The organism is Rhodococcus sp. NPDC004095, from assembly GCF_053604015.1.
Map to the genome: position 1 here is coordinate 57193 of NZ_JBSGGS010000009.1, position 230098 is coordinate 287290.

Sequence of the window (230098 nt, forward strand, 5' to 3'; positions counted from 1 at the left end):
CACGCAGCCGGTGACCGCGATCAGCACGGCGACCAGGACACCGAAAGACCGGGCGCGCCGGGGGAATCGACGCACCGACGTCGTCACACCCGCCGGCGAGGACCGCACCCTTCGCAGCGTACTGGCAGGCCGGTCACCGCCGCAGTATTCGCGCGCCCACGGTTTCGGTGAATTCGGCCGTCGACGCCAGGCCGCCGAGGTCGGCGGTCGCGACGCCGGCGGCGAGGGTGTCGCTGACGGCGCGCCGGATGCGCCCGGCCGCCCGCGCCAGCCCGCCGGTGTCGCCGCCGAGCCGGCCGGTGCCGCCGCCGGTGTCACCGGACTCGCCGGTTTCGCGATGGGCGGACAGCCAGTCGAGCAGCATCGCCGCCGACAGCATCAGCGCGGTCGGGTTGGCGCGGTTGCGGCCGGCGATGTCGGGGGCGGCGCCGTGTGCCGCCTGTGCCATCGCCTGCGTCCGAGAGGCGTTCAGGGACGGCGCGGTGCCGAGCGACCCCGACAACTCCCCCGCCAGGTCGGACAGGATGTCACCGAACATGTTCTCCGTCACCACGACGTCGAAGTCGGCGCCACGCCGGACCAGGTGCGCGGCCATCGCGTCGACATGTTCGGTGTCCACGTGCACGCCCGGGTACCGGTCGGCGACCTCGACGCACACGTCCCGGAACAGTCCGGTGGTCAGCGCCAGCACGTTGGTCTTGTGCACCACCGTCAGCCGTCCGCGACGACTGGCGGCGAGTTCGCAGGCCGTGTGGGCGATCCGCTCGCAGGCCCTGCGGGTGAACACGGCGACGGCGAGTGCGACATCGGGCGTCGGCATGAATTCGCCGCTGCCCGTGTGCATGTTGCGGTCCGCGTAGAAGCCCTCGGTGTTCTCGCGGACGATGACCAGGTCCATGTCCGGCACGGTGGCCCGGATCCCGGCGAAGGCGTGGGCGGGGCGGATGTTGGCGAACAGGTCGAACCGTTTGCGGATGGTGCCGCCCGGCGTCAGGGTCCCGCGGAACCGCTCGGGGTAGGCGGCGCTGTCGTGTGGGCCGAGCACCCAGCCGTCCAGCCCTTCGAGTGCGTCGAGGGTCTCGTCGGGGATCGGTGTGCCGTGGGACGAGATCGCGCCCTGGCCGATCGGCAGCTCGACCCACTCGATCGGGGGCTCGCCGGCGGCGGCGACGGCGGTGTCGACGATCCGCCGGGTGGCGGGCACGATCTCGTGGCCGATGCCGTCGCCGGCGAGCAGACCCAGGCGCGTCGGCTCGCGTGTGATTGCGCTCGAGGGGTTCACCCGACCATCATTGCTCAGCATGGTGCAGTCCGTGGAACTGCTGCTCGACGCCGACCTCGACACGGCGATTCGCCGGGAGTGGAGGCGACTGTCCGATGCCGCGCTACCGAGCCAGGACGTCGTCCGCAAGTCGACGAACCGGCCACACATCACCCTCGCGGTGGCCCAGCACATCGAGCCGGAAACCGATCTGCTGCTGCAACAGCAGCTGGCCGCCCCGGACCTGCGGCTGTCACTCGGCGGCGTGGTGATCTTCGGAGGGCACCGAAAGACCCTGTCGTATCTGGTGATTCCCACGGCCGGACTGCTGGCGTTGCAGCGGAGCATTTTTCGGGTACTGCACGCGAGTCCGGGCATCCCCGCGCACATCCACCCCGGCGACTGGACCCCGCACATCACCCTCGCCCGGCGGGTGTTCCCGGACGAGATAGGGCCGGCGGTGAACCTGTTGACGCCTGCGCACAGCTCCGGCAAGGCGGACGGGATCCGCCGATGGGACGGCGACGCGAAACGGGAATGGCGCATCGCCTGACCGGTGGCGACGGCGGCCTTGGGTCGCGGCAACCGGGAGTTCCGGAAGCGGTCGGGAAGAATGGGCGACGGTCGTGCGTTGAACCGCTCGACGGCAGCGCAGGCTGCACCCACCCGGCCCCGGCGCCGGCGGAGAGAGGATTTCCCTTGGCTACCCAGACCCTGACCCAGCAGAACTTCGACGAGATCGTCACCGGCAGCGACGTGGTGCTGGTCGACTTCTGGGCGTCGTGGTGCGGCCCGTGCCGCCAGTTCGCCCCCACCTTCGAGGCATCTTCGGAGGCACACCCGGACGTGGTGCACGGCAAGGTGGACACCGAGGCCGAACAGGGCCTGGCCGCGGCCGCGAACATCCGCTCGATCCCGACGATCATGGCGTTCCGTGAGGGCATCCTGGTGTTCTCGCAGCCCGGCGCGTTGCCGCAGGCAGCGCTGGAGGACCTGGTCACCCAGGTCAAGGCCCTCGACATGGACGAGGTACGCAAGCAGATCGCCGCGCAGCAGGAGGCGTAGTCCACCAGTACATCGGCCCCGTGACGTTCGCCGTCACGGGGCCGATGTCGTCTGCCGAGCCCCGGTCACGGGGCACGCGTCACAGGGCGAGCGCAGTCTCCGTGTAGCCGCCGGGCATGCCACGACGGCGGAACCACTCGAGACCGAAGGCGGAGCGCAACTGCTCCACGGGCATCGCGAGGAACGGTCCGAAATCGCCGACCTGGGTGGCGTGCGCGAGCATCGCCGCCCGCTTGGAGTCGATCTGGCCGGAGACGTCCACGACCGTGGTGATCTGGTCCTCGGGCAGGCCGAAGGTGTCGACGTCCGGCGGCTGCGCCTCCTCCGACCAGGCCGGGTTCGCGGCGATCATCCGCTTCATGTGGTCGCGGTTGACCGCCGCCTCGTAGACGCGGGCCACACCGGCCAGTTCGGTGGCGCGGACGCCGACCCGGTGGACCTGGATGTGGTCGGGGTGCCCGTAGCCGCCGTTCGGGTCGTAGATCGTGACCACGTCCGCGGACTCCTCGGCCAGCACCTCGGCCAGTCGTCCCGCCGCGACCTCGACGTCGACGTTGCAGAACGCGTCGGGGTGCGTGTTGTCGTCGGTGCCCGCCATCCCGGAGTCGCGGTAGTGCAGCGGGACGACGCGGTGCACTCCGAGCGCGGCAGCGGACCGGTCCAGCTCGGCGCGGCGGCGCTGCGCGAGGGTCTCCCCCGGGGTCAGGATCCCGTCGGGCACCTCACCGAGCGCCCCGTCGGTGGCGGTGACCAGCACGACGCGGTGACCGGCGTCGGAGGCCTGCCGGATGACCCCGCCGGTGATGAACACCTCGTCGTCGGGGTGGGCGTGGAAGCAGACGAGCACCGCCATCGTCAGAGTTCTCCCGTCATCAGTGCGCCGCCGCGTCCCAGCTGCGGCCGTCCCCGACCGAGACGTCCAGCGGCACGGACAGTTCGATCGCGCCGGCCATCTTCTCCCGAACCAGCGCCTCGACCGCCTCCCGCTCGCCGGCGGCGACCTCGAGCACCAGCTCGTCGTGCACCTGCAGCAGCATCCGGGACCGCAGGCCCGACTCGCGCAGCGCAGCCTGCACGTCGATCATCGCGACCTTGATGATGTCGGCGGCAGTGCCCTGGATGGGGGCATTGAGGGCGGCACGTTCGGCGACCTCGCGGCGCTGCCGGTTGTCGGAGTTCAGGTCCGGCAGGTAGCGGCGGCGACCGAACAGCGTCGAGGTGTAGCCGTCCTTGCGGGCCTGCTCGACCACCTCGTGCAGGTAGTCGCGCACCCCACCGAACCGGGCGAAGTAAGCGTCCATCTGCGACTTCGCCTCCTCGGTGGAGATCTTGAGCTGCTGCGCCAGCCCGTAGGCACTCAGGCCGTAGGCCAGGCCGTACGACATCGCCTTGACGCGGCGCCGCAGCTCGGCGGTGACCTCCTCGATCGGCACCCCGAACGCGCGTGAACCGACGAAGCTGTGCAGGTCCTCACCGGTGTTGAACGCCTCGATCAGACCCTCGTCCTTCGACAGGTGCGCCATGATGCGCATCTCGATCTGGCTGTAGTCGGCGGTCATCAGCGACTCGTAGCCTGCGCCGACGACGAAGCCGTAGCGGATCTGCCGGCCCGCATCCGTGCGGACCGGGATGTTCTGCAGGTTCGGCTCGGTCGAGGACAGGCGTCCGGTCGCGGCGACCGTCTGGTTGAACGTGGTGTGGATGCGGCCGTCGTCCGCGACGGACTTGAGCAGGCCGTCGACGGTGACCTTGAGCCGGGTCGCGTCCCGATGTGCGAGCAGGTGCTCGAGGAACGGGTGCTGGGTCTTCTCGAAGAGCGACTCGAGCGCCGCCGCGTCCGTGGTGTACCCGGTCTTGGTCTTCTTCGTCTTCGGCATCTCGAGCTTCTCGAACAGCACCACCTGGAGCTGCTTCGGCGACCCGAGATTGATCTGTTCGCCGATCACCTCGTAGGCGGCGTTCGCGGCCGCCGCGACCCGGTCCGCGAACGTGGACTGCAGATCATGCAGGTGGTCGGTGTCGACGGCGATGCCGGTGCCTTCGACGTCGGCGAGGACCTCGAGCAGCGGCAATTCCAGATCGGTGAGCAGTCGCGCCGACTCGATCGCGGCGAGTTCGGTGTCGAACGCGGCGGCCAGGTCGAGAACCGCACGGGCGCGCAGGATCTCGGTTTCCGCGGCCTTCGCCTCGGCGTTGTCCTCGTCGTCGAGCAACGAGAGCTGCGCCTCGCCGCCGTCCTCGACCCGCAGTTCCCGCTTGAGGTAGCGCAACGAGAGGTCGTCCAGGTTGAAGCTACGCTGGCCGGGCCGCACCAGATACGCGGCGAGCGCGGTGTCGCTGGTCAGCCCGCCGAGACCCCAGCCGCGGCCGTGCAGGGCGTGGATCGCGGCCTTGGCCTCGTGCAGGGCCTTCGGAGCTTCGACGTCCCCCAGCCATTGGGCCAGCGCCTCCTCGTCCTCCTCGGTGACGGTGGACGCCACGATGTAGCCACCCTCGCCGTCGGCCGCGGCGATCGCGAGCGCGGTCACGTCACCGCCGTAGGGGGCACCACTGCCGACCACGGACAGCGCGGCGCGGGCCCCGTCGCTGACGTGCTCGGCCAGCCACGCCGCGACCTCGCCGGGGGCCAGCACGCCGCCACGCACCTCGAAGCCCTCCTCGGCCTCGGGTTCGGCGGACGCGAGGGTGTCGAACAGGCGGTCCCGCAGCACGCGGAACTCGAGGTCGTCGAACAGCGCGTGGATCTTGTCCCGGTCCCAGGGCGCGAGCGCCAGCTGCTCCGGGGTGTAGGGCAGCGGGACGTCGCGCACCATCTCGGTGAGCTGCCTGTTCATCACCACCGACGACAGGTTCGCGCGCAGCGAATCGCCGACCTTGCCGCGCACCTCGTCGACCCGGTCCACCAGTTCGGTCAGGGAGCCGTACTCCCGGATCCACTTGGCCGCGGTCTTCTCCCCCACGCCCGGGATACCCGGCAGGTTGTCGGACGGGTCCCCGCGCAACGCCGCGTAATCCGGGTACTGCCGCGGGGTGAGGCCGTACTTCTCCTCAACGGCCGCCGGGGTGAAGCGGGTCAGGTCCGAGACGCCCTTGCGCGGGTACAGGACCGTCACGTCGTCCGTGACGAGCTGCAGCGAGTCCCGGTCGCCGGTGCACACCAGCACCCGGAAGCCCTGCTCCGTTGCCTGTGTGGTCAGGGTGGCGATGATGTCGTCGGCCTCGAAGCCGGCCTCGGCCATCACCGGGATGCCCATCGCGCCGAGCACCTCCTTGGTGATCTCGACCTGCCCCTTGAACTCGTCCGGGGTCTTCGCGCGGTTCGCCTTGTACTCGGGGAACGCCTCCGCACGGAACGTCTGCCGGGACACGTCGAAAGCGGCCGCGACGTGCGTCGGCTGCTCGTCACGCAGCAGGTTGATCAGCATCGAGGTGAACCCGTACACCGCGTTGGTGGTCTGCCCGCTGTGTGTCTTGAAGTTCTCCGCAGGCAGGGCGAAGAACGCTCGGTAGGCCAGCGAGTGTCCGTCGAGGAGCAGCAGCGTCGGCTTGTCGCCGGAATCGGTGACGGAGGGGTCGAGGTGGGATGCGGGGGACGTTGTCGGGCTCACCGCAGTGAGTCTAGGGAGCGACCCCGACAGGATGGCAACGGACACCGGGCACACATCACCCGACACCGAGGTAGGCGTGCTTGACCGCCGGGTCGGCGAGCAGTTCGGCACCGGTGCCGGTCTTGGTGATCTCCCCGGTCTCGAGGATGTACGCGCGGTCGGTGCGGCGCAGCGCCTGCTGCGCGTTCTGTTCGACGAGCAGGATCGTGGTGCCCTGTGCGTTGATCTCGGCGATGATCCGGAAGATCTGGGCGATCACCATCGGCGCCAGCCCCATCGACGGTTCGTCGAGCATCAGCAGCCGCGGCCGGGCCATCAGCGCCCGCCCGATCGCGAGCATCTGCTGCTCGCCGCCGGACATCGTGCCACCGACCTGCGCACGTCGCTCCCCGAGTCGTGGGAACAGTTCGAACACCCAGTCCAGCCGCTGCGCGTACTCCGCCTTGCTGTCGAATGTGCGTGCATAGCAACCCATGTCGAGGTTCTCCTGCACGGTCATCCCGGGGAACACTCCGCGCCCCTCCGGCACCTGCACGACGCCGAGCCCGACCCGCTCGTGCGCCTTGACGTGGGTGATGTCCCGGCCGTCGAACACGATCCGGCCGCCGCCCAGCGGCAACAGCCCCGACAGCGCCCGCATGGTGGTGGACTTGCCCGCCCCGTTGGCGCCGAGGAGGGTGACCAGTTCGCCCCGGCGCACCTGCAGCGAGATGCCGTGCAGCGCGCGGATCCGGCCGTAGCTCACGACCATGTCGGCGACCTCGAGCAGCGGCGCGGCCTCCACGACGGGATTCGGATCAGGCTGGTTCATCATCGGGAACCCCCAGGTAGGCGGCGACCACGGCCGGGTTCTCCCGGATCGCGGCGGGCCGGTCGTCGGCGATCTTGCGGCCGAACTCGAGCACCACGATCCGGTCGGTCACCCCCATCACCAGCCGCATGTCGTGTTCGATCAGCAACACGGTGAAGCCGTCGTCGCGGATCTTGCGGATCAGGTCCATCAACGCGGCCTTCTCGCTCGGGTTGAACCCGGCGGCGGGCTCGTCCAGGCACAGCAGTTTCGGTTCGGTGGCGAGCGCCCGGGCGATCTCCAGCCGGCGCTGGTCGCCGTAGGAGAGGTTGCGGGCCTTCTCCACCGCCCGCGGCGCGATGCCGACGAACTCGAGCAGCGCCATGCCGCGCTCGACGGCGTCGTGTTCCTCGCGCCGGTGCCGGGCGGTGCGGAAGATCGCACCGGGCACCGAGGTCCGGTGCCGCGCATCGGTGCCGACGACGACGTTCTCGAGCGCCGTCATCTCCCCGAACAGCCGGATGTTCTGGAAGGTGCGGGCGATCCCGAGCCGGGTGATCTCGTTGCGCTTGGTCGCCCTGGGGCGAGCGAAGCGACGGGGGGATGACGCGGTGAGGGGCCTGCCGTCGAAGGTCACCGAGCCTGCGGACGGCTTGTAGACGCCGGTGATGGCGTTGAAGCAGGTGGTCTTGCCTGCGCCGTTCGGACCGATCAGTCCGAGGATCTCGCCGCGGCGGATCTCGAAGCTCACGTCGTCGAGGGCGACGAGGCCACCGAACTTCACGGTCAACCCGTCGGTGCGCAGCAGGGCCGAACCCTCTTCGACCCGGATGTCTCGCTGCGGGGCAACGACTTCCGCGACTGCGTCGGGATCGACCAGGGCGGGGTCGAGTGCGGCGACGTCCACCACCCCGGCTGTCGGGACGTCCGTCTCGGGCGCCATCTGCGCCGCCATGTCCTCGTTGTCGAACATCGCGTCGCCGGCGCCCGGTCCCGCGGTCACCGCGCACCTCCGTCGGTCGCCGGTTCCGTCCGGGTGGCCGGTCTGCGCACCGCCTGGTAGACCTGCCTGCCGTAGGCGAGCAGTTTCTGACGCGCCGGGAACAGGCCCTGGGGCCGGAAGATCATCAGCATCACCAACGCGAGTCCGAAGAACAGGTACTTGTAGTCGCCGAGCGATTGGTCGCCGACGTGGATCGACATCGCGCGGTTCGGCAGATACACGATGACGAACGCACCGACGATGACGCCGAGCTTGTTGCCCTGGCCGCCGATGACGACCGCGCACAGGAACAGCATCGAGTTGATGACGTTGAAGCCGGTCGGGTTGATGAACTGCACCTGCCCGGCGTACAGCGCTCCCGACAGCCCACCGATCGAGGCGCCGATCGTGAACGCCCAGAGCTTGAACTTGAAGGTGGGCACCCCCATCATCTCGGCGGCGTCCTCGTCCTCCCGGATCGCCACCCAGGCCCGGCCGACGCGACTGCGTTCGAGGTTGCCGACGATCAGCAGCACCACGATCACCATCGCCATGCCGACCCAGAACCACCACACGCCGGAGTTCACGTTGCCGCCGGTGTTGCCGGCGGAGAACACCCCGTACGGATTCGCCTCCGACTCGCCGACGTGCGGGTAGGCGATCTGGGACAGGCCCTGACCGCCGTTGGTGACGTCGGTGAGGTTGTCGGCGAGCAACCGGACGATCTCGCCGAACCCGAGTGTGACGATCGCCAGGTAGTCGCCGCGTAGTCGCAGGGTCGGGGTGCCGAGTATCAGGCCGGTGATCGCGGTGATCGCGACCGCGAGCGGAAGACACGACAGCCACGCCCAGTCGGTGGAGAAGAAGGCGCTGGTGCCCATCTTGTTCCACGGACTGTTCGGGCTGGTCAGCAGCCCCACGGTGTAGGCGCCGACGGCGTAGAAGCCGACGTAGCCGAGGTCGAGCAGCCCCGCCTGGCCGACCACCACGTTCAACCCGATCGCGATGAGCGCGACCATCGCAAATTGGGCCATCACACCACCGAAGTCGGTGCCCGGGGTGTCCAACAGCGGCGGCCGCCACACCGGCAGGATCGCGATCAGCGCGATCAGGGGAACACCGACCAACCACTGCATCGGCCGGGCGAGCCCGTTCCACCACTCCCGGATCGCGTCACCGACACCGCGGCCTCGGGCGGTACCGCCGCTGTTCCGCCCGGGCGCCTGGGCGGTCGCCTCGTCGACGCTCATACCCGCACCCTCCCGAGGCTCTCGCCGAGGATCCCGGTCGGCCGGAACATCAGCACCGCGATCAGCAGCACGAACGCGACGACGTCCCGCCATTCCGTACCGAAGACGACCTGCCCGTAGTTCTCCATCAGCCCGAGCAGGAGTCCACCGATCAGGGCGCCGCGCAGGTTGCCGATGCCGCCGAGGACGGCTGCGGAGAACGCCTTGATACCGAGGATGAATCCGCCGTTGTAGATGATCCCGGAGGGGATCTTCAGCGCGTAGAGCATTGCGGCGGCGCCGGCGAGGAGTCCGCCGATCAGGAAGGTGAGCATGATGACCCGTTCCCGGGAGATGCCCATCAGCGTGGCGGTGTCGGGGTCCTGGGCGACGGCTCGGATACCGCGGCCGAACTTGCTGCGGTTGATCAGCATGTCCGTTGCGGCGGTCAGCACCAGCGCGGCGACGATGATCACCAACGTGACGTTCGTGACCGATGCCCCGCCGATCGAGAACACCTCGACCGGCTGTACCAGCTTGATCGGCTGCTGCGCGTTGGTGCCGCCCAGGCCGGGCCAGATCTTCGGCAGCACGTAGTGCACGAATTCCTGGATCACGAACGACATTCCGATCGCCGTGATGAGGAAGACGAGGGGTTTGGCGCCGCGTCGGCGCAGCGGGCGGTAGGCGACCCGTTCGAGGCCGACTGCGGCGGTGCCGGAGACCGCCATGCCGAAGATCATGGCAAGGCCGAGGAACACGACGGTCATCACGACGCCCTCGTTGTACACGTTGCCGCTGGGGGCGAACCCGAGCAGTTGCAGCGCCACGTACTGGCCGAACAGCCCGAGCATGAAGATCTCGGAGTGCGCGAAGTTGATCAGGCGCAGCACACCGTAGACGAGGGTGTATCCGATGGCGACGAGCGCGTAGATGGCGCCGTAGCTCAGGCCGTCGACGGTCAACTGCCAGAAGCTCTTCGTCAGTCCTTCGATGTTGAAGTCGATGTTGCCGGCGAGGAGGTCGACGCTGCCCGCGTACAGGGCGGTCGAGTCGGCGAGTGCGGTCGCGATCATCGCGGTCTCTCGTTCACTGGTGTGGAAGAAGGTCGGCTACGACGGCCGACCGGGCACCGCGAACATGCCCGGTCGGCCGACGGTCACTTGACCTCGTAGATCTGGATGAGCGCGTTCGCGAGCTCACCCTGAGCATTCCACTGGTAGCGCTTGCCGACACCCTGGCCGTTGTAGTTGCGGACGAAGTCGAGCATGCCTGCGCGGTCCTTCACACCGGAGTCGATCGCGGCGAGCATGATCGTGGTCAGGTCGTAGCCCTCGACGGAGTAGACGCCGGGCGCCTGCCCGTTGAGCGCCTCGTACTGCTCGGCGAGGGCGTCGGGAGCGGGGATGCACGGGCAGGTCAGGATCGCCTCCTTGGAGGACTCGCCGGCCTGCTTGACGAACTCGGGATCGTTAGTGCCGTCACCGGAGCTGAACAGCGCGGTGACACCCCCCTCCCGCAACTGGGTCACGAACGGTGCGGCCTCCGCGTAGTACCCGGAGAACCAGACCGCGTCCGGGTCCTCGCCCTTGATCTGCGCGACGGTCGCCGAGAAGTCCTTCTGACCGGTCTTCACGCTCGCCGAGCAGGCCGGGTCGGCGGCGGGCCCGAGGCTCTCGGTGACCACCCGCGCGAGGCCGACGCCGTAGTCGGAGTCGTCCTGGATCACGCAGACCTGCTGCTTGCCGAGGGTGCCGGTCAGATACTTCGCGACGACCGAGCCCTGACTGTTGTCGTTGCCGAGACCGCGGAAGAAGGTGGTCCAGCCGTTCTCGGTGAGCGTCGGGTTCGTTGCGGACGCGGTGAGGAACGGCAACCCGGCCTGGTTGAACACCGCGCCGGTGGCCTTCGTCTCGCCGGAGAATGCCGGACCGAGCAGTCCGATGACGGACTGGTCGCTGACGATGTTCGGTGCGACCTGTGTGGCCTTCTGTGGGTCGCCCTCGGTGTCGAACTGCTTGATCTCGACCTGGCAGTTCGGGTTGTTCTTGTTGTGCTTGTCGAGCGCCAGTTTCGCGCCGTAGAGGATGTTCTGACCGAGGGCCGCGTTGGCGCCGGTCAGCGCGCCGGCCATCGCGATGGACACCCCCTGGCAGGTGGCGTTGCCGCTGCCGGCCGGGTCGGCGGCGTCGGTGACGTCCGTGGACGAGACCTCGGCGCCTGCCGCGTCGAGAAGTACCTGCGGCTGAATGCTCAACCCGCTGCCGGCCGCACCGGTGCCGGTCCCGGACGATCCACTGTCGGTCGACTTGCTGCTACACCCCGCCACGGCGAGGGTTGCGGCGACTCCCAGAACCAACGCGCCTCGCGCTGCACGACGATGCACGGTCCACCTCCCGTTCTCTGCGCTCTCCGACGGGTCGTCAGGTGCCGACCACGCCAGCTTCGGAGAGAACATAGCGTCGCCGCTATCTCCTTGCACCGCAATGAATCGACGTGGCGGGATTCGTGTTTCGAGCGTTACCGACCGGCAAACGCACCCGGCGCGCGAGGGCGGAGAGGATCGACAGGCCCCGAACAGGCCGAACGCACCCACGCCCGGCGAACCGCGCGGTCAGCGGGAGCGGCGGCGGAAACACGCCGGTAGCGCAGTGTTCACCGTCCGCCGAGGGTTTCGAGGATCACTTCCGCGACGACCTTCATGGTGGTGCGCCGGTCCATCGCGGCGCGCTGGATCCACTTGAACGCCTCCGGTTCGGTGAGCGACTGGGACGTCATCAGCACACTCTTGGCCCGCTCGATGAGCTTGCGGGTCTCGAAACGCTCGGTGAGGCTGGCGACCTCGGCCTCGAGGGCGGAGATCTCCGAGAACCTGCTGGCGGCCAGTTCGACGGCGGGCACCAGATCCGCCTTGGAGAACGGCTTGACCAGGTACGCCATGGCGCCGGCGTCCCGGGCCCGTTCGACGAGTTCACGCTGACTGAAGGCCGTCAGGATCACCACCGGCGCAATGCGTTTCGCCGCGATCTCGGACGCCGCGTCGATCCCGTCGCGGCGGGGCATCTTGACGTCCATGATCACCAGGTCGGGGCGTAACTCCTCGGCGAGTTCGACGGCACGCTGCCCGTCGCCGGCCTCGCCGACCACGTCGTAGCCCTCCTCGCGGAGCATCTCGACGAGGTCCATCCGGATCAGCACCTCGTCCTCGGCCACCACAACACGGCGTGACGCCGGACGGCGCTCCTGCCCGACCGGATCGTTCATCGTCGGCCTCTCCCTTCGTTCGGCAGCCAACTGCCGACACGATCGTTCCAGCCGTCGGACAGCCCCTTGCAGGGTACCGGTGCTTGACGTGACGAACGGATCATCTACAGTCGGTATCCGCACCAGCCCTCGTATCCCAATTGGCAGAGGAAACGGATTCAAAACCCGTGCAGTGTGAGTTCGAGTCTCACCGAGGGCACCACGAAACGCCAGGTCAAAGCTCTTTTTGACCTTCTGAAGTTGCCCTTTTGCCCCACACATGGGGCCGGATGGGGCAAGAGCTTGTCCACACCTGGGGCATTGCGTCCGTTCACCCCCACCAATAGGTGACCCCCGCCAGCGTTGGAGCGCTACGGGGGTCGGGACACGAACGGATGCACCCGCCATGCCCAGATCAACGCTAGCGCGCACCACCGACAGGTTCGAGTCGACCCGCGTCTACGCACTTACCGCCGCCCTCATGGCCACCTTCTATGCCGCCATGCTTGGCGCCGCGCATCTCATCATCACGTTGGGCTGGTACGCGACGTAGCGGCCTGCCCCGTTCTCCACGGCCCGCCCGTGGGGTTCGGAGTGGATCGCTCCGCTCGTCGTCCACAGGACTGCCCGACGCAAACCAGCAATCCCCGGTGCTCCACATGCCCTCAACCGGGAGGGACGCCCGACCTGAGGGGTGCACACCACAGGTACGGGTCCGACACCCAAGCTCGCCCACAAGCCGTGGACGGGCTATCGGTGTTGGCCTGACGCGATACGGGGATGTGGTTCGTGGGTTGTTCCGGGGTGGGGTTACGGCTTCTGCCACCGCCAGGTGTCCGCCCCGCTCTAGACCCCACCACCTGCACACCGTGCAGCACAAACCAACTCAACGAGAACAGGAGTCAGCTTTGAACATCACCACCACCAACGGAACCAGCATCGTCGCCACCCGCGATGGGGACTTGATCACCATCATCAGCGGCGACCAGGAACTAGACCTCACCGCCGCAGACCTCCAGGAACTCATCGCCGCCGGCCACCTCAACCAGGTTCTCGCAGACGCGGAAGCCGACCCCCTCCGCGCAGACGAGAAGGAGCAGATCAGCGCTCTGACGCAGGCTTACGAGACGGGTTCGCCGCACCTCCGCGCTGCATTGACGGCAGTCACCAGCTAGGCCCCAGACACGACGAAAGAGCCCCGCTCATCCATCACGGACGGGCGGGGCTCTCGCTGTTCGCTAAACATGTCGGTGGAATCTGCAATGCTCTTCGACGGCAACGAATCAGCAGGGGGAAATCGTGGAGCAAGTAGAGCAACTGCGTCAGGCACTCACCCACCTCATGGGCCTCGGGCCAACGATGGCGCGGATCAGACAAAGGGCGGACCGCAGCGAAGCACTCCACAAGTGGGCAGTACGACCCCAACCACCACAGCCGGGCAGCCCCTTAACTCTCGCCGACTCTCGGTTCCCTGAGGCGTTCGGCGGGCAACTAGTCACAGAGGCCGCACTGTTTCCCGCCATGAACGCAGCAGAGAACATAGCTACCGTCGCCCACATCGTCGCCGGGTGGGACACCAGTGGAAAGCGTCGATTCACGTCGATCGCGACCCTTTGCCGAGCCGCATACGAGTCCGCAGCCCGGACCATTTGGATGCTCAGCCCCACCGATCCCGATGAACGCTATCGGCGGTGCATCACCCTCACAGCCAACGAACTTCGGGAACAGGCGAACTATCACAAACTAGTCAACGAGGCCCACGACAGTGGTGCGCAGATGATCCCAGCCGAGCGCTATGGGAGCTTCGAAACGCATTCCAGCAACGTGCTGGAACGGCAAGCACTCATACGGTCACTCAAGCCGCAGAAGTGGGAAGGCTTCACCAAGCTCGTGCACGATGCGTCCGACTGGGTTGCCGACAACCCGCCGATCCACGTTGAGAGCGAGACTCAGCTAGTCGACATGCGCGCCCAAGGCCGTAGCTTCTACTCGATCGCTTCCAGCCTCGTTCACGGCCTCAAATGGGCGTTGGAGTACATGCACGAGTTCAACGAGCCGCACTATTTTGCAGCAGACAGCCTGGCAAGTGCGGTGAACATGACGGAGTGCGCAGTGGCCCTGTTTGAAGCTCAGGCGATCAACTTGGAGAACCCTTCGCCTCGTGAGGTGCACTATCCGCCATATCTGGAGCCAACGATTCAGCAGTGGGCGAAGCTGTACCAGTAAAGACCTGCTACGTTGGCGTCCCGTGTCATTCAAACGAATGGCGATCCGGCGTGCCTACCAACACCGACCACCACCATCACGGGATGCTTCACAGATGGCAACCCGCGTCGCTGGACAGACACCCACGCAGGCACCCGAACGTGTCACAGCCTCGAACGATCTCGACTTCGAACATCCCGCCCGAACGAACGCCTGCGCAATCATCGCCCTCCTGTGCGCACTTCTCGTCCTCGCACTGCCCGCCTTCGTCTTCGGCATCATCGGCATGAGGCAGACAGCCCGACGCGACGAAGAGGGCTGGGGAATGGCATTCGCGGGTGTCATTATCGGCGGCCTCGAACTGATTGTGGGTGCCGGTCTGTTGGGGATCTTCGGCGCCAGCATCAGTGAAGGTGTCGCCCTTCAGTGGTGAACGGCTTCCCATACCGATGGCTCATGTCTGTGCCCCGAAGGGGCTCCGCTTCTCACGGAGCCCCCGCCTGACTCACCCCCGGCTACGCGACCGGCACCGGAACTCCGTCGCTGATGTATCCCCGAATGGTCGAACGGATCTGGTCCGCAACCTTGTAAATGTCCACGACAGACTGAATGTCGTGGCGAACCCCAGTCTTGTCCGCATCCTCGAACGTCGTCACGAACTTGACGCTCTTACCGTTCAGGTGAAGCCGAATGATCGGCTTACGGTTGTTGTCGTCCAGCAGGACCGCGAAGTAGGTCTTCGCATCCCGGAACACGACCCGCTCGGGCGCGACCTCAGCGACCGCGATAGCCCGAACGATGTTGAACCCTTCGAGCTCCTCGTCTGTCGTGACAATGTCCGCGTCCGGTGCCTGCACCTGCTCCGCTGCCTTTGCTGCTGGCTGCTCGGTCGGAGCTGGCACCGCTGCGGTTTCAACCTGCACCGCTTCGCCACCAAGAGCACTCTTGAGCCGGTCGTTCACCTGATCGCTGATGTACTGGGCCGTCGCCTTTGAGACCAGGCCCCGGAACTGGTCCACAACCTTCTGCGTCGCCTTGCCCTCGTAGGCGCGGGCGACGAAGTACCGGACCCAATCGTCGGTCGGTTCCTTGATCTCATTGGCAATGATCCGCTTAATCATGCCGATGTACTTGAGTTCCTCGGCAGCACTGACCACCGAGTCAATGTCGAACGACTCCTTCGACAGCTTCTGAATCTCCGGGACCAAGGTCCGGTCAATGTCGAGAAGGTCGAACACCAAGAACGGCTTCTCGTCCATCTTGTTCGGTGCATCACCATCGGTGTAGACCTGGTAGACCTGCCCGTTCGTCAGAATGGCGATCCTGGCGGAGGTCACATGGAAGTACCGGAACAACTGCGACGCATGGTTCAGGTTGAGCGGCTCCCCGACCTTCTTGCATTCGATGAGAATCTGAACTTCGCCATCCTTCATGATGGCGTAGTCGATCTTCTCGCCCTTCTTCACTCCAACGTCCGCCACGAGCTCCGGGACAACCTCGCTCGGGTCGAACACGTCGTAACCGAGGACCGACGAGATGAACGGCATGATGAAGGCGTTCTTGGTCGCCTCTTCCGTCTCGATGCTGGCCTTCTTGTCGCGAATCTTCGCGGCAAGTACGTTCAAGCCCTCGGTAAAAGTCATTCGGAAACTCCCTGCTAGACGGCTAATTTTCCGAATGTTATCCCACGGAAACGACCGAGAGCGTAACGACGCAAACCGCAATCATTCAATGAGATGAATCAGGACCGTTCGCCTTCAACGATCGCCGCCCATCCCCGTGCCCGCCGGCCACCAACCGCAGGTCTATGTCATTCGATTGCATGGCCCTTCGGCGCGCCTGCATACGCCGACAACACCGACTGCCGACGCTTCACCAATGACGAACACCACCGCGCGTCTGCTCGCAACCGCACCGATCGCACTCATCATCCTCACGGCATGTTCCAACAACTCCTACAGCACACCCGAAGGACCGTCAGCCGTAGCCGCCAACGCGACAACAACCGCGCGGAGAACAAGCACGCAAGCAACCACCAAGCCACCCGCAGCACCCAAACCCACACCGGCCACCAAGCCAAGCACTCTGCCGCTACCCGATCCGGCGAAGCTCGACGGAATCAACTACGCCGACCCGGAACTCGACCCCGACAAGGTTCTCGACGACTTCCTACGCATCGACGGACCGCTCCCCGACCAACTCCGCGCCAAAGGGCTCTCAGACGACGACGTACTCGCGGTGACCGTCTACCAATCGATGGCATGCGAAGCGATCCAGGCAAGCCCTGACCTCAAGTCCGCGTTCGATCCCGCCACGGTCCGCGCAGACATGACCTCCAACTACAACATCACGATCGACCTTCAGACAGCACAGAGCATCATCGCCGCTTGCTGAACGATGGAATCCCCCACCGGCCAGGCCACACCGGACACGCTCGACCACCAGAACCCGAGAGGGGTGGGGGGTAGCCCCGCCAGCACACGCGGTCTTTTACGACCACCCAGCGACCCATATCTATAGGCCGGATTTCGGGGGGTAAATTAGTTGCAACCTTCAACCATCCCTGCTGGTCGGACACCAAAAGGCTTTGTGAAAAAAGCTCTCTGGTGGTCGTCAGGCGACTATCGGAAGCGCAAGCTGTTCGAAATTTCTCGACCGTGTGAGAAAAGGTCGCTGGTAGGTGGAAACGACCGCTTGATCGGGAAGGGGTACCACCCCCACCCCAACCCCGGTGGGCACCCATAGAGGTAGCCCACCGGGTCGATGGTCACCAGAAACCGCCGGCATTCCCGTTCGGGTTGTGGTTGAGGATGCGCTCCCCGGCATTGCTGCCGTTGGTCCCTGCCGAGGGGTTGACGTGGGTTCGTCCACCTTGGATCGACAGTGGCCGTTCTGCGTCGGTGATGGGGTCAACGCTTCGGGGCGGGACGATTGGTGTCCTGTCCGGTGTCGGTGTCCGTTCGGCGATGACTTCGGCGATGGCCTGGTCACGTTCGCTCTGTGCCTGCGCTTCCTGCCATTCGGTGTGTGCGCGTTCGTCGGCTTCCCGTTGAGCCTGTCGGGCTTCTACTGCGGTAATAGCGCGTCTAACAGCGTCTTCGGGTGTTCCTGGGAGTGGCTGGTGGACGCCGGCCTGTGCGGCTGCGAGTGCTGCGGAGAGGATTTCGTGGTCGAAGATCACCGGGCGGCCAACTCAGCCTCATGAGCGCGGCGGGTGGCTTCGGCCTCTTCAGCGCTCGCGGGGACATACGGAAGAGCCAGGACCATCTTGAAGAACATGTCACGGCCATCATCGGTTTTGTTGTACTGACCCCAGTAGTACGTATCGCGAGGCTTCCGGTACTCCCACCATTCGAGGGCGGCGGCAGGTGGCTCGGGAATCGCCCCGGCGGCGCGCAGCCGATTCCGAATGTCGAGCACATCCCGATACCTCGCATCCAGTGCAGCCGCAACCCGCCACTCTTCTACCGCGCCCCGGCCGATGGCGGTTCCGGGGTCGTGAACATCTCGTAGTGTCGGCTCAATCTTCAACGCCGCGTCAGTGATGGCGGCGAGTTCGTCGTTCATAGCCTTTGCCGCCTTTGCGGCCCCGCCGACTGCGGCTCGCACGCTCTCGTAGGCTTCGAGTACCGTCGCCGAGTAGACCGCTTCAGCCGCTTCAACGATTAGCTCATGCTGTGGAACCGACGTCGCTGCCGATGGCAGATCATCCAGTGACAGCTCCCCGCTCACGATCCGGTTTGCGAGGGTGGCTGCCGCATTATTGGATCGGTTGCCGGTGATTTCGGCCTGTTCGGCCCGGTCAAGCAGCGCGGTGATCTGGTCGGCACCCTTGCGGTTCAAGAGTCCGAGGAACTGGAGGTCGTCAACGAGTGTGCGAGTCCGGTCGGCAAGCTGGGTGTGGTAGCTGGGTGGGTTGAAAGTCCTAGTGCTCAATAGAATTCCTCAATCTAGGGTCGGCGTTGTGCCGAGTATGTGGAGTAGATGGGCGTCGGTTTCGGCGCCTGTACGGGACGTGTGGGCACGTGTTTCGGCGCCTGTGAGGGTTTGGGCGCGGCATTGCGTTCAGCGGCTGCGAGAAGCTGTTCAGCGACCGCGCGTAGGAGTTCGGGCGGAACCTTGATGTGTCCCGTGCCTGCAATGAGGCGGACTGCCCCGGTTTTGGTCCGGCTGACCCTGAGTGTGTGGTCGCCGGCCTGGAGCTTCACGAGTCACCAGCCTTGCGCTTCGCACGCGTCAACGATCAGGTCGGCAACGTCGCGGGCGATATCTTTCGGTATCTGCAAGTACCTGTGTCCACGATCCAATTGGATGTAGTCGCGTTCGGCGCGCACGTCGATGCCGGTGCGGGTGATGTTGGATCGCCTAGTTCTGGGCACTGTCGTTCCCCTTCAGTCGTGCTCGGACGATGTGTTCGCAGCGGTCTGCGTAGTCGAGTAGTTCGCCGGCCAGTTCCCGCAACTGAAGTACCCGCACATCGACGTAAGACCGTCCACGAACGATGCGGGCGCTGTCCCACCTGTGAGGAGTTCGTTCGAGGTGAGCTGTCTCGTAGTCGCTCATCGTGTTGCCGCCCACTTGGCGGGTGTGGTGTGCCTGTACATCTGCCCGAGCGCGGGTGCGGGGGCCAACGTGCGGATGGTGTCCGCGATGGCGACCACTTCATCGAGAGGCAGCGTGATTGTGTTGACGCCATCAGTGATGGTCACCGTGTCGTCTGCAAGTTCAAAGTTCACCAGTTGGTTCCTTGGGCTACCAGATGTTTCGCCACGGCCGGTTCGGGTGCTTTCGGATGCGAACCCAGCGGTAGAGGCGCGCGAGGTGGTCAGTGGCATACAGCGTGTTGCAGTTTGTTCGTGGTGGTGCACCGCACATAGGGCACGTCACTTCCCAGCACGAATGAGGCAGTGGTGGGCGTTTGACCATCTAGACCCGCTTGGTCAGCGCGTCAACATCGGCTTCTTCCACGACGAGGATCTTCGGTCCGCGTCGGGATGCGGGGAGTCGCCCGGCTTTGATGTATCGGCGCAGTGTGTCGACGGAGAGCCCGGTTCGGTCGGATACTTCCCGTAGGGTGATGAGTGCCATTGTGGGCACCTCCTGGGTGTTGGTTGGGAGTGGTTGCCACACAAGGGCTTACCCACGAATGCTTAGATTCTCCCAGGTAGTCCTAGTGCGATCTTTCGTCAAACCCGTTCAGCCAAAACACTTCTGACGGCTTTCTTTTGATAGTCCCCGAGGTAGTCCCGGCGGTGTCCCCACGGGACAGATCAGCATCACGCCAGGTCACAGCGTTTTCGCCGCGTCTGGTCGGGTCGAGGTAGATGGAGTCCCACCGTGACTACCGCCGTGAGTCACGTCAGTGTCACACTGTGACACATCGGCATCCGTGCTGGTAGCAGACTTTCACGAGTGGCGCCGAGGGCTCGTGGGATCTCCACGAGTGTCCGTCGACTCGACTCAGTGTCGACCGTCGACAACTCGGCATCAGAGCAGGTCAAAGTGTTTTCGACAGAAGCGGCGAGCGTTAGCCGTTTCGCTCTGGGCCATCTACATCGCCATTGGCCCTAGTTCTCTAACTGTCCATCACCGTGCGCATCTTTTCAGCGCGCGGTGATAGGTGCGTCAGCACCGGTCATCTCTTTCTTGGGGTGCGCCGCTCTCGACTCACTCCCCTGCCCTCACCGGCGGGGGGCCTCGATCATCGCCTGCGGCGCTGAACGATAGCGAGAAGAGGTGGGATCGTCTCTTGTTGGGGCCACCGCCGTAGGCGTGCCTGCCTCCACGGCAGAGTGGCGGGGTGTGGGGCAGAGCCCCGCGCGGTAGGCACCAAACAAGACAAGGGCGGGTGCAGTAGAGGATCCACCACACCCGCCCATAGCCTCATGTTGACTTCATGCGGGGGCTTTGCCCCCACTCCCCCACCCTCCACCGGCCGGGGGCCTCGATCACGCTGACGCGTGAACGATTGTTTGAAAGAGAAGTTGGTCTAACACATACCCACAGCCGTACCTACCCCCTTTTCTATATAGGGGTGGAGTAGATACGGGTATGAGTATGGAGACAAGCGATACCTGTACTCGTACCGAAACCCACCCCATAGGTGGAGGAACTGAGGTATTGGGTATGCCGCAGGTAAGAGTGCAGATACAAGACAAGGCGGGTGCAGCAACCGAAGTCACCACACCCGCCCGCAACCTCATGTCCGCCCTCAGGAACCCGCGTCAGATCACGATGCCTTCAACTCGCCGGAGATGTCCCTGGCATCATCCAGCGCCCGCTTCGCGTTGTCCTGCGAGCAGCGAAGGAAACTCTGAGCCTCCTTGATTGACGACGGCATACGTCCCGCGTTCAGAAGCTGATCAACCCGCTCTCGATGCTCCCGCTCCCTCTTGTCCGCTGTCGATTCCTTCGCCGGAAGTTCAGTCGCCCGCGGTTCGATATACCACGAGAGTGCATCACCCCCGCCGGCCACGAGAACGAAGTCACCCAGCAGAGGCTCCTTCGACTTGTCATGGGCCACCTGAGACCTGACACCGCCGTGCCGATCCTTGAACACGTTCAGGTGCACCCGCCCACCTCTACCTGGCGAGAACGCCTCAGCGACAGTGATACGCAGCATCACGCCACCCGTAGCCCGCCTCTTCGCCATCGTCCCTGTAGGTCCATGCGCCCGCGAGTTGTCACCCTTAGACAGGTGATCCACCACGACCACCGCCGCGCCGGCCTGAGCCAGAGGCGTAAGCACACGACGGTGCACGTGCGTGTAGTCGTCAGAATCGTTCGAGGAAGCCGAGAAGATTGGCAGTAGTTCGCCGATCGAATCGAGCACCACGAGATCCGCGCCCCATGCCACGAGGTCCGCAACCAGGGCACCGAAAACCACCTCGTCATCAGGAGAAGTACAGCGGAACGCCTCCTGATCCACGAGCACGTCACGATCAACCCCGAGATTCAGAAGATTCTTGGCGATTGCCTGCACCCCGTTGTGGTCGATGTCGATGAACGCCACACGCTTGCCGATACCCAGTTCGGCGGCGACAGCGGCGAGCGCAACCCATGTCTTACCTGATTCAGGATCGCCGAAGACTGAGTTGACCTTGCCGGAGTAGAACAGGCACTGATCCTCCGCCCATCGCATCGTGTCGGGGAGTACCTGAGTGCCGCCGTTGTCGAGAACGTCGGCAATATTGAAGTAGTAGACCATGTAATTCCCTTGTGAGTCGTCCGCGTCTGTCGCGGCACTGAGTCCTGTATGTAGGCGTTCCGGATTGGTCAGGTGCTTGCGGCCCGCCGCTTCGGAGGAATGGTTGCGTTGGGCTTGTCGAGCACTGCCGCGAAGTCGTAGTAGGTGACTCGTGGTGTTGATGTATTGCCCTTGCGTTTCCGTGCCGCCCTCATCAACGTCCCCTCCGGGTCGAACGTCGTCCACGCGGCGCGACCGGCTCACACATCGCGGCAACGTCGCATCGCCTGATTCGGAGGATTCGCGGCCCTACCCGCGTTGCAGCCAGCGAACCATCGGAGATCCGACGACGGACAGTCTTCGTGCTCACGCCGAGTTCGTTCGCAACTTCGGCAACAGTCATGTGATCGCGCATTGGCACCTTCGATTATGTTGCGGGACAGACGTTTCCGGTGAGTCCCAACACGGGCTATTCCGTCGCCTCGTGTCCACATAAAGGTATGGGCAGGGTTGGACGATGCCGTGGCATCCGTGTCCGTCAACGATCACAAAACGCCAGGTCGCCCTGATGCGATGTGACGCGGGACACGCAGATATTGAGACCCGCACCACACCGCAGCGCGGCAACCACCGCGACTAGCCCAGAACCGACCGAATCGAGTCCCACTGCGAATCGCCAACCGACGCATACCGCTGCGTCACCGACAACGAACCATGCCCCAGCAGCTTGCCCACCGCCTGAATCGGCACCCCCGACTGCACCAACAGCGACGCGTAGGTATGCCGAAGGTCATGCGGACGCACATGCCCTACGCGACGGCGCCGGTTTCCCTCCCCCACGAACGCAGCCTGCCCAGCAGCCTCAAGAGCATGAGCGAACGAAACCCCGTTCGGCGGTGTACCCGCTGACGTGCCCAACACCAGCCCGTAACCCGGCTTCCGCATCTCCCGATACTCGACACCCGCAGGCGGCGCACCGTAACCCGACTCCTCCAACCGCGCATCCAACAGGTTGGCCAGACGCTCACCGATAGGGATGGTGCGCTTCGCGTGAGTCTTCGGCGGCTTAAAGAACTTGCCCGCACGGTCGTGAGCCCACACCACCTGGATTGTGCCCGCGTCCAAGTCCACGTGATCCCAATGCAGGCCGGTAGCCTCACCCCACCGCATCCCAGTGCCCACCAGCAGTTCGAACGCCAACTGATGCCCGTCCGCGAGCACTTCTCGAATCGCATCCACTTCCGCCGACGACAACCACCGCTCAGGGCTCGGCGGGATCTTCGGCAACTCCACACCCGTGCACGGATTCGCGGGTATCAGATCAGCGAGCACCGCAGCCTTCATAGCCGAACTCAACACGCCGACAATCTTCCGTACCGTGGACGCCGACAACCCCGACTCCACCAGCTCGATGGCCCATGCCTGCACGTCAGCACGAGAGATATCGGCCAGTTGGTCGTCCTCCCACTGCGGCAGCACATGCCGGGCTAGTCGCTTCTGATCCTCACGGCGAGTCGAATCCTCCACTTGCCTGCCCGCCGACCACACCGGGCACCACTCCCCGAAGGTCACATCAGACCGGGCCGGTAGCTGTCGTGCACCGACTTCCGCAGCGTTCGCCGCCTGTTGTGCCGCGCGCTTCGAATCGAACGTGCCGGCCGATTTCTTCCGGTTCGACCCGTCGCGGTACATGCCCCGGTAGCGACCGGAGGGAAGCTGTTCGACCCACGCCATGCAACGGATACTAGGGCAACGCCGTGGGGCAAGGTGGCAGACATGTGGGGCAACGTGTGGCAAAGTAGCGTCCACGACTGGGGAAACGTGGGTCATCGTGTCCACATCAATCAGACGTGAAAGTGGCTCTAAACTGGGACAACTCGCAAATATTGACAGGTCAGAGAGTTTCAGGTAAGAATCACTATGAACGGATTCAAAACCCGTGCAGTGTGAGTTCGAGTCTCACCGAGGGCACCACGAAACGCCAGATCAGGCCCCGAACAGGCCGAACACGCCGAACACGCCGCGTGGTTGCTCGCACTCGCCGCACAGCCGCGAGAAGCGGTCCGGCTGCCCCCAGAAGGGCCGCAATCGTTTTGACGAGACGAGGACGGGGGCGGACGTTCGACCGCTCGGGTCCTGGGGCAGGCGTCGGCGCGGCGACGGGCTCGGGGAGTGCGGTCGCGATGAACGCCCTGTCAACGGCCATGGCCGCTCAGCCGCACACTCACGTTCGGCTGGCACTCGCCGAGCGGTGGTGAGACCCTTCATTCGAGCACAGCGTGCAAAGTTCCCGCCTCGAGGAACGAGGGACACGATGAGCGGCGATTCCACCACCTCCACGCGTGGCGGACCTCGCGCGGAGCGGCGCTGGACCGCATCGGTATTCGTCGTCGTCGCAATGGTCGTACCGTTCCTGCTTCCCGCGCACTACTCACCGGGCGCCGACTGGCTCCTACCCGCGATCGAAGGGGGCGTGCTCATCACACTGATCGTGGTCGATCCAGGTCGTATCGATCGGCCCGGACGGTGGGTGCGGGCGCTGTCGATCGCGCTCGTGGTCGCGATCGCCGCGGGCGCGGCGTGGGGTTCGGCACGACTCGTCTGGGATCTGCTGCATGGTGCCCCGCAGACAACCGAGCCGGTCGAACTGCTCGCCTCGGGGGCACTGGTGTGGTTGCAGACCGTTCTCGCGTTCGGCTTCCTGTACTGGGAACTCGACGGCGGCGGACCCGTGACCAGGCATGTACGGCCGTCACCCCACCCCGATCTGGCGTTTCCCCAACAGCTCGATCCCTGCCTGGCCCCGCCCGGGTGGCGGCCGGTGTTCGTCGACTACCTGTATCTGGCCCTGACGAACGCCACGGCATTCAGCCCGACCGACGTCATGCCGCTGGCCCGCTGGGCGAAGCTCGCCATGGCCGTGCAATCGATTCTGTCGGTCGTCATCCTCGGCCTGGTCGTCGCCAACGCGGTCAACCTGCTCGACTGAGTTCCCCTCGGCCACCCATCGAGGACTTGTCGGCAGCGCGTGCCAGGATCTCGGGATGACCGACACACCGTGCCGAATCACGTCACTGCTGCCTCGGCGCGACGCGTAGGCGCCGGCGTTGGCGACAAGCCGCCGTCGTCCGGCGAAGAAGTCCACGAGAAAGCCGTCCACAGCCGCGGCGGCGCCGGTGCCCGGCCCCGGCGAGCGAGCGTGGATGCTCGACGTCCCGCACCGGGTCAGTGCTCCCGGCGCGCTCTGGAACAAGAAGCTGCGCTGCCACGTCTACATCGGGCAGGAGCTGCCGCAGGCGCTCGCGCCGTTTGCCGCCAAGCCGTACAGCTACCAGCAGTGGATCGAGGACGACCTCAACGGGACTCGGGGTTCGTCGGCAACGGCCGCACCCAAGATTCCGCGGCCCGAACAGCTCTCGGCGGCACGCGCGATCGCGGACGCGGCACGGCACGGGATGCGTGGCATCGCGCTGTTCGACGACGTGGGGATGGGCAAGACGATCTCCGCGGTCCTCGGGGCGCGGGAGGTCCTCGACCAACGCGCCGGAACCAGTGTCCTGGTGATCGTCGATCGTCCGACCGCGATCACCGTCCCGTCATGGCGGTCGACGATCGCGGCGGTCGGCGACGGCGGCCACCGATGGCTGATCTGCTCCCCCGATCAGTTGAAGAAGCTGATCGCGGCCAACGGCCGGCCGAAGTTCTCCTTCGACGTGGTCGTCGCCGACGAGGCGCAGAACTTCCGGCGAGACTCGCAGCGCACCGACTACATGCGCCGCATCACGAAGATGCTCGCGCCGCCCGCGAAGGCACCGTTCCTCATCGCCTCCACCGCCACCCCCGGCCACCACCCCGGCGAATGGCGTTATCTGTCCTCTCTTTTCGCGCAGATCCATGGCGAGGACCCGTCCGAGTGGGACGACCTCGGGGCCCGGCTCGCACGCGCCGGCCTCCCGCTCGCCCGCACATTCGGCACCTGGCAGTGGTCGACCGAGGCGAAGGAGCAGGTGTCATTGCAGGCCGAGGCAGTCGACACGGTACGCAGGTGGCTCACCGAACACGACCCGCCACTGATGATCCACCGCGACTCCCCCTGGGGGCCCGCCCCGATCGACGGTCTCGGCGTCGAACTGACCCCCAACGAGCAGGAACAATACGACCTGCAGTGGGGCGAGTTCCGGCGCGAAATGGGGTTGGCGCGCACAGGATCCGACACCGCGCGCGGCCTGGCCGCACTGCTCCGATTCCGACAGAAGGCCGGAATGATCCGGGTGCCACACACCGTCGACCTCGCCGCAGCCTACGTCGCGCGCGGCTATCAGGTGCTCGTCGCGGCGGAGATGGTGTCCACCGCAGCCGATCCGATCGCCGATGCACTCGAGAACCGGGGAATCCCGGTCGCGCGGATCTTCGGTGGGCGCGCCGACGCCGAGGAGCAGAGGCTGCGTTTCCAACGCGGGCAGGCGTCGGTCTGCGTGTTCACCGCGACCACCGCGATCAGCCTGCACGCGAACGAGCATCTCTCCGACGGGACCCGGGCGACAGCGACTCCGCGGATCGGATTGTTCCACCAGCCGCGGTATTCCGGGATCGCCGCGCGCCAGACCGTCGGCCGCGCGCATCGCGACCACCAGGTGTGCCCGTGGTTCCTGCTCTACAGCGAGGGAACCATCGAGGAGGAGGCCGCCACGACGATGGTCCAGCGCCTGCTCGTGACAGCAGCGTCCGTCGACGGCGACACGAGTGCGCTGGGTGCGATCGCAGAACTGTTCGGGGCCGAGTGGTTGCCGTCCGACGCCCTCGGATAGGCGCTCTCGGACCCATCGACGCCCGGACCGCGGGCACGGGGCGCCGGGAACGTCACCGGCCGCCCGAGGTTGTGCGACCGCATGCCCGGGCGCAAGGTTGACATACAGCACCGGCACCATCGAAGAAGTCCGCCATGAACGCAACAGCCCTCCGCGCGGCAGTCGTCGCCGTCGTCACTCCCCTGCTCCTGATCGGCCCCTGTATCGCCGGGGCCGCGGCGGTGCCGATCACTCCCGATCCGGTCCACCCCGTCGTCCTGATCGGTCAGAAGACGGATCCGCTCGGCGCCCTGCTGGCGTGCGCGGGGACGGGACTCATTCCGGTCTTCGGGCCGAACATCATCTTCCCGATCTGCCTGGCCTGAGCCGACGCCCCCGGCACCGGTCGCCCGCGCAGCGAGCGCGGGTGGGCCGCACCCGGGCAATCAGGCCGGTTTTCCGGTCCGCGGCTCGGCGGTCGTCTAGATTGCTGTCGGGTCGCGGGGGTCGATCACTCCTGCCGCCGTCGGGGTCGCCGCGAATCCGGCTCACCCTTCCGAGCCGTATCTTCCGGGCCGTTTCGCGAACGACGACAGGAGTCTCTCAGTGGTGGACAGGTTTTCCAGGCGTCATCTCGTGGCCGCGGGCGTTCTCGCCGCGGTGTCCCTGACCGCACCCGCCACGGCGGCAGCCGCCCCGGCGCCGGGTGAGGCGATCGAGCACGTCAATCTCGGCGACAGTTTCAGCGCCGGGTCCGGCGTGTTCCCGATCGTGCCGGGCACTCCGCTGGCGTGCGCGCAGTCCGAGCGGAACTTCGCGCATCTCGTGGCCGCAGAGCGCGGCTACCAGCTCACCGACGTCAGCTGCGGCGGCGCCAAGACCGAGGACTTCTACAGCCCGCAGTACCCGGGTCTGCGTCCGCAGCTGGACGCCCTGTCCCCGTCGACGGACCTGGTGACGATGACGATCGGCGGCAACAACAACGATACCTTCTCCGGTGCCATGGCCAAGTGCGTCGGGGCGGGCCTGTCCCGGCCGGGTGCATGGAATCCGTGCCAGGAGCAGTACGGCGACAGCATTGCCGAACCGGTACGGACGCAGACCTACCCGGCACTGGTGCAGGTGCTGCGTGACGTGCACGCCCGCGCCCCGCATGCGGAGGTCGCGATCGTCGGCTACCCGCACCTGCTGCCCCCGACCGATGGGTGCGCACCCGCGATGCCGCTCGCACCCGGCGACGTCCCCTACCTGTACGAGCTGCAAACGGTCCTCAACGACGTGGTCGCGCGGGCCGCGGCCGAGACGGGTACGACCTTCGTCGACGTGTCGGAGTCGTCGACGGGCCGGGACGGCTGCCAGTCCGAGCAGCAGCGCTGGGTGGAGCCGATGATCGGTGCGATGCAACCCGTTCCGGTGCACCCGAACGCGGCCGGGGAACGCGCTCTCGCAGATGCTGTACTCGCCGTCGTCGACGTGGGCTGACGGTCCCGGCGTGCACCGCAACCACCCGACGCACCCCTGACATGACGCGACCCCCGCCGCTCACCGGGAGCAGCGGGGGTCGCGTGGGGTCCGGGAATTACTCCGCGGTCGGCGCCGTCGCGTCGCTGGAACCGAGGCCGAGGCCACCGAGGATGTCGGCGATCGAAGCGAAGATCTCCTGAACGCTGCCCATTGCAACTCCTACGTATTGTGTGAGGGGTGTGTCACCGCGCGGTGACGCGTCACACTATCGCACGCCGCGAGGGCGCGCGCACCCCCAAGTCTCGCTCTCTTTCACGCCCGTCACCACCGGGCCGCGGGCGCAAACAATCCGACCGGGTCGACGCGCCGACGGATCTGCGTCAGCCTCGGGTGGATGTCCTCCCCGAATGCCGCCCGCACCCGCTCGGCGGGCGCCCCGGTCACCGAACCGGCGAAGTTCACCAGCGACCCTCCGGTTACCCAGGGCTGCATCCGGTCGAGCACCGAATCCAAGGCCGCGGGAACCACGTCCGCGATCTCCGGAGCCAGCGCACCGATCGTGAACAGGCTGAAGGCGGCGGCCCGCCCGGCGACCGCGTTCGGCACCCCGGCGGGCCGCGCCAACGCCCCTCCCATCGCACGAATCTCGGCCATCGCCAACGGCAGCCCACCCTCCGGCCCGACGGTGGCGAGGAACTCGTCGATCGCCTCCGCGGGCAGCTCACGGAGCAGGGCGCCCCGCTCCGCGGCCGGCATCGGCTCCGTCGGATCGGCGTGGATCGCCCCCACGTCGGCGTACATGATCTCGGTGACGGTGTCGATGATCGGCGTGCCAAGGGCCCGGAGCGCGGCGATCCACGGCTCCCCGTCCTCGGTGTCGCTGGCGTGCGCGAACCGCACATGGACCACCGACCGGCCGCGCAGCGGCTCGGGCAGATCCGGCAGGGGCGGGAGGTTCAGCACCGCGACGGACGAGCCCACCGTCTCCGGGATGGTGTGAACCCACTCCCTCCAGCCGTGCAGCACCCGGGCCGCGTCCGCGATGTCGAAGAACAGGCCGCCGGCGAGCAGCGTCTGGATCTCGAAGAGCCGGAACGTGATCTGGGTGACGATGCCGAACGCCGCACCTCCGCCGCGGAGCGCGAAGAACAGTTCGGGATCGGTGTTCGCGTCGACGCGGCGCAACCGGCCGTCCGCGGTGACCACCTCGATCTCGAGGACGTGGTCGGCGGCGAAACCGTAGGTGCGTCCGATCGGCCCCATCCCGCCGCCGAGGGTGTACCCGACCACCCCGACATCCGGCGCGGATCCGCAGAGCCCGGCCAGGCCGTACGGCGAGGCGGCGTCGAGCACCTGCCGCCACTTCACCCCGGCGCCGACCGTCGCGGTGCGGGCGTGCGCGTCGACGGAGATCGAGTCGAGCAGAACGGTGTTGACGAGGATCGAGTCCGGACCGACCGCGGCGGCGCCGTGCCCGGTGGCCAGCACGGCAACGGTCAGCCCCGCCTCGGCCGCGACGCCGACCGCGGCGGCGACGTCGGCGGCGCTCGCCGCGACCACGACCGCGGCGGGCCGGTGCACGGTGGCGCAGTTGAACGCGGCGACGGCGAGGTCGTAGCCGCCGCTGCCGGGCGCATGGACCGGGCCCGCGACGGCGACGTCGAGCGCCGCCGCGATCGAGGGAAGTGCGGGGGACGATTCGTTGATGCTGGTGGACATGGGATTCCTCGTCTCGGTGGAAGGTGACGAGATCAGGACACCGGGCATCACTTACCGAACTCTTACTCCCCGCTTGGAACCCACCTCGCCAACGCCCCGGCCAGCAGTTCGTTGACCTGGTCGCGGCTCAGGTCGGCCCCGGACGCGGCGTGACGCCGGTAGTCCTCGGCGCTCACCGCGCCCCGGATGGTGGCCGCCTCCCTGGGTCCGTCGACCGGGTCCATCCACTCCGGAAGGAAGCCGATCCGGCTGCCGTGCGAGTGCACCGCACCCGCAAGCGTCACCGCCTCGACCGTCGATCCGCGGCGCGCGAGGGCGGCGGCGGAGGTGTGGACCAGGACGAGCCACGAGGTCACGTCACCGTCGATCTCGAGCATCTCCTGCATGTGCACGGCCGCAGCCAATGCGTCGTCGAGGCGATCGAGGTCCATCGCCGCCTTCATCAGCGCCCAGGTCGACGACGTGGCGACCCACCGGTTGCCGACCCGTTCTCCGCAGGCGATCGCACTCACCAGTTCCGACCATGCCTCTTGTGAGTGGCCGAGGTTGCGCAACACCATTCCGAGGACCATGCGGGCATCGGCCTCGCCGAATATCGACTCGGCCGCGATGGTGCGCTCCACCCCTCGTCGGCACAGGACCACCGCCGCGTCGTGGTCACCTTGCATCGAGTGGAAGTAGCCTTCCCATGCCTGCATGCGGGCGGCATGGGCCTCGACGCCGACCGCTTCCCACAACTCCGAGGCGCGGCGCGCGGCTTGCGCTGCGCCCGCCGCGTCTCCGGTCAGGTAGGTCAGCGAGGCGATGCCCGTCAGTGCGTGTGCCAGGTGCTCCCGATCGACCGGCCCCGCACTCGCCGCGACCCCGTCGACGGCGGCGTTCAGGAACCCGAGTCCCTCGCCGATCCGGCCACGGCGGTACCAGAACCAGTACAACCCGCCCGAGATCTCGAGTGCGTAGTGCGGATCACCGGCCGCCAGCGCCGACGCCATCGCGGCCCGGTGCTCGGAGTCGTCCGCCGCGATCTCGTTCATGATCGCGACGGAATGGGTGCCGTACAGTCCGTCACCCGCGGCGGCGACCCTGGCCCGCACATGCTCGCGGTGCGCGAGCGCGGCCGCTGCGTGCTCCTCGGGTTCGGCCTGGTCGAGGGCGAACTGTTTGATGGTCTGCAGCATCCGGTAGCGCCGCGGCGAGGTGCCGGGCAGCACCTTCAGCAACGATCGGCGCACGAGCGCCGTCAGCGGTTCGACGGCGGAGAACTCGGAGGCTGCGCCGGTGACGGCCGCGGCACCGGCGAGGTCGAAGCTGTCGGCGAACACCGCGACCTGCCGCAGCACCCGCGCCTGTTCGTCATCGAGTAGCCGGTAGCTCCAGTCGATGGTGTCCACGAGTCTCCGCTGCCGGGGCGGGGCACTGCGAGACCCGTTGCGCAGCAGGGTGAACCGGTCCCCCAACCCGTCCGCGATCTGCTGTTCGGAGAGCACCCTCAACTGCGCCGCGGCCAGTTCGATGCCCAGGGGTATGCCGTCGAGTTCCCGGCAGATGGTGTGCACCGCAGTCGCGTTCGACTCGTCGAGGATCCATCCCTCGACCACGCCGCCCGCTCGCGTGGCGAACAGTTCGACGGCCGAGTCCGTGTCCAGCGGGGCGACGTCGAACAGGACTTCCCCGTCGACGTCGAGCGGTTCGCGGCTGGTCGCCAGCACCTGCACCTGGGGGCACTGCCCGATCAGCGCCGCGGCCAGGTCCGCGGCCTCGGCGACGACGTGTTCGCAGTTGTCGAGGATCAGCGCGGTCTTGCGGCCGGCGAGCACTCCGGCGAGATGCTCGGCGGTGCCGACTCCGGGCAGGCCGAGCGCGGACGAGGTGGCGGCCGCGACCAACCCGCCGGTCACCGCGCCGAGATCCACGAGCCACGGCCCGTCCTCGTCCGGGCGACGGCCGCACACCTCCACGGCGAGCCGGGTCTTGCCCACCCCGCCGGGGCCGACGAGGGTGACGAGCTGATGTGCGGACAACAACGCCGTCACGGACTCGACGTCCAGGTCACGGCCGACCAGCCGGGTGCGCGGGGTGGGCAGGTTCGATGCCCGTGCGGGCGCCGCGGCAACGGGGACCGGTACCGTCGCCGGGGTCAGCGAATCGTCCTGCGCGAGCACCGCCCGTTCCAGGTCCCGCAGACCGATGCCCGGATCGATACCGAGTTCGTCGTCGAGGATCGCCCGGATCCTCCGCAGTGAGGCCAGTGCATCGGACTGCCGCCCGGCCCGGTACTGCGCGAGAACCAGGATCTCCCAGGCGCGTTCGTCGAGCGGGTGATCGGCGACCAGGACCTGCGCCCGGGTCGCGACGTCCTGATACCGCCCCTGGGTCAGGTCCACGCCGAGCAGTGACTTCACCGCGTCGACGTGCAGCGCGGCGAGGCGGGTGACCTCGGGAGCCGCGAACTCCGCTCCCCCGATGTCCGCGTAGGCCGAACCCCGCCACAGTGACAGCGCCTCGCGATACCGCTCGGCCGCGATCTCCGGCGTCGCGGAAGCCTGATCGGCGCCGCGAACGAGGTCCTCGAATCGGGCGACGTCGATGCACGTCCGGTCCACGGCGAGTGCGTATCGCGTGCCGTCCCGAACGAGTACCCCGTCGGCACGGCGAGCGCGGTCCGGGCTCAGCGCGTCGCGCAGTTTGGAGATCGCCACATGCAGCGAACTGAGTTTGGGCTGGTCCACACCGTGCCACACCTGGGCGAGAAGCCGATCGGCGGACACGGTGTGCGGATGCGCGAGTACGAGCGCGGCGAGCAGCGCACGCTGCCTCCCGCCGCCGAGATCGACCGGCGCCCCGCTGCGCAGCGCGGTCACCGGACCGAGCACCCGCAGATCGAGGCTGCTGGGCGGTTCCGGGCCGTCGGTCTCTTCCAGGCCGTCGGGCATGGGCCGTCCTCTCGTCGCACACCGCAGGTGGGACCGGAGGAACGGTACCGAAGGACAAGGTGATTGGCCTTGCGAAACAACCGCCGACGAGGCGACGTCAGCCCTCGGGCACGGCGATGCCACCGATGATCAGCGTGACGACGTCACCGGCGAGGGCGACGATCTCGCTCTCGTCCTGCCCTTCGATCGGCCGGTACCAGGTGTCGACCGCGTTGATGCTGCTGAGCAGTGTGCGGGCGGCGAGTGACGGGTCGGCCTGCCGCAGGGATCCGTCGCGCATGCCGTCGACGATCACGCCGTGGAACAGCCGCTCGTAGTCGCGGCGCAATTCGTTGAGTGCGAGCAGCGCGTCACGCTGACGGGCCTTGATCGCGGTCGAGGACTGGTCGCGGACGCCCTGCTGCACCACATGGTGGTATCCGAGATCGGTCATCAGGTTCACCACGTGGGCTCTCGACATCGCCTCGAGCCGCGCCCGGCCGGTGCCGGGGCCATTCGCGAGCGGACGGACCACGGCGTCGAGCCGGCGCATTCCGTCCTCGTAGACGCCGAGGAAGATGTCGAACTTCGAACGGAAGTGGTAATAGATCAGCCCCTTGGTGGCGCCGACCCGATGCGCGATGTCGTCGATCGTGGTGTTCGCGAAGCCGCCCCGCATGAATGCGTCGGCGGCGGCGTCGAGGATTCGGACGGTGACGTCGTCCGACGCGGAACTCGCATCACGCGCAGCACTCGCCTCGTTCACACCCTCACCTCCTCACACGCGGCCGCTCTCGACCCGTTCGAAGGGCTCCCCGTGATGATACTCCGTAGTATCCTAGGTCAGACCATGTTTCTCAGCGGAGCCGTGATCAGCTGACGGCTTGCGACCAAGGCAGGAAAAGGTAGCCACATGTCCGTGCTCGACAAGTTCCGTCTCGACGACAAGGTCGTCATCGTCACCGGCGCGTCCTCCGGGCTGGGTGTCGCCTTCGCGCAAGCGTGCGCCGAGGCGGGCGCCGACGTCGTCCTCGCGGCCCGCCGCGCCGAGAAGCTCGAGGACACCGCGAATCTGGTGCGCGCGACCGGCCGTCGCGCCCTGACCGTCGCCACCGACGTCACCTCGCCCGAACAGTGCCAGGCCATGGTCGACGCCGCGATGGCCGAATTCGGCCGGGTCGACGTCCTGGTCAACAACGCCGGCATCGGCACCGCGGTTCCGGCCACCCGCGAGACCCCGGAACAGTTCCGGTCGGTGGTCGACATCAACCTGAACGGCTCGTACTGGTGCGCGCAGGCGTGCGGCCGGGTGATGCAGCCGGGCAGCTCGATCGTGAACATCGCGAGCATCCTCGGCCTGACCACCGCACAGCTGCCGCAGGCGGCCTACAGCGCCAGCAAGGCCGCGATCGTCGGCCTGACGCGTGACCTCGCCCAGCAGTGGGGCGCCCGAAAGGGCATCCGCGTCAACGCGATCGCCCCCGGGTTCTTCGAGTCGGAGATGACCGACAGCTACCAGCCCGGCTACCTCGAGAGCCAGGCCTCGCGGATCGCACTGGGCCGCACCGGCGATCCGGCGGAACTGGCCGCCTCCCTGGTCTGGCTGGCGTCGGACGCCGGCGGCTACGTGACCGGGCAGACCATCGCCGTCGACGGCGGTTTCACGATCACCTAGAAGGCGCCCGGACGGCACCGAATCCGCCCCGGCAGCAGACGTGTTGCGGGGGCGACCGTCGCCACCACCGTGCGCCGACCGGCACGAACGTCACCGACGTACGTCGACCCGGGACAGCACCGAAGCCAGCCCCGCCCAATCGGAGGTGATCACACTCGCCGACCGGCCCGCCAGCTCCTCGACCCGCGCCGACGCCGCCACCGGATCGGGTGTGCGGCTGTCGATGGCCGGGGACACCTTGTGCGCATCGGTCATCACCAGCAGATAGTTGTTGTCCCGGTACCACCCGGTGTCGATGTTGCCGTTGACGTACCTCGACGCATCCCCGTCGAACACCACGAACCAGGGCCGCAACGAGGCGTCCGCGTACCGCAGTCGCGGATCGCCGGGCGCGGCGCCGTTCACGGCGGGAAATGCGACGGCGGAAGCCAGGTCGCCCGACGCGGCGAGATCGCGCAGGTGCGTGGCGTACTCGCGGTCGGTCCACAGGTCGTCGAGCGGATTGACCTCTTCCACGGTGCCCGGGATCAGGTCGATCACGAACCGGCCCGCGAGTTCGTCGCGGGCCGGCCAGCCGCGCTCGCGGACGGCGTCGTCGAGGGTGGCGGCATCGCCGAGCAGATCCGCAGGCGTGTACACCGCATCGCCGAGTCGCTCCCGCACGAGGACATCGAATTCGGCCGGCCCGCGCGCGATTCCGGCCGAACCTCCCGACCCCGTCGAACCCCCGACCGGTGCCGTGTCGAACCCGTCCTTCATCTCGATCTTCACCAGCACCGGGCGGTGAGTCGGGTTCGCGTCGTGCCAGGTGCGCAGGTCGGTCAGGCAGGCGCCGAGGTCACCGTCCCGCGGCCCGGTTCGCCCGTCGACCGATCCACCACCCACGCAGTTGTTGTCGTTCGCCAGCGGATTCTGGTGCGACACACGCCAGCCCGTCCCGCCGCCGTTCGTCCACACGTCGAGCTCGATGAGCGCGGCACCGGCATCGAGAGCATCGACGAGATATGGGTAGGTCGCCTTCTCGTAGGTGTTGTGCACTCCGACCGACGTCGTCTGGTCGTAACGCAGGCCACCCACCTCCGGGCCGCTGTCGGCGGCGGCCGACGCAGGTGCCGACACCATCGCCACGACCGCAGACACCACCAGCACCCGTCCTACCACATGCGCCACCACGGCCAGACCACCCTCTACGCTCGGACGACAACGCCTCGCGCAGCCTACGAGCAACCTCGTCCCACGGGGGCGCGTTCGGCGACACCGGAGCGGAACGGACACCGCACGAGGAGCTGCGCTTGCCCACCAACGAGATTCGACTGACTCGACAGGTCGCGGCGACACCGGAACGGGTGTGGGCGGTGCTCACCGATCTCGACGCGGCGGAGGCCACCCTTTCCGGGGTCACCCGTGTCGAGCGCGTCGAGGGTGCGGGATACGACGTCGGCACCCGGTGGCGCGAGACCCGGCGCATGTTCGGCAAGGAGGCGACCGAGGAGATGTGGCCACCAGGAAGGTGATGACGGACGATCTGCAGGACATCGCCGCGCGCGCCGAGCGGTCCTGATTCGCGTCCGCGAGGACGAGTCGGCACGCTCATCGGGTCGACGTCCGTCACGCTGGCGACATGGGTCCCGCCGCACAGAGTCATGCCGTCCGACCACGGTGTTCCCGGCTCCCGCCGAGGGTTTCGATGTCCGCCCACTCGTTGTCGGTCCGGCCCCGATCGGGGCCCCGGGCCCGGACCGCCAATTCCCGCCGATCGGACACTCGTCCAGGAAAAAGTGTCAAACCAACTATTCGGTCTGTCCGGTTCGCTACATTGCTTGCCAACACGGTGGTTTCGCATCCGACACCATCAGCACGGCACGCATCCCACCCACGGCGCGGTCGATCCTCGGGGAGGTCACAGATGAGCGCGACACGACACATGTACGGGCGACATGCCTAGGCCGGGCCCGGTCCGACCCCTGGTCGGGGTGAAGATGGACGCGAACCAGATTCAGCAGTACGACCAGCAGGCCGCGATCGAGGGCCTGTTGATGAAGTCCGGCAAACCCAACCGGTCCGAGCTGATCCGGATCAAGCTCGCATTCGCCGACGAGCACATGCCCGCCGGCTGGCGCCCTTAGGTCCGGGCCGGACCCGGCACCACAACCGACCTCGGCTACACCGACACCGTCGACAACTGCCACGCCCCGTCGCCCGACAACTCGAGCTGACGGGTGTGGTGCTGGTCGACGGTGCTGCGGTGGCTGACGCTGAACAGCATGCACGCGGGGACCTCGGTGCGGACCAGGTCGTACAGCGAGTACTCGAGACCCTCGTCGACCGCGGAGGTCGCCTCGTCGAGGAACACCAGCGCGGGCCGCAGCAGCAGGATGCGCGCGAACGCGATTCGCTGCTGCTCACCCGGCGAGAGGACTTTCGCCCAGTCCTGCTGTTCGTCCAGCCGGTCGACGAGGTTGCCCAGTTGCACCTTTCGCAGAACGGTCCGAATGGTTTCGTCGTCGAGGTCGTCCGCCGAGCCGGGATACGCAACCGCGGTGCGCAGGTCACCCAGTGGCAGGTACGGCATCTGCGACAGGAACAGCGTCTGCTCACCGGCCGGTCGACGGATCCGCCCCTCCGTGTACGGCCACATCTCGGCGAGGCTGCGCAGCAACGTCGTCTTGCCGCTGCCCGACCGCCCCTTGACGACGAGTGCATCCCCCGGTGCCATGGTCAGATCCAGGCCGGTGACGAGCGGGGTGCCGTCCGGTGTGCGCACGTGCACGCCGTCGAGTTCGAGCGCGTCGTCCAGATCCACTGCCTGGAGAGCAGGCATCTCGCGAGAGATGTGGTTGGCGCGGCGCAGGCCGTCCAGACGGATCAGGCTGGCGCGGTAGCCGGCGAAGGTGTCGTAGGACTCGCGGAAGAACGACAGCGAATCGTGCACCTGGCCGAACGCGGTGGCGGACTGCGTCACGTCGCCGAGGGTGATCGTGCCTGCGAAGAACCGTGGCGCCTGGATCAGGATCGGGAACACCACCGCGATCTGGTTGACGCCGAGATTCCAGCCGTTGAACTTCAGGGTCCGGAAGACGATCCGCCAGTAGTTGCGCAGGACCGCGGCGAAGCGGGCGAGCAGGCCGCGGCGTTCGACGCCCTCACCTCGGTAGAACGCGACGTTCTCGGCACCGTCGCGCACCCGGACGAGCGCGTAGCGGAAGTTGGCCGTGAGCCGCTCGTTCCAGAAGTTCAGCTGGATCAGCGGCCGACCCAGCCAGAACGCGACGATCGTCGAGATCAGGACGTACACGAACACCAGGAACACCATCGCCCGCGGGACCTCGGTGCCGAACACCGTCATCGGCCCGGACAGGTCCCAGAGGATCTTCGTGAACGAGACGAGGGAGACCACCGCACCGACCGCACCCATCGACAGCGATCGGGAGATCTGCACGAAATCGGTGATGTCCTGCTGGATCCGCTGATCCGGGTTGTCGATGGTGTCGTCCACGAACCGGTCGCGGTAGAACGCGCGTCCGTGGAGCCAGTCGGTGGTGACGTGGTCGGTGAGCCAGCGGCGCCAGCGAATGTCGAAGGCCTGGCCGATGTAGAAGTCGAACAGCGAGCGCGCGACGTGGATGGTGGCGAGAACCGCGAAGATGACGATGCTCGTCCAGAATGCCGACTCGGCCGCGTCGAGTGCGGCCGTGTCCCCCTGCGCGAAGCCCTGCGCCGCCAACTGCAGTGCGGTGTACATGTCGTTGCCCTGATACGAGAAGAGCACCGTCATCCGCACCGCGAACACGGTCATGAACAGCACCAGCGCGAGCAGTCCCCACACCGGTGCGCTGTCGCGGCCGGTGAAGTAGGCGCCGCTGATCCGCCAGAACTGTCTCCCCCACCGGGTGTAGCGCAGCAGCAGTGCGGCGACGATCACGAAGCAGACAGCCGAGATCCCGAACGCCTCGAGGGTCCACCGCAGACTGCTCCAGAACTCGTGATTCCAGTCCAGCGACGAAGATCCGGACATTCGCGACCCCTCCTCCTGCGGTGGGAAGTGCGTGCGCGAAGTCTAACGCCGGGCGAGTCATCCCGTCCGCACAAGCGGAGGTGGGCGGATCAGGACCGCACCAGTCCCCGCCGCGCCGCGCGACCTCCCGCGACGGCGGCGATCCCGATCGTGACCAGCGCCCCGAGCAGCAGCGCCGGGGCCTCGCCTGCGGCGAACAGCCCGAGCTGGGTGCCGACGGTGGCCGCCGCGACCGGGATCCCGAGCTGGGCCGCGGAGAGTGCGGCCAGCGGCAGCGGCTGCCCGAACAGCCGGGCCACCGCGTGCACGGCGACGGCCGCCACCCCGAGGCACACGCCGAGGCCGACATACGACGGGTGGTCGACGAGCGCCCTCAGGTCGAGGGACGCACCCAGCCAGACGAAGAACAGTGGACCGAGGAATCCCTCTGTGACACCGAACAATTGGCGCGCCAGCCGCCTCGGCTCCCCCACCCCTGCCAGCGCCAGGCCGAGCGCGAATCCCGCCAGCATCACCGACACGTGCATCGACACCGCGAGCGCGGACAGACCGAACAGCAACACCAGGTTCACCCGGAGTTCGAGCGCGAACCGCCGCTGCTCGGACTCCCGGTGGATGTGCTCCTGCAGTCCGGTACGAACCAGCCAGCGGAAGCACAGGAACACGGCCGCGGCCCCGACCGCGACGACCACCGCACCGACCGCCGCCCGGGGCGCCCGTCCCGGGTCGATGACGAGCGGCAGCGCCACGATGCAGGCGGTGTCGGCGATCGCGACCTGTGCGATGGTGTCGACGACCTTCGGCCCGCCGAGGCGCAGCGAGTCGACGATCGGGAGCACGAGCGCCGCCGACGAGGACGCGACGAGCACTGCGTAGAGGCCGGCCAACTGGGTGTCGAACGCGGCTGCCAGCGCGATCCCGACCGGTACCGCCAGCACCCCGACCGCGACCGCCCGCAGCAGGCCGCGCCGCAATGCGGGGCGGATCGAGGCGTCGCGGACGGGGACGTGGGTGCCCGCGACGAACATCACCAGCGCGAAACCGACGTCCGCGAGGAACGTCAGGGTCGGATCGGTCGGGTCGATCAGGTGTGCCCCGCTGGTCCCGATCAGCATTCCGGCCGCGAGCTCGCCGAGGACGACCGGCAGGTTCCAGGTCCGGCGCACCGCGAGCAGTGGGCCGAGCAGGGCGACGAACGAGACGAGGGCCAGTGTCCCGAATCCCATGTTCCCTCCCGGTAGGTGTCCCGTCACGCCCCTCCGGGAGGGTGTCAGCTCCGCTTCGGGAAGTGCCGAATCATCCCTTCCTGCACGACCGTTGCGAGCAGGTCGCCGCCCCGGGAGTAGAAGCGTCCGGTCGCCAGTCCGCGGGATCCGGCGGCGACGGGAGACTCGGTGGCGTACAGCGTCCACTCGTCGAACCGGAACGGCCGGTGCAGCCAGATCGAGTGGTTGACGGTGGCCGCGACGATCCGGTCCAGCCCCCAGGACAGGCCGTGCGTGGTGATGATCGAGTCGAGCACCGTGGTGTCCGAACCGTAGGCCAGCGCCGCGGCGTGCAGCAGCGGGTCGTCCGGCAGCGGCCCGTCGGTGCGCATCCAGACCCGGTTGTGGCCGAGTGTCTCGCCCGTGCCCTTGAGGATCCAGGACGGGTCGTTGGCGTACCGCATCTCGATCGGCCGCAGCGCGCCGACGAAGTGCGGCAGGACGTCCTCGAAGCCGACGAGCAGTTCGCCGACCGACGGCAGCGTCTCGGGGTCCGGGACGTCCGGCAACGGCGCCCCGTGTTCGAGCCCGCGGCCGTGTTCCTGGAACCCGACCAGCGCCACGCACAGCTCGCGTCCGTCCTGCAGGGCGGTGACCTGGCGGTTCGCCAGCGCGCGCCCGTCGCGGAACCGCGCGACGCGGTACTCGATCGGTTCCTTCACGTCGCCGCCGCGGATGAAGTGCACGTTGATCGCGTGCAGCGGGCGGTTGCCGTCGACGGTACGTCCGGCCGCGATCACCGACTGCGCGACCAGCTGCCCCCCGAAGGTGCGGCTGCCGATCCCCCTGCGGGACGGATGCCGGCCGAGGAACGTGTCCTCACCGGTCTGCTCGAGATCGAGTAGACCCAGCAGGGTTTCGAGATCTTCCGCTCGCTCCGGATCTTCCAACCGGTCCGTCACGACCTCGCTGCCGGCACCCGCATCACTCACCTATGGTCCTCTTCCCCAATCCGATGGACGTGAATCAGATTGGTGGAGCCTACGGTGCCGGGCGGCGATCCGGCGACGATAACCACGAGATCGCCCTTGTTGTACCGGCCGAGGGACAGCAGCGCCGTGTCGACCTGACCGATCATCACGTCGGTCGTCGACACCGGCGGAACCAGGAACGTCTCCGTGCCCCAGGTCAGGGCGAGCTGGCTGCGCACCTCGGGCAGCGGGGTGAACGCGAGCAGCGGCAGCGGGGTGTGCAGCCGCGCGAGACGGCGCACCGTGTCGCCGGACTGAGTGAACGCGACCAGCGCCTTCGCGTCGAGGCGCTCGCCGATGTCGCGGGCGGCGTAGGAGATCACTCCCCGCTTGGTGCGCGGCACATGGGTCAGCGGGGGCACCCGCGTCGACTCGGTCTCAACGGCCTCGACGATGCGGGCCATGGTCTCGACGGTCTCGATCGGGTACTTGCCGACCGACGTCTCGCCGGAGAGCATCACCGCGTCGGCGCCGTCGAGGACGGCGTTCGCGACGTCGGACGCCTCGGCGCGGGTGGGCCGGGAGTTCTCGATCATCGAGTCGAGCATCTGCGTCGCCACGATCACCGGCTTGGCGTTCTCCCGGGCGATCTGGATGGCCCGCTTCTGCACCAGCGGGACCTGCTCGAGCGGCAGCTCCACGCCGAGGTCACCCCGAGCGACCATCACCGCGTCGAACGCGAGGACGACGGCCTCGAGTGCCTCGATCGCCTCCGGCTTCTCGAGCTTCGCGATCACCGGGACGCGGCGGCCGACCCGGTCCATCACCGCGTGCACCAGTTCGACGTCCGCGGGCGACCGCACGAAGGACAGGGCGATGAAGTCGACACCGAGCCGCAGCGCGAACTCGAGGTCCGCGATGTCCTTCTCCGACAGCGCGGGCACGGAGACGTTCATGCCGGGCAGGGAGACGCCCTTGTTGTTGCTGACCGGTCCGCCCTCGGTCACGCGGCAGACCACGTCGTTGCCGTCCACGCGGACGACCTCGAGGCCGACCTTGCCGTCGTCGACGAGCAGCCGGTCGCCGGCCTTGGCGTCGGCCGCGAGTTCCTTGTAGGTCGTCGAGACCCGGTCGTGGGTGCCGTCGCACTCGTCGACGGTGATCCGGACCTCCTCGCCGTTCTCCCACACCGTCGATCCGGTCGCGAAACGCCCGAGCCGAATCTTCGGACCCTGCAGGTCTGCCAGGATGCCGACGGCCTTGCCGGTGGCATCGGACGCGTCACGGACGAGGCGGTAGTTGTTCTCGTGATCGGCATGCTCACCGTGGCTGAAGTTGAGCCGGGCGACATCCATGCCGCTCTCAACGAGTTCGCGAATCTTCTGTTCGGTGGCCACCGCGGGGCCCAGGGTGCACACAATCTTTGTCCGTCGGGTCACGCGCTCAACCCTAGTCCGTGAACCGATTCAGTTCCATTTGCACCCCCGCAAATCCGTTCACAAGCGTGCGAACAAAATACACTCAACGGCCGTTAACCTGCAGGTCATCCACTTTTCACAGAACCTCGAGCGGCAGCGACGTCGGATGCACGGGTGACGGGAGATCCGAATGCCCGGTAAGGAATTCGTCAACGGCGCGAGCCGTCGCCCTACCCTCGGCGATCGCCCACACCACCAGTGACGCACCGCGATGCGCGTCACCACACACGAACACCCCGGGAGCGCTGGTCTGCCAGTCCGGGCCACACGCCAGCACACCGCGGGGCGTCAATCCGAGGCCGAGCCCCTCGAGCAACTCCTCGTGTTCGACCCCCTCGAAACCGATCGCGAGAAGCGCCAGATCGCAAGGCAATTCCACCTCCTCGCCGATCGGTGCGATGTGCCGACGCCCCTGATCGTCACGCGTGACCCGCACCTCGGCCAGCACCATGGACCGGACGTGGCCGGACTCGTCACCCAGGAAGCGTTGCACCGCAACCTCGTAACGCCGCTCACCACCCTCCGCATGAGCGGGCGAGGTGCGCAGCACCATGGGCCACGACGGCCACGGGGACCGTTCCTCGTCCCGCACGACCGGCGCCTCCGGGTGGTAGTCCAGCTGGGTCACCGACAGCGCCCCCTGCCGGTGCACGGTGCCGAGGCAGTCCGCACCGGTGTCGCCGCCGCCGATGATCACCACGTGCTTGCCGTGCGCGGTGACGGGACTCACCCCGTCCCCCTCGCATTCGCGGTTCGCGAGCACCAGATGCTCCATCGCCAGGTGAATGCCTTCGAGGCCCCGCCCCTCGACGGTGGTGTTGTCCCGGGCGCGCAGCGCACCGACGCCGAGTACGACGGCGTCGAACCGCTCCCGCAACTGCTCGGCCGTCAGATCCACTCCCACCTCGCAATCGGTGACGAATTTCGTTCCCTCGTCGCGCATCTGGGTGATCCTCCGGTCGATCACCCCCTTGTCCAGCTTGAAGGCGGGAATGCCGTAGCGGAGCAGTCCGCCGAGACGGTCGTCTCGTTCGAAGACGGTGACGTCGTGTCCCGCCCGGGTCAGCTGCTGAGCCGCGGCCAAGCCGGCCGGTCCGGAACCCACCACGGCCACCGCCCGGCCGCTGCTGACCGTCGCGGGCTGGGGGGTGACCGCTCGGGACTCCCACGCCGCGTCGGCGATGGCCTGCTCGATCCGTTTGATGGTCACGCTGCCGCCGGTGTCGTTCTCCGCGATCGACAACACGCATGCGGCCTCGCACGGCGCCGGACAGATCCGCCCCGTAACCTCCGGGAAGTTGTTGGTCGCGTGCAGGCGGTCCGCCGCCGCGGACCAGCGCCCGCGCCGCACCAGGTCGTTCCACTCGGGGATCAGGTTCCCCAGCGGGCAGCCCGCGGTTCCCGAGTGACAGAACGGGATGCCGCAGTCCATGCACCTCGTCGCCTGGTCGGCGATCTCGCGCGCCCGGTCCGCGGCGGACTGGGCGGCGCCCACCTCCTGCCAGTCCCGAACCCGTTCGGCGACGGGGCGTTTCGGAGCCTCCTGCTTGCGCACGTTCAGGAAGCCGTGCGGATCAGCCACGTGCCGCCTCCATGATCGCAGTGTCGACGTCGCGTCCCTCGGCGCGGGCGAGACGGCTCGCCTCGAGCACCCGCCGGTAGTCGACGGGCAGGATCTTGGTGAACAGGCTGCTGCGCCGCGGCCAGTCGGCAAGCACCGAGGCCGCGACGGGCGAACCGGTGCGGTCGCGGTGCACGGTGACGGCGCCACGCAACCAGTCCAGATCGTCCGGATCGAGCGGTTCGAGGGTGACCATCGCCGTGTTCACCCGCGTCCGGTCCAGGTCGAGCACGTAGGCGATGCCGCCGGACATGCCCGCCGCCAGGTTCCGTCCGGTCGGCCCGAGGATCACCACCCGCCCGCCCGTCATGTACTCGCAGGCGTGGTCGCCGACACCCTCGACGACCGCGGTGGCGCCCGAATTGCGGACCGAGAACCGCTCCCCCACCTGGCCCCGCAGGTACGCCTCCCCGGACGTCGCCCCGTACAGGATGGTGTTCCCGGCGACCACCTGCTCCTCGGCCTCGAACAGCGCGTCGGCGGCGGGCCGGATCACGATCCGGCCGCCGGAGAGCCCCTTGCCGACGTAGTCGTTGGCGTCACCGATCATCTCGAGGGTGATCCCCGGCGGCAGGAACGCGCCGAGCGACTGCCCCGCCGATCCGGTCAGCTCCACGACGATGGTGTCGTCGGGCAGGCCGGCGGCGCCGAAGCGGCGGGTCACCTCCGCGCCGAGGAGGGTGCCGACCGTGCGGTTGACGTTGCGCACCGGCAGTTGCAGCCGCACCGGGTGGGCGTCCTCGAGCGCGCCCTCCGCGAGCTGGATCAGGCTGCGGTCCAGAGCGTGTGCGAGTCCGTGGTCCTGGTCGCGGACCCGCCGCCGCTGCGACAGAGGGGCACCGTCGGGGCCGGTGGGGATCCGGAAGATCGGCGACAAGTCGAGACCGCGGTTCTTCCAGTGCGCCACACCCACCGCCGTCTCGAGCAGGTCCGCCCGGCCGATCGCCTCGTCGAGACTGTGCAGGCCGAGCCGGGCCAGGTGCTCGCGGACCTCCTCGGCGACGAACCGGAAGTACTCCTCCACGAATTCCGGTTTGCCGGTGTACCTGGCCCGCAACACCGGGTTCTGGGTGGCGACCCCGACCGGGCAGGTGTCGAGATGACAGACGCGCATCATGATGCACCCGGCGACAACGAGCGGCGCGGTGGAGAAGCCGTACTCCTCGCCGCCGAGCAGCGCCGCGACCATCACGTCCCGGCCGGTGCGCATGCCACCGTCGCACTGCACGGTGATCCGGTCGCGAAGTCCGTTGAGCACCAGGGTCTGCTGGGCGTCGGCGAGGCCGATCTCCCACGGCGCACCGGCGTGCTTGAGCGAGGTCAGCGGCGACGCCCCGGTGCCGCCGTCGTTGCCGGAGATCAGCACGACGTCGGCGTGCGCCTTGGACACCCCCGCGGCGACGGTGCCGACCCCCACGGAGCTGACGAGCTTGACGTGGACGCGGGCGTTCTCGTTGGCGTTCTTCAGGTCGTGGATCAGCTGCGCGAGGTCCTCGATGGAGTAGATGTCGTGGTGCGGCGGCGGGGAGATCAACCCGACGCCGGGCGTCGAGTGCCGGGTGGTCGCGATCCACGGATACACCTTGAACGCCGGGAGCTGTCCACCCTCGCCGGGCTTGGCGCCCTGCGCCATCTTGATCTGGATGTCGCTGGCACCGATCAGGTAGTCGCTGGTGACCCCGAATCGGCCGCTGGCGACTTGCTTGACGGCGCTGCGCCGGACGGGGTCGTGCAGCCGGTCCGCAGTCTCGCCGCCCTCCCCTGTGTTCGACCGTCCACCAAGATGGTTCATCGCGACGGCCATGGTCTCGTGGGCCTCCGCGGAGATGGAGCCGTAGCTCATAGCGCCGGTGTTGAACCGGGTGACGATGGCCTCGACCGGCTCGACCTCCTCCAGCGGGACCGGTGGGGCGGCGCCCTCCCGGAATCGGAACAGCCCGCGCAGGGTGCCGCCGCGTTCGGCGAGGGCGTTGACCTCCTCGCTGTAGCGGGTGAACACGTCGCGGCGGCCGGTCCGGGTGGCGTGCTGGAGCAGGAACACGGTCTCCGGGGTGAACAGGTGCAGTTCCCCCTCGCGACGGAACTGGTATTCGCCGCCGACGTCGAGGCGGCGGTGCGCGCGATCGGTCGGGTTGTCCGGATACGCCTGCCGGTGCCGGTCCGCCACCTCGTCGGCCAGCACGTCGATACCCACCCCACCCAGGGTTGACGTGGTGCCGCGGAAGTACTCGCGCACGAGATCCCGGTTCAGGCCGATGGCCTCGAAAACCTGCGCGGCCGTGTAGGACCCGACGGTGGAGATGCCCATCTTCGACATCACCTTGAGCACGCCCTTGCCGAGCGCGTGCAGGTAGTTGCGGACCGCGACCGCCGGTTCGAGGCCGGTCAGCTCGCCCTCGCTGACGAGGTCCTCGATCGTCTCCATCGCCAGGTACGGATTGACCGCCGCCGCCCCGAACCCGATCAGCAGTGCCACGTGGTGCACCTCGCGGGCGTCTCCGGTCTCCACCACCAGGGCGACCTTCGTCCGTTCCTTGGTGCGGATGAGGTGGTGGTGCACCGCGGACACCGCCAGCAGCGACGGGATCGGCGCCCGCGTGTGGTCGGAGTCGCGGTCGGAGATCACCAGGGTGCGGTAGCCGGCGGCGATGGCCGCGCTCGCCCGGGCACGCAGGTCCTCGATCGCCGCCGCCATGGCCTCGCCGCCGCCGTCGACGTCGTACAGCGCGTGCAGCACGGTCGTGGCCAGCCCGGGGTGGTCGCCGTCGTCGTCGATGTGGATGATCTTGCTCAGCGCGTGGTTGTCGAGCACCGGCCACGACAACACGATCTGTCGGCACGACGCGGCGGTCGGGTGCAGCAGGTTCTGCTCAGGGCCCATCACCCGGGTCAGCGAGGTGACCACCTCCTCCCTGATCGCGTCCAACGGCGGATTCGTGACCTGCGCGAACAGTTCGACGAAGTAGTCGTAGAGCAGCCGCGGACGCTGCGACATCACCGCGACGGGAGTGTCCGTGCCCATCGACCCGAGGGTTTCGCCGCCGCTCGCCGCCATCGGAGTGAGCAGGATCCGCAGGTCCTCCTCGGTGTAGCCGAACGCGACCTGCCTGCGCACCACCGACTCGTGCGGGTGAACGATGGGCGGCCGCGGCGGCAGCTCGTCGAGACCGAGTAGCCCCGAGTACAGCCACTCCGCGTAGGGCTGCTCGGTGGCCAGGGACAGCTTGATCTCGGCGTCCGGCACGATCCGTCCCTCGGCGGTGTCGACAAGGAACATCCGGCCGGGTTCGAGTCGACCCTTGGCCAGCACTCGCGACTGCTCGATGTCGAGCACCCCCGACTCGCTGGCCAGGACGACCCGACCGTCCGCCGTCTGCCACCAGCGTCCCGGACGCAGCCCGTTGCGGTCCAGGACGGCGCCGACGCGGACGCCGTCGGTGAACGTCACGCACGCCGGACCGTCCCACGGTTCCATCAGCGACGCGTGATAGCGGTAGAAGTCCCGGCGGGCGGGCGGCATCGCGAGGTCGTTCTCCCACGCCTCCGGGATCATCATCATCACGGCATGTTCGACGCTGCGACCGCCGAGGTGCAGCAGCTCGAGCACCTCGTCGAAGGAGGCGGAGTCCGAGGCGTCGGGCGTGCAGATCGGGAACAGCCGGCCGAGGTCGCCGGGGATCAGGTCGGAGGCGAGCATCGCCTCCCGTGAGCGCATCCGGTTCCGGTTGCCACGCACGGTGTTGATCTCGCCGTTGTGGGCCACGTACCGGAACGGGTGCGCGAGCGGCCACGACGGGAAGGTGTTCGTGGAGAAGCGGCTGTGGACGAGCGCGATGGCGCTGCGGCACCGCTCGTCCCGCAGGTCCGGGAAGAACGCGGGCAGCTGGGTGGTGGTGAGCATGCCCTTGTAGACGATGGTCCGGGCGGACAGCGACGGGAAGTACACGCCCTCGCTGACGTCCGCGGGGACCTGCTCGGCCCGTTTGCGCAGCGGGTACACCAGGCGGTCCAGGTCGAGCCCGGCCGGGCGCCGGCCGTCCGGTCCGGCGGGGGCGGCGACGAACAACTGACTCATGTACGGCATGCAGGCACGGGCAGCGGCACCGACGTCGGCGCCGTCCGGGTCGACGGGCACCTCCCGCCACCCGAGAACCTCGAGGTGTTCCTCGGCGGCGATCTCCTCCACCCGGGCGACGGCCGCTCGGCGCGCGGCCGGATCCTGCGGCAGGTAACAGATCCCGGTGGCGAAACAGGTACCACCGTCTCGATCCGGGTCCGGGAGATCGACGCCCGCGACCGCGCTGATCAGCTCGACGGGCAACTGCAGCAGGATCCCTGCGCCGTCGCCACTGTTCGGTTCCGACCCGGCCGCGCCGCGGTGTTCGAGGTTCGCCAGGGCGAGGAGTCCGTCGGTGACGATGTCGTGCGTGCGGCGGCCGTGGATGTCCGCGACCATCGCGACACCACAGGAGTCGGATTCGCTCGCCGGGTCGTAGAGGCCCTGCGGCTCGGGTATCTGGGAGAACAGCACCTGACACCTCCACGCGGTGGTCAGCGCATGGGCACGGGGCACATGAGCCGGAGGCATCCGGTGTGGCGCACAGGTGTGGGAGCTGCCGAGCGTCACACTCGGGTGCGCCCAGTTTAACAGCGCAGACGCCGAGGTCCAGGGGCTGTTCGGGAGTCGAAATCAGCTCGGTGCCTCCGTTCATGGGGGCCTCGGCGGGCGCGGGATTCGAGTAGCCGACTACGCGCGTGGTTCGACGGTCGGGGGAATACGTTGGCCTCATCCGGGGACCGATCCGGTCCGGACACGGCCCGGGCCGAGTCATCGAGGTGCGAAATGCGGTACCCACGATCGACCTCCCGTGCAGGGGCTGCGCTGATCGTCGTCGCGCTCGCGGGGAGCCTCCTCCTCGGCGGGTGCCGCGAGGAATCCGACGAGCAGTCGACCACGCCACCCGTCGGCTCACCTGCGGTGGCAACCCGTACGGGTTCCGTCGACGCAACCGACATCGGTGACGTACTGAAGTCCACGGCTCCTCCGCCCGAGAAGTCCTCGGCACCAGGCCACATCGGGCCCCCCGCCACAATCGGGCCCCCGGCGCCCGCACCTGTCCTTCCTTCAGACGAAGAGACGTCGGAACCGCCGGACGAGGGAACGCCACCGCCTGACCGCGACACGCCATGACGACTGACTCGACCCGCCCGCACGACGACCACATTCGCCCGGAATCCGGTGGAACACTCCGTCGGGATCCGGCCACGCCATCCACGTTCGCCGTCCTCGGCGCCATCACGTCACAGGCGGCGTTGATCACGGGGCTGCTGTACTACTTCGGCTGGACGGTCAAGCACGCCTACTACGACTACTTCGGTATCGACGTCCGCACGCTCGGCTACTCGACATCCGACTACCTGCTCAGCAGCATCAGAGCCACGTTCTCGCCGGCGCTCTTCTTCCTTGTCTCCCTGCTGGTGTTGCTCGGCGTCCACCGACTCGTGGTACTCCCCGCCCTCACCACGCAGTCGCAGCCGGACTCGCCGCCATCGGATTCGACGCAACAGGTCCGGGAGGGCCGTATGCTCGCCCGCGCCCTGACGATCGCCCTCGTGGCCGGTGTCGGATCGATCGCTTTCGTGTTGGCGGCCTATGTCTTCCGCACATGGTTCGGCTGGCTGCCGCAGATCTGTCTCCCGATCGTGCTGATCGGCGGAGTCGTCCTGCTCGCCTACATCGCGGTGCTGCGCACGACCTACGACGCTCCCCTGTCCGTACGGACTGCCCCCGCCCACACCGTTCGATATCCCTGGGTGCTTCCGCTCGCCCTGATCGGGGTCGGGTTCCTTGCCGCGTTCTGGGCGGTCGGCCTGTACGGCGACGCACACGGCCAACAGGAGGCCGCGGCGAAGGCCGGCAACCTGGGCGTTCTGACGTCCGTCGTGGTCTTCAGCAAGGACAACCTGTTGCTCGACGGTGGGGGCTCACAACACCTGACGGTGACCAACGGCGACTATGGCCATCTGTACACGGGTCTGCTGCTGCTCGCCCAAACCTCGGACAGGTACTTCCTGGTCCCCAACAACTGGAAGCAGGGCGTGGACCGCGTCTTCGTCGTTCGCGACAACGAGTCGATCCGCGTCGACCTCGCGTCATAGCCACCGGCACCGCCCGTCGCGGGCGGCGCCCGATCGTCCGGCCCGCGACCGTCGCAATGTCAGTTCCGGAGCTTGCGGCCCTGACCGTCGCGAACGTTGCCGGCCAGGATCATGATCCCGTCGATGAACGTCCACAGCCAGAACCCGATGACGAACGGGATGCCGATCAGCACCAGCGACATGAACAACGCGACGAACATGCCGAGCAGCTGGATCAGCCCGATCGCGGTGCTGCCGATGTAGAGGCGGCCGACTCCGCAGATCGACAGGAACGGCAGCAGCATCTGCAGCAGCCCGGCCGCCACCTTCGACTTGTCCGACAGCGGTTCCCCGGTCACCGGGTCGCGGCCGAAAGGTGCTGCGGCGTCGGCCGCCATGTACCCGTATCCGGGGACGGCGGCGAACTGCTGGGTGGTGGCCGGCGACGCGAAGCCGGGCGGCGGGTATCCCGGTCCGCTGCCGGGCGCGCCGAACACCGGGCCGGGCGCCGCCGGGTGTCCGGTGTTCGGGAACTCGGCGGAGGGGGCACCACCGGGGTACTCGCCCGGCGGGTTCGGGGTGTCCGGGGTCGGGTATCCGGCGGTGAGTTCGTCGGCGGTGGGGTGGAACGGGAGTCCCGCCTCGATCCGCTTCTGCCAGTCGTCGGTCGGTCCGGTCACGTGTCGTCCCCCTGTTTGGTGGCGTCACCATCCCCTGGCGACGCTTCGGCCTTCCCAGCGTCAACGGTTGCGGCCCCGCCCGGAGTTCCCGCGGCCTGCGGGTCGTCGGCGTGCTCGGCCACGTACTCCTCGCGCGCCTTCCCGATCCGCAGTTCCGCCGGGGTCTCCCGGCCCTTCCTGGCGAGCAGGAAGTACGCCACGGCGCAGGCGAACACGATCGCCGAGGTGAACGAGTTGATGCGGATGCCCGCGATGTGGGTGGCGTGGTCGTCGCGCATCAACTCCACGAAGAAGCGGCCCAGGCTGTAGCCGGCGACGTACAGCGCGAACAGGCGGCCGTGCCCGATCCGGAACCGGCGGTCCACCCAGACGAGCAGGATCACGATCAGCACGTTCCAGATCAGTTCGTACAGGAACGTCGGGTGCACGACCTTCTCGACGACGCCGTTGGAGGTGCCGGTGAGCGCGTCGAGGCGGCCGGCGGAGTTCACCCGCTCGTAGATCTCCAGGCCCCACGGCACCGTGGTCTCCCGGCCGTAGAGTTCCTGATTGAACCAGTTGCCGAGCCGGCCGATGGCCTGCGCCAACAGGATTCCGGGGGCGATCGCGTCACCGAGCGCGGCCACGGACACGCCGCGCTGGCGGCAGCCGATCCAGGCGCCGACCGCGCCGAGCGCGACGGCGCCCCAGATCCCGAGGCCGCCCTGCCAGATCTTCAGGGCGTCACCGGGATTGCCGCCCTCGCCGAAGTAGGTGGTCCAGTCGGTGAGGACGTGGTAGAGCCGACCACCGATCAGGCCGAACGGCACCGCCCAGATCGCGACGTCGAGAACGGTGCCCTTCTCGCCGCCCCGCGCCACCCAGCGGCGGTCGCCCCAGACCACCGCGACGACGATGCCGACGATGATGAAGAAGGCGTAGGCGCGCAGCGGCACGGGGCCGATGTTCCACACGCCCTGCGGGGGGCTCGGGATGTAGGCGAGAACGTCGGTCACGACGCCACGGTAGCCGAACGGACGCCCGCGGCGAGTTCGGTGGTGAGCGCCAGCAGCGCGTCCGGGCCCTCGGCGGTGGCGGTGACGAGCGCGGACCCGACGATGACGGCGTCCGCGTACGCGGCGATCTCCGCGGCCTGCGCGCCGGACCGCACGCCGAGTCCGACACCGACCGGGATGTCGGAGTGCTCACGCACCCGCGCGACCAGCTCCGGCGCGCGGTTGTCGACGTTGTCGCGGGCACCGGTGACGCCCATCGTCGACGTCGCGTACACGAAGCCCCGGCAGTGATCGAGGGTCATCGCGAGCCGCTCGTTGGTCGACGACGGTGCCACGAGGAAGATGCGGCCCAGGCCGTACTTGTCGGACGCGGCGATCCAGTCGGCGGCCTCGTCGGGGATCAGGTCGGGGGTGATGATGCCGAGCCCACCCGCGGCGGCGAGGTCGCGGGCGAAGTTCTCGACCCCGTACTTGAGCACGAGGTTCCAGTACGTCATGACGACGGCGGCGCCGCCCGCATCGGTGACGGCCTTGACGGCCGGGAACACGTCGCGGACGCGCACACCGGCGGCAAGCGCTGCGTTGGCGGCGTTCTGGATCGTGGTGCCGTCCATGACGGGATCGCTGTAGGGGATGCCGACCTCGACGAGATCGCAGCCGCCCTCGACGAGCGTGGTGACGGCCTCGATGGACTTCTCGACGGTCGGAAAGCCGACCGGCAGGTAGCCGACCAGCGCGGCGCGCTTCTCGGCGCGGCAGGTCGTGAAGATCTCGGTGAGGCGTTCGTGCGGGGCGCTCACTGCGCGGCTCCTTCGGTGTCGGTGCTGTCGGCGGGCAGGTACCCGAACCACTTGCCTGCGGTGTCGACGTCCTTGTCGCCGCGGCCCGAGATGTTCACCACGACGATCGCCCCCTCACCGAGTTCCCGGCCGAGCTCGAGCGCGCCCGCGACGGCGTGCGCGGACTCGATCGCCGGGATGATGCCCTCGGTGCGGCACAGCAGCCGGAACGCTTCCATCGCCTCGGTGTCGGTGGCCGACCGGTACTCGGCGCGGCCGGTGTCGGCGAGCCACGAATGTTCCGGTCCGACACCGGGATAGTCCAGGCCGGCGGAGATCGAGTGCGATTCGATGGTCTGCCCGTCCTCGTCCTGCAGCAGGTACGAGTACGCGCCGTGCAGCGCGCCGTGGGTGCCACCGCCGATGGTCGCGGCGTGCCGCCCGGTCTCGACGCCGTCGCCGCCCGCTTCGATGCCGACCAGCTTCACCGACGGGTCGTCGATGAACGGATGGAAGATGCCGATGGCGTTGGACCCGCCACCGACGCACGCGACCACGGCGTCGGGCAGTCGACCGGTCAGCGCCTGCACCTGTGCACGCGCCTCGAGGCCGATGATGCGCTGGAAGTCGCGGACCATCGCCGGGAACGGGTGCGGCCCGGCGGCGGTACCGAAGCAGTAATACGTGGTGTCGGCGTTGGTGACCCAGTCGCGCATCGCTTCGTTGATGGCGTCCTTGAGCGTGCGTGAGCCCGTCACGGCGGCGACGACCTCGGCGCCGAGCAGACGCATGCGCGCCACGTTCAGGGCCTGCCGCACGGTGTCGACCTCACCCATGTACACGAGGCATTCGAGGCCGAAGAGGGCGCACGCGGTCGCGGTGGCGACGCCGTGCTGGCCCGCGCCGGTCTCGGCGATGATGCGCGTCTTGCCCATGCGCTTGGCGAGGAGGACCTGCCCCAGCACGTTGTTGATCTTGTGGGAGCCGGTGTGGTTCAGGTCCTCGCGCTTGAGGAGCAGTCGCGCCCCGCCCGCGTGCTCGCTGAGCCGGGTCGCCTCGTAGACCGGCGAGGGGCGCCCCGTGTAGTCGCGCTGGAGACGGTCGAGTTCGGCCAGGAAACCCGGGTCGTTGCGTTCCTTCTCGTAGGCGGCGGTCACCTCTTCGATGACGGCCATCAGTGCCTCGGGAAGGTAGCGGCCGCCGAAGACCCCGAAGTGTCCGCCGGCATCTGGTTCGTGCGCGGTGGGGACCGCCACGGCGTCGCTCATGAGGGGCAGGCCACGGCCCTTGGCGGAAAGTACGGGATCGTCTGCAGTCACCTGTTCAGTCTGCCCTAGACGCCGCGACGCCATTCCGCCCGGGTCGGGTGGTCAGCGCGACGGCTTAGGGCACGACGGGTGCGTGCCCGCCGCGACCAGATCCTTGACCGCGGTGCGCGGATCGCCGCTGGTGACCAGGCCCTCTCCGACCAGCACCGCGTCGGCGCCGGCACCGGCGTAGGCGAGCAGATCGGCGGTGCCGCGGACACCGGACTCGGCGATCTTGACGACGTTGCTGGGCAGCCCCGGCGCGATGCGGCCGAAGGTGTCGCGATCGACCTCGAGGGTCTTGAGGTTGCGGGCGTTGATGCCGATGACGCTCGCGCCGGCCTCGAGTGCGCGATCCGCCTCCTCCTCGGTGTGCACCTCGACGAGCGCGGTCATACCGAGCGATTCGGTGCGGTCGAGCAGCGACGCGAGGGTGTTCTGGTCGAGAGCGGCGACGATCAGCAGGATCACGTCCGCGCCGTGCGCGCGGGCCTCGTGGATCTGGTACGGCCCGACGATGAAGTCCTTGCGCAGGATCGGGATGCGCACCGCCTTGCGGACGGCGTCGAGGTCCGCGAGGGAGCCCTTGAACCGGCGCTCCTCGGTGAGGACGCTGATCACCCGGGCGCCTCCGTCCTCGTAGGCGCGGGCGAGTGCGGCGGGGTCCGTGATGGTGGACAGCGCACCCTTGGACGGGCTGGCGCGCTTCACCTCGGCGATGACACCGATGCCGTCGGCGCGCAGAGCGGCGGCCGCGTCGAGCGCGGGCGTGGCCGCCGCGGCGGCGGCCTTGACGGCGGCCAGGTCGAGGACGGACTCACGGGCGGCGACGTCGGCGCGCACCCCGTCGAGAATCGAATCGAGAACAGTCATCGCGTCCCGAGTCCTTTCTGGGCTGTCGCCGATTGTGAGGAAGGTCATCCGTTCGGCCAAGCCTAGAGGCCGCCGTTCTCTTGACTACGGGCGGGTGTCCGTGCCATCGGTCGTGCCCGGTCGGCCGGGGTCGCCGGGCTCGTCGTCGGTGGGATCGTCGCCCGCGTCGAGAGCGTCCCACAGCACCCGCTGACTCGGCGGTTCCTTCGACTCGTGCCGTTTCGAAGCCTCTTCACGCCGGGCCGCCGGGGCCGCGTACTTCGACGACAGGCCGGTGCTGACCGAGGCCTTGCGCAGCAGAGCGACCGCCGCGGCCAGTGCCAGCACACCGCCGATCACCACCAGCACGGCCGGCGTCGTGGACACCTCGGTGGCGGTCACCTCGGCACGATCGGGCAGTTCCGCGAGCCGGCCCGCACGATCCGGATCCACGTCGGTGGTCAGCAACTGCACCGCGGGCACGATCGCCGCGACCGCGACGAGGGCGACCATGAGCGCCACCACCCGCAGCGCCCAGCCGCGCACCGCGAACGATGCCGCGATCGCCGCGAGCAGCGCCAGCGCGAGCGGCGTGGTCGCGGCCGCCCAGGTGCCGCCGATGAGGTCGGTCGTCCGGGCCTCGCCGAGCCCGTCGAACGAGTCGACCCGCACCCACGTCATCCGCGACGACGCCCACAGGCACAGCGCGGCCACGGCGAGCAGCAGCACCGGCAGGACCGCGAGGGGGACCGAACGGCGGGTGGGGGCGCTGGTGTCGGCGTCACTCATCGTGGCCACCCAGGGCACGCAGGGTGCCCGCGGCGGCGATCGCGCTCAGCGCCGACATCGCCTTGTTGCGGGCCTCGGTGTCCTCGTAGACCGGATCGGAGTCGGCGACCACGCCGGCGCCGGCCTGTACGTACGCCGTGCCGTCCTTGACCAGTGCGGAGCGGATCGCGATGGCGGTGTCGGCGTCGCCGGCGAAGTCGAGGTAGCCGACGATGCCGCCGTAGATGCCACGGCGGGTCGGTTCGAGTTCGTCGATCAGTTCCATCGCCCGCACCTTCGGCGCCCCGGACAGGGTGCCCGCCGGGAAGCAGGCGGTGACCGCGTCGAGGGCGTGTTTGCCGTCGGCGAGGCGACCGGTGACGGTCGACACGAGGTGCATGACGTGGCTGTAGCGCTCGACGTGCCGGTAGTCGTGCACCTTCACCGTGCCCGGCTCGCACACGCGGCCGAGGTCGTTGCGGCCGAGGTCGACGAGCATCAGGTGTTCGGAGTTCTCCTTCTCGTCGGCGATCAGGTCCTTCTCGAGAAGGAGGTCCTCTTCCTCGGTGGCGCCGCGCCACCGGGTGCCCGCGATCGGGTGGGTGGTGGCGGTGCCCTCCTTGACGGTGACCAGCGACTCGGGGCTGGAGCCGACGATGGTGAACCCGGTGCCGCCGCTGCCGTCGGGGATGTTGACGAGGTACATGTACGGGCTCGGGTTGGACGCACGGAGCATCCGGTAGATGTCCGCGGGCGCGGCGTCGGTGTCCATCTCGAAGCGCTGCGAGAGCACGACCTGGAACGCCTCACCGGCCTCGATCTCGGAGATCAGCCGGCGCACGCCGGCCCCGAACTCCTCGGTGGTGCGCTGGCGCCGGAACTCCGGGACGACCTTGGTGAAGGTGGAGACGGTCGAGGGTGCGGGCGCGGTGAGGGCGCGGGTCATCGCGTCCAGGCGGGCGACCGCGTCGTCGTAGGCCTCGTCGACGCGTTCGTCGCTGCCGTCCCAGTTGACTGCGTTCGCGATCAGGGTGATCGCACCCTCGTGGTGGTCGACGGCGGCGAGGTCGGTGGCCAGCAGCATCACCATCTCGGGGATCTGCAGGTCGTCGACGGCGTGGCTGGGCAGCCGTTCCAGGCGGCGCACGATGTCGTAGCCCATGAAGCCGACCATGCCGCCGGTCAGCGGGGGCAGGTCGGGGAGGCGTTCGCTGCGCAGCAGTTCGAGGGTCTGGCCGAGGGCGACGATCGGGTCGCCGCCGGACGGCGCACCGGCCGGCACGTTGCCGTACCAGGCGGCTTCACCGTCGACGACCGTCAACGCCGCCGGACTGCCGGCACCGATGAACGACCAGCGCGACCAGGAGCGACCGTTCTCGGCGGACTCGAGAAGGAAGGTTCCGGGCCGGTCGGCCGCCAGCTTGCGGTAGGCGGAGAGCGGAGTTTCGGCGTCCGCCAACACCTTTCGCGTGACCGGGACGACCCGATGCTCGGCCGCCAGGGCGCGGAACTGCGCGCGGGTGGTGGTGGCTGCGGCCGTGTCGGCGGCAGCGGGTGCAGGGGTGACGGTGATCGACTCGCCGGGCATGGTCCCCATCATCCCAGGAGCGGAGCCTGCGGAGTGAGCAGGGTGTGCAGGAGCGGAGCCTGCGGAGTGAGCAGGGTGTGCAGGAGCGGAGCCTGCGGAGCGACCGGGGTGGAGTGTCTCCCCCACTGCGGTCCGGGGCGGTAGCCTCGCGCGCATGCAGACCGGAGAGCAGGCCCCCGACTTCGCGTTGCCCGATCAGTCCGGCACGGTCCGGAAACTGAGCGACCTGGTCGCCGACGGACCGCTGGTGTTGTTCTTCTATCCGGCCGCGAACACCCCGGTGTGTACGGCGGAGGCGTGTCACTTCCGCGATCTGGCCGCCGAGTTCGCGGCGGTCGGGGCGTCGCGGGCGGGTATTTCGACGGACGCGGTCGAGAAGCAGGCGTCGTTCGCGTCGGCGAAGTCGTTCGACTACCCGCTGCTGTCGGATGTCGGCGGTGTGGTTGCCGAGCAGTTCGGTGTTCGGCGCGGATTGCTGGCGAAGCTGTCCCCCGTCAAGCGGACCACCTTCGTCATCGACACCGATCGGACGGTGCTGAAGGTGATCGCCAGCGAGCTGCGCGCCAACACGCACGCCGACGAGGCGCTGGACTTCCTCCGCGCCAGACGCTGACGCGCCCGTGCACGTTCTCGGCAGCCGGGGCCACCGGAAACGCGCACGGGCGGCGGAGCCGCCTACGCCAGCTGCAGGGACCGTTTGGACAGGCCCATCCAGAAACCGTCGATGACCTGCTCGGGCGTCTGCTCGGGGTCGGAGGAGGCTCCGAGCGCAACGAACAGCGGCGCGAAGTGCTCGATCGTCGGGTGGGCATACGGCATGCCGGGCGCCTGGGAACGGAAGTCGACGAGGTTGTCGACGTCGCCGCCGGCGAACCGCTCACGCGCCCACGCGTCGAACTCGGCGGACCAGCCGGGTGCGGCGGCGTCGGGCGTCCAGTCCCGCAGGAAGGGCAGGCCGTGGGTGGTGAACCCGGATCCGACGATCAGGACGCCCTGCTCGCGCAGCGGACGCAGCCGCTCCCCCAGGTGCAGCAGCCGTTCCGGGTCGAGGGTCGGCATCGAGATCTGCAGGACCGGAATGTCGGCGCCGGGGTACATGACGGTGAGCGGGACGTAGGCACCGTGATCGAGGCCGCGGTCGGGCTGGTGGTACACGGGTTCGTTGTCGGGCATCAGTGCGGCGACCTGCCGGGCGAGGTCGGGCGCCCCGGGTGAGGCGTATTGCACGCGGTAGTACTTCGGGTCGAAGCCCCCGAAGTCGTAGACGAGCGGCGTCCCGGTGGTGACGGAGCCGATGGTGAGCGGCGCCGACTCCCAGTGCGCGGACACCATCAGGATCGCTTTCGGCCGGGGCAGATCGCGTGCCCACCGTTCGAGTTGCGAGACCCACAGTGCGTCGTCGACGAGCGGCGGTGCACCATGGCTCAGGTACAGCGCCGGCATGGCCAGGTCGGTCATTACCACTCCTTGATGTTGAAGCTTCAACTATCATAGGAGTCAACGCGCGCACATCACAACTATTCCGAGGGGGCGGCAATGACCGAGGCACACGAGGGCGAGCCGAAGTCGCAGCAGCCGACGCGCTGGCTCAGCGACGAGCAGCAGCGCGCCTGGCGCGAACTCGTCGCGCTGACCACCCGACTGCCCGCCGCCCTCGACACCCAGCTGCAGCGCGACGCCAAGCTCACCCACTTCGAGTACTTCGTCCTCGCCGTCCTCTCCGAGGCCCCGCAGCAGCGGCTGCAGCTCAGCGCGCTCGCCGCCGACGCCAACGCCTCACTGTCGCGGCTGTCGCACGTGGTGACGAAGATGGAGAAGGCCGGCTGGGTGCGCCGCAAGGCGATCGTCGGCGGCCGCGGATCCCTCGCCGTGCTCACCCCGGCCGGACACGCGAAGGTCGTCGAGTCCGCGCCGGGTCACGTCGAGACGGTGCAGGCCCTCGTGTTCGACGGACTCGACGACGAGCAGGTCCGCGAGCTGATCTCGCTCGGCAAGGCAATGGTCACCCAGCTCGATCGCGCCATCGCCGAGGGCACCGGCAAGGCCTGACCCGGGGCCGAACGGTGCCGTGACGCCTGGCGGTGGCCGGCCTTCAGCCGGCGCCGAGGTCCTCGCGTGCCTGGTCCAAGAAGGACGTCAGGATGTCGCCGCTGGCCGCGATCAGCCGGTCGATCTCGGCGATCAGGGGCGGTCCGTCGCGCAGCAAGCCGTCGGGGTCCCGCTCACCCTCCCCCTGCAGATTGCGGCTCGCGAACGGATTCAGATGGTCGCCGAAGAACGGGGTGTACGAATCGGCGAATTTGCCGACAGTCCCTTCCAGGCCATCGTTACCGACGAGGAGGACCTTGCTGACCGCGGTCCACGTTGCCAATCCCCGAGCGCTGAGACCTTGGACGATGCCGCGGACAACCTCGCGGTCGGGCGGATTCCTGGTCAACGCCCCCTTCAGCGCGCCAAGCCCGCCGTTGAGATCCATCAAGGCACTGACGAATTCGGCGTAGGCCTCCTGCCGGTTCTCGCGGACATCCTGCGCGACTGCGAGCCTCTCGTTGCGATCCAATTGGTTGCCGCTCACGTACAGCGCGGACCCGGCCGACACCGCGCTGGACACGATCGCGGCGCACAGCGCGGCGATCAGGGCGTATCGACCACTACGGGTGGCAACCCGCACGTCGCGCTCCAGACCCGACTTCGACGCCTGCGCCTCGGCCGCGGGCGCCTGTTGCTGTTCGAGCGGGACGGAATCCGGCCCCGGCTGCCTGTCGCTGTCCATCGCTCACACCTCGCTCGCCCTTGAAGGACACAATCGAGGTTCCCAGCGGTGATCGCCGAGCCACAGCGTAGTGAACTACCCGAATCGAGCAGGTGCACGCGGACTCCAGCGGTCAGACCAGGGTGACGCCTCCGACGCCCCAGTTCTCCCCCGGCACCTCGGTGATGGTGACCCACACCTTGGCGGGATCCTTCCCGGAGGCCTCCGCGTAGGCGGAGGTCACGGCGGCGACGACCGCACGCTTCTGTTCGGCGGTGAGCCCGGGAGTCTGACTGATCTGAATCAACGGCATGACAGCAATCTGCCACAGCAGCGAACCGACCCGCACGAGCCGGTCACGGCGGTGAACTTTGCCCTCTTGATTTGCATCGGAGTGCTTATCGATGCTCTCGATCGGCGCCCGTTCAGGCCGTCGTCGCCCGGTCATCGGCACTGCGTCCTCGATCGAACAGCAACAGCGGTTTGCCCCCGTGTGCGGGGGCTTCGGCCAGATCGACGGCTTCGCTGAACCTTTCGACGGGAATCGGCTGGCCCTCGGGCACCCGCAGCGCGCCGCTGTCGACCAACCGAAGCGTCCGGTCGATCACTGCGGTCATCCGATCCTTCGAGGTCTCGGCGAACCAGCGGAGCAGCCAGAATCCCCGAACGATCTTGGTTTCGTAGATCAGCGAGCGCGCGAAGACGGGGATGGTGAGTTTGTCGGGATCGGTTTGGCGGTGCGTGGACAGTGCACCGAAGACGACCAGCTCACCGTGTGGTGCCAGTGCACGCGACACGTCCGCCCCCACCTGACCGCTGACACAGTCGATCGCCTTGGACACGCCGTCACGACCGGTTATGTCGGCCACGCGTTCGCGCAGGTCCTCATCCTCCGTGCAGATCACCGCGGTGCCGCCCAACGCGAGGATGTCCTCGACAGCGGAACGCCGGCGAACCACGTTGAGGGTCTGGAACCCGACGTGCGTGCCGAGCTGAATGACCGACTGGCCGACGGTTGATCCGGCCGCCGTCTGCAAGAGCCATTCACCCGGTCGAACATCGAGCTCATCACCGGTCAAGATCACGGCGGTGAGCGGATTGCTGAGAATCTGGGCGGCCGTGGAATCGCTCATGCCGGCGGGAACAGGCAATACGCGTTCGGCATCGACAACGACGTACTCCTGCCACGTTCCCCTGACTCCGACCGTGATGACGCGTCGCCCGACGGTCAAACCTTCTGTGCCGCTACCGACTTCGTCGATCACCCCAACGGATTCGATTCCGGGCACGGTGGGGAACTCCGGGGTGAATCCGTATCTGCCGCGGACGGTGTGCAGATCGCTGGCATGAACCGGCACAGCCGCCACCCGGATCCGGACCTGGCCGGGGCCGGGCTCCGGAATGGGGCGAGTCTGCAGGTGCAGAACCTCGGACGGTTCGCCTACCATGGCGGCGACAACAGACTTCATGGTTCTCATCTTCCTGACGCTCCTTCGATCGGATCCGGCCCCACAGTGGTTCGGCGTGCATGACACCGGCTGCGTCCTGCAACGGCGAAATTCGAGCGACGGCTCGATTCACGCTCCTTGCCGCAACGAACAAGGCACACAGGACAGTTCGTCGTCGTGCCGCGCCACGATCGCAGGATCACCCACCACAGATACGGGCGGCGTGAGCCCGGTAGGCACAACCCCCTGCGCCAACCGGGCTGTCGAGGCCACCGGCTCCGGACTCGGTGCCGCCGACCTCTCGTGAGCGTGTGCAGCCGGAGTGGGGGTTGCTGTACACGCGTCGCTCACATCGCTCCCCGCGAATTCCGGCCGGTCGCGGTCAGAGGGTCTTGATCAGGCCACCGTCGATCACGAAGTCGGCGCCGGTGATATTTGCCGCCCGACCAGAAGCCAGAAACACGACGAGATCGGCGACCTCCTGGGGGCTCGTGAAGCGGCCCGTCTCGGTGATCGCGGCCGTCTGGTCGATGACGACCTGCGCTGCGACCCCACTCGCCCTGGACACGGTGGCAGCGACACCCTCCGCACCGGTCCACAACGCGGTCGTCACCGGACCCGGACTGACCGTGTTCACCCGGATACCTTGAGAGGCAACCTCTTTCGATAGCGATTTGGAGAAGTTGGTCAACGCCGCCTTTGCGGCGCAGTAGTCGATGATCGCCGGGTCGGGAAGAAAGGCATTCACCGAGCTGACGGTCACGATGCTCCCACCACGCGCGGTCATCAACGGCAGAGCCGCGCGGGTGGTGCGGACCGCCGACAGGAACGTCAATGTCAGGGACGCGAGCCAGTCATCGTCCGTGACGCTGACGAACCCGTTCGGACGTGGTGTCACCGCGCCGGCGTTGTCGACCAGCACGTCGATACCGCCTCGGGCGCTCGCCGCCTCGATGAGGTTCCGTGGCCCATCCGAGGTGGCCAGGTCCACCGGGACGAAAGTGACGTCGCCTGCGGATTCGAGGGCGGCGATCTCCTCGGTGCGGGTGCGTGCTCCCGCGATCACGTGCGCACCTTCACGGACGAGCGATTCGGTGATCGCGAGGCCGATGCCCTTGCTCGCGCCGGTGACGACGGCAGCCGTGCCGTTCAGCTGCAGGTCCATGGGTTCGTCCTCCTCGGGTCAGCTGCCCGCCGCGGCCGCGGTGATGACGTCGGCTACGGCGACGGGCTGGGAGACGAGCACGGCGTGTGAGGCGGCGATCTCGGTGGTGTGGGCGCCGATACGGCTCGACATGAACCGCTGTGCCGACGGCGGGATGATGTTGTCGCCGGTCGGGATCAGAGCCCAGCTCGGGGTGTTCGACCAGGAGGTCGGTCCGGACGGCTCGAGGTTGGCCCACAGGGCGATCGAGCGCTGATGGGCCAGCATGATGGCGGCCGTCGCATCGCTGACGTCCGGGGCGAACACCCGGTGGAAGGCGTCGGCGGCGATGTATCCGTCGATGTTCTTGCCTCCGATTGCGTGCGCGTCGTCGACGACCTTGACCTGCAGTACGGGAGGGAGAAGCTGACTGCCGGGGAATCGGATCGGGTCCAGCGCGAGCTGGACGGGCTCGCCCTGTGCCGGCGCGAAGGCGGCGACATAGACGAGGGCCTTCACGTTCGGGTTGTGGGTGTTGGTGATGACCGCGCCGCCGTAGGAGTGGCCGACGAGCACCACGGGCCCGGCGATCCCGGCGAGGGTTTTCTCGATCGCGGCCGCGTCGTAGGCGGGTCCGCGTAGAGGATTTTCGGGGACGACGACGGTGTAGCCGCGGCCGCGCAACTCGGCGGCGACCGGGTCCCAGCTGGTGGTGTCGGCGAAGGCGCCGTGCACCAACACGACCGTCGGCAATGGTCGGGCGGCGGCCGGGGTGACCAAGGCCGCGACCAGGGCGGCGACGAGTGCGAGGGTGGCGAGTGCGGCTCGGGCGAATCGAACAATGCTCATGGCGTGCTCCTTCGCTGTTGCGAGGGGATGTGTTTGAGTCGCTTCCGTTCTGGATGCAGGCAGGCGAGGCGATCAACGAAACGGTGGCCGAGGGTTCAGATCGTCGTCATGACAGCGGTGGTCGGGTTGTGGTGCTTGCAGGCTGCCACCCACACGATCGGGTCACTGACGGGTCAACCACTCCGACAACCGCGTCTGCGCGAGGCGCGCGCCTGCGCTGGGCAGCAGCTCGCGGTCCGGCGACGCCCCGAAATACTGCGCCTGCGGATCGGTGATCACCTCGCGCGGGTCGTGCCGTGCGGCCAGCACCGTGCCGATCCACTGATCGAGGCCGAACACCTCCGGCCCCGCGACCTCGACGTCGCCGTTCAGCGGGGGGTCCGCGGCGGTCTTGCTGACGGCAGCGGCCACATCGTCAGCGGCCATCGGCTGCACCGCCGCGCCCGACAGCCGCACCGTGCCGTCGACGGTGGCGGAATCGGCAATCCTCCCGGCAAACTCGAAGAACTGCGTGGCGTGCACAAGCGAGTACGGCAGGCCCGAACCCTTGATCAGCGCCTCCTGCGCCACCTTCGCCCGCATGTACCCGGACTCCGGCAGCTGCTCGGTACCCACCACCGACAATGCCACGTAGTGCCCGACTCCCGCATCACGGGCGGCATCGAGCAGGTTCGTGGTGGACGTCCGGAAGAACTCCATCACGTCGTCGTCCGCGAACGACGGCGAATTGGAGACATCGATCAGAACGTTCGCATCCTGAAGCACTTCCTTCACTCCCTCACCGGTGAGGGTGTTCACGCCCGTGCTGGGCGCGGCAGGTACCGCTTCGTGGCCGTCTTCACCCAGACGAGCGACGACCTTCGATCCGATCAGGCCGGTGCCGCCGATGACGACGATCTTCATGCTCATTCCTTCCGTTCGAATGTTGCATCACGTCAACGAGATTCCCGCCATTGAGGACACGACGGGGTGACACACCACTGCCCCGAACACCTGGCTACGTCAAGTGCGGGCGGGACGGGAAGACTGCGTTACGCGGGTGCGCCGTCGTCTTGTGGAGGAGTGCCGGCAATCAGTTCCGACGACTCGGCGGTCCGCGTCTCCGGGCCGGCCTGGGGCGTGGGCCCGGTATCCGGCGTCGTTGAAAAGTGCGCCCCGGATTCCCCAGCTGCTGGTGTGCATCCCACAACCCGTGGATGCACGCCACGGGGATCGGTGCTGGTTCCGTCATGGGCAGCTCCTCGGATGCCCTCCCCCAGCACATGATCTTACGTCCGCATGGGATGTGTGCAGGGCAAACCGGCAGACCGGCGAACCGTGACCGCACCCCCGCACGTGGCCGGACCAGGGATCACCACTGGTGTGAGGCCAAGGCTGCGGCACGAGTCTGGATCTCGACAGCAACTCCCCACCCGACCAGGAGCACACCATGTCCACGATCCACTTCCACGAGACGACCACCGCGACGATCGAGCAGTTCGTCGCCGCGCTCACCGACTTCGGGCCCGACCGCTCGACGCTGTTCGGCAACAGCGCCGACGAGTACCTCGAGGTGCACGAGCAAGGTCGCGACCATGCCGATGTCACCGAGGGATCCGGTGGAGTCTGGGAGCGCCTGTCCTACGACTGGTCCGACCCGAACCACATCGTTCTCAAGAGCGTGTCCGCCTTCTACCGCAACTTCCAGGCAGTGACCGCGATGAGCCCCATCCAGTTCCAGAAGCAGATCCGGCTCCAGGAGGCTCGGCTGCTGCTCGCCACCCACCCGGGCGACGTCACCGGAGTCGGTCGCCGCGTCGGCTACGACAACCCATCGCAGTTCAGCCGCGAGTACCGCCGCCAGTTCGGCGCACCTCCGAGTCGGGATGCGGCCCGCCTGCGCGACACCGGCCCCACCCCGGCAGGCGTCCTGACCTGACCGGGAGCGGTGGGAGGATCGTGCAAGAAGAGGCGACGATAGTTCTACTGTTTTCGCAGGTCAAACCGATTCAATGGGAAATGTCAGCAGTTCCGCAGGAGCAGGAAGATGTCTTCTGATCCTCGGATCCCACCCACATCGCAAGGACCGCAACATGAAGACAGTTCTGATCACCGGCGCCTCATCCGGCTACGGGCGGGAGACCTCCCACCACTTCCACTCGCAGGGGTGGAACGTCATCGCCACGATGCGCACACCGCGTGCGGGTGTCCTGCCCGAGTCGGATCGGCTCCACCTCGTCGAGCTCGACGTGACCAAGCCCGAGACCATCAGCGCCGCATTCGAGGCTGCGGGGCCCATCGACGTCCTGGTGAACAACGCGGGTGTTCCGTCGATCGGCGTGTTCGAGGGGACTCCCATGGCCCGTGTGCGGGAAGTCTTCGAGACCAACACTTTCGGCGTGATGGCGACGACGCAGGCGGTGCTGCCGCAGTTCCGCGAGCGCGGCTCCGGAGTGGTGGTCAACGTAACCTCGAGTGTGGTGCTCGGTCACATGCCGCTCTCGGCCGTCTACGAGGCGAGCAAGATGGCCATCGAGGGGTTCACCGCATCCCTGGCGCACGAGCTCACACCCTTCGGTGTTCAAGCGAAGACGGTCGAGCCTGGCGCCTGCCTCACAACCAACTTCGCAGCCCGGGCGACGGACAGCTGGTCGGTGGACGATCTGGTTCCGGCGCCGTACGCGCCGTGGGCGAAGAGTGTCATGGACGAATTCACGAGCCAAGACCTGTACACCGAGGAGAGCGACGTCGCCGACGCGGTGTGGCGAGCCGCGCACGACACGACCGGGCAGCTGCGATTCCCGGCCAGCGCCGACGCGGTGTGGCTCGCCCAGGCAAAGTGAGCGGAATCGGCAAGGCAGCACCGCGCTGGCACCACGAGTTGACACTCCATACTGCACCTCATCGCGCCTGAGTCTAAGGCCTCCGCCGGCGAGGGTATCCAAAGGATGAGCAGCCCACCGAGCCCCGCCGCTGCTCAGTCGCGAGGCGATCTGAATCCCGCGACCGTCTCGTCTGCCTGTCGGTTATCCCTGGCCGGCTGAGTACCCGGCTCCGTTCGTGCGACTACCGGGGGCGACTGCCGCTCTGAGGATTCATGAGCAGCAGCTTGGGTTCAAGACGAGACGCAGAGCGTCGAGCGAGTCGGCGCGGGCGCGATGAAACACGTTCATGCCACGGCGGCCGGAGGCGATCATGCCCGCCTTTCGGAGTTGGCCGAGGTGGTGACTGACGGTGGATTCGGCGACGTCGACGCCGGTCGCGAGATCCGTAGTGCAAACTTCGCCGTCGATGGCGGTGAGCAGGATCGACATGAGCCTGATGCGGACCGGGTCGGCCAGCGCCTTGAGCCGGAGCGCGACCTCGAGCGCTGCGTCGTCGGTCATCGGTCCGGCCGAGACCGGGGCGCAGCAGATGGGCGCCGAGACATCGATAACAGGCAGCGTCTTGGGCATGGACTAACCCTACCGACCATATTGACTTATGTCGAAAAGGTGAGATCCTGAAGTGGTCGCTAATTCGATATATGTCACATACGTGGAGGATGTCATGTCACGTGCCCAGCTCGCACTCAACGTCGACGACCTGCAGGAGGCCGTCACGTTCTACTCGAAACTGTTCGGTACCGAGCCGGCGAAGCTCAAGCCCGGCTACGCGAACTTCGCGATCGCCGAACCACCGCTGAAGCTGGTCCTGCTCGAGAACCCCGGCCAGGGCGGCACCATCAACCACCTCGGCGTCGAAGTCGAATCGTCGGAGAAGGTGCACTCCGAGATCGCCCGCCTGACCGGCGAGGGCCTGTTCACCGACGAGGAGATCGGTACCACCTGTTGCTTCGCCACCCAGGACAAGGTGTGGGTCACCGGCCCGGCCGGTGAGAGGTGGGAGGTCTACACCGTCCTCGTCGACTCGGAAACCTTCGGCTCGAGCCCGCAGCACCTCGACGGCCCGCAGAGCTCCGAGGGCGGTGTGTGCTGCGGAACCGCGGCCACGGGCGAGAAGGCGACCGCCGACACGTCCTGCTGCTGACCACCCGGGATACGAGTTCGGCCGCCCGTGGGCGGCCGAACTCGTCTTCACGGCCGCCCGTGGGCAGCGAGGGTGCTCACTCGCCGGCGATGTCGTCGTGGACACCGTGAGCAAGTGACCTCAGCGCCTCGACCCCCACTGGTTCGGTGGCAAGCATCGGCACCACCGCGCATCGTGCGGCGTGGTCGGCGGCGATGGTGGCCAGTTCGGTGGCCTCCGCCGCGGCGCGACGCCGCAACAGCGGCGAGGACGGTGCCGCGGCGGCGAGGGAGTTGTTGACCACCCACGCCCACGGGTGGATGCCAGCGCGTTCGAGGTCTTCCTGCAGACCTGCGGCTTCGAGGCGCGGTGTGGTTTCGGCGAGGGTGACCAGGACGACCTTGGTCTCGTCGGGGTTCTGCAGCCGCATCAACGGGGTGGTGAAGTGGGCGTGCTCGCCCATCTGCCGGGCGATCTCGCGGTGGTAGGAACCGGTGGCGTCGAGCAGCAGCAGGGTGTGCCCGGTGGGGGCGGTGTCGACGACGACGAATCGGCGTCGGGATTCGTGAATGACCCGCGAGAACGCCTGGAATACGGCGACTTCCTCGGTGCACGGCGATTTCAGGTCCTCGGACAGCGCGGCGCGGCCCTGCTCGTCGAGCGCCGCGCCCTTGGATTTGAGGACGCGGGCGCGGTACTGCTCGGTGGCCTCGGCCGGGTCGATGCGCGAGACCTCGAGGCCTGCGACGGCCCCAGCGAGGGTGTGGGCCAGGTGCGCCGCGGGGTCGGTGGTGGTCAAGTGCACCTGGTGGCCACGTTCGGCCAGCGCGACCGCCACAGCTGCGGCGAGGGTGGTCTTCCCGACGCCGCCCTTGCCCATGAACATGATCAGCCCGTGATCGTCGGCGGCGATCTCGTCAACGAGATCCGACAGCGACGCCGCATCGGCAACCGCGCCCAACCCGGCGACGGTGGTAGCCGGTTCGCCGTCGACCGTGGTGGTCGCGGTGAACAGCGAGTCGAGGGCATCGATGCCGACCATGTTGGTGGGTTTGAGTTCGACTTCGTCGACGGGCAGCGCGGCCAGGTTCGCCGGCAGCGCATCCAGGAGGGCGTGTTCGCGGCGGTGGATCGCCGTGTCGAGGGCGTCGCGCCCGTCCGGTTCCGGGAGCAGTCCGTTGACGACGACGTACTGGTGGGACAGTCCGATGTCGGCGAGTTCGGTCTGGGTGCGGGCGATTTCCGCGATCGGTGCCCGCTGCGCCCGTGTCACCAGCACCAGGCGGGTGCGGTCGGGGTCGGCGAGGGCGCCGACGGCGTCGGCGTAGATGCTGCGCTGCTTGTCGAGACCGGCGAGCGGGCCGAGGCACGAGGCGTCGCCCCTACCGTCGTCGAGGAACTCGGTCCACGATCCGGGGAGCTGGAGCAGCCGGATGGTGTGGCCGGTCGGTGCCGTGTCGAACAGGACGTGGTCGAACCCGTCGGTGACGCCGTCGGTGTCGGTGAGCAGGGCGGTGAACTCGTTGAACGAGGCGATCTCGGTGGTGCACGACCCCGAGAGCTGTTCGGCGATCGAGGCGATCTCGGCGTCGGGCAGCAGCCCGCGCACCGGCCCGACTATCCGTTCCCGGTAGGCGTCGGCGGCCTGCTGCGGGTCGATCTCGAGCGCGGACAGACCCGCCACCGCCGGCACCGCGGTGATGGTGTTGCCGATGCTCAGCCCGAACACCTGCCCGACGTTCGACGCCGGATCGGTGGACACGAGCAGCACCTTGCGGCCGGCGCGGGCGAGGGCGATCGCCGACGCGCACGCGATGGAGGTCTTCCCGACCCCGCCCTTACCGGTGAAGAACAGGAATCGGGGCGGGTTGTCGAGAAACTTCATGACAGAGTCCTTTTCAGCAGCAGGTCGAAGAAGCCGAGTCGTCGCCGCAGCAGCCGGCGCCGGTGTCCGTGGTCTCGGTCAGGCCCAGCATCGTGACGCCCGCCGGGGCGGCGACGACGGCTGCCGGGGCGTCGAGCCCGGCCCACTTCGCGAGCTGGGCCCGGTCGGGGTAGCGGCCGGTGATCGCGGTGACACCGTCGACGAGGACCAGCGGCAGCCCTTCCGAACCCGACAGTTTCAGGAACGCGGCGACCGGTTCCCGTTGCGCGAAGGTCAGCGGCTCACTGGCCAGGTTGAATCGGGCGATCTCGCCTCCCTGGGAACGGACCCAGTCCATGTCGGCGGAGAAGGTCACCAACGCCTGGTCGACGTCGTCACCGCAGACGCCGGTGTTGCAGCAGAGGGCGGGTTCGAAAACTTCGATGGTGCTCAACGGTTCTCCTGGTGTTGTTGGGTGAGGCGGGTGGCGAGGTCGGCGACGCGGGCGGCGATGTCGTCGCGCACGAGGCGCATCCGCTCGATGCCGTCGATGCCGCGTTCGGACGGCTCGTCGGTGTCCCAGTTCTCGAATGCGGTGCCCGGCACCTCGTCGACGTGGGCTTCGCGGCCGAGGGTGATCACGACGTCGACGTCGCGGACCAGCTGCGGGTCGACCGGTTTCGGGGTCTCGGCGGTGATGTCGACGCCGACCTCGAGCAGGGACTCGGCCGAGAGGGCGTTGACGGCAGTACCGGGTGTGGTGCCGGCGGAGTGCACGGTGACGGTGTCACCGGCGGCGGCGCGCATCAGCCCGGCCGCCATCTGGGACTTGCCGCCGTTCTTCACGCACACGAACAGCACCGAGGGTGTGCTCATCGATGTGGGTCCTTTCGGGGATCAGGTCAGTCGTCGAGGTCGAGTTCGGCGACGGCGGATTTGGCGGTGCGGCCGACGCCGAGGATCGTGGCCGAGCCGGGTCCGGTCCAGTCGCCGTAGCCGAGCAGGTGCAGGTTCGGTTCTTTCAGGGAGCGGGTTCCGCTGGTGGGCACGGTGCCGTCGGCCCCGCGCAGCCGCAGCGGCCTCAGATGGCCGAGGGCGGGCCTAAACCCGGTCGCCCACACCACGATGTCGGCGTGCTGCCGACGGTCACCCCAGGCGATCCCGTCCGTCGTGAGGTGGTCGAACATCGGAAATGCTGTCAGCGCACCACGTTCACGGGCGGCCAGCACCTCCGGGACCATCACGATGTCACCGAGGGCAGCGACGCCACCGGGATCGGGGCGCCCGGCGGCCAGCGCTGCGGCGCGGCGGGCCGCGACCTCGAACAGCGCCCGGCCGTCGACGCCGTCTGGAAGGAACCGCGGTGGCCGGCTGGTCACCCATGTGGTCGACGCGGTGGTCGAGATCTCCGCGACGAGCTGGGCTGCGGAGTTGCCGCCCCCGACGACCACGACGTCGGCGCCGGCGAACTCGTCCGGGGTGCGGTAGTCGACGGTGTGCAACTGGCGGCCGGTGAAGGTGCGTGCGCCGGGGTAGATCGGCCAGAACGGCTGCTGCCAGGTTCCGGTGGCGCTGATGACCCGGCGTGCCCGCCATATCCGGGCGCCGGCCTCGACCATCAGGTCGCTGCCGTCGCGGCGGACCGCGGTCACCCGCACCGGACGCTCGATCGGCAGGTCGTAGCGGGCTTCGTAGGCGGTGAGGTAGTCCACGACATGGCTCGCGGGCGGGAACCCGTCCCGCCAGTGGGGCATCGGCCAGCCCGGCAGGGTCGCGTACTCCGCCGGGGAGAACAGGCGCAGCGACGGCCACGTGTGCGGCCATGCCCCGCCCGGCGTGGGCTGGTCGTCGAGAATCACGAACCGGTGCCCGGCGCGTCGCAGGTAGTAGCCGGCTGCCAGTCCTGCCTGGCCGCCGCCGATCACGACCACATCGACACTCGTCGTCATCAGATCAACCTGCAGGTCAGCGGCCGGCGGAGGCGGTAGTCAGCTCCGCGATCAGCGCCTCGACCTTGGTCTTGATCTCGTCGCGGATCGGGCGGACCGCCTCGACGCCCTGCCCGGCCGGGTCCTCGAGCACCCAGTCGCGGTAGGACTTGCCGGGGAAGACCGGGCAGGTGTCGCCGCACCCCATGGTGATCACCACGTCGGAGGCCTGCACTGCATCGACGGTGAGGATCTTCGGGTTCTCGGCGGAGATGTCGATCCCGACCTCCGCCATCGCCTCCACTGCGGCCGGGTTGACCTGGTCGGCGGGCGCGGAGCCGGCGGAACGCACCTCGATCCGATCCCCGGCCAGCGCGGTGAGGAAGCCCGCGGCCATCTGGGATCGGCCCGCGTTGTGGACGCAGACGAACAGGACACTCGGAGTGGTGGACATGCACAGTCCCTTTCGAACAGGAGGGTCGGACAGACGGGAAGGGGGCGGTCAGGTGGTGGCGGTGGGCACGAGCTCGCGGAGCAGGCCGCGGACCCGGGCGTCGATATCGTCGCGGATCCGGCGGACCTGCTCGATCGGCTGGCCCTCCGGGTCGTCGAGGGTCCAGTCCAGGTACCGCTTGCCCGGATAGACCGGACACGCGTCCCCGCAGCCCATCGACACCACTACATCGGCGGCCGCGACGACGTCGTCGGTGAGCGGCTTGGGGAACTCGGTACCGAGATCGATCCCGATCTCGGTCATCGCCTCGACCACGGTCGGGGCGATCGCGTGGACGGGCGCCGACCCGGCGGAGCGGACGTGCACCCGCCCGAGACCGTGATGGTCGAGCAGCGCGGCGGCCATCTGGGACCGGCCCGCGTTGTGGACGCACACGAACAGCACCTCGGGCACTGTTTTCGGTGCCGCGCCCTGCGATTGGGCCAACGCGGAGAGGCGATCGGCGGCGAACCGGCCGGCCAGCGTCGTCAGGTGCGTGTGCACCTTCGACGTCCGCCGCAGCGCGGTGTAGGACTCGAAGACGTACCGCTCCACGGTCTGCGGGGAGAACACCCCGGTGCACTTGGCGGACAGGTCCGCTGCCGTGCGGGACAGGACCGCCTGCGGCATCAGCAGTTCCGGCTGCGGCCGGCGATCGTGGGTGCGCAGTTCCTCGTCGAACGACTGATCGGGCATCAGGACGCCTTGGCTGACACGGACACCTTCGTGGTGGGGGCGAAGCGTTTACGCAGCGCGAGCGAGACGTAGACCAGGGCGACGAGGACGGGGACCTCGATCAGCGGCCCGACGACCCCGGCCAGGGCCTGCCCGGAGGTGGCGCCGTAGGTGGCGATCGCGACGGCGATCGCGAGCTCGAAGTTGTTGCCCGCGGCGGTGAACGCGAGGGTGGTGGTGCGCTCGTACCCGAGACCCATCACCGCGCCGAGGAGGTATCCGCCGCCCCACATGATCGCGAAGTACGCGAGCAGCGGGATCGCGATCCGGACGACGTCGATCGGGTTCGAGGTGATCTGTTCGCCCTGCAGGGCGAACAGGATCACGATCGTGAACAGCAGCCCGTACAGGGCCCAGGGCCCGATCCGCGGCAGGAACTTCTGCTCGTACCACTCGCGGCCCTTCGCCTTCTCCCCGTAGCGGCGGGTGAGGAAGCCGGCGAGCAGGGGGATGCCGAGGAAGATCAGCACCGACTTCGCGATCTGCCACGGCGAGGTGTCGATCGTGGTCTGCTCGAGCCCGAGCCACCCGGGCAGGACGGAGAGGTAGAACCAGCCGAGGACGGCGAACATGAGCACCTGGAACACCGAGTTGATCGCGACCAGGACGGCCGCGGCTTCGCGGTCCCCGCACGCGAGGTCGTTCCAGATGATCACCATGGCGATGCAACGGGCGAGGCCGACGATGATCAGCCCGGTCCGGTACTCGGGAAGATCGGCGAGGAAGATCCAGGCGAGGGCGAACATCAGCGCCGGGCCGAGTACCCAGTTCAGGACCAGCGACCCGATCAGGAGCTTGCGGTCGCCGGTCACGGTGTCCAGTCGGTCGTAGCGGACCTTGGCGAGTACCGGGTACATCATGATCAGCAGGCCGAGGGCGATCGGCAGGGAGATGCCGTCGATCTCCACGGCGGACAGGACGTCACCGAGTCCGGGGATGCCCCGCCCGAGCAGGAGGCCGGCGACCATCGCGACGCCGATCCACACCGGCAGGAACCGGTCCAGGGTCGAGAGTTTCGCGACGACGGCCGGATGCTCGGTCGTGGTGGCGGCCTCGCTCACGCCGGAACCTCCGCGCATTGCGCCGACGACGCTGCGGGCTCACCCTCGGTGAGCAGCACCGCCGAGAGCTGCCGCAGCGCGGACGGAAGCACCCAGTAGTACACCCAGGTGCCGCGCCGCTCGCAGTCCAGCAGCCCGGCCTCGCGCAGCACCTTGAGGTGATGGGAGATCGTCGGCTGCGACAGGTCGAACGAACCGGAGATGTCGCACACACACGCCTCACCACCCGCGTGGGAGGCCACCAGCGACAGCAACCGCAGACGCACCGGATCCCCCAGCGCCTTGAACATCCGGGCCAGATCCCCGGCCCAGTCCTCGGTCAGGGGCTCGCGCACCAGCGGCGAGCAGCAGGCGCCGTCATCCTGTGGATCCTGATTCGACATGCATCAATATTGACAGGTATCGAATCAGTGCGCAAACAAAAGGGCCGGGTGGATGTTCGACGGGATAGCCGTCGTCGGCGACAAGGGCAGGGCCGAGCCTCAGCCGTGTGCGAGCTGGTTCCGATGGAAGTCGAAGTGCCGGCCGGGGTATCGGTAGACCTGCTCGAGGGTCATGAAGTCGGCGAAGAACGGATCCCATCGCGTCGGGAAGTGCATGCCGGAGCGGAGCGCAGCGTCGGACTCATTGGCGAGACGGCGCTGGAGGGTCTCGATGACGCGGTCGCATTTGCGCCCCATCCTCCGCCGATCGAACACGCGCGCTGCCAGGCAAGATCCTCGGTAGTTGACCTTGTCGAACACCGGAGTGGCGGCGTCGAGGACCCGCGCGAACACCCGGCTCACGCCGTCTGGCAGCCGAGCGAACATCCGCACCAGCACGAGCAGCCGACGGACGACCATGTAGCCGAAGACCATGTGGAACAGCAACTGCCCGTTCGTCCACCGGGTGCCGTTCGAGGCGCGCTCGAAATCCTTGGCACCCATGGCATCGAGGAGCTCGTGCAGCGAAATACGAGCCCGCTCGAGGTCGGCAGCTATCGCCGCTCGATCAACCGACCCGGACGGATCCGCCGTCATTTCGCTCACCCCGTCTCCCCGCACATTGTCCACTCGCCGCAGACAGCCTGACCAGGGGGAGCTGCCCCTACTGCCCGGGCGAGCGGCGTTCGAGGAAGACGGTGTCACGCCACCGCCCGTCGAGTTGGGCGATGCGTTCGCGGACCCCGACGGTGCGGAATCCGGCGGAGTGGTGCAGGGCGATGGCGGCGCGGTTGTCGGGGAGGATCGAGGTCTGCAGGGTCCACAGTCCGTCCTGGTCGGCGGCGATGACCTGGGTGCGCAGTAGGGCTTTACCTACGCCGCGGCCGCGCATCCCGTCCGCGACGTACACCGAGTTCTCCGCGACCCCGCGGTAGCAGTCCCGGCTCGACACCGGACTCAGGGCGGCCCACCCGACGACGACGCCGTCGATCTCGGCGACCCACCGGTGCCCGGGTAGCCACTCGGCGTCGAGCACGCCGCGGGTGGGGACCTCGGCGGCAAAGGTCGCGATCCCCGCGGCAAGGCCCTCGCCGTAGATGCGACGCACCGCATCCCAGTCACCGCCCTGCAACGGGCGGACGGTGACGTCGGCGGGCAGGTCGTCCGGGCAGCACGGCCGCGGGGCGAGCATGCCCATGACCACGTCCGCGGCCTGCGGCAGTCCGGTGCAGCACGCCGGGTTGACCACGACGACGGTGCTGGTGCCGTCCTTGTGGACGTTGACGAACCCGACGTCGGCGAGCTTGCGGACGTGGTGGGAGACGGTCGGCTGCCCGACCCCGAGCGCCTCGGCCAGCTCGCCGACCGTGATCCCGGCGGGGGCGCTCGCAACCTGATGCAGCAGTCGCACCCGGGTCGGTTCGGCCAGGCACGCGAACCAGCCGGCGTAGGTCGCGGCGTCCTCGGTCGCCAGTGCCTCCGCCCCGGCGAGGCGAGCGGTCCGGACGACCGGCATGTCGAGGGAAGTCATGAATTCACTATATCGATGTCCATCGATGGTTGCATTCATCGATGGACATCGATACGGTTCGAAGAATGTTGATCGATACACGTCGATGAAAGGGTATTTGTGATGCCTGACCTGCCCGTCGTTGTTGTGGGCGCCGGCCCGATCGGCCTCGCCGCCGCCGCCGAACTGCGCGAGCGAGGCCTGACCCCGCTGGTGTTCGAGCGCGGCCAGGCCGCCGGAGCGGCGGTCGCGCAGTGGAACCACGTCCGACTGTTCTCCCGCTGGTCCGAGCTGGTCGACCCGGCCGCCGAACGGCTGCTGACCACCACCGGCTGGGCCCACCCGGCCCCCGAGTCCTATCCCACCGCCTCCCAGTGGGTGAGCGACTACCTCGTCCCGCTCGCCGCCGCCCTCGGCGACGCCGTCCAGCTGGGCGCCGAGGTCGTCGGCGTCGCGCGCCGCGGCCGCGATCGGGTCGTCGACGCCGGCCGCGACACCGAACCGCTGTCGGTGCACATCCGCCGCGCCGACGGATCCGAGGACCGGATCCTCGCGGGCGCGGTGATCGACGCCTCGGGAACCTGGGGCACACCGAACCCGCTCGGCAGCGAGGGACTGCCCGCGGCCGGGGAACGCGCCGCCTCCGCCCGCATCTCCTACCGCGTCCCCGGCGTCGACGATCCGCAGGTCCGCGCCGAGTACGCGGGAAAGCACACCGTGATCGCCGGTGCCGGACACTCCGCGCTGACCGCGATCGTCACCCTCGCCTCGCTCGCCGCGGAGGCGCCGGGCACTCGGATCACCTGGGCGGTGCGCCGCGCCGGGGTCGGGACCGCGTTCGGTGGTGGCGAGGACGACCAGCTGCCCGCCCGCGGCGCCCTCGGGTTGCGGGCGAAGAAGGCCGTTGACGACGGACTGCTGCAGGTGGTGACCGGATTCCGCACCACAACGGTCGAATCCGACGGTGCCGGCCCGATCGTCCTGGTCTCCGACGCCGGACAGCGAATCGAGGCGGTGGACCGGGTCGTCGCGTTGACCGGGTTCCGCCCCGACCTGTCGTGGCTGTCGGAGATCCGCCTCGGTCTCGACCCGGTCCTGCAGGCGCCGGTGGAGTTGGCGCCGCTGATCGACCCGAACGTGCACTCCTGCGGCACCGTCTACCCGCACGGTGTCCGGGAACTGACCCACCCCGAACCGAAGGTGTACGTCGTCGGGATGAAGAGCTACGGCCGGGCCCCGACGTTCCTCGCGATGACCGGCTACGAGCAGGTCCGTTCCATCGCAGCCCATCTCGCGGGCGACGACGAGGCCGCGAACCGGGTGGAGCTGGTCCTGCCCGAGACCGGGGTGTGCGGCGGTGCGGGTGTGTTCGACGACCCGAACGCCGACGCCGCCGACAGCGGCGGTGGGTGCTGCGGCGCCCCGGCGGCACCGGAGCTGGTCACCGTCGCCCCACCGTCGGGCCGGTAGACGCCGGTGACCGAGACGACCACCTCGCCGCAGACCGGCGCCCTCGACCGGGCCGGTCTGCGGCGGGTGCTCGCCACCTTGTGCCTGACCGAGATCACCAGCTGGGGAATCCTCTACTACGCCTTCCCCGTTCTGTCGGTGGCGATCTCCCGCGAGAGCGGATGGTCTGCGTCGGTGATCGTGGCCGCCTTCTCGATCAGCCAGCTCGTCGCCGCGCTGGTCGGAATCCCCGTCGGACGGATCCTCGACAACGCCGGTCCCCGCACGGTGATGACCGCCGGCTCGGTTCTCGCGGTGCCTTCGCTGCTGCTGGTGGCGCGGGCGCCGACGCTGCCGTGGTTCTACGCCGGGTGGGTGCTGGCCGGCGCCTCGATGGGCGCGGTGCTCTACCCGCCCGCGTTCGCGGCCCTGACCCGCTGGTACGGCGCCGATCACGTCAAGGCGCTGATGATCCTCACCCTCGCCGCCGGTCTGGCCAGCACCGTGTTCGCGCCGCTGACCGCGGCGCTCGTCGAGCGATACGACTGGCGGACAACCTATCTCGTCCTCGCCGTGATCCTGGCCGCCGTCACCGTCCCCGGGCACTTCTTCGGCCTGCGGGGCCACTGGCCCGATTCGCCGCAGCATCCCGGACAGCACGCCGTCGATCACCGTGACGCCTCCCGCAGTCGCGCGTTCGCCGCCCTCGTGATTGCCCTCGCCCTCGCCGCATTCGCGGCGTTCGCCGGCGTGTTCAACCTCGTCCCCCTGCTCGTCGAACAGGGCTTCTCCCCCGGCCTGGCCGCGCTCACCCTCGGCCTCGGTGGCGCCGGACAGGTTCTCGGACGGGTCGGCTATCTGCCGCTGTCGGCCCGCACCGGGCCACTCGGCCGGACCGTCGGCATCATCGCCGCCACCGCCCTCACCACTGCCCTGCTCGGTGTCGCCGACACCGTCGTCGCACTCATCGGTGTCGCGGTCGGGGCCGGTCTCGTGCGCGGCGTGTTCACCCTCGTCCAGGCCACCGCCATCACCGACCGCTGGGGCGCAACGCACTACGGCCGCCTCAACGGGTTGATGTCCGCACCGATCGTCATCGTCATGGCTCTCGCTCCGTGGGCCGGCACCGCCCTGTCCGACTGGACCGGCAGCTACGCCCGCGCCTACCTCGTCCTCGGTGCGATCGCCCTGCTGGCCGCGGTGGTCGCCGCCGCCTCCATGCCCCGCCCCACCCCTGAATCCGAGCCCTGACCCGCAAGGACCCCCGATGCCCGACTACGACGCCCTCGTCATCGGCGGCGGCCAATCCGGCCTCGCCACCGCCCACGCACTGCGCCGCGAACGCCTCCGTACCGCGGTGCTCGAGGCATCCGACGAACCCGTCGGATCCTGGCCGCACTACTACGACAGCCTCACCCTGTTCTCCCCCGCGAAATACAGTGCCCTGCCGGGACTCCCCTTCCCCGGCGACGGCGACCGCTACCCGCACCGAGACGAGGTCGTCGAATACCTGCGCCGCTACGCCAAGTCCCTCGACGCCGACATCCACGTCAACCAGCGCGTCGCGACCGTCTCACACGACGGCCGCCTCTACACCGCTACCACCGATACCGGGGAAACGTTCACCGCACCGCGGATCGTCGGCGCCACCGGCGGATTCGGATCACCCAACATCCCGACGCTGCCCGGGCAGGACGGCTTCACCGGCACGATCATCCACGCCAGCCTCTATCGCAACCCCACCGACCACACCGGCGAACACGTCATCGTCGTCGGCGCCGGGAACTCCGCCGTCCAGATCGCCGCCGAACTCGCCGACACCGCCCACGTCACCCTCGCCTGCCGCACACCACCGAAGTTCGCGCCCCAGCGGCCCCTTGGCCGCGACATGCACTTCTGGTTCACCGTCACCGGCCTCGACGCCCTCCCGATCGGGCACCTGCTCCACCGGTCTCCGACCGCACCGGTGTTCGACACCGGCCGCTACCGCACCGCCCTCGCCGCCGGGGAACCCCGGGCCCGCGACATGTTCACCGGTCTCACCGGGCGCACCGCGCTCTGGCCGGACGGCACCATCACCGATGCGGACACGATCATCCTCGCCACCGGCTACACCCCCCACCTGCCCTACCTCGCCGACCTCGGCGCACTCACCGACACCGGACACCCCCACCACCGAAGGGGCCTGTCCACCACCCACCCCGGTGTCGGCTACGTCGGCCTCGAATGGCAACGCAGTCTCTCCTCCGCATCGCTACGCGGCGTCGGCCGCGACGCCCGGTACCTGGTCAGCCGGTTGGTCCTGTAAACGAGCGTGGGAATCGCCGGATGCGGGTGCGTCCATTACGCGGCCGGTTCGTCTGAGAAAGCGGACTCCCATCCACCACCGGGTGGGAGCACGCCTTCCGAGAGGAACCTCCGATGATCATCCACCTGTCCGCCCACCCCGCCGGAGACCACCGTGGGGGTGTGCGATGAGCGCGCCGGCCGTCGTGGTCGAGGACCTGCATGTCGCCTACGGCAAGACATGGGCCCTTGACGGCGTCGACCTGGCAGCTGCCGCCGGGACGACGCTCGGGGTGCTCGGCCACAACGGTGCCGGCAAAACGACCCTGATCCGCACGTTGACCACCCTCGTGCGGCCCACCATCGGCCGCGTGCAGATCGAGGGCCTCGACGTGGTCGGTGACGCCACCGCGGTGCGCCGCCGGATCGGTGTGACCGGCCAATACTCCGGACTCGACGAATTCCTCACCGCCAGGGAGAACCTGGAGCTGATCGGCCGCCTGACCGGACTGCGGCGCACCGCCCGCGCCCGGGCCGACGCGCTGATCGACCGGCTCGGGTTGCACGAATACGCGGCCCGGCGGGTCGGGGAACTCTCCGGGGGCTCACGCCGCCGGATCGATCTCGCCGCCGGCCTCGTCGGGACCCCGTCAGTTTTGTTCCTGGACGAGCCGACCACGGGTCTGGACCCCCTTGCTCGCGCCGGACTGTGGGACGTCGTGGACGAGCTCACTGCCGCGGGCACCACCGTCGTGCTCACCACGCAGTACCTCGAGGAAGCCGACCGGCTCGCCGACCACATCGTGGTCCTGCACCGCGGCAGGGTCGCCGCCCGCGGCACCCCCACCGAGCTGAAACAGATCGTCGGAGGCAAGGTCCTCAGCGCCACCATCCCGGCCGGCCAGATCGCCGACCTGCCGTTCATCCCGGATGCCGACAGGGTCGACGGCGACCGGGCTCGGGTGTCGGTCACCGTCGACGACGCCACCGCCGCGACCGCGCTGGTCGCCGACCTGCACCGCGGCGGCATCGAGATCACCGACCTCGACGTGACCTCGCCCAGCCTCGAGGACGTCTTCACCCACCTCGCCCACACCACAGGAGCCCACCGATGACCACCACCACGCCCTCGATCGAGCGTTCCCCGATCGGGAACCAACTGGCCGCGCTCACCATCCGTAACCTGCGCACCAGCGCCCGCGTCCCGCAGCTGCTGATGTTCTCACTGACCATGCCGATGGCGATGCTCGTGCTGTTCAGTCAGGTCTTCCGCAGCGTCGCCGCCGGACCCGGTTTCCCGGCCGGGGTCAGCTACATCGTCTTCCTCACCCCGGCGATGCTCGCTGTCTCCACCGTGATGGCCGGCACCAACGCCGGGGTCTCCGCCGCGATCGATCACACCAACGGCCTCCACGACCGCTTTGCGGCCCTGCCCATGCGGGCGGTGCTGCCGGGCGTTGCTCGCACCGTCAACGAGGCCGTCTTCACCCTCGCCCGGGCAGCGCTGCTCGGGATCGCTGCCGTGGCACTGGGTTTCGAGTTCCACGGCACCGCACTCGATGCCGTCGCCGCGATCGTGGTGCTGGTGGTGCTGGCCGGGGCGATGAGCGCCCTGTTCGGGTTGATCGGGGACCGGCTGCGCCGACCGGACGTGGTCCAGTTCGCCGGGATGATGGTGATGATGCCGCTGATGTTCATCTCCAGTGCGTTCGCGCCGCTCGAGACCATGCCCGGCTGGATGCAGGCCATGGCGACGGTGAATCCGGTCGCGCACGCCACCGAGGCCCTGCGCGGGGATGTGCTCGGCACCGCCACCGTCGGGGACACCGTCGCTGCCCTGGTCGCGGCGATCGGGTTGTGGGCCGCGGTCACCGCGGTCCCCGGCCTCACCCGACTGATCCGGTCGGCACGCGCCAGCTGAACGAACGACCCACCCGCCCGCCTTTCCACCTGAGGGAAGGGCGGGCGGGGTCTTCGCATTCGCTGCCCGTCCGGAGCCGGGCACTCCGCTGGCCCCTACCCTGCGGAAAGGGGTAGGGGCCAGGAGAACGCTGTGGTCAGCGGATGCGCCCCGTGCGGCGTCGGCGGCGCTCATGCGGCGGCGTCGAGCAGATGCAGTTCCTCCGCCACGATCAGATCGACCACTTCGCTGGTCAGATCCGACAACAGATGTGTGGTCAGCATCGCTCACACCTCCTCATCACGCTTCTACTGGTTCGTCGAACCGGAGAATCCGGAATCGACATCGACACCCATACAGACGAGGCACCCCGGATTCGGACGCAGAATGCGTCCGATCGCGGTCGCCGTCGTCGGGTCGTCGGCGAGAAACCTGCACTGAGGGGGTCGCGACCGCGCGGCCAGACGTGGATGCTGGAAGCGGAGAGGAACCAGAATCATGGGCGAGGACACGGCCACCACGACGACATCCCAACCGGAGCCGGCTGATCTCGACCAGCTCTGGCGCCGCTTCTCGAGCGACTTGCGGGCCTTCATCGCCCGCCGGGTCTCGAGTCCCGAGGATGCCGACGACATTCTGTCGATCGTGTTCCTGCGGATGGCCAATAGCCTCGACAACCTGCGCGAGCAGGACCGCATCCTGGGCTGGATGTATGCGATCACCCGCAACGCGATCACCGACTACTACCGGTCCGCGCCCCATCGCCGCGAGCTGGCCGTCGACACCGTCCCCGACAATCCTCCCGACGACGCGCCGGACGCCGACGCGGCTGCGGAGAAAGAACTCGCTTCCTGCCTGGTGCCGATGCTCTCGCGGCTACCTGCCGAGCAGGCCGCGGCGGTGAAGATGGTCGACCTCGACTCCCGGACCCACGCCGCGGCCGCCGGCGAGGCGGGAATCTCGGTGTCCGGGATGAAATCTCGAGTCCAGCGCGGCCGCGCCGCCCTCCAGGCCCAATTGCACGCCTGCTGTCAGATCAGCCAGGACCGGACCGGCCACGTGCACGACTACCAGGCCCGCAGCGGATCGTGTGCCTGCGGAGCCAACTCACCCGCCGACCAGGAGACGGCACACCAGCTCGGGAGCGACGACCGGACGGCCGCGAGGTCACCCCGACAATGAAGTGGCGCGGTGCGAGCCCCGTTCGCTCGCACCGCGCCTCTCGCCCTGAAGGCTACTGGCAGCCGCACCCGCCGCCGGCAGTCGCCGCCGGACCACAGCACGTCGACTTCTCACTGTGGTCGCAGCAGATGGCCTGCCGTTCGGAGCTGCAACACGTGGGCGCCGCAGCCTGAGATGTTACGTCCGTTCGATCCGCAGCCGGGGCCTCGAACTCGTTGGGGTTGGTCATGGTGACTCCTTGATCGGTGGGATGGACACCAGATCAGACGGAGGGAACGGAGAATGGACGCACCGGGCGCTGCCACAGCGGCGAACCGACCCGCACGAGCCGATCACGGCCGCGTTCGTCACAGCAGCGTGGACCAGTACGAGTAGAACCGGTGGATCACCAGTGCGGCCACCGCCAGGAACCACACCGTGACCGGCACCAGGTGGTTCCCTCCCGCGGCCACCACCTCGGCACGTACCGGCCGGGAGAAGGTGCCGTGGTGCAGGTTCCGCAGGGTGACGTACCAGAAGATCGGGACGGTCACCGCCCACACGACCATGCAGTACGGGCAGAGGGCGCCGATGACGTAGAGACTCTGCGCGATCAGCCAGTGCACGAACACGACCGCAGCGGTCACCCCGACCTGCAGGCCCAGCCAGTACCAGCGGGCGAAGCGGGCGCCGGCGAGCAACCCGGCGCCGGTGGCCGCGACCGCTGCGAACCCCGTGATGCCGAGCAGGGAGTTGGGGAATCCGAAAACCGACGCCTGGGCGGTGGACATCACCGAACCGCAGTTGAGGACCGGGTTCAGGCTGCAGGACGGGATGTAGTTCGAATCCGCTGCGAGGGCGAACTTCTCGACCGTGAGCACGAACGCGGCCACCAGTCCCGTCAGGCCGCCGACGAGCAGCCGCCACGGCAGCGCCCGGTCGAACGGCGCGCTGTCACCGACCTCCGCTCCCGAGATGTCGGCGTCAGCCGAGGGCGGCGTCGAGCGCATCGGTCAGATCCTGGTAGGTGGAGGGCTCGAATCGTTGGCCGTCGAGGAAGAACGACGGGGTGCCCTGCACTCCGAGCGCTTCGCCGTCGGCGACGTCCGCGGCGATCCGGGCCGCGGTCGCCGGGTCGGCGTACGCGGCGTCGTAGGCGGCCATGTCGAGCCCGAGGTCGACGGCGAAGGCCCGGAAGACGTCGTCCTTCGGGACCCGCTGCTCACCCCACTCCGCCTGCGTCTCGTACATCCGCTGATACATCTGCTCGAAGTTGCCTTGCTGCGCAGCAGCTTCCACGGCCCGGGCCGCTCGCTCGGCATTGAAGTGCCCGGGCAGCGGGAAGTAGCGAACCACGAAGGCGACGCGGTCTCCGTACTCGGCGCGCAGGTCCTCGATCGCGGGATACACCGACCGGCAGGCCTCGCACTCGAAGTCGAGGAACTCCACGAACGTCGGACTTCCCTCCGGTGCCGACGAGAGACGGTGGCTGTCCGCGCGCACCACCGCCGCCGGGTTCGAACCGGCATCCGCGGCGGATTCGTCGGCCTCGTCTCCGGTTCGACCGACCAGCAGAATCGCCGCCACCGCGACGACGAACGCGACCAGCAGAGCCAGCGAGATCTTCACCCCGCGCGTCACGCGGCGGCATCCGATCCGGCGAATAACCCGGACAAACAGGGCACATTTTCCATGTCGGCACCCTAACGGCCGGCGATATGAGGAACCTGAGACGGTTCCCAGTCATATCAATGTCCATTAGAATATCGATATGACAGACCCCGCGGACACCTGCGACCTGCTCTGCCTCGACCTGCCACACGCCGAGCGGATCCGGGCCGAGCTCCCGACGCCGGCACGTGTCGAACCCGCCGCCGCCGCGGCCCGCGCGCTCGGCGACCCCACCCGCCTGACCATCGCGACCGCACTGCGCGCCGGCGACGAGTTGTGCGTGTGCGACATGGCGTGGGTGGTCGGACAGGCCCAGAACCTCGTGTCGCATCATCTGCGGCAGCTGAAGGTCGCCGGACTGGTCACCTCCCGCCGTCAGGGCCGACTGGTGATGTACGCGCTGACCCCGCGCGGCCGGGCACTCGTCGACGCCGTCGTCGGCGCCCCCGAGATCGATGCACTGGAGTCCGAGCGTGTCTGACGCCTGCTGCGGGCCCTCACCCTCCGACACCGAGACCGGAGCACCCGAGCCCGACCGGGGCCCCGGCCGGTTGTGGCAGGTCCGCGAGCTGCAGTGCGCGGCCGCCGCGGCGATCCTGCTCGCCCTCGCCTGGGCGGTTGGCCGCGCAGGAGCCCACCCGGTGGCCACGGCACTCGAACTCGCGGCCGTCGTCGCCGCCGCGTCGACCTTCGTGCCCGCCGCGCTGACCAACCTCCGACACCGGCGAATCGGGGTCGGAACCCTGATGACCATCGCCGCGGTCGGCGCGGTCGCCCTCGGCCAGTACCCCGAGGCGGCGATGCTCGGCATCCTCTTCTCGATCGCCGAGGGACTCGAGCGCTACGCGGTCACCCGCACCCGACGCGGACTGCGAGCGCTCCTGTCCCTGGTCCCGCCGACCGCGACGGTCCTGCGCGGCGGCCGCGAGATGTCGGTTGCGCCGGACGATCTCGCGCTCGGCGACCGGATGCTGCTACGCCCCGGTGAGCGGGCCGCCACCGACGGCGTGATCCGCTCGGGCCGCACCAGCCTCGACCTGTCCGCCATCACCGGCGAATCCGTTCCGCTCGAGGCCGGTCCGGGCGACGAGCTGTACGCCGGCACGATCAACGGCGGTGGCGCCATCGAGGTCGATGTCACCGCCCTCGCCTCCGACAGCTCCCTGACCCGCATCGTGCACATCGTCGAGGAAGCCCAGGAACGCAAGGGCGCCGGGCAGCGACTGGCCGACACCATCGCCAGGCCACTCGTTCCCATGATCATGGTCGTCGCCGCCCTGGTCGCCGGTATCGGCTCGCTGTTCGGCGATCCGCTGCTGTGGATCGAACGCGCCCTGGTCGTACTCGTCGCCGCCTCCCCCTGCGCGCTGGCGATCGCGGTCCCCCTCACCGTGGTCGCCGCGATCGGGGCGTCGAGCCGGCACGGCGCGTTGATCAAGGGCGGCGCCGCGCTCGAGGAACTCGGCCGCATCCGCGTCGTCGCCCTCGACAAGACCGGCACCCTGACCCGCAACACTCCGCAGGTCGTCGCCACGACCGCCGCGCCCGGCATCTCCGAAGCCGAGGTCCTCGCCGCAGCGGCCGCGCTCGAAGCACGCAGCGAACACCCCCTCGCCGCAGCGATCCTCACCGCCACCGCCACACCGGTGACCCCGGCCGACGACGTCACCGCGGTGCCCGGCCACGGACTGACCGGAACCCTCGCAGGCCGTGCGCTGCGGTTGGGAAAGCCCGGATGGATCGACGCCGGCTCCCTGGCCGCGGACGTCGCCGGGCTGCAGGAGGCGGGCGCCACCGTGGTGATCGTCGAACAAGCCGGATCGGCGATCGGGGCGATCGCCGTCCGCGACGAACTGCGCCCCGAAGCCGCCGAGACCGTCGACCGGCTGCGCCGACTCGGCGTCGACGTCGCGATGCTCACCGGCGACAACGAACGCACCGCCCACGCCCTGGCCGCCGACGCCGGGATCGCCACAGTCCACGCCGAACTGCTCCCCGAGGACAAGGCGAAGATGCTGCCGGTCCTCGCTGCGGGCCGCCGGGTCGCGATGGTCGGCGACGGCATCAACGACGCCCCGGCCCTGGCCACCTCCGACGTCGGCATCGCGATGGGGGCCATGGGAACCGACGTCGCCATCGAGACCGCCGATGTCGCCCTGATGGGCGAGGACCTGCGCCACCTGCCCCAGGTGCTCGCCCACGCCCGCCGCGCCCGCCGAATCATGGTGCAGAACATCGGATTCTCGCTCGCCATCATCACCGTGCTCATCCCGCTGGCCGCGACCGGTGTCCTCGGCCTCGCGACCGTGGTGTTCATTCACGAGTTCGCCGAGGTGCTCGTCATCGGCAACGCCATCCGCGCGGCCCGCTCCACCACACTGCCCGGACTCACCTCTACGTCGACCGCCGCGGGTCCGATCCACGTGAGCATCGCACCCGCGCACGGTCTCGCCGACGCGTGCTGCCCACCACCCGTACCACCCTCGACGACCACCGACACCCCTCGGACCGGATCATCGACAACGCGCACGCCCATCACACCGGGCACAGTCGCGCCGAACAGTCCCCCGGGTCACGACTGCGACTGCTGTGCCCAAGAAGACCCCGGCCCGGCCCGCGCCGGTCGGACCGCAAAACTCGACGGGGCGGACCGTCCGCACTGATCACCGAACCGCGGGCCGCCCTGGCGGGGCCGTGCGATGCTGGAGTCACACCAGGGACAACGAGCCGGTCGGGAGGCTTTCATGGGGTTCTACTCGGATCGGATCGTGCCACGCCTCGTGGACGTCTCGTGCGGGATGTCGGTCACCGGCCCCTCCCGGAAACGGGCGTGCGCCGGGCTGCACGGCCGAGTCGTCGAGATCGGGTTCGGGTCGGGGCTCAACGTCCCGTTCTATCCGGACGCGGTCGATTCGGTCAGCGCGGTCGAGCCTGCCGACCTCGGCTGGAAGCTGGCCGGCAAACGCCTGTCGGCGTCCACCGTTCCGGTCCAGCGATCCGGGCTCGACGGGCAGTCACTCCCGTTCCCGGACAACAGCTTCGACACCGCCCTGTCGACGTGGACGATGTGCACGATCCCCGATGTCGATGCAGCCTTGAAGGAGGTGCGGCGCGTCCTCAAGCCGGGCGGAACCCTGCACTTCGTCGAACATGGGCTCGCGCCGCACGAGAAGGTGCGCCGCTGGCAGTACCGCTTCGAGCCGATCCAGAAGGCCGTCGCCGGTGGCTGCCACCTCACGCGTGAGATCCCCGCCCTCGTACGATCCGCGGGCTTCGAGATCCGGGACCTGGACACGTTCTACGAGAAGGGCGCCCCGAAGATGATGGGCGCACTCTCACTCGGGGTCGCCACGCCCGTCACCGATTGACGACGGGAGGGGCGGCGCTCCGGTCGACGGGGTGCGCGCTCCGCGGCGGGCCCAGTACAGCACCGGAACGAGAAGCAACGCGAGCACGCCACCACCGAGCGAGAGCGTCGCATAGTCGGTCGCGGACATCACCACCCCCGACAGCGCGCCGCCGCCCGCACCGGCGAGGGCGATCAGGACGTCGATCGTCCCCTGCGTGCGCGGCCGGTTCTCCGGGACGGTGGCGTCGACGACCAGCGCCGTCCCGGCGATCAACCCGAAGTTCCAGCCCAGGCCGAGCAGTGCCAACGCCACGATCAGCAACGTGAGCGAATCGGCCGGCGCCACCGCGGCGGTCACCCCGGCGAGCAGCAGGGTGACCCCCGACGCGGCCGCCATCGGAAGCCGTCCGATCCTGTCGACGAGGACACCGGTGACCAGCGACGGCAGATACATGGCGCCGACGTGGATTCCGATCACCAGACCGACCTCCCCCAACGCGTGACCGTGCGCCCGCATGTGCACCGGGGTCATCGTCATGATGGCGATCATCGCGACCTGCGTGAGCACCATGACCGCGGCACCGACATAGGCGCCCACCCCCGGACGCGGCGGCGCGCCGTCGAGGGTGCCCGCGCCGATACCAGCGGAATCGAGTTGCCGGGCAACGAGATACGGGTCCGGACGAAGCAACGCGAACAGCACCGAACCCGCCGCGAGGTAGGCAGCGGCGGCGAGCAGGAACGGCCCCGACAGCGCAGGCAGGCCGAACGCCTCCGCGACGTGACCGAGCGGCTCGACGAGGTTCGGGCCCGCGACCGCGCCGAGGGTGGTCGACACCATCGCCACGCTGATCGCCGTCCCCCGGCGCGCTGCCGTGGCGAGATCCGTCCCGGCGTACCGCGCCTGCAGGTTCGTCGCCGTACCCGCGCCGTAGACGAACAGCGACACCAGCAGCAGGGGCACGTTGTCGCTCGCGGCGGCGAGAACCACCCCGATCGCACCGATGCCACCGGCACCGAAACCGAGCCCGAGGCCCACCCGGCGTCCGTGGCGCTGCGTGATGCGCCCGACCAGGAAGGCGGCGAGGGCCGACCCGAGCGTGAACAGGGCGGTCGGCGCGCCCGCCAGACTGTCCGAACCGAGCATCTCCTGCGCCAGCAGGGCACCGACCGTGATTCCGGCGGCCAGACCGGCACCGCCGAGGATCTGGCTCAGGACGACGACGGTCAATGTGCGCTTCTGCACCCGCCGCAGTTCCGCGTCGTCGAGGACGGACACCTGCGTATTCACCACTTCTACAGGTGAGATCAGGGGCGCGGCAGCAGCACGTCGGAGTCGAAGCAGGTGTGGGTGCCGGTGTGGCAGGCCGCGCCCTCCTGATCGACGATCAGCAGGACGGTGTCGCCGTCGCAGTCGAGGCGCACCTCGTGCACGTACTGGGTGTGGCCCGAGGTTTCCCCCTTGACCCAGTACTGCTGCCGGGAGCGCGAAAAATACGTTCCCTTACGGGTTTCCAGCGTGCGCGCCAGCGCCTCGTCGTCCATCCACGCGACCATCAGCACATCACCCGTCGAACGCTCCTGCGCGACAGCACTGAACAGACCGGCCTCGTTGCGCTTGAGCCGGGCCGAGATTGCGGGATCAAGACTCATGTGACCGTTATACCGTGGCACGTTTCCGGTCGACGCTCGGGGCGTGCACGGCCGTCGACCGGCCTTGACTCGCTCACCGCCACCGGAGAACACTCGGAAACCGAGGGTTCGGTATCCGAGGCGTCATCGGGAGGGGCCATGACGATCAGCTCCCGGAACATCCCCACCACACTCGGACGGCTGTCCGTCCGCTGCGTCGGCACGGGCCCACCCGCGCTCCTGTGGCACAGTCTGTTCGTCGACTCGGACTCGTGGCACACGGTTGTCGATGCGCTGGCGGTCGACCGCACGCTGATCCTCGTCGACGGGCCGTGCCACGGCGGCAGCGACGCCGCACCGGGCCGCTTCGACCTCGATGCGTGCGCCGACGCGGCAGTGAGCGTCCTCGACAACCTGAGCATCACCGACGCCGTCGACTGGGTGGGGAACGCCTGGGGCGGCCACGTGGGGCTGAGGTTCGCAGCGCTCCACCCGGCACGCTGCCGGTCGCTGGCAACCATAGGCACCCCGGTCCACGCACTGACACCGACGGAGCGGTGGGTGCGCGTCGTGCCGCTGGTCACCCTCTACCGGTTCGCCGGACCCGCGTCCCCCGTCACCCGTGCACTCGCCAAGGCCCTGCTCGGCACTGTCTGCCTCGTCGAGCATCCCGACTCGTCGGCGCGGGTCATGGATGCGTTCCGCCGCGCCGACCGCGCCGCGATGCTGCGGGCGATGCAGTCCGTCATGCTCGATCGCCCGGATCTGACCGACACCCTGCCCGGGGTCGAGGTCCCGACGGTGATGATCGCCGCGGCCGACGACCCGATGTGGAGGCCGGCCCAGGCCGAGTCGTCCGCCGCGATCATGCCGTCCGCGCGCAGCGTGACAGTGGGCGGCGGCGGTCACATCGCCCCACTGATCGCCGATCCCGATTCAGTGGTCGCGTCCGTGACGGCACTCTGGCGCGACCCGCGAGGCTACGTCAGCGGACGGTGATCCCGTCGGCTCGCATGGACGCCTTCACGTCCCCGATGGTCATGTCCCCGAAGTGGAAGACGCTGGCGGCGAGGACCGCGTCCGCTCCCGCCTGCACGGCCGGTGCGAAGTGCTCGACGGCACCGGCGCCACCGCTGGCGATCACCGGCACGTGCACCGCCGCGCGGACCGCGCGGATCATCGGCAGGTCGAATCCGGCCTTGGTGCCGTCGGCGTCCATCGAGTTCAGCAGGATCTCCCCGACCCCGAGCTCGGCGCCGCGCTGCGCCCACTCGATCGCGTCGATTCCGGTGCCACGCTTGCCGCCGTGGGTGGTGACCTCCCAGCCGGACGGCGTCGGCTGCTGTCCCTCCGGGACGGTGCGCGCGTCGACGGACAGCACGATGCACTGGGCGCCGAACCGGTGGCTGAGCTCGCGCAGCAGTTCCGGCCGGGCGATCGCGGCGGTGTTGACGCTGACCTTGTCGGCGCCGGCGCGCAGCAGCCGGTCCACGTCCTCCTCGGTGCGGACCCCGCCACCGACGGTGAGCGGGATGAACACCTGCTCGGCGGTGCGGGTGACGACGTCGATCATCGTGCCGCGGTCGGAGGTGGATGCGGTCACGTCCAGGAAGGTCAGCTCGTCGGCTCCCTGCGCGTCGTAGAGCGCCGCCAGCTCGACCGGGTCGCCGGCGTCGCGCAGGTTCTCGAAGTTGACGCCCTTGACCACCCGGCCCGCGTCGACATCCAGACACGGGATGACCCGTACCGCCACACTCATGTCGTTCCTTCCCGACTTGCGCCGTCCCGGTAGTCCCCCGGATCTCCCAGGGGGACGAGAATGTTCAAGATCTGTTCGTGCACACCCGGCGCCGCCGCGAGCAGCGACCGCGACCCGAGGTGCCACGGCTCGCCGGCGAGGTCGGTGACGACGCCACCCGCCGCCCGCACCAGCGCCACCCCGGGAGCGTTGTCCCACGGATGGTGGCCGTAGACCACCGCGGCGCCGAGCACCCCGGCCGCGGTGAACGCGAGGTCCGCGCCGGTGGACCCGTGCATGCGCAGCCGCCGGCACACCCGGCTGACCTGGGCCAGGGCCCGCACCCGGTACTCGCCGGGGATCGGACCGCGGCCGTCGAGGTTGAACGCGCCGAAGCCGACCATCGTTTCCGTCAGGTCCCGCGGGGTCAGCCGCGGCAGTTCCTCACCGTTGCACAGCAGGGGACCGTCCACGACGGCCGCGTAGCGCCGGTTCATCATCGGCAACCACGTCAGCCCGAGGATCGGCTGACCATCCCTGAGCAGCGCGAGCAGGATGCCCGCGTTCGGCAGTCCGGCAGAGTAGTTCAGGGTGCCGTCGACGGGGTCGAGCACCCACACCAGTCCGGTGTCGAGATCGGGACCGCCGAACTCCTCGCCGTGCACCGGGATCCCGGTGCGGTCGACGAGTTCGGCGGACAGTCTCCGCTCCAGTTCGAGGTCGACCGCGGTCGCGAAGTCCCGCGGCCCCTTCGCGACGGCGCTTGGCGCGCCGACGCCGGCGAGGAACCTGTCGACGACCCCGTCGAGCACTCCCCCGGCAACCGTGAGCAACTCGTGTGGGTCGGTCATACGGCGAGACTATCCGGATACCGCGGCGAGAGCCTCGGGCAGCGTGAATCGGCCTGCGTACAGCGCCTTTCCGATGATCGCACCCTCGACACCGAGCTCGGTCAGGCCGGCGATCGCGACGACGTCGTCCAGCGCGGAGATGCCGCCGGACGCGACGACGGGGGCGTCGGTGGCGGCGCACACCTCGCGCAGCAGGTCGAGGTTCGGGCCGGTGAGGGTGCCGTCCTTGGAGACGTCGGTGACGACGTAGCGGGCACAGCCGTCGCGGTCGAGCCGGGTGAGGGTCTCGAACAGGTCGCCGCCCTCGGTGACCCAGCCGCGACCGCGCAACTGGTACCGGCCGTCGACGTTCCGGACGTCGAGACCGACGGCGATCTTGTCGCCGAAGCGGGCGATGGCGCTCGCACACCACTCGGGGTTCTCGATGGCGGCGGTGCCGAGGTTGACGCGGGCGCAGCCGGTGGCCAGCGCGGCCTCGAGGGAGGCGTCGTCGCGGATGCCGCCGGACAGCTCGACCTTCACGTCCAGTTCGCCGATGACACCGGCGAGCATGTCGCGGTTCGATCCGCGCCCGAACGCGGCGTCCAGGTCGACCAGGTGCACCCATTCGGCACCAGCGTTCTGCCACGCGAGGGCGGCGTCTCGGGGGGAACCGTAGTTGGTTTCACTGCCGGCCTCCCCCTGAACGAGGCGAACAGCTTGACCGTCGACGACATCTACTGCAGGCAAAAGGACCAGGCTCACGTGCGTCGACCCTACTGCGTCACACACGCGGACCGTGCCCCGGGTGGGTGTCACGGCTCGGTGTCGTCGCCGTCGAACGCGCGGCGCGTCATCCGGGTGGACACCACACCCATCGCCGCGATCGCCCCGGCCACTCCCGCCAGGCCGATGACCAGTCCCACCACCGGCCCCGGCTTCAGCACCGCGAGCAGGATGGTGACGGCGAGCAGGACCGCGGCGGCCGCGCCCATCGAGAACAGCGCGAGCTTGCCGAACGACAGGTTCCCGCGCTGCCCGCTCACAGGCTGCGAACCCAGTTCTCGAGGAGCGCGGCGCCGGCGTCACCCGACTTCTCGGGGTGGAACTGGGTGGCCGAGAGCGGGCCGTTCTCGACGGCGGCGAGGAACGGGCCGCCGTGCTCGGCCCAGGTCAGTTTCGCCGGCGCGATCAGGGTGTCGTCGGCCAGCTCCCACTTCTGGACACCGTACGAGTGCACGAAGTAGAAGCGGGTGTCGGCGTCGATGCCGGCGAACAGGACGCTGTCGGCGGGGGCCTGCAGGGTGTTCCAGCCCATGTGCGGAAGCACGGCGGCCTTGAGCAGTTCGACGGTGCCGGGCCACTCGCCGCAGCCGTCCGCCTCGACGCCGTGCTCGACGCCGCGCTCGAACATGATCTGCATGCCGACGCAGATCCCAAGGACGGGTCGGCCGCCGGCCAGCCGCTTGCCGATGATCCGTTCGCCGCGGACCTGCTTGAGGCCCTCCATGCACGCGGCGAACGCACCGACGCCGGGCACGACGAGGCCGTCGGCGGCGAGCGCGACCTCGGGGTCGGAGGTGACGGTCACGTCGGCGCCGACGCGCGCGAGGGCCCGCTGCGCCGAGTGCAGGTTCCCGGAGCCGTAATCGAGGAGGGCGACGGAGGTCATGACGCAACTCTATCGGCCCGGACGGTTGCCTCCCGAATTCCCGGTCCGCCCGGCGACGGATCCGCCGGGGCACCCCGCAGCAGCGCGACCGGGATCACCGCCGCGACCGCAACGGCAGCGACCACGAACACCGCGGGGTACCCGGCGATCCCGGCCACCACGCCGAGCGCCAGCGCGCCGACTCCGGTGCCGGAGTCGTAGCTGATGTTCCAGGCCGCGCTCGCCGCACCGACCCGGCCCGGTCCGGCCGCGGTGAACAGCGACACCAGGGCGTCGTTCTGCACCGCGCCGAAGCCGAGCCCGAACGCGGCCGAGCCGGCGAGCAGCAGCGCGACGGAGCCGTCGCCGTGGACCCCACCGACGTACAGCACGCCACCGAGGGCGGCGCAGGCCAACGCGGGCACCATGATCCGCCCGACCCCGATCCGGTCCACCAGGATCCCGGCGCCGTACCGTCCGATCAGCATCGCGCCGCTGACCACAGACAGCGCCACTCCCGCGACGGCGGCCCGGTCGGTGATCGCGATCGGCAGCAGGCTCGACACCCCGCCATACATCGACGCGACCACCAGCATCGCCAGACACGGCACGAGCAGCATCGACAGCGGCGGCCTGCTCCCCTGCCCGTCCGAGCGGGTGGGCCGGACGGACGGCAGCGCCGCCACGGCGAGCACCGCGAGCGAGGGCACCAGGGCGCCGAGAACGAACACCAGGTTCGCGTGCCCACGGTCGAACAGTGCGAGGCCGACGGGGAGCGCGATCATCTGCCCGACCGCGATCGCGATGCCCTGGGCGCCAGTCGCCCGACCGAGCTGGGCGCGTGGCACCAACTCGGCGACCAGGGCACTGCCCGCCACGCTGACCAGGCCGAAACCGATTCCCCGGATCGCGGAGGTGGTCAGGGCGGGAACCGCGGCGGTGGACCACAGCAGCGCCAGCGCCGGCACCCCGAGCAGCAGGCTGCCCAGCGCCAGCACCTGACGGTAGCCGCGGGCGTGCAGCAGGCGCGGGGTGCCGAGCTGGGTGAGGACCGTCGCGGCCATGAAGATCGCGGTACTGGCGCCGGCGAGGGCGTCGGATCCCCCGGACCGGGAGATCGCCAGCGGGACGACGGGCAGCAGAAGGGACCACCCGCCGAATGCCGTGAAGCCCATCAGCATGGCCACCGGCACCCCGCGATTGCGGAGCAATGAAGGCGTCCGAGTGCGGAGCAGTGATGTCACAGAGTCGTTTTCGGTCCTAGATCAACCGGAGGATGCCGCCGGCCGCCGCGAGGATCGCGAGTGCCACCAGCACCCCGGCACCGAGCTTGTTGTCGTTCTTCCACATCGAGTACGCGCCGCCGATCGCGAAACCCGCGATCAGGAACAGGGCGTAGATCAGGATTGTGCTCATGATCCCCCGGCCTACAGCGCGCCCTTGGTGGACGGCACCCCGGTCACCCGCGGGTCGGGTTCGACGGCCTCACGCAGTGCACGGGCGACGGCCTTGAACTCGCCCTCGGTGATGTGGTGCTGGTCGCGGCCGTAGAGCACCCGCACGTGCAGCGCGATCCGCGCGTTCGACGCGATCGACTCGAAGACGTGCCGGTTGATCACCGTCGCGTACGGGACACCCGGGTACCCGCCGATCACCGTGTGCAGCATGTGTTCCGGCTCGCCGGTGTGCACACAGTAGGGCCGTCCGGAGACGTCCACGGAGGCGTGCACGAGGGACTCGTCCATCGGGATGAACGCGTCACCGAAGCGGCGGATGCCCCTCTTGTCGCCGAGCGCCTGTCCGAGGGCCTGACCCAGCACGATCGAGGTGTCCTCGACCGTGTGGTGGGCCTCGATCTCGATGTCGCCCTCCGCCTTGACCGTCAGGTCGAAGCTGGCGTGCGCGCCGAGGGCGGTGAGCATGTGGTCGAAGAACGGCACTCCCGTGGAGATGTCGACGATGCCGGTGCCGTCGAGGTTCAGTTCGACGGAGATCGAGGACTCCTTGGTGGTCCGCTCGATCTTGGCGATGCGGTCGGTCATCGATTCTCTCCCCGGTTGAGTTCGGTGGCGGCGATCTCGTCGCTGGCGGCGATGAAGGCGTCGTTCTCGGAGGCGAGTCCGACGGTGGTGCGCAGGTATCCGGGAATGCCGACGTCGCGGATCAGCACCCCGCGGTCCAGGTACGCCTGCCAGGCGCGGGCACTGTCGGCGAACTCACCGAACAGGATGAAGTTGGCGTCCGACGGGATGACATGGAACCCGGTGTCCGCCAGCGCCTTCGACACCCGCACCCGCTCGGCAGCGAGGGCGTGCACGCTGCCGAGCGTCTCGTCGGCGTGCCGCAGTGCGGCCCGGGCGGCGGCCTGCGTGACCACCGACAGGTGGTACGGCAGCCGCACCAGCAGCAGCGCATCGACGAACGCCGGTGCCGCGGCGAGGTATCCGAGCCGGCCGCCGGCGAACGCGAACGCCTTGCTCATGGTCCGCGAGACGACGAGCTTGGTCGGGTAGTCGTCGATCAGGGTCAGCGCGCTCGGCGCCTCGGAGAACTCGGCGTACGCCTCGTCGACGATCACGATGCCCGGTGCGGCGTCGAGCAGCAGGCGCAGCGACTCGATCGGGATGCTGTGCCCGGTCGGGTTGTTGGGGCTGGTGACGAACACGACGTCGGGCCGCTGCTCGGCGATCGCGGCGACGGCCGCTTCGACGTCGAGGGCGAAGTCGGCGCCGCGCATCACCGGCAGCCACGTGGTGTCGGTGCCGTCGGCGATGATCGGGTGCATCGAGTACGACGGGACGAAACCCATTGCGCTGCGGCCCGGTCCGGCGAACGCCTGCAGCAGTTGCTGCAGGATCTCGTTGGATCCGTTGGCCGCCCACACGTTGTCGACGGTGACCGGCACCCCGGTCTGGCGCGTCAGGTAGGCGGCCAGGTCGGTCCGAAGCGCGACCGCGTCGCGGTCCGGGTAGCGGTGCAGCTCCCGGGCCGCCTCCCGGACCGACTCGGCGACGTCGTCGACGAGTGCCTGCGTCGGCGGGTGCGGGTTCTCGTTGGTGTTGAGCTGCACGGGCACGGTCAGCTGCGGGGCGCCGTAGGCCGACTTGCCGCGCAGGTTCTCCCGCAGCGGCAGGTCGTCGACCCTCACCGCCGCGCCGGGCACGGCGCTCACCGGAGCGACTCGAATCGCAGCCGCACGGCCTCGCCGTGGGCGGGCAGGTCCTCGGCGTTGGCGAGGTTGATCACGTGCTGCGCCACGTCCTTGAGGGCCGACTCCGAGTAGTCGACGACGTGGATGCCGCGCAGGAAGGTCTGCACGCTCAGACCGGACGAGTGGCGCGCGCAGCCGGCGGTCGGGAGCACGTGGTTCGAGCCGGCGCAGTAGTCGCCGAGGCTGACCGGTGCCCACGGTCCGACGAAGATCGCGCCGGCGCTGCGGACCCGGGCGGCGACGGCGGTGGCGTCCTCGGTCTGGATCTCGAGGTGCTCGGCGGCGTACGCGTTGACCACCCGCAGCCCATCGTCGATGGAGTCGACCAGCACGATCCCGGACTGGCTGCCCGCCAGCGCGGTCGCGACCCGCTCGCGGTGCTTGGTCAGCTCCAGCTGCGCGGTCAGTGCGTCGTCGACGGCGTCGGCCAGCTCGGTCGAGGTGGTGACCAGGACGGACGCGGCCATCACGTCGTGCTCGGCCTGACTGATCAGGTCGGCGGCCACGTGCACCGGATCGGCGGTGCCGTCGGCGAGGATCGCGATCTCCGTCGGGCCCGCCTCGGCGTCGATGCCGACGAGGCCGCGGCAGAGCCGCTTGGCCGCGGTGACGAAGATGTTGCCGGGGCCGGTGATCAGGTCGACGGGGGCGAGTTCGCTCGCATCCGTGTCGGTGCCGCCGTAGGTGAGCAGGGCGACCGCCTGCGCGCCGCCCACGGCCCACACCTCTTCCACGCCGAGCAACTCGGCGGCGGCGAGGATGGTCGGGTGCGGCAGCCCGCCGAACGCGGCCTGCGGCGGCGAGGCCACGACGAGCGACTCGACGCCGGCGGCCTGCGCGGGGACGACGTTCATCACGACCGACGACGGGTAGACCGCGTTGCCGCCGGGCACGTACAGACCGACCCGCTCGACCGGCACCCAGCGTTCGGTGACGGTGCCGCCGGGCACGACCTCGGTGGTGGTGTCGGTGCGGCGCTGGTCGGCGTGCACCTTACGGGTGCGTTCGATCGCGACCTCGAGCGCGGCCCGCACGTCGGCGTCCAGTTCCGCGAGTGCGCGAGTCAGTTCGGCGCGCGGCACCCGGACCTGCGCGGGGCGGATCCCGTCGAACTTCTCCCCGAACTCGAGCGCGGCCTCGGCACCACGATCGCGGACGGCCTCGACCACGGGACGCACCTGATGCAGCACCGCGTCCACGTCCGTTCCGCCGCGGGGCAGGGCCGACCGGAGTTCGGCGACGGACGGGGTTCGTCCGCGCAGGTCGACGCGGGCGAGCTCGGTGCGGGCAGGCATGAGGGTCCCTTCACAAGAGGAAGTGTGTGCAGTCGATTATCCAGGATAGGCGCTACCGGTTTTCTCCCACCGTCGACGCCGCGCCGCCGCCGCTGTGAATGGTCACCGTAGTCGGCGGATGGGTCATCTAGTCGGCGGTTGGTCACGGTAGTCGACGGACAGGCGTCCCACCGTCGCCCGAGCCCGGATCAGGCGCGCTCGATCGCAGCGGCAGCCTCGATCGGCAACCCCGCCGACGGCACTCGACACCCACCGCACCGGCAGGCCGCTGGCGCGATCACTTGAGCCACTTGACTCCGAAACCGGCTGTGTGCTGGGACTTTCGGCGTCAGGTCCGTAACGTATCGTCGCCGACAATGTTCAGATATTCCAGGGCGAGTTCGAGTTTCAGCCGCGCACTATCGATCGGATGTCCGAGAAGCTGTTCCGCTCGTTGGATGCGGTATCGCACGGTGTTCTTGTGCACGCCGAGCTGTCGAGCAGCAGCGTCGTAGCTGCGGCTGTTGGCCAGGAAGACCCGCAGGGTCTGCCGCAGTTGCGCCGAGTTCGCATCCCGGCCGTCGAGGCCGCGTAGTTCCCGGCTCACGAGGGTTGCTGCTGCTTGGGGATGACCTTCGAGCAGGTGGGCGAGCTCGATGTCCGTGAACCGGATCAGCTGTCGCGGATCGAGTACGCGGTCCTGCAGGTCGTGTGCGGCCTGAGCTTCGCGGTGGCTGGTGCGGAAACCGTCCACTCCGGCTGCCGGGTTGCCCAGGGCCACCCGAACAGCGGAGGAGGATCGTTCTGGTGCGGTGTCGACCGGTAAGCGGTAGTCGGGGGTGGCGGTGGAGATCCACGCCCACAGCCCTTGCGATCCGGCGGGGACGGTCAGCAGGTGTTGGGAGCCGATCACGTGCGCTATCGAGCGCGCCACCGACTCCAGGGTGCCGATGGTGTCGCCGATGTCGTCCGGTGAGGTGTTCTGCGTCGAGAGCACCGCGGCCGTGTTGTACCGAAGTGGCGAGTAGCCGAGGCGGTGGGAGAGGACCGTCGGGTCCGACACCTGGCCACGCAGTACTTCCTGCACTGTTTCGGCGCGTCGGGCGAACACCCCGCGGAGTCCGAGTTCGCGTTCCTGCCGATATGTCTCGGCCAGAATTTCGAGTGAGACGTTGAGCCACTCACCGGCGCTGTCCCACAGACGCAGCAACGCCTGCGGGGTCTGGGTCGGGTCGGCGATCTGTTCGGTGGCCGTGTCGGCGACGTATCGGACGATGGCTTTCTGCCCCACCCGGTAGATCTGCATCAACACTCGAAGGTCGAGTCCTTTCCGGGCGATGGCGCGGGCGAGCTCGTGTGCGGCTGCCGGTGGGTTCACCACCGTCGACTCGGCGATGAGCGCAGCGAGGAAGGCGCGGCTCTGCTCTCGGGTGCTGGCTTCGAGGTCGCGCCGCAGTTCACGGTCTGCTGCCACTTCGGCCACAGAGTCGGCGATGAACTCGTTGATCCGGTCGATGAGGGGTCCGTGCCGGTCCGGGGCGAGCGCGTCGGTGACGAATCGGTGCATCCACAGTTCTGCTTCGTCGTGCATCGGCCACCTCACCTGTTGTATTTCGAATACAAATCTGATCGCGAAGTTTAACTTTATCGGCCAAGAAGCTGCTGTCCGATTGTGCCACTCTCCTAAGTGGGTGTTGAGCGTCACACCCGAGACGAGAAGGGGTCCGACAGTGCAGGAAGATCTGAGAGGCAAGGTTGTCGCAATCACTGGAGGTGCCCGGGGCATCGGGTACGCGACCGCCACCGCGCTCACCCGGCTCGGCGCCAAAGTCGCCATCGGCGACGTCGACGAGGCGAAACTCAAAGAATCGGCGACGGAGCTCGGTCTGGATGCGTACTTCCGGCTCGACGTCACCGATCCGGACTCGTTCGCGGCCTTCCTCGACCAGGTCGAAGCCGCCCTCGGTCCGATCGATGTGCTGGTCAACAATGCCGGCATCATGCCCACCGGCCGCATCGCGGAGGAACCGGACTCGGTCACTCGCAGGATCATCGACATCAATGTGCTCGGTGTGATCACCGGCTCGAAGCTCGCGGTGCAGCGGATGCTGCCCCGCCGCGGAGGGCACATCATCAACGTCGCATCTCTCGCCGGTGAGATGTACACCCCGGGGTTGGCCACCTACTGCGCCAGCAAGTACGCCGTCGTCGGCTTCACCGATTCCGCCCGCATCGAACACCGGAACACCGGTGTGCACTTCAGTGCGGTTCTGCCGTCGTTCGTCAACACCGAACTGACCGCCGGCACGAAAGGCATTCCGGGGCTGCGCAATGCCGAGCCCGACGAGATCGCCCGGGCGATCGCCGGCCTGATCGAACGCCCGCGACCGAAGGTACGGGTGACCAGACTCGCCGGCGCCATCGGCGCGTCCCAGAAGTTCCTGCCTCGCAACCTCGCCGAGTTCCTCACCCGGGTCCTCGGTGGAAACAAGGTCTTCCTCGACGGGGTGGACACCGTTGCACGCAAGGCATACGAAGACCGCGCCCGCCGGGCGTGACCGTCATCCCGGCCCTCACCCACCGACACCGAACGTATGAGCATGCTCATCCCGTCCGTCGTGTCCTCGACACCGAGTAGAGATCATGACCCGAACCGACCCCCACCAGGCTCCGTCTTCGACGATCACCCCGCCACTCGGTGATCAGGCGGCCTGCCTGCGCGTCGTCCACGCCACCGGCCGGACCCGCCCGACCTCGTGGCGCACCCGCCAACTCGCAGCGATCGAGCGGCTGCTCGACGAACGGGAGAACGACATTGCCGAAGCACTCCATGCCGATCTGGGCCGCAACGCCTTCGAGGCATGGCTCGGTGACATCGCTCCGACCAAGACCGAAGCGGCCCACGCACGCAAGCGCGTGCGAGCCTGGATGCTGCCGCGCCCGAAAACGCTCTCGCTCAACCAGCATCCGGCCCTGGGATGGGTGCAGCACGAACCGCTCGGTGTCGCACTGATCATCGGAGCATGGAACTATCCCGTGTATCTCACGCTCGGCCCGTTGATCGCGGCGGTCGCCGCCGGGAACTGCGCGGTACTCAAACCCTCGGAGCTCGCACCGATCACCTCGGCGCTGCTCGCGCGACTGCTGCCGCAGTACCTCGATCCGGAGGCCGTGATGGTCGTCGAGGGCGACGCCGAGATCACCCGGTCACTGATCGCGCAGGGCTTCGATCACGTCTTCTTCACCGGTGGCACCGAGATCGGACGCAAGATCATGGCCGATGCGGCGCCGCACCTGAGCCCGGTCGTGCTCGAACTCGGCGGAAAATCCCCGGTGATCGTCACCGCCGACGCGGACCTCGACGTGGCCGCTCGTCGAATCGCCTGGGTGAAGCTGCTCAACTCGGGACAGACCTGCATCGCCCCCGACTACGTGCTGGTCGAACGCAGCGTGCGCGATGTCCTGGTCGAGAAGATCGCCCGCGCAGTCACCGAGTTCACCACCGCCGACGGCGGTCCGGCGAAACGGATCGTCAACGCACGGCACTTCGACCGGCTCGACCGGTACCTTGCGACGACCAGCGGCACCGCTGCGGTCGGAGGCAGCACCTGCCGTGAGACGTTGACGATCGAGGCGACGGTGCTCGTCGACCCCGCACCCGAGGACGCGGTGATGACCGAGGAAATTTTCGGTCCGATCCTGCCGGTGCTGACGGTCGATTCCGTCGACGAGGCATTCGCGTTCGTGCGGGCTCGACCCAAGCCCCTCGGCGCGTATCTGTTCACCTCGTCCCGGCAGGTGCGTCGACGTTTTCTGCGGCAGGTCAGTGCCGGGGCCGCGGTGATCAATCACGTCGGCACGCATGTGCTCGCACCCCAGTTGCCGTTCGGTGGGGTGGGCGCGAGCGGCATGGGCTCCTATCACGGGCGCTACGGCTTCGAAGCTCTCAGTCACCGCAAATCCGTGCTGCTCAAACCCCAACGTCCGGATCTCAAACTCGTCTACCCGCCGTACACCGCGGCCACGCTGAAACTCATGCGCAAGCTCTTCTGAACCTTCACCGCATCACGTTCCTCCCCCTCCACCGTTCGAGAAAGGGTGCATCGATGTATCCCGGCATCCACGCCCAGCACGCCCCGGACCGTCTCGCTGTCGTCCTCGCCGACACCGGCAGGTCCCTGACCTACCGTCAGCTCGACGACAATTCCGCAGCCCTCGCCCGCGTCCTGCACGACGCCGGACTGCACCGCGGCGACGTCGTCGCGCTCCTGAGCGACAACGCCGTCGAAGCCTTCGAAGTCTTCTGGGCCACGCAACGTTCGGGCCTCTACATCACCGCCGTCAACAGCCACCTCACGCCCGAAGAAGTCGCCTATATCGTGCGGGACTCCGGTGCCCGCGCGCTGATCGTCTCCGCAGCTCTCGGAGACCTCGGCGCCACCGTCGGGGACCTCACCGATTCCCATACCGTGCGCCTCGCATTCGGTGGGGACGTCGCGGGTTTCGACTCCTACGAAAGTGCCCTTGCTTCAGCGGGCCCGCGCCTCGAGAGCGAACCTTCCGGCGCAATCATGCTCTATTCCTCCGGCACCACCGGGTTCCCCAAGGGCATCAAGGCGGCGCTACCCGATCGGCGGGTCGACGAACCCGGTGACCCGCTCGTCATGATCGCCCAGCACATGTACGGCGTCGGCGAATCCGACGTATATCTTTCCGCTGCACCGATTTACCATGCTGCGCCCTTGCGCTGGGGCGGAATGGTCCACGTGCTCGGCGGTACCGTGGTCCTGGCGCGCAAGTTCGACGCCGAGGCAACGTTGCGTCACATCGAGCAGTACCAGGTCACGGTCTCGCAGATGGTGCCGACGATGTTCGTCCGGATCCTCAAACTCGACGAGGCGATTCTCGCCCGCTACGACCTGACGAGCCTGCGAGTGCTCATCCACGCCGCGGCACCGTGCCCGCCGGACGTCAAGCGCGCGATGATCGACCGACTCGGCCCGCTTGTCTACGAGTACTACAGCTCCACCGAGGTTAACGGCATGACCTTCATCGATTCCGATGAGTGGCTCGCTCATCCCGGGTCGGTCGGAAAGAGCGTCCTGGGACCCGCGCACATCTGCGACGACGACGGCACCGAACTATCGGCGGGAGAGGTCGGCACCGTGTACTTCGAGCGCGATCACCTGCCGTTCCGGTACCACAACGACCCGGACAAGACCGCTGATGCTCAGCACCCTCAGCATCCCTTCTGGACCACGGTCGGTGACCTCGGCTATGTCGACGAGGAAGGCTACCTGTACCTGACGGACCGCAAATCGTTCATGATCATCTCCGGTGGGGTGAACATCTACCCGCAGGAGATCGAGAACGTTCTCGCCCTTCACCCGGCCGTACACGATGTGGCCGTCATCGGCGTGCCGGATCCTGAGATGGGCGAACAGGTCAAGGCGGTCGTGCAGGTCGCGGCCGGTATCAAGGAATCCGAGGAGCTCGCAACCGAACTGATCGAGTACGTGCGCGAGCGCATCGCGCACTACAAGGCACCGAAGTCCATGGACTTCGTCGACGATCTTCCTCGGACCCCGACCGGAAAACTCGTCAAAGGCAAGCTGCGCGAGATCTTCACCGAAGGTGCGTCCAAGTGACGGGCACTGTGCGGCTCACCGATCTCGTCTCGCCGACAATCCTGACCGGCCGCTCCGTCTTCGTCACCGGAGGCGGCAGCGGCATCAACTACGCGATCGCAGACGCGTTCGCGTCGGTCGGCGCGGACGTCGCGATATGCGGTCGCACCCCCGAGAAGCTCGATGCCGCGGCAGAGACATTGCGGCGGCACGGTACCCGGGTGCTGACCACCCCGGCCGACGTTCGCGACGCCGAAGCGTTGACCGCGGCCGTCGACCGGGCGTCATCGGAGTTCGGCCGGCTCGACACCGTGATCGCAGGTGCTGCAGGGAATTTCTACGCTCCGGCGGAGTCCATATCCCCCAACGGTTTTCGAACGGTGATCGACATCGATCTGCAGGGCAGTTTCCACACCGCCCACGCCGCGTTCGAGCACCTGAAGGCCAGCCGCGGCAGCATTCTGTTCGTCTCGGCCGGGCAGGCATACCTTCCGTTCGCGTATCAGGCGCACGTGGGTGCCGCCAAGGCCGGCATCGACAACCTCATGAGCAACCTCGCCCTCGAATGGGGATGCCACGGCATCCGCTCGAACTCCATAGTCCCCGGCCCGATCGAAGGCACGGAGGGCATGAAGCGCCTGTCCGAACCTATCGGCGCCGAGGCCTGGACCACCGCTGTCCCACTGGGCCGATTCGGCCGCGCCGAGGAGGTTGCCGCCATGACCGTGGTGATGTCCTCTCCCCTCGCCTCCTACGTCACGGGTGCCCGCATCGTCGTCGACGGCGGGCTCGGGCTGTCCGGGCTCGGTGCACTCAGCCAGAAGCTGGCCCGGGCGGCCTCGACTTCCACCTCGAAGAACGAATCGGGGATGCCATGACGACCGCAGTGCGAAAATTCCAACCCGTCACCGTCACGAACCTCGGCTTCCGGTCACGTTCTGCCGACGTCCGTGGGCGCGTGGCCGGAGAGCCGGAAGAACTGGTCGGCAGCTTCGTTCGCACCGTCAGGCGGATGCCCTACACACTCGGTGTCTGAGTGCGGATGCTGCCGATCCGTGCTTGTTCATCGCATAGGCGATGGTCCTAGACACTTCAAACTTACCGACTTCGGAACAGAATTCGTCGCGCCGACTCATCGGATTCATCCAGCGGTACGGCGACAACGCCCAATCGACACAAGAGGACAAATATCGTGCAGCGCACAATCTACAACGAAGATCACGAAGCGTTCCGCAAGACGATCCGCGACTTCATCGAGAAGGAAGTCGTCCCGGTCCACCACGAGTGGGAACAACAAGGCCACCCGCCTCGCGACTTCTATCGCAAACTCGGCGATCTCGGTATTCACGGCATCCAGGTGCCCGAAGAGTTCGGCGGCGCGGGACAGTCGGGCTTCAAATACTCCGCAATCCTCACGGAAGAAACCGCCCGGGCCGGCGTCACCTTCGGAAACGCCTCCATCCACTCCGATTTGGTACTCCCGTACCTGCTCTCCCACGCCAACGATGAACAAAAGCGGCGCTGGCTCCCGGGGTTCGTCTCCGGTGACATCATGACCGCGATCGCGATGACCGAACCCGGCACCGGTTCCGACCTCGCCGGCATGTCCACCACGGCGAAGCTGTCTGCCGACGGCCGCCACTACATCCTCAACGGGCAGAAGACATTCATCACCGGCGGCGCCCTGGCCGACCTGGTCCTCGTCGTCGCCCGCACCTCAGCACCGACCCCGGACGATCGCCGCCACGGACTGTCCATCCTGTGCGTGGACACCACATCCGAAGGCTTCTCCGTCGGCCGCAAACTCGACAAGATCGGGTTGCGAACATCCGACACCGCGGAATTGTCGTTCGTGGACGTGGGGGTCCCGGTCGAGGACCTACTCGGAGAAGAAGGTCAGGGCTTCAGCTATCTGACGCACAATCTTCCGCAGGAACGCCTCGGCATCGCCGTCACCGGGACCGCAACAGCCGCTGCTGCACTCCGATTCGCTGTCGAATACGTCAAGGAACGTACCGTCTTCGGCAAGCCTGTCTCCTCGTTCCAGAACACCAAGTTCGTCCTTGCCGAATGCGCCACCGAAGTCGAGGCCATGCAGCTCATGACCGATCGGGCCATCGAACTCCACGACGCCGGCGAACTCACCGTCGCCGATGCGGCCAAGGCGAAGCTGTTCTGCACCGAGGCGGCAGGTCGGGTCATCGACAAGTGCCTGCAGCTGCACGGGGGATACGGCTATATCCGCGAATACCCGATTGCACGCCTGTACGCGGACACCCGTGTTTCCCGCATCTACGGTGGCACGAACGAGGTGATGAAGACGATCATCGCCAAGTCGATCGGGCTCTGATCGGCGGCCGGATCACTCGGGAGACGCTGGCCCGTCATCAACCGGCATGAGGTTCCTCCGGGAATCTATCGCGGTCCCCGATCGAGGAACGTGCCGGCACGGTCGTCGACGGCGAGGCGCGGCAAGGTCGGTCCGCCCCGCAACGCAGCGAGGCGAACCGGCCTTGCCGCGCGACGAGTCGACGACACCCACCTGACCGGCAGGGACCGCTCCGGTGGTGCCACGCTGTGATTGCAACGACAAACGCCGCAGATAACATCATTTGGCTAACGAACCGCTGCGAACAATTGACAACTATCTTGACGACGATCGGCCTCGAGCCTGATCACGATAGTGTCAATCCGCAGGTCAAGGCAGCGAGAAGCGCCAACTACGATGACGGTTCACAGCGGCTCTGAATGGTCACCGTAGTTGGCCATTCGTCACCCCAGCTGGCCACTTCGTCAACATTGTTGGCCCATTGGTCAGGACAGTTGGCCAAAGGGCGGCTCCGGATGGACGACGGCTAACGTGAGGATGCGATTTCCCACGGTCGATGATCAAGGAGCTCCGGCATGGCCCTACCGACTCCCTCGAGACGGCGCCTCGGTGTCGTTCTCGCCCTTGCCGGTGCGACGGTTTGGCTCGGATCGGCCCCTGTCGGTGCCGAGCCGGCCACCCCGTCGATTCCCCGCGGCTCCCTCGTGACCGTCAACGACGTGCTCGGTCCGCAGGACCCCGGTTTCTGGAACCCCGATGTCCGGGGAACCCGTATTCTGACGCCGGTCGAGTCCGGGGTGAGGGTGTATTGCGCAAGCGGCTTCGAGCCGACGCCCGGGTGCTCGACACTCGATATGCGCGACTGGTCCTCGCCGCAGCGTGACCTCGCGTTCGTCGACGTACCCATGATCGGGCGGCCGCCACTGCGTGTGTGGATGGACGTCCTCCCCCGTTTGGATGAGGGCACCCTGGGGCAACTGAAGGATCACCTTTTCACACGTTGACACCTGGCCAACATGCGGTTCGTCCGCCAAAGCGGCCGAATTCACGCGGCGGATCCGCGAACAATTGCCAACTATCTCGATCACGATCGCGCCCGAAGGTGGTCACCGTAGTTGGCACACCGCAGGTCAACTCCTCGGGAGTTGCCAACAACATTGACGATTCACAGCCGCGTGCACCCGGCGAAGCCGGAGCCCGGCGTTTCGGGATCGGCGAGAGCTACGTCATAACCGGCGAGCCGTTACGGCTCCGATCGTTCCCCGCCACGAACCAGCCGTCCGGGCCCACCGGCGCGCCCAGCCGCGGCCGGTACTCGGTGTACACCAGCCGCGCGACCAGGCTCAGACAACTGTTCACCCCGGTCTTCGCGAAGATGCTCTTGAGGTGGTCCTGCACGGTGTACGGGCTGATGTGCAGCCGCCGCCCGATCTGCTCCCGCGTCCGGCCCGCGAACACCTGCGCGAGCACCTCCGCCTCCCGAGCGGTCAGGCCGTACGCGGCCACAACCAGCGAGACGATCTCCGGGAACTGGGCCCGTTCGAACGTCAACACGACGCGTCCGGTCGCACGCCGATCGAGTCGCCCGACGCGGATCACGACCCATTCGCCGTCGGTGGTGCGGGTGCGCAGCGTGATGGAGTCCGAGTGCAACGTGCGCTGCCTGATCGCGGCGACCACGACGGGCGCCATCCGATCGAGACCGTCGGGTGGACCCCAGTCGAGGCGTGCGAAGAAGTCCCGCGCCGCCGGCGTCACCAGTTCGAACTCGTTGTCCGGTCCGACGAGCACCATCGCCGGGCCACCGTCGACCTCGGCACACACCTGCGGGGCCTGCCGCAGCAGGGTCGAGCGCATGCCCTCACCGACATCGCGCAGCACGCCCGCGAGCACGTCGACCTCGTCGTCCGTGAAGCCCGAACCCGGCCCGCGGATGAGATCGCCGACCCCCCAGCACAACCCGTCCCGCCCGCGGAAGACCATGCGGAGGTGATCACTCAGTCCGAGCGGGGCGAGGAGCTCGCGATAGGTCCGGCTCTCGCGGACACTGCCGCCGGTCGCCTCGCCGATCGTCCTGATCCCCCGCCGCCGGCGCAGCAACGACACGTAACTGTTCTCCGGCGGGGTGGTCCCGTACTCCAGCGCAAAGGCGAGTTCGCAGGCACGGGTTTGGTCGGCGAAACCGACGGTGGTCGCCGCGGTGGGCACGACGATCGCCGGGTCGACCGGGGCAAGGACGGAGCAGTCGGACGGGACTACCGCAAGGATTGCTTCGAGAGCCGCGCTGCGGAAGTCGACAGCGTCCGTGGCGGTCGACTTCGCATCGTGGATCGCGGCCTGCAACCGGGCGCCGGCTCGCGACGCTGGGGTCATGGTCCGATCCTCCCCCCTCGAATGTGGGATTGGAACCCCCGTGCGATGGTTCGACACTCGAACCGGGGAGAGTTCGACGAGCCGAGGTAAGCCATGACGACCACCAAGCCCACGAGGATGTCCGACGCCGACATCGAGATCATGGGAATCCTGCACGATGCGTTCCGCCGGGACGCCGCGCGCCTGGCGCGGGCCGCACAGCGGGGTGATCCCGAGGATCCCGCCGCTCACGACGCCCTGCTCACCGGATGGCACGGCTTCAGCCGCGAGCTGCACCATCATCACACCGTCGAGGACACCTACATCTGGCCGCTGATGCGGCGCAAGCTCACAGACCGCCCCGACGACGTCGCGGTGCTCGACGCGATGGAGGCCGAGCATGCGCTCGTCGATCCGGCGCTCGCCGCCGTGGAGTCGGCATTCGCCGATCCCGACCACGGTCACGACCGGCTGGCCGACCGGGTCGACGACCTGGTCTCGATCCTGCACTCGCATCTCGCCCACGAGGAGCGCGAGGCGGTGCCGTTGATCCGGGAGACGGTCACCTCCGAGGAATTTCGTGCTGTCTCGAAGCACGCCATCCACGACCTGACGTACAAGGAGCTCGCCGACGCCGCGCCGTATCTGACGGAGGGTGCCCCGGAGAACCGGGTCCGCATCGTGGTCGGCGTGCTCCCGCCTCCCCTGCGGCTGGTCTACCGGTACCGCTGGAATCCGCGGTACCGGCGGGTGCGGCGCTGGGAGTGACGCCACCGCACGGCCGGCCGACACGCCCGATCCCGTGTCGGCATCCGGTGTGCGGCCGGCGCTACCGGGCGCCGGTTCGGTCCCGCGCGGCGCGCCCGCCGCTTCGACCGCCGGCGACGAGTGTGCCCGCGCACAGCACGACGCCGATCACCGCGAGGCCGATCACCGCGGTGCGCATTCCCCACGCCGTGATCGCGACGCCGGCGCAGATGGCGGGGACGGCCAACCCCACGTAGCTGACCGCGAAGAAGGCACCGATCACGGCGCCCTGCGAGCCCGGGGCGTGTTCGAGGGCCGCGGCGTTGACGCTGCGCAGACCACCGGCGAACGCCAGGCCGTGTCCGACGCCGACGACCGCGGTCACCGCGAACAGCAACGCCAACGACGGGGTGAGGTCGACGATCAGCAAGCCGACCATGCCGACGGCGAGCGTCACCAGCCCGAGCCGTTCCGCCCGTCGCCCGGCCAGCCGCCCGGACACTGCCTGGGTGGCGACGGAGACCAGCGTCACCAGGGCCGCCGCGAACGCTCCGACGACGAGGTTCTGCACACCGAGGAGTCCGGAGATCCAGGACGGGACGACCGACTGGAACAGTCCGACCGCACCCCATGCCAACGCGACCGCGATCGTCGAGATCCAGAACGTGCGCCGGATGGTGATCGGCACCGCGGGCAGGCGCAGGAGCCGGGCACCGCGGTCGCGGTCACCGCGGGGCAGCAGGCAGAGGGCGATCACCGCGGGCACCAGGCCGACCAGGAACAGCACGTAAGGAGTGCGCAGTGGATCGGGGAGGTACTGCGCGACGACACCCCCGATCAGGGGGCCGAGCGCGGCACCGAGTGCACCGCCCAGCGAGGACGCGAGGGCTGCGCGGCTGTGGTTGCCGTCGGGTTCGTGCTCGACGAGGGCGGCCGTCCCCGCCGCGGACACCGTCCCGACCGCGACACCCTGCGCGATACGGCCGAGAAACAGCCACGCGGTGTTGTCCGCGAACGCCAGGGTGGCCGATCCGACCACCCCCGCGCCGACCGCGACGGTGAGGACGGCGCGGCGTCCCAGCGCATCCGACAACGGTCCGAACAGCAACAGCGCGGGGATCAGTCCGGCGACGTAGACCGCGAAGATCGCGGTCTGCACGGCCGCACTGAAACCGAACTCGGTGCGGTAGAGGCCGTAGAGGGCGCTGGGCATGTTGGCGCCGATCACCACGATCACCAGGACGTAGAACACCCCATGGAAGTGCCTTCCTCGCCAGCGGACCGGCGGTGCGGCGCCAGCGGGTCCGGTGGAGGCAGCGGGGCCGGTCGAGACGACGGCGTCGGACAGCACATCGGAGGACGTGGGAATCACCTCGGGACAATAGGTAGGACGTCCGACGTAGGATATCCGATGAGCCGCGTGACAGGATGGTCGCGTGTCAGTAGTGCAGCGGGGAACCGCCTACCAGCAGTCACTCGCCTGGCTCCGAGAACGGATCGAAGGTGGCGAGTGGGTGGTTGGAGCCCGGATACCGACCGAGCCCGAACTGATGGCCACGCTCGGCGTCGGCCGCAACACCGTGCGTGAGGCGATCAAGACGCTCACATCCACCGGGATTCTCGAGATCCGTCGCGGATCCGGAACCTTCGTGCGGGCCCGCACCGACATCGGCGGACTGCTCGGCCGCGTCGTCGACGTCACCGAGTTGCTGCACGTGCACGAGGTGCGACGCGCACTCGAACTCGAGGCCATCACGCTGGCGTGCGAACGCCGCACCGAGGACGACCTCACACGGCTGCGCACCGCACTCGACGGGAGGGACGCCGCCAACGGCGACGAGGCCGTGTTCGCCTCCCACGACCTCGACTTCCACCTCGCGATCGTCGCGGCGGCGCACAACCCGGTGCTGGTGGACCTGATCGGCGCGCTCCTGGAACCGATGCGCGCCACCTACTCGTACACCGAGGGCGTGCACGGTCACGACATGTCCACCGCCGACCACCGGGCGGCGGTCGCCGCCGTCGAGGCCCGCGACCCGGCCGCCGCGACCGCCGCCGCCCGCAGCTACCTGGATCTGACCCTCACCGCGGTCCGCATCCGCGCCGGCGGGGGACGCTGAGCGGAGAACGTCTCGACCACGCCCCGACGAGTTGCTGCGTCGCGGCGCAGGCAACCTTCACCCGCGACTGCGCCGGACCCGCCGCACCACCGTCCCGCCGGCGATCGCGATCACGGCCACCGCGCACACCGCGGGCAGCCAGTCGCCGAACCGTACGTACGGCGTCCGCCCCGAGGACGGCTCGAGGTCCACGACCAGCGACCCGGCGCCCGCGGCGGGCAGCCAGGCGAGGACGCGCCCGCGCGCGTCGAACGCCGCCGACACCCCGGTCAGCGCCGCGACCGCGACGGGGCGGCCGGTCTCCGCGGCGCGAACCGCCCCGACGCTCGTCAACTGCGCCGGACCCGAACTGCCCTGGAACGTGGACGTCGAGGTCTGGTAGACGAGAAGCGCCGCACCGCCCTTCGCCTGCTGTCGCGCCAGGTCCGGGAAGGTCAGCTCGAACGAGATGAGCGGCCCGATCCGTGTCCCGCCGGTGTCCATGATCACCAGCTCGTGGCCCGGCACCCGGTTCTGCGCGGTCGCCGCGGTGATGCGGCTCAGCCAGCCGAGCCGATCCCGGAACGGGATGTACTCGCCGAACGGCACGAGACGGGTCTTGCGGTAGGTCGCGACCACCCCGGTGCCGTCGATCAGGGTGGCAGTCTTGGCGATCGCGTCGGTGCCGACGACGTGGGCGTCGGTGCCGACGACGTGGGCGTCGACGTTGACGAGCAGGTCGGCGCCCACCTCGCGGGACAGTGTGGTCAGCCGGGCGAGCACCTCGGGCCGCTCCCCCGGGTCGACATCGACGCTGCTCTCCCCCCACACCACCAGATCGGCCCCGGGTGCCGCGGCGCGGGTCAGCTCCTCCTGTCGAATCATGTTGTCGGCCAGCCCTGTTTCGACCTGGATCAGCGCGACCCGCAGTCGCCCGGCCGTCGCCGGCACCGGTCCGAGGGAGTACCAGGCCGGCCCGGCCGCGAGCGCGAACACCACCGCGGCGCCGCCCACCGCCCGCCCGGACGCACCCGGCGACGCGACCGCGACGACGATCCCGGTGTTCACCGCGACCACCGCGAACCCCACCAGCCACACCCCGCCGACCGCGGCGAGCCCCAGGACCGCGGGGTGACGCCACTGCGTCGCACCGAACAGCGCCCACGGCCCGCCCAGCCACTGCCAGGACCGGACCGCCTCGATCAGCACCCATCCCGCGGGCACCCCGATCACCGCCGCCACGGCACGGCGTGCGGTGAGAACGCCGCGCAGCAGGGTCCACGTGAGCAGGCCCCAGGCGGACCACAGCAGCGCGAGTGCCGCGACGCCGAGTGGAAAGAAGAAGACCAGATTGGGCGCCACCCAGTACTGGGTGGCGGCGACCAGGCCCACCCCCACGCACCAGCCGCGCACCGCCGCGTCCCCACCGGAGCGGGATCCGCGCAACACCAGCAGCGCCGGCACCAGCGCGACCCATGCGAGAAGAGCCAGATTCGGGCCGGGAAACGCGAGGGCAGGCAGGGCTCCGGCAAGCAGCGCGCCGCCGCGCGCCGGCCATCGGCTCACCCCGTCGCGGAGGTCCGTACCGGCGCTCGGGTGGTGTCGCGGACGAACTCGCCGATGCGGACCACCGCACGGGCCGCTTCGGGCAGAATGTCGGCGGCCGCCTGGAAGACGTGCACCTGCCGGTCCCACACCTCGAAGGTCACGGGCACGCCCGCGGCACCGAGACGCTGCGCCATCAGTTCTGCATCCGGGTACAGCATCTCCGTCGACCCGACCTGGATGAGGACCGGTGGCAGTCCAGCGAGCGCGCCGTCGACGGGCGAGACGGTCGGAGTCGCGCCGTCGGCGCGTCCCGCGATGTCCGCGAGGGTGACGAGCACCGAACGGGGAATGAGCGGACACGCATTGCCCTCGGGTCGAGCGAGCTTGGTCGACGGGTCGAGGTCGGTCAGCGGCGACAGCGCGACCAGGGCGGCCGGTTGCCGAAGTCCGAGTTCCGGGAGTGCCAGTGCCGTCGCGAAGGTCAGGAACCCGCCGGCCGAGTCGCCGGCTACGACGATCCGCTCCGGTGGATACCCCTTCTCGAGCAGCCACCGGTACCCCGAGGCGCAGTCGGCGATCGAATCCGCGATCGGATGCCGCGGCAGCATCCGATATCCGACGGCGAGGACGGACGCCCCCGCAGCCGCGGCGATCCGCAGCGACAGCACCCGGTGGGTGTTCAGTCCGCAGGTCAGGAACCCGCCGCCGTGCAGGTAGAGGATCGCGACACCGCCGCCGTCACCGTCGTTGTGGCGCGGCCACCATTCGGCGTCGCACTCGTCGAGGTGGACACGATGCCGGCTCACCCCACGCACCGGCTGCAGGTACCGGACGGACTGGTCGAGCAGCCCCGCCGGCCACAACGGGCTCGGGTACCGACCCCAGACGTTGAGGACTGGTTTGACACCGAGCCGGACGGCATGGGCGAGGATCTGCGATCGGACGCTGGCACCTGGCACGAACAACGGTTCGACGGTGACGGCGACGACGGGAGTCGCCGACCGGCGCCGGCGGACCTGTCCGCGACGTGGGGATTGTCCTGCGGAGGATTGAATTGATGACGGTTGCGTTGTCATCGTGAGCTCCTGGCGAGCACGAACGAACTGAGCACTTGACTACTACGACCCGACCGCGCTGCCTGAGTTCACGGGCAGCTGATTCATGGTACGTGACCTGCGACACATTTACGAGCCCGTAACACGAGGAACCCGAATCCGACCTTGCGGCGGGCCGCCGGGACGATCGGTGGCACACGTGGTGGCCGGTCGGCGCGGACGGGATTACCGTGGAAGTCGAGGGCCGGGCGCGAAGTGGCTACGCGAGGCGCCCACCCTCCCGGCGTGCTGTGCCGCCGGTGCGCGAGTGTGGGAGCCGTGATGGCCACGATCGGCGTGGTGGCCGTGGTGCTGGGCCTGGTGATGATCCTGGTCGAGGCGCACGCGCCCACGGCCGGAGTGCTCTCGGGACTGTCCGCTCTGCTGATCGGCGGCGGCGTCGCGTTGCTCTTCCTCGCCGGCGGGGTCGCGCAGGTCGTCGCGGTCCCGGTCGCGATCGGGCTCACCGGAATCGGGCTGGTCGGCACCGCGGCACTGGGACGGACGATGGTCGCGACCCGCCGGACCCCGGTTCACAGCGGCCCCCAGGCGCTGGTCGGCCGGGAGGCGACCGTGAGCAACTGGGACGGCGCGACGGGTCAGGTCCGCGCCGACGGTGGGCTCTGGATGGCGAAGATCGAGTTCGGCTACCCCCAGACGCCCCGCCCCGAGGCGGGGGAATCCGTCGTCGTCGAGTCGGTGCACGGGCTCACGCTGAACGTGCGCCGCCGCGAATCCTGGGAGGAACTCCCATGACCGTGCTGCTGATCCTGCTGCTGGTCCTGATGATCTTCGCCCTGATCGTCCCGGGCACCGCGATCCGGGTCCTGCGCGAGTACGAACGCGCGGTGGTCTTCCGGCTCGGCCGGGCACAGGGCGTCAAGGGCCCCGGCCTGGTGTTGCTGATACCGGTGGTGGACCGGATGGTCCGGGTCGGCCTGCGGACGGTGACGTTGAACATCCCGGTCCAGGAGGTCATCACCCGGGACAACGTGCCGGCGAAGGTCACCGCAGTGGCGTACTTCCGGGTCCTGGACGCCGATCGCGCGGTGATCGAGGTGGAGAACTTCCTGGCCGCGACCACACAGATCGCGCAGACGACGCTGCGTTCGGTGCTCGGCAAGGCCGAGCTGGACACCCTGCTCGCGGACCGGGACAAGCTGAACGAGGACCTGCAGAAGGTCATCGACCAGCAGACCGAGCCGTGGGGCGTGAAGGTGACCACCGTCGAGATCAAGGACGTCGAGATCCCCGAACGCATGCAGCGCGCCATCGCCCGGCAGGCGGAGGCCGAGCGGGAGCGGCGCGCGAAGATCATCAACGCCGAGGCCGAGTACCAGGCGTCGGCGAAGCTGGCGGAGGCGGCGGCGGTGATCTCCCGGAACCCGACGACGCTGCAGTTGCGGTATCTCCAGACGCTGCGCGAGGTCGGCGGCGACAGCAAGTCGACGGTGGTCGTGCCGCTGCCGGTCGACCTGATGCGGACGTTTCTGACCCCGGGCGCCGCCGTCGACGGTCAGGCCTTCTCGGGCAGCACGAACTCCCCCTGACCGCCGAAGTCGACCTGACGGCGTGCGTTGGCGAGGGCGCTGACGACGCAGGTGCCGATCGGACCGCGACGGTCGTACATCGTCGCGGTGCCGACCGCGACACCATCTGCGCTGATGTGGTCGTCGGCCTCGATCCCCACCTCGACACCCTCGGGCAATCGGGCGAGCACGAGGGTCATGTCGACATTGATGTACCCGACGCCCTCGGTACCCCAGTTGGTCATCAGGCTGGTCGGTTCACCGGCCATCGCGGCCCGCACGAACGGCGAGGGGGGCTCACCCGCGACGACCGGCAGGTGCTGGGCCCACATGCGTTTGCGGCTCGCTCCCTGATGTTCGAGCATCGCGGTCGACCAGCCCTCGGGGTGGTCGTCGCTGCCGAAGAACGGCGGTACCAGTTCGTCGGTGGGCGGCGCGATGTGCTCCGGCGGCGGCGACGGCCGCAGCGCACGGGTCCACACCTGGCCCGGCGGCTGCTGCGACGGCTGCAGGAACACCGCCGTCGCGCGGACCACCGGCCGGCCGTCCTGGATCAGTTCGGCGTCGGCCACGCGGATCCGGTTGCCGTCGCGGACGGCGGTCGTGCGGGTGGTCAGCGGCGCGGTGCGCGCCGGAGCGAACAGGTCGACGGTGAGCCGGGCGGGCACGAATCCGTCTCCACCGTGGCCCTTTTCGAGGGCACGCGCGATCAGCCCGCACAGGGCGGCGCCGTTGACCATGTCGGGCGACCACCTGCTGACGGCGAAGTGTTGCGCAACGAAGCCGTCGGGGGTCGAACTGAAGAACGCGAGCTGGTCGGTCACGGTCGTCGCCTTTCGAAGAGGATCGCCGTCATGATTCCGGGCCGCCCGGCGGCCCGTCCCCGAAACCGTTAATCCATCGAACGGAATTCTTTGTGAGTTTCGCCATAGCGGTCGGCGACTCTGCCCTAACCTGCTCACCGTGGCCCGATTCGCACGATTTCTCGCCCTGCTCGCCGCCGCCCTGACCCTTCCCGCCGTCGCGGTTTCCCCCGCGACCGCGACGCCCGCGGCGGACCCGCTCGGACCCGACTTCGAGTGGGGTGTGGCGACGTCCGGGTTCCAGGCCGAGGGTCCGCCGCCGGACAGCAACTGGTCGCGCTACATCGCGGCGGGCAAGACGCACGATCCGTACGGCAGCGGCCCGGACTTCCGGCACCGCTACGCCGAGGACATCGCCAACGCCGCGGCCATGGGCGTCGACACGTTCCGGTTCTCGGTGGAGTGGGCGCGGGTCCAGCCGACACCCGACAGCTGGGACGAGGCCGAGTTCGCGTACTACGACGACGTGGTGCGGCAGATCCGCGCGCACGGGATGCGGCCGATGATCACCCTCGACCACTTCGTGTACCCCGGCTGGGTCGCCGACCGCGGCGGCTGGCGCACCGACGAGACGATCGGGTCGTGGCTGGCGAACGCGGACAAGGTGATCGCCCGCTACGCCGGTCAGGGCGCCACCTGGATCACGTTCAACGAGCCGACCGCGTTCGTGCTCAAGGAGACCACGTTCGGCGGCATCTCCCCGCTCGACGCCACCGCGGTGCTCGACCGGATGGTGCGCGCCCACCGCGCCGTGTACGACGTCATCCACCGCCTCGACCCGGGCACCCGGGTGTCGAGCAACGTCGCGTACATCCCCGCCGTGATGGACGTGATCGACGGGCAGTTCACCGATCGTGTCCGCGACAAGCTCGACTTCCTCGGTCTCGACTACTACTACGGGGTCTCACTGGACAACCTCACCGCGGCGGCCGCCGCGACCGACAAGTTCTACGACGTCCGCCCGCAGCCGGACGGGATCTACCACGCGGCAATGCATTTCGAGCACAAGTATCCGGAGCTGCCGATCTTCGTGGTGGAGAACGGGATGCCGATGGACGACGGAAAGCCCCGCCCGGACGGCTACACCCGCTCCGACCATCTGCGGGATCACGTCTACTGGCTGCAGCGCGCGAAGGCGGACGGCGCCCACGTGATCGGTTACAACTACTGGTCGATCACCGACAACTACGAGTGGGGCAACTACCGCAACCGCTTCGGCCTCTACACCGTCGACGTGCTCACCGATCCGACCCTGACCCGCAGACCCACCGACGCGGTCGCGACGTACCGGGAGGTGATCGCCGGCCACGGCGTCCCGGCCGACTACCGCCCCGTCATGGCCGACTCGGTGTGCTCGCTGGTGAATCCGCCGCGGAGCTGCCTGGCGACGTCCGGCAGCTGACGGCGCCGGCCCTCCGCCCGAAAGTGGTGCCGGACCTGCCCCTATGCTGTTCGGGTGACGTGGCAGGTGTGGTTGGGTTTCCTCGGCGCGGCGTGGGTGATCAGCCTGTCCCCCGGCGCAGGGGCGATCGCGTCGATGTCGTCCGGGCTCAGCCACGGACTGCGCCGCGGCTACTGGAACATCCTCGGCCTGCAACTCGGACTGCTGCTGCAGATCGTGATCGTGGCGGCCGGGGTCGGCGCCCTCCTCGCGTCGTCGGCGGTGGCGTTCACCGTCATCAAGTGGTTCGGGGTCACCTACCTGGTCTATCTGGGGATCCGGCAGTGGCGGGCCGCGCCGACGGAGGTCGACACCGACAGCGCGAAGCCGACCGGGTCGGCGCTCGGCATGGTGACCCGCGGCTTTCTGGTGAACGCGAGCAACCCGAAGGCCGTGGTGTTCATGCTCGCGGTGCTGCCGCAGTTCCTCGACCCGGCACGGCCGCTGGTCCCGCAGTACGCGATCATCGCGGCGACGATGATCTGCGTGGACGTGATCGTGATGACCGGCTACACCGGTCTCGCCGCGCGGGTGCTGACGTTCATGCGCTCGCCCCGGCAGCAGCGCATCACCGGCCGGGTGTTCGCCGGCCTGTTCTTCACCGCCGCCGGGTTCCTGTCGCTGGTGCGGCGCGCCGCGACGGCGTGAGCGCCGTCGGCGTGAGCGCCCGTCAGGACGACTCGCCGGCGATGTTGACCATCCAGCCGATACCGAATCGGTCGGTGCACATGCCGAACACGTCACCCCACATCTGCTTCTCCAGCGGCACCGCGACCTGACCGCCCTGGGAGAGCTTCTCCCACCAGCCTCGCAGTTCGTCGGCGTCGTCACCGCTCAGGCTCACCGAAAAGTTGGTACCGGGGTTGTGTTCCATACCGGGCGGGGTGTCCGCACCCATCAGGGTGAATCCCTGTGGCGTCTCGAGCATGGCGTGCATGATGCCGTCGGCACCGGGCGCGTCCTTGTCGCCGAACTCGCCGAACGTGCTCAGGTTCAGGGTGCCGCCGAACACACCCTTGTAGAACTCCATCGCCTCGCGGGCGTTGTCCTTGAAGCTGATGTACGGGTTGAGACGTGAACTCATCGCTGCTCCTCGGGTCGGCCGAACAGTGGCGTGGACCACACTACGACATGACCCCGCCCCGATGGCTCGGCGCAGCGAATTCCCACACTCCCACAAAACAACTGGACGTTTGGTCTACAGTCTCGGATCGTGAGCCGTACCGACCCCACCCACAGCGCACCGGATGCGAACCGAAACACCTTCTCCCGGAGGAGTTTTCTCACAGCGAGCGCGGGCGCGGTGGCGGCGGTCGCCACATCGTCACTGCTCCCACCCTCCCTGCAGCGCGCACTCGCGACCCCGGTGCCCCCCGGCGGGCTGGAGTCGGTCGAGCACGTCGTGCTGCTGATGCAGGAGAACCGGTCGTTCGATCACTACTACGGAACGCTGCGTGGGGTCCGGGGATTCGGTGACCCGAACGCGCTGCGGCTCCGGGACGGGGCCTCGGTCTTCGAGCAGCCCGCACCGACCGGCAGGGTGCTGCCCTTCCCCATCCGGGACTCCGCCGCCGCGCAGCAGATGGACGCCCAGAACGTCACCGGCCTCGACCACAGCTGGGAAGGCGGCCACCGGGCGCTTGCCGACGGCTGGCACGACGGATGGGTCGAGGCCAAGACGGGCACCACGATGGCGTACTACGACCGCCAGGACATCCCGTTCCACTACGAGCTCGCGGACGCGTTCACGATCTGCGACGCCTACCACTGCTCGGTGCCGACGTCGACCAGCCCGAACCGCAACTACTGGGTGTCCGGATACACCGGTTTCGAGCCTCCCGCCCCGCTACCGAAGAGCGCGGCCTCGTCGGATCTGGCGGGGTCCTCGGGCGTGACACTGTCGTCGGATCCGGGTCCGGAAGGCCGCGCCGTCACCAACGCCGCCTACGACCCGTGGCACGCCGGCTACGGGTGGACCACCGTCCCCGAGCGGCTGCAGGCGGCGGGCGTGACCTGGAAGACGTACCAGGAGTGGGACAACTTCGGGGACAACAACCTCGAGTACTTCACCACCTTCAAGAAGGTCGGGGCCGCCCTGCTCGGCCACCCCGGCCTGCTGCCCTACCAGCTGCAGACCCTGGCGGGGTTCTACCTGGCGCTGCCGACGATGCCCCCGCCGGTCCAGGACGCGGCGGTGCGCGCGCTCGAGATCGCCGCCGATCAGCTGTCCCCGGCCGACCGTGAGCTGTACGACCGCGCGCTGTACCGGTCCCGACCGGGAACACTCGCGGCCGAGTTCCGGAGGGACGTCGAGTCGGGCAGACTGCCGCAGGTCAGCTATCTGGTTCCGTCCGAGGTCGATTCGGAGCATCCTTCCGGATCGTCACCCGCGGCGAGCGCGACGCTGCTGTACCAGGTGCTCGACGCGATCGCCTCCGACCCGGACCTGTGGGCGAAAACGGCCGTGATCGTGAACTTCGACGAGAACGACGGCTACTTCGACCACGTCCCGCCACCCCGCCCGCCCCGCACCGCCGCCACGGAATGGGTGGGTGACCAACCACTGGGCCTCGGCCCGCGGGTGCCGATGACGATCATCTCGCCCTGGACCGTAGGGGGGTTCGTCTGTTCGCAGGTGTTCGACCACACCTCGGTGGCCCAGTTCCTGGAGAAGCGATTCGGGATCGCCCAGCCGGAGATCGACCCGTGGCGGCGCACGGTCAGCGGGGACCTCACCTCGGTGTTCGACTTCGCCCATCCACGCGCTCGCCCAACCCTCACCCGGCCGCAGCCGACCCCGCCGCTGGAGCCGCGATGGACTCCGACCCCACCCGTCGAGCAGCGAATGCCACTGCAGGAGAGCGGCACCCGGCCCGCCAGGGCGCTGCCCTATCAACCCGGCGCAGACGCCCGCGTGGACACCGCCGCTCGTTCGGTGACGGTGCACCTGTCCAACACCGGTGCGTCGTCGGCACATCTGGCCCTGTATCCGTACGCGGGCGAGTTCGACCTGCCGCGGCATTTCGACGTCCTCGGCGAGATCACGCACACCGCCAACCTGCCCGCCCCACGGTACGACCTGCTCTTGGTGGGCCCGAACGGCTTCCGACGCGAGTTCGCCGGCTCGGCCGAGGGCGCGGCCGCGGCACTCGACGTATCCGCGTCGGCGGACCCTACCGCGATGGCCCTCGACCTGTCGGTGGAGAACCGAGGACCGCACGCTCTGACGATCGTCGTCGACGGGGGCCGCCGGCAACTCGCATCCGGCGGCCGGGCGTCGTGGACGGCTCCGTCGGGCGACGGCTGGTACGACTGCACCATCACCGTCGAGGAGGACCCGGACTTCCGGCGCAGACTCGTCGGACACATCGAGAACGGTCGAGAGAGCACCAGCCAGCCGGCGTGACCACCGCAAGGCACGACATCCCGCTGACCCGCAGAACACCAGGAGGTTTCATGCGCCGCATCCGGCTCGCATCCCTGATCGTCACGAGCACACTGATCCTCGGAGGCGGGATCGCGACCGCACAGAGCAGTCTGCCCACGTCCGGGAGTGGCGGTGGCGGTGGCACGACGCGGACCTACCTCAAGGATGACGCCGGCCGGTCACTGATCCTGCGGGGATTCAACACTGCATCGAGCTCGAAGAGCGCGCCGGACGGCATGCCTGCCTTCACCGAAGCCGACCTCGACCGCGAACAGACCGACATGGGAACGAACTTCGTACGCTTCCTGATCTCGTGGCGTTCCGTGGAACCCGAACCGGGACAGTACGACCAGGCGTACCTGGACCGAGTCGAGGACCGGGTCGGCTGGTACGCCGAACGCGGCTACAAGGTGATGCTCGACATGCACCAGGACCTCTACTCCGGCGCGATCACCCCTGACGGCAGGACCGGCAACGGGGCTCCGGGTTGGGCGACGTACATGGACGGCCTTCCGGTCAACGAAAGGGACCGCTGGGAGCTGTATTACGTCGAGCCGGGCGTCATCCGCGCATTCGACAACTTCTGGAACACCACCGGCAAGCATCCCGAGCTGACGGAGCACTACGCGAATGCGTGGCGGGCGGTCGCCGAACGATTCGCGAACAACGACACCGTCGTGGCGTACGACCTGATGAACGAGCCGTGGGGAGGCTCGCTGCAGGGGCCTGCGTTCGAGTCCGGTCCGCTGGCCGCGCTGTACCAGCGGACCACCAACGCCATTCGGCAGGCCGACCAGGACAGCTGGGTGTGTGTCGCCCCGCAGGCCGTCGGTGTCAATCAGGGCGTGCCGAGCGGGCTCACCAACATCGTCGACCCCCGTGCGGGCGAGCGACGCATCGCCTACTGCCCGCACCTGTACCCGCTGCCCCTCGATCTCGGTGACGGTTACTCGGGTGTGTCGAAGGACCTCACCGACGCGACCATCGAGACCTGGCGCGCAAGCATCGAACACATCGCCGGGAACGTCCTTCAGGGGGCACCGATCATCCTCGGCGAGTTCGGGCTCGACACCACGCTGCCGGGCGCCCAGGAGTACCTCGATCGCGTCTACACCGAGGCTCGGGAGATGGGTGCGGGAGTCGCGTACTGGTCGAGCGACCCCGGTCCCTGGGGCCCGTACCTGGAGGACGGGACGCGGACGATTCTCGTCGACACCGTGAACAAGCCCTACCCGCGCGCGGTTGCGGGCACACCGCACGAGTGGTCGTCGTCCACCGACCACCTCGAGCTGACCATCCGTCCCGACCCCGCCGTCACAGCCCCCACCGAGATCTACCTGCCGCGCAACGGGTTTCCCGGGGATGTCACGGTCGCGGGTGCGGACGTCGTGACCTGGGACCGGCAGAACCGCCTGCTGACGGTGCGGACCGAGACCGGTGTCGACGAGGTGACCGTCACGGTGACACCGGCGGCCTGAGCCCGCGCCGGCGACCGCGTCGGCGCCCGGACACCGCCCGGGCGCCGGCGTCACATGTCGAGACCGAGGTCCAGGACCGTCACCGAGTGGGTGAGCGCGCCGACGGCGAGGAAGTCCACGCCGGTGCCGGCGTAGTCGGCGGCGACGTCGAGGGTCAGGCCGCCGGACGATTCCAGCTTGGTCTTCGGCGAGCGGGTGTTGCGGCGCTGCACCGCGGACTGGGTCTGCCAGAGCGCGAAGTTGTCCAGCAGCACCAGGTCGACGCCCTCCGCGAGAACCTCGTCGAGCTGCGCGAGACTGTCCACCTCGACCTCGCACTCGATGTCCGGCGCGACCTCACGGACCGCCCGCAGCGCAGCGACCACGGACCCGGCGGCCGCGACGTGGTTGTCCTTGATCAGCGCCGCGTCACCGAGACCCATCCGGTGGTTGACGCCGCCGCCCATCCGCACCGCGTACTTCTGCAGCGACCGCAGCCCGGGCAGCGTCTTGCGGCTGTCGCGGATCTTGCAGTCGGTGCCCGCGACCGCCTCGACCCACCGCGCGGTGGCAGTGGCGATGCCGGACAGGTGGCACAGCAGGTTCAGCATCGTGCGTTCGGCGGTGAGCAGGTCCCGGGTCGGCGCGGAGACGGTCAGCACCGCATCGCCCGCCGCCACGGCGGTGCCGTCGTCGACGCGGGCGAGGACCTCGTAGTTGCCCGCGCCGACGACCTCGTCGAGGACGAGCAGCCCGACGTCGATGCCCGCGACCACACCGGCACTGCGGGAGACGACGGACGCCTTCGCGACCGCCCCCTCGGGGACGGTCGCCACCGAGGTGACGTCGGGTCCGTAGCGCAGGTCCTCGTCGAGGGCTACCCGCACCAGCGCGCGGATCTCGTCGCGGTCGAGGCCGTCAGCCAGGGTGGTCATCGTGCTCCTGTCGGGATCGGTTCGGCGCTCACGAGGTCGGTGAGGGCGAGGGTGCCGTCGGGTTCGCGGCGCACGGGCAGCGGCCGCCGCCAGTCGTCGTCGGTGTCGGGGTGGTCGAGCCGGGTGTGGCAGCCACGGCTCTCCGTGCGGGCGGACGCGGCCAGCACCAGCGCGGACGCCGCCGTGGTGAGCGCGGAGTCCTCGAGGTCGGTGACGGTCGACGGCCGCACCGTCTCGCGGCTCGCCAGCGCCACCGACACCGTGGACAGGCCGTCCCCGTCGCGCACGACGGACGCGTGCGCGGTCATCAGCGACTGCACCGTGGCCCGCGACACCACCTCCGCGGCAGGGAGATCCGAGGAGGCCACCTCCACTGAAGTTCCGATGCGCTCGGCTGCGGCCAGCCCGGCGCGCTCTCCGACGACCAGGCCCTCGAGCAGGCTGTTGGAGGCGAGCCGGTTGGCTCCGTGCAGCCCGGTGCGCGCGACCTCACCGGCCGCGAGCAGGCCGGGCACCCGGGTGCGCCCGTGGGTGTCGGTGACGACGCCGCCACACGAGTAGTGCGCGGCAGGCGCGACGGGGATCAGGTCGGCGGCGGGATCGAGGCCCACCTCCCGGCAGGACGCGGTGATGGTCGGGAACCGCTCCGCGAAGCCGTCGACGCGGCGGGCGTCGAGGTACACGTGATCCTCCCCGAGCGTCCGCAACCGTGCTGCGATCGCCTTGGACACCACGTCCCGCGGCGCCAGGTCACCCATCGGGTGCACACCCGCGGTCACCGAATTCCCGTGGGAGTCCACGAGAACCGCGCCCTCGCCGCGCACCGCCTCGGAGATCAGCGGACGCCGGCCGACCCCGCCTGCCGCGAACAGCACGGTCGGATGGAACTGGACGAACTCCAGGTCCGCGACGATCGCACCGGCGTCGAGGGCCAGCGCGATGCCGTCGGCGGTCGCACCGGGCGGGTTGGTGCTGCACGAGTACAGCTGACCGAGGCCGCCGGTGGCGAGCAGCACGGCCGGTGCGTGGATGACACCGACGGCGGTGCTGTCGATGCCGGTGCCGACGGCGGTGCCGTCGATGCCGGTGCCGAAGCCCTTGTCCGACAGGACGACCAGGCCCTGGACGCCGTCGACGCCCGTCACCACCCGCGCGGCGGCGGCACCGAAGAGCACCGGCATGCCCGCTGCGTTCAGCGCCCGCTGCACCTCGGCGCCGGTGGCGTCGCCCCCGGCGTGGATGATCCGGCGGGCGCTGTGCCCGCCCTCGCGGGTGCGCGAGACCTGACCGTCGCGTCCGCGGTCGAACACCGCGCCGAGGTCGGCGAGCGCCGTGACCGCGTCCGCGCCTGCCGCGACGATCGACCGCACCGCCGCCTCGTCGCACAGGCCACCGCCGGCGGCGAGGGTGTCGGCGACGTGGGCGTCGACGTCGTAACCGCTGCTGACCGCGATGCCGCCCTGCGCGTACACGGTCGCGGTGTCGGTGGGGCCGCCTTTGCTGACGGTGAGCACCCGCAGTCCGGCGCGGGTCGCGGTGCGGGCCGCGGTCAGTCCCGCGACCCCACCGCCGACCACGACCAGGTCGGCGTGCGCCTCCCAGCTGTCGTGCACCCCGGCGCCGGGCGCGAGCCCGTTCACTACTCGCCGCCGCCCGGGTTGCCGATCTCGATCATCCGCTGCACGGACTTGCGGGCACGTTCGGCGACCGCGGGGTCGACGTGCACCTCGTCCTTGCCCTCCTGCAGGCAGCGCAGCAGGGCGGCGGGGGTGATCATCTTCATGTACGGGCACGACGCGCGGTCGTTGACGGCCTGGAAGTCCACCTCGGGCGCGGCCTTGCGCAGCTGGTGCAGCATGCCGACCTCGGTGGCCACGAGGACCTGCCTGGCGCCGGTGGCGCGGGCGGCGTCGAGCATGCCGCCGGTGGACAGGATCTTGACCTTGTCCTCGGGTACGAAGCCCTCGCCGGCCAGGTACAGCGCGGAGGTGGCACAGCCGCACTCGGGGTGCACGAACAGTTCGGCGTCCGGGTGGGCCTTGGCCTGGGCGGTCAGCTCGTCGCCGTTGATGCCGGCGTGCACGTGGCACTCACCCGCCCAGATGTGCATGTTCTGCCGGCCGGTGACGCGCTTGACGTGCGCCCCGAGGAACTGGTCGGGCAGGAACAGCACCTCGCGGTCGGGGTCGATCGACGCGACGACGTCGACGGCGTTCGACGACGTGCAGCAGATGTCGGTCAGGCCCTTCACCTCGGCGGTCGTGTTGACGTACGACACGACCACGGCGTCGGGGTACTCGGCCTTCCACTCCCGCAGCTGGTCGGCGGTGATGGAGTCGGCGAGCGAGCAGCCGGCCCGCTCGTCGGGGATCAGGACCGTCTTGTTCGGGCTGAGGATCTTGGCCGTCTCGGCCATGAAGTGCACGCCGCAGAAGACGATGGTGTCCTCTTCGGCCTCGGCCGCGATCCGGGACAGCGCCAGCGAGTCCCCGACATGGTCGGCGACGTCCTGGATGGCCGGCAGCTGGTAGTTGTGCGCGAGCAGCGTCGCGCCGCGCTCCTTGGCGAGTCGTCGCACCTCGGCGGCCCATTCGGGGCCGGCTTCGACGCCGGTGTAGCCACCGGGACCGTCGGTGATCTGACCTGCACCTGCCCACAACGTCGATGTCATGGCCGTTCTCCTTACCGCGAAGCCGTGTCGCTGGTAATGCCGGGGGGCTGCCCGGATTTCCGTTTCGGGGGTTTTCGACTTAGGATCGAAAACGTGCCCAATGGTAACACCCTTCACGAAGTGCTCACCGCGGTGTTCCAGGTTCGCAATGTGAACGACAATCCCGAGCTGTGCGTGCTGCTCTGGCAGCGCGCCCTCGAACCCGAACGCGGCGCCTGGTCACTGCCCGGCGGACTGCTGCGCGACGACGAGGACCTGAAGACCTCGGCGCGGCGGCAACTCGCCGAGAAGGTCGACGTGCGGGAGGTCGCGCACCTCGAACAGCTGTCGGTGTTCTCCGATCCGCACCGGGTGCCCGGCGTCCGGCTGATCGCCTCGACATTCCTCGGCCTCGTCCCACTCGACGCCGACCCGGACATTCCCCCGGACACCGCCTGGCATCCGGTCTCAGCTCTCCTCCCGACCGCATTCGATCACGGTGTCGTCGTCGAGCACGCCCGCACGCGACTGGCCGCGAAACTGTCCTACACGAACATCGCGTTCGCGCTCGCGCCCGACGAGTTCGCGATGTCGACGTTGCGTGAGATCTACTGCGCGGCTTTGGGTTATCAGGTGGACGCGACGAATCTGCAGCGCGTCCTCGGTCGGCGCGGGGTGCTGGTCGCGACCGGCGCGACCGCCGCTCCCGGACGTTTCGGCGGCCGTCCGCCCGCCCTGTACCGGTTTGCCGAGTCGCGGTTGCGCGTCACCGACGAGTTCGCCGCGCTGCGGCCCCCCACCTGATCCCGCGAGAGGGCAGTTATCGGGGCAACGGCCGCGACGCGACGTCGGCAGGTGCACGCTCGACGGCGGCGGAGGGGGCGGTGCGACCGAGATCGGGACGCGAGCTGAGCGAGACGAGCAGCAGGTACACCAGCGACGCCGCGAACGGTTGCGCGATCAGCGCCATCATCGTGCCGAGCCCCGGCGTCGCGGGCACGATCTGCCCCAGTTCGAGATCCTCGACCCCAGGGAAGCGCAACCGGGCCACCCCGAGCCCGACGACCGCGGCGGCGGATGCGCCGACCACGGAGCCGACGACCAGCCCGATCACCTGCGCGACTCCGCGGTGCGCCCGCCGCGTCCAGACTGCGACCGCCGACAGCACCCCGAGGATCGCCCCCAGGCACAGGAACAGCGCAACCGCGTCGAACTGGTGACCGCTCTCCCCCGTCAACGACACGGCGCCGCCACCGGAGACGACCAGGAAGTGCTGTGCGGGCACGAGCAGACCCCAGACGATCCCGGCGAGCGCGCTGACCACGACGATCCCGACGACGACGCGGGCGGCCGCGGCCGTGTCGGCCCGGCGGGTCCGGCGCTCCGCCGCGGTGGGCGCGTGCTGCGCATCGGGTGTGTCGGTCTCGGTGGTCACGATCATCCACCTTAGAGGTGCACCGCGAGGTGCCACGCACGACGCGGACACGGCTCCGGATCGTGCGCGCCGGACCTCACGAGCGCGAGGGCTTCGGCTCGGGCCGTCGGCCGGGGCGTCCCCTTCAGTGCGCTCGGCCGGGGCGCCCCCCTCAGTGCGCCCCGGCCTGCTCAGCGCCGCTCGCCCTCCGTGGAGTCGCTGACCCCGTGACGCGAGCATTTGGCCCACCAGCCGTCGGGACTGACCTGCACGATCATCCGGCGACCGCAGTGCTCGCAGAAGCGGGGCGGCTCGAGCCCCATCTCCGCGGCGGCGGGCACCGAATCCGGGACGCCGGGCACGATCCGCAGCCCCGTGTACGGGTTGTACCGCTCGGCCACATCGGTGACAGGCGTGTCCATAGCGGGTACTCCTAGATGGTCTGGTTCAGGGCCTTGATCGGCATCTGCAGTTCGCCGAGCAGGTCCAGGTCGGATTCGGCGGGACGACCGAGGGTGGTCAGGTAGTTGCCGACGATGACGGCGTTGATGCCGCCGAGGATGCCCTGCTTGGCGCCGAGGTCGCCCAGGGTGATCTCCCGGCCGCCGGCGAAACGCAGGATCGTCCGCGGCAACGCGAGCCGGAATGCGGCCACGGCCCGCAGCGCGTCGGCCGCAGGCAGCACCTCGAGGTCGCCGAACGGGGTGCCGGGGCGGGGATTGAGGAAGTTCAGGGGCACCTCGTCGGGCTCGAGCTCGGCCAGGTTCGCGGCGAACTCGGCGCGCTGTTCGAGACTCTCCCCCATGCCGAGGATGCCGCCGCAGCAGACCTCCATGCCGGCCTCACGGACCATCCGCAGGGTGTCCCAGCGTTCCTCCCAGGTGTGGGTGGTGACGACGTTCGGGAAGTGCGACCGGGAGGTCTCGAGGTTGTGGTTGTAGCGGTGCACGCCGATCGCGGCCAGCTGGTCGACCTGCTCCTGGGTGAGCATGCCGAGCGAGCACGCGACCTGGATGTCGACCTCGCCCCGGATCGCCTCGACACCGGCGGCGACCTGCGCCATCAGCTTCTCGTCGGGCCCACGGACGGCCGCGACGATGCAGAACTCGGTGGCGCCGGTCTTGGCGGTCTGCTTGGCGGCCTCGACCAGGCTCGGGATGTCGAGCCAGGCGGCGCGGACCGGGGACGCGAAAAGCCCGGACTGCGAACAGAAGTGGCAGTCCTCGGGGCAGCCGCCGGTCTTGAGCGAGATGATGCCCTCGACCTCGACCTCCGGACCGCACCACTTCATGCGCACGTCGTGCGCGAGCGAGAGCAGGTCCTCTAGCCGATCGTCGGGCAGCTGCAGCACCTGCAGCGTCTGCTCCTGGGTCAGGCCCTCACCACGCTCGAGGACCTGCTCCCGCGCGATCGCGAGGATGTCGGTGCGGACGGGGGCCTGGGTCACGGGTAGCTCCTGAATGCCGGGCGAGTGTTCCGGTCGCGAAGTGATTAGCTCGACGAACTTGAACACCGTACAAGTTGAACGCCGTTCAGGTTAGGGTCGTGGTGAAATGGTGTCAACCAACACCGACGGAAACGGACAACACGTGCAGCTGCGACGAGCCGACGTCCTGGCCGGGGCGATCACCATCCTCGACGAGTACGGCCTGGGCGACCTGACCATGCGCAGGCTGGCCACCTCGCTCGGCGTGCAGCCCGGCGCGCTGTACTGGCACTTCCCAAACAAGCAGACGCTGCTGGCGGCGATCACCGACGACATGCTCGGCCGGGTGTCCGGGCCGATCGACGCATCCGCGTGGGACGAGCGCCTCGACGTGCTGGCACACCGCATCCGGGACGCACTGCTCGCCCACCGCGACGGCGCGGAGCTGGCGGCCGCCTCCTACGCGGCACGACTGGCGACCAACGACGCCCGCGACACCCTGGCACGGTCGTGCACCGAGGCCGGACTGCCGGCCGACGAGGCCGAGTTCGCCGCCGACACGCTGCTGTTCTACATCCTCGGGCAGACGACGGACGAGCAGTCCCGGATGCAGATGGACAGCCACGGCGCACTCACCGAGGACGCCTCGCCGCTGTACGACAGCACCAGCGGCACAGCGCGTTTCGACTACGGACTGAGCCTCTTCGTGGACGGCGTCCGCAGCCGGCTCGGCGAGCACGCCCGGCGCTGAACCGCGCCCGGGCGCACCGGATCTGCCGGGCGGGTCAGTCGGACCCGGGGAACGCTCCCGGACCCGGCTCGACCGCGCAGAAGCTCTGCCCGCACCACGGCCCGACACGGACCCAGCCCGCGTCGAACAGCACCCTGTCGTAGATCCCCGGCTTCCACCGGGCCGCCGAGTCGAATTCCACGACCGCGACCTCGTCACCGCCGTGTCCACTGACGACGCGGATACACCGGTACGTGCGCGCACGCTCGAGCGGGTCGGGGCTCTCGACCCAGCGGGTCTCGCCCTCCGGGTCGATGACGGCGGTGCACTCCCCCACGGGCACACCACTTTCGGCGCGCTCGACCTGCGTCACCTCGGCAAGCGACCCAGCGGCTCCCGACATTGCATCCATTGCCACGGCGAGCGCGGCGGCGGCCTGGTCGAGCTGAGCACCGACGGCCTCGCGGTTGCCGAGATCCTCTGCGGCGGAACGCAACCGAGTGATCAACTGCGCCACCTCGCGCACCGTCTCGATCGACTCCGCGACGCCGAGCTGCACGACCCGAGGATCGATCACTGCGTCACCGCCACGAGCGCGGAGCAGGACTCGCGGTCCGGTCGTCCGGCCACGTGGAAGTGCATCTGGATCGTTCCTCTCGCCGGCGGCGAAGCCGGAACACCTCGCTCCGGGTATGGGATCACGCACTCGGTCCGCCGGCCGCCACCGACGTGCGGGAGTCACGTCACACAAGGCGCCTCGCACTCGCGACCGGCCGACTACGCTGCCGCTCATGCGCCTGTCGGGAGTCCTCGCCACCCTCGTCGCGACGACCCTTCTCGGCACCGGCGCCGCCGCGGTCCCCACGGCATCCGCACAGGCCCAGCCTGCCATCGACGCGTTCTACACTCCCCCGGACGGATTCGAATCCGCGACACCCGGCTCGATCCTGAGGGAGCGGCCCGTGGAGCTCGCGTCCTACTCCGTCCTGCCTTTCAACGCGGAGGCATGGCAACTCCTCTACCGGACAACCGATCTCGCCGGTCAGCCCACCGCAACGGTCACCACCGTCCTCCGGCCCGCGGGCCCGGCCGCTCCGGGCGGACGGCCACTGCTCTCGTACCAGGTGGCTCACGACAGCGTCGATCCCGCGTGCGGACCCTCGGTCGCGATGCAGGCCGGCTCCGGACCCGACAGCTTCTTCACTCAGGGCGAGATGACCTTCATCACCTATGCCCTGCAACAGGGCTGGGCGGTGTCGGTTCCCGATCACGAGGGTCCCGCGGCACGCATCGGCGCACCGCGCGAGCCCGGTTACGCGGTCCTGGACGGCGTCCGGGCCGCCGAGCAGTTCGCGCCGCTCGAACTTTCCGCGTCGGGCACACCGGTGGGACTGTGGGGCTACTCCGGTGGCGGACTCGTCACCGGCTGGGCCGCGCAGCTGCAGCCGTCGTACGCGCCGGAGCTGAACATCCGCGGCGCCGCGCTCGGCTCACCGGTCCCGGACCCCGTCGCCATGAACCACCTCAGCGGGACGTTCTGGGCGGGTCTGCAGTTGATCGGAATCGCAGGCACCCGGCAGATCTTCCCGGAGGCCGCGCGCGAGATCGACGCGCACCTCACCCCGGCGGGTCGGGCCGCCCTGGACGAGATGGGTGACCAGTGCGTGATCGCTACCGTCGCCTCGAACATCCTCCGGGACAACAGCCCCTACCTCACGGTCCCGTACGCGCAGCTGATGGAACTGCCTGCGATCACGGCCGCCGTGCAGGAGATCAAGCTGGGCTCGGCCGCTCCCACGGCGCCGGTGTACGTCTATAGCGCCGTAACCGACGAGATCGTCCCGATCGGCACGGTGGATCACCTCGTCGACCAGTACTGCCGGGGCGGCACCCCGGTCACCTACCGGCGGCACGAGACCGGACTGCACGCGACGGTGCTCATCACCGGCGCCTCGGACACGCTGAACTGGCTGCGCGACCGGCTCACCGGCGCTCCCACCGCACCGGGATGTGACATCGTCAGCACGCCGTCGACGCTGCTGTCGCCCGGCGCGGCTCAGACGTACGCCGAGACCAACCTCCGGCTCCTCGAGTCGTACACGGGTGCACCGATCGGCCCACGCTGAGCGCTCACCCCACCTACATCGGGCCGATATCAAGACGAATCCAAGACGAAACCAACATGATTCGTCGCGCGGCGCCCCCCGTGGTCCACTGAGAACCGTGCTCACGCGACTCGCGACGGCAACCCTCGCCGCACTGGTGCTGGCGACCTCGCCCTCGGCGGCCACGACGACGGTCGCCCCGGGTGAGGTGGCAGCGGTCCGCGCACTGCCCGCGGAACAGTGGATCCCCGGCGCGGTCTCCGGTTCTGCACTGACCTACGGCACCCTCGGCGCGCAGAATCGGCCCGCGATCAGCACCGGCGCGGTGTTCCTTCCGCCGGGAACTCCCCCGCCGGGTGGATGGCCGGTGCTCTCGTGGGCACACGGTGCCGTCGGCATCGCGGACGGCTGCGCACCCACCGTCACCGGCAAGATCGGAGGACCCTACCTGGGTCGATGGCTCGCGCAGGGCTACGCGATCGTCGCGACCGACTACGTCGGCCTCGGCACCGAGGGCGTGCACCCCTACCTGGACGGGGCGTCGGAGGCGCACGCCGTCGTCGACATGGTCCGCGCCGCCCGTGCCGTGGAGCCGAGCCTGTCGGACCGGTGGGTGACGTTGGGCCAGTCCCAGGGCGGGCAGGCGGCGATGGTGGCGGCCACGATCGCGACCTCCTACGCACCGGAACTCGACTACCGCGGCACGGTCGCACTGGGTGTGCCGTCGAACATCGAGAACCTCGCGCCCCTGGGCGGCCCGCTGTTCCCGCCGCTGCCGCTGACCGGAACCACGGTGTTCATCTCGTACGTCCTGGCGGGACTGCGCGCGACGCGCCCGGACGTGGACGTCGACTCGTACCTGAGTGCGCGCGGCACAGAGGTTCTCGCGCAGGCGGAACAGCTCTGCTACGAGGAGGCGGCCACCGCGATCGGCACCACGTCGATCGGCGCACTGTTCTCGCGCCAACTGGACGCGCCCATCCTGGCCGCGCTCCGCGAGATGCTGGCGATTCCGCTGCGCGGCTACGATCGGCCGCTCTTCCTGGGGCAGGGCCTCTTCGACACGATCGTCCCCGCGCCGTTGACGTTCAAGCTGGCCGCCGACCTGGCGGTGAACGGCCAGCGGTTCACCTTCAAGATCTATCCCAAGGATCACCTGCAGACGATGCTGGCGTCCGAAAGCGAGGCGAACACGTTCGTGCGGACCCTGTTCGCCCCGGCATGACCCGACCGGGTGGCCCGGTGCATCTCGTGCCGCCGACCACCGCGACGAGGAGCCGACCATGACACTCGATCCTCTCGACCCGACCACCGCAGTGGTGCTCGGCCCCTTCGTGGAAGCCACCTACGCCCAGTTCCGCGCCCACCCGCACGACCCGCGTCCCGCGACCGTCCCACTGCCCGCCGGATTTTCGCTGGTGCGCACCATTCAGATGAGTGATTTCCTGGTGGGCCCGGCGATACCGGAGTTCTACGGCTACCTCGCGATCGGGGGTACGCCCGCGATGCAGGTGATCGCAATCCGCGGCACCGTCACCCCCACCGAGTGGTTCGACGACCTGCACTGGGACCGGGTGCCGTTCACCTCGGTGGCGAACGGGGGCACCGTCGCCGAGGGTTTCCACGACATCTACTCGACGATGACGACGGCGGCGCCCGGCCAGCCGGGCACCATGCCGGGGATCGCCGGGCTGAGCGTGGCCGTCGACCCCGACGTTCCCCTCGCGGTTACCGGGCACAGTCTCGGCGGCGCGCTGGCGACGATGCTCGTGGTGGACCTGTGGGCGAACACGACGTTGCGGCCACAGGCGTGGACCTTCGCCTCCCCCAAGGTCGGCGACGCCGCCTTCGCCGCCCGCTATGCCTCGCTCAGCGAGGTGTCGTGGCGGATCTACAACATCGTCGACCTGGCACCGTGGATCCCGGTCGACACAGAGGGCGACTATCAGCACGTCACCACCGGATACGCGCTCAACTCACTGAGCTACGCCCGGTGGAGTGTCGGGTGTGCGCACGCGATGAACACCTACCTGCACGGTCTATCGCCGGCCGTTCCACTCGACCCCGCCTGCAGGCCCTGATGACCACCTGGCAGGAGTTCACCGCGGCCGCACCGCTCGTGTCGGCAGTGTTCCGCCGCCGCCACCGCGCCACCGGCAACCTGTGCATGCTGGCGACGCTGCGCTCCGACGGGTTCCCCCGCATCAGCCCGATCGAACCCCGGGTGTTCGAGGGCGAACTGTGGATCGCCGGTATGCCGGACACCACGAAGTTCCGGGATCTGGGCCGCGATCCCCGCTTCTGCCTGCACACCGCGACCGTCGATTCGATGGTCGGCGACGGTGACGCGAAACTGTGGGGCACCGTCCACGACGTGCGGGATCCGCAGCTGCACCAACGGTTCGCGACGGCACTGTTCGAGGAGACCGGATTCGACCTGCGGGGCAGGGAGTTCCGCCCGTTCTACGCCGCGGACATCACCGGTGCGTCGGCCGTCGAGCTCGTCGACGGCCATCTCGACATCACGATCTGGAGGCCGGGCGAACCCGAACGCGTCGTTCGCAAGCACTGAACACAGGAGGTGGACGATGGACATCGTCGTTCTGATCGGTCGGATTCTCTTCTGCGTGTTGTTCCTGACGTCGGGCGCAGGTCACCTGACCCAGTCCGAGGCGATGGCCCAGTACGCCGGGGCCAGGGGCGTGCCGGTGCCCCGGGTCGCGGTCCTGGTGTCGGGTGTGGTCCTGGTCGTCGGCGCGCTGAGTGTGCTCCTCGGGGTCTGGGCCGACCTCGGGTCGCTGCTGCTCGTCGCCTTCCTGGCGCCGACCGCGCCACTCATGCACGCGTTCTGGACCGAATCCGATCCGGCGGCGCGGCAGACGGAGATGGTCCAGTTCAACAAGGACGTGGCGTTGGCAGGCGCGGCACTGATGCTGTTCGCGTTCTTCGCGCACACCGGCGATCTCGGACTGACCATCACCGGGCCGCTGTTCACGATCAACTGAGCGCGAACACTCGAGCTCCGCGGCCCGAGACCTCGGCGACGGGGCCGCCCGAGCCACCAGTTCAGTGACCCGGGTCGGCCACCACCGCCGAATGCGATGCGGGCGACTGGAACACCGCGTTGTCCGGGAAGTCGACGCCCGCCGAGACCAACGCGGCGGCTCCCCACACGCACGCCCCGAGAAAACCCGCACTGACGATCCCTGCAACCAGCGACTTCACCTTCACGACACCCTCCTGCAATGTGACTGCGCTCACAGTACTGATGGCGGGGGTGTTCGTTACCGATTTTCACAAACTCGGCGCCGCCGGACGTCAGGTCCCGCCGCCACCCCTGCGGAACAGCTTGTTTCCGAGCCACACCACGGGGTCGTAGCGGCGGTCGACGACGCGTTCCTTCATCGGGATCAGGGCGTTGTCGGTGATGCGGATGCCCTCGGGGCACACCTCGGTGCAGCACTTGGTGATGTTGCACAGCCCGAGGCCGTGCTCGGTCTGGGCGACGTCGCGGCGGTCGGCGACGTCGAGGGGGTGCATCTCGAGTTCCGCGATCCGCATCAGGAACCGCGGCCCCGCGAAGGCGGCCTTGTTGTCCTCGTGGTCGCGGACGACATGGCACGTGTTCTGACACAGGAAGCACTCGATGCACTTCCGGAACTCCTGCGAGCGCTGCACGTCCACCTGCGCCATCCGGTACTCGCCGGGCGCCAGATCCGAAGGCGGCGTGAAGGACTGGATCTCCCTGGCCTTCGCGTAGTTGAACGACACGTCGGTCACCAGGTCGCGGATCACCGGGAACGCGCGCATCGGGGTGACGGTGACGACCTCGTCCTGCGCGAACGTCGACATCCGGGTCATGCACATCAGCCGGGGCCGGCCGTTGACCTCCGCCGAGCACGATCCGCACTTGCCCGCCTTGCAGTTCCACCGCACGGCCAGGTCCGGGGCCTGGGTGGCCTGCAGACGGTGGATGATGTCGAGGACCACCTCGCCCTCGTTCACCTCGACGGTGTAATCGCGCAGATCGCCGCCACCGATGTCGCCCCGCCACACCCGGAATGCCGCCTGGTAGCTCATCGCTCCTCCCCCTTCCCGGGATGCTCGGACAGTTCGGCGTCCGTGTAGTACTTGGCCACCTCACCGAAGTCGAACAGCGCGAACAGATCCGAGCGCATCGGCTCCTGCGGCTCGGGCGCGACGGTGACGTCGGGGACCACCCGGCCACCGGCGTCCGCACCGCCGACGAGGCTGCAGACCAGCAGCGTGTTGCGCCACGACGCGTCCATGCCGGGGTGGTCGTCGCGGGTGTGCCCGCCGCGGCTCTCGGTGCGCAGCAGCGCCGCCTTGGCGACGCACTCGCTGACGAGCACCATGTTGCGCAGGTCGATCGCCAGGTGCCAGCCGGGGTTGAACTGCCGGTGCCCCTCGACGCCGACCGACTCGATGCGTTGCCGGATCTGTTCCAGTTTGTCCAGCGCGGAGCGGATCTCGGCGTCGGTGCGGATGATGCCGACGAGGTCGTGCATCATCTGCTGCAACTCCAGGTGCAGGGTGTACGGGTTCTCGGCGACCGCCCCGTCCGGCGGCGGGTCGAACGGGGCGAGGGCCATCGCGGCGGCAGCGTCGACGGCGGACTGCTCCACCTGCGGTCTGCGGGTGAGGGATTCGACGTAGGTGGCGGCCCCGAGGCCGGCGCGCCGGCCGAACACCAGCAGGTCCGACAGCGAGTTGCCGCCGAGCCGGTTGGAACCGTGCATCCCGCCGGAGCACTCACCCGCCGCGAACAGTCCGGGCACACCGGACGATCCGGTGTCCGGGTCGACCTCGATGCCACCCATCACGTAGTGGCAGGTCGGCCCGACCTCCATCTGTTCCTTGGTGATGTCGACGTCGGCCAGTTCGAGGAACTGGTGGTGCATCGACGGCAGCCGCCGCACGATCTCGTCGGCGGGCATCCGGGAGGCGATGTCGAGGAAGACCCCGCCGTGTTCGGTGCCGCGGCCGTTCTTGACCTCCGAGTTGATCGCCCGGGCGACCTCGTCACGGGGCAGCAGGTCCGGGGTGCGCCGGGCGCTGTCGTTGTCCTTGAGCCACTGGTCGGCCTCGTCCTCCGTCTCGGCATACTGGCCCTTGAACACCGGGGGGATGTAGTCGAACATGAACCGTTCGCCGTCGGAGTTCTTCAGCACGCCGCCGTCGCCGCGCACCCCCTCGGTGACGAGGATCCCCTTCACGCTCGGCGGCCACACCATGCCGGTCGGGTGGAACTGGATGAACTCCATGTTGATCAGCTTGGCGCCGGCCCGCAGCGCGAGCGCGTGCCCGTCACCGGTGTACTCCCACGAGTTCGAGGTGACCTTGTAGGACTTGCCGATTCCGCCGGTCGCCAGCACGACCGCAGGCGCGGTGAACAGCACGAAACGCCCCGACTCCCGCCAGTACCCGAACGCCCCGGCGATCGCCCCGCCGTCATCGGCGCCGTCGCTGCGAAGCAGTTCGGTGATCGTGCATTCCGCGAACACCTTGATCCGGGCCTCGTGGTCACCCGTGGCCGCGAAATCCTCCTGTTGCAGCGAGACGATCTTCTGCTGCATGGTGCGGATGATCTCCAGGCCGGTGCGGTCGCCGACGTGCGCGAGCCGCGGATAGGTGTGGCCACCGAAGTTGCGCTGGCTGATCCGGCCGTCGGGGGTGCGGTCGAAAAGGGCGCCGTAGGTCTCGAGTTCCCACACCCGGTCCGGCGCCTCCCGGGCATGCAGTTCGGCCATTCGCCAGTTGTTGAGGAACTTGCCGCCACGCATGGTGTCCTGGAAATGCACCTGCCACGAGTCCTTGGGATTGGCATTGCCCATCGCGGCCGCACAGCCACCCTCGGCCATCACGGTGTGTGCCTTCCCGAACAACGACTTGCACACCACTGCGACGCGCAGACCCCGCTGGCGGGCCTCGATCACCGCCCGCAGTCCGGCGCCACCCGCCCCGATGACCACCACGTCGTAGTCGTGCCGCTCCAGCTCGGCCACCGGCGCTCCCCTCTGTCCCGATCGTTTGGCAGACCCGTCAGTTGACGAATCGCAGGTCCGAGATGGTCCCGCTGGCGACGAGCATGATGTAGAAGTCGGTGATCATCAGCGTGGCGAGGGTTGTCCAGGCCAACTGCATGTGCCGGGTGTTGAGCCGGCTCACCCAGGTCCACAACCGGTACCGGACGGGGTGGGCGGAGAAGTGCTTGAGCCGGCCGCCGGTGGCGTGCCTGCACGAGTGACAGGAAACGGTGTACGCCCACAGCAGGATCACGTTGACCACGATGATCACGGTGCCGAGGCCGAACCCGAATCCGCCTGCGGGGCCGTGGAACGCGAGGACCGCGTCATAGGTGTTGATCGCCGAGACGACCAGCGCGACGTAGAAGAAGTACCGGTGCGAGTTCTGCACGATCAGCGGCAGCCGGGTCTCGCCGGTGTACCGGGCGTGCGGTTCCGCGACGGCGCACGCGGGCGGCGCCAGCCAGATCGATCGGTAGTAGGCCTTGCGGTAGTAGTAGCAGGTGAGCCGGAACCCGAGCAGGAACGGCAGCGACAGGAACGCGAGCGGGATCCACATCGGCAGTTCGCCCACCCACACCCCGAAATGGGTGGATCCCGGCGCGCACGACGCGCTGACGCACGGCGAGTAGAACGGCGTCAGGTAGTGGTACTCGTCCACCCAGTACGCGGTCCGCACGAAGGAGCGGATCGTCGCGTACACCACGAAGACCGCCAGGCCGATCGTGGTCAGCAGCGGCGGACGCCACCAGATGTCCGTTCGCAGGGTGCGCGCCGCGATCGACGCGCGCTCCGGCGACCGGACCCCGGTCGTGGTTCTCGCCGGTGCGCTCACCGCTCGTGCGGGTGACCGCCGACGCCCTCGTCGTCGGCACCCTGCCACAGCGCCTGGTCGTAGGGACCCTCGGGCACCCCGACCCGCTCCGAGGCGGCGACCGGATGCGCCAGGCGAGGCGGCGATTCGTCGAGGTCACTGGCGTCGATGCCGAGGCGTTCGACGTCGTTGGCGAGCCGGCGGACGGCCGACGCGTCCCCGTACATCGTCCGCAACGACCCGACACACTGGCGCAGGTGACCGATCGTGCGGTGCAGCTCCATCATTTCGCTGGTGGACATTCGAACCTCCGACCACAGATGATGTGATGACACTCACAGTACGGCAGATGCTTTGCACTCGCCTGCGATCCGAAAGGACTCGCCAGTGTCACACGAAACGATGCCCGACCACGCGACCGCGCCGGCCGTCGATCTTCCGCCGGGCTACGACTTCACCGACCCCGCCGTGTACACGGCGGGCGTCCCCCACGAGGCGCTGGCGGCTCTGCGCCGGAGCTGCCCGGTGTGGTGGAATCCCCAGCCCCGAAACGTCGGCGGATTCCCGGACGAGGGGTACTGGGTGGTCACCCGGCACGCGGACGTCCGGGCGATCTCCCGCGACGGCGAACTGTTCTCCAGCTGGCGAAACGGAGCCCTGGTCCGGCTGAACGACGACGTGGACCGGGAGACGTTCGAGTCCCAGCGGCTGATCATGCTGAACAAGGACGCACCCGAGCACACGAAGCTTCGCAAACTGGTCGCCCGCGGCTTCACACCGCGCGCGATCGAGAGCCTGCGGGCGGCGCTGACGGACCGGGCCGAGCGGATCGTCGCCGGGGCCGCGGGCACCGACGCCCGCAGTGGCGACTTCGTCACCGACATCGCCGCCGAGCTGCCCCTGCAGGCGATCGCGGAACTGATCGGCATCCCGCAGGAGGACCGCAGGAAGGTGTTCGACTGGTCCAACGACATGATCGGCGGCGCCGACCCGGAGTACGACGTCGACCCCATGGACGCCGTCGCCCAGCTGATCGGCTACGCCTACGGCATGGCCGACGAGCGGCGCCGGTGTCCGGCGAACGACATCGTCACCACCCTGATCCAGGCGGACGTGGACGGCGACGAACTGACACCCGAGGAGTTCGGGTTCTTCGTGCTGTTGCTCGCCGTGGCAGGCAACGAGACCACCCGCAACGCGATCACCCACGGCATGATCGCGTTCCTCGACCACCCCGACCAGTGGGAGCTGTTCAAGCGGGAACGTCCGGCGACCACCGCGGACGAGATCGTGCGCTGGGCGACCCCGGTGACGTCCTTCCAGCGGACCGCGACGGCGGACACGACGCTGGGCGGGCAGCTGATCCGCGAGGGCGACCGGGTCGCGATGTTCTACGCGTCGGCGAACTTCGACGAGGAGGTGTTCGACAACCCGACCACCTTCGACATCACCCGCGACCCCAACCCGCACCTCGGTTTCGGCGGCTCGGGCCCCCACTACTGCCTCGGCGCGAACCTGGCCCGGATGGAAATCGGCCTGATCTTCGACGCGATCGCCGACCGGCTCCCGGACATCAGCCGGCTCGGTGATCCGCAGCGGCTGCGGTCGGGATGGCTCAACGGAATCAAGCACTTCCCCGTCGGATACGGCAGCGGCTGCCCGGTGCCGCACTGAGCGGCCGGGCGGCGATCGGATCGGTATCGAACCAGCCCGGCGCCGCCGCAGCGAACTCGTCTGGGCCCAGTCTGCCCGCCCCCTCCGGAATCCGGCCGAGCAGCGGCACCCCCGTCACCTCGGCGAGGTCCGCGAGGTTGCACCGCATGGCCAGGTCGGGATCCTCCGGCCACGACCCGATCACCGTCCCGACGCAATCGACGCCTGCCTGCCGCGCGGCCGCAACGGTCAGCGCGCTGTGATTGAGGGTGCCCAGCCCGGCGGCGGCGACCAACACCAGTGGCGCGTCGAGGTCTGCAGCGACGTCGGCGAGGGTGAATCCCCCCGAACCGAGGCGCACCAGCAGTCCCCCGGCGCCCTCGACGAGGGTCAGGTCGTGGGAGGCGTCGAGCCCGCGGACCGCCGAAACCACGTCCGCGCGCCTGAGCAGCGGCATGCCGGCCCGCCGGGCGGCGGCGTCCGGCGCCAGCGGCTCCGGGTAGCGGACCAGCTCGAGAACGTCCAGGACACCCGAAAGCCGTTGCACTTCAGCCAGATCCCCGGGCTCGTCGACAGCGATCCCGGTCTGCGCCGGCTTGCACACCGCAACGGACAGCCCGGCGAGCAGGGCCCGCGCGGCCAGCGCCGCGGTGACGACGGTCTTGCCGACATCCGTCGACGTACCGGTGACGCACAGGATGCTCACGCGTGGGCCGCCGAAACGCCCGGGGTCGACTCGGCCGAGGAGAGCACGTCTGTGAGCACGGACTCGATCACCGTCATGTCGGACGGGGTGAGGTTCGCGCGGGCCGTCAGCCGCAGTCGGGAAGTGCCGGCGGGCACCGACGGCGGCCGGAAGCAGCCGACGTGCAACCCACGGTCGCGGCACGCGAGCGACGCGTCGTACGCGACCTGCGGGTCGCCGAGAATCACCGACACCACCGCGGATTCCGGCTCACCGGCCGCGGTGATGCGGGCGAGGTCGCGTGCGCGGTCGAGGACGGCCGCCGCCCGCTCGGGTTCGCGGCGCAGCACGGCCAGCGCGCCGCGGGCGGCGCCGACCGCGGCGGGCGCGAGGCCGGTGTCGAAGATGAAGGTGCGGGCGGTGTCGATCAGGTGCGTGCGGACGCGGTCGTCGGCGAGCACCACTCCGCCCTGGGCGGCAAGCGATTTCGACAGGGTCGCGGTGACCACCACGTCTGCCTGACCGGCGAGCCCGGCCTCGTGCACCAGGCCGCGGCCACCGTCGCCGCGCACCCCGACGCCGTGCGCCTCGTCGACCAGCAGCAACGCGCCGTGTTCGCGGCACACCCGGTGCAGGTCCCGCAGCGGCGCGAGGTCGCCGTCGGCACTGAACACCGAGTCGGTGAGCACGAGGGCGCGCGGTTCGGCGCGGGAGGCGAGCGCGGTCGCGACGGCGTCCACGTCGGCGTGCGGGGTGACCACCACCCGCGACCGCGACAGCCGGCACGCGTCGACCAGCGAGGCGTGGCAGCCGGCGTCGGAGACGATCAGCGCGTCCCGGCCTGCCAGTGCGGCGACGGCGCCGAGGTTGGCGGCGTACCCGCTGGCGAACACCAGTCCGGATTCGGCGCCGACGAACTCGGCGAGTTCACGCTCGAGGAGTTCGTGTTCGGCGGTGGTGCCGGTGACGAGGCGCGAACCGGTCGAGCCACCGCCCCAGCGGCGCAGGGCGGTCGCCGCGGCGTCGAGCACCTCGGGGTGCCGGGTGAGGCCGAGGTAGTCGTTGGAGGCGAGGTCGACGAGCGGCGAACCGGCCGTCCGCGGACGCAGCGTGCGGTGCAGACCGGCCGCGCGACGCGCGTCCGCGATCTCATCGAGCCAACTCAGTGCAGCGGTCATGGCACGGGAGCGTACCTGAACGCCGTTCAAGTACAGCGTTCAAGTAGGCCACGGACCTCGCATCAAGCGGAAACTCAGTGCTGGCTGCGCGCGGCGGCGACCATGCCGGCCGCGATGGTCGCGACATCGTCGGGCGTGCAGATGAACGGCGGCATCGCGTAGATCAGCTTGCCGAACGGCCGCAGCCACACGCCGGCGTCGACGGCCGCGGCGGTGGCGGTGCGCATGTCCACCGGCTCCGCCATCTCGATCACGCCGATGCCGCCGAACGTGCGCACGTCCGCGACGCCGGGCAACGTCCGCGCCGGCTCCAGCCCGGCATCCAGACCCTCACCCAGCGCAGCGACCTCCGATCGCCAGTCCCGCGACAGCAGCAGTTGCACCGCCGCGACGGCCACCGCACACGCGAGCGGGTTGCCCATGAACGTCGGACCGTGCATGACGCCGCCGCCCTCCCCCGCGCTGATCGCCTCGGCGATCGCGGAGGTGCACAGCACCGCGGCGAGCGTCAGGTAGCCACCGGTCAGGGCCTTGCCGACCGTCATGATGTCGGGGGCGACACCGGCGTGGTCGGCGGCGAACAGTTCACCGGTGCGACCGAAGCCGGTGGCGATCTCGTCGAAGATCAGCAGCAGTCCGTGCTCGTCGCACATCCGGCGCAGCTCGGTCAGGTACCGGGGGTCGTGGAAACGCATGCCGCCCGCGCCCTGCACGACCGGTTCGACGATGACGGCGGCCAGTTCGGCGGAGTGCTCGGTGAGGATCGCCTCGAACTGCGCGACGTAGGTCGGGTCGAAGTCACGGGGCGGCGCGGGCGCGAACACCTGCCGCGCCAGCACGTCGGTCCACATCGAGTGCATGCCGCCGTCCGGGTCGCACACGCTCATCGGCGCGAACGTGTCCCCGTGGTAGCCGCCGCGCCAGGTCAGCAGGCGGTGTCGCTCGGGTCGCCCGATCGCCCGCTGATATTGCATGGCGATCTTGATCGAGACCTCGACGGACACCGATCCGGAGTCGGCGAGGAACACCTTGTCGAGCCCGTCGGGGGTGATCGCGACGAGCAGCTCCGCCAACCGGGCGGCGGGTTCGTGGGTGAGCCCGCCGAACATGACGTGACTCATCCGGCCGAGCTGGTCGGTCGCGGCGGCGTCGAGAACGGGGTGCCGGTAGCCGTGCACGGCCGCCCACCACGAGCTCATGCCGTCGACGAGTTCCCGGCCGTCGGCGAGGATGAGCCGGGTCCCCCGGGCGGCCGACACGACGAGCGGCTCGGTGCCGGCCGGGAACGCCCCGTACGGATGCCACAGGTGGGCGGCGTCGATGGCGGAGATGCGGTCGGACGAGTAGCGCGAGGTCACGTCGCCCGACGATAGCGACCCCCGACGAGCCGCGACGGGCCGGGACTCCGCGCGGCGAAGTCCGTGCGAACGCCTGCGGTAAGTGGGCCCACCGGTACCACCTACACTCGTCCGTCGAACCCCGCACGCACCGTTCACCGCGCGTTCAGCTCGTCGCAACCACAGGGAGAGACTTGCCTGCCCGTACAGCCGCACCCGTCGACGCCTCGGCCCGACAAGCCGGCTCGACGCGCCGCGCCGACCTCGACGGCCTGCGCGGCCTCGCGATCGCGCTGGTGGTGCTCTTCCACGTCTGGTTCGGCCGGGTGTCCGGCGGCGTCGACGTGTTCCTGATGCTGTCGGGGTTCTTCTTCGTCGGTTCGCTGGTGCGGGCGGCGGAATCGTCGTCGCCGCTCGATCCGCGGCCGATCCTGGCGCGAACCGCTCGCCGGCTGCTCGCGCCGCTCGCCGTCGTGGTGGCCGCGACGGCGGTCGCCGGCGCGTTGTTGCTGGCACCGACCGCGTGGCTGGCGCTGGCCGAACAGAGCCGGGCCGCACTGCTTTTCGGGCAGAACTGGCAATTGGCCCGCACCGCAGCCGACTATCTAGCGGCGGATCCGTCGGTGAGTCCACTGCAGCATCTGTGGTCGATCTCGGTGCAGGGGCAGTTCTACCTGCTCGCGCTGACGGTGGTGTTCGCGAGTGCGTGGCTGCTGCGGCTGCGCGGTGTCGCGGTCCGCGGTCCGATCACCGCGATCCTCGCGGTCGCAACCGCGGTCTCCTTCTGCTACGCGGCGTCCGGTGCGCAGCCGCAGACCTGGATGTACTACGACACGGGCGCCCGCTTGTGGGAACTGCTCGCCGGGGGCCTGCTCGCCTGCGCGATGCCGTGGCTCCGGGTGCCGAGGCAGGCACGGGTGCTGCTCGGCGTGGTCGGGCTCGTCGTCGTCGCCTGCACCGGGGTCCTGCTCGACGGCAGGCACGACTTCCCCGGGCCGTGGGCACTGGTGCCGGTCGCGGCGACCGCCGCGATCGTCGTCGCCGGTGCGGCAGCGAGTGTGGACGCCCCGGCCACCCGTCTGCTCGGCTCGGCCCCGCTGCGCCGGCTGGGCGACGTCGCCTACTCGCTGTACCTGTGGCACTGGCCGCTGCTGATCTTCGCGCTGGTCCTCACCGACCGTGAGCGCATCGGGCTGCGCGGCGGCCTGGTGGTGATCGGACTCTCACTGGTGCTGGCGCATCTGACGACCCGACTGGTCGAGGAGCCGATCCGGCGCGGGAACCCCTCGCCGCGCCGGACGGCGCTCGTCGCCGGGGTCGGGGCGCTCGCGGTGGCGGTGTTCGCGACGGCGACGGGCTGGATCGGCACCATCGCGAACCGCTCTGTCGAGGTCGCCCACATCGCCGACCTCGACCCCCGCGACTACCCGGGCGCGGCGGTCCTCGTCGACGGCGTCGACGCTCCGGAGCGGGGAGAGCAGCCGAACCGGTTCGTCGCGCATCTCGACGTCCCGCCGTCGTGGGACGACGGCTGCCTGGCGACCGACGAGGTGGTCGAGGTGATCCGCTGCTCGTACGGCGAACCCGACGCGGCGCGCACGGTGGCACTGATCGGCGGATCGCACTCCGAACACTGGCTGCCCGCGCTCGCGAGCATCGCCGACGACCGCGGCCTGCGCATCGACACCTACCTGAAGGTGGGATGTCCGGCGATCCTGCCGGTCGACGAGGACACCGCGAACGGCGAGTGCGAGCGGTGGACCGCGACGGTGCTCGACGAACTGGAGTCGTCACCACCCGACCTGGTGTTCAGCACCTCGACCCGTCCCCGCCCGGACGACGTCGGCGGCGACTACACCCCGGACGGCTACGTGCGGGTGTGGGACCGGATGGCCACGCTCGGCCTGCCGATGACGGTGGTGCGCGACACCCCGTGGTTGTCGGAGAACGGCATCGCCTATCGCGCACCCGACTGTCTCGCGCACGGTGGCAACGCCGACACCTGCGGCGTCGACCGGGCCGCGGTCCTGGACGTCGTGGATCCGGCCGAAGCGGCGTCCGCGCACCTGCCGACGGTGCACCCGCTGGATCTGTCGGACGCGGTGTGCCGCGCGGACCGCTGCCGCGTCATCGAGGGAAACCGCCTGATCTACCGCGACGGCGACCACCTCACCACCGCCTACGTCCGCAGCCTCGCCCCCGAACTGGATCGCCGACTCGGCGCCGCCACCGGCTGGTGGTGACGGAACGGAAGGGGCGGCGTCAGCCGAGCGCCTCGCCGATCTGGTCGAGGATGACGTTCGCACCCACCACACCGATGCCGACCATCCACGTCTCGTCGTCGAACTCGAAGGTCTTACCGCCCTGCACCGCGGGGAGCGAACCCCACAGCCCGGTCACGGTGCCCATGGTGGTCGTGTTCGGGTCGCCCCCGGGGTTCGTGTAGAACACGACGTCGCCGTCGATCTCCGCGTAGCGCTCGGGGCTGAGCTCGAGCATGGAGTACTCGTTCCAGCCACGTTCACCGAGGTCGAAGCCGACCTGGGTCAGGATCGAGCCCGAGAAGGTGCTCGGGCCGTACAGCCGGAAGTTGGTCGGCCGGAATCGCACCATGGACGCGGTACGTCCGGCGGCGCCGACGTCCTTGCCCACCGCGGTCGCTCGGTCGGTCAGCTCGGTCAGGAGCGCGTCCATCTCGCCACTCTCGTTGACCGCGGCCGCCGTGACGCGGGCCTGCTCCTGCCATTCGGTACCGGAGTTGACCGAGTAGACGGTCGGCGCGATCGCCGAGAGCTGGTCGTAGATCTTCTCGTGCCGCACCTTCGAACCGATGATGAGGTCGGGTTCGAGGGCCGCGATGGCTTCGATGTCGGGCTCGGCCGTGGGTCCGACGCTCTTCGTGCCGTCGAGGTCGTCCGCGAGGTATCCCGGGAAGCCGTCCCCCGCACCCGATTCCGTCGCTCCGACCGGGGTGATGCCGAGGGCGACGAGTGCGTCGAGATGCGGCGAGTCGATGACGACGACACGCTCGGGCACACCCGGCAGGGTGGTTTCGCCCATCGCGTGGTCGACGGTGTAGGCCTTGTCGGATTCCGCGACATCGTCGGTCGAGGAGGTGCCGCAGGCGGCCAGGAGGAGCGCCGAGATCGCCGCGGCCACGCCGAGTTTCACGCGCGCCGAGCTTCCATGTGAACCGAACATAGGGTCACCTTAGGTCAAGCTACTTAGGCTAGGGAAATCTAACTTCGGGCGCTATCGTCGCCTGATGCCTGCCCGACCCCCACACCCGAGCGCATCACACCGCGGCAACCCGGCCCCGGCGTCCCATGCGGCGGCCCCCGCGGCATGAGCAGCGAGAAGTCCCGCAGAGCGATCTCGCGATTCCGCTCCGAGACACCACATCCGACGTGCGTGCGAATGTTGCAGGTCGTACACACCACGCAGGTGGAGCCGCGACTCGTGCGCCTTCACCTCGCCGGACCCCAGCTCGGCGCGTTCACCGACGACGCAGGCCGACATCCGGCCGTCGTCAGCACCGGGTTCGACGATGTCGCCATCCTGTTTTTCCCCCAGCCGGGAACCGAGCGGATCGCGCTGCCGGAGGTGGCCGGCGACGGCGGCTTCGTGATGCCGGTGAATCCCGACGTGATCTACCGCGAGTACACGGTGCGCCGACTCGACTCGACTGGACTGGTCGTGGACGTGATCCTGCACGACGTGGGCGTCGCGACCGACTGGGCGCGGCGCGCCGGGCCGGGCACACCCATCGGAGTCGTGGGGCCGAGGGTGAGCCGCGCGCTGCCCCGCACCGAGCGGATCCTCGCCGTCGGCGACGCCACCGCCCTTCCCGCCCTGACCCGGCTGGCCGAGACACTCCCCCGCGACGCAGAGGGCGAACTCGTGCTCGTCGACGGCGGACCGGGCCTCGACCTCCCCATCCCCGCCCCCGCCGGGGTCACCGTGACCCGGACCGCGGGCGCGGACGCGACGTACCGCGCCCTGTCCGAACTCGACCTCCAGCCGGCCCGCACGTACGCGTGGCTCGCCGGCGAGGCCGCGCTGGTGACCTCGCTTCGACGTCACCTCGTCGGCGAACGCGACTTCCCCAAGGACCACGTGCAGTTCACCGGCTACTGGAGGGCTTAGGGCATCACCCGGCCGGGCCGATCAGGACTTGGTGACCGCCGGGGGCTCCCAGGTTCCGTCGAGGATGTCCTGATCGGGCCAGTAGGCGCGCAGAAAGATGGTGAACTCGTCATCGGGTGCGGGCAGCCAGTTCGTCAGCAGTTTCGGATCGGTCGGGGCGGCGCCGCCGACCGTCAGGGTCAGGGACCCGTCGTCGCCGTGGGTGAGATCTTGATTCTTGGTGCCCAGGGAGAATCGGTCGAGTTCGTTGGGATGGAAGAAGTGGTGCTTGTTGTAGACGGTCAGTGACCAGAAACCGCGCACCGGCGGCAGCTGACCGGCCGGGAACCGCACGGTGTAGGTGGCGGCGCCGTGCAGGCGGTCACCCCGCTCGTCGAGATCCTGGTAGTAGTAGGCGGTTTCGTTCGGGGTGTTGACGAAGATGTTGGACTTTCCGATCGCGGTTCGCGACAGGTAGTCCGCGCCGAAGGCGGCCCCGTTGCGCTGGGTGGTCCAGTTGTGCGCGACGGGAATCCCGATGTTGCGGAACTCGAACATCTCCCGCACCACTGCATCGGCGTCGACAGCGGCCCGACCGAGCGCGTCCGCGATCGCCGGATCGTCCTCCGCCCCGGAGAGGGCGGACCGGAACCACTCGTACAGCGCCTCCTCCCCTGGCAGTGCAGGCACTTCGTCGAGGACCTCGGCGAGCTCGGCGAAGTATGTCTCGGGGTGGACCCACTGGGTCTCGCTCTGACCGCCGGCGCCACTTCCGGCGGCGTCTCCGCCGCCGAACGACGGCACACTCGACCAGTCGACGGTCCTGACGGTGCCGTCGAACTCCGACAGCGGGTACATGGCGATGCGGTCGACCAGCGGCGCGATCGCGACCCGGTCGCGCGGGGTGTCGTCGAGGAAGACGCGCGGGATCACGACCCCGACCCGGGTGTCGTGACGAAAGACGTCGGTGATGCCGGCCGGTACCTCACCGTCCCAGGACGTGTGCGCGAGCAGGTAGAAGCCCGGCGCGGTCCCGTACATCGCGCCGAGCCGGACGAACGAGTCGGTGCGCTGGTCCACCACCTGGTACACCCAGAACCGGTCACCGAAGTCGGGCACCTGCACGACCGACGGTCCGCGAGCGGAGTCGAGGACACCGAATCCGTAGACCACGTCCTGATTCGGGCAGGCGACGACCCGCTCCTCCGGCCGGATGTAGTCCCGCAGCATGCCGATCGTCCCGGGCGGGCCCGCGGGCACGATGCCCGCCAGCAGCCCGGGCGCGGGCAGTTGCTCCATGAGGGTTCGCCGGTTGTGCATGTTCACCAGCGCCCAACCCCACAGATATGCGGCTCTGCCCACGACCTCCGCATACTCCTCGGTCATCTTCGGACGGATCGGCCCTTCGTCACCGGACATTCGCAAACCCACCTCTCCCCGCGGACAACCGCACGACAGAACACCCAGGCAAAAGGTGAAACGACGGTATTTCGCCGACCGACGCTCGCGATTCACCCGGAAGAGGTGAAGCTCCCTCTCGCCCACCACCCGTCCGTCCGACGGCACGGGCCGACTGACACTAGGGTCGAGTCCATGTCCGACGCCGCACCGTCCGCAGCCCGATCCGTGTGGCCGGGCAACGCCTATCCGCTCGGCGCGACGTACGACGGCGCCGGCACCAACTTCTCCCTGTTCTCGGAGGTCGCCGAAGCGGTCGAGCTGTGCCTGATCGCGCGGGACGGCAGCGAGGAGCGGATCCCGCTGACCGAGGTGGACGGCTACGTCTGGCACGCCTACCTGCCCGGTGTGGTGCCGGGCCAGCGGTACGGCTACCGGGTGCACGGCCCGTTCGACCCCGAGCAGGGACTGCGGGCCGACGCGTCGAAACTGCTGCTCGACCCGTACGGCAAGGCGTTCGACGGCGACTTCGGCCCCCAAGCACTCCGTGCAGGGGGTACCCCCGGCGACTACGCACTGCGCACGTTCGGCGAGGACTCCCTCGGACACACCATGACCACCGTGGTGATCAACCCGTACTTCGACTGGCAGTCCGACCGGGCACCCCGCAGGCCCTACCACGAGACGGTCATCTACGAGGCGCACGTGAAGGGGATGACCGCGACACATCCCGGTGTCCCGCAGGAGCTTCGAGGCACGTACGCCGGTCTGGCGCATCCGGTGGTGATCGACCACCTGGCCGGACTCGGGGTGACGGCGATCGAGTTGATGCCGGTACACCAGTTCCTCCACGACCAGGTGCTGATCGACCAGGGATTGCGAAACTACTGGGGCTACAACACCTTCGGGTTCCTCGCCCCTCATGTGGGGTACTCGTCGGCGACGAAGGCGTCCGGCGCGGTCGCAGAGTTCAAGGCGATGGTGCGGGCCTACCACGCGGCCGGCATCGAGGTGATCCTCGACGTGGTCTACAACCACACCGCCGAGGGCAATCACGACGGCCCGACCCTGAACTTCCGCGGCATCGACAATGCCGCCTACTACCGACTCGTCGACGACGACAAGTCGATGTACATGGACTACACCGGCACCGGTAACAGCCTCAACGCCCGGCACCCGCACACCCTGCAACTGATCATGGACTCGCTTCGATACTGGGTGACCGAGATGCACGTCGACGGGTTTCGGTTCGATCTGGCGTCGACGCTGGCCCGCGAACTGCACGACGTGGACCGGCTGTCGGCGTTCTTCGATCTGGTGCAGCAGGATCCGATCGTCAGCCAGGTCAAGCTGATCGCCGAACCGTGGGACGTCGGCGAGGGTGGCTACCAGGTCGGCAACTTCCCGGGCCTGTGGACGGAGTGGAACGGCAAGTACCGCGACACCGTCCGCGACTACTGGCGCGGTGAGCCTGCGACGCTGGGCGAGTTCGCGTCCCGGCTGACCGGCTCGTCGGACCTGTACGAGGAGACGGGCCGCCGGCCCAGTGCGAGCATCAACTTCGTCACCGCGCACGACGGGTTCACCCTCGCGGACCTGGTGTCCTACAACGAGAAACACAATCTCGCCAACGGCGAGGACAACCGGGACGGGGAGAGCCACAACCGGTCCTGGAACTGCGGGGTGGAGGGCCCGACCGACGACCCCGAGATCCTCGAACTGCGGGCCCGCCAGCGCCGCAACATCCTCGCCACACTGTTCCTCAGCCAGGGCACCCCGATGCTCGCGCACGGCGACGAGATGGGCCGCACCCAGTCCGGCAACAACAACGTGTACTGCCAGGACTCCCCCCTGTCGTGGATGGACTGGAGCCTGGCTCGGACGAATTCGGACCTGCTCGAGTTCACTCGACGCGTGATCGCGCTGCGGAGCGCGCATCCCGTCTTCCGACGGCGCAGATTCTTCGAGGGCCGGCCGGTGCAGGGCGGCAACTCCGCCCGTGACATCGCGTGGCTGACGCCGAACGGCGTCGAGATGACGGAGCAGGACTGGGGCAGCGGCTTCGGCAAGTCCCTGAGCGCCTACCTCAACGGTGACGCGATCCGGGAGCCGGACCACCGCGGCGAACCGGTGACCGACGACTCGTTCCTCCTGTGCTTCAACGCGCACGACGAGGACCTGGAGTTCACCGTGCCGTACGGCGGTTCGGGTTGGCAGTGGGAGGTCGTGCTCGACACCGCGGTGGCGACCGGACGGTCCGATGCGAGGGTCGACGGCGGGGCGGCGCTGAAGGTGCCGGCACGATCACTGACCGTTCTGCGCCGGGCGGAGTGAGACGTTGGAGCCGATCACGTCGACGTACCGACTGCAGTTGAGACCGGATTCGCTGACCCTGGACCAGGTTCGCGAGCTGGCCGACTACCTCGAGGAACTCGGCGTGTCCCACGTCTACCTCTCCCCGCTGTTGACGGCCGTCAACGGTTCGGCGCACGGCTACGACGTCACCGACCCGACCACGGTCTCGGAAGCGCTCGGCGGCCGGCGAGCGCTGGAGGCGCTGGTCGCGGATCTGCGCCGGCGGGCGATGGGCGTGGTGGTCGACCTGGTCCCGAACCACGTCGGCGTCGACAGGCCCGACCAGAACAGGTGGTGGTGGGACGTACTGCGGTTCGGTCGCGACTCGGAACACGCCCGCTGGTTCGACATCGACTGGACACGGGAACGGATCGCGATCCCGCTCCTCGGCGACGACGGCGTCGACGCGCTGCGGGTCGACGCCACCGGCCCGGAGCCGGTCCTGACCTATCACGAGCACCGGTACCCGATCGCGCCCGGCACCGAGGGCGACGATCCCGCTCTGGTACACGCCCGACAGGCGTACGAACTCGTGTCCTGGCGCAGCGGACGGATCGGGTACCGCCGCTTCTTCACCGTCGACTCGCTGGCCGCGCTGCGCCAGGAGGATCCCGTGGTCTTCGCCGCGACGCACCGCGAACCGGCCTCCTGGTTCGCGGAGGATCTGGTCGACGGTGTGCGCGTCGATCACCCGGACGGTCTCGCCGATCCCACCCGGTATCTGACCGAACTGCGGGATCTGGTCGGGCCGAACCGCTGGCTGGTCATCGAGAAGATCCTCACCCCCGGAGAACATCTCGACCCAACCCTCCCGGTGAACGGAACCACCGGCTACGACGCCCTCGCCGAGTTCGGCGGCGTGTTCCTCGACCCGGCCGGCGCCGGACCGCTCACCGCGCTGCACCGGGAGCGGACCGGCGACGCCGGCGACGCCGACGCGCTGGCCGCCGCCGAACACGCGGCGAAGATCGAGGTGCTCCGCGGCGGGCTGGCGCCGGAGGTGCGGCGGCTGGCCGAGACGATCCGCGCCGGCGCGGTCGTGGACACCGCACCCCTGATCGAGGCGCTGATCGAGACGGTGGCCCGCATACCCACCTACCGGACCGACTACCGGACCGGTGCCGGACTGCTCGGTGCCGCAGTCGCCGCAGCCGCCGACGCCCGGCCCGATCTGACGGGGACGCTCTCGATCGTGACACGGGCACTGCTCGCGAACCGGGAGGCCGCGGTGCGGCTGCAGCAGGTGTGCGGCGCGGCGACGGCCAAGGCCGTCGAGGACCGACTGTTCTACCGCACCGCCCGGCTGACCTCACTCCAGGAGGTCGGCGGAGATCCGGGCCGGTTCGCGATCCCGGTCCCGCAGTTCCACCTGATGCAGGCCGAGCGGGCACGTCGGTGGCCGGCGGCGATGACGACATTGTCGACGCACGACACGAAACGCGGCGAGGACGTGCGCGCGCGGATCGGCGTCCTGTCGCAGGCGCCCGACGCCTGGGCCCGGGCGGTGCGCGAATGGGAGGAGCTCGCCCCCAGCCCCGACCCGGTGACCGGACTGCTGTTGTGGCAGACCATGTTCGGAATCTGGCCGGCCACCGGCGACCCGACCACCACCCTGCATCGCCGGCTCCACGAATACGCGACGAAGGCGGTCCGCGAGGCCGCGGTACACACCGACTGGGCGGCGGTGAACGAGCAGTACGAGACGCGGGTGCACGACTGGATCGACGCGGTGCTGGGCGGACCGGTGGCGCGGTCGATGTCGGCGTTCGTTCGGCGACTGGCCCCGCACGGGCGGATCGTGTCCGCCGGCCAGAAACTGCTGCAGCTGACCGGACCCGGCATTCCGGATGTGTACCAGGGCACCGAGCTGTGGGAGGACTCGCTCGTCGACCCGGACAATCGGCGGCCGGTCGGCTTCGACGTGCGTCGCCGGCTGCTCGCCGGGCTGTATCCGGGCGGGGCCGTCGACGAGGCGGGCAAGCTCCTCGTCGTCCGGGAGTCCCTGCGGTTGCGCCGGGAGCGGCCGTGGTGCTTCGTGGGTGCCTCGTACTCGCCCGTCCTCGCGGACGGACCCGCCGCCGATCACCTGGTCGGGTTCCTGCGCGGAGAGGAGGTGATCGCGGTGTCCGCCCGGTTCACGGTCCGGCTGTTCGAGCGGGGCTGGGACGACACCGTGCTGCCGCTTCCCCCCGGCAGATGGACCGACCGGCTGACCGGTCACGGTTTCGACGGCTACGCCGAGCTCGCAACCCTGTTCGCCCGCCGTTGGGTCGCGCTGCTGGTCCGAGAGTGACGGGCGACATACCACCCAACGAGACAAACCGGCACGCCGTGCCGTTTCAGCGCCTACCGTGAGCCACGGCACAACTGATCACGGCTAACGAAGGATTTCGACGACATGGGCAATCGGTTCGAAGGCAAGGTCGCATTCATCACGGGCGCCGCCCGCGGGCAGGGCAGGGCAGAGGCCGTGAAGTTCGCGTCCGAGGGCGCCGACATCATTGCGCTCGACGCGTGCACGAAGTTCGCGTCCACCCCGTACGAGGGCGCCACCGAGGAGGACCTCGCCGAGACCGTCCGCCTGGTCGAGGAGCAGGGCCGCAAGATCGTCGCGACCAAGGCCGACGTCCGCGACTTCGACGCCGTCACCGCCGCCCTCGACGCCGGCCTCGAGGCGTTCGGGCGCCTCGACCACGTCGTCGCCAATGCCGGCATCTGCTCCTCCGCGCTGTCCTGGGAGATCACCCTCGAACAGTGGAAGGAGACCATCGACGTCAACCTGAGCGGCGTGTTCCACACCTGCAAGGCGTCGATCCCGAAGCTGATCGAACAGGGCGAGGGCGGGTCCATCGTCGTCACCAGCTCCGTCTCCAGCCTCAAGGGCGCCCCCTTCGTCGGCCACTACGTCGCCAGCAAGGCCGGCATCGCCGGCCTGACGCGCACCATGGCGAACGAGCTCGGCATGCACCGGATCCGCGTCAACAGCGTCCACCCCTTCGGCGTGAACACCGGCATGATCATGTCCGACATGCTGCCGCTGCTCGAGCAGTTCTCCGACACCCTCGCCCCCGCCTTCATGCCGTCGCTTCCGTACGGCTTCAGCGAGCCCGAGGACGTCGCGAACGTGGTGGCCTTCCTGTGCTCGGAAGAGGCGCACCACATCACCGGCATCAACATGCCGATCGACCTGGGCAACGCCGCTCGCTGACGCGCCCGGTGCGGCAACGCCGCATCGCGCCCGGTGCGGCAACGCCGCCCGCCGACCTCAGCCGATCTCCACCGAACCGCCGACCGGGACGCTATCCGGTCGGCGGTTCGTCGTCCGCGACGCTGTCGGGCATGCCCTCGCCGTGGCGATCGAGGATCTCGCGGACCCGGCCGCCCCAGCGCTCGTGCGCGGACTGCCGGGTGATTCCCGCGGCGCGGGCGATCAACGCCCACGTGACACCGCCGGCCCGCAGCACGACCACCGTGTCGGCGCAATCCAGACCGGCCGCCAACTGCAGCCGCAGCGAGGTGAGCTGCCACGCGAGCTGCCGCTCGAGCGGAATGTCGGTCCCCTCCTCCGCCTCCCACTCCGGGGTGCCCGGCAGTGGTCCCGCCCCGACGATCAGATCGGCTTGCCTGCCCACCTCGGCCAGCGCGGCCACCGTGACCGCCGATGCCTGCGCCGTCACATCAGCGGCGAGCGCGCGCTCGATCACACTGCTCATCACAACTCCTGTCAGGGTTCGTCTGACAAATTTGTCAGGGTCATCCTGACACAGCTTGACGCCGATGTCACCCCACCGGCCGGCGCCGACGGAACCCCCGCCGAGTTCACCCGTCGCCCACTCCGCGCGTGATCGAACGACTCCGACACGCCTGCGTCACCTCCCCCTCACCGACGTCCGCAGCCCCTCGTGCCAGGCTGACCGAGAGACGACGACACCGAGGGGTGAAAGTGCACTCAGACCGTCGACGATTTCGCCACGGGCCACCACATCGCGGCAGGGCGCGCCGAATCCGCGGACAGCACAACCATCCAATGGAACACGGATCAAACTCGGATACAACGGCTTTCATGGAAGCGCACGAAACGACAGGAAGATCCGACGCGCCCGAGAACCGTTTCACCAAGCGCCCGATCAGTCCGGCCAGGACTCGACGGCACCCGGACAGCGCGCCGAAGAGCAGGGACGCCGCCCTTCAGGCGAACGGCAATGCCGACGACAGGCGAACTCGCTACCCCGTCCGGCGGACCGGAACTGTGCCGAAGGCACCGACGCATCCGAGCCCCGCGGCCACCGGGCTCGTGCGGTCGACGACCGACGCGCAGTCGCGGCAGGCGGCACCGGCGACGGTCGCGTGCCCACCGCAGAGCCAGCATTCGGCACGAGCCGACGTCCAGCCTCCGAAGCCCATCACGTCCCCGTAGGCGGACCGGCATCTCGCGCACGCGTCACCCGCGGCACCGACGGATCGCGAACACCCCGGCACGGCGCACGACTCGAGCGCCTCGACACTCCGCCAGGACCCACCCGGCTCCGCTCCGACACCGTCCCGACGCCATGTACTCACATATGCCACGTTCAACAACCCTCCCCGGTTAGCTGACCTGTAATTGACTGACGCATCAACCTTCGCTGTGCGATGCCCCATACCGCACAGCTCGAGCCTTGATCAACGCGCAATCAATTCGAATTGGAACTTACACCGAATTCCTCGTGAGCGTGTCACAAGATCTCGGGTTAGCCAAGTGTTAGCGCGCAATCAAATCAACTGGACAACCAACCAATTGAACGATTGACCAAATTTGGGGGTCTCCGCTCCCGGGTCGAGTCCGGCATCCTGGACCGATGAGCGGAACACGGCACTTCGAGGTCTGGGCCCCGACACCCCGACAGGTGCGCCTTCATCTCGACGGGGCGACGCACCCGATGACCCGGGACGAGGACGACTGGTGGCACGCCGATGTGGACGCCGACGCCGAGAGCCGGTACGGGTTCGTCCTCGACGACGACCCAACCGTGCTGCCCGACCCGCGCTCTGCGCGGCAGCCGGAAGGGGTGCACGCGCCGTCGATGCTGCACGCCGTCGACCCCGGCGGCTGGACCGACTCCACCTGGACCGGCCGCCGGCTCGCCGGCAGCGCCGTCTACGAACTGCACGTCGGCACGTTCACCGCGGAGGGCACCTTCGACTCCGCGGTCCACCGCCTCGACCACCTGGTCGATCTCGGTGTCGGCTTCGTGGAACTGATGCCGGTCAACGGCGTCAACGGCGAGCACAACTGGGGCTACGACGGGGTGCTCTGGTACACGGTCCACGAGCCGTACGGCGGCCCGGACGGACTCCAGCGTTTCGTCGACGCCTGCCACCGCCGCGGACTCGGCGTGATTCTCGACGTCGTCTACAACCACCTCGGTCCGTCCGGCAATTATCTCGACCGGTTCGGCCCCTACCTGTCGACCGGACTCAACACCTGGGGCGCCTCCCCCAACCTCGACGGTCCGCACTCCGGCCCGGTACGCCGGTACATCATCGACAACGCACTGCGCTGGCTGCGCGAGTTCCACATCGACGGCCTGCGACTGGACGCCGTGCACGCCCTGCACGATCGCACCGCCACTCACCTGCTCGAGGAGCTGGCCGTCGAAACCGAGGCGCTGTCGACACACCTGAACCGGCCCCTGACCCTGATCGCCGAGTCCGACCTCAACGACCCCATGCTGATCACACCCCGGTCCGCCGGAGGGTACGGTCTGCACGCCCAATGGGACGACGACGTCCATCACGCGGTGCACGCCGCGGTGTCCGGCGAAAGACAGGGATACTACGGCGATTTCGGCTCACTGCAGTGCCTCGCCACCACCCTGCGCCAGGGGTTCTTCCATGCGGGCACCTACTCCAGCTTCCGCGGCCGCGTCCACGGCCGGCCGATCGATGTGCGGCGCACCCCGGCGAGCGCGCTGCTCGCGTACACCTGTACGCACGACCAGATCGGCAACCGCGCCACCGGCGACCGGCCGGGCGAGTACCTCACGGTCGGGCAGCTCGCGATCAAGGCTGCGCTGATCCTGTGCTCCCCGTACACGCCGATGCTGTTCATGGGCGAGGAGTGGGGCGCGAGCACGCCGTTCCGGTTCTTCACCTCGCATCCGGAACCGGAACTCGCCGCCGCCACCGCGGCGGGACGGATCGCGGAGTTCGCCGCCCACGGCTGGCCGGCCACCGAGATTCCCGATCCACAGGATCCGCAGACCTTCCTGCGATCGAAACTCGACTGGACCGAACTCGAGACGCAACCGCACTCCCGGCTGCTGCGAACGTACCGGGACCTGCTGGCACTGCGGGCGGAGCGGGCCGAGCTCAGCGACCCGTGGCTCGACCGTCTCGACGTGGACTACGACGAGGATGCACGGTGGATCGTGCTGCACCGAAGCATGATTCGCGTCGCGTGCAATCTCGGGCCCGATCCGGTGACGGTCCCGGCCGGCGGCACCCCGCTGTTGTGGTGGGATCCACCGACCCAGGACGCGACCGGTGCCGCGACCGTCGTCCCCGGACATTCGTTCGTCGTGCTCGACGCCGGCCCCGGCCGCTAGCGCAGCAGCAGCCGATCCACCGCATCCGCGAGCCAGCGCGCGTACTCGGCCGTCGACCATCCCCTGCCACTCACGAACATGTCTCCGGTCGCGGAGGTGAACACCGACCACGCGATGTCGGTCGCCCCGTCGACGTCGAGGCCGTCCCGCAGGAGGGGCCCGAACGAGGCGACGAGGTCATGCAGGCCCGCGTAGCGCCGCTGTTCGTAGTCGGCCCAGGCGGCCGCGATCGCGGCGTCGCCGCCGGCCGCTCGCCGAAACTCCCGCACCAGCCCCGCCTCGTCCGCGGGCCGGGTCTCGACGGCGCGGCGCAGGGCGGCGAGCTTGGCGGACTTGGACCGCGCGGTGACCACGCCGAGGAAGTCGTCCCGATCGCGTGGCGCGACCCGCTCGTCGTCACCGGCCAGCACGCGGTCGACGGCGGCGAGCAACAGTGTGGACTTGCCGCCCTGCGCGAAGACCGTCTGCGGCGCGACACCCGCCTCGGCGGCGATCCGCTTCATCGTGGTCGCCGCGTATCCGTCGCGGAGAAAGCACCGGGTCGCGGCGTCGAGCACCGTGACACGGGTCCGGGCGGCCTGCTCCGCGCGCAGCGTCGAGCGGTGGGCCCTCTTGCCGTCGGTCACCTTTTCATCATCTACTCAAATGGCGACACGTCGCTCTCCGGCCGCACCCGAAGAACACCGCGGCCCGGCAGCACCGCGGCCTAGGAGCTCCGGTTCATGATCCGGTACACCAGCACCGCGTTGAGGGCCAGCACGCAGGCGGTGATCACTGCCGCCAGATGCGTGCCGCTGACGAAGGCGTGCTGGGCGGACTCGAGCAGCGCGGCGCCCACCGCGTCCGGCGCCTGCTCCGCGACGACGACCGCCCCGCCGAGGGTTTCCCGCGCGGCGTGCGCCGCGGCCTCGTCCAGACCGGAGACGTCGAGCCTGCCCCGGAAGATCGCGAGGACCACGCTGCCGAGAACCGCGACACCGAGCGCGATACCCAGTTCGTAGGCGGTCTCCGACACCGCGGAGGCGGCACCCGCACGATCCGATTCCACCGAACCGACGACGAGGTCGGAGGTCAGCGTCAGCGCGATACCGACACCGATTCCGCACAGCACGAATCCGACGACGAACGCGGCGGGGCCGCCGTCGGCACGCAGCAACGTCAGCGCCGCCGCGCCGAGCGCGGAGACCGCCAGGCCGGAAGCGAGGACGGTGCCCGGCTGCCAGCGCCGCACGAACCACGCCGCGAGCAGCGAGAACACGATGTTCATCGCGGTTCCGGGCAGCATCAGCAGACCGGCCTCCAGCGGCGTGTACCCGAGCACCAGCTGCAGGTACTGCGAACCGAAGAACAGCACGCCGGCGAACGCGAAGATCGACAGCAGATTCGTCAGCACACCGGTCGTGAACGCGGGCCGGCCGAACAGGCTCAGGTCGAGCATCGGCGCGTCGAGCACGCGCTGACGGCGCACGAAGGCCCAGCCCGCGACCAGGCCGATCGCGCCGACCGCCGCCAGCGTCCACGTCGGTCCGTGCGCGACGGACTCCTTGATCGAGTACACGAGGGGGATCATCGCCAGCATCGACAGCGCGGCGCTCGGCAGGTCGAAGCGTCCCGGGTTCGGATCCTTGGACTCGCGAATCACCAACGGCCCGAACATGATCAGTACGAGCATCACCGGCAGGTTCACCAGGAACACCGAGCCCCACCAGAAGTGCTCGAGCAGCCAGCCGCCGATCAGCGGGCCGGCAGCCGCGCCGCCTCCCGCCATCGCACCCCAGACCGCGATGGCCGTCGTGCGCTGGCGCCGATCGACGAACATCGTGCGGATCAGGCCGAGCGTGGCAGGCATCAACGTCGCACCGGCCACACCCTGCAGGGCGCGCGCGGCGATCAGCATTTCCGGGGAGACCGCGAACGCGGCCAGCGCGGACGCGAGCCCGAAGCCGACCGCGCCGATCAGCAGGAGACGACGCCGACCGATCCGGTCGCCGAGCGTGCCCATCGTCACGAGCAGACCGGCGAGGACGAAGGAGTAGACGTCGATGACCCACAGCAGCTGAGTACTGGTCGGCGCCAGGTCCGCACTGATGAACGGCAGCGCGAGGTCGAGCACCGTGCCGTCGACCGAGATCAGCAGCACAGCCAGCGCCAGCACCACCAGCCCGAGCCAGTCGCGTGGCGTGGCCCGGCCGGGGTCGGCGATGACGGACGACTGTGCGCGGTCTGCGATGACAGACACGGAAGGACTCCCCTCGGTTCCGAGATTGGCGATGGCGACGAATGTGGTACTGAACCGTCCAGCCGGTACAGCAGCCGCTCCATGCTAACAGCCAACCGTCCAGCCGGTACAGTGATTCCCGTGACAGACGCCCCCGCGCCCAGTACCCGCGACCGCATTCTCGACGCACTCGAGAAGCTGCTGCTCACCCGCGGACTCGCCCAGGTCACCCTCGAATCCGTCGCCGCCGAGGCCGGCGTCTCCAAGGGTGGACTGCTCTACCACTTCCGCTCCAAGGAGGCGCTGCTCGCCGGCATGGTGCGCCGGCTCGGCGAGCGCTCCGACCAGCAGTTGACGGAGTCCGGCCGTTCGGTGGCCGAGTGGTACCTGCAGACGATGGACACCGGCGCCACCAACGAACTCGCGCTGTTCCAGTCCACGATCGCGGCCCTGCGCTCGGTCGACGGCCGGCACGGCGAGGTGCAGCAGGCCGTGATCGAGATGATGCGGTCCTGGGACGACGGACTGAAAGCCGAGATCGACGACCCGGTCCGAGCCGAGATCGTCCGGCTCGTCGGCGACGGCATCTACCTCGCCGCACTGATGGGCCTCCCGCAGCCCGAACCCGAACTGCACCGCAAGGTCGTCGACCGACTGCTCGGCCGCGAGAACGCAGACACCCCCGAGTAACCCCACACCCGAACCCCGACGCGGCCGCCCACCGGCCACGACATTCGTCTCGACTCCCTCCGGTCGAGTCCGCTACCGGGCGGCTACATCCCCGTCGATGATCATCGATTTCCTTGCGCGGCAGACATTTTCGCAATCAGCGCCCATCAAATAGACCTGTCGGTACGCTCACGCGCACATTGCTCGTTCACAGACAGGACACTGCATGAAGCGCGCGACCCGACTGCTCGCCGGGACCCTCACCACACTCGCCCTCGCAGTGGGGATGGCCACGGCCGCGGCGACGACTGCCAACGCAGCCCTCATCGATGCCATCAACGGCAACGATTGGACGGCGTACCCGCCCCCGGCGGGTACCCCGGCCGCCTACCCAGGCATGTTCATCGACTTCACCGGCGACATGGGCGCGGACGGTAACGGGATCACATACGTGAGCAAGTACTGCACCATGGGAGTCGTCGGAACCGACTCCGCCGGACGCAAGATCGGGATCACCGCAGGCCACTGCAGCCCGCCCGCAAGTTGGAAGGCGGGTACGACGAGGACGTTCAGCACCCCGGGTGGTGATGTCGTGCGATCCATCAAGTACACCGGCCCGGCTCGCGGCACCGTCCTTGCCGACAACGACTACCCCGTGTACGACCGCGACACCGCCAAGTGGGCGGACCAGGAGGTGAAGGCGGGCAGGCCCAAGCCCGTTGTGAACCCCATTGGATGGGTTCGCTGGGTCGACGGGGACGTGTGCGACTGGGTTGACGACGGGAGGGCTCCCGCGGATCAGGAACTCGACGGGTTCCTGCAACCCTGCCCCGAGGATCCGGAGGCCCGGGTGACCGATCTGGACAGCCGCACCGACTACATGGTGATCGAGTTCGCACCTGAGGTGCAATTGTCCAGCCAGGTCCTGAACAAGACCCGTCAGCCGGTCACGAGCACGGCAGGCAGCGGCAAGCCGTTCAAGGTCAATTCCATCTACACCGACTCGAGCGGCGCCCCGGCGCTGCCCGGCGTCGTGTTCAACTATGTCGAACTGTACGGAGCCAGGACGGACCGGGACCCCGACCTCGGAACCGGTGTCATCACAACCCCCAGCAACGGCATGATCACAAACGTGAGCCGCGGCATGATCCGCGCCGCAGCCGGCTTCAGCGGCGGGGATTCCGGCGGACCGGTGGTGCTCAAGGGCACCGGCAAGTGGGTCGGCATCGTCGCCGCGAGCACCGGTGACATCCCGCCGTGGGTCAACACCTCCGCGAAGAACATCCTGGGCGACCTCAACCCGCGCGGCATCGTGGGTAGCGGCTTCACCCCGATCAACAACTGACCATCCCGGGGCCGCGGACGGTTCATCCCGTCCGCGGCCCAACCCGCGTCACAACGGCAGCGCGACGTACTTGGTCTCGAGGTACTCCTCGATCCCCTCGGTGCCGCCCTCGCTGCCGAGGCCGGACTGCTTGACGCCGCCGAAGGGAGCGGCCGGGTCGGAGATCACGCCGCGGTTCACACCGACCATGCCGGACTCGAGCGCGTCGGCCACCCGCATCGTACGTTCCAGTGATTGCGTGTAAATGTAGGCGGCCAAGCCGAATTCGGTGGAATTCGCGGCGGCGATCGCCTCTTCCTCGGTGTCGAATCCGGTGATCGCGGCGACCGGGCCGAAGATCTCCTCCGCGACGATCCGGGCATCGGTGGGGACGTTGTCGAGGACCGTCGGCTGGTAGAACCAGCCGGGACCGTCGACTGGGCCACCGCCGGTGCGGACGCGGGCACCGGCCGCGACCGCGTCGTCCACCAGTTCCGCGACGCTGCTGCGCTGCTTCTCGGTGATCAGCGGCCCGATCTGATTCTTCTCGTCGTAGCCGGGTCCGACGGTCATCGCGGCGATCCGTTCGGTCAGCCTGGCGGTGAACTCCTCGCGGACCGCGTTTGCGACGATCAGCCGGTTCGCGGCCGTGCACGCCTCGCCCCCGTTGCGCATCTTCGCGGCCATCGCGCCGTCCACCGCGGCGTCGAGGTCGGCGTCGTCGAACACGACGAACGGGGCGTTGCCGCCGAGTTCCATCGACACCCGCAGCACCTGCGGCGCGGACTGTTCGATCAACTTCCGTCCGACCGCGGTCGAGCCGGTGAACGTCACCTTCCGCAGCCGCGGGTCCGCCATCAGCGGACCGCTGACCGCCGCCGCGTCGGAGGTCGGCACCACCGACAGCACCCCCTCCGGCAGACCGGCGTCGGCGAACACCTGCGCCAGCAGCAACATCGACAACGGGGTGGCCTCGGCGGGCTTGACGATCATCGTGCAGCCGGCGGCGAGTGCGGGTCCGATCTTGCGGGTTCCCATCGCGAGCGGGAAGTTCCACGGCGTGATCGCCAGGCACGGCCCGACCGGCGACTTCGTCACCAGGATCCGGCCGTTGCCGGACGGGGCGGTGGTGTACCGGCCCTGGATGCGCGGGGCCTCCTCGCTGAACCAGCGAAGAAACTCCGAGCCGTAGGCCACCTCGCCGCGGCTCTCCGCGAGCGCCTTGCCCATCTCCAGGGTCATCAGCAGCGCGAAGTCCTCCGCCCGGTCGGTGACGAGTTGCCATGCAGCGCGCAGGATCTCGGCGCGCTGCCGCGGCGCCGTCGCCGCCCACTCCCCCTGCACGCGAGACGCCGAGTCGAGTGCCCGCAGCGCGTCCTCCGCGGTCGCATCGGCGACCTCGGCGAGCACCTCGCCGGTCGCCGGGTTGTGCACCGCGAACGTGCCGCCCCCGGAGGCGTCACACGGCTTGCCGTCGATCCACAGTCCGGTGGGCACCGCGGCGAGGAGTTCATCGAAGTTGTTCATGGTGTTCCTTTGCGTACAGGGCCGGTGCACGACGGAGCCGGCTCGCTCGACGGGACGCACCCCAACCCTATCGGCGGATCAGCCACCGACACCTCCGGCGAGGCCGCGAATCGCGGACACGAGCACGTCCACTCCCTCGAGGAGCAGGTCGTCGCCGATCACGAGCGGCGGCAGCAGCCGAATCACGTTGCCGTACGTTCCGCAGGTCAGGGTGATGACGCCCTGCGCGAAGGCCGCGGCGGCCACCGCCCTCGTCAGGGCGGGATCGGGGTCCGTCGTGCCCGGGGAGACCAACTCGAGTCCGAGCATGGCGCCCCGGCCGCGCACGTCCCCGACCGCGGGGACGCTGTCGGCGAGTGCCCGCAATCGCGGCAACACGAGGTCCTCGATCTGGCGGGCCCGCGCGGGGAGGTCGAGGCGGCGCATCGTGTCGATCGAGGCCAGCGCCGCCGCGCAGGCCACCGGATTCCCGCCGTAGGTGCCGCCGAGTCCGCCGGGGTGCACGGCGTCGAGCAGGTCGGCGCGCCCGGTGATCGCGGACAGCGGCAGCCCACCGGCGATGCCCTTGGCCATCGTGAGGATGTCGGGCACCACGCCCTCGTGGTCACTGGCGAACCAGGTTCCGGTGCGGGCGAAACCGGTCTGCACCTCGTCCGCCACGAAGACGACCCCGTTCTCGCGCGCCCAGGCCGCGAGCGCGGGCATGAACCCCGGTGCGGGAACGATGAATCCACCTTCACCCTGAATCGGTTCGAGCACCAGCGCGGCCACGCTGTCCGCACCGATCTGCTTCTCGATCGCGGTGGTCGCGCGTTCCGCGGCCTGCTCACCCGTCAGACCGGGCGTGTCCCGGAACGGATAGGACATCGGCATGCGGTAGATCTCGGGCGCGAACGGCCCGAAGTGCGACTTGTACGGCATCGCCTTCGCCGTCAGCGCCATCGTGAGGTTGGTGCGCCCGTGATAGGCGTGGTCGAACGCGACGACCGCCGTCCGGCCCGTCGCCGACCGCGCCACCTTGACGGCGTTCTCGACGGCCTCGGCACCGGAGTTGAACAGCACCGACCGCTTCTCGTGGCCGCCCGGTGTCAGGTCGGCGAGTTCCTCGGCGACCCGGACGTAGCCCTCGTACGGGGTGACCATGAAGCAGGTGTGGGTGAAGTGTCCGACCTGCTCGGAGACCGCGCGGGCCACGCCGGGATCGGCGGCCCCCACACCGGTGACCGCGATCCCGGAACCCAGGTCGATCAGCGAGTTGCCGTCCACGTCGACGAGGACTCCACCGTCGGCGTCGGCGGCGTAGATCGGCAGCGAGGAAGCCACCCCGGCTGCCACCACCGCTTCCCGGCGGGCCGTCAGGGCACGCGACCTAGGCCCGGGCAACTCGGTGGACACCAACCGTTGTTGCGGGAGCCGATACCGAAACTCTGCACGCATCGCCTATAAGTGTGCGCCGGATCGCCGCCTCGTGACACCCACTTGCGACCGGTCAGGGCATCCGCCTCAGCTCGCGTCCGGCCGCCGCAGCGTCATCACCCACAGCGCACCCATGTGGCCCCAGCGTCCGGATCCGGGGTCCCGGAGGGACGGATCAGGTCAGGTAGCGGTACGCGGGCGAGCCGGGTTCGAGCTGCTCGACCTTCATCGGCGAGGCCGCCAGCCGCTCGAGCAGCGCGCTGATGCCGTCCGCCGAGCCGAGCTCGATACCGACCAGCGCCGCCCCCGTCTCCCGGTTGTTGCGCTTGACGTACTCGAACAGGGTGATGTCGTCGTCCGGGCCGAGCACCTCGTCGAGGAACCGCCGCAGCGCGCCCGGCTCCTGCGGGAAGTTCACCAGGAAGTAGTGCTTGAGACCGAGGTGCACGAGGGAACGTTCGAGGATCTCGCCGTACCGGGAGACATCGTTGTTGCCGCCCGAGATCAGGCACACGACCGTCGAACCCGGCTCGAGTTCCATGTCGGCGAGCGCCGCGACGGACAATGCGCCCGACGGCTCCGCGATGATGCCCTCGTTCTGGTACAGCCCGAGCAGTGCGGTGCACACCGCACCCTCGTCCGAGTGGGTCATCGTGAAGTTGCCCGTCCCGGCGCTGGGCCGCGCCACCAACGGCAGCGAACTGTGCGTGACCACCTCGACGCCGAGACCCGACATCACCGCGAACGGCAGGTCGCCGATGCGCCGCACCGCCGTCCCGTCGACGAACGGGTCGATCTCCGGCAACGTCACGGGAGTACCGGCCACCAGCGCCGCCGTCATCGACGCCGCACCGCTCGGTTCGACCCCGATGATCGCGGTGCTCGGGGAACGCTCGTGCAGGTAGGTGGCGATGCCGGCGATCAGGCCGCCGCCGCCGACGGGCACGATCACCGCGCCCGGTTCCTCCCCCAACTGCTCCAGGATCTCCGCGGCAATGGTGCCCTGTCCGGCCGCCGTGCGCGGGTCGTCGAACGGCGGCACCATCGTGGCGCCGGTGCGGCGGGCGTCGTCGGCGGCCGCCTCGGCCGCCGCGTCGTACGTCTCACCCGTGGCGATCAGCTCGACGAAGCCGTCACCGTGCGCGAGGATGCGGTCCCGCTTCTGCCGCGGCGTGTTGGCGGGCACGTAGATCCGGCCCTGGATCCCCATGCTGCGGCAGGCGAACGCGACGCCCTGCGCGTGGTTGCCCGCACTGGCACACACCACACCCGCGGCCCGCTCCTCGTCGCTGAGCTGCACGATCAGGTTGTAGGCGCCGCGGATCTTGAACGAGCGCACCACCTGGAGGTCCTCGCGCTTGAGGTACACCCTGGCGCCGGTGGCGACCGACAGCCGGGGGCAGTACTGCAGCGGGGTCGCCTCGACGACGCCGGAAATTCGCTTCGCGGCGGCATCGATCTCGCGCGCATCCAGCGGCGCAGCCTTCACGTCAGCAAGTTCCCGGGTATTCGACACCCGTCCATGCTGCCACTTCGCGGCCGTCGGTGATCAACTGGGCCGCGTTCGGCCGGCCCACGTCCTGCGGTCCGGTCACCCTCCTGCGCCGAACTGCGACGGGCGCGGAATGTTGCGCAGGTTCGACTTCGCCATCTTCACCGCCTCGCCGACACCGCCGTTCATCACCATCTTCGACATCGCCAACGCGAAGCCCTTCACCTGGCCGGCGCTGATCGAGGGCGGCAGGGACAGCGCCATCGGGTCGGTGACGAGGTCGAGCAGCGCCGGGCCGTCGTGGTCGAGGACCGCACGCAGCCCGGATCCCACGTCGGCGGGGTCCTCCACACGTCGCGAGAAGATGCCGAGTGCGGCGGCGACCGCGGCGTAGTCGACGCCCGGGACGTCGACGCCGAAGTCCGGGAGCCCGTCGACGAGCATCTCGAGCTTCACCATCCCGAGGGTCGAGTTGTCGAAGACCACCACCTTGACCGGCTGCCGCGTCGCCGCGAGGGTGATCAGCTCCCCCAGCAGCATCGACAACCCGCCGTCGCCGGACACCGAGATCACCTGCCGCCCAGGGCATGCGACCTGCGCGCCGATCGCGTGTGGCAGCGCGTTCGCCATCGACCCGTGCAACGCAGAAGACAGGAACCGGCGCGACCCGTTCGGATTCAGATAGCGGGCGGTCCACACGTTGCACATCCCGGTGTCCGCGGTGAGGATCGCGTCCGGCGCAGCCAGGTCGTCGAGGACCGACGCCGCGTACTCGGGGTGAATCGGCGTGCGCTGCCTGATGTCTCCGGTGTAGGCGCCGACGACCTTGTCCATCAGCGTCCGGTGCCGCGTCAACTGCGAGTCGAGGAAGCCCCGGTCGGGTTTGCGCCGAACCAGCGGCGCCAGCGCTCGCAGCGTGCTGAGCGTGTCGCCGTGCACCGCCAGGTCCAGTCCGGTGCGCCGGCCGAGTTTGGCCGCGTCGCAGTCGATCTGCGCGGTTGGGACGCCGTCGGGCAGGAACTGGTCGTACGGGGAAGTCGGTGCCGACGAGCAGCAGCAGGTCGGCGTCGTGCATTCCGTCGTGGGCGGCGCCATACCCCAGGAGGCCGGTCATTCCGACGTCGTACGGGTTGTCGTACTGGATCCATTCCTTGCCGCGCAGGGTGTGCCCGATCGGCGCACCGACCTGCTCGGCGAAGGCGAGGACCTCGTCCCGTGCGCCGCGCACCCCGGCACCGGCGAAGATCGCGACCCGCTCCGCGTCGTTGACCGCGTCCGCGAGCGCGGCAACGTCCTCGGCGGCCGGGACGATCGCCGGCGGCCGGGTCCGGATCAGGGCGGGCGGCACGCCCTCCGCGGGCCGGTCCGCGACGTCACCGGGCAGGGTGATCACCGCGACGCCGGGCCCGGCGAGGGCATGCTGCATCGCGGTGTGCACCACCCGCGGCGCCTGCGCAGGCGCGCCGATCAGTTCCGTGTAGACCGAGCACTCGACGAACAACCGGTCCGGATGGGTCTCCTGGAAGTACCCGGTGCCGATCTGCACGCTCGGGATGTGCGAGGCGATCGCGAGCACGGGCGCCCCCGACCGGTTCGCGTCGTAGAGGCCGTTGATCAGGTGCAGGTTGCCGGGACCACACGAGCCCGCGCAGACCGCCAGTTCCCCGGTGACCTGCGCGTCGGCGGACGCCGCGAACGCCGCCGCCTCCTCGTGCCGGACATGGATCCAGTCGATGCCACCCGCCGCCGCACCCCCGGAGCGGCGGACGGCATCGACGATCGGGTTGAGGCTGTCGCCGACGATGCCGTAGATCCGGCGCACGCCCGCGGCGACGAGCTGCCCCACGAGTTGGTCCGCGACGGTACCGGGCGCCATGGCGACCTCCGTTCGGCCGAGCCGGAACTGGCTGGGAACTACTGCGGCGTCAGGACGAAGACCGGGATCTGCCGGTCGGTCTTGGTCTGGTACTCCGCGTAGTCCGGGAACGCGGCGACGGCCAGCTCCCACCACTGCGCCTTCTCGTCGCCGGTGACCTCGCGGGCGATCATGTCCTGCTTGACCGTGCCGTCCTGAAGTTCGACGTGCGGGTCGGCGATCACGTTGTGGTACCAGACCGGGTTCTTCGGCGCGCCGCCCAGCGAGGCGACGATCGCGTACTTTCCGCCCTGTTCGACCCGCATCAGGGGCGTCTTGCGCAGTTTGCCGGTCTTGGCGCCGCGAGTGGTCAGCACCACCACGGCACGGCCGTTCAGTGTGGTGCCCTCGGTGCCGCCCGAGCTCTCGTACAGGTCCGCCTGGTCGGCGGCCCACTTGCTGGGACTGGGTTCGTATTCTCCGGTCAATGGCATGCGACCAGTCAACACCGCGGCGGCCGCAGCCGCAGCCCGAGACCCGCGTCCACATTCCAAGACAATTGTTCGGTGGACCGAAACCTTGTACGCCGGTAGCCTGAACTCATGACCACCGCCGGTTACCCCCACACGTCGCACTCCCGCGACACGATCGACATCGCCGGGACCGCGTGGCCGCTGTACAAGCTCGAAGCCCTCGTCGCGGGCCTGCTTGTCTTCCTGACTGTGCTGATCATCGCGCAGAACCTGCAGCCGGCCGTCCTGGTCGCCGCCGGCGCGACCGTCGTCGTGTGGTGGGCGCGTCGTATCCAGTGGAACACCGCCAACCGCTGACCCCCGCCGGTCGACGGCACCCCAGCGCTACCCCGCGTCGTCCGGCAGTCGATGTGCGCGAAGAACGACATCGTGGGTGTGATGCGCACCCGCGCCGCCGTTGACCGAACGTTCACGAATCTCGCTCACGACGACACTCCAGCTGTCGTCGAGTCGCGCGGCGACGTCGCCGGGCTTGACCCACTCGTCCGGGTCGAAGCCGTGTTCGCGAGCCTCCGCCTCGTCCCGCAGGTCGTGGTGAACGACGAGCAGCGTGCCGCCGGGCGCGACCGCGGCGATCAGCGCCCGTTCCGCGGCACCGTCGGGCGTGGTGCGCAACGCCGGGTACTGCGCAGAGACCAGGTCGAAACTCCCCGCGGGCAGGTCGGCATCCAGGAGTCCGGTCGACACCCAGGTGATGTCCACACCCTCCGCTGCCGCGTGGGCCGCGGCTCGGTCGAGTGCGACCCGTGAGACGTCCAGTGCCGTGACCGTCCACCCCCGGCGGGCCAGCCACACCGCGTCGGCGCCTTCGCCGCAACCGACATCGAGCGCGCGTCCCGGTGACTCATCGGCCGTTTCGCGTACGAGGGTGCCGTTCGGCTCCCCGCTCCACACGCGGTCGTTCTCGCCGTAGCGCGCGTCCCATTCGGCTGCCTCACTGGTCATGCTCGCCACTGTGCAGCGAGACCGGCCGGTCGGACAACCGACGTTGCCGAAGAAGCAAGAACTGCCCCCGGCTTCGACCGTCGAACTCCGGCACGTTCCCCGCCCTACCTGCGAAATCAGGGCAGCCCGGCGCGAACCGGTCGTACTGTGGTTGGTGGGAACACACCACCAGGAGTCGTCATGTCCACTCCGACCGAACCGACGGCCACACCCCCACCGGAATCCGCTCCCCAGTCGCCGGGCAGCGGTCCCACCTATCCGCCGAGACCCCCGAGCAACGCGGGCTGGGCGGTCGCGGCACTGATCTTCTTCTGGCCACTCGCCTTCTCCGCCTTCACACACGCCGTCGAGGTGTACCCGCTGTGGGCGGGCGGCGATCCGGCCGGCGCGCGGGACGCCTCCGAGCGGGTCCGCCGACTCGGCCAGATCTCGCTGTGGCTGTTCGGCGGGCTGCTGCTGCTGTTCCTGATCGTGTACGTCATCGTCGCCGCCGTGGTGATCTCCCACGGCGGCGCCTACGACGTGACCTGGCACCACAATCGCATGATGCGGTGAGGCAGCTGCGAATGCCGGCTAGCCGCTCAGGCAGCCCGGACCCAGCAGCGCCTTGAGGTCGCCCATCAACGCCGACGACGGCTCCACCCGCAGGCTGTCGTCGAGCTTGAGCATCGTGATGCGAGACCCACTGACCAGGCGCAGGTGCACGTCCGAGGTACCCGGATGCCGGGTGAGCACCTGCTTGAGCGCACCCACCTTGTCCGGGGTGCACAGTCGCGTCGGCAGGCTCACCGCGAGCGGCTTGGCCACGCCGATCGCCGAGAGATCCGGCACCGCAAGATCGTTCGCGATGATCGAGACCCGCTCGTCGCGGACGTTGACCCGGCCCTTGACGAGCACCACCGAGTCCTCGGCGATGTCCATCCCGTACACCGAGTAGGCCTGCGGGAAGAAGATCACCTCGACCGAGGCACCTCCGACACCTTCGAGTTCGGTTGCCGCCCAGGTCAATCCGTTCTTGTTGATCCGGCGCGTCACCGACGCGAGGATGCCGCCGACGGTGACCTGCGCGCCGTCGCCGGCCTGCCCCTCCAGGATCGCGGCGATCGGGGTGTCGGTCTGCGCCGTGATCACGTGCTCCACCCCGTCGAGCGGATGCCCGGAGACGTACAGGCCGAGCATCTCGCGTTCCAGGGCCAGCTTGTGCTTGGTGTCCCACTCCTCGTCGGGCACCTTCACGTTGAACACCGACGCGATCGACTCGTCCGCGTCGGCGCCGCCGAACAGGTCGAACTGGCCGACGGCCTCCGCCTTCTTGGTGCCCATCACCGCGTCGATCGCGTCGGTGTGCACCAGGAACAGGCCCTTACGCGGATGCTCGAGCGAGTCGAACGCCCCGGACTTGACCAGCGACTCGGTGACCTTCTTGCTGCACGCCTGCGCGTCGATCTTGTTCAGGTAGTCGGAGAAGTCGGTGAACTTCCCCTTCTCGGCGCGGGCCGCGATGATCGACTCCACGACGTGTGCGCCGACGTTACGGACCGCGCCCATACCGAACCGGATGTCCTCGCCGACCGACGCGAAGTTCACCACCGACTCGTTGACATCCGGAGGCAGCACGGTGATGCCCATCGACCGGCAGTCCGCCAGATAGATCGCCGACTTGTCCTTGTCGTCGCCGACCGAGGTCAGCAGCGCGGCCATGTACTCGGCCGGATAGTTGGCCTTGAAGTACGCGGTCCAGAACGACACCAGGCCGTAGCCCGCGGCATGCGACTTGTTGAACGCGTAGCCGGCGAACGGGAGGACGGTGTCCCACAGCGCGGTGATCGCCGCCTGGGAGAAGCCGTTCTCCTTCATGCCCGCGGCGAACCCGTCGTACGCCTCGTCGAGGATCTCCTTCTTCTTCTTACCCATCGCGCGTCGCAGCAGGTCGGCCTGGCCGAGGGAGTACCCGGCGACCTTCTGCGCGATCTGCATGATCTGCTCCTGGTAGACGATCAGGCCGTACGTCTCGGCCAGGATGTCCTTCAGGGGTTCCTCGAGCTCCGGATGGATCGGCTTGACCTCTTGCAGGCCGTTCTTGCGCTTGGCGTAGTCGGTGTGCGCGTTCACACCCATCGGGCCCGGCCGGTACAGCGCGAGCACCGCGACGATGTCCTCGAACCCGGTCGGCTTCATCAGCTTGAGCAGGCTGCGCATCGCGGTGCCGTCGAGCTGGAAGACGCCGAGGGTGTCGCCCCGGGCCAGCAGCTCGTAGGTCGCCGGGTCGTCCAGCGGCAGCTTGTCGAGGTCCAGGTCGATGCCGCGGTTGGCCTTGAGGTTCTCGATCGCGTCGCCGAGGACCGTCAGGTTGCGCAGACCGAGGAAGTCCATCTTCAGCAGGCCGATGGCCTCACAAGACGGGTAGTCCCAGCCGGTGATGATGGCGCCGTCCTGCGCGCGCTTCCAGACCGGGATCGCGTCGGTGAGCGGCTCGCAGGACATGATCACCGCGCAGGCGTGCACGCCTGCGTTGCGGATCAGACCCTCCAGACCGAGCGCGGTGTCGTAGATCTTCTTGACGTCCGGGTTGGTGTCGATCAGCTGACGGACCTCGACGGCCTCCTTGTACCGCTCGTGCTCGGGGTCGGTGATGCCCGACACCGAGATGTCCTTGGCCATGATCGGCGGCGGCAGGGCCTTGGTGATCTGATCGGCGATCGCGAAGCCGGGCTGGCCGAACTGGACCCGCGCGGAGTCCTTGATCGCGGCCTTCGTCTTGATGGTGCCGAACGTGATGACCTGGGCGACCTTGTCGGTCCCCCACTTCTCCGAGGCGTACCGGACCATCTCGCCGCGGCGGCGATCGTCGAAGTCGATGTCGATGTCGGGCATCGACACGCGCTCGGGATTGAGGAACCGCTCGAACAGCAGACCGTGCGGCAGCGGGTCGATGTTGGTGATACCCATCGCGTACGCGACCAGCGAACCGGCCGCCGAGCCACGCCCGGGTCCGACCCGGATCCCGACGTCCTTCGCGTGGTTGATCAGGTCGCCGACCACCAGGAAGTAGGCGGGAAAGCCCATCTGATTGATGACGTCGATCTCGTACTCGGCGCGGGTGACGTACTCCTCCGGCACCTCCTGGCCCGGGAACCGGGTCTCGCGCAGACCGCGCATCACCTCGTGATGCAGGAACGACTGCTGGGTGTGGCCCTCGGGGACCGGGAAGATCGGCATCCGGTCCCGGTGCGTCCACACCTCGTCGTAGGGCTGCACCCGCTCGGCGATGAGCAGGCTGCTGTCGCAGGCGCCGGGCACCTCGGTGTCCCAGATCGCGCGCATCTCCTCGGCTGACTTGAGGTAGTAGCCGTCACCGTCGAACTTGAAGCGGGTGGGATCCGAGAGGGTCTTGCCGGTCTGGATGCACAGCAGCGCCTCGTGGTTCTCGGCGGCGTCCTTCGTCACGTAGTGGCAGTCGTTGGTCGCCAGCGGCGGGATGCCGAGCTGCTTGCCGATGTTCAGCAGGCCCTCACGGACCCGGCGCTCGATGGACAGGCCGTGGTCCATCAGCTCGAGGAAGAAGTTGTCCTTGCCCCAGATCTCCTGCCACTTCGCGGCCGCCTCGAGGGCCTCGCGGTCGTGGCCGAGCCTCAGCCGGGTCTGGATCTCCCCCGACGGGCAGCCGGTGGTCGCGATGATGCCCTCGTGGTGCTCGGCGATGATCTCCTCGTCCATCCGGGCCCACTTGCCGAGCTGCCCCTCGATCGACGCGCGCGACGACAGCTTGAACAGGTTGCGCAGACCGGTCGCGTTCTCCGCGACCATCGTCATGTGGGTGTACGAACCGGAGCCGGACACGTCGTCGGACTTCTGGCTCGGGTCGCCCCACAGCACGCGCTTGGTGTTGAACCGGGACTCCGGGGCGATGTACGCCTCGATGCCGATGATCGGCTTGATCCCGGCCGCCTTCGCCTTGTTGTAGAACTCGCTGGCTCCGTACATGTTTCCGTGGTCCGTCATCCCGACCGCGGTCATGCCCAGCCGCTGGGCCTCCTTGAACAGCGGACCGACCTTCGCCGCGCCGTCGAGCATCGAGTACTCGGTGTGATTGTGAAGATGGACGAAGGAGTCAGCCACGCACCGAGTGTAGGCGGTCGGGCGGACACGATTTCCCGGCACGCCGGGTGCCTCATCCCGGCACGCCGGGGCCACCTGCGGCGACCGGTGGCCGACGTGACGGACGATACCCACCGGACCCCGATCCGCACCCGAACCTGGAGTATCCGTGACCCTCGAATCCCTCGCCCCGACACCCACCCGGCACGGGCGGGTCCTGCTGTGGAGTCTGGCCGGGCTGGCCGGCGGCATCACGGCCCGGTGCATCCTCAGCCCGCGCCCGGGCGCACTGCTGATCCGCCGGGTGTTCGGCCGGGCGACGACGGACGCGAACGCCGCGCTGGCGGTCCACGAGCCGACCGGGGTCGAGTCGGTCACCGGCATGCGGTACCGCCACGACGACCCCGACGCCCTCTTCGACGTCCACTTCCCCGTCGGCACCGACCGAGCGCTGCCCACGGTGGTGTGGACCCACGGCGGCGCGTGGATCTCCGGCCACCGGAGCGACTACGCGACCTACCACCGGCTGATCGCGGCCCGCGGATACACCGTCATCTCCGTCGGCTACTCCCTCGGCCCGGAACGGACGTACCCCACCGCGGTGCACCAGCTCAACGACGCGCACGCACACCTGATCGCGAACGCGCGGGACCTGCACATCGACCCCGACCGGATCGTGCTGGCCGGCGACTCGGCGGGCGCCCAGCTGTCGAGCCAGCTCGCGGCGGCTGTCACCGACCCCGGCTACGCCGCCGAGATCGGCGTGGTGCCGGCCCTGACGCCTGACCGGCTGCGCGCGGTGGTGCTGAACTGCGGAATCTACGACGTGCCCGCGATGACCGGGGGCTCCGGACTGATCGGGTGGGGCGCCGACCACTCCCTGTGGGCGTACACCGGCGTCCGCGACGTCGCGGGCTCACCCGCCGCGGCGCAGATGTCCACCCTCCGCCACGTCACCGCGGACTTTCCGCCCACCTATCTCAGTGGCGGCAACGCCGACCCGCTCACAGCGACCCAGTCTCGCCCGCTGGCGGAGGCGCTGACCCGCCTCGGCGTCGACGTCACCGAGGTGTTCTATCCCGACGACCACGAGCCGCCGCTGGCGCACGAGTACCAGTTCGACCTGGACACCGCCGCCGGTGCGGCCGCACTGGAGAAGACCGTCGCGTTCCTCGCGGCGCACACCCGGTAGCGGTCGGACCGGCGAGTCCGGAGACCCCGTCGACACCGCACGACACGCTCGCATCGACCACGCACACATGCCTCGACGGTGCAATGATTGGTCGCGCAGCCTCGCCCCAGCCGCGAAAGGACGAACCCCATGGCGTCGAACACCGGCGACGAGACGACCTTCACTGCCGCCGAACGCGACGCGATGAAGCAGCGCGCCGCCGAACTCCGCGCGCAGGGCCGCAACGGAAAGGGCGCGGCGAAGAGGGAGCGCGAGGCCCAGGCCTGCCTGGACGCGATCGCCGCGCTGACCGGGGCCGACAAGCAGATCGCCGAGCGCCTGCACACGGTCGTCACCGAGGAGGCCCCGCACCTCGACCCGAAGACCTGGTACGGCTTCCCCTCCTATGCGCGCGACGGCAAGGTCGTCGTCTTCTACCAGCCGGCGTCGAAGTTCGACACCCGCTACGGCTCGATCGGCTTCAACGAGGACGCGCTCCTCGACGACGGATCGTTCTGGCCCACGGCGTTCGCCGTGCTCGAGGTGACCGACGAGATCGAGCAGCGACTGCGTGCGCTCGTACGCAAGGCAGCCGGATAGCCGATCCGCGTCCGATGTCGGTCGGCTGGCGCCCCCACGGGCTCAGTCGGCGGGCACGCCACGGGCGAGGTCGGTCGGCTCCCCGTCCCGTCGCCCGCGCCGCACCCGACGCACCGCGTCGGCGGTGAACACCGCCAGCGCCAGCCAGATCAACGCGAAACCGGCCCAGCGGGATGCGGGCATGGCCTCGTGCAGCACCACGACACCCCACATCATCTGCAGGCCCGGGTTCAGGTACTGGATGATGCCGAGCGTCACCAGCGGCACCCGCTGGGCGGCCGCCCCGAACAGCAGCAGCGGCACCGCGGTCACCACGCCCGCCGAGATCAACAGCGCCGTGTGACCGGCGCCGTGCCCGAGGAACGTGCTCGTGCCCGCCACCGTGAGCCACACCAGGTAGCCGATCGCGAACGGCGCGGTCACGATCCCCTCCGCCGTCAGGCTGGTCACCGGATCGAGTGGAATCGTCTTCTTGATCAGGCCGTAGGCCCCGAAACTCAGGGCCAGCACCAGCGCGATCCACGGTGGGCGGCCGTAGTCGATCGTCAGGATCACGACGGCGAGCGCACCGAACCCGAGGGCGACGGCCTGCCAGCGGTTGATCCGCTCCCGCAGCACAAGCATCCCAAGCAGCACGCTGACGAGCGGGTTCACGAAGTAGCCGAGGGCCGCCTCGACCACCCGGCCGGACGTCACCCCATAGATGTAGACGCCCCAGTTGATCGAGATCGCCGCCGCGGCCGCCACGACCATCAGCGCCGACCGCAGCGTCAGGGTGCGCAACCGGGACAACCGCCCGACCACGGTGGCGACCGCGAACATCACCACCAGCGTCCAGAGCATCCGCTGCGCGAGAATCTCCACCGGCGCCGCGGGCGCGAGCAGGCCGAAGAAGATCGGGAACATCCCCCACAGGACGTAGGCGCCGACGGCTGCCGCGATGCCGACCTCACGGTCACCGCGCGGGCCGCGCACACGGTCACGGCGCGGGCCCCTGCCCTCGCTCGTCGCTGCCGCGACCGGTTCGCTCATCGCTCCGGCACCTCACCGTCGTCGGGGCCCGGCACCACGGTCACCGTCTGCTCGGGGAGCAGCGGCCGGACCGCGAACCGTCCGAAGACGGCGTCCCCCGGCAGCGCCTCCACCGACCGCACGCCCGGGACCGCGCCGAGCGCGGCGAGATCGCTCTGCGGTGCGCGCACCGTCGCCGCGACCACACACGCACAGTTCCCGGCCAGCCTCGAGGCCGACACCGCATCGATCCGGCCCTGACGGTCCCACTCACCGGTGGTCCCGTGCAACTGCGCCGCCGCGTATCCGGGTGCGCGGGCGATCGAATCGGCGCCCGCGACCCCGACCGGGACAATCGGCGTCTGCACGCGGTCGATCGGGACCCGGAACCACAGTTGGGTGATCACGTCGTCCCCGAGCAGTATCCCGGCCTGCTCCGCGGTCACCTCGGTGTCGAAGCCGACCAGCCCCCACCGCACGTCGGCGGCGCCCGGTTCCAGCGTCGCCGCCGCGCGGGTCAGGTAGTCGGCGACGAGTTCACCCGAATCCGGACCGAGCCGGTCCGTGGTGATGGGCGCCGGCTCCGGCGGGTTCGCCACCCCGAGCGCGAGCACCACCGCGGCGAGGACGAGCGCGCACGCCGCGGCGATCGCGGCGGCGACCCGGTCACGCACTCCGCAGGACATCCAGGGCGTGCTGCAGATCCTTCGGGTACTCACTGGTGATCTCGACCCACCGGCCGTCCGCCGGATGGGCGAACCCCAGCGACCGCGCGTGCAGCCACTGCCGTTCCAGACCGAGCCGTTCCGCGAGCCGCGGGTCGGCGCCATAGGTCAGGTCACCACAGCACGGGTGCCGCAACGCCGAGAAGTGCACCCGGATCTGGTGGGTGCGACCGGTCTCGAGGTGGATGTCGAGCAGGCTCGCCGCCTGGAACGCCTCGACGGTGTCGTAGTGGGTGATCGACGGCTTGCCGTCCGCGGTGACCGCGAACTTCCAGTCGTTGCTGCGGTGCCTGCCGATCGGCGCATCGATGGTGCCGCTCGACGGATCCGGGTGGCCCTGCACCAGCGCGTGGTACCGCTTGTCGATGGTGCGCTGCTTGAACGCCCGCTTGAGGACCGTGTACGCCCGCTCCGATGTCGCGACGACCATCACACCGGAGGTGCCGACGTCGAGCCGGTGCACGATGCCCTGTCGTTCGTGCGCTCCCGAGGTGGAGATCCGGAACCCGGCCGCGGCCAGTCCCCCGACGACCGTCGGGCCGGTCCAGCCGACACTCGCGTGCGCGGCGACACCGACCGGCTTGTCGACGGCGACGACGTCGTCGTCGGCGTACAGGATGTCCATCCCCTCGACGGGCTGCGCCTCGACGGTCAGCGGACGGGCAGGCTCCGGCAGCGTGACCTCCAGCCACGCACCGGACGGCAGCCGGTCCGACTTGCCGACTGCGCTGCCGTCGACCAGCACCGACCCCTCGTCCGTCAGCGACGCCACCGTGGTGCGCGACAACCCGAGCAGCCGCGCCAGCCCCGCGTCCACCCGCATGCCCTCCAAGCCGTCCGGTACGGGCATGGAACGCGTCTCGCGCATCAGGACTCCTTCTCGCTGGGCTCGTCGGTGCCGGTGGTGGCATCGGTGGGTTCGTCGGCCTGGCCGCGGGTGCCGTCCGGGTTGATCCCGAACAGCGTCAGCAGGACGAGCAGGATCGCGCCGCACACGACCCCCGAGTCGGCGACGTTGAACACCGGCCACCAGCCGACCGACACGAAGTCGACGACGTGGCCCTGCAACGGTCCGGGCGCGCGGAAGATCCGGTCGATCAGGTTGCCGAGCGCACCGCCGAGCACCAGGCCCAGACCGAGCGCCCACCACGGCGACCGCAGGGTGCGACCGATCTTGATCACGGCGACGACGACGGCGATCGCGACCAGGGTCAGCAGCCACGTCATCCCGGTCGCCATCGAGAACGCCGCACCGGGGTTGCGGATCAGCTTCAGGGTGACCACGTCACCGATGACGTGGATCGGATTCCCCGGCTCGATGAAACGCACGGCCGCGATCTTGGTGACCAGGTCCAGCACGAGAACCACCGCGGCGATCACGACCAGCATCCGCATCCGCAGGGGATGCCGTCCGGCGTCCGATCCCGATTCCTCCACGGGCGGTGCCGCAGCACTTTCAGGCGTGGGGTTCACCCCTTTCTCCGCATCACTCACCCCGCCATCATCCCTCACGGGGCGGGCCGGGGCTGCAGGCACCGTCCGCTGCGGGCCCGCACACCTGCGGCGTGGCTAACCTGGACGGGTGTCAGTGTTCTCGAATCGGGCCGGGCGGGTCACCGCCGCCCTCGCCGCGGTCGCCCTCGCCGCCGCCTGCAGCAACAACGACGGGCCCGCACCCGCCGCCACCGATACCGCGAAGGAGACCACGGTTCCGATCTCCGCGATCACCACCACCGTCATCGACCCGGGCGCGGAGCCGCGTGAGCGGATAGTGCTCCACCCCGGTGCGGGCGTCGCCCAGCAGGTCGTGATGACGACGCGCTCGGAGATCTACCAGCAGATCGGTGACCAGCCCCAGCAGGACCTGTCCACCCCGGAGGTGTCGATGCCGCTGACCTCGGTGGTCACCGGCCCGGCCGATCCGGCGCTGACCGTCGACCTGACCCTGGGAGCGATGCGCTCGCCCGACCCACGACTGCAGGACGCGTTGGCGTCCTCCGACGGATCCAAGGCCGGACTGACCGTCCAGCCGTCCGGAGCCGTCACCGCCCTCCGGATCACGCCGGCCCCCGATTCCCGCGACATCGCCCGGTCCGCCATCGAGCAGGCGTTCTACCAGGCCGTGTACCGCGGTGTCGCATTCCCCGACGCCGAGGTCGGAGTCGGCGCGGTGTGGACGATGCAGCAACAGGTGATGAGCGGGATGACCCTGAACCAGGTCACCACCGCAACGCTGCGCGAACGCGACGGTGACCGGCTCACCGTCGAGGTCTCGGTCACCCAGACGCCCGTGTCCCCGGTCTGGGACCTGCCCGGCGACACCGGAACCCTCAACATCGACACGTTCACGATGTCCGGCACCGGCACCCTCGTCGTGGACCTCGGGGCGCCGCTGCCCGTAGACGGATCCGTCACCGTCAGCGGCGAACAGACCTACACCGACCCGAACAGCACCACCCGGCTGCGGCAGGCGACCACCAACAGCGTCCGGTGGTCGCAGCAGTGACCGCCGGACGAATGCGGGTGGCGGGGCTGGTGGCCGCACTCGCGGTCACACCGGCGCTGGTCTCGTGCGGTGAGGACTCCTCCGACCCGGTGTTGCCTCCGGTGACCACCGTCGCGGCCCCCACCGCACCGGCGACGACGACGGTCGACGAGGCGGGGCTGACGGCCGCGCTGCTCACGGTCGCAGACCTGCCGGCCGGATTCGCGGCGCTCCCCGACCCGGTCGCCGATCTGGGACTGCCCGAGGCCGCCGCGGATTCGGAGTCGGACAGGTCCTCCACCGACCCGCAGGCGTGCGCCGGGGTGCTCGCCCCGATCGCCGACCAGGTGCCCGGCGCCGCCGCCGAGGGCGTCGCCCGGTTCGCCGGCCCCGACTTCACCAGCATCGACACCGATGCCGCCGCGTACCCCGATTCCGGTGCGGCACAGGCGTTCACCGCCGTGCAGAGCGCCTTCGCCTCGTGCGCCGACTACTCCGGCACCGACGCCGACGGAGTCACCGTGCACTACCGGCTCGGCGGGCTCGACCAGCCCACCGTCGGGGACGCCTCCGTCGCGGTGCGCCTGGAAACCAGCAGCGAGGGCTTCACCATGACCTCCGACACCGTCGTCGCCGTCGTCGGCGGTGCCGTGGTGCAGGTCACCGCGACCGGACAGCAGCCGATCGAGCCTGCGGTCATGACCCGCCTCGCCCGCACCGCCGTCGACCGGCTCCGCGCCGGGACCGACTAGGCGCCGCCCTCGGCCGCCGGGCCCGAGAACGCCGAATGCCGGCACCCACGAGGGGTGCCGGCATTCGAGGACCGTGCGTCAGACGCAGGCCGGTGAGGTCAGGTTCGCCAGCTTGATCATGTTGCAGGCGTACTCCTTCGACAGCACCCACTGGCCGTTCTCCACGACGAAGGTCGCGGTGCCCGGGTTGACCTGGCCGCCGATGTCGAGGTTCACGGTGGCGGTCAGCGTGCCGTCGCCGTTGTCGAGGATCGGGTCCACGACGGTGACGGTGGCGTTGTTCTGCTTCGCCGCGGCGGCGACCTGGTCGAACAGGCCCGGATCGGACGAGCCGTCCTGCACCAGGGTGACCTTCTCCTCGACCGGGGTGGCCGGGTCGAGGCCCTTGACCAGCATCGCGTTCAGCTCGGCGGCCGTCGGCGCCGGCGGGGAGTCGATGGTGGCGGCAGCCGCGGCGGTGGTCGTCGCCTTCTTGGTGGTGGTCGAGTCGGTGGTGTCACCGTCCGAGCTGCAGGCGCCGAGGGTCAGGGCGGCCGCAACCGCGACACCGGCCACGAGAGTCTTACGGAGCATCAATGCGTGTCCTTACGTCGTTGGTGGAACATTTCCCGGGCAAACACAATTCAGTGCGTCCTGGTGCGCGCCGGACGAGTCCGTCGGCCGGATCCGTCGCGCGAGCACGTGTCACCTTAGTTAACACGGGAAAAATAAGGGGTTCCTTAACGAAGACTGTCCGCCGGATCCGCAGTCTCGAGAGCCTCGTCACCCTCCGGGAACGTGCGGGCCGGTCCCGGACCGGTGGACCGGGTCTCGAACCGAACCGTCACCACCCCGTGCCCGCAGCCCTGTACCCAGCCGTGACCGTGGTCGACGTGCCGCACGTCCTGCCCGGGCCGCCACCGTGACACGGGACCCGCCGGGGTGGTGCGCGCCGAATCCGGGATCGCGGCTGTGTCCGGATTCACATCGTCCGCGGCGCCCTCGCCGTGGTCGAGGTCCGGGAACAACGATCCCTGCGCGGCGGCCGTCAACCCGCCGAGCGAGACACCGACGAGGCGGACCGCGCCGAGCTCCCGCGGATCGATCAGCTGCCGGCGCGCGGTCGCGATCAGCGTCTGCCGGTCGGTGGTGGCGTACGGCAGCGTCGCCGACCGGGTCACGATCGTCATGTCGGCCTTCTTGAGTTTGAGCACCACCGTCCGGGCGGCCCGGCCGTCCCGCAGGAGCCGGCCGTGGGCGTGGCCTCCGGTCTGTTCGACCGCCGCCCGCAGCTGGTCGAGCGAGACCAGGTCGGTCGCGAAAGTCGTTTCGGCACTGATCTGTTTCGCGTCCGCGCGTTCGGCGACCGGTCGGTCGTCGATGCCCTTGGCGAGCCGGTGCAGGCCCGGTCCGACCGTCGCGCCGAGCAGCGTGACGACCTCGGTCTCGCTCGTCGCGGCGAACTGACCGATCGTCTCGATGCCGAGCCGGCGCAGCTTCGACTCCGCGACCGGCCCGATACCCCACAGCTTGCGCACCGGAAGTGCCTCGAACAGGGCGGGCTGTTCGTCGGCGGTGACCACCCGCACACCGTCCGGTTTCGCCAGTCCGGACGCGATCTTCGCGATCTGCTTGCCCGATCCGGCGCCGATCGACGCGACCAGACCCGTGTTCTCCCGGATCAGCGCCCGTAGGCCCTCCGCGAACTCCCGCACCTCGCCCGCGTCGGCACCGACGAGTTCCGGTGGCTCGCCGAACGCTTCGTCCAGCGACAGCATCTCGAGCACCGGCATCCGGGTGCGCAGCGTGTCGAACACGGTCGCACTGACCGCGGAGTACAGCGGCCCGCGCGGGGGCAGGACCACCGCCCCCACCCCGACGAGCCGCCGCGCCTGGTGCATGGGCATGGCCGACCGGGCGCCGTACGCGCGAGCCTCGTAGCTGGCGCCGGCAACGACGCCGCGACCTCCGAGGCCGCCGACGAGGACCGGCCGCCCACGCAGCGTCGGGCGGGTCAGCTGCTCCACGGACGCGAAGAACGCATCCATGTCCAGGTGCAGGACCCACCGCCGCTGCGTGGGCGGCCGATTCATGTCAGGCCTTCGTGATGACGGCCCGGACGCCCTCGCCGAGGTCCACGGCACCGGCACCGGCGGCGCCCAGTTCCAGTGTGGTGGCAAGGATTTCGCCGGCAATCAGGTCGCGGTGGCGCTGCGCCCAGTCCGCCCGGTCCGCGGGCACCTCGAGGGTGACGGCGATCCGGTCCGAGACGTCGAGCCCGGCCGCGCGGCGCGCGTCCTGCAGCTCACGGATCCGGTCCTTCGCCCACCCCTCGGCCTCGAGTTCCTCGGTGACCTGCGAGTCGAGCACCACCAGACCGGCGTTCTCGGGCAGCGCGGCAGTCGACTCCGGCTCGGCGGCGACGAGGCGACGGGTGTACTCCTCCGGCAGCAGCTCGATCCCGGCGGCACTGACCACACCGTCGGTCTCGCTCCAGTCGCCGGCCTTGACGGCCTTGATGACGGTCTGCACGTTCTTGCCGAGCCGCGGACCGGCGGCGCGGGCGTTGACGACCAGCTCGAACTTCCCGTGCGCGTCGACGTCCCCGGTCAGGTCGACCTTCTTGACGTTGACCTCGTCGGCGATGATGCCGAGGTAGGGCCGAAGTCGCTCCGCGTCGGCCGCGGCGACGGTGACCTCGGGCAGCGGCAACCGCACCCGCAGGTTCTGCGCCTTGCGCAGACCCAGGACCGTCGAGCAGACGTTGCGGACCTCGTCCATCGACTCGACCAGCTCCGCGTCGGGCACCAGTTCGGTGGCGCTCGGCCAATCGGCCAGGTGCACCGAACGACCACCGGTCAGGCCGCGCCAGATCACCTCGGTCGCCAGCGGCAGCAGCGGCGCCGCCAGCCGGCAGGTCACCTCGAGCACCGTGTGCAGGGTGTCGATCGCGTCCCGGTCCTCGTCCCAGAACCGGTTGCGCGAACGTCGCACGTACCAGTTGGTCAGCGCGTCGCAGAACGTGCGCAGCTCGTCGCACGCCCCGGCGATGTCGTTGACCTCGAGCGCGTCGGTGATCGCGTCCCGCGTCGCGGCGAGCTTCGCGAGGATGTACCGGTCCAGCACGTTCGGCGAATCGGTGCGCCAGGTGCCCGGCTTGGACGCGTACAGCTGCAGGAAGCTCCACGCGTTCCACATCGGCAACAGCGCCTGCCGGACGCCCTCCCGGATGCCCTGCTCGGTGACGATCAGGTTGCCGCCGCGCAGGATCGGCGACGACATCAGGAACCAGCGCATCGCATCGGAGCCGTCCCGGTCGAACACCTCCTTCACGTCCGGGTAGTTGCCCTTGGACTTGCTCATCTTCAGGCCGTCGTCACCGAGCACGATGCCGTGCGCGGCAACGGTTTTGAACGCCGGACGATCGAACAACGCGGTCGCCAGCACGTGCAGGGTGTAGAACCAGCCGCGGGTCTGGCCGTTGTACTCGACGATGAAGTCGCCCGGGTTGTGCGGGTCCTGGCCGCCGGTGCCGTCGAACCAGTCCTTGTTCTCGAACGGGTAGTGCACCTGCGCATACGGCATCGAGCCGGACTCGAACCAGCAGTCCAGCACCTCCGGGACGCGACGCATCGTCGACTTGCCCGTCGGATCGTCCGGGTTCGGCCGGGTCAGTTCGTCGATCATCGGCCGGTGCAGATCGGTCGGGCGCACCCCGAAGTCGGCCTCGAGCTGATCGAGCGAGCCGTACACGTCGATCCGCGGGTACGCCGGATCGTCCGAGATCCACACCGGGATCGGGCTGCCCCAGTAGCGGTTCCGGCTGATGTTCCAGTCCCGGGCGCCTTCCAGCCACTTGCCGAACTGGCCGTCCCGGATGTGCTCGGGCACCCAGGTGATCTCCTGGTTCAGCTCGACCATCCGGTCCCGGAACTTGGTCACGGCGACGAACCACGACGGCACCGCCATGTAGATCAGCGGCTGACCCGACCGCCACGAGTGCGGATAGGAGTGCTCGATCGTCTCGTGCCGCAGCAGCTTTCCTGCCGCCTTGAGGTCCTTGATGATCACCGGGTTGGCGTCGAAGACCTGCAGGCCCTCGTACGGCGGCACGAGCGACGTGAACTTGCCGCCCGGATCGAGGGGCTGAACGATCTCGATGCCGTTCGCCGTCGCGACGTCCATGTCCTCCTCACCGAAAGCCGGTGCGAGGTGCACGATTCCGGTACCCGAGTCGGTGGTGACGTAATCGGCCGAAAGCACCCGGTGCGCGTTCTCGTGCCCCTTGCCCGGGCCGTGGAAGAAGTCGAACGGCGGGGTGTACGACAGGCCGACGAGATCGCTGCCCTTGTACTCGCCCAGCACCTCGGGCTCGGAGCCGAGCTCGCGCGCGTAGTGGCCGAGGCGGTCCTTCGCGAGGACGTACCGCTTGCCGTCCTCGCCTGCGACGAGCACATAGGTGATGTCCGGGTGCACCGCGACCGCCAGGTTGGACGGCAGCGTCCACGGCGTCGTGGTCCAGATCAGCGCATTCGCGCCGTCCAGGTCACCGAGGTGCTTCTGGTCGCTACGCAGGCTGCCCTCCGGCGCGCTGAGCACCATGTCGACGGTGACCGCCGGGTCCTGACGCATCTTGTATGCGTCGTCGAGGCGGGTCTCCTGGTTCGACAGCGGGGTCTGCTCGTACCAGCTGTACGGCAGCACCCGGAAGCCCTGGTAGATCAGCCCCTTGTCGTACAGCGACTTGAACGCCCACATGACCGACTCCATGAAGTCCAGGTCCAGGGTCTTGTAGTCGTTGTCGAAGTCGACCCAGCGGGCCTGCCGGGTCACGTAGTCGCGCCACTCGTCGGTGTAGCGCAGCACCGACTGCTTGCAGTACGCGTTGAACTCGGCCAGGCCCATCGCGTCGATCTGCGACTTGTCCTTGATGCCGAGCTGCTTCTCGGCCTCGAGCTCGGCCGGCAGGCCGTGGCAGTCCCAGCCGAAGCGGCGCTCGACCTTCTTGCCGCGCATGGTCTGGTAGCGCGGGATCAGGTCCTTGACGTAGCCGGTGAGCAGGTGCCCGTAGTGCGGCAAACCATTGGCAAACGGTGGGCCGTCGTAGAAGACGAACTCCTCGGCACCCTCGCGGTTCGCGATGGACGCGCGGAAGGTGTCGTCGGCATCCCACTCGGCGAGCACACGCTGCTCGAGTTCGGGGAAGTTGACGCCGGCGCCGGAGCGGCCGCCGGTCAGGTCGAAGCGCGGATAGGTGGCGCTCACATCGCCGGTGTTGCCGGACGCGCTGTTGTCGGACACAGTTCGTGCTCCCTCGTGCCTGCTGTCTCTGGCACGGGGACGACGTGGACGCCTGTGCGCCGTTGCCGCGGTACCACCCCGCTTGCCCGGACGCCCGGTTCACACACACCGCGCCGTCCGGACCACTCGTACGTCGGCTGTGACGGGCCGAACCCGTTCGGTTCTACTGAGCGCCGAGACACCCGATGAGGGCGGGCTCGACGCCGTTCTTCCGAAGGCTCCCCGGTGATGGCCGGATCAACGCCGTGTCTGACATCCGATTCTAGTCGGAGCCGTCAAATCGCCCCGGCCCGTCTCGCAGATCAGGGGCCGAGCCGCCGGGCGAACCCTTGCCGTCGGCCGAGTGATTCCCTCCGCCCCCGGCGTCGGTGTCCGGTGCGGTGCCGCCGCGCAAGGAACTCACCAGCAGCAACACCGCACCGACCACGCAGACCACGATGCATCCCCAGGCCCACACGACCGAGCCCGTCATGAGGGCGACCACCAGCAGGGCGAACCCCACTGCCGCCATCGCAAGGGTCAGGACCAGCATCTATGCCCCCTGCCACGAGCCGTCACGACCGCGGCCCTATCGGGGCCCGGTCAGTTGTTCCCTTTGGCGAACGACTTGGAACCCTCGGACCCGAAGCTCTCCTGGCCGCCGTCGACGGGGACCGCCGAACCGCGCTGCTCGAGCTCCTCCAGCTGCGATTCCAGGTAGGACTTCAGGCGCACCCGGTACTCGCGCTCGAACGTCTTGAGCTGCTCGATCCGACCCTCCAGCACGCTGCGCTGCTGGTTGATCGTCGCCATGATCTCGGTGTGCTTCTTCTCGGCGTCGGCCTGCAGAGCGTCGGCCTTCTCCTTGGCCTGCCGCAGCTGGGTCTCCGAGCGGGTCTGCGCGTCGGCGAGCAGGGCCTCGGACTTCTGCTTGGCGTCGGAGATCATCGCCTCCGAGCGGGTCCGGGCATCGCTGACGAGCTGCTCGGAGTTCGAGCGGGCGCTCGACACGAGCTGCTCGGATTCGCTCTTCGCGTCGCCGGTGAGGCGGTCGGCCATCTCCTGAGCGAGGCCGAGGATCTTCGCGGCCTGCAGGTTGGCCTCCTCGGCGCCGCCGGCGCGGGAGGGCGCAGGCGCAGGGGCCGGGGCGGGAGCGGGAGGCTTCGGCGCCTCGACCACCGGGGCCGGAACCGGGGCGGGTGCAGGGGCCGGGGCGGGCGCCGGCGCAGCGGCTGCAGCGGGACGCGGCGCCTTCTTGGCGTCCGCGAGCTCCTGGTCGAGCTCACCGACACGCTGGCGCAGGTCCGCGTTCTCCTCGATCAGGCGGGCGAGCTCCTGCTCGACCAGGTCGAGGAAGGCATCTACCTCGTCCTCGTTGTAGCCACGCTTTCCGATCGGAGGCTTGCTGAACGCGACGTTGTGAACATCAGCTGGTGTCAGCGGCATGGAAGGATCCCTTCGCGCATCTGTTGGCGGTCAAGCAAGCATTCAGTTATGGCGCATCCACTGCAGGACCACGTATTCACGTTGTAACTGCGGGTCATTCTTCCACACCCGCCCCTTCAGCCAGCGCCAGTCCCCTATTCGTGCACGTCACGCGGCAAGTCCCTGAGTGACCTGCATCAGGATGAACACGACGAAAAGCAAGACCATGATTGATAGGTCCAACCGAACACCGCCGAGGGAGATCGACGGGATGAGTCGCCGTAGCAACTTGATCGGCGGATCCGTGACCGTGAATATCGCCTCGAGAACGACGACGACGAAGCCCGTCGGCCGCCAGTCCCGGGCGAATGTCCGGATGAACTCCACGATGATTCGGCCGATGAGAAGCAGCCAGAACACGAACAGCACGAAGTAGATCACCGCGAACAAGGGCACTCCACCACTCTGCCTGACGTGTCCGACACTCTCAAAACCGGGCCGTTCAATGCCAGGTGCGACCGGATCCACCCGGTCGCACCCCTCACATTGCTACTGCCGAGACCCGGCAGTACCTGGTCATTTCTGATTGTAGAAGCCGTTCTCCGCGATCCGGCGGCGCTCCTCGGCGGAGACGTCGATGTCCGCCGGTGAGAGCAGAAACACCTTCGTGGCCACCTTGTCGAACGAGCCACGCAGCGCAAACGCCAGTCCGGCGGCAAAGTCGACCAGTCGCTTGGCGTCCGCATTGCTCATCTCGACCAGGTCCATGATGACCGGGGTGCCGTCGCGGAACCGCTCACCGATGATGCGCGCCTCCCCGTAGTCCCGGGGGCGCAGCGTGGTGATCTTCGACAGCGGCCCACCCTCGTCGAAGACGGGGGCGCGCCGGCTCTCGATCCGCGGCTGCGTGTTGACCGCCAGCGATCCGTGCGTCGACGTGGGACGGGGCGCGGAGCCCACGGACGGACTCGGCCGCGAGGAACGCGGGGGCAGCGGCTCCATCCGCCGGGGAGCGGGCTGCCGGTCGTCGATGTCGTCGCGTCCGCCGTAACCGGGGTCGTCGTATCCGCCGTCGACGCCGTCCTCGTATCGGCTTCGCGGGGCCCGACGAGGCTCGTCGAGGTAGTCGTCCTCGTAGTCCTCGAGCGGAACCATGCCGAAGTAAGCCTTGAACTTGTGCAGAGTGCTCATCGATCGACCTTCCTTGGCGCGGCGGATAATCGGTCGGGACGCCGATCAGTTCATTTCGAGGCTATCGGCCTCGAACCCAACAGAGCGGTTCCGACACGCACGCACGTTGATCCGTGTCGAACCGCACTCTCGAGGTCTGCGGTCATCCCCGCCGACAACATGCGCGCGTCCGGATGGTCACGCAACACGTCCTGGTGGGCGGCCGCGAGTGTAGCGAAAGATTCGTCGGGGGCGGCGCCCAGCGGCGGGACCGCCATCAATCCGCCGAACACGAGACCCTCTGCGGCGGCGGCCCGTTCGGCCAGCGCCGCCAGTTCCGGCAGCGGAACGCCGCCGCGCTTCGGGTCGCCGTCCAGGCTCACCTGCAGCAGCACCCGCAGCGGTCCGCTCCGCTCCCCCGCGCCCTGCGCCGCGACCGCCGCCGACGCGAGCGCGTCGACCAACCGCTCACTGTCGACCGAGTGGACCGTGTCCGCCCACCGCGCGACGGCGCGAGCCTTGTTGCGTTGCAGGCTGCCGATCATGTGCCACTTGGCATCACTCAGCTCTGCCAGCTCGGCCACCTTCGCGGACGCCTCCTGCTCCCGGGACTCGCCGAACTCGCGGCACCCCAGGTCGTACAGGATCCGGGCGTCCGACGCCGGGAAGAACTTCGTCACCGGCAACAACTGCACCTCGCCCGGCGCACGCCCGGCTGCAGTGCAGGCCAGCGTCAACCGGTTCCGCACCGCGACCAGCGCGGTCGCGATCTGCGCGGCGCGATCCGGCTGCCCGGTGTCGCCCTCAGTCACCGTCGATCGGCTCCATCCAGATCGCCCCGCCGATGCGTCCGGTGACTCCGGACCGGCGGTAGCTGAACAACATCCGGTCCTCGATTGTGCACCGCGGATCCTCGGCGACGCCGCCGACACCGGCCTCGAGCAACTGGCGACGCAGACCTGCGCGCAGGTCCAGGCCGGGTGTGCCGCGTTCGGTGGTGGTGGCGCTGCCGGGCAGATGGGCCTCGACATCGGCCTGCATCGCCGCGGGCACCTCGTACTGCCGCCCGCTCGCCGCCGGTCCGAGGAACGCGCCGATGCGGGAGATCTCGGCGCCCTGCGCGATCATCGCGTCGAGTACCCGCGGCACGATGCCGATCCTGGCGCCGACCCGACCGGCGTGCACCGCGGCGATGACCCCGGCCTCGTCGTCGGAGAGCAGCAAGGGCACACAGTCCGCGGTCAGCACGACCAGCGCCAGGTTCCGTTCGGTGGTGACCAGCGCGTCGGTCGCCTCGACCGGCGCGTCGACGGGACCGGTCACCACGGTCACGTTCCGGCTGTGGATCTGCTCCATCCACACCAGCCGCTCGAACGGCAGCCCGATGCCGGCGGCGAGCCGACGCCGATTGGCGTCGACCGCCGCCGGATCGTCACCGACGTGGTCACCGAGGTTGAACGAGTCGTACGGCGCCGCGGAGACACCGCCGGCGCGGGACGTGACGACTCGACGAACCCGAACCGCAGGTGCCACGGAAACAGCCGTCACCGGCGCATGAAGTCGGGAACGTCGACGTCGTCGTCGCCGTCCTCGTCCTGGACCGGCACCGCGCGCGTCTGGGTACCGACCGGGATCGGCGGCAGCGCCGCGGGGGCGGGCTCGCGGCGCGGCTCCCGCACCTCCGCGCTGTGCTGCGGGGTGTGCGACACGGGCGCCGCCTCCTCCGCGACCGGTGAACGGCCGATCTCCCCGGCGCGGGCGACGCCGATGGTGCCGCGACCGGCAGCCTGCTGCTGCTGCGGCGGCGCCTCGGCACGCCGCACCGGCGCACCGCCGTCGAACCCGGCCGCGATCACCGTGACCCGGACCTCGTCACCGAGCGAGTCGTCGATGACCGTGCCGAAGATGATGTTGGCGTCGATGTGCGCGGCCTCCTGCACCAGCGAGGCGGCCTCGTTGATCTCGAACAGGCCGAGATCCGAGCCTCCTGCGATGGACAGCAGCACGCCGCGCGCACCCTCCATCGACGCCTCCAGCAGCGGCGAGTTGATGGCGGCCTCGGCGGCCTGGATCGCACGCCCGTCACCGCGGGCCGAACCGATGCCCATGAGCGCGCTGCCCGCACCGGACATGACGCCCTTGACGTCCGCGAAGTCGACGTTGATCAGGCCGGGCGTGGTGATCAGGTCGGTGATGCCCTGGACACCGTTGAGCAGCACCTCGTCGGCGGAGCGGAACGCGTCCATCAGGGACACCGCGGCGTCGCCGAGCTGGAGCAACCGGTCGTTCGGGATGACGATCAGGGTGTCGCAGGACTCGCGCAGAGCCTGAATGCCGTTGTCGGCCTGGCTGCCGCGACGCTTGCCCTCGAACGAGAACGGGCGGGTGACCACGCCGACCGTCAGCGCGCCGAGCTTGCGCGCGATCGAGGCGACGACCGGCGCGCCACCGGTTCCGGTGCCACCACCCTCGCCTGCGGTGACGAAGACCATGTCGGCACCCTTGAGCACCTCTTCGATCTCGTCCTTGTGGTCCTCGGCGGCCTTGCGGCCGACCTCCGGATCCGCTCCGGCACCGAGTCCGCGGGTCAGTTCACGTCCGACGTCGAGCTTGACGTCGGCGTCGGACATCAGCAGGGCCTGGGCGTCGGTGTTGACCGCGATGAACTCGACTCCCTTGAGTCCCTGCTCGATCATGCGGTTGACCGCATTCACACCGCCGCCGCCGATACCGACGACCTTGATAACGGCGAGGTAGTTGTGCGGGGGCGTCATGGGCTCTCGCCTTCCGTGTATGTGTGTTCGCGCTGGGTGTTACCGGCGATGCTGACGTTACTTGTGGCGCTGAGGTTACTGGTGGTGCAGGTGCCCTTCACCACCAGGTGGATCGGGTAAACCCTCAACCTCAACCATAGACTTACAGTTATGTCAAGTGGATGACTGAGCCGAAACGCTACGGGCGGGTGCCGTACATGCCCAGCAGGCGCGCCGACGGACACGCCGATTTGTCGACGGACCGTGTGCCGCGGGGATCGTCACCGGATGGTCGGCAGGTCAGGGCTCGACACGTCGTACACCTTCCCCGGCTGACCGAGCAACGGCACGGCGATCGCCGCCTTGCGGTCCGACGAGTCCGCACTCCCCCACACCAGCTCCCGACCGTCGGCGAGCGTCAGGTGGATGTCGGACAGCGACCCCGCCGACACCTCCGTCACCTGCGGCCGCAGTTGCGGGGGCAGCGCGTTCAGCGCGGTCAGCGCGTCCACCGTCGCCGGATCGTCCCTACCCGGCGACGCCACCTTCAGGCGGGGAACCCCCGGTGGCGCCGGTTCGATCGCGTACGCGACGCCGGACGCGTCCATCAGGTGAGTGCCCTCCGGCATGTCGTAGAACACCGCGGGCACCCGTTCGACCACCGTGACGCGGATCGTCGACGGGTACTGCCGCTCGACGCGGGTGTGGTCGACCTTCGCGATCGACGCGACGCGCTGCGCCGCCGCACCCGTGTCGACCCGCAGCAGGGGCTGGCCGACCGGTATCGCCAGCGCGGCGAGAACCTCCTCGCTGGGCACACCGACGTTCCCGACGACCGAGATCGTGCGCGCCGACAGCAACGGCGTCAGCCAGAGCACCAGACCGAGCGCGACCGCCACCACCACCGCAGCCGCGGCGAGATAGATCGGCTTGCGCTTCCGGCGAACCGCGGGCGACGCGGACCCGGCCCGGATGCGGGTCGGACGGGCCTTCGAACGGGCGGGTTCCGGGCGACGGGCTCCCTCGGCTTTCGTCGCCCGCGTTCCCCGCGGCCGGTTCACACCGACTCCCCGGCCCGTCCCGTCGCGTCCGGGCGCGACCGCGACCCGGCCGGAGCCGCGGCGAGGGCACCGAGAATCTCCTTGCCCAGCATCGTCACGTCACCGGCGCCCATCGTGATGACCACGTCACCGGGACGGGCCAGTCCGGCGATCTGACGCGGCGCCATCGACAGGTCCGGCTGGTAGTGCACGGGCCGCGTGACCGCCTGCGCAACCAGCGCGCCACTGACACCGGGCAGCGGCTTCTCCCTCGCCCCGTACACGTCGAGCACGACCACCTCGTCGGCGAGGTCGAGTGCGCCACCGAACTCGGTCGCGAACGCCGCGGTCCGCGAGTACAGGTGCGGCTGGAACACCACCAGTACCCGTCCGCCGGAGGTGCGCACCAGTTCCCGCGCCGCCTCGAGCACCGCGCGGACCTCGGTCGGGTGGTGGGCGTAGTCGTCGAACACCCGGACGCCGTTCTCCCGGCCGGTGTGCTGGAAGCGGCGATGCACCCCACCGAATCCGCTGATCCCGTCGACGATCTCGTCGATGTCGGTGCCGGCCTCACGGGCCGCGAGCAGCGCACCCAGTGCATTCAGTGCCATGTGCCGGCCGGGGACGGACAGCCGCAGTGCCCGAGGCGCGGCCTCCCCCGCGAGCTGGACGTGCGCCACCCCGCCGACGTCGCGCGGTTCCCAGGACAGCAGCTGCGCCTCGAGCGGGACGGCGCTCTCCGGACCACCGGGGCCCGCCGCGTCACCGCTGCCGTAGCCGAGTACGCGGATCGGCAGACCTCGCGCGACGACCCGCTCGGCCAGGGCCGCCGACCCGGGGTCGTCGAGGCACACGACCAGCACGCCGCCCGGCACGATCCGGTCGGTGAAGTCGTCGAACACCTGGACGTACGCCTCGGCGCTGCCGAAGAAGTCGAGATGGTCGGCCTCGACGTTGGTCACGATCACCACGTTCGGGCCGTACTGCAGCAGCGACCCGTCACTCTCGTCGGCCTCCGCGACGAACACGTCGCCGGACCCGTGGTGGGCGTTGGTTCCGGCCTCGTTCAGTTCCCCGCCGACCGCGAACGACGGATCGACACCGCAGTGCTGCAGCGCGACCACGAGCATCGACGTCGTCGACGTCTTGCCGTGCGTGCCCGCCACCAGCAGCGTCCGGTGCCCCTCCATCAACGAGGCCAGCACCGCGGGCCGCAGGATCACCGGGATGCCGCGTTCGGCGGCGGCGACGAGTTCCGGGTTGTCCTTCGGGATCGCGGCATGCGTGGAGACGACCGCGGTCGGGCCGCCGGGCAGCAGGTCGAGTGCGCTGGCGTCGTGCCCGATGCGCACCTGGGCGCCCCGCGCCCGCAACGACAGCACGGTCCGGCTCTCCTTGGCGTCCGACCCGGACACCTGGCCGCCGCGAGCCAGCAGGATGCGGGCGATGCCGGACATCCCGGCACCGCCGATGCCGACCATGTGCACGCGCTCGAGATGCGCGGGCAACCCCGTTGCCTTCGTACCGCCGGAGTTCGTGCTCACAACTGTCCACCCTTCGCCACCTCGAGAACGACCCGCGCCACCGTGTCCGCCGCGTCGCGGTGCCCGGCCCCCGCCGCCGCGGCCCCCATCGCTGCGAGCCGATCCCCGTCGCGCAGCAACGGCACCACCGTGTCGGCGACGAACGCCGGAGTCAGGTCGGCGTCCGCGACCAGCAGCCCGCCGCCGGCCGCGACGACCGGCTCGGCGTTGAGTTCCTGTTCCCCGTTGCCGTGCGGCAGCGGCACGTACACCGCGGGCAGTCCGACAGCGGAGATCTCCGCGACGGTCATCGCGCCGGACCGGCACACCGTCGCGTCGGCGGCCGCGAGCGCCAGGTCCATCCGCGTCAGGTACGGCACCGCGACGTACGGCGCCGCAGGGTTGTGCTGGGTGACCTCGAGGGTGTTCTTCGGGCCGTGGGCGTGCAGCACCGAGATGCCCGCCGCAGCGAGCGCCTCGGCGGCGCCGGAAACCGCCTCGTTCAGCGAGCGGGCGCCCTGCGATCCGCCGGTCACCAGGAGAACGGGCCCCTCGGCGGGCAAACCGAAGTGCTCCCGCGCCTGTGCACGCAGACCGGCACGGTCGAGGCCGGTGATCGACGAGCGCACCGGGATGCCGACGATCTCGGCGTCACTCCGGCCGCGGGCGGCCACTCCCGACCCCGGCACCGCCGCGAGGACGCGCGCCGCGACCCGGGCGCCGATCTTGTTCGCGATGCCCGCACTGGCGTTGGCCTCGTGCACGACGACCGGGACGGCGCGACGCCTGCGGGTGATCCCCTTGCCCGCGGCGAGATACGCAGGCAGCGCGACGTACCCGCCGAACCCGACGATCACGTCGGCCTGCACCGCGTCGAGCACCTCGCGGGTGCGACGCACCGAGGCGCGCACCCGGCCCGGCAACCGCAGCAGGTCCATCGTGGGTTTGCGCGGCAGCGGCACCGGCGGGATCAGTTCCAGCGGGTATCCGCGATCGGGGACCAGCGTGGTCTCGAGTCCGCGTTCGGTGCCGAGAGCGGTCACCGTCACCGACGGGTCGAGTCGCCGCAACGCGTCGGCCACCGCCAGTGCCGGCTCGATGTGTCCGGCGGTACCACCCCCCGCGACGACGACGGACAGTCCGGACGATCTACCGCTCACACTCACCTACGAAACCCTCGTTCACCAAAGCCACGGTCACGGTCTTCGCGACGTCCGGACGACCGGTCCCGCCGCGGGTCCGATGCTAGTGCCTGCCGACGGCGCGGGTCCGGCCCCTGTCCCTGCGGCGCCCGGCGACCCTGCTGCTCCCGGCGACGCTGCTCCTCGCGGCGGCGCTGCTCGTCGCGACGATGCTGGTCCTCCCGGCGGCGCCGCTCCCGCTGCTGCGCGGCGCGGCGCTGCGCCTCCCGCTGCGCGGCCCGCTTGCGGTCGGCCTTGTCCGCCGCCTCGCGACGCGCGGCCGCGGCCTTGCCCGGCGAGTACTGCTCGGGCTTCGGCAACCGCAGCAGCCGACCGAATCGGCCGTCCTGACCGGCGTGCAGCGCCGCGACGGCCTCCGGTTCGTGCCGGGCCGCGTTGGCGATGATGCCGAACATCAGCAGCGTGATCGCCGTGGAGGTGCCACCGGCCGACACCAGCGGCAGCTGCTGTCCGGTGACCGGCAGCAACCCGATCACGTACCCGATGTTGATCATCGCCTGCGCGAGGATCCAGGTGGTCGCGGTCGCGGTGAGCAGCCGCAGGAACGGGTCCACCGAGCGCATCGCGATCCGCAGGCCCGCGTAGACGAACAGCGCGAACAGTCCGAGGACCGCCACACAGCCGATGAAGCCGAGTTCCTCGCCGATGATCGCGAAGATGAAGTCGTTGTGGGCGTTCGGCAGGTAGTTCCACTTGGCCCGCGACTGGCCGAGGCCCCGACCGAACAGGCCGCCGTCGGCCAGCGAGAACTTCGCCTGGCGGCTCTGGTAGTTCGCGCCCTGCGGATCGTCGCCGGGATTCAGGAAGCCGAAGATGCGGGCGGCCCGGTAATCGGCCGAGAAGGCCAGGGCCAACGCACCGACCCCGACGCCGATCACCGCGCCCCCGAACAACTTCGCAGGCAACCCGGCGAACCACAGGAGGGCGCCGACCACGATCACGAACGTGACGGTCGTCGAGTAGTTCGGCTGCAGGATGACCAGCAGCGACGCCAGCAGCGCACCCGGGACCAGCGGGATCAGCAGTTCCTTGACGGGTGCGCCGGGGCGCCGGGTGGCCAGTACGTGCGCACCCCAGATCACGAGCGCGACCTTCGCCAGCTCGGACGGCTGGAAAGACAACGTCCCGAGCGTGAACCAGCGGCGCGCACCGCCCGACATCGTGCCGATGCCCGGGATCAGGACCAGGAACAGCATGATCAGTGACACCACGAAGGCGGGCAGAGCGAGCTTGCGCAGGACGTGCACCGGGATGCGCAGGGCGAGGTAGAACAGCACGGCGCCGAGCAGGGCGTAGATCACCTGGGTGGTGAACATGCTGTACGCCGACCCGGTGTCCGCGTACGCCTCCACGCTCGACGCCGAGAGCACCATCACCAGGCCGAGGACGGTGAGCAGCGTGGCGATCGTGACGATCAGGTGGAACGACGCGAGGGGCCGCGACAGCCAGGCACCGAACCGGGCGCGGACGCCGCTCAGCGACAGTGCGGACCGGCGTGGATCGGTACGACCGGAGGCCTTGCGGGCGGCCGGACGCCCCTTGGCACCGGCTGCGGGGCGGCGGCCCTTGTCGCCGGGCGCGGGGCGGCGGCCCTTGTCGCCGGCCGCAGGAGTGCGGCCCTTGTCACCGGGTGCGGGGCTGCGCCGCTCAGCCGTCGACATGGTCCTGGTCGCCCGGCAGCGCGTGCACGGCGTCCGCGAAGCTTCGTCCGCGGTGGCCGTAGTCGGTGAACATGTCGAGCGAGGCGGCGGCAGGCGCCAGCAGCACGGCGTCGCCGGGTGCCGCGACCTCGGCGGCGACCTGTACCGCGCGCGCCATCACCGCTTCGGGCGCGTCGGTCGAGGTCACCCGCTCATCGTGCCCCTCTTCGATGCGCCGGACGGGGACCTGCGGCGCGTGTCGGGCCAGTGCGTCCGCGATCTCACCGGCGTCGCGACCGAACAGCACCGCCGCGACGAGCCGGTCGGCGACCTCGGCGACCAGGTCGTCGACGTGCGCGCCCTTGAGCAGTCCGCCGGCGATCCACACCACCCGCGGGTGCGCGAGCAGCGAGGTTCGGGCCGCGTGCGGGTTGGTGGCCTTCGAGTCGTCGATGTAGGTGACGCCCGCGACCTCGGCGACCGGGGCCGCGCGGTGCGGCCCGACCTGGTAGTTCCGCAGCCCGTCCCGCACCGCGGTCGCGGGCACGTCGACGGCGCGCGCGAGGGCGGCGGCGGCGAGGGCGTCCATCAGCCCGGCGGGTCCGGCCGGGGTGACGTCCTCGACGGACGCGAGGGTCTCGCCCGTGGGCTCGGCCGCGAAGGCGCGGTCCACCAGCCGGTCTCCGTCGATGCCGAGTTCTCCGAGTCCGGGGACACCGAGCCGGAAGCCGACCGTGCGCTCGGCCCGGCTGCGATCGGACAGCGACGCGGCGACCGGGTCGTCGAGACCGAGCACCGCGACCCCACCGGTCAGTGCCTGCGCCTTCGCGTCGACATAGCCCTGCATGCCGCCGTGCCAGTCGAGGTGGTCCTCGGCGATGTTGAGCACGGCACCCGCGGTCGGGTGTACGGACGGCGCCCAGAACAGCTGGAAGCTCGAGAGCTCGACGGCCAGCGCCCGGTAGCCGTCGGGTGCGCGCAACGCATCGGTGACGGGCAGGCCGATGTTGCCGCAGGCCACGGCCGGAACGGCAGCCGCCCGCAGGATCGACTCGAGCATCGACGTCGTGGTCGTCTTGCCGTTGGTGCCGGTCACCACCAGCCACTGTCGGGCCGGACCGTACAGCTCCGCGCGGTCGACCCGCCACGCGAACTCGACATCACCCCAGATCGCGATGCCCGCACCGGCTGCGGCCGAGAGCACCGGGGAGTCCGGTCGCCAGCCCGGGCTGGTGATCACGTGGGCGAAGTCGACGACGGCGGCGGCCGCCTCGTCGGGCGTCGCGGTCGCGACGCCGTGCTCGGCCGCGGCAGTCGCGAGCGCCTCGGCATTGCCGTCGGTGAGGGTGACCTCCGCCCCGAGGTCACGAAGCGGGGCGATCAACGCCCGACCGGAGATGCCCGCGCCGGTGACCAGCACTCGAGCCCCGCGCAGCCGCGCCAGCTCCTCGGGCAGGGAAGGCGCGCCCTCGGGCGAAGCCTCGGGCAGGGAAGGCGCGCCCTCGGGCGAAGCCTCGGGCAGGGAAGGCGCGCCCTCGGGCGAAGCCTCGGGCAGGGATGGCGCGCCCTCGGGCGAAGCCTCGGGCAGGGATGGCGCGCCCTCGGGCGAAGCCTCGGGCAGGGATGGCGCGCCCTCGGGCGAAGCCTCGGGCAGGGATGGCCGTGTCGTCGCGGGCACCGTCAGTCCCCGACCACCGCGAGGTACTCGCTGTAGAACAGCGCCAGGCCCACCGCGGACGCGATCGCCGCCAACAGCCAGAATCTGATGATCACGGTCGTTTCGGCCCAGCCACCGAGTTCGAAGTGGTGGTGGAACGGCGCCATTCGGAACACCCGGCGCCGGCTGGACCGGAACACCGCGACCTGCACCACCACGGACGCCGCCTCGGCGACGAACAGTGCGCCGACGACGACCATCAGCAGTTCGGTACGGGTGACGATGGACAGGCCGGCGAGCAGGCCACCGAGGGCCAGCGAACCGGTGTCGCCCATGAAGATCTTCGCGGGCGCCGCGTTCCACCACAGGAAGCCGATGCAGGCGCCTGCCGCGGCGGCGCAGATCAGCGCCAGGTCGAGAGGGTCGCGCACGTCGTAGCAGCCCTTGGCCGGGTTCGTCTCGCACGCGTTGCGGTACTGCCAGAACGTGATGACGGTGTAGGCGCCGAGCACCATCGTCATCGATCCCGCGGCCAGTCCGTCCAGGCCGTCGGTCAGGTTCACCGCGTTGGACCAGGCACTGACCAGCAGGTACACGAACACGATGAACACCACCGACCCCATGGTCACGGTGGTGATGTCCCGGACGTACGACAGGTGCGTACTGCCCGGCGTCAACCCGGACGCTCCACGGAACTGCAGTGCGAGGACACCGAACAGGACCGCGGCGATCAGCTGGCCGACCAGCTTCGCGGTCTTGTTCAGGCCCAGGTTGCGCTGCTTGCGGATCTTGATGAAGTCGTCGAGGAAGCCGACCGCACCGAGGATCGTGGTCAGTCCGAGGACCAGCAGCGCGGAGGCGCGCGGGCCGTCGGCGTCGTAGCCGATGCCGATCAGGTGCGATCCCCAGTAGCCGGCCCAGAGGCCGATGATGATCGCGACGCCACCCATCGTGGGGGTGCCGCGTTTGGCCTGGTGGCTGGCCGGGCCCTCGACCCGGATCTCCTGTCCGAAACCCTGACGGGAGAACATCTTGATCAGCACCGGGGTCAGCAGGATGGACACCGCGAGCGCGATGCCACCCGCGAAGAGGATCTGTCTCACCGGTCGTGCTCCTCGTTCGTCTCGGGGTCGTCCACAGGCGGGTCCGTCAGCAGCGCGTCGGCCACCGTCCACAGGCCCACCGACTGCGATGCCTTGACCAGCACGATGTCGCCGGGCCGCACCTCACGTCGCAGAATCTCGAGCGCCGCGTCCTGGTCGGGCACGAGGATCGACTCCTCGCCCCAGGACCCTTCCATCACCGCGCCCTGATGCATGCCTCGCAGCGGCCTGCCCTCGCCGACGACGATCAGCCGGGTCACGTCCAGGCGGACCACCAGTCGGCCGATGGCGTCGTGCTCTACGACGGTATTCGGGCCGAGTTCGGCCATCTCGCCGAGTACCGCCCAGGTGCGTCGCGGCTGCGCGCCGGCGCGGCTCATGGTGACCAGCGCCTTGAGTGCGGCCCGCATCGAGTCGGGGTTGGCGTTGTAGGAGTCGTTGACGACGGTGACACCGTCGGCGCGGGTACGCACGTCCATCCGCTTCGCCGACACCGCGCGGGCGGCGCCGAGCGCAGTCGCGACCTGCTCGATGCTCGCGCCGCATTCGAAGGCGACGGCGGCGGCGGCGAGCGCGTTGCCGATCTGGTGTTCGCCGTGCACGCCGAGGGTGATCCGGGCGCTGCCCCGGGCGGCGACGAGGGTGAATTCGGCGCGCGCCTGGTCGTCGAGGTGAACGTCGACCGCGCGCACGTCGGCCGACGCGGACTGCCCGACCGTGACGACGCGGGCGCGGGTGCGCTGCGCCATCGCGGCGACCAGCAGGTCGTCGGCGTTGAGGACCGCGACACCACCGTCCTCGGCGGACGGCAGCGCCTCGACCAGCTCACCCTTCGCGGTCGCGATCGCCTGCTGCGAGCCGAACTCGCCGAGGTGCGCGGTCCCGACGTTGAGGACGACACCGATCCGGGGCGGCACCGTCGCGGCCAGCTGCGCGATGTGCCCGATCCCCCGGGCCGAGAGTTCGAGCACCAGATAGTCGGTGCCGGCGTCGACGCGCAGCGCGGTCCACGGGTGACCGAGTTCGTTGTTGAACGATCCGGGCGGCGCAACGACCGACCCCAGCGGGGCGAGCACCGCGGCGAGGAGATCCTTCGTGGACGTCTTGCCGGACGAGCCGGTCACGCCGACCACGGTCAGACCCGAAAGCTCCGTGGTCACCGCGTGTGCGAGCCGGCCGAGTGCCGCGAGCACCGCGGCGCCCGACCCGTCGGTGTCGTGTTCGAGGGCCATGGCGTTGCTGTCCGACGGGCCGAGCGGGGCGACGACGATCGCGGGCACCCCGACCGGGCGGGCCGCGAGCACCGCGACCGCGCCGGCCTCGATCGCCGCGGCGGCGTGGTCGTGACCGTCGACGCGGGCGCCGGGCAGCGCCAGGAACAGTCCCCCGGCGGTCACCTTGCGCGAGTCGAACTCGACGGTGCCGGTGACGGTGGCGTCGGGGTCCGCGACGTCGTGCAGGGTGCCGCCGACGATCTCGGCGATCCGGGCCAGGGACATTTCGATCATCGAGCCGCTCCGCTCACCCGGTCGATGGCTTCCGCGACGACCTCGCGGTCGTCGAATGGGTACTTCACCCCACCAATCTCCTGTCCGATCTCGTGTCCCTTGCCCGCGACGAGCACGATGTCACCGGGGCCCGCCCACTCGACGGCCGCGGCGATCGCCTCGGCGCGGTCGCCGATCTCACGTATCTCGCCGCGCCGGTCCTCGGGTACCGCCCGCGCGCCCTCGAGCAGCGCGGCCCGGATGGTGGCCGGGTCCTCACTGCGCGGGTTGTCGTCGGTGATCACCAGCAGGTCGGCTCCACGCGCCCCGGCCCCACCCATCAGTGGGCGTTTGCCCTGGTCACGGTCTCCGCCGGCACCGACGACGACGGCGAGGCGGCCGCTGCTCTGGCCGCGCAGTGTGGCGATGACGGCCTCGAGTGCCGCCGGCTTGTGGGCGTAGTCGACGACCGCGAGGAACTGCTGGCCGCGGTCGATGCGCTGCACCCGTCCGGGCACGTCGACCTCGGCGAGCCCGCGGATCGCGTCGGCCGGCGCGACGCCGCACTCGTGCAGGACGGCGAGCGCGAGCAGCGCGTTGGCCACGTTGTACCGGCCCGGCAGGCGCAGCGTGGCGGTCAGGTTCTGCCCGTCGGGAGTGACGACCGCGAAGCTCTGGGTGCCGTCGGCGCTGGTGGTGACCCCGGACGCCGTCCACGCTGCCGCGCCGGTGGTGCTCACGGTGACGGTGTCGGGGCCGGCGACGGTCGCCATCTTCGCGCCCCACTCGTCGTCGACGCAGACGACCGCGCGGGCGGCATGCACCGTCGACGCCGGGTCGAACAGCCGCGCCTTCGCGGCGAAGTAGTCGTCGAGGTCACTGTGAAAGTCGAGGTGGTCCTGCGACAGGTTGGTGAACGCGCCGACCGCGAACTCGGTGCCTGCGACTCGGCCGAGTGCGAGCGCGTGGCTGGACACCTCCATCACCACGGTGTCGATGCCGCGTTCGAGCATCGCCGCGAACAGCGCATGCAGCTGCGGCGCCTCCGGCGTCGTCAGCGCACTCGGGACGCGACGTCCGTCGATGCGGGTCTCGATGGTGCCGACCAGTCCGGGATGACGGCCGGCGGCGGTCAGTCCGGCTTCGACGAGGTACGAGGTCGTGGTCTTGCCCGACGTGCCCGTGATGCCGACGATCCGCAGCCGCTGCGACGGGTTGCCGTACACGGCGGCGGAGACGATCCCGAGCACCGCACGCGGATCGGGATGCACCAGCACCGGCAGCGGCGCCGCGGGCGGGGCGATCCGCTCCAGGCCGGCGGGATCGGTGAGGACCGCGACCGCACCCCGGTCGAGGGCGGTGGCCGCGAAGTCGGCGCCGTGGGCGCGTGCGCCCGGCAGCGCGGCGAACAGGTCTCCCGGCTGCACGCCCTGCGCCCGCAGGTCGATTCCCATGACCGTGACGTCCGCCGAGTCACCGTGGTCCTGGGCGGCACCGCCGCCGTGAGCCCGGCCGGCACCGCCGCCGTGAGCCCGGCCGGCACCGCCGCCGATCCACCGCAGTTCGGCGCCCACGAGCTCTGCCAGACCGGCCACGGCCGTGGACGGAGGGTGCGTCGGTCGCGGTCCGGGGGTCACAGCCGGCGGACCCGCCTCCGGGGTCACACTCGGCGGACCCGCCTCCGGGGTCACACTCGGCGGACCCGCCTCGGCGCTCTCGTTGGTCCCTTGCACGGGCAGGTGATTCCTCTCAAGGGTTCGGGTGGCGGGGTGGTCCGGTCGCGATGTCGGTCGACGGACCGACGTGTCACGTTACCGGCGTTGATCTGGAAACGGAGATTCGCATCCCGGTGGGGTGAGTACCGGCGAGCTCGGTCAGTCGGCCTGGAGCACCAGCTGCCGGCCCGGGTCCGCGGACAGCGGGATCTTGTCTCGTTGCAGGATCCACGCGGCGATGTTGTGGAACAGCGGCGCCGCGGACTGCCCGCCGGACCCGTCCGCGCTGCGAACCGGCGCGTCGAGCATGATGCCGATCACGAAGCGGGGCTTGTCGGCGGGCGCGATGCCGGCGAAGGTGATCCAGTAGTTCGAGTTCGAGTAGCACTTGCAGCCGGGGTCGACCTGCTGCGCGGTACCCGTCTTTCCACTGACCTGGTATCCCTCGACCGAGGCGGCGGCCCCGGTGCCCTGCTGGTAGCCCATCGGGTCCCGCTGGGTGACCGATCGGAACATGTCGCGGACGGTGGCGGCTGTCTGCTCACTGACCACCTGCACGCCCTCCGGGTGCTCGGTCGCGGTGCGGTTCCCGTCGGCGTCCACCGTGGCCCGCACGATCCGGGGCGGGATCCGCATCCCGTCGTTGGCGATGGCCTGGTACATCCCGGCCATCTGCAGCAGCGTCATCGACAGACCCTGGCCGATCGGCAGGTTCGCGAAGGTTCCGCCCGACCACTGGTCCCGGCTGGGCACGTCGCCGGCGCTCTCACCCGGCAGCCCGACCTCGGTGCGCTGACCGAGCCCGAACTTGCCGAGCATGTCCGCGAACCGGTCCTCCCCCACCCGCTGCGCCAGCATCAGGGTGCCGACGTTCGACGACTTCCCGAACACGCCGGTCGAGGTGTACGGGACCACTCCGTGGTCCCACGCGTCCTTGACGGACACCCCGGCCATCTGGATCGACCCGGGCACCTGCAGCACCTCGTCGGGAGTGGTCAGTCCGGCTTCGATCGCCGCGGCGGCGGTGACGATCTTGTTCACCGAGCCGGGTTCGAACGGGGTGCTGACGGCCAGGTTGCCCATCTCCCGTTTCACGTTGTTGCCGACGCCGATGGACGGGTCGAAGGTGTTGTCGTTCGACATCGCCAGGACCTCACCGGTGTGCGAGTCGAGGACCACCGCGGACGCGTTCTTCGCTCCGGAAAGGTCCTTGGCCTGCTGCACCTGCTGCTGCACGAAGTACTGCAGGTCCGCGTCGATGGTCAGTTCCACCCCGGAGCCGTTGACGGCAGGCTGCTTGTCCCGCCAGCTGCCGGGGATGACGGCGCCGTCGGAGCCGCGGTCGTAGGTCTGGGAGCCGTCGGTGCCGGCGAGGGTGGAGTCCATCGAGTCCTCGAGGCCGAGCAGTCCGTGCCCGTTCCAGCCGGTGGCGCCGACGAGGTTCGCGGCGAGCGCGCCGCCCGGGTACTCGCGGATGTCCTGCCGCTCGAGCCCGACCTCGGGGAACTCGTCGACGATCTTCGCGGCCACGTCGGGGTCCACGCCGCGGGCCAGGTACTCGAAGGTCAGGTTGCTCTTGAGCTTGGCGAGCACGTCCTTCTGCGGCGCCGCATCGCCGAGCTTGTCGTGGATGCCCTTCGCGATGGCCTCGAGCCGGTCGTCCACCTTGGGCTCCTCGCCCTTCTTCCGCGCGGCCTCCTCGATCTCCTTGCGGACCTTCGGCGGCTGGAACGTCAGCGCCTTCGCCTCCATCGTGAACGCGATCGGCTTGCCGTTGCGGTCGGTGATGGACCCGCGGGTGGCCGGGTCGACGAGGGTGGTCGAGCGCTGGTCCGCGGCCTCCGCGGACAGGCGCGGCGCCTGGACGCCCTGGATCCACAGCAACTGGAGTACCGCGATGCCGAGGGCGGCGAACATGACGAACCGGCCGGTGCGGTGCCGGAACCGGAAGCTCGACGACTCGCCGAGATCGGCGCGCCGCGTCCGGATGTTGCCGGAACGGCGAACCCCGCCGCGCGGAGCTGTGCGACGGGGTTGGGAGGGGCGGCCTCCACTCACTGCGGACCGCCCTGGTTACCTGCCTGTTCTCCTCGCGCCATGGGGACCAATTGTCCATCCTGCGCTGCGGGTTGCTGCGGATTGCCTGCCTGCGGCGTGGCGGCCGGCACCGGTGCGGCGATGACGGCCTGCGCGGCGGGCGCGGGGACCGGAGCCGCCGGCGCCGGGGACACCGGTGCGGGGGTGGCCGCCCGGGAGCCGACCGCGGGAAGATTCGCGGCGGCCAGTCCGGTCCCGCGGGCGGTGCCGGCATTGGGGGTCGCCCCGCCGGCAGGCGCGGCCGGTGCCGGCGGCGGCACGACCGGCGCGCCCTGTGCCGGCTTGGGATCACCGACCACGGTGACCGCGCCGTTCTCGGCGACGACGAGCCGGGCCACGTCCCTGGCCGGGATCATGCCCTGTGCGGCCGCCTTGCGGGCGAGCTCCGGCGCCGAGTTCGCGGCAAGGAAGTCGCGCTCCAACGCGGCCTTCTTCTCCACGAGTTCCTGGTTGTGCGCCTTTGCCGCGCTCAGCTTGTATGAGTCCTCGGCGGCCCGGGTGGTGAGCAGCAGCGTGATCGCCAGCCCCACCGAGAGGAGACCGATGATGGTCGCCACGAACGGGATTCGAGCGGTGAAGGTGCCCCGCTTGGTACGGGAGACGGGGGCCGTGATCGCGGCCCGCTGGTTGCGCTTGGCGTATGCGCGCTGGGCCGCGGTCGACCGGGAACCGGCCTGGGGCCGCGCGGTGGAGCGGTCGCCGGTGGTCGCCGGTGCCCGTCCGCTGGTGCGGGGGCGGACCGAAGTCGTCGTGCCACGCTCGCGCACGGCAGCCGATCGCACGGGAACTGTCATGCCGTCGCCCTCCTCGAAATTCGTTCGGCACAGCGCAATCGCGCCGGTGCCGCCCGCGGGTTCTCCTCGATCTCCTGCTCGCTCGCGCGCTCGGCACCGCGCGTGCGCATCTCGAACTCCGGTCCCATACCCGGCAACTCGACCGGCAGGCCCTCCGGGCTCCGGGACTTGGTGCGCGGGGTCAGTTCCTGCTTGACCAGTCGGTCTTCCAGGGACTGGTAGGACATGAACACCACGCGGCCACCGACCGCGAGCGAGTCGAGCGCCGCGGGGATCGCCGCGCGCAGCGAGTCGAGTTCGCCGTTGACCTCCACCCGCAGTGCCTGGAAGGTGCGCTTGGCGGGATGCCCGCCGGTGCGCCGGGTCGCTGCCGGAATGGACGCGTAGATCACCTCGACCAACTGCGAGCTGGTGGTGAACGGCTCGATCTTCCTGCGTCGCAACACTTCCGACGCGATTCTCCCGGCGAAGCGTTCCTCGCCGTAGGTACTGAGGACCCGGGCGAGCTCGCCGTGACTGTAGGTGTTGAGGATGTCGGCGGCAGTCTGGCCCCGAGTCGGGTCCATCCGCATGTCCAGCGGGGCGTCGACGGAGTACGCGAAACCGCGGTCGGCCTCGTCGAGTTGCATCGAGGACACCCCGAGGTCGAACAGGATGGCGTGTACCGACTCGACCTGGTCGTACCCCGCGATCTCGAGGGCATCGGCGATGCCGTCATACCTGGTGTGCACCAGGGTGACTCGATCACCGAACCGCTCGAGCCTACCTCCCGCGATCTCCAGTGCGGCGGGATCGCGGTCGAGACCGATCAGGCGCAGTCCCGGGTACGCCTGCAGGAAGTGCGCGGAGTGCCCACCGAGGCCGAGGGTGGCGTCGATCATCACCGCACCCGACCCGTCCTCGGATTCGCGGGTGATCGCGGGCCCGAGGAGTTCCACTGCGCGAGTGAGCATCACGGGGACGTGACCGAACTCGGGGACCCGGCCGGAATCCTCCGCGGGCGGGTTCGCTTCGTCGTCCACGAGTTCTCCCTTGCGGTCCTGTTCGGTCTTCTGCGTCGTCGGTCGTGGCTGCGGTCGGTCCCGACCGGGTGTCGAGGTGGGGGCGGGTGCCGCGAGGTCTCTGTCCGATCCACCGAACCTGGCGCTGGGGAAGTGCGTCAGGGTCGGTATCGGGCAGAGGCCGCGCGGCATCCGCCGATGACGAATGGCGGCTACAGGATGTCGCTGAGGGATTCGGATCTGGCTTGGGAGTAGGTTTCCTCGTTCTCCTCGGAATAGGTGTGCCACGACTGGGCATCCCAGATCTCAAGGAAGTCGACCGATCCGACGACCACACATTCCTTCGTCAGGCCGGCGTAGCGCCGGTGGTCGGCGGACAGGGTGATGCGCCCCTGGGAGTCGGGGTGCTGTTCGTCGGCTCCCGCCGCGAGCGCGCGGACGAAGGCCCGGGCTTCCGGGTTGCTCCGTGAGGCCGCTGCGGCCCGTCGGGCGAGGGCGGTGAACTCTTCGCGCGGATACACCGCGAGGCTGTGGTCCTGCCCTTTCGTGACCATCAACCCTCCCGCCAGTGCATCGCGATACTTCGCGGGCAACGTCAGTCGCCCCTTGTCGTCGAGCTTCGGCGTGTAGGTACCGAGAAACATCTCGACACCTCCCCAGTCGTTCCGAGAAACGAACGGCCTCACCCTGTGGTTCACCCCGGTGAACCAGTGCGCACCACGTTACCCCACTTTCCCCCACGCACAAGGCGAACATGCCGCAACCTTCACGGCTTTCGGACCGTCATTGCAGGTCACAGCAGTGGCGGAAGGTGGGGGGATTTTCGTGTGTCGTCTACCACGACGTTGATCTCACCGAGAGCGTGGCCACACGGCCCGCCGAATGTCCCAGCTCATCGACCACTTCGGGCCGCGAGGACAATTACGCGGACCGAAGTGGGGCTCGCAGTGGGGCGCGGTGGGGGGCACCGGTGGGGCGCGGTGGGGACGGCCCGAGGGCACGCCCACCACGCACTCACGACGTGCAGACACGACAAAGGCGCGACACACCGTGTCGCGCCTTTTCGCTGCGAGTCGAAGCCGGAGTTCGCTACTCCTGCTCGAACCGCTTCTTGAATCGGTCTTCCATGCGGGACGAGAATCCGCCGCCGCTCTTACGGCCGCCCGAAGGCTTACTGGCCGACGACGCGGGCCCGGACTTCTCGCCCGATCCCGCCTTCACACCCGGACCTGATCCCCACCTGAGGAACAGAACTCCGGCACCGAACATCACAAGGAAGCCGAGCAGACTGATGATCAGAAATACGCCCGCCTTGGCTGCGAGGGGAATCCCCGCAACCAGGAGAACGAGTCCGAGGACGAAGAGGGCCCCCGCCTGCATCCGACGCTTGCTCGAGGCCGCACGCATACGGCCTCCCCTCACAGAGGACGCGAACTTAGGGTCTTCGGCGTAGAGAGCGCTCTCGATCTGATCGAGCATCCGCTGCTCGTGCTCGGAGAGTGGCACGGTTACCTCCCCCGGCACATCAAGTTGGCGGCCGAATCGTTGGGTCGAATCGACCGGTTGCCGACGTTCGCGGCTACCTGTCGTCAATGATACGAGTACACGTCACCCCGTACCACCTACTCCGACAACGAGTTGCCCGAGATTTTCCCTCGGACACACAGATGCCCTGGTGGGCAGGCCCGCCCGACCCTATGCCGACGCGCGGACGAGACCACCCTCACCCCGAAGGCCCCGGCAGCCCACGACCTCGAGGCGCTCTTCGACCACGGTCAGGAACCTGGACACTTCTCCGTGGAAGCGATCCGCCTCGGCTGCGGTGATCGTGCGGGAGATGCCGGCCTCGATCGCGGCCCGCGTGTCGGAGTGCGACGCGAAGAACTCCGCCCACCCGGACAGGTCCGGCTCGACCCGACTCAACAGCACCCACGCACTCCGGGACCGCGAGCGCGGCGTGCGACCGGCGAGCGCCGCGCCCGCACCGCGCAACGCCGCCAGGTACGCCGCCAGGAACCGGTCCGCCGGATCACGCGCCCCGGCCGCCTCCGCCAGCAGTGCGTCCGCCCGGTCGAGCAGAGTCACCCGAATTGCCATCTGCCGAACACCTCCCCTGCATTGCCCGCGGAATCCGAAGAGCACCCGGACCCGCGTCGCCCCTCGGATCCACCCCCGCACCCGCCTGCCGTGCAATCCGGCGAAGCGCGCTTCCCTCACGCTCCACCGGATTGCCGGTATCGAACATTCGTTCGACCTATTCAATATAACCGCCCCCACCGACACGGAGTCAAGAGAGAGGGTGAGTCCGGTCGACACCACCCCCGTCCCCCGCCTGGTCGAACTGTCCGCCGCCGACCTGCGCGGCCGCCTGCCCGAAGCTCTCGCCATCTACGTCGAGGCGATGAGCTACCCGAAGGGCACCGAGATCCATCGCGCCCCGATGTGGACCGAGCACACCGCCCGGCCGGGCTGGCGCGGTGTCGCCGCGTTCGCTCCCGATTCCTCCGGCGCCGACGCGATGGTCGGCATCGCGTACGGCTACCGCGGCGCACCCCACCAGTGGTGGCAGCAGCAGGTTCGGGACGGCATGCGCCGGTCCGGCGCCGATCCGGACGAGATCGAGGCAGTGCTCGGCGACTACTTCGAACTCACCGAGCTGCACGTCTCGCCCCGCGCCCAGGGGCACGGCACCGGCGGCGCGCTGCTGCGACTGTTGCTGACCGACCGCCCCGAGTCCATGGTGCTGCTGTCCACTCCCGAGGTGCCGAACGAGAACAACCGGGCGTGGCGGCTCTACCGCAGGCTCGGGTTCACAGATGTGGTCCGGCACTTCCGGTTCACCGGCGACAGCCGCCCGTTCGCGGTGCTGGGGCGTCCGCTGCCGCTCTGACCCTTATAGCCTTGGCGTCGTGATCGACGCGGTGGTGGTGGGTTCCGGACACAATGCGCTCGTCGCGGGGTGTTATCTCGCGCGCGAAGGCTGGGCCGTCGAAGTGCTCGAACGCGACACCGAACTCGGTGGCGCCGTCTCGACCGTCGAACGGTTCCCCGGACACCGGGTGGACCGCGGCTCCTCTGCGCACATCATGATCCGGCACACGGGGATCGTCGAGGAACTCGACCTCGGCGCACACGGGTTGCGCTATCTGGACTGCGACCCGTGGGCGTTCGCACCGGCACCGCCGGGAGATCCGCGACCGGGCATCGTCTTCCACCGCGACCTCGAGGCAACCTGCCGCTCGATCGCCGCGGCGTGCTCAGCGCGTGACGCCGACGCGTACCGCCGCTTCGTCGGCACGTGGGGACCGCGAACGACGTCGGTGATGCGGGCGTTCGGTGCCCCACCGACCGGTGGCCGTCTGGTCCGCTCGTTCTGGGGACTCGACACCGGTGACGGGCCGACGACCCTGTCGCGGGAGTTCCTCGCGTCCGGGGACGCGCTGCTCGACGACTGGTTCGACGACGAGCGCCTCAAGGCGGCCCTGGCCTGGTTCGGCGCCCAGTCGGGACCGCCGATGTCCGAGCCGGGCACCGCCCCGATGGTCGGGTTCGCCGCCCTGATGCACACGATTCCGCCGGGTCGCGCGGTCGGCGGCAGTGGCGCCCTGACCGCGGCGCTGGCGTCGCGGCTCACCGCCGACGGCGGCACCGTCCGGCTCGGGGACGGTGTCGTCGAACTGCGCCGCAGCGGCGACGGCTGGCTGACCCGCACCGCGTCGGGTCGCGAGGTGCGGTCGAAGGTCGTGATCGCGGGCTGCCACATCCTGACCACCCTGGACCTGCTCGAGCGCGGCGGACACGACGCCGCCCGGATCGCGGACTGGCGGCGCCGGATCCGGGTCGGGCCGGGCATCGGCATGGTGCTCCGGCTCGGCACCGACGCGCTGCCGCGGTACCCGAGTGCCCCCGAGGGCGCGACGGCCACCTCCGGCCTGCAGCTGCTCGTCACCGACCGGGCGCAGTTGCGGCTGGCGCACGGCGCGGCACTCGCCGGGGAACTGCCCCCGGCGCCTGCGGTGCTCGCCATGAGCTTCAGCGGCCTCGACCCGAGCCTGTGCCCGCCCGGCGAGCACCAGGCGACGCTGTGGTCGCAGTGGCATCCGTACGCGCTGAGCGGGGGCCGCAGCTGGTCGGACCTGGCGGAGACCGAGGGCGATCGGATCGTCGCCGAAATCGAACGGTTCGCACCGGGATTCACCGCGTCCATCCGCCACCGGCTGGTACAGACCCCGGCGAGCCTCGAATCGGAGATGGGGCTGATCGGCGGCAACGTCATGCACGTGGAGATGTCCCTGGACCAGATGTTCATGTGGCGTCCGCTGCCGGAACTGTCCGGCTACCGGGTACCCGACGCGACCGGCCTGTACCTGACCGGGGCGTCCACCCACCCCGGCGGCGGGGTGTCCGGGTCCAGCGGGCGCAGTGCCGCTCGGGTTGCGTTGTCCGACGGCAGGTTCGGGCGGCTGCGCCGGCTCCTGAGACGATGACACGCGACGTGCGCGGGGCCATGACGCGAGTCACACCGGCACCGTCACCGCGTGCCCCTGCCGCGCACGCGTGGCGCACCGCGCCTTCGCTGGTCGCGTCGGCGGTCGCCGTCACCGCGCAGATCGCCTACCCCCTGGTGCACGGCTCCGCACGGGACACCGTGACGGTCGTCGCCGTGCTGTCGCTCGCCGTGGCGGCGGTGACCCACGCCTGGTCCACGCGCGGGTTCCGGTGGGCCGCAGCACTGCTCGTCGTCACCGCCGGGCTCGGGCTGCTGTCGGAGATCGTCGGCACCGGCACGGGAATCCCGTTCGGGTGCTACGACTACGCGACCGACCGCCTCGGACCGTCGCTCGCGGCGGTGCCACTCCTGGTGCCCTTGGCGTGGACGGCGGGCTGCTACCCGGTGTGGTGCGCGGTCACCCACGTGGTCGACCGGGGCCGCCCCCTGACCCGGGCGGCACTCGCCACCGTCGGGATCGTCGGGTGGGATCTCTACCTGGATCCCCAGATGGTCGCCGACGGCCAGTGGCAGTGGTGCTCGGCGCACCCGAGCCCACCCGGCCTCGAGCCGATCCCCTGGACCAACTACGCGGGCTGGCTGCTGGTCGCCGCCGCGATCGCGGCGACCCTGACCTGGCTGGACCTCCGGTGTACCGGTGTCGACCCGAGCCCGGCCGCCGATGCGGTTCCGCTCGCGCTGTTCCTGTGGACGTGGCTCGGGTCCGCCCTGGCCCATGCGGTGTTCCTGCCCGATTTGGGGTGGTCGTCGGGGTACGGACTCGTCGGCATGGGCGTAGTCGGCGTGCCGCTGCTCGCGCGTCTGAGCCGGGCTGGCACCATGGCCAGGTGCTGACGCTCCGAACCAGTGATGAACGGTCCCGTGTCCGACGCCCCCGCACCCGACTGGCCGCGCTGACCGCCCTGCTGCTGCTGGCCGTCCCCCTGCTCAGCGGCTGCCTGCGGGTACAGGTGTCGATGGGTGTGTCCGCCGACGACCGGGTGTCCGGTCAGATCGTCGCGGCCACCGTCCCCACCAGCGAGACGGACACGGGGCCGGAACTGACGCCGCCGGACTCACTCGTCGGCAAGGTACGGGTGCAGGAGTACAAGCAGGACGGCTACGTCGGCTCCCAGGTGTTCTTCAGCGACCTGACCTTCGGTGAGGTGCAGCAGCTCGGATCGATGTCCGGTCAGGCCGGTCCGTCCGTGCAGCTGAACTTCCAGCGCGCAGGCGACGTCGTGGTCCTCGACGGCAAGGCCGACCTGAAGGCCGTGCCCGACAGCAGCGATGTCCAGATCAGCGTCGCGTTCCCGGCCCGGGTGGCCACCACCAACGGCAACCGCGACGGCGACTCGATCGTCACCTGGAAGCTGTCCCCCGGAGAGGTCAACACGCTCCGGGCCGAGGTCCGCTACCAGGACCCGAGCACCCGCGGGTTCGCAGGCTGGGCCGGCATCATCGGCGGCGTCACCCTCGGTGTCGCACTGATCGTCGGCGTGATGGCCTACACCCAGCGCGACCGCTCCCCTCGCTACCTGCGCAGCGACGGCGCCAACCGGGCGAAGATCGAGCAGGACTGATCCCCGGAACGGGGGACGTCGGGTGAGGCCGGTGCACGATGCGATCCGGCTCGGCGCGGCGCTGTCGGGGGCCGGGGCCGCGATCGCGGCCGTCAACGCGGCCACCATGCCCCGACTGCGTCCCGGTCTCGCCGTGACCGAGCCGGTCACGGTCTGCGTCCCCGCTCGCGACGAGGCCACCACCCTGCCGCTGCTGATCGCCGATCTGCGAGCTCAGCGGGGGCTGCCCGATCTGCGGGTGCTGGTACTCGACGACGCGTCGTCCGACGGCACCTTCGAGGCCGCGATGGCGGCGATCGGTACCGACGCCCGGTTCACGGTTCACCGCCGCGAGGGCGACCCGCCGCCCGGCTGGGTCGGCAAATCCGCGGCGTGCGCGCACCTCGCCGACCTCGTGCGTGCCGAACCCGTCGGTGCACTGGTGTTCCTCGACGCCGATGTCCGGCTCATGCCTGACGCGGTCGCCGCCGCCGTCACCACGTTGCGCCGCCTGCGGGTGGACCTGCTGTGCCCGTGGCCCCACCAGGTGGCCGTGTCACCGGTCGAGCGCCTCCTGCAGCCGCTGCTGTGCTGGTCGTGGCTGGCCAGTGCGCCCCTCCCGATCGCGAACCGCAGCCTGCGGCCGTCGATGGCGGTGGCGTGCGGTCAGTTTCTGGTGTTCGATGCCGACGGCTACCGCGCGGTCGGCGGACATCACGCGGTCGCCGGGGACGTCGCGGAGGATCTGGAACTGGCCCGGGTGTTGCGCCGCGCGGGCCGGCAGACCGCGGTCGCAGCGGCCGGGACCCTGGCCTGCTGCCGGATGTACACCTCGGCAACGCAGGTGCGGGACGGCCACGGGCGGTGGCTCTGGACACAGTTCGGCTCCCCTGCCGGGGCGGCCGCGGTGCTCGGGGCCGGGACGGTTGCGTACGTACTGGCACCGCTGTCCGCGGTCACCGGCGGGCACCGTCGCTGGGGACTCGCGGCCTACGGCGGCGCCGTCGCGTCACGGCTGCTGGCACGCGGCGTCGAGTCCGGCCGGCGACCGTCCACGCGGGACGCGGTGGACGCGGCCGCGCATCCGCTGTCGATGCTGGTACTGGCCGCGTTGACCGTCGACTCCCACCTACGGCACCGCCGCGGCACCCTCGCATGGAAGGGCAGGCGGCTCCACCGCCCGTGAGCACCTATGCCGCGTTGCTGGCGAAACCGAGGTTGGTCAGCACCTCGCGGGTGGCCCGCGCGAAGTTCAGGGTGATGAAGTGCAGGCAGGGTGCGCCCTCGGAGATCAACCGCTCGGCGAGTTCGGTGGCCACCTCGATGCCCACCTCCCGGACCGCGGCCCGATTCTCCTCCGGACCGCCACCGGCGGCCTTCGTGAGCCGCTCCTCGAGTCGGGCGGGCAACTTCGAGCCCGACAGCTCGAGGCTGCGCCGCGCCGACCGCAGCGACGTGATCGGCATGATCTCGGGGATGATCGGCTTCTCGCCCTGCTCGGCGTCGAACGCGACCACCCGGTCCCGCAGCCGCAGGTAGTCGTCGACGTCGAAGAACATCTGGGTGATCGAGTACTCGGCGCCGGCGCGCAGCTTCGACACCAGGTACTTCGTGTCGTGGTCGAGGTCGGGGGCGCGGTAGTGGCCCTCGGGGAACGACGCGACGCCGACGTGGAAGTCGCCCATGTCCCGCACCAGCCGGACGAGGTCCTCGGCGTACTCGACGCCGTCGGGGTGCTTGACCCACTCGCCGAGCGGATCGCCGGGCGGATCGCCACGCAGGACCAGGATGTTGCTGATGCCGCGGTCCGCGTAGGCGCCGCACATGGTGCGCAGTTCGTCGACGCTGTGGCCCACCGCCGTCAGGTGCGCGACCGGCAGCAGGGTGGTCTCCTCGGCGAGTTCACCGGTGACGCGGACCGTGCGGTCGCGGGTGGATCCGCCGGCACCGTAGGTCATCGACACGAACGCCGGACCCATCCGCTCGAACTCGCGGACGGCCCGCCACAACCGCGCCTCGGCGTCGGCGTCGCGCGGCGGAGAGAACTCGACGGAGAACGGGATCCGCCCTCCGGCGGTACCGATACGGTCGACGATCGACGGGGTCTGCGACGCCCATCCCTCGCTGGACCGCCCCCTGACGGCATCAAAAGTCACGGGTCAATCATAGGGGCGGGCCTGAGCGAGGTTTCCCGGCCACTCCCCGGCCGCTCTCAGGCCACCACCAGGGCGTGTCTCCCAATCCCTCTCGGATGCATCTGGCGAAACAATCGTCGTTCTGCAAGACGGAGGAGTCGCTCCGCGGGCTCCGCTCCTGCGCGGAGGAGAAGCCGATACCGGGGTTGTATCGGCGCCGACGACAACGCCGCAGGGCGGCGATTGGGCGCCAGATGCGCCGAAAAGGGGATTGGGAGAGATGCCCTAGGGTGGCCGTCATGAGTACCCCTCCCGATTCGACCACCTCGGTACCCGCGGCCGTCGAGTCGGCACTGCGCACCTTCTTCGACTCCCGGCGTCCGATCACCGACAACATCGGCGGGACATTCTCCGACGCGGCCGCCGCCCTGGAGGCGTTCGTGCTGCGCGGCGGCAAGCGGGTGCGGCCCGCGTTCGCATGGACGGGGTGGCTCGGCGCAGGCGGGGACGAGCACGGACCGGACGCCGCCGCGGTGCTGCGGGTCTGCTCGGCGCTGGAACTGGTCCAGGCGTGCGCGCTCGTGCACGACGACATCATCGACTCGTCCGCGACCCGGCGTGGCTTCCCGACGCTGCACGTGGAGTTCGCGGACCGGCACAGGGTGGGCGGCTGGTCGGGCGATCCGGCGAAGTTCGGCGAGTCGGTCGCGATCCTGCTCGGCGACCTGGCGTTGGCGTGGGCGGACGACCTGATCCGCGAGTCCGGCGTCGACGCGGACGCGCAGGCCCGTATTGCACGCGTGTGGTCCGCGATGCGCACCGAGGTGCTCGGCGGGCAGTACCTGGACGTGAGCACCGAGGTCACCGGTGACGAGTCGGTGGCGGCGGCACTGCGGATCAATCGCTACAAGACGGCCGCGTACACGATCGAGCGCCCGCTGCATCTCGGTGCGGCGCTGGCCGGCGCCGACGACGCCCTGATCGCGGCGTATCGGGAGTTCGGCACCGACATCGGCATCGCCTTCCAGCTGCAGGACGATCTGCTCGGCGTGTTCGGCGATCCCGAGGTGACCGGCAAGCCGTCCGGCGACGACCTGCGCGAGGGCAAGCGGACGGTGCTGTTCGCGGAGGCGCTGGTGCGGGCGGACGCCTCCGATCCCGGTACCGCCGACTTCCTGCGCCGCGGCATCGGCGCCGACCTCAACGACGACCAGGTGCATCGGATGCGGCAGGTCATCACCGACCTCGGTGCCGTCGAAGCGGTCCAGGCGAGGATCGACGAGCTGACGACGACCGGACTGCGCGCGCTGGACGCGTCGTCGGCGACCGAGGCCGCCAAGGCGAGCCTGCGGGAGATGGCGGTCGCGGTGGGCCGCCGCAACGCCTGATGGTGCGCGCGGTGCCCGGCCCCACCGACCGGGTGGTGGTGATCGGGGCGGGCCTGTCCGGGTTGGCGGCGGCGCTGCACCTGCGCGGCGCCGGCCGGGAGGTCACCGTCCTCGAACGCGACGCGACGGTCGGCGGCCGGGTGGGCGTCCACGTCGGGCCCGGCTACGAGATCGACAACGGCGCAACGGTTCTCACGATGCCCGAGCTGGTGGACGAGGCGCTCGCCGCAGTCGGGGCGGGACCCGCATCGGTCACCCCACCGCTGCGGATGCGCCAACTCGACCCGTCCTACCACGCCCGGTTCGCAGACGGCTCGGCCCTTCGGGTGTTCGCCGACGAGGAGGCGATGACCGCCGAGGTCGCGCGGGTGTGCGGCGACGCCGAGGCCGACGGCTACCGCAGGCTGCGGGCCTGGCTGGCGACGATCTTCGGCGCCGACTTCGACAACTTCATGGACGCGAACTTCGACTCGCCGCTGGATCTGGTGCGCACCCCGGCGGCCCGCCGCGACCTGTGGACGCTGCTCCGCCGCGGCGGGTTCGGCCGGCTCGGCCCCCGGGTCGCCCGGTTGGTCCACGACCCGAGACTGCAGCGGATCTTCACGTTCCAGGCCCTGTACGCGGGCGTCGCGCCGTCGCGGGCCCTCGGTGTGTACGGCGCGATCGCGCACATGGACACGTCGATGGGGGTGTACTTCCCGGACGGCGGCATGCGGCGGGTCGCGGAGGCGATGGCGGATGCGCTGACGGCCGCGGGCGGGAAGGTGCGACTGGGCGCGGAGGTCACGTCGATCGAGTACGACGGAGACCGGGCCCGACGAGTGCGGACCGCCGACGGCACCGCCCACGATGCCGACGCGGTCGTGCTGACCGCGGACCTCGGCGCCGGTGAGGCACTGCTGCCGCGGCGGCGCCTGCCCCGCCGCCCGGTGCGGCACTCGCCGTCCGCCGTCGTCGCGCACGGCACCGTCCCCGCCGAGGTGGCGCGGCAGTGGGCGGACAGCGGCCATCACACCATCGACTTCGGCGACGCCTGGGAACGCACCTTCGCGGAGATCACCGCGCACGCAGGCCGGGGCCGGCTGATGAGCGATCCCTCCCTGCTGCTGACCCGCCCCGCGTGCACGGACCCGGCACTGCGGGTGGTCCGCGACGGCGTCGAGCACGAGCCGCTGTCGGTGTTGGCGCCGTGCCCGAACCTGCGCAGCGCCCCGCTGGACTGGGACGCCCTCGGTGAGCCGTACGTCCGGGAACTGCTGGGTGTGCTGGAGGCCCGTGGCTACCGCGGCATCGCCGAGCACTTCCGGGTCGACGTCGTCGACACGCCACGAACCTGGGCCGAACGCGGCATGTCGGACGGCTCCCCCTTCGCCGCCGCCCACGTGTTCGTCCAGACCGGCCCCTTCCGGCGCGGCAACCTGACCACCGGCGCCTCGAACGTCGTCCTCGCCGGTTGCGGCACCACCCCCGGGGTCGGGGTGCCGACGGTGTTGCTGTCCGGGAAACTCGCCGCCGCGCGGATCCTCGGCCGTGACCCCGTCCACCGTTCGAACGCCAGGTGAACAGCGACGCGGCGGGCTCGTTTCCCGGGTCGGGCCCCGCAACCACTAAACTGTGTGGCCGTCACCGTTCCACCGCGTCGCGGCGGTGGCCTCGTCAAGCCGATTCGCCGTCGTCCAGCCGAACAGGGGGAGATCAGTAACCGATGTCGTCCCCCACCACTCGGCCGCGTTCGGCGGCCGCGTTCCTGCGTAGCGACGTCGGGCACGCCGCTGTCCTCGGCGTCCTCGGTGCGATCATGATCACCTTCGGCGGATTCGGCTCCGGGGCCGTCCGCCGCCGCGACCCGCTGCTCGAGGCGATGTACCTGTCGTGGCTGCGGTTCGGTCACGGCTTCGTGCTGTCGACGCTCGTCGTCTGGATCGGCGTGCTGCTGATGATCGCGGCATGGGTGCGGATCGGGCGGAACGTACGCGCCGGGCTCGTCGAGGTCGGTGAGCTGCGCTGGGTGATCGCCGCGTGGACCGGGCCGCTGCTGCTGTCGGTTCCGCTGTTCAGCCGTGACGCGTACTCGTACCTCGCGCAGGGCGCGCTGCTGCGGGACGGCTTCGACCCCTACGCCGTCGGCCCGGTGGCGAACCCCGGCATCCTGCTCGACAACGTCAGCAACGTGTGGACCACCACCACCGCGCCGTACGGTCCGGTGTCGCTGCTGCTCGGGCAGGGCATCACCGCGATCACCGGCGACAACGTGATCGCAGGCACCATGCTGCTGCGGCTGACGATGCTTCCGGGGCTGGCGCTGCTGATGTGGGCGCTGCCGCGACTGGCGCGCCAGCTGGGCGGCGACGCGTCGACCGCGCTGTGGCTGGCCGTCCTCAATCCCCTCGTCCTGATCCATCTCGTCGGCGGGGTGCACAACGAACTTCTGATGGTCGGCCTGATGGTCGCCGGCATCACCCTGGTCCTCGACCGTAGACACGTCGCCGGGATCGCGGTCATCGCCCTCGGTGTCGCGGTCAAGGCGATGGCCGGGGTGGCACTGCCGTTCCTCGTGTGGATCTGGATGATCCACGAACGCGAGCGGGCACAGGCGGAGGGCAGGCAGCCCCCGTCGCCGCTGGTGTCGTTCGTGCGTACCGCCGGCACCGGGTTCGGTGTGTTCGCGGCGGTGTTCGCGGTGTGCTCCCTCGTTGCCGGCGTCGGGCTCGGCTGGCTGACGGCGCTGCAGGGTTCGGCAAAGATCATCAACTGGCTGTCGCTGCCGACGATCCTCGCGCACATCGTCACCGTCTCCACGTCGTGGTTCACCGGCCTGCGCCTCGGCCCGGTGCTCGAGGTGACCCGGGCGATCTCCGCGTTGGTCATGATCGCCACGCTGGTCGCCGTGTGGTGGCGGTTCCGCAAGACCGAGCGCCAGGCGGTGCTCGGCATCCTCGTCGCGCTGGTCGTGATCGTGCTGCTCTCCCCCGCCGCGTTGCCCTGGTACTACTCGTGGCCGCTGGCGATCGCTGCCGGGTTCGCGATGTCGACCACGACGCTGATGGTCCTCGTCGGCCTGTCGACGTGGCTGATGCTCGTGTTCAACCCGGACGGATCGATCGGCCTGTACTCGTTGCCGCACGTGCTGCTCGCGACCTTCGCGGCGGTCGTCGCCGCTCGCTCGCTGGTCACCGTGGACCCGCTGCGGCTGCGCTCGGTGCGGGAACCGAAGGTCGCGGCGACCACGGCGGACGCGCCGCTCGCACCCGACCGGGCCTGAGATGACCGCGCTGCACGACCCGGCTCCCGTGGACCTCGACGGGGCGTACCGGCACTGCCGACGGCTCGCTGCGGAGCACGGCAAGAGCTACCACCTCGCGACCCGGCTGCTGCCCCGACGGGACCGGCCCGCGGTGCACGCGCTGTACGGCTTCGCGCGCACAGTCGACGACATCGTCGACGTCGATGCGCTCGCGGGCCGCTCTCCCGCCGACTGTCTGGCCGAGATCGACGCCGTCGAGGCGGAGCTGGCTGCGGCGCTGGCCGGCACCGTCGCGGGCGCCCGCCCCGAGGTCCGCGCGGTCGCGGACACCATCGGTCGCTACGGCATCGACCCGGCACACTTCACCGTGTTCCTGGCGTCGATGCGGATGGACGTCCCGGGTGCACCGGGGTTCCGGGCGACGTACGCGACGATGGCCGATCTGCGGGAGTACATGCGCGGCTCGGCCGCCGCGATCGGCCTGCAGATGCTGCCGGTGCTCGGCACCGTCACCCCGCGAGCCGAGGCCGAACCCGCCGCCGCCGCGCTCGGCGAGGCGTTCCAGCTGACGAACTTCCTCCGCGACGTCGGCGAGGACCTCGACCGGGGCCGGATCTACCTGCCCGCCGACGAACTCGCCGCGTTCGGTGTCGACGCCGACCTGTTGCGGGCCCGCCGCGCCGACGGGCGGCCGGACCCGCGGATCGCCCGGGCCCTCGCCCACCTGATCGCGATCAACCGGAACTGGTACCGGGTCGCGGAGCCCGGCCTGGCGATGCTGTCCCCCCGCGCGCGGCCCGGCCTGGTCGCCGCGTTCGAGCTGTACTCGGCGATCCTCGACGAGATCGAGGCCGGTGGCTACCCGGTCCTGCGGCGGCGAGTGGTGGTGCCGCGCCGCCGGCGGATCGCGATCACGGCGCCGCTGCTCGTCGGCTCGCTTGCGGTGCCCGCACTCGGACGGGTCCGCCGCACCGCGGGCCGCCCGGCCGCACCCGCCCCCGCCGAGTGAGCGCGGTCGATCGTGGACGCGGGCGGACCTGACTCGGCGCCGCGGCGATACTGGATGGTGTGGGTTCCACCGTCGACCCGAACTCCGGCGACATCGCACGGTCTCCGTGGCTCTATCCCGGAGCCCGGCCGACTCGCAGCGGGCTCCTCCACGAGCGGGGCTACGACCGTCTCGTTCCGAGCGCGGGAAGCAGGCTGGGCCGAGCGCGGGTGCGATCGGGCGCCGACGCACGGTCGGTCACGCTCGAACACGCGCTACGCGCATCGAATGCCGCCGGCGTGGACAGCCGCTACCTGGTGGTTGCCGTGGGCTGCAACGCCTCACCGGAGGTCGTTCGGCGCAAGTGTGCGAGCGCGGATGTCGACACAACAGTGCCGTTCTTCCGGGCCACCGTCGACGACCTCGAAGTGAGTCACAGCGCGCATGTCAGCAGACCCGGCTACGTCGCCGCGACACCGACGTACCGTCCGGGGGCGCGGGCGGCGGTGTTCGTTTCGCTCTTCGATCGTGCGCAGCTGCGCTGTCTCGACGCGACGGAATCGAACTACGTCCGTCGGCTGGTCCCCGCGGACAAGTGCCGATTGACCCTTCAGGGCCGCGAACGACCATCGGCCTTTCTGCTCTACACCTCCGGTTGGGGCGCGCTCGCACCACCGGGTGACCTCCCGCTTCCGCTACAGACGCAGGAGGCACTGTTCGAACGGCTGTTGCGCGATTGCCCGGATTTCGCAGCCCTGGTCGGGGACCGGCCGCCGTGTCGGCGTGTGATGCAGTTCCTGGCGCAGGACGAGGAGCTCCGGGAGGCCGCCCGCGCGGTGCTGGCGCGCTGGGCGGTTCCCGGCGGCTTCGAGGACTGCCCGGCCGGCTCGACGCCCCGCTACCGTCAGCTCACGAGCGAATGGTCCGACACCACCCGTGCCGTCGACCGGTGACGCCACGTCCACCGTCGTGGCTTGCCGCGGCGCCCGGCCGCTGGGTGGTCAGAAGGCCATCGCTTGAGCGCGCCTCACGACCTCACGTGCCGAGTCGGTGTGCATCGCGTCGATCGGCGTGCCGGGCAGGGTCTCGTCCTCGGTGAACAGCCACCGCAGGATCTCGGCGTCGGTGTAGCCGCCGTCGCGCAGCACCATCAGCAGTCCGGGCAGGAGTCGGACCACGTCGTCCCCGGCGAAGAATGCCTCGGGGACGGAGATGATGCCGTTGCGGCGCACCGCGATCAGCTCGCCGTCGCGCAGCATCTGATGCACCTTGGTGACCACCAGGCCGAGCACCTTCGCCACATCGGGCAACTGCAGCAGCGAGACACTGGGATCGAGGACGTCGTCGGTGTACGGAATGGCACTCACACCCGTAACCGTATCGGGTTCGGCCACCCGGTGACTCCGCTGGCTACCATCGATCCGGACACTGCCGACCGCCCGACCGGGGCGGGCGACTCGGCGACGACGAGGGAGACGAGGTAAACGCGGGTGGGGCCAGGTGACCAGCGGCTGATCGGCCAGCTGATCGAACGACGCTATCGGGTGGACGCCCCGATCGCGCGGGGTGGCATGTCGATGGTCTACCGGGGAATGGACCTTCGGTTGGATCGGCCGGTCGCGATCAAGGTGATGGACCCCAAGTTCGCGCAGGACCCGCAGTTCCTGTCCCGATTCGAGTTCGAGGCGCGAGCGGTGGCCCGGCTGAGTCACCCCGGGCTGGTCGCGGTCTACGACCAGGGCATCGACGGGGAGCACGCATTCCTGGTGATGGAACTGGTCGCGGGCGGCACTCTGCGCGAACTGCTGCGCGAACGCGGTCCGATGCCTCCGCACGCCGCGGCCGCCGTCGCCGGACCGGTGCTCGATGCGCTCGCGGTGGCCCACCGGGCCGGGCTGGTGCACCGAGACGTCAAGCCGGAGAACGTGCTGATCTCCGATTCCGGCGAGGTGAAGATCGCCGACTTCGGGTTGGTCCGCGCCGTGGCCGGATCGAACGCCACGTCGTCGAGCGTGATTCTCGGCACCGCCGCCTACCTGTCCCCCGAGCAGGTGACCTCCGGCAACGCCGACGCACGCAGCGACGTGTACGCGACCGGTGTGCTGCTGTTCGAAATGCTCACCGGCAGAACGCCGTTCACCGGCGACACCTCGCTGTCGATCGCGTATCAGCGGATCAACGCCGACGTGCCGGCACCGAGTTCGGCGATCCCCGGCGTGCCGGCCGAGTTCGACCGCCTGGTCCTGCAGGCGACCGCGCGCGACCCCGAGGACCGGTACTCCCATGCCGGGGAGATGGCCGCCGCCCTGCGCGGCGCGGCGCGTCAGCTCGGGCTGCCCAGCTACCGGGTGCCCGCGCCCCGCAGCTCGGCCCAGCACCTGAGCGCGGCGAGACAGGTGGCGGGTGCCGCCGCACCCACCGAGGTCGCCGGCGCGGGCCCGAAGGGCGCGGCCCCGACGGAGGTGACGTCGACGGCGACCGCGGTCGTCGCGCACCCGGGCGTCGAGCACGTCACCCCGCAGCCCACCAAGGTCGTCACCACGCAAACCCATCGCGAGGCAGTGGAGTCCGCGCCCGACGACGACGGACACCGACGCGGACCTGCGCAGTACGAGTACCCAGATTTCGCGGCCGACCGGGCCCGCTCCCGCCGCGCGATGCTGATCTGGCTGACGGTGATCCTGCTGCTCGCCGCGTTGGTCGGCCTCGGCGGCTGGTGGCTCGGGTCCGGGCGTTACACATCGGTTCCCTCGGTCGCCGGGATGGACCGGGCCGCGGCCACCGCGGCGATCGAGGCGGCCGGGCTGTCCACGGAGATCCGCGGCGAGTACTCGGACACCGCCGCGACGGACGTCCTCCTCGGCACCGACCCCGACTCCGGCGCCCGGGTGCCCCGGGACGGTTCGGTGGCGGTGCGGGTCTCCCTCGGCAAGCCGGCGGTGCCGAATCTGACCGTCGGCGCCGATGTCGCCGCCGTGGAGGACTCGTTGCGAGCCCACACCTTCGTTCCGGTGGACGGCGGCGAGGCGTTCAGCACCAAGGCCCCGACCGGTGCGGTCGCGGCGCTCGAACCCGGCCCCGGCACCGTGCTCGCGGTCGGCTCCCAGGTGAAGGTGATCCGCAGCAAGGGGTCACCGCCCGTCGAGGTGCCGAACCTGCGCGGCAAGAGTGTCGACCAGGCCCGCGCGGCCCTCGACGCCGTCGGGATCGTCGTCTCCGACACCCGGGAGGTGTTCGACAGCGGGGTCGACGCCGGCGACGTGGTGGGCACCGAACCGACGTCGGGCAGCCGCGTCGGCGCCGGCTCCAGCGTGACGCTGACCGTCTCGACCGCGGTGAAGGTGCCGTCGATGATCGGCCGCTCCGTCGGCTCCGCCCGCGACGAACTGGTCGGGCTCGGTCTCGAGGTGCAGGTCCGCCAGGTCTCCGAATCGGATCGGTCCCTGGTCATCAGCCAGAACCCCGGCTCCGGCACCCGCGTCGAGCCGGGCAGCACGGTGACGCTCACGGCGCTGCCCTGATCCCGCGGGGTAACGCGCGCGCCGCGCGCCCCGACAGGCAGGACAACCCACCGGAGGAGTCCCGATGTCCGTTCGCCTGCGTTCGTTCACTCTCGCCGGTCTCGTCGCCGCGGCCCTGATCGGTGCCCCCGCCGCAGCGAACGCTGCAGACGAGTGGCCACCGATTCCGGACTACCCGTCGCCGTCGGTCCCGTTCGACAACACCCACTTCCTGACTCCGGACAACCCCGAGTACTGGAACCCGTTCGTCGCGAAGGACCGGCTCACCTCCCCCTACGGAACCAGCACCCGCATCGTGTGCACCGCCTTCCACGGAGTGCTGACGGGCTGTTGGCAGGCCGACCGGGACGGCAACCCGCACGAGCTGGTGCGGCTGCCTGCCGACTTCCCGAACGTGTCCGGGTCGAGCCTGCCCGGTGGCGGGCCCGGGCACTACGTCTACCCGGTGTGGAGCGCGGGCAGCTGAGCCGCACCCGCGTCACCCCCGCGAGCGCGTCGGCGCTGTGACGTGAAGGGCGTCAGCGCGCCGGAGTGTAGATCGCGAACGCGCCGCCCTGCGGGTCGGTGAGCACCGCGAAGCGGCCGGTGCCGGGGATGTCGGTGCCGGGAACGTGCACGACACCGCCGAGCTCGGTGGCACGGGCGGCGGATGCGTCGACGTCGTCGACACCGAAGTACAGCGCCCAGTGCGGCGGGATTCCCTCCGGAAAGTCCTCGCCCATCGCCATCATTCCGCCGAAGTCCTGGCCCGCCACGCCGAACTGGGTGTAGCCCTCCCCCGCGTTCACCGTCCAGCCGAACACCTCGGTGTAGAACTTCTGTGCGGCGGCGGTGTCGCGAGTGCGCAGTTCGATCCAGCACAGCGCGCCGGTCTCGTTCAGCCGGGCCGCGCCGGAGAAGGTCTTCGCCTGCCACAGCGAGATCACCGCGCCGGTCGGGTCCGCGAGGACGGCGAACCGGCCGAGGTCGAACACGTCCATCGGCTCGGCGAGCACGGCGCCACCGGCCGCGGTCGCCTTCGCGACGGTGGCGTCGACGTCCGCGACCGCGATCGACGCGGTCCACGCGACGGGCTGGCCCTCCTGGTGGAGCGGGCTGGCCGCCGCCACCGGGTCGCCGCCCAGCAGCTGCGTCGTGTAGCCGCCCGCCTCGGGGTTGGGGTTCTCCTCCGGCGTCCAGCCGAGCAGTGCCCCGTAGAACGCGCCGGCCGCCGCGACGTCGGTGGTGCCCAGTTCGGCCCAACAGGGGGCGCCGATCTGCGTTTCGGTGATCTTCATGATGCGTGCCTCACTGTCGGTGTGGATTCATCGATCACCGCGACCGTAACGCCGGGGGCCGACACGTTTCGACCCGAACGCGTCGACCCCGCACGCGCCTCGGCCCGCCCCGGAGAATCCGGGACGGGCCGAGGCGGGCACGAACGTTGGTCAGCCGCGCAGCATTTCGGCGACCAGGAACGCCAGCTCCAGCGACTGCTGGGTGTTCAGACGCGGATCGCACGCTGTCTCGTAGCGGCCCGAGAGGTCGACGTCGGAGATGTCCTGGGCGCCGCCGAGGCACTCGGTGACGTTCTCGCCGGTCAGCTCCACGTGGATGCCACCCGGGTGGGTGCCGAGCGCGTTGTGCACCTCGAAGAAGCCCTGGACCTCGTCGACCACCCGGTCGAAGTGCCGGGTCTTGTATCCGGTGGACGATTCGTGGGTGTTGCCGTGCATCGGGTCGCACTGCCAGATCACCTGGTGCCCGGTCGCCTGCACCTTCTCGATGATCCCGGGCAGCAGGTCGCGCACCTTGCCGTTGCCCATCCGGGAGATCAGCGTCAACCGGCCCGGCTTGTTCGTCGGATCGAGCCGCTCGACGTACTCGACGGCCATCTCGGGCGTGGTGGACGGGCCGATCTTCAGGCCGATCGGGTTGGCCATCAGTTCCGCGAACGCGATGTGCGCGCCGTCGAGCTGACGGGTGCGGTCGCCGATCCACAGGAAGTGCGCCGACAGGTCGTACAGCTTCGGGTGGTCACCCGTCTCGTCGAGACGCAGCATCGCCCGCTCGTAGTCCAGGACGAGGGCCTCGTGACTGGCGAAGATCTTCGCGGACTGCAGGTTCGGGTCGACGACGCCGCAGGCGTCCATGAAGCGCAGACCCCGGTCGATCTCGGCGGCGAGGGCCTCGTACCGGGCGCCGGCGGGCGACGACGCGACGAATTCGCGGTTCCAGTCGTGCACACGATGCAGGTCCGCCTCGCCGGCGGCGGTGATGGCGCGCACCAGGTTCATCGCGGCGCTCGCGTTGGCGTAGGCGCGGACCAGCCGCGACGGGTCGTGCACGCGGAGCGCCTCGTCGGCGACCAGCGAGTTGACCATGTCGCCGCGGTACGACAGCAGGCCGAGCGAGTCGGTGTCGGACGAGCGGGGCTTGGCGTACTGACCGGCGATGCGGCCGACCTTCACCACCGGGAGCGAGGCACCGTAGGTGAGCACGACGGCCATCTGCAGCAGGGTGCGGATGTTGCCCTTGATGTGCGGCTCGGTGTTGTCCGCGAAGGTCTCCGCGCAGTCGCCGCCCTGCAGCAGGAACGCCTCGCCGCGGGCGACGGACGCCAGCTGCGCCTGCAGGTCCTCGACCTCGCTGGCCACCGTGATCGGCGGGACGCTCTCCAGGACGGTGCGCATGGCGGCTGCCTGATCGGCGGGCCACGACGGCTGCTGCGCGGCGGGCTTGCTCAGCGCCTCGTCCAGCTTCTGTCGCAGCGCCGCGGGCAGCGGCGGAAGTTCGGGCAAGCGGTCGATCGGCACGTCGACTGTCCAGTTCACCTGTCCAGGATATTCGGTCACCGTGGTGACCGACACGGGTGGGTGTGATCGACGCCCGACCGTGACCGCAGGCGCCGAGGACCCGCCCGGCTCAGCGCAGCGTCGAGGCGATCCGGATCGCCTCGAACTTCGCCAGGTTGTGCCGCGCGTCGGCGAGCGCGTCGTGGGCGTCGGCAGGGGCGGCAGGCAGCGCGGGCCGACCCGCGTCCTCCCAGTACTGCTTGAGTTCTCGCGTGAACCGGGGCATCGACTGCGGCAGCGCCGTCATGTCACCCCACAGCTGACACAGGGCCACATGGTCGTACGCGGCAACCCACGCCCACAGTTCCGGTACAACACCGGGCCGCGGGATCAGGAACTTGAGCAGGTCGTCGCGGAGTTTGTCGCGGCTCTTCCACACCGGCGACGACTGCGGCGGCAACTTGGGAAGCACGTTGCTGCGCACCCATTTGCCGGCCCGGGTCGCGTCGAACTCGGTGGACACGGCGTAGAACTCGCGACCGTCCTCGGCGGCCACACCGATGGAAACCAGGTCGATTGTGCGACCATCCTCGATGAACTCGCAGTCGTAGAAGTAGCGCACGACGGGCAACCCTATGCGCCCGGCACACTGGTGATGCGACCGCCCCCGACCCGAAGGATGACTGGTGCCGACTCCCCGCGACCCCGGGCCCACCGCCGACCCAGCCGGGGCACCCGCCCGCGACCTCACCACGTCAGCGGAGTCGACGGACCGGACCTGGTTCCCCCGCGCCGGCACCCCGGCCGGTGCCGCGCTGCGGATCACGATCGCGGTCGCAGCGCTGGTCGGCATCGCCTACAACCTGGTCGGGTTCCCGTGGCTGCGCGACCTCGGCGACTACTACCGGATCGACCTCGACGTCTACCGGCTCGGTGGCACCGCCCTCGCCAACGGCACGGCGCTGTACGGCGAGATGCCGCCGACCGCGCTCGGGTCCCTCCTGCCGTTCACCTATCCCCCGCTCGCCGCGATCGTGTTCAGTCCGCTGTCGGCGATCAGCCTGCACCAGGCGGGAATCGTCCTCACCGTCCTCTCGCTGGCCGCGCTGCTGGCCACGGTCGCGCTGACCCTGCGCTCGCTCGGAGTGATCGACCGCCGGGTGGCGGTGTGGACGGTGCCTGCGGTCTTCGCCGGCGCCCTGCTCCTCGAGCCGGTGTACTCCACCCTCGACTACGGGCAGATCAACATCGTGCTGATGGCCCTCGTGGCTGCGGACTGCCTGCTGCCGCGCACGCCGTGGCCGCGAGGACTGCTGGTGGGCCTCGTCGCCGCGATCAAGCTGACCCCGGCCGTGTTCGTGCTGTACTTCCTGCTGCGCAAGGACATTCGGGCGGTCGTCGCCACCGCGGGCGGGTTCCTGCTCGGGACCGGGCTTGGGTTCGTGGTGTGTTTCTCCGACGCCAAGCAGTACTGGACCGAGACCCTGCTGGACTCGAACCGGATCGGCCGCCCCGCGTACGCGGCGAACCAGTCGCTGACCGGGATGCTGGCCCGCCTCGGGCTCGAGGGCACGGCCCGGTCGGCGGTGTGGCTGCTGTGCTGCCTGCTTGTGCTGGCGATCGCGGTGGTCGCGGTACGGCGGACCCTGGCGGCGGGGCATCCGGTTCTCGCGTTGACCGCGACCGCGGTCCTCGGCCTGCTGATCTCGCCGGTGTCGTGGTCGCACCACTGGGTGTGGGCGGTGCCGCTGCTGATGGCTCTCGGGCACCTGGCGCTCGGCCGGGCCCGACAGGAACCGGGCCGGCGGGCCCTGTGGACCGGGTGGACGCTCGGCGGGATCGCGCTCCTGGTGCTCGCCCCGCACTGGCGGCTCACGCCGGGGCGGACCAGCGGCCTCGGCTGGCCGCTGTGGGACCAGTTCCTGGCGTCGTCGTACGTGTGGTGGGGCGTGGCGACGCTGGCGCTGCTGGCCTTCGTCCGGCTGTCGGCACCCGCGGCGGCCGAGGCACCGGCGGCCCAGCCGGTACCGGTGGCCTGACGCCCCCGGTCACCCGGCCCGGGTGGCGGGGACCCGCGGGTCCGCGTGGCCGGCGACCCCGGACTTGAGGCTGGCGGCGTAGACGTCGACGTACTCCTGACCCGACAACTGCATCAGCTTGTACATCACCTCGTCGGTGACGGCCCGTTCCACGAACCGATTGCCGGCCATGCCGCTGAACCGGGAGAAGTCGATCGGTTCCCCGATCCGGATCACGATCTTCGCCGGACGCGGCCAGCGCGAACCGATCGGGTTGAGTTTGTCGGTGCCGATCATCGCGACCGGGATCACCGGGACACCCGCGGCGAGGGCCATCCGGGCCATCCCGGTCTTGCCCTTGTAGAGCCGGCCGTCCGGGGAGCGGGTGCCCTCCGGATAGATGCCGAGCAACTTGCCGTCGCCGAGCACCCGCAGTCCGGCGGCGAGGGCGTCCGCCGCGGCGTCCGCGCCGGTGCGGTCGATCGGCACCTGGCCGACGGCGGTGAAGAACCACTTCTGGAAGCGTCCCTTGAGTCCCGAGCCGGTGAAGTACTCGCTCTTGGCCAGGAAGGTGATCCGCCGCGGCGCGCGCAACGGCAGGTAGAACGAGTCCATGACCGCCTGGTGATTGCTCGCCAGGATGACCGGGCCGTGCACCGGAAGGTTGTGCGCCCCTTCGATTCTGGGACGGCCGAGCGCGAACAGGATCGGCCCGAGAAGGATGTACTTGAAAAGCCAGTACCACATGGCGCCTCCCGACCTCGTGTGCCGTGAACTGTACCGACGTGCCGTGTGCCCGGCCACACGGGAAAGCCGCGTGTGACACTGGTCACGGCATGGCTACCGCAGTGCCGCGCGGGCCAGGTCAGCGGCCCCGACCATCGCGGCCGCCTCGCCGAGCTGGGTCGTCCGGATCCGCGCCAGCGGCCGGTGCCCCGCCCCGGTCAGGGCGCGCGCGTAGTGCTCGCGGGCCTCGTCGAGGAACAGGCCCGCCGAGCTCGCCACGCCCCCGGCGATCACGATCAGCTCGGGATCGAAGACGTCGGCGACCATCGCCAGACCGACGCCGAGCCAGCGGGCGAACTCCGCCATTGTGCGCACCGCGACGCGGTCCCCGTCGCGGGCGGCGCCTGCGATCCGGCGGCCGGTGAGCGATCCCGGATCCCGTGCGACCTCCGCCGCGAGCACGGTGGACCCGGACGGGTCGGCGGCGAGCAACTCGATCGCGGTCTCCACCAGCGCGGTCCCGCTGCAGTACCGTTCCCAGCAGCCGCGCTTGCCGCAGGCACAGGGCCGCCCGCCGGGCACCACCTGCAGATGTCCGAGTTCGGGGGCCACCCCGTGACTGCCCCGGTACAGATGCCCGTCCACCAGCAGGGCCGCGCCGATTCCCGTGCCGACCGCGACCGTGACGACGTTGCCGCCGCCGGTCGCGGCACCGAACCGCCGCTCCGCCCACGCCGCCGCGTTCGCGTCGTGTTCGAGCACCACCGGCAGGCCGAGCCGCCGGCCGAGGTCACGTGCCACCGGCACGTCCACCCACGGCAGGTGCGGCGCGAATCGCACGATCGTCCGGTCCTCCGACACGAAACCCGCAACCGCGAGTCCGATGGCCCTGATCTCGTTGCGGGAGATCAATTCCCGAAGTGTCCGGTCGAGGGCGTCCTCGAGCGCCGGCGCAGATCGCGGGGTCGGCGCCTGCGCCGTGTCGAGTACTTCCCCGGCGGCGTCGACGACCGCGGCCCGGATGCTGGTTCCGCCCACGTCGACGCCGATGGTCGGCGCCGCTTCCGGCTCGTTGCTCATGCGGTGGGATTGTCCTCGATCCGCACCTGGATCGGCACGAAGGCGCGGCGCGGCGGCGGGGTCGTGTCGCCGTCGGGTCCGCCCTCCGGGGGCCCGCCGTGTCCGTCGTGCTCGTCGAGCAGCGCCCGCACCAGCGCGAGCAGCGCGGAGAGCTGCGAGGCGACCAGCGTCAGCAGGTCGTGGGACTCGCCGCGCACGAGTGCGACGAGCGCACAGACCGGGCACCAGCCGCACGCGGAGCCACGGTCCTCGCCGCCCTCGTGAGCACCGTCCTCACCACGCTCGGGAGCGACGGCGGCGGCCACGTCCGCGGCACGTTCCAGGAGGGGTTCGAGGCGGTCGAGGGCCGCGTTCGCCAGCGCCCTCAGCTCGGCCATCAGGGCCGCGTGGTCGGCGCTCACTGCGGCCACACCTGAGGGTCGGGCCGGAAGCGGACCACCAGGTCGTCCCCCTCGAGCCCCGCGTCGACCGTGTCGCAGCGCCGCAGGACCGACGCCAACGGCAGCCGCCGCCGCACCCCCGCCGCCCCGATCAGCAGGTCGTCGCCGACCCGGCCGAGGCTCAGCGACGCCGGGTCGACCAGCGGCAGCGGAACCCGCAGCGCGTACACCGAGTCCACCCCCACCCCCGATTCGTGTTCCACCGTCGGTCCGCGCCGCTCCCCCG

The 230098-nt window shown here is 69.5% G+C and carries 216 protein-coding genes, 1 tRNA gene and 1 pseudogene (2 of these 218 running past the window's edge); 80 read left to right on the forward strand and 138 right to left on the reverse strand.

Annotated features, from left to right (window positions below):
* Positions 1-75: the 5' portion of an ABC transporter substrate-binding protein gene (locus ACWEPG_RS18265; RefSeq protein ID WP_450115549.1), read on the reverse strand. The gene continues 816 nt to the left of window position 1, outside the view; only the first 75 of its 891 coding nucleotides appear in the window; the start codon lies at positions 73-75; its stop codon lies off the left edge, out of view.
* A 58-nt stretch (positions 76-133) separates the two neighbouring features.
* Entirely contained in the window at positions 134-1303 is a 1170-nt protein-coding gene (locus ACWEPG_RS18270; protein WP_450115487.1) for an isocitrate/isopropylmalate dehydrogenase family protein, read from the reverse strand.
* On the opposite strand from ACWEPG_RS18270, the gene ACWEPG_RS18275 reads away from it, so the two are divergent.
* Entirely contained in the window at positions 1302-1814 is a 513-nt protein-coding gene (locus ACWEPG_RS18275) for a 2'-5' RNA ligase family protein (RefSeq protein ID WP_450115488.1), read from the forward strand. The two genes, ACWEPG_RS18270 and ACWEPG_RS18275, sit on opposite strands and share 2 nt — an antisense overlap.
* Positions 1815-1960: 146 nt before the next feature.
* The gene (gene trxA / locus ACWEPG_RS18280; RefSeq protein ID WP_450135155.1) at positions 1961-2326 is read left to right on the forward strand and encodes a thioredoxin; all 366 of its coding nucleotides are present in this window, start codon (positions 1961-1963) and stop codon (positions 2324-2326) included.
* Between the two features lie 79 nt (positions 2327-2405).
* Here the strand turns inward: trxA and ACWEPG_RS18285 are convergent, their stop codons facing one another.
* The 8 genes from ACWEPG_RS18285 to ACWEPG_RS18320 form a co-directional block, all read right to left on the reverse strand.
* The gene (locus ACWEPG_RS18285; protein ID WP_452594935.1) at positions 2406-3179 is read right to left on the reverse strand and encodes a PIG-L family deacetylase; all 774 of its coding nucleotides are present in this window, start codon (positions 3177-3179) and stop codon (positions 2406-2408) included.
* A 19-nt stretch (positions 3180-3198) separates the two neighbouring features.
* Positions 3199-5934, reverse strand: coding sequence for a DNA polymerase I (polA, locus tag ACWEPG_RS18290; RefSeq protein WP_452594936.1), 2736 nt, complete (start codon positions 5932-5934; stop codon positions 3199-3201).
* A 55-nt stretch (positions 5935-5989) separates the two neighbouring features.
* On the reverse strand, positions 5990-6748 hold the full coding sequence (locus tag ACWEPG_RS18295; protein WP_450115492.1) for an ABC transporter ATP-binding protein: 759 nt from the start codon (positions 6746-6748) through the stop codon (positions 5990-5992).
* A complete protein-coding gene (locus ACWEPG_RS18300) occupies positions 6732-7697 on the reverse strand; it encodes an ABC transporter ATP-binding protein (protein WP_450115550.1) in 966 nt (321 codons plus the stop codon). Before ACWEPG_RS18300 ends, ACWEPG_RS18295 begins: the two co-directional genes overlap by 17 nt.
* 26 nt (positions 7698-7723) lie before the next feature.
* Positions 7724-8956 carry a branched-chain amino acid ABC transporter permease gene (locus ACWEPG_RS18305; RefSeq protein ID WP_450115493.1) on the reverse strand — a complete coding sequence of 411 codons (1233 nt, stop codon included), beginning with the start codon at positions 8954-8956 and terminating at the stop codon, positions 7724-7726.
* Positions 8953-10011, reverse strand: a complete 1059-nt coding sequence (locus ACWEPG_RS18310; protein WP_450115494.1) for a branched-chain amino acid ABC transporter permease — start codon at positions 10009-10011, stop codon at positions 8953-8955. The genes ACWEPG_RS18305 and ACWEPG_RS18310 overlap by 4 nt, the downstream gene beginning before the upstream one ends.
* A gap of 83 nt (positions 10012-10094) precedes the next feature.
* A complete protein-coding gene (locus ACWEPG_RS18315) occupies positions 10095-11321 on the reverse strand; it encodes a branched-chain amino acid ABC transporter substrate-binding protein (protein ID WP_450115495.1) in 1227 nt (408 codons plus the stop codon).
* A 269-nt stretch (positions 11322-11590) separates the two neighbouring features.
* A complete protein-coding gene (locus tag ACWEPG_RS18320) occupies positions 11591-12199 on the reverse strand; it encodes an ANTAR domain-containing response regulator (protein WP_450115496.1) in 609 nt (202 codons plus the stop codon).
* A gap of 125 nt (positions 12200-12324) precedes the next feature.
* Between ACWEPG_RS18320 and ACWEPG_RS18325 the strand changes: the two genes are divergently transcribed.
* From ACWEPG_RS18325 to ACWEPG_RS18345, 5 genes are all read left to right on the forward strand, one after another.
* Positions 12325-12401: transfer RNA gene (locus tag ACWEPG_RS18325), tRNA-Leu, on the forward strand.
* A gap of 183 nt (positions 12402-12584) precedes the next feature.
* On the forward strand, positions 12585-12731 hold the full coding sequence (locus tag ACWEPG_RS18330) for a hypothetical protein (RefSeq protein ID WP_452594937.1): 147 nt from the start codon (positions 12585-12587) through the stop codon (positions 12729-12731).
* Between the two features lie 355 nt (positions 12732-13086).
* Positions 13087-13353: a hypothetical protein gene (locus tag ACWEPG_RS18335; protein ID WP_452594938.1), complete on the forward strand. Its 267-nt coding sequence runs from the start codon at positions 13087-13089 to the stop codon at positions 13351-13353.
* 346 nt (positions 13354-13699) lie between these two features.
* Complete coding sequence (locus ACWEPG_RS18340; RefSeq protein ID WP_452594939.1) at positions 13700-14404, forward strand: hypothetical protein; 705 nt, start codon at positions 13700-13702, stop codon at positions 14402-14404.
* 94 nt (positions 14405-14498) lie between these two features.
* Entirely contained in the window at positions 14499-14816 is a 318-nt protein-coding gene (locus ACWEPG_RS18345; RefSeq protein ID WP_452594940.1) for a DUF4190 domain-containing protein, read from the forward strand.
* A gap of 82 nt (positions 14817-14898) precedes the next feature.
* Here ACWEPG_RS18345 and ACWEPG_RS18350 read toward each other — a convergent pair whose 3' ends face one another.
* A complete protein-coding gene (locus ACWEPG_RS18350) occupies positions 14899-16026 on the reverse strand; it encodes a type I restriction endonuclease (protein ID WP_452594941.1) in 1128 nt (375 codons plus the stop codon).
* 235 nt (positions 16027-16261) lie between these two features.
* Here ACWEPG_RS18350 and ACWEPG_RS18355 point away from each other — a divergent pair, with 235 nt between their 5' ends.
* Complete coding sequence (locus tag ACWEPG_RS18355; RefSeq protein ID WP_452594942.1) at positions 16262-16777, forward strand: hypothetical protein; 516 nt, start codon at positions 16262-16264, stop codon at positions 16775-16777.
* Positions 16778-17150: 373 nt separating this feature from the next.
* On the opposite strand, the gene ACWEPG_RS18360 is transcribed toward ACWEPG_RS18355, so the two are convergent.
* The 7 genes from ACWEPG_RS18360 to ACWEPG_RS18390 form a co-directional block, all read right to left on the reverse strand.
* Positions 17151-17564 (reverse strand): hypothetical protein, encoded by a 414-nt coding sequence (locus ACWEPG_RS18360; RefSeq protein ID WP_452594943.1) that lies wholly within the window; start codon positions 17562-17564, stop codon positions 17151-17153.
* A complete protein-coding gene (locus ACWEPG_RS18365; protein ID WP_452594944.1) occupies positions 17561-18319 on the reverse strand; it encodes a hypothetical protein in 759 nt (252 codons plus the stop codon). Before ACWEPG_RS18365 ends, ACWEPG_RS18360 begins: the two co-directional genes overlap by 4 nt.
* Positions 18320-18942: 623 nt before the next feature.
* On the reverse strand, positions 18943-19119 hold the full coding sequence (locus ACWEPG_RS18370; protein ID WP_452594945.1) for a hypothetical protein: 177 nt from the start codon (positions 19117-19119) through the stop codon (positions 18943-18945).
* A gap of 190 nt (positions 19120-19309) precedes the next feature.
* Positions 19310-19471: a helix-turn-helix transcriptional regulator gene (locus tag ACWEPG_RS18375; RefSeq protein ID WP_452594946.1), complete on the reverse strand. Its 162-nt coding sequence runs from the start codon at positions 19469-19471 to the stop codon at positions 19310-19312.
* 1141 nt (positions 19472-20612) lie between these two features.
* Positions 20613-21590, reverse strand: a complete 978-nt coding sequence (locus tag ACWEPG_RS18380) for an AAA family ATPase (protein ID WP_452594947.1) — start codon at positions 21588-21590, stop codon at positions 20613-20615.
* A 193-nt stretch (positions 21591-21783) separates the two neighbouring features.
* Complete coding sequence (locus ACWEPG_RS18385; protein WP_452594948.1) at positions 21784-21984, reverse strand: helix-turn-helix domain-containing protein; 201 nt, start codon at positions 21982-21984, stop codon at positions 21784-21786.
* A 221-nt stretch (positions 21985-22205) separates the two neighbouring features.
* Positions 22206-23303, reverse strand: coding sequence for a tyrosine-type recombinase/integrase (locus tag ACWEPG_RS18390; protein ID WP_452594949.1), 1098 nt, complete (start codon positions 23301-23303; stop codon positions 22206-22208).
* 580 nt (positions 23304-23883) lie between these two features.
* Here ACWEPG_RS18390 and ACWEPG_RS18395 point away from each other — a divergent pair.
* From ACWEPG_RS18395 to ACWEPG_RS18410, 4 genes are all read left to right on the forward strand, one after another.
* Positions 23884-24558 carry a hypothetical protein gene (locus ACWEPG_RS18395; RefSeq protein ID WP_450115497.1) on the forward strand — a complete coding sequence of 225 codons (675 nt, stop codon included), beginning with the start codon at positions 23884-23886 and terminating at the stop codon, positions 24556-24558.
* 214 nt (positions 24559-24772) lie between these two features.
* Complete coding sequence (locus tag ACWEPG_RS18400; protein WP_452594950.1) at positions 24773-26377, forward strand: DEAD/DEAH box helicase; 1605 nt, start codon at positions 24773-24775, stop codon at positions 26375-26377.
* 134 nt (positions 26378-26511) lie between these two features.
* Positions 26512-26742 (forward strand): hypothetical protein, encoded by a 231-nt coding sequence (locus ACWEPG_RS18405; protein WP_450115499.1) that lies wholly within the window; start codon positions 26512-26514, stop codon positions 26740-26742.
* 223 nt (positions 26743-26965) lie between these two features.
* Positions 26966-27838, forward strand: coding sequence for an SGNH/GDSL hydrolase family protein (locus ACWEPG_RS18410; RefSeq protein ID WP_452594951.1), 873 nt, complete (start codon positions 26966-26968; stop codon positions 27836-27838).
* 303 nt (positions 27839-28141) lie between these two features.
* Here ACWEPG_RS18410 and ACWEPG_RS18415 read toward each other — a convergent pair whose 3' ends face one another.
* From ACWEPG_RS18415 to ACWEPG_RS18425, 3 genes are all read right to left on the reverse strand, one after another.
* Positions 28142-29539 (reverse strand): FAD-binding oxidoreductase, encoded by a 1398-nt coding sequence (locus ACWEPG_RS18415; protein WP_452594952.1) that lies wholly within the window; start codon positions 29537-29539, stop codon positions 28142-28144.
* A gap of 62 nt (positions 29540-29601) precedes the next feature.
* Positions 29602-32472, reverse strand: a complete 2871-nt coding sequence (locus ACWEPG_RS18420; RefSeq protein ID WP_452594953.1) for a BTAD domain-containing putative transcriptional regulator — start codon at positions 32470-32472, stop codon at positions 29602-29604.
* 97 nt (positions 32473-32569) lie between these two features.
* Positions 32570-33217, reverse strand: a complete 648-nt coding sequence (locus ACWEPG_RS18425) for a TetR/AcrR family transcriptional regulator (RefSeq protein WP_450135137.1) — start codon at positions 33215-33217, stop codon at positions 32570-32572.
* Between the two features lie 147 nt (positions 33218-33364).
* Between ACWEPG_RS18425 and ACWEPG_RS18430 the strand changes: the two genes are divergently transcribed.
* Positions 33365-34126, forward strand: a complete 762-nt coding sequence (locus ACWEPG_RS18430; RefSeq protein ID WP_450115504.1) for an SDR family NAD(P)-dependent oxidoreductase — start codon at positions 33365-33367, stop codon at positions 34124-34126.
* Between the two features lie 90 nt (positions 34127-34216).
* Here ACWEPG_RS18430 and ACWEPG_RS18435 read toward each other — a convergent pair whose 3' ends face one another.
* The gene (locus ACWEPG_RS18435; RefSeq protein ID WP_452594954.1) at positions 34217-35296 is read right to left on the reverse strand and encodes a phosphatidylinositol-specific phospholipase C domain-containing protein; all 1080 of its coding nucleotides are present in this window, start codon (positions 35294-35296) and stop codon (positions 34217-34219) included.
* Between the two features lie 122 nt (positions 35297-35418).
* Here ACWEPG_RS18435 and ACWEPG_RS18440 point away from each other — a divergent pair, with 122 nt between their 5' ends.
* Together ACWEPG_RS18440 and ACWEPG_RS18445 are read left to right on the forward strand one after the other, a co-directional pair.
* Positions 35419-35640 (forward strand): SRPBCC family protein, encoded by a 222-nt coding sequence (locus ACWEPG_RS18440; RefSeq protein WP_452594955.1) that lies wholly within the window; start codon positions 35419-35421, stop codon positions 35638-35640.
* 465 nt (positions 35641-36105) lie between these two features.
* Entirely contained in the window at positions 36106-36252 is a 147-nt protein-coding gene (locus ACWEPG_RS18445) for a hypothetical protein (RefSeq protein WP_450115507.1), read from the forward strand.
* Positions 36253-36287: 35 nt separating this feature from the next.
* Here the strand turns inward: ACWEPG_RS18445 and ACWEPG_RS18450 are convergent, their stop codons facing one another.
* From ACWEPG_RS18450 to gltB, 6 genes are all read right to left on the reverse strand, one after another.
* Entirely contained in the window at positions 36288-38141 is a 1854-nt protein-coding gene (locus tag ACWEPG_RS18450; RefSeq protein WP_450115508.1) for an ABC transporter ATP-binding protein/permease, read from the reverse strand.
* Positions 38142-38230: 89 nt separating this feature from the next.
* Complete coding sequence (locus tag ACWEPG_RS18455; RefSeq protein ID WP_452594956.1) at positions 38231-39367, reverse strand: cation:proton antiporter; 1137 nt, start codon at positions 39365-39367, stop codon at positions 38231-38233.
* Positions 39368-39411: 44 nt separating this feature from the next.
* Positions 39412-40296: an acyl-CoA thioesterase gene (locus ACWEPG_RS18460; protein WP_452595051.1), complete on the reverse strand. Its 885-nt coding sequence runs from the start codon at positions 40294-40296 to the stop codon at positions 39412-39414.
* 38 nt (positions 40297-40334) lie between these two features.
* Positions 40335-41756 carry a pyruvate kinase gene (gene pyk / locus ACWEPG_RS18465; protein ID WP_450115510.1) on the reverse strand — a complete coding sequence of 474 codons (1422 nt, stop codon included), beginning with the start codon at positions 41754-41756 and terminating at the stop codon, positions 40335-40337.
* Positions 41757-41871: 115 nt separating this feature from the next.
* Positions 41872-43377 carry a glutamate synthase subunit beta gene (locus ACWEPG_RS18470; RefSeq protein ID WP_450135130.1) on the reverse strand — a complete coding sequence of 502 codons (1506 nt, stop codon included), beginning with the start codon at positions 43375-43377 and terminating at the stop codon, positions 41872-41874.
* Positions 43370-47947, reverse strand: a complete 4578-nt coding sequence (gene gltB / locus ACWEPG_RS18475; protein ID WP_452594957.1) for a glutamate synthase large subunit — start codon at positions 47945-47947, stop codon at positions 43370-43372. Before gltB ends, ACWEPG_RS18470 begins: the two co-directional genes overlap by 8 nt.
* A 656-nt stretch (positions 47948-48603) precedes the next feature.
* Between gltB and ACWEPG_RS18480 the strand changes: the two genes are divergently transcribed.
* Positions 48604-49575, forward strand: coding sequence for a hypothetical protein (locus tag ACWEPG_RS18480; protein ID WP_452594958.1), 972 nt, complete (start codon positions 48604-48606; stop codon positions 49573-49575).
* A gap of 59 nt (positions 49576-49634) precedes the next feature.
* On the opposite strand, the gene ACWEPG_RS18485 is transcribed toward ACWEPG_RS18480, so the two are convergent.
* From ACWEPG_RS18485 to ACWEPG_RS18515, 7 genes are all read right to left on the reverse strand, one after another.
* The gene (locus ACWEPG_RS18485; protein WP_450135127.1) at positions 49635-50234 is read right to left on the reverse strand and encodes a TM2 domain-containing protein; all 600 of its coding nucleotides are present in this window, start codon (positions 50232-50234) and stop codon (positions 49635-49637) included.
* A complete protein-coding gene (gene lgt / locus ACWEPG_RS18490) occupies positions 50231-51229 on the reverse strand; it encodes a prolipoprotein diacylglyceryl transferase (RefSeq protein ID WP_450135126.1) in 999 nt (332 codons plus the stop codon). Before lgt ends, ACWEPG_RS18485 begins: the two co-directional genes overlap by 4 nt.
* A complete protein-coding gene (trpA, locus tag ACWEPG_RS18495) occupies positions 51226-52029 on the reverse strand; it encodes a tryptophan synthase subunit alpha (RefSeq protein WP_450115516.1) in 804 nt (267 codons plus the stop codon). The genes lgt and trpA overlap by 4 nt, the downstream gene beginning before the upstream one ends.
* Positions 52026-53276 (reverse strand): tryptophan synthase subunit beta, encoded by a 1251-nt coding sequence (gene trpB, locus ACWEPG_RS18500; protein WP_450115552.1) that lies wholly within the window; start codon positions 53274-53276, stop codon positions 52026-52028. The genes trpA and trpB overlap by 4 nt, the downstream gene beginning before the upstream one ends.
* Before the next feature lie 102 nt (positions 53277-53378).
* Complete coding sequence (gene trpC, locus ACWEPG_RS18505) at positions 53379-54188, reverse strand: indole-3-glycerol phosphate synthase TrpC (protein ID WP_450135124.1); 810 nt, start codon at positions 54186-54188, stop codon at positions 53379-53381.
* 84 nt (positions 54189-54272) lie between these two features.
* The gene (locus ACWEPG_RS18510) at positions 54273-54956 is read right to left on the reverse strand and encodes a TIGR02234 family membrane protein (protein ID WP_450115518.1); all 684 of its coding nucleotides are present in this window, start codon (positions 54954-54956) and stop codon (positions 54273-54275) included.
* Positions 54949-56523 (reverse strand): anthranilate synthase component I, encoded by a 1575-nt coding sequence (locus tag ACWEPG_RS18515; protein WP_452595052.1) that lies wholly within the window; start codon positions 56521-56523, stop codon positions 54949-54951. Before ACWEPG_RS18515 ends, ACWEPG_RS18510 begins: the two co-directional genes overlap by 8 nt.
* Positions 56524-56677: 154 nt before the next feature.
* On the opposite strand from ACWEPG_RS18515, the gene ACWEPG_RS18520 reads away from it, so the two are divergent.
* Positions 56678-57136 (forward strand): peroxiredoxin, encoded by a 459-nt coding sequence (locus ACWEPG_RS18520; RefSeq protein WP_452594959.1) that lies wholly within the window; start codon positions 56678-56680, stop codon positions 57134-57136.
* Between the two features lie 62 nt (positions 57137-57198).
* Here ACWEPG_RS18520 and ACWEPG_RS18525 read toward each other — a convergent pair whose 3' ends face one another.
* Positions 57199-57981: a dioxygenase family protein gene (locus ACWEPG_RS18525; protein ID WP_452594960.1), complete on the reverse strand. Its 783-nt coding sequence runs from the start codon at positions 57979-57981 to the stop codon at positions 57199-57201.
* Between the two features lie 78 nt (positions 57982-58059).
* On the opposite strand from ACWEPG_RS18525, the gene ACWEPG_RS18530 reads away from it, so the two are divergent.
* The gene (locus tag ACWEPG_RS18530; protein ID WP_450115521.1) at positions 58060-58572 is read left to right on the forward strand and encodes a MarR family winged helix-turn-helix transcriptional regulator; all 513 of its coding nucleotides are present in this window, start codon (positions 58060-58062) and stop codon (positions 58570-58572) included.
* A gap of 43 nt (positions 58573-58615) precedes the next feature.
* Here ACWEPG_RS18530 and ACWEPG_RS18535 read toward each other — a convergent pair whose 3' ends face one another.
* The 6 genes from ACWEPG_RS18535 to ACWEPG_RS18560 all read right to left on the reverse strand — a co-directional run bounded on the left by ACWEPG_RS18535 (position 58616) and on the right by ACWEPG_RS18560 (position 63619).
* Complete coding sequence (locus ACWEPG_RS18535) at positions 58616-59296, reverse strand: hypothetical protein (RefSeq protein ID WP_450115522.1); 681 nt, start codon at positions 59294-59296, stop codon at positions 58616-58618.
* Positions 59297-59408: 112 nt separating this feature from the next.
* On the reverse strand, positions 59409-59588 hold the full coding sequence (locus tag ACWEPG_RS18540; protein WP_452594961.1) for a tautomerase family protein: 180 nt from the start codon (positions 59586-59588) through the stop codon (positions 59409-59411).
* Between the two features lie 112 nt (positions 59589-59700).
* Positions 59701-60753, reverse strand: coding sequence for a zinc-dependent alcohol dehydrogenase family protein (locus ACWEPG_RS18545; RefSeq protein WP_452594962.1), 1053 nt, complete (start codon positions 60751-60753; stop codon positions 59701-59703).
* Between the two features lie 352 nt (positions 60754-61105).
* Complete coding sequence (locus tag ACWEPG_RS18550; protein ID WP_452594963.1) at positions 61106-61888, reverse strand: oxidoreductase; 783 nt, start codon at positions 61886-61888, stop codon at positions 61106-61108.
* 18 nt (positions 61889-61906) lie between these two features.
* Positions 61907-62716, reverse strand: coding sequence for an alpha/beta fold hydrolase (locus ACWEPG_RS18555; RefSeq protein WP_452594964.1), 810 nt, complete (start codon positions 62714-62716; stop codon positions 61907-61909).
* A 162-nt stretch (positions 62717-62878) separates the two neighbouring features.
* A complete protein-coding gene (locus ACWEPG_RS18560) occupies positions 62879-63619 on the reverse strand; it encodes an SDR family oxidoreductase (protein ID WP_450115527.1) in 741 nt (246 codons plus the stop codon).
* Positions 63620-64145: 526 nt separating this feature from the next.
* On the opposite strand from ACWEPG_RS18560, the gene ACWEPG_RS18565 reads away from it, so the two are divergent.
* Together ACWEPG_RS18565 and ACWEPG_RS18570 are read left to right on the forward strand one after the other, a co-directional pair.
* Complete coding sequence (locus ACWEPG_RS18565; protein WP_450115528.1) at positions 64146-64634, forward strand: helix-turn-helix transcriptional regulator; 489 nt, start codon at positions 64146-64148, stop codon at positions 64632-64634.
* A 154-nt stretch (positions 64635-64788) separates the two neighbouring features.
* Positions 64789-65538 (forward strand): SDR family oxidoreductase, encoded by a 750-nt coding sequence (locus tag ACWEPG_RS18570; protein ID WP_452594965.1) that lies wholly within the window; start codon positions 64789-64791, stop codon positions 65536-65538.
* Between the two features lie 252 nt (positions 65539-65790).
* Here ACWEPG_RS18570 and ACWEPG_RS18575 read toward each other — a convergent pair whose 3' ends face one another.
* On the reverse strand, positions 65791-66150 hold the full coding sequence (locus tag ACWEPG_RS18575; protein ID WP_450115530.1) for an Rv2640c family ArsR-like transcriptional regulator: 360 nt from the start codon (positions 66148-66150) through the stop codon (positions 65791-65793).
* A gap of 94 nt (positions 66151-66244) precedes the next feature.
* Here ACWEPG_RS18575 and ACWEPG_RS18580 point away from each other — a divergent pair, with 94 nt between their 5' ends.
* The gene (locus ACWEPG_RS18580) at positions 66245-66724 is read left to right on the forward strand and encodes an ArsI/CadI family heavy metal resistance metalloenzyme (RefSeq protein ID WP_450115531.1); all 480 of its coding nucleotides are present in this window, start codon (positions 66245-66247) and stop codon (positions 66722-66724) included.
* Positions 66725-66800: 76 nt separating this feature from the next.
* On the opposite strand, the gene arsA is transcribed toward ACWEPG_RS18580, so the two are convergent.
* The 10 genes from arsA to ACWEPG_RS18630 all read right to left on the reverse strand — a co-directional run bounded on the left by arsA (position 66801) and on the right by ACWEPG_RS18630 (position 74737).
* On the reverse strand, positions 66801-68588 hold the full coding sequence (gene arsA, locus ACWEPG_RS18585; protein WP_450115532.1) for an arsenical pump-driving ATPase: 1788 nt from the start codon (positions 68586-68588) through the stop codon (positions 66801-66803).
* Positions 68589-68601: 13 nt separating this feature from the next.
* Positions 68602-69021 carry an arsenite efflux transporter metallochaperone ArsD gene (arsD, locus tag ACWEPG_RS18590; RefSeq protein WP_450115533.1) on the reverse strand — a complete coding sequence of 140 codons (420 nt, stop codon included), beginning with the start codon at positions 69019-69021 and terminating at the stop codon, positions 68602-68604.
* The gene (locus tag ACWEPG_RS18595) at positions 69018-69443 is read right to left on the reverse strand and encodes an arsenate-mycothiol transferase ArsC (RefSeq protein ID WP_450115534.1); all 426 of its coding nucleotides are present in this window, start codon (positions 69441-69443) and stop codon (positions 69018-69020) included. The genes arsD and ACWEPG_RS18595 overlap by 4 nt, the downstream gene beginning before the upstream one ends.
* A 26-nt stretch (positions 69444-69469) precedes the next feature.
* Positions 69470-70516: an ArsO family NAD(P)H-dependent flavin-containing monooxygenase gene (locus ACWEPG_RS18600; RefSeq protein ID WP_450115535.1), complete on the reverse strand. Its 1047-nt coding sequence runs from the start codon at positions 70514-70516 to the stop codon at positions 69470-69472.
* A gap of 16 nt (positions 70517-70532) precedes the next feature.
* A complete protein-coding gene (locus tag ACWEPG_RS18605) occupies positions 70533-70949 on the reverse strand; it encodes an arsenate reductase ArsC (protein WP_450115536.1) in 417 nt (138 codons plus the stop codon).
* Positions 70950-70997: 48 nt separating this feature from the next.
* Entirely contained in the window at positions 70998-71684 is a 687-nt protein-coding gene (locus tag ACWEPG_RS18610; RefSeq protein WP_450115537.1) for an arsenate reductase ArsC, read from the reverse strand.
* The gene (gene arsB, locus ACWEPG_RS18615; protein WP_450115538.1) at positions 71684-72784 is read right to left on the reverse strand and encodes an ACR3 family arsenite efflux transporter; all 1101 of its coding nucleotides are present in this window, start codon (positions 72782-72784) and stop codon (positions 71684-71686) included. The genes ACWEPG_RS18610 and arsB overlap by 1 nt, the downstream gene beginning before the upstream one ends.
* Positions 72781-73167 carry an ArsR/SmtB family transcription factor gene (locus ACWEPG_RS18620; protein ID WP_452594966.1) on the reverse strand — a complete coding sequence of 129 codons (387 nt, stop codon included), beginning with the start codon at positions 73165-73167 and terminating at the stop codon, positions 72781-72783. Before ACWEPG_RS18620 ends, arsB begins: the two co-directional genes overlap by 4 nt.
* Before the next feature lie 99 nt (positions 73168-73266).
* Positions 73267-73803 (reverse strand): DinB family protein, encoded by a 537-nt coding sequence (locus ACWEPG_RS18625; protein ID WP_452595053.1) that lies wholly within the window; start codon positions 73801-73803, stop codon positions 73267-73269.
* 67 nt (positions 73804-73870) lie between these two features.
* Positions 73871-74737, reverse strand: coding sequence for a helix-turn-helix domain-containing GNAT family N-acetyltransferase (locus ACWEPG_RS18630; RefSeq protein ID WP_452594967.1), 867 nt, complete (start codon positions 74735-74737; stop codon positions 73871-73873).
* A 102-nt stretch (positions 74738-74839) separates the two neighbouring features.
* Here ACWEPG_RS18630 and ACWEPG_RS18635 point away from each other — a divergent pair, with 102 nt between their 5' ends.
* The 6 genes from ACWEPG_RS18635 to ACWEPG_RS18660 all read left to right on the forward strand — a co-directional run bounded on the left by ACWEPG_RS18635 (position 74840) and on the right by ACWEPG_RS18660 (position 81533).
* Positions 74840-76186 (forward strand): NAD(P)-binding domain-containing protein, encoded by a 1347-nt coding sequence (locus ACWEPG_RS18635; protein ID WP_452594968.1) that lies wholly within the window; start codon positions 74840-74842, stop codon positions 76184-76186.
* A gap of 6 nt (positions 76187-76192) precedes the next feature.
* Positions 76193-77416, forward strand: a complete 1224-nt coding sequence (locus ACWEPG_RS18640; protein WP_450115542.1) for an MFS transporter — start codon at positions 76193-76195, stop codon at positions 77414-77416.
* Positions 77417-77432: 16 nt separating this feature from the next.
* On the forward strand, positions 77433-78473 hold the full coding sequence (locus tag ACWEPG_RS18645) for a flavin-containing monooxygenase (protein ID WP_450115543.1): 1041 nt from the start codon (positions 77433-77435) through the stop codon (positions 78471-78473).
* A 166-nt stretch (positions 78474-78639) separates the two neighbouring features.
* The gene (locus ACWEPG_RS18650; protein ID WP_450115544.1) at positions 78640-79566 is read left to right on the forward strand and encodes an ATP-binding cassette domain-containing protein; all 927 of its coding nucleotides are present in this window, start codon (positions 78640-78642) and stop codon (positions 79564-79566) included.
* Positions 79563-80372, forward strand: a complete 810-nt coding sequence (locus ACWEPG_RS18655; RefSeq protein ID WP_450115545.1) for an ABC transporter permease — start codon at positions 79563-79565, stop codon at positions 80370-80372. Before ACWEPG_RS18650 ends, ACWEPG_RS18655 begins: the two co-directional genes overlap by 4 nt.
* Positions 80373-80849: 477 nt before the next feature.
* Positions 80850-81533, forward strand: a complete 684-nt coding sequence (locus ACWEPG_RS18660; RefSeq protein ID WP_450115546.1) for a sigma-70 family RNA polymerase sigma factor — start codon at positions 80850-80852, stop codon at positions 81531-81533.
* A gap of 347 nt (positions 81534-81880) precedes the next feature.
* On the opposite strand, the gene ACWEPG_RS18665 is transcribed toward ACWEPG_RS18660, so the two are convergent.
* Positions 81881-82522, reverse strand: coding sequence for a vitamin K epoxide reductase family protein (locus tag ACWEPG_RS18665; protein WP_452594969.1), 642 nt, complete (start codon positions 82520-82522; stop codon positions 81881-81883).
* A complete protein-coding gene (locus tag ACWEPG_RS18670) occupies positions 82497-83153 on the reverse strand; it encodes a DsbA family protein (protein ID WP_452594970.1) in 657 nt (218 codons plus the stop codon). The genes ACWEPG_RS18665 and ACWEPG_RS18670 overlap by 26 nt, the downstream gene beginning before the upstream one ends.
* 130 nt (positions 83154-83283) lie before the next feature.
* Here ACWEPG_RS18670 and ACWEPG_RS18675 point away from each other — a divergent pair, with 130 nt between their 5' ends.
* The 3 genes from ACWEPG_RS18675 (at position 83284) to ACWEPG_RS18685 (ending at position 86551) form a co-directional block, all read left to right on the forward strand.
* On the forward strand, positions 83284-83664 hold the full coding sequence (locus ACWEPG_RS18675; RefSeq protein ID WP_452594971.1) for an ArsR/SmtB family transcription factor: 381 nt from the start codon (positions 83284-83286) through the stop codon (positions 83662-83664).
* Positions 83657-85846, forward strand: coding sequence for a heavy metal translocating P-type ATPase (locus ACWEPG_RS18680; protein ID WP_452594972.1), 2190 nt, complete (start codon positions 83657-83659; stop codon positions 85844-85846). Before ACWEPG_RS18675 ends, ACWEPG_RS18680 begins: the two co-directional genes overlap by 8 nt.
* A gap of 81 nt (positions 85847-85927) precedes the next feature.
* Positions 85928-86551: a class I SAM-dependent methyltransferase gene (locus tag ACWEPG_RS18685; protein ID WP_450114816.1), complete on the forward strand. Its 624-nt coding sequence runs from the start codon at positions 85928-85930 to the stop codon at positions 86549-86551.
* Here ACWEPG_RS18685 and ACWEPG_RS18690 read toward each other — a convergent pair.
* Together ACWEPG_RS18690 and hisI are read right to left on the reverse strand one after the other, a co-directional pair.
* On the reverse strand, positions 86519-87823 hold the full coding sequence (locus tag ACWEPG_RS18690) for an MFS transporter (protein WP_452594973.1): 1305 nt from the start codon (positions 87821-87823) through the stop codon (positions 86519-86521). The two genes, ACWEPG_RS18685 and ACWEPG_RS18690, sit on opposite strands and share 33 nt — an antisense overlap.
* Before the next feature lie 17 nt (positions 87824-87840).
* Positions 87841-88185, reverse strand: coding sequence for a phosphoribosyl-AMP cyclohydrolase (hisI, locus tag ACWEPG_RS18695; protein ID WP_345345785.1), 345 nt, complete (start codon positions 88183-88185; stop codon positions 87841-87843).
* Positions 88186-88323: 138 nt separating this feature from the next.
* Here hisI and ACWEPG_RS18700 point away from each other — a divergent pair, with 138 nt between their 5' ends.
* Positions 88324-89163 carry an alpha/beta fold hydrolase gene (locus ACWEPG_RS18700; protein WP_450114814.1) on the forward strand — a complete coding sequence of 280 codons (840 nt, stop codon included), beginning with the start codon at positions 88324-88326 and terminating at the stop codon, positions 89161-89163.
* On the opposite strand, the gene hisF is transcribed toward ACWEPG_RS18700, so the two are convergent.
* The 11 genes from hisF to ACWEPG_RS18755 all read right to left on the reverse strand — a co-directional run bounded on the left by hisF (position 89150) and on the right by ACWEPG_RS18755 (position 98573).
* Positions 89150-89923, reverse strand: coding sequence for an imidazole glycerol phosphate synthase subunit HisF (hisF, locus tag ACWEPG_RS18705; RefSeq protein WP_450114813.1), 774 nt, complete (start codon positions 89921-89923; stop codon positions 89150-89152). The genes ACWEPG_RS18700 and hisF overlap by 14 nt on opposite strands.
* A complete protein-coding gene (locus ACWEPG_RS18710) occupies positions 89920-90753 on the reverse strand; it encodes an inositol monophosphatase family protein (protein WP_450114812.1) in 834 nt (277 codons plus the stop codon). The genes hisF and ACWEPG_RS18710 overlap by 4 nt, the downstream gene beginning before the upstream one ends.
* A gap of 9 nt (positions 90754-90762) precedes the next feature.
* Positions 90763-91497 (reverse strand): bifunctional 1-(5-phosphoribosyl)-5-((5-phosphoribosylamino)methylideneamino)imidazole-4-carboxamide isomerase/phosphoribosylanthranilate isomerase PriA, encoded by a 735-nt coding sequence (gene priA, locus ACWEPG_RS18715; protein WP_450114811.1) that lies wholly within the window; start codon positions 91495-91497, stop codon positions 90763-90765.
* Between the two features lie 50 nt (positions 91498-91547).
* Positions 91548-91727, reverse strand: a complete 180-nt coding sequence (locus ACWEPG_RS18720; RefSeq protein WP_450114827.1) for a hypothetical protein — start codon at positions 91725-91727, stop codon at positions 91548-91550.
* 47 nt (positions 91728-91774) lie between these two features.
* Positions 91775-92404: an imidazole glycerol phosphate synthase subunit HisH gene (gene hisH, locus ACWEPG_RS18725; protein WP_452594974.1), complete on the reverse strand. Its 630-nt coding sequence runs from the start codon at positions 92402-92404 to the stop codon at positions 91775-91777.
* A complete protein-coding gene (locus ACWEPG_RS18730; RefSeq protein ID WP_450135216.1) occupies positions 92401-93564 on the reverse strand; it encodes an MFS transporter in 1164 nt (387 codons plus the stop codon). Before ACWEPG_RS18730 ends, hisH begins: the two co-directional genes overlap by 4 nt.
* A gap of 79 nt (positions 93565-93643) precedes the next feature.
* On the reverse strand, positions 93644-93799 hold the full coding sequence (locus tag ACWEPG_RS18735) for a hypothetical protein (protein ID WP_450114809.1): 156 nt from the start codon (positions 93797-93799) through the stop codon (positions 93644-93646).
* Positions 93800-93810: 11 nt separating this feature from the next.
* Positions 93811-94425, reverse strand: a complete 615-nt coding sequence (hisB, locus tag ACWEPG_RS18740; protein ID WP_450114808.1) for an imidazoleglycerol-phosphate dehydratase HisB — start codon at positions 94423-94425, stop codon at positions 93811-93813.
* Complete coding sequence (locus tag ACWEPG_RS18745; protein WP_452594975.1) at positions 94422-95555, reverse strand: histidinol-phosphate transaminase; 1134 nt, start codon at positions 95553-95555, stop codon at positions 94422-94424. Before ACWEPG_RS18745 ends, hisB begins: the two co-directional genes overlap by 4 nt.
* Entirely contained in the window at positions 95552-96889 is a 1338-nt protein-coding gene (gene hisD / locus ACWEPG_RS18750) for a histidinol dehydrogenase (RefSeq protein WP_450114806.1), read from the reverse strand. The genes ACWEPG_RS18745 and hisD overlap by 4 nt, the downstream gene beginning before the upstream one ends.
* 328 nt (positions 96890-97217) lie before the next feature.
* Complete coding sequence (locus tag ACWEPG_RS18755) at positions 97218-98573, reverse strand: PucR family transcriptional regulator (RefSeq protein WP_452594976.1); 1356 nt, start codon at positions 98571-98573, stop codon at positions 97218-97220.
* A 25-nt stretch (positions 98574-98598) separates the two neighbouring features.
* On the opposite strand from ACWEPG_RS18755, the gene ACWEPG_RS18760 reads away from it, so the two are divergent.
* The 6 genes from ACWEPG_RS18760 to ACWEPG_RS18785 all read left to right on the forward strand — a co-directional run bounded on the left by ACWEPG_RS18760 (position 98599) and on the right by ACWEPG_RS18785 (position 105828).
* The gene (locus tag ACWEPG_RS18760; protein WP_452594977.1) at positions 98599-99426 is read left to right on the forward strand and encodes an SDR family oxidoreductase; all 828 of its coding nucleotides are present in this window, start codon (positions 98599-98601) and stop codon (positions 99424-99426) included.
* Positions 99427-99511: 85 nt separating this feature from the next.
* A complete protein-coding gene (locus ACWEPG_RS18765) occupies positions 99512-100921 on the forward strand; it encodes an aldehyde dehydrogenase family protein (RefSeq protein ID WP_452594978.1) in 1410 nt (469 codons plus the stop codon).
* Between the two features lie 53 nt (positions 100922-100974).
* Positions 100975-102516, forward strand: a complete 1542-nt coding sequence (locus tag ACWEPG_RS18770; protein ID WP_452594979.1) for an AMP-binding protein — start codon at positions 100975-100977, stop codon at positions 102514-102516.
* Positions 102513-103373: an SDR family oxidoreductase gene (locus ACWEPG_RS18775; RefSeq protein WP_452594980.1), complete on the forward strand. Its 861-nt coding sequence runs from the start codon at positions 102513-102515 to the stop codon at positions 103371-103373. The genes ACWEPG_RS18770 and ACWEPG_RS18775 overlap by 4 nt, the downstream gene beginning before the upstream one ends.
* Positions 103374-103687: 314 nt before the next feature.
* Positions 103688-104845 (forward strand): acyl-CoA dehydrogenase family protein, encoded by a 1158-nt coding sequence (locus ACWEPG_RS18780; RefSeq protein ID WP_452594981.1) that lies wholly within the window; start codon positions 103688-103690, stop codon positions 104843-104845.
* A 683-nt stretch (positions 104846-105528) separates the two neighbouring features.
* Positions 105529-105828: a hypothetical protein gene (locus tag ACWEPG_RS18785; protein WP_452594982.1), complete on the forward strand. Its 300-nt coding sequence runs from the start codon at positions 105529-105531 to the stop codon at positions 105826-105828.
* Between the two features lie 217 nt (positions 105829-106045).
* Here ACWEPG_RS18785 and ACWEPG_RS18790 read toward each other — a convergent pair whose 3' ends face one another.
* Entirely contained in the window at positions 106046-107197 is a 1152-nt protein-coding gene (locus ACWEPG_RS18790; protein ID WP_452594983.1) for a helix-turn-helix transcriptional regulator, read from the reverse strand.
* 93 nt (positions 107198-107290) lie between these two features.
* On the opposite strand from ACWEPG_RS18790, the gene ACWEPG_RS18795 reads away from it, so the two are divergent.
* Positions 107291-107944: a hemerythrin domain-containing protein gene (locus ACWEPG_RS18795; RefSeq protein ID WP_452594984.1), complete on the forward strand. Its 654-nt coding sequence runs from the start codon at positions 107291-107293 to the stop codon at positions 107942-107944.
* A 61-nt stretch (positions 107945-108005) separates the two neighbouring features.
* On the opposite strand, the gene ACWEPG_RS18800 is transcribed toward ACWEPG_RS18795, so the two are convergent.
* Positions 108006-109295: an MFS transporter gene (locus ACWEPG_RS18800; RefSeq protein ID WP_452594985.1), complete on the reverse strand. Its 1290-nt coding sequence runs from the start codon at positions 109293-109295 to the stop codon at positions 108006-108008.
* A 64-nt stretch (positions 109296-109359) separates the two neighbouring features.
* On the opposite strand from ACWEPG_RS18800, the gene ACWEPG_RS18805 reads away from it, so the two are divergent.
* Positions 109360-110043: a FadR/GntR family transcriptional regulator gene (locus tag ACWEPG_RS18805; RefSeq protein WP_450114802.1), complete on the forward strand. Its 684-nt coding sequence runs from the start codon at positions 109360-109362 to the stop codon at positions 110041-110043.
* Between the two features lie 57 nt (positions 110044-110100).
* On the opposite strand, the gene lnt is transcribed toward ACWEPG_RS18805, so the two are convergent.
* Positions 110101-111588 (reverse strand): apolipoprotein N-acyltransferase, encoded by a 1488-nt coding sequence (gene lnt, locus ACWEPG_RS18810; protein WP_452594986.1) that lies wholly within the window; start codon positions 111586-111588, stop codon positions 110101-110103.
* Positions 111585-112529: an alpha/beta hydrolase gene (locus ACWEPG_RS18815; RefSeq protein WP_450114800.1), complete on the reverse strand. Its 945-nt coding sequence runs from the start codon at positions 112527-112529 to the stop codon at positions 111585-111587. The genes lnt and ACWEPG_RS18815 overlap by 4 nt, the downstream gene beginning before the upstream one ends.
* Before the next feature lie 417 nt (positions 112530-112946).
* On the opposite strand from ACWEPG_RS18815, the gene ACWEPG_RS18820 reads away from it, so the two are divergent.
* Both ACWEPG_RS18820 and ACWEPG_RS18825 read left to right on the forward strand, forming a co-directional pair.
* Complete coding sequence (locus ACWEPG_RS18820; RefSeq protein WP_450114799.1) at positions 112947-113420, forward strand: NfeD family protein; 474 nt, start codon at positions 112947-112949, stop codon at positions 113418-113420.
* On the forward strand, positions 113417-114214 hold the full coding sequence (locus tag ACWEPG_RS18825; protein WP_452594987.1) for a slipin family protein: 798 nt from the start codon (positions 113417-113419) through the stop codon (positions 114212-114214). The genes ACWEPG_RS18820 and ACWEPG_RS18825 overlap by 4 nt, the downstream gene beginning before the upstream one ends.
* Here the strand turns inward: ACWEPG_RS18825 and ACWEPG_RS18830 are convergent.
* Positions 114181-115017, reverse strand: a complete 837-nt coding sequence (locus ACWEPG_RS18830; RefSeq protein WP_452594988.1) for a thioesterase family protein — start codon at positions 115015-115017, stop codon at positions 114181-114183. The genes ACWEPG_RS18825 and ACWEPG_RS18830 overlap by 34 nt on opposite strands.
* A 166-nt stretch (positions 115018-115183) precedes the next feature.
* On the opposite strand from ACWEPG_RS18830, the gene ACWEPG_RS18835 reads away from it, so the two are divergent.
* Positions 115184-116458, forward strand: a complete 1275-nt coding sequence (locus tag ACWEPG_RS18835) for a glycoside hydrolase family 1 protein (protein WP_452595054.1) — start codon at positions 115184-115186, stop codon at positions 116456-116458.
* 54 nt (positions 116459-116512) lie between these two features.
* Positions 116513-117145: a homoserine/homoserine lactone efflux protein gene (rhtB, locus tag ACWEPG_RS18840; RefSeq protein ID WP_452594989.1), complete on the forward strand. Its 633-nt coding sequence runs from the start codon at positions 116513-116515 to the stop codon at positions 117143-117145.
* Between the two features lie 22 nt (positions 117146-117167).
* Here the strand turns inward: rhtB and ACWEPG_RS18845 are convergent, their stop codons facing one another.
* Positions 117168-117581 carry a VOC family protein gene (locus tag ACWEPG_RS18845; protein WP_450114795.1) on the reverse strand — a complete coding sequence of 138 codons (414 nt, stop codon included), beginning with the start codon at positions 117579-117581 and terminating at the stop codon, positions 117168-117170.
* Between the two features lie 129 nt (positions 117582-117710).
* On the opposite strand from ACWEPG_RS18845, the gene ACWEPG_RS18850 reads away from it, so the two are divergent.
* Positions 117711-119903: a phosphocholine-specific phospholipase C gene (locus ACWEPG_RS18850; protein ID WP_452594990.1), complete on the forward strand. Its 2193-nt coding sequence runs from the start codon at positions 117711-117713 to the stop codon at positions 119901-119903.
* 50 nt (positions 119904-119953) lie between these two features.
* Positions 119954-121402 carry a cellulase family glycosylhydrolase gene (locus tag ACWEPG_RS18855; RefSeq protein ID WP_452594991.1) on the forward strand — a complete coding sequence of 483 codons (1449 nt, stop codon included), beginning with the start codon at positions 119954-119956 and terminating at the stop codon, positions 121400-121402.
* A 50-nt stretch (positions 121403-121452) separates the two neighbouring features.
* Here the strand turns inward: ACWEPG_RS18855 and nadC are convergent, their stop codons facing one another.
* The 3 genes from nadC to nadA are packed head-to-tail and all read right to left on the reverse strand — an operon-like array spanning position 121453 to position 124987.
* Complete coding sequence (gene nadC / locus ACWEPG_RS18860) at positions 121453-122316, reverse strand: carboxylating nicotinate-nucleotide diphosphorylase (protein WP_452594992.1); 864 nt, start codon at positions 122314-122316, stop codon at positions 121453-121455.
* Entirely contained in the window at positions 122313-123956 is a 1644-nt protein-coding gene (locus ACWEPG_RS18865; RefSeq protein ID WP_452594993.1) for an L-aspartate oxidase, read from the reverse strand. Before ACWEPG_RS18865 ends, nadC begins: the two co-directional genes overlap by 4 nt.
* Positions 123956-124987, reverse strand: coding sequence for a quinolinate synthase NadA (gene nadA, locus ACWEPG_RS18870; RefSeq protein WP_450114790.1), 1032 nt, complete (start codon positions 124985-124987; stop codon positions 123956-123958). Before nadA ends, ACWEPG_RS18865 begins: the two co-directional genes overlap by 1 nt.
* Positions 124988-125080: 93 nt before the next feature.
* Here nadA and ACWEPG_RS18875 point away from each other — a divergent pair, with 93 nt between their 5' ends.
* Positions 125081-125770 (forward strand): NUDIX hydrolase, encoded by a 690-nt coding sequence (locus ACWEPG_RS18875; protein ID WP_450114789.1) that lies wholly within the window; start codon positions 125081-125083, stop codon positions 125768-125770.
* Positions 125771-125786: 16 nt separating this feature from the next.
* On the opposite strand, the gene ACWEPG_RS18880 is transcribed toward ACWEPG_RS18875, so the two are convergent.
* The 3 genes from ACWEPG_RS18880 to bioB form a co-directional block, all read right to left on the reverse strand.
* Positions 125787-126401: a DUF2567 domain-containing protein gene (locus ACWEPG_RS18880; protein WP_450114788.1), complete on the reverse strand. Its 615-nt coding sequence runs from the start codon at positions 126399-126401 to the stop codon at positions 125787-125789.
* 170 nt (positions 126402-126571) lie between these two features.
* Positions 126572-126802, reverse strand: coding sequence for a biotin synthase auxiliary protein BsaP (gene bsaP, locus ACWEPG_RS18885; protein WP_450114787.1), 231 nt, complete (start codon positions 126800-126802; stop codon positions 126572-126574).
* Between the two features lie 11 nt (positions 126803-126813).
* Positions 126814-127827, reverse strand: a complete 1014-nt coding sequence (gene bioB, locus ACWEPG_RS18890; RefSeq protein WP_450114786.1) for a biotin synthase BioB — start codon at positions 127825-127827, stop codon at positions 126814-126816.
* Between the two features lie 142 nt (positions 127828-127969).
* Between bioB and ACWEPG_RS18895 the strand changes: the two genes are divergently transcribed.
* A complete protein-coding gene (locus ACWEPG_RS18895) occupies positions 127970-128557 on the forward strand; it encodes a TetR/AcrR family transcriptional regulator C-terminal domain-containing protein (RefSeq protein WP_450114785.1) in 588 nt (195 codons plus the stop codon).
* Positions 128558-128591: 34 nt separating this feature from the next.
* Here the strand turns inward: ACWEPG_RS18895 and ACWEPG_RS18900 are convergent, their stop codons facing one another.
* Positions 128592-129113 (reverse strand): hypothetical protein, encoded by a 522-nt coding sequence (locus tag ACWEPG_RS18900; RefSeq protein WP_452594994.1) that lies wholly within the window; start codon positions 129111-129113, stop codon positions 128592-128594.
* 214 nt (positions 129114-129327) lie between these two features.
* Between ACWEPG_RS18900 and ACWEPG_RS18905 the strand changes: the two genes are divergently transcribed.
* The 5 genes from ACWEPG_RS18905 (at position 129328) to ACWEPG_RS18925 (ending at position 133646) form a co-directional block, all read left to right on the forward strand.
* On the forward strand, positions 129328-130662 hold the full coding sequence (locus tag ACWEPG_RS18905; RefSeq protein ID WP_452594995.1) for a lipase family protein: 1335 nt from the start codon (positions 129328-129330) through the stop codon (positions 130660-130662).
* A 97-nt stretch (positions 130663-130759) separates the two neighbouring features.
* Positions 130760-131866, forward strand: a complete 1107-nt coding sequence (locus tag ACWEPG_RS18910; protein WP_452594996.1) for a lipase family protein — start codon at positions 130760-130762, stop codon at positions 131864-131866.
* Positions 131867-131924: 58 nt separating this feature from the next.
* Positions 131925-132722, forward strand: a complete 798-nt coding sequence (locus tag ACWEPG_RS18915) for a lipase family protein (protein WP_450114781.1) — start codon at positions 131925-131927, stop codon at positions 132720-132722.
* Entirely contained in the window at positions 132722-133213 is a 492-nt protein-coding gene (locus ACWEPG_RS18920) for a pyridoxamine 5'-phosphate oxidase family protein (RefSeq protein WP_450114780.1), read from the forward strand. Before ACWEPG_RS18915 ends, ACWEPG_RS18920 begins: the two co-directional genes overlap by 1 nt.
* 16 nt (positions 133214-133229) lie before the next feature.
* Positions 133230-133646 (forward strand): DoxX family protein, encoded by a 417-nt coding sequence (locus ACWEPG_RS18925; protein WP_450114779.1) that lies wholly within the window; start codon positions 133230-133232, stop codon positions 133644-133646.
* A gap of 61 nt (positions 133647-133707) precedes the next feature.
* On the opposite strand, the gene ACWEPG_RS18930 is transcribed toward ACWEPG_RS18925, so the two are convergent.
* The 5 genes from ACWEPG_RS18930 to ACWEPG_RS18950 form a co-directional block, all read right to left on the reverse strand.
* On the reverse strand, positions 133708-133872 hold the full coding sequence (locus ACWEPG_RS18930) for a hypothetical protein (RefSeq protein WP_450114778.1): 165 nt from the start codon (positions 133870-133872) through the stop codon (positions 133708-133710).
* An 87-nt stretch (positions 133873-133959) separates the two neighbouring features.
* Positions 133960-134721 carry a succinate dehydrogenase/fumarate reductase iron-sulfur subunit gene (locus tag ACWEPG_RS18935; RefSeq protein WP_450114777.1) on the reverse strand — a complete coding sequence of 254 codons (762 nt, stop codon included), beginning with the start codon at positions 134719-134721 and terminating at the stop codon, positions 133960-133962.
* Positions 134718-136667 (reverse strand): fumarate reductase/succinate dehydrogenase flavoprotein subunit, encoded by a 1950-nt coding sequence (locus tag ACWEPG_RS18940; protein ID WP_450114776.1) that lies wholly within the window; start codon positions 136665-136667, stop codon positions 134718-134720. The genes ACWEPG_RS18935 and ACWEPG_RS18940 overlap by 4 nt, the downstream gene beginning before the upstream one ends.
* Before the next feature lie 37 nt (positions 136668-136704).
* The gene (locus ACWEPG_RS18945) at positions 136705-137523 is read right to left on the reverse strand and encodes a hypothetical protein (protein WP_450114775.1); all 819 of its coding nucleotides are present in this window, start codon (positions 137521-137523) and stop codon (positions 136705-136707) included.
* A complete protein-coding gene (locus tag ACWEPG_RS18950; RefSeq protein WP_450114774.1) occupies positions 137520-137804 on the reverse strand; it encodes a hypothetical protein in 285 nt (94 codons plus the stop codon). The genes ACWEPG_RS18945 and ACWEPG_RS18950 overlap by 4 nt, the downstream gene beginning before the upstream one ends.
* A 100-nt stretch (positions 137805-137904) precedes the next feature.
* Here ACWEPG_RS18950 and ACWEPG_RS18955 point away from each other — a divergent pair, with 100 nt between their 5' ends.
* The gene (locus tag ACWEPG_RS18955) at positions 137905-139176 is read left to right on the forward strand and encodes a cytochrome P450 (protein WP_450114824.1); all 1272 of its coding nucleotides are present in this window, start codon (positions 137905-137907) and stop codon (positions 139174-139176) included.
* On the opposite strand, the gene bioD is transcribed toward ACWEPG_RS18955, so the two are convergent.
* The 3 genes from bioD to ACWEPG_RS18970 form a co-directional block, all read right to left on the reverse strand.
* Entirely contained in the window at positions 139127-139861 is a 735-nt protein-coding gene (gene bioD / locus ACWEPG_RS18960; protein WP_452594997.1) for a dethiobiotin synthase, read from the reverse strand. The genes ACWEPG_RS18955 and bioD overlap by 50 nt on opposite strands.
* A complete protein-coding gene (locus tag ACWEPG_RS18965; RefSeq protein WP_450114772.1) occupies positions 139858-141018 on the reverse strand; it encodes an 8-amino-7-oxononanoate synthase in 1161 nt (386 codons plus the stop codon). The genes bioD and ACWEPG_RS18965 overlap by 4 nt, the downstream gene beginning before the upstream one ends.
* Positions 141019-141092: 74 nt before the next feature.
* Positions 141093-142376, reverse strand: a complete 1284-nt coding sequence (locus ACWEPG_RS18970; RefSeq protein WP_452594998.1) for an adenosylmethionine--8-amino-7-oxononanoate transaminase — start codon at positions 142374-142376, stop codon at positions 141093-141095.
* A 173-nt stretch (positions 142377-142549) separates the two neighbouring features.
* Here ACWEPG_RS18970 and ACWEPG_RS18975 point away from each other — a divergent pair, with 173 nt between their 5' ends.
* Positions 142550-144598 (forward strand): acyltransferase family protein, encoded by a 2049-nt coding sequence (locus ACWEPG_RS18975; RefSeq protein ID WP_450114770.1) that lies wholly within the window; start codon positions 142550-142552, stop codon positions 144596-144598.
* Positions 144599-144617: 19 nt separating this feature from the next.
* On the opposite strand, the gene ACWEPG_RS18980 is transcribed toward ACWEPG_RS18975, so the two are convergent.
* Complete coding sequence (locus tag ACWEPG_RS18980; protein ID WP_450114769.1) at positions 144618-145556, reverse strand: ABC transporter substrate-binding protein; 939 nt, start codon at positions 145554-145556, stop codon at positions 144618-144620.
* Positions 145557-145772: 216 nt separating this feature from the next.
* Between ACWEPG_RS18980 and ACWEPG_RS18985 the strand changes: the two genes are divergently transcribed.
* Positions 145773-146501 (forward strand): siderophore-interacting protein, encoded by a 729-nt coding sequence (locus ACWEPG_RS18985; protein WP_452594999.1) that lies wholly within the window; start codon positions 145773-145775, stop codon positions 146499-146501.
* 21 nt (positions 146502-146522) lie between these two features.
* Here ACWEPG_RS18985 and ACWEPG_RS18990 read toward each other — a convergent pair whose 3' ends face one another.
* Positions 146523-147899: a DUF1254 domain-containing protein gene (locus tag ACWEPG_RS18990; protein WP_450114767.1), complete on the reverse strand. Its 1377-nt coding sequence runs from the start codon at positions 147897-147899 to the stop codon at positions 146523-146525.
* Positions 147900-148073: 174 nt separating this feature from the next.
* Between ACWEPG_RS18990 and glgX the strand changes: the two genes are divergently transcribed.
* The 3 genes from glgX (at position 148074) to ACWEPG_RS19005 (ending at position 153441) form a co-directional block, all read left to right on the forward strand.
* Positions 148074-150212 (forward strand): glycogen debranching protein GlgX, encoded by a 2139-nt coding sequence (gene glgX, locus ACWEPG_RS18995; RefSeq protein ID WP_452595000.1) that lies wholly within the window; start codon positions 148074-148076, stop codon positions 150210-150212.
* Between the two features lie 4 nt (positions 150213-150216).
* Positions 150217-152526 (forward strand): malto-oligosyltrehalose synthase, encoded by a 2310-nt coding sequence (treY, locus tag ACWEPG_RS19000; RefSeq protein WP_452595001.1) that lies wholly within the window; start codon positions 150217-150219, stop codon positions 152524-152526.
* 105 nt (positions 152527-152631) lie between these two features.
* Positions 152632-153441 (forward strand): mycofactocin-coupled SDR family oxidoreductase, encoded by an 810-nt coding sequence (locus ACWEPG_RS19005; RefSeq protein WP_450114764.1) that lies wholly within the window; start codon positions 152632-152634, stop codon positions 153439-153441.
* Positions 153442-153532: 91 nt separating this feature from the next.
* On the opposite strand, the gene ACWEPG_RS19010 is transcribed toward ACWEPG_RS19005, so the two are convergent.
* On the reverse strand, positions 153533-153946 hold the full coding sequence (locus ACWEPG_RS19010; protein WP_450114763.1) for a hypothetical protein: 414 nt from the start codon (positions 153944-153946) through the stop codon (positions 153533-153535).
* Positions 153947-155071: 1125 nt separating this feature from the next.
* Between ACWEPG_RS19010 and treZ the strand changes: the two genes are divergently transcribed.
* Positions 155072-156820, forward strand: a complete 1749-nt coding sequence (treZ, locus tag ACWEPG_RS19015) for a malto-oligosyltrehalose trehalohydrolase (RefSeq protein WP_452595002.1) — start codon at positions 155072-155074, stop codon at positions 156818-156820.
* Here treZ and ACWEPG_RS19020 read toward each other — a convergent pair.
* A complete protein-coding gene (locus ACWEPG_RS19020) occupies positions 156817-157446 on the reverse strand; it encodes a TetR/AcrR family transcriptional regulator (protein WP_452595003.1) in 630 nt (209 codons plus the stop codon). The genes treZ and ACWEPG_RS19020 overlap by 4 nt on opposite strands.
* An 80-nt stretch (positions 157447-157526) precedes the next feature.
* Entirely contained in the window at positions 157527-159059 is a 1533-nt protein-coding gene (locus tag ACWEPG_RS19025) for an MFS transporter (protein ID WP_452595004.1), read from the reverse strand.
* Between the two features lie 81 nt (positions 159060-159140).
* On the opposite strand from ACWEPG_RS19025, the gene ACWEPG_RS19030 reads away from it, so the two are divergent.
* Together ACWEPG_RS19030 and ACWEPG_RS19035 are read left to right on the forward strand one after the other, a co-directional pair.
* The gene (locus tag ACWEPG_RS19030) at positions 159141-159728 is read left to right on the forward strand and encodes a TetR/AcrR family transcriptional regulator (protein WP_450114759.1); all 588 of its coding nucleotides are present in this window, start codon (positions 159141-159143) and stop codon (positions 159726-159728) included.
* Positions 159729-159933: 205 nt separating this feature from the next.
* Positions 159934-161052, forward strand: coding sequence for a hypothetical protein (locus ACWEPG_RS19035; RefSeq protein ID WP_450114758.1), 1119 nt, complete (start codon positions 159934-159936; stop codon positions 161050-161052).
* 48 nt (positions 161053-161100) lie between these two features.
* On the opposite strand, the gene ACWEPG_RS19040 is transcribed toward ACWEPG_RS19035, so the two are convergent.
* From ACWEPG_RS19040 to ACWEPG_RS19060, 5 genes and pseudogenes are all read right to left on the reverse strand, one after another.
* Complete coding sequence (locus tag ACWEPG_RS19040) at positions 161101-162558, reverse strand: NAD-dependent succinate-semialdehyde dehydrogenase (RefSeq protein ID WP_452595005.1); 1458 nt, start codon at positions 162556-162558, stop codon at positions 161101-161103.
* Between the two features lie 78 nt (positions 162559-162636).
* Entirely contained in the window at positions 162637-163995 is a 1359-nt protein-coding gene (gabT, locus tag ACWEPG_RS19045; RefSeq protein WP_452595006.1) for a 4-aminobutyrate--2-oxoglutarate transaminase, read from the reverse strand.
* Between the two features lie 154 nt (positions 163996-164149).
* Positions 164150-165490: a threonine ammonia-lyase IlvA gene (gene ilvA, locus ACWEPG_RS19050; RefSeq protein ID WP_450114755.1), complete on the reverse strand. Its 1341-nt coding sequence runs from the start codon at positions 165488-165490 to the stop codon at positions 164150-164152.
* A 75-nt stretch (positions 165491-165565) separates the two neighbouring features.
* A pseudogene (locus tag ACWEPG_RS19055) lies at positions 165566-167342 on the reverse strand (pyruvate dehydrogenase).
* Between the two features lie 38 nt (positions 167343-167380).
* The gene (locus tag ACWEPG_RS19060) at positions 167381-167815 is read right to left on the reverse strand and encodes a nitroreductase family deazaflavin-dependent oxidoreductase (RefSeq protein ID WP_450114753.1); all 435 of its coding nucleotides are present in this window, start codon (positions 167813-167815) and stop codon (positions 167381-167383) included.
* Between the two features lie 108 nt (positions 167816-167923).
* Between ACWEPG_RS19060 and ACWEPG_RS19065 the strand changes: the two genes are divergently transcribed.
* The gene (locus ACWEPG_RS19065) at positions 167924-168151 is read left to right on the forward strand and encodes a hypothetical protein (RefSeq protein WP_452595007.1); all 228 of its coding nucleotides are present in this window, start codon (positions 167924-167926) and stop codon (positions 168149-168151) included.
* 27 nt (positions 168152-168178) lie between these two features.
* Here ACWEPG_RS19065 and ACWEPG_RS19070 read toward each other — a convergent pair whose 3' ends face one another.
* Positions 168179-168799, reverse strand: a complete 621-nt coding sequence (locus ACWEPG_RS19070; protein WP_452595008.1) for a class I SAM-dependent methyltransferase — start codon at positions 168797-168799, stop codon at positions 168179-168181.
* Positions 168800-168979: 180 nt separating this feature from the next.
* Between ACWEPG_RS19070 and ACWEPG_RS19075 the strand changes: the two genes are divergently transcribed.
* Positions 168980-169354, forward strand: a complete 375-nt coding sequence (locus tag ACWEPG_RS19075) for a CD225/dispanin family protein (protein ID WP_452595009.1) — start codon at positions 168980-168982, stop codon at positions 169352-169354.
* Positions 169355-169372: 18 nt separating this feature from the next.
* Here ACWEPG_RS19075 and dnaE read toward each other — a convergent pair whose 3' ends face one another.
* On the reverse strand, positions 169373-172918 hold the full coding sequence (gene dnaE, locus ACWEPG_RS19080) for a DNA polymerase III subunit alpha (protein WP_452595010.1): 3546 nt from the start codon (positions 172916-172918) through the stop codon (positions 169373-169375).
* Positions 172919-173066: 148 nt separating this feature from the next.
* Here dnaE and ACWEPG_RS19085 point away from each other — a divergent pair, with 148 nt between their 5' ends.
* Entirely contained in the window at positions 173067-174089 is a 1023-nt protein-coding gene (locus ACWEPG_RS19085) for an alpha/beta hydrolase (RefSeq protein ID WP_452595011.1), read from the forward strand.
* A 129-nt stretch (positions 174090-174218) separates the two neighbouring features.
* On the forward strand, positions 174219-174668 hold the full coding sequence (locus tag ACWEPG_RS19090) for an iron chaperone (RefSeq protein ID WP_450135045.1): 450 nt from the start codon (positions 174219-174221) through the stop codon (positions 174666-174668).
* A 42-nt stretch (positions 174669-174710) separates the two neighbouring features.
* Here ACWEPG_RS19090 and rarD read toward each other — a convergent pair whose 3' ends face one another.
* The 4 genes from rarD to lspA are packed head-to-tail and all read right to left on the reverse strand — an operon-like array spanning position 174711 to position 177799.
* Positions 174711-175700, reverse strand: coding sequence for an EamA family transporter RarD (gene rarD, locus ACWEPG_RS19095; protein ID WP_452595012.1), 990 nt, complete (start codon positions 175698-175700; stop codon positions 174711-174713).
* Complete coding sequence (locus tag ACWEPG_RS19100; protein ID WP_452595013.1) at positions 175697-176353, reverse strand: hypothetical protein; 657 nt, start codon at positions 176351-176353, stop codon at positions 175697-175699. Before ACWEPG_RS19100 ends, rarD begins: the two co-directional genes overlap by 4 nt.
* Entirely contained in the window at positions 176346-177272 is a 927-nt protein-coding gene (locus ACWEPG_RS19105; RefSeq protein ID WP_450114741.1) for an RluA family pseudouridine synthase, read from the reverse strand. The genes ACWEPG_RS19100 and ACWEPG_RS19105 overlap by 8 nt, the downstream gene beginning before the upstream one ends.
* Positions 177272-177799 carry a signal peptidase II gene (gene lspA / locus ACWEPG_RS19110; RefSeq protein ID WP_452595055.1) on the reverse strand — a complete coding sequence of 176 codons (528 nt, stop codon included), beginning with the start codon at positions 177797-177799 and terminating at the stop codon, positions 177272-177274. The genes ACWEPG_RS19105 and lspA overlap by 1 nt, the downstream gene beginning before the upstream one ends.
* A 187-nt stretch (positions 177800-177986) precedes the next feature.
* On the opposite strand from lspA, the gene ACWEPG_RS19115 reads away from it, so the two are divergent.
* Both ACWEPG_RS19115 and ACWEPG_RS19120 read left to right on the forward strand, forming a co-directional pair.
* On the forward strand, positions 177987-178910 hold the full coding sequence (locus tag ACWEPG_RS19115; protein ID WP_452595014.1) for a hypothetical protein: 924 nt from the start codon (positions 177987-177989) through the stop codon (positions 178908-178910).
* Positions 178907-179641 (forward strand): sensor domain-containing protein, encoded by a 735-nt coding sequence (locus tag ACWEPG_RS19120; RefSeq protein WP_452595015.1) that lies wholly within the window; start codon positions 178907-178909, stop codon positions 179639-179641. The genes ACWEPG_RS19115 and ACWEPG_RS19120 overlap by 4 nt, the downstream gene beginning before the upstream one ends.
* A gap of 78 nt (positions 179642-179719) precedes the next feature.
* On the opposite strand, the gene ACWEPG_RS19125 is transcribed toward ACWEPG_RS19120, so the two are convergent.
* The 24 genes from ACWEPG_RS19125 to ACWEPG_RS19240 form a co-directional block, all read right to left on the reverse strand.
* Positions 179720-180217: a hypothetical protein gene (locus tag ACWEPG_RS19125; RefSeq protein WP_450114737.1), complete on the reverse strand. Its 498-nt coding sequence runs from the start codon at positions 180215-180217 to the stop codon at positions 179720-179722.
* Positions 180218-180360: 143 nt separating this feature from the next.
* The gene (locus tag ACWEPG_RS19130) at positions 180361-181713 is read right to left on the reverse strand and encodes a DNA polymerase IV (protein ID WP_452595016.1); all 1353 of its coding nucleotides are present in this window, start codon (positions 181711-181713) and stop codon (positions 180361-180363) included.
* A gap of 1 nt (position 181714) precedes the next feature.
* Positions 181715-184885, reverse strand: coding sequence for an isoleucine--tRNA ligase (gene ileS, locus ACWEPG_RS19135; protein WP_452595056.1), 3171 nt, complete (start codon positions 184883-184885; stop codon positions 181715-181717).
* Between the two features lie 298 nt (positions 184886-185183).
* A complete protein-coding gene (locus ACWEPG_RS19140; RefSeq protein ID WP_452595017.1) occupies positions 185184-185453 on the reverse strand; it encodes a hypothetical protein in 270 nt (89 codons plus the stop codon).
* 50 nt (positions 185454-185503) lie between these two features.
* Positions 185504-186346, reverse strand: a complete 843-nt coding sequence (gene wag31 / locus ACWEPG_RS19145) for a DivIVA-like cell division protein Wag31 (protein ID WP_450114735.1) — start codon at positions 186344-186346, stop codon at positions 185504-185506.
* A 147-nt stretch (positions 186347-186493) separates the two neighbouring features.
* Complete coding sequence (locus tag ACWEPG_RS19150) at positions 186494-186781, reverse strand: YggT family protein (protein ID WP_450114821.1); 288 nt, start codon at positions 186779-186781, stop codon at positions 186494-186496.
* A 120-nt stretch (positions 186782-186901) separates the two neighbouring features.
* A complete protein-coding gene (locus ACWEPG_RS19155) occupies positions 186902-187516 on the reverse strand; it encodes a cell division protein SepF (protein WP_450116124.1) in 615 nt (204 codons plus the stop codon).
* A gap of 50 nt (positions 187517-187566) precedes the next feature.
* Positions 187567-188307 (reverse strand): YggS family pyridoxal phosphate-dependent enzyme, encoded by a 741-nt coding sequence (locus ACWEPG_RS19160; RefSeq protein WP_452595018.1) that lies wholly within the window; start codon positions 188305-188307, stop codon positions 187567-187569.
* The gene (pgeF, locus tag ACWEPG_RS19165; protein WP_452595019.1) at positions 188300-189043 is read right to left on the reverse strand and encodes a peptidoglycan editing factor PgeF; all 744 of its coding nucleotides are present in this window, start codon (positions 189041-189043) and stop codon (positions 188300-188302) included. The genes ACWEPG_RS19160 and pgeF overlap by 8 nt, the downstream gene beginning before the upstream one ends.
* Positions 189040-190269: a cell division protein FtsZ gene (gene ftsZ / locus ACWEPG_RS19170; protein WP_452595020.1), complete on the reverse strand. Its 1230-nt coding sequence runs from the start codon at positions 190267-190269 to the stop codon at positions 189040-189042. Before ftsZ ends, pgeF begins: the two co-directional genes overlap by 4 nt.
* Before the next feature lie 260 nt (positions 190270-190529).
* Entirely contained in the window at positions 190530-191222 is a 693-nt protein-coding gene (locus tag ACWEPG_RS19175; RefSeq protein WP_452595057.1) for a cell division protein FtsQ/DivIB, read from the reverse strand.
* Positions 191223-191305: 83 nt separating this feature from the next.
* Positions 191306-192769 (reverse strand): UDP-N-acetylmuramate--L-alanine ligase, encoded by a 1464-nt coding sequence (murC, locus tag ACWEPG_RS19180; RefSeq protein WP_452595058.1) that lies wholly within the window; start codon positions 192767-192769, stop codon positions 191306-191308.
* Positions 192770-192828: 59 nt separating this feature from the next.
* Positions 192829-193971, reverse strand: coding sequence for an undecaprenyldiphospho-muramoylpentapeptide beta-N-acetylglucosaminyltransferase (gene murG, locus ACWEPG_RS19185; protein WP_452595021.1), 1143 nt, complete (start codon positions 193969-193971; stop codon positions 192829-192831).
* 2 nt (positions 193972-193973) lie between these two features.
* Complete coding sequence (gene ftsW / locus ACWEPG_RS19190) at positions 193974-195674, reverse strand: putative lipid II flippase FtsW (protein ID WP_452595022.1); 1701 nt, start codon at positions 195672-195674, stop codon at positions 193974-193976.
* Positions 195661-197109, reverse strand: coding sequence for a UDP-N-acetylmuramoyl-L-alanine--D-glutamate ligase (gene murD / locus ACWEPG_RS19195; protein ID WP_452595059.1), 1449 nt, complete (start codon positions 197107-197109; stop codon positions 195661-195663). The genes ftsW and murD overlap by 14 nt, the downstream gene beginning before the upstream one ends.
* A gap of 224 nt (positions 197110-197333) precedes the next feature.
* Complete coding sequence (gene mraY, locus ACWEPG_RS19200; RefSeq protein WP_452595023.1) at positions 197334-198413, reverse strand: phospho-N-acetylmuramoyl-pentapeptide-transferase; 1080 nt, start codon at positions 198411-198413, stop codon at positions 197334-197336.
* Positions 198410-199921 carry a UDP-N-acetylmuramoyl-tripeptide--D-alanyl-D-alanine ligase gene (locus tag ACWEPG_RS19205; protein WP_452595024.1) on the reverse strand — a complete coding sequence of 504 codons (1512 nt, stop codon included), beginning with the start codon at positions 199919-199921 and terminating at the stop codon, positions 198410-198412. Before ACWEPG_RS19205 ends, mraY begins: the two co-directional genes overlap by 4 nt.
* On the reverse strand, positions 199918-201591 hold the full coding sequence (locus ACWEPG_RS19210; RefSeq protein WP_452595060.1) for a UDP-N-acetylmuramoyl-L-alanyl-D-glutamate--2,6-diaminopimelate ligase: 1674 nt from the start codon (positions 201589-201591) through the stop codon (positions 199918-199920). The genes ACWEPG_RS19205 and ACWEPG_RS19210 overlap by 4 nt, the downstream gene beginning before the upstream one ends.
* A 183-nt stretch (positions 201592-201774) precedes the next feature.
* A complete protein-coding gene (locus ACWEPG_RS19215; RefSeq protein WP_452595061.1) occupies positions 201775-203604 on the reverse strand; it encodes a peptidoglycan D,D-transpeptidase FtsI family protein in 1830 nt (609 codons plus the stop codon).
* Positions 203605-203669: 65 nt separating this feature from the next.
* Entirely contained in the window at positions 203670-204506 is an 837-nt protein-coding gene (locus ACWEPG_RS19220; RefSeq protein WP_452595025.1) for a hypothetical protein, read from the reverse strand.
* Positions 204503-205459: a 16S rRNA (cytosine(1402)-N(4))-methyltransferase RsmH gene (gene rsmH / locus ACWEPG_RS19225; protein WP_452595062.1), complete on the reverse strand. Its 957-nt coding sequence runs from the start codon at positions 205457-205459 to the stop codon at positions 204503-204505. The genes ACWEPG_RS19220 and rsmH overlap by 4 nt, the downstream gene beginning before the upstream one ends.
* A gap of 260 nt (positions 205460-205719) precedes the next feature.
* Positions 205720-206151 (reverse strand): division/cell wall cluster transcriptional repressor MraZ, encoded by a 432-nt coding sequence (mraZ, locus tag ACWEPG_RS19230; RefSeq protein WP_450116114.1) that lies wholly within the window; start codon positions 206149-206151, stop codon positions 205720-205722.
* A 445-nt stretch (positions 206152-206596) separates the two neighbouring features.
* Entirely contained in the window at positions 206597-207013 is a 417-nt protein-coding gene (locus ACWEPG_RS19235) for a DUF3040 domain-containing protein (RefSeq protein ID WP_450116113.1), read from the reverse strand.
* Between the two features lie 189 nt (positions 207014-207202).
* Positions 207203-207604: an SAV_6107 family HEPN domain-containing protein gene (locus ACWEPG_RS19240; protein WP_452595026.1), complete on the reverse strand. Its 402-nt coding sequence runs from the start codon at positions 207602-207604 to the stop codon at positions 207203-207205.
* Positions 207605-207806: 202 nt separating this feature from the next.
* Between ACWEPG_RS19240 and ACWEPG_RS19245 the strand changes: the two genes are divergently transcribed.
* Genes ACWEPG_RS19245 through ACWEPG_RS19265 form a run of 5 tightly spaced genes read left to right on the forward strand, consistent with a single transcriptional unit; the run spans position 207807 to position 212744 of the window.
* Complete coding sequence (locus ACWEPG_RS19245) at positions 207807-208397, forward strand: GNAT family N-acetyltransferase (protein ID WP_452595027.1); 591 nt, start codon at positions 207807-207809, stop codon at positions 208395-208397.
* Positions 208398-208416: 19 nt separating this feature from the next.
* Positions 208417-209994 carry a phytoene desaturase family protein gene (locus ACWEPG_RS19250; protein ID WP_452595028.1) on the forward strand — a complete coding sequence of 526 codons (1578 nt, stop codon included), beginning with the start codon at positions 208417-208419 and terminating at the stop codon, positions 209992-209994.
* 20 nt (positions 209995-210014) lie between these two features.
* Positions 210015-210851 carry a carotenoid biosynthesis protein gene (locus ACWEPG_RS19255; protein WP_452595029.1) on the forward strand — a complete coding sequence of 279 codons (837 nt, stop codon included), beginning with the start codon at positions 210015-210017 and terminating at the stop codon, positions 210849-210851.
* Positions 210845-211579, forward strand: coding sequence for a DUF3153 domain-containing protein (locus ACWEPG_RS19260; protein WP_452595030.1), 735 nt, complete (start codon positions 210845-210847; stop codon positions 211577-211579). The genes ACWEPG_RS19255 and ACWEPG_RS19260 overlap by 7 nt, the downstream gene beginning before the upstream one ends.
* A gap of 22 nt (positions 211580-211601) precedes the next feature.
* Complete coding sequence (locus ACWEPG_RS19265) at positions 211602-212744, forward strand: glycosyltransferase (RefSeq protein ID WP_452595031.1); 1143 nt, start codon at positions 211602-211604, stop codon at positions 212742-212744.
* Positions 212745-212748: 4 nt separating this feature from the next.
* Here the strand turns inward: ACWEPG_RS19265 and metF are convergent, their stop codons facing one another.
* Positions 212749-213714 carry a methylenetetrahydrofolate reductase [NAD(P)H] gene (gene metF, locus ACWEPG_RS19270; RefSeq protein WP_450116106.1) on the reverse strand — a complete coding sequence of 322 codons (966 nt, stop codon included), beginning with the start codon at positions 213712-213714 and terminating at the stop codon, positions 212749-212751.
* A gap of 278 nt (positions 213715-213992) precedes the next feature.
* Between metF and ACWEPG_RS19275 the strand changes: the two genes are divergently transcribed.
* From ACWEPG_RS19275 to ACWEPG_RS19295, 5 genes are all read left to right on the forward strand, one after another.
* Entirely contained in the window at positions 213993-215081 is a 1089-nt protein-coding gene (locus tag ACWEPG_RS19275; RefSeq protein ID WP_450116105.1) for a polyprenyl synthetase family protein, read from the forward strand.
* Complete coding sequence (gene crtI, locus ACWEPG_RS19280; RefSeq protein ID WP_452595032.1) at positions 215081-216643, forward strand: phytoene desaturase family protein; 1563 nt, start codon at positions 215081-215083, stop codon at positions 216641-216643. Before ACWEPG_RS19275 ends, crtI begins: the two co-directional genes overlap by 1 nt.
* Before the next feature lie 143 nt (positions 216644-216786).
* A complete protein-coding gene (locus ACWEPG_RS19285) occupies positions 216787-218343 on the forward strand; it encodes an alpha-(1->6)-mannopyranosyltransferase A (RefSeq protein ID WP_452595033.1) in 1557 nt (518 codons plus the stop codon).
* A 1-nt stretch (position 218344) separates the two neighbouring features.
* Positions 218345-219334, forward strand: a complete 990-nt coding sequence (locus tag ACWEPG_RS19290) for a phytoene/squalene synthase family protein (RefSeq protein ID WP_452595034.1) — start codon at positions 218345-218347, stop codon at positions 219332-219334.
* Positions 219335-219393: 59 nt separating this feature from the next.
* Positions 219394-220266 carry a hypothetical protein gene (locus tag ACWEPG_RS19295; RefSeq protein WP_452595035.1) on the forward strand — a complete coding sequence of 291 codons (873 nt, stop codon included), beginning with the start codon at positions 219394-219396 and terminating at the stop codon, positions 220264-220266.
* Between the two features lie 48 nt (positions 220267-220314).
* On the opposite strand, the gene ACWEPG_RS19300 is transcribed toward ACWEPG_RS19295, so the two are convergent.
* Positions 220315-220680, reverse strand: coding sequence for an Rv2175c family DNA-binding protein (locus tag ACWEPG_RS19300; RefSeq protein ID WP_450116100.1), 366 nt, complete (start codon positions 220678-220680; stop codon positions 220315-220317).
* A 123-nt stretch (positions 220681-220803) separates the two neighbouring features.
* On the opposite strand from ACWEPG_RS19300, the gene pknB reads away from it, so the two are divergent.
* Positions 220804-222834 carry a Stk1 family PASTA domain-containing Ser/Thr kinase gene (pknB, locus tag ACWEPG_RS19305; RefSeq protein ID WP_452595036.1) on the forward strand — a complete coding sequence of 677 codons (2031 nt, stop codon included), beginning with the start codon at positions 220804-220806 and terminating at the stop codon, positions 222832-222834.
* 64 nt (positions 222835-222898) lie between these two features.
* Positions 222899-223300 (forward strand): hypothetical protein, encoded by a 402-nt coding sequence (locus tag ACWEPG_RS19310; protein WP_452595037.1) that lies wholly within the window; start codon positions 222899-222901, stop codon positions 223298-223300.
* A gap of 52 nt (positions 223301-223352) precedes the next feature.
* Here the strand turns inward: ACWEPG_RS19310 and ACWEPG_RS19315 are convergent, their stop codons facing one another.
* From ACWEPG_RS19315 to ACWEPG_RS19325, 3 genes are all read right to left on the reverse strand, one after another.
* Positions 223353-224111: a VOC family protein gene (locus tag ACWEPG_RS19315; protein ID WP_452595038.1), complete on the reverse strand. Its 759-nt coding sequence runs from the start codon at positions 224109-224111 to the stop codon at positions 223353-223355.
* Between the two features lie 150 nt (positions 224112-224261).
* Positions 224262-225647: a class II 3-deoxy-7-phosphoheptulonate synthase gene (locus tag ACWEPG_RS19320; protein ID WP_450116096.1), complete on the reverse strand. Its 1386-nt coding sequence runs from the start codon at positions 225645-225647 to the stop codon at positions 224262-224264.
* 91 nt (positions 225648-225738) lie between these two features.
* The gene (locus ACWEPG_RS19325) at positions 225739-226230 is read right to left on the reverse strand and encodes a polyadenylate-specific 3'-exoribonuclease AS (protein WP_450116095.1); all 492 of its coding nucleotides are present in this window, start codon (positions 226228-226230) and stop codon (positions 225739-225741) included.
* Positions 226231-226294: 64 nt separating this feature from the next.
* On the opposite strand from ACWEPG_RS19325, the gene ACWEPG_RS19330 reads away from it, so the two are divergent.
* Positions 226295-227647, forward strand: coding sequence for a glycosyltransferase 87 family protein (locus tag ACWEPG_RS19330; RefSeq protein ID WP_450116094.1), 1353 nt, complete (start codon positions 226295-226297; stop codon positions 227645-227647).
* Between the two features lie 9 nt (positions 227648-227656).
* On the opposite strand, the gene ACWEPG_RS19335 is transcribed toward ACWEPG_RS19330, so the two are convergent.
* The 4 genes from ACWEPG_RS19335 to ACWEPG_RS19350 all read right to left on the reverse strand — a co-directional run.
* Positions 227657-228373, reverse strand: coding sequence for a lysophospholipid acyltransferase family protein (locus ACWEPG_RS19335; protein WP_452595039.1), 717 nt, complete (start codon positions 228371-228373; stop codon positions 227657-227659).
* Positions 228374-228466: 93 nt separating this feature from the next.
* Positions 228467-229432 carry an ROK family protein gene (locus tag ACWEPG_RS19340; protein ID WP_452595040.1) on the reverse strand — a complete coding sequence of 322 codons (966 nt, stop codon included), beginning with the start codon at positions 229430-229432 and terminating at the stop codon, positions 228467-228469.
* Entirely contained in the window at positions 229429-229833 is a 405-nt protein-coding gene (locus tag ACWEPG_RS19345; protein WP_450116091.1) for a hypothetical protein, read from the reverse strand. The genes ACWEPG_RS19340 and ACWEPG_RS19345 overlap by 4 nt, the downstream gene beginning before the upstream one ends.
* A protein-coding gene (locus ACWEPG_RS19350; protein WP_452595041.1) for an ArsA family ATPase crosses the window boundary here: on the reverse strand, positions 229830-230098 show its final stretch. The gene runs 949 nt beyond the window's last position; 269 of the gene's 1218 nt are visible here — the last part of the coding sequence; its start codon lies off the right edge, out of view; it ends in the stop codon at positions 229830-229832. The genes ACWEPG_RS19345 and ACWEPG_RS19350 overlap by 4 nt, the downstream gene beginning before the upstream one ends.

Bases quoted from the DNA above. Each gene is read 5' to 3' on its own strand.
- ACWEPG_RS18275 (WP_450115488.1), top strand. From the start codon at position 1,302: ATGGTGCAGTCCGTGGAACTGCTGCTCGACGCCGACCTCGACACGGCG.
- ACWEPG_RS18270 (WP_450115487.1), bottom strand. From the start codon at position 1,303: ATGCTGAGCAATGATGGTCGGGTGAACCCCTCGAGCGCAATCACACGC.
- ACWEPG_RS18285 (WP_452594935.1), bottom strand. From the start codon at position 3,179: ATGGCGGTGCTCGTCTGCTTCCACGCCCACCCCGACGACGAGGTGTTC.
- ACWEPG_RS18295 (WP_450115492.1), bottom strand. From the start codon at position 6,748: ATGATGAACCAGCCTGATCCGAATCCCGTCGTGGAGGCCGCGCCGCTG.
- ACWEPG_RS18300 (WP_450115550.1), bottom strand. From the start codon at position 7,697: ATGTTCGACAACGAGGACATGGCGGCGCAGATGGCGCCCGAGACGGAC.
- ACWEPG_RS18305 (WP_450115493.1), bottom strand. From the start codon at position 8,956: ATGAGCGTCGACGAGGCGACCGCCCAGGCGCCCGGGCGGAACAGCGGC.
- ACWEPG_RS18310 (WP_450115494.1), bottom strand. From the start codon at position 10,011: ATGATCGCGACCGCACTCGCCGACTCGACCGCCCTGTACGCGGGCAGC.
- ACWEPG_RS18320 (WP_450115496.1), bottom strand. From the start codon at position 12,199: ATGAACGATCCGGTCGGGCAGGAGCGCCGTCCGGCGTCACGCCGTGTT.
- ACWEPG_RS18330 (WP_452594937.1), top strand. From the start codon at position 12,585: ATGCCCAGATCAACGCTAGCGCGCACCACCGACAGGTTCGAGTCGACC.
- ACWEPG_RS18340 (WP_452594939.1), top strand. From the start codon at position 13,700: ATGAACGCAGCAGAGAACATAGCTACCGTCGCCCACATCGTCGCCGGG.
- ACWEPG_RS18345 (WP_452594940.1), top strand. From the start codon at position 14,499: ATGGCAACCCGCGTCGCTGGACAGACACCCACGCAGGCACCCGAACGT.
- ACWEPG_RS18350 (WP_452594941.1), bottom strand. From the start codon at position 16,026: ATGACTTTTACCGAGGGCTTGAACGTACTTGCCGCGAAGATTCGCGAC.
- ACWEPG_RS18355 (WP_452594942.1), top strand. From the start codon at position 16,262: ATGACGAACACCACCGCGCGTCTGCTCGCAACCGCACCGATCGCACTC.
- ACWEPG_RS18375 (WP_452594946.1), bottom strand. From the start codon at position 19,471: ATGGCACTCATCACCCTACGGGAAGTATCCGACCGAACCGGGCTCTCC.
- ACWEPG_RS18380 (WP_452594947.1), bottom strand. From the start codon at position 21,590: ATGGTCTACTACTTCAATATTGCCGACGTTCTCGACAACGGCGGCACT.
- ACWEPG_RS18385 (WP_452594948.1), bottom strand. From the start codon at position 21,984: ATGCGCGATCACATGACTGTTGCCGAAGTTGCGAACGAACTCGGCGTG.
- ACWEPG_RS18390 (WP_452594949.1), bottom strand. From the start codon at position 23,303: ATGGCGTGGGTCGAACAGCTTCCCTCCGGTCGCTACCGGGGCATGTAC.
- ACWEPG_RS18395 (WP_450115497.1), top strand. From the start codon at position 23,884: ATGAGCGGCGATTCCACCACCTCCACGCGTGGCGGACCTCGCGCGGAG.
- ACWEPG_RS18400 (WP_452594950.1), top strand. From the start codon at position 24,773: ATGCTCGACGTCCCGCACCGGGTCAGTGCTCCCGGCGCGCTCTGGAAC.
- ACWEPG_RS18405 (WP_450115499.1), top strand. From the start codon at position 26,512: ATGAACGCAACAGCCCTCCGCGCGGCAGTCGTCGCCGTCGTCACTCCC.
- ACWEPG_RS18415 (WP_452594952.1), bottom strand. From the start codon at position 29,539: ATGTCCACCAGCATCAACGAATCGTCCCCCGCACTTCCCTCGATCGCG.
- ACWEPG_RS18420 (WP_452594953.1), bottom strand. From the start codon at position 32,472: ATGCCCGACGGCCTGGAAGAGACCGACGGCCCGGAACCGCCCAGCAGC.
- ACWEPG_RS18430 (WP_450115504.1), top strand. From the start codon at position 33,365: ATGTCCGTGCTCGACAAGTTCCGTCTCGACGACAAGGTCGTCATCGTC.
- ACWEPG_RS18445 (WP_450115507.1), top strand. From the start codon at position 36,106: ATGGACGCGAACCAGATTCAGCAGTACGACCAGCAGGCCGCGATCGAG.
- ACWEPG_RS18450 (WP_450115508.1), bottom strand. From the start codon at position 38,141: ATGTCCGGATCTTCGTCGCTGGACTGGAATCACGAGTTCTGGAGCAGT.
- ACWEPG_RS18455 (WP_452594956.1), bottom strand. From the start codon at position 39,367: ATGGGATTCGGGACACTGGCCCTCGTCTCGTTCGTCGCCCTGCTCGGC.
- ACWEPG_RS18480 (WP_452594958.1), top strand. From the start codon at position 48,604: ATGACGACTGACTCGACCCGCCCGCACGACGACCACATTCGCCCGGAA.
- trpB (WP_450115552.1), bottom strand. From the start codon at position 53,276: ATGAGCGACGCCGTGGCGGTCCCCACCGCGCACGAACCAGATGCCGGC.
- trpC (WP_450135124.1), bottom strand. From the start codon at position 54,188: ATGACTGTTCTCGATTCGATTCTCGACGGGGTGCGCGCCGACGTCGCC.
- ACWEPG_RS18510 (WP_450115518.1), bottom strand. From the start codon at position 54,956: ATGAGTGACGCCGACACCAGCGCCCCCACCCGCCGTTCGGTCCCCCTC.
- ACWEPG_RS18515 (WP_452595052.1), bottom strand. From the start codon at position 56,523: ATGCCCGGCGAGTCGATCACCGTCACCCCTGCACCCGCTGCCGCCGAC.
- ACWEPG_RS18520 (WP_452594959.1), top strand. From the start codon at position 56,678: ATGCAGACCGGAGAGCAGGCCCCCGACTTCGCGTTGCCCGATCAGTCC.
- ACWEPG_RS18525 (WP_452594960.1), bottom strand. From the start codon at position 57,981: ATGACCGACCTGGCCATGCCGGCGCTGTACCTGAGCCATGGTGCACCG.
- ACWEPG_RS18530 (WP_450115521.1), top strand. From the start codon at position 58,060: ATGACCGAGGCACACGAGGGCGAGCCGAAGTCGCAGCAGCCGACGCGC.
- ACWEPG_RS18535 (WP_450115522.1), bottom strand. From the start codon at position 59,296: ATGGACAGCGACAGGCAGCCGGGGCCGGATTCCGTCCCGCTCGAACAG.
- ACWEPG_RS18540 (WP_452594961.1), bottom strand. From the start codon at position 59,588: ATGCCGTTGATTCAGATCAGTCAGACTCCCGGGCTCACCGCCGAACAG.
- ACWEPG_RS18545 (WP_452594962.1), bottom strand. From the start codon at position 60,753: ATGAGAACCATGAAGTCTGTTGTCGCCGCCATGGTAGGCGAACCGTCC.
- ACWEPG_RS18550 (WP_452594963.1), bottom strand. From the start codon at position 61,888: ATGGACCTGCAGCTGAACGGCACGGCTGCCGTCGTCACCGGCGCGAGC.
- ACWEPG_RS18555 (WP_452594964.1), bottom strand. From the start codon at position 62,716: ATGAGCATTGTTCGATTCGCCCGAGCCGCACTCGCCACCCTCGCACTC.
- ACWEPG_RS18560 (WP_450115527.1), bottom strand. From the start codon at position 63,619: ATGAAGATCGTCGTCATCGGCGGCACCGGCCTGATCGGATCGAAGGTC.
- ACWEPG_RS18565 (WP_450115528.1), top strand. From the start codon at position 64,146: ATGTCCACGATCCACTTCCACGAGACGACCACCGCGACGATCGAGCAG.
- ACWEPG_RS18570 (WP_452594965.1), top strand. From the start codon at position 64,789: ATGAAGACAGTTCTGATCACCGGCGCCTCATCCGGCTACGGGCGGGAG.
- ACWEPG_RS18575 (WP_450115530.1), bottom strand. From the start codon at position 66,150: ATGCCCAAGACGCTGCCTGTTATCGATGTCTCGGCGCCCATCTGCTGC.
- ACWEPG_RS18580 (WP_450115531.1), top strand. From the start codon at position 66,245: ATGTCACGTGCCCAGCTCGCACTCAACGTCGACGACCTGCAGGAGGCC.
- arsA (WP_450115532.1), bottom strand. From the start codon at position 68,588: ATGAAGTTTCTCGACAACCCGCCCCGATTCCTGTTCTTCACCGGTAAG.
- ACWEPG_RS18595 (WP_450115534.1), bottom strand. From the start codon at position 69,443: ATGAGCACACCCTCGGTGCTGTTCGTGTGCGTGAAGAACGGCGGCAAG.
- ACWEPG_RS18600 (WP_450115535.1), bottom strand. From the start codon at position 70,516: ATGACGACGAGTGTCGATGTGGTCGTGATCGGCGGCGGCCAGGCAGGA.
- ACWEPG_RS18605 (WP_450115536.1), bottom strand. From the start codon at position 70,949: ATGTCCACCACTCCGAGTGTCCTGTTCGTCTGCGTCCACAACGCGGGC.
- ACWEPG_RS18610 (WP_450115537.1), bottom strand. From the start codon at position 71,684: ATGCCCGATCAGTCGTTCGACGAGGAACTGCGCACCCACGATCGCCGG.
- ACWEPG_RS18620 (WP_452594966.1), bottom strand. From the start codon at position 73,167: ATGTCGAATCAGGATCCACAGGATGACGGCGCCTGCTGCTCGCCGCTG.
- ACWEPG_RS18625 (WP_452595053.1), bottom strand. From the start codon at position 73,803: ATGACGGCGGATCCGTCCGGGTCGGTTGATCGAGCGGCGATAGCTGCC.
- ACWEPG_RS18630 (WP_452594967.1), bottom strand. From the start codon at position 74,737: ATGACTTCCCTCGACATGCCGGTCGTCCGGACCGCTCGCCTCGCCGGG.
- ACWEPG_RS18635 (WP_452594968.1), top strand. From the start codon at position 74,840: ATGCCTGACCTGCCCGTCGTTGTTGTGGGCGCCGGCCCGATCGGCCTC.
- ACWEPG_RS18645 (WP_450115543.1), top strand. From the start codon at position 77,433: ATGCCCGACTACGACGCCCTCGTCATCGGCGGCGGCCAATCCGGCCTC.
- ACWEPG_RS18650 (WP_450115544.1), top strand. From the start codon at position 78,640: ATGAGCGCGCCGGCCGTCGTGGTCGAGGACCTGCATGTCGCCTACGGC.
- ACWEPG_RS18655 (WP_450115545.1), top strand. From the start codon at position 79,563: ATGACCACCACCACGCCCTCGATCGAGCGTTCCCCGATCGGGAACCAA.
- ACWEPG_RS18660 (WP_450115546.1), top strand. From the start codon at position 80,850: ATGGGCGAGGACACGGCCACCACGACGACATCCCAACCGGAGCCGGCT.
- ACWEPG_RS18665 (WP_452594969.1), bottom strand. From the start codon at position 82,522: ATGCGCTCGACGCCGCCCTCGGCTGACGCCGACATCTCGGGAGCGGAG.
- ACWEPG_RS18675 (WP_452594971.1), top strand. From the start codon at position 83,284: ATGACAGACCCCGCGGACACCTGCGACCTGCTCTGCCTCGACCTGCCA.
- ACWEPG_RS18685 (WP_450114816.1), top strand. From the start codon at position 85,928: ATGGGGTTCTACTCGGATCGGATCGTGCCACGCCTCGTGGACGTCTCG.
- hisI (WP_345345785.1), bottom strand. From the start codon at position 88,185: ATGAGTCTTGATCCCGCAATCTCGGCCCGGCTCAAGCGCAACGAGGCC.
- ACWEPG_RS18700 (WP_450114814.1), top strand. From the start codon at position 88,324: ATGACGATCAGCTCCCGGAACATCCCCACCACACTCGGACGGCTGTCC.
- hisF (WP_450114813.1), bottom strand. From the start codon at position 89,923: ATGAGTGTGGCGGTACGGGTCATCCCGTGTCTGGATGTCGACGCGGGC.
- ACWEPG_RS18710 (WP_450114812.1), bottom strand. From the start codon at position 90,753: ATGACCGACCCACACGAGTTGCTCACGGTTGCCGGGGGAGTGCTCGAC.
- ACWEPG_RS18720 (WP_450114827.1), bottom strand. From the start codon at position 91,727: ATGGGCGCGGCCGCCGCGGTCCTGCTCGCCGTCACCATCCTGCTCGCG.
- hisH (WP_452594974.1), bottom strand. From the start codon at position 92,404: ATGACCTCCGTCGCCCTCCTCGATTACGGCTCCGGGAACCTGCACTCG.
- ACWEPG_RS18730 (WP_450135216.1), bottom strand. From the start codon at position 93,564: ATGCTGATGGGCTTCACGGCATTCGGCGGGTGGTCCCTTCTGCTGCCC.
- ACWEPG_RS18735 (WP_450114809.1), bottom strand. From the start codon at position 93,799: ATGAGCACAATCCTGATCTACGCCCTGTTCCTGATCGCGGGTTTCGCG.
- hisB (WP_450114808.1), bottom strand. From the start codon at position 94,425: ATGACCGACCGCATCGCCAAGATCGAGCGGACCACCAAGGAGTCCTCG.
- hisD (WP_450114806.1), bottom strand. From the start codon at position 96,889: ATGCCTGCCCGCACCGAGCTCGCCCGCGTCGACCTGCGCGGACGAACC.
- ACWEPG_RS18765 (WP_452594978.1), top strand. From the start codon at position 99,512: ATGACCCGAACCGACCCCCACCAGGCTCCGTCTTCGACGATCACCCCG.
- ACWEPG_RS18770 (WP_452594979.1), top strand. From the start codon at position 100,975: ATGTATCCCGGCATCCACGCCCAGCACGCCCCGGACCGTCTCGCTGTC.
- ACWEPG_RS18790 (WP_452594983.1), bottom strand. From the start codon at position 107,197: ATGACCCCAGCGTCGCGAGCCGGCGCCCGGTTGCAGGCCGCGATCCAC.
- ACWEPG_RS18795 (WP_452594984.1), top strand. From the start codon at position 107,291: ATGACGACCACCAAGCCCACGAGGATGTCCGACGCCGACATCGAGATC.
- ACWEPG_RS18820 (WP_450114799.1), top strand. From the start codon at position 112,947: ATGGCCACGATCGGCGTGGTGGCCGTGGTGCTGGGCCTGGTGATGATC.
- ACWEPG_RS18825 (WP_452594987.1), top strand. From the start codon at position 113,417: ATGACCGTGCTGCTGATCCTGCTGCTGGTCCTGATGATCTTCGCCCTG.
- ACWEPG_RS18845 (WP_450114795.1), bottom strand. From the start codon at position 117,581: ATGAGTTCACGTCTCAACCCGTACATCAGCTTCAAGGACAACGCCCGC.
- ACWEPG_RS18855 (WP_452594991.1), top strand. From the start codon at position 119,954: ATGCGCCGCATCCGGCTCGCATCCCTGATCGTCACGAGCACACTGATC.
- nadC (WP_452594992.1), bottom strand. From the start codon at position 122,316: ATGACCACCCTGGCTGACGGCCTCGACCGCGACGAGATCCGCGCGCTG.
- nadA (WP_450114790.1), bottom strand. From the start codon at position 124,987: ATGACATCGACGTTGTGGGCAGGTGCAGGTCAGATCACCGACGGTCCC.
- bsaP (WP_450114787.1), bottom strand. From the start codon at position 126,802: ATGGACACGCCTGTCACCGATGTGGCCGAGCGGTACAACCCGTACACG.
- ACWEPG_RS18905 (WP_452594995.1), top strand. From the start codon at position 129,328: ATGCGCCTGTCGGGAGTCCTCGCCACCCTCGTCGCGACGACCCTTCTC.
- ACWEPG_RS18915 (WP_450114781.1), top strand. From the start codon at position 131,925: ATGACACTCGATCCTCTCGACCCGACCACCGCAGTGGTGCTCGGCCCC.
- ACWEPG_RS18920 (WP_450114780.1), top strand. From the start codon at position 132,722: ATGACCACCTGGCAGGAGTTCACCGCGGCCGCACCGCTCGTGTCGGCA.
- ACWEPG_RS18925 (WP_450114779.1), top strand. From the start codon at position 133,230: ATGGACATCGTCGTTCTGATCGGTCGGATTCTCTTCTGCGTGTTGTTC.
- ACWEPG_RS18935 (WP_450114777.1), bottom strand. From the start codon at position 134,721: ATGAGCTACCAGGCGGCATTCCGGGTGTGGCGGGGCGACATCGGTGGC.
- ACWEPG_RS18950 (WP_450114774.1), bottom strand. From the start codon at position 137,804: ATGTCCACCAGCGAAATGATGGAGCTGCACCGCACGATCGGTCACCTG.
- ACWEPG_RS18955 (WP_450114824.1), top strand. From the start codon at position 137,905: ATGCCCGACCACGCGACCGCGCCGGCCGTCGATCTTCCGCCGGGCTAC.
- ACWEPG_RS18965 (WP_450114772.1), bottom strand. From the start codon at position 141,018: ATGACCGCTGCACTGAGTTGGCTCGATGAGATCGCGGACGCGCGTCGC.
- ACWEPG_RS18980 (WP_450114769.1), bottom strand. From the start codon at position 145,556: ATGTTCGGTTCACATGGAAGCTCGGCGCGCGTGAAACTCGGCGTGGCC.
- ACWEPG_RS18985 (WP_452594999.1), top strand. From the start codon at position 145,773: ATGTTGCAGGTCGTACACACCACGCAGGTGGAGCCGCGACTCGTGCGC.
- ACWEPG_RS18990 (WP_450114767.1), bottom strand. From the start codon at position 147,899: ATGTCCGGTGACGAAGGGCCGATCCGTCCGAAGATGACCGAGGAGTAT.
- glgX (WP_452595000.1), top strand. From the start codon at position 148,074: ATGTCCGACGCCGCACCGTCCGCAGCCCGATCCGTGTGGCCGGGCAAC.
- ACWEPG_RS19005 (WP_450114764.1), top strand. From the start codon at position 152,632: ATGGGCAATCGGTTCGAAGGCAAGGTCGCATTCATCACGGGCGCCGCC.
- ACWEPG_RS19010 (WP_450114763.1), bottom strand. From the start codon at position 153,946: ATGAGCAGTGTGATCGAGCGCGCGCTCGCCGCTGATGTGACGGCGCAG.
- treZ (WP_452595002.1), top strand. From the start codon at position 155,072: ATGAGCGGAACACGGCACTTCGAGGTCTGGGCCCCGACACCCCGACAG.
- ACWEPG_RS19030 (WP_450114759.1), top strand. From the start codon at position 159,141: ATGCTAACAGCCAACCGTCCAGCCGGTACAGTGATTCCCGTGACAGAC.
- ACWEPG_RS19035 (WP_450114758.1), top strand. From the start codon at position 159,934: ATGAAGCGCGCGACCCGACTGCTCGCCGGGACCCTCACCACACTCGCC.
- ACWEPG_RS19040 (WP_452595005.1), bottom strand. From the start codon at position 162,558: ATGAACAACTTCGATGAACTCCTCGCCGCGGTGCCCACCGGACTGTGG.
- gabT (WP_452595006.1), bottom strand. From the start codon at position 163,995: ATGCGTGCAGAGTTTCGGTATCGGCTCCCGCAACAACGGTTGGTGTCC.
- ACWEPG_RS19060 (WP_450114753.1), bottom strand. From the start codon at position 167,815: ATGCCATTGACCGGAGAATACGAACCCAGTCCCAGCAAGTGGGCCGCC.
- ACWEPG_RS19065 (WP_452595007.1), top strand. From the start codon at position 167,924: ATGACCACCGCCGGTTACCCCCACACGTCGCACTCCCGCGACACGATC.
- ACWEPG_RS19070 (WP_452595008.1), bottom strand. From the start codon at position 168,799: ATGACCAGTGAGGCAGCCGAATGGGACGCGCGCTACGGCGAGAACGAC.
- ACWEPG_RS19075 (WP_452595009.1), top strand. From the start codon at position 168,980: ATGTCCACTCCGACCGAACCGACGGCCACACCCCCACCGGAATCCGCT.
- ACWEPG_RS19090 (WP_450135045.1), top strand. From the start codon at position 174,219: ATGGCGTCGAACACCGGCGACGAGACGACCTTCACTGCCGCCGAACGC.
- rarD (WP_452595012.1), bottom strand. From the start codon at position 175,700: ATGAGCGAACCGGTCGCGGCAGCGACGAGCGAGGGCAGGGGCCCGCGC.
- ACWEPG_RS19105 (WP_450114741.1), bottom strand. From the start codon at position 177,272: ATGCGCGAGACGCGTTCCATGCCCGTACCGGACGGCTTGGAGGGCATG.
- lspA (WP_452595055.1), bottom strand. From the start codon at position 177,799: ATGCGGATGCTGGTCGTGATCGCCGCGGTGGTTCTCGTGCTGGACCTG.
- ACWEPG_RS19130 (WP_452595016.1), bottom strand. From the start codon at position 181,713: ATGAATCGGCCGCCCACGCAGCGGCGGTGGGTCCTGCACCTGGACATG.
- ACWEPG_RS19140 (WP_452595017.1), bottom strand. From the start codon at position 185,453: ATGCTGGTCCTGACCCTTGCGATGGCGGCAGTGGGGTTCGCCCTGCTG.
- wag31 (WP_450114735.1), bottom strand. From the start codon at position 186,346: ATGCCGCTGACACCAGCTGATGTTCACAACGTCGCGTTCAGCAAGCCT.
- ACWEPG_RS19155 (WP_450116124.1), bottom strand. From the start codon at position 187,516: ATGAGCACTCTGCACAAGTTCAAGGCTTACTTCGGCATGGTTCCGCTC.
- ftsZ (WP_452595020.1), bottom strand. From the start codon at position 190,269: ATGACGCCCCCGCACAACTACCTCGCCGTTATCAAGGTCGTCGGTATC.
- murC (WP_452595058.1), bottom strand. From the start codon at position 192,769: ATGGTCGGCATCGGCGGTGCCGGGATGTCCGGCATCGCCCGCATCCTG.
- ftsW (WP_452595022.1), bottom strand. From the start codon at position 195,674: ATGTCGACGGCTGAGCGGCGCAGCCCCGCACCCGGTGACAAGGGCCGC.
- ACWEPG_RS19205 (WP_452595024.1), bottom strand. From the start codon at position 199,921: ATGATCGAAATGTCCCTGGCCCGGATCGCCGAGATCGTCGGCGGCACC.
- ACWEPG_RS19220 (WP_452595025.1), bottom strand. From the start codon at position 204,506: ATGACAGTTCCCGTGCGATCGGCTGCCGTGCGCGAGCGTGGCACGACG.
- rsmH (WP_452595062.1), bottom strand. From the start codon at position 205,459: ATGCTCACTCGCGCAGTGGAACTCCTCGGGCCCGCGATCACCCGCGAA.
- mraZ (WP_450116114.1), bottom strand. From the start codon at position 206,151: ATGTTTCTCGGTACCTACACGCCGAAGCTCGACGACAAGGGGCGACTG.
- ACWEPG_RS19240 (WP_452595026.1), bottom strand. From the start codon at position 207,604: ATGGCAATTCGGGTGACTCTGCTCGACCGGGCGGACGCACTGCTGGCG.
- ACWEPG_RS19255 (WP_452595029.1), top strand. From the start codon at position 210,015: ATGACGCGAGTCACACCGGCACCGTCACCGCGTGCCCCTGCCGCGCAC.
- ACWEPG_RS19275 (WP_450116105.1), top strand. From the start codon at position 213,993: ATGAGTACCCCTCCCGATTCGACCACCTCGGTACCCGCGGCCGTCGAG.
- crtI (WP_452595032.1), top strand. From the start codon at position 215,081: ATGGTGCGCGCGGTGCCCGGCCCCACCGACCGGGTGGTGGTGATCGGG.
- ACWEPG_RS19285 (WP_452595033.1), top strand. From the start codon at position 216,787: ATGTCGTCCCCCACCACTCGGCCGCGTTCGGCGGCCGCGTTCCTGCGT.
- ACWEPG_RS19290 (WP_452595034.1), top strand. From the start codon at position 218,345: ATGACCGCGCTGCACGACCCGGCTCCCGTGGACCTCGACGGGGCGTAC.
- ACWEPG_RS19310 (WP_452595037.1), top strand. From the start codon at position 222,899: ATGTCCGTTCGCCTGCGTTCGTTCACTCTCGCCGGTCTCGTCGCCGCG.
- ACWEPG_RS19315 (WP_452595038.1), bottom strand. From the start codon at position 224,111: ATGAAGATCACCGAAACGCAGATCGGCGCCCCCTGTTGGGCCGAACTG.
- ACWEPG_RS19335 (WP_452595039.1), bottom strand. From the start codon at position 228,373: ATGTGGTACTGGCTTTTCAAGTACATCCTTCTCGGGCCGATCCTGTTC.
- ACWEPG_RS19340 (WP_452595040.1), bottom strand. From the start codon at position 229,432: ATGAGCAACGAGCCGGAAGCGGCGCCGACCATCGGCGTCGACGTGGGC.